Source organism: Alteromonas sp. WD8-37 (genome assembly GCF_055326825.1).
In genome coordinates, this window is sequence record NZ_JBUZOV010000001.1 from 576,714 (window position 1) to 807,399 (window position 230,686).

Below are 230,686 nucleotides of genomic sequence, written 5' to 3' on the forward strand. Positions count from 1 at the left end.
GCCAGCGACACCGGCTTTATCAATGCCCACAACTGGTTATTTACCGTGCGCGGGATCCCGGTAGTTTATCAGGGTTCGGAAATCGGCTTTATGCGTGGCACAGGCGAACATGAAGGCAATCGCAACTATTTGGGCCAGGATAATCTGGATACGGCGCCGCGCCACCCGATTTATCAGCCGCTGAAAACCATTGCCAATATCCGCAAAGCTACCCCAGCACTACAGCGCGGCTTGCAGGTTAATGTAGATTTTGATGAAAATACGGCGGTGTTCTACCGTATTGTGCAGGATGCCGAGGCCAGCCAGATAGCCCTGGTGCTGCTGAACAAAGGCGATAAGGCGGCGGACAAAACCGTCAGCCAGTATGTGCAGCCCGGTAGCTGGGTAGAGCAGGTTAGTGGTAATAGCCAGACAGTAACTGAAGGTGGCAGCCTGACCACTCAGGTAGCGGCCAACGGCGTGCAGGTTTGGGTGTTAGATGAGGCGGTTACCCAGCCTGAGCTGGTCAGCCAGGTCAAAGAACAGATGCGCCGCCAATAGGCTGGCGCAGTGGGCTAGGATGCGCCGCAGGAGCTGCGTATCACTAGCTCAGCCGGCATCAGATAATCCTCCACCGGTTGTTTGTTGATGGCTTTTATCAGGGTGTTGACCAGCAACTCACCGGCCAACACTGTATTTTGACGCACGGTGGTCAGCCCTGGCGTGGTATAGCCGGCAATGGGAATGTTGTCATACCCGACCACCGCCACATCTTCGGGCACTCGCAGCCCGGCACCGCGCAACGCATCGAGCACGCCAATAGCGATTAAGTCCGAAGCACACACAATGGCCTGAGGCAAAGCATGTTGCGCCAACAACTGTTGCATGGCAGCAAAACCTGAGGCTTCAGTGGAATGTGCCGCCACCTGCTGATAGTCAGCCTGATTGAGCTGATGATCATGCAGCGCCTGCACAAAGCCGGTATAGCGGGCGCGAAATTCCGGAGCATCCTCACCATTATCACCGATAAATACAAAGGAACGATGACCTAGCGACAGCAAGTGACGAGTGATCGCCTGCCCCCCCTGAAAATTATCACAGCCAATATTGACCCCCGGATGGGCTTTATCCTGCGCACCCCAGCGGACAAAGCGGGTGCCTTGCTGTTCCAGCTGGTCAAGCTTGCTGCGATAAGCACTGTATTCGCCATAGCCTAATAAAATGATGCCATCGGCTTTATTGGAATCTTCGTATTCGGCATGCCAGTCATTTTGCATATTCTGAAAAGACACCAGCAAATCATACCCGGCACTGGCGCTGGCCCGGGTGATACTGCCGAGCATGGATAAGAAAAACGGGTTTATCAATGAGTCATCGGTGGTAGGGTCTTCAAACAATAATAGCGCCAGGGTACTGCTTTTTTGTTTGCGCAGATTACTGGCATTTTTATCCACCTGATAGTTCAGCTGTCGGGCAATTTCCTGAATTTTGTCCCGGGTAGCCTTACTGACCAGCGGGCTGTTACTTAAGGCGCGCGATACTGTAGATTGAGAGACACCGGCGCGGTGGGCGATGTCAAAGGACGTGGCTTTTTCTTTCATAGTCTCTTGTTATTACCAAGGTAGAGGGCCTACCAGATGGCGCTACCATAGCATAAGTATGCCACACGCCTTGCATGTTACCGTAGGCTGGCCTGCGCGTTGCCGATATATTGAGCACTTAAGCCGCGCAGATCACGAAAAAATATCACCTTCATAGGCGGGATGTTATACTGCGGCGGTTTAATTAAAAAATGAAATTTATTAAGGGGAATTCGCGAATGGCGGAGACTGAAATTCGTCCGACCAATTTTATCCGGCAAATTATCGATAAAGATTTGGCTGCAGGTGCACATCAGCAGATCAAAACGCGTTTTCCGCCCGAGCCAAATGGTTTTTTGCATATTGGGCATGCAAAATCGATTTGCCTGAACTTTGGCATCGCCGAAGATTATCAGGGCACCTGTAATCTGCGCTTTGATGATACCAACCCGGAAAAAGAAAACATCGCGTTTGTAGATAGCATCAAGCAGGATGTGGAGTGGCTGGGCTTTGAATGGAATGGCGAGGCGCGCTATTCGTCAGACTATTTTGACCGCTTGCACGGCTTTGCGGTGGAGCTCATCGAAAAAGGGCTGGCCTATGTGGATTTTTCCAGCCACGAGCAGATGCGTGAAATGCGCGGCACCCTGACCGAGCCGGGTACCAACAGCCCCTATCGGGATACCGATGTGCAAACCAACCTGCAGGAATTTGCCAAAATGACTGCCGGTGAGTACAAAGAAGGACAATGCAGCCTGCGCGCCAAGATTGATATGGCGTCGCCGTTTATGTGCATGCGTGATCCGGTGATCTATCGCGTCAAGTTTGCCCATCATCATCAGACCCAGGATAAGTGGTGTGTGTACCCCATGTACGATTTCACCCACTGTATCTCAGATGCCATCGAAGGGATCACCCACTCATTGTGTACGCTGGAGTTTCAGGACAACCGTCGTCTGTATGACTGGGTCATTGACAATATCACTATCGATGCCCAGCCCCGTCAGTACGAATTTTCGCGCCTGAACTTAGAATACACGGTGCTGAGCAAGCGTCGCCTGATCCAACTGGTGGACGAAGGGCACGTAAGTGGCTGGGATGATCCGCGTATGCCAACCATCGCCGGTTTACGCCGCCGCGGTTATACACCGGGTGCTATCCGTGAATTTTGTAAGCGTATCGGTGTGACTAAGATGGATAACATGGTCGAAATGGGCATGTTGGAAGCCTGTATTCGTGATGACTTGAACGTCAATGCGCCGCGCGCCATGGCAGTGCTGAATCCGGTCAAACTGGTGATTGAAAACCTGGCCGAAGATGCCAGCGAAACCCTGCATGCGCCTAATCATCCTAACGATGAAAGCATGGGGCAACGCGAGATCTCTTTTAGCCGTGAGATTTGGATCGAAGCCGACGATTTTCGTGAAGAAGCCAATAAAAAATTCAAGCGCCTGGTGTTAGGCAAAGAAGTGCGTCTGCGTAATGCGTATGTGGTTAAAGCCGAGCGGGTCGACAAAGACGAGCAGGGCAATGTCTCCACCATCTATTGCTCCTACGACGCCGATACTTTGGGTAAAGATCCGGCTGATGGCCGCAAGGTCAAGGGCGTGATCCACTGGGTAGATGCGCGCACTGCAGCCCCAGCCGAATTCCGCTTGTATGACCGCTTGTTTAATGTGCCAAACCCAGCAGCGCAGGACGACTTTGTTGATGCCATCAACCCGGACTCACTAGTGGTGAAAAAAGGCTTTGCCGAGGCCAGCCTGGCAAGCGATGACAGCCAGTCCAACTGGCAGTTTGAGCGTACCGGTTATTTTTGTCGGGATGCAGATAGCAACGCGCAGACACTGGTATTCAACCAGACTGTCGGCCTGCGTGACACCTGGGCTAAAATCGCCAACGATTAGGCCACTGCCAACAAATCTGATACTAAAAAGGCCACTGCAACGCAGTGGCCTTTTTTCGTGTTGCAAGCTAATAGCCTAAGGTATGCGCTGCTAGTGTTTAGGCTGACAATCCAGTGACTGGCCATTCACGGTTTCACTGTCGCTGCCCATCAAATACAGATACAGCGGCATGATATCCGCTGGCGTTTTTAAGGTTTGTGGATCCTCTGCCGGAAACGCCTTGGCACGCATATCAGTGCGGGTGCCGCCAGGATTGATACAGTTAAACCGTACGGAGCGCTGTTTGTGCTCAGCCGCCAGCACTTGCATCATGCCTTCGGTGGCAAATTTAGACACTGCATAGGTGCCCCAAAAAGCCCGGCCCTGGCGGCCCACGCCAGAACTGGTAAAAATCACTGACGCCTGGCTGGCCTTTCGCAGTACCGGCAACAAGGCCTGGGTCATCAAGGCAGCGCTGGTCACATTCACATTAAGCACATCCCGCCATTCGTTTTCCGGGATATCTTCAAACGCACTCAAATGCCCTAATAAGGAGGCATTGTGTAAGACGCCGTCTAACCGTGAAAATTGCTCGTCGATGGTGCGCACCATGTCCTGATAATCCTTTACAGTAGCGCCGTTTAAATCCATCGGCACAATGGCTGGTTCAGGGCCACCCTCGGCCACAATGGTATCGTAGACTGTTTCCAGCTTACTCACAGTGCGGCCTAGCAAAATACAGGTGGCACCAAAGCGGGCATAGGTTTTGGCCGCCTCGGCCCCGATCCCATCGCCAGCCCCGGTCACCAGAATCACTTTGTCGGTTAACAATCCTTCGGGTGCCTGGTAATCGTGCATGCTTATCTCATTTGGTTGCTAAAAGAATAATTATCATACGTGGCTGCCAGCACGGATACCAGCCTGTCAGCCCGACAGCAAAAAGCCGCCTTTACAAAGCGCGGAAGCGGCCGGGAAAAATAAAGAAAATAAAAAGTTAACAAAGTTTTGCAAAGTTGCTGCAAAGTCCATAAGATTGCGATATAACAAACTGGTCTTACATGTTTAAAATCGGGTTTGCTAAGCGGTATCGGGCTGCTCTTTTTCGGCAGGGAGCCAACCACAAGGTTTTAGACAGACAATAAAAACAATGAGTCTTAGGGAGAAACAATGAGAAAACTACTTATCAGCTCCAGTGTCGCCATGGCACTGGGCCTAGCAGGGTGCGGCGGCTCGGACGATTCGTTTGACGAAATTGAAGCAAGCACTCCGGATCAAACCCCCTTTTCCCGTATTGTGTTTGACCCTGCCAATGGCAATCTAAACACCCCTAACGATTTATTAATGCTGCCAGGGGATGACGGCTTTTTTGATTATACGCTAAATATTCCGGTAGACGATCCTACGGATTTTGGCGATCCAAAAGTAGCACTTAATACCCTGGATGGCTGGTCAACTCAGCATCCGTTTGTGATTGATATCGACACCCCCGGAGCCACTGCCATTGACGAAAGTACACTGGCTGACGGTATCTTTATTCATGAAGCCACCCTGGGCCTTGACCAGAGTGACCCGGATTGTGCGGCTGCCGAAATTCCGTCGTCTGGCTGTAAAGTCGGCGATGCGCTGGTATTTGGTACCGATTACACCCTTCGTCTAGTGGACAATGACACCATTTCGGTGATCCCACTTAAGCCGCTTAAATCCGCTCAAGGCTATATGCTGGTGATGACCACCGGCCTGAAAGATGACAGCGGTAAACCAGTCAAAGGCTCGACCACCTGGGATCTGGTAAAGCAGGATATCAACACGCTGCCATTATCCTCTGAGGCTCAGCTGCGTTTGCAAACCCTGGTAAATACCTATATCACTCCTTTGGAAGGCGCAGGCTTCAGCCGTGATGAATTGACTTATGTGTCGGCCTTTACCACGCAGTCTGCCGGCCAGTCGCTAGCGGCACTGAAAAAAGTGGCTATCTCAACCTATGCGGTGCGTGTGGCGGGCGGTGACCCGGCAGCCGGCGAGTCCTTACCTCAATTAACAGTAGGTGACCCGCAAGGCCCTACTAATGCCATGGAAACCTTAAACCTGGTAAGTGATGAAGTGCTGGCAGATTCGGTAGCCTCGGCGATTGATAGCGCCGGGCTGGATGCCGGAACCGCGGGCGCAATCAATGCAACCTTAGCCGCCGGCGGCTTTGATGGCTTGCAAACCTGTGGCGGTCTGCTGACCACCGCAGCCGGTGGCTCTGCCGGCACCTATGGTCAGTTAAATGATTTTGCTGTGGGCTTATCTGGTGCCATTCTGGCCGAAGTCGGCTCTTTTTGCGCCGCCAAGCGGTACGAAGGCAGCATTACCTTACCGTATTACTTGGGCGTGCCGTCTACCGATAATCCGATGGCACCGGTCACCGATTTTTGGCAGGCAGCCTGTGACAGCGGCATTGTATTGGCAGGAGCACCTGATGAAGTGCTGGCAGGCGCAGAGCCTGGCCCTAACAATGCATTGTGTCAGCAACTGGGTTTGGCCGATTTACGTGTGAATGGCCAAAAACTGGATCCCGCGCGCAATATCACTCGCTTCAACCCGGTTCCGCAAGCCACAACCATGCAGGAGCTGGATGTGCAGGTCACAGTGCCCGATGTGGCGGTAGCGGCTGGACTTGGCTTTACCATTGCGCAGCCAGAAGCCGGTTGGCCGGTAGTGATTTTGTATCATGGTATTACTCGCCAAAAAGAAGATATGCTGGCGATTACAGGTACCCTGGCTCTGGCAGGAATTGCATCGGTGGCCATCGATCATCCGTTACACGGTTCGCGCGGCTTTGATGTGGATATGGATGGTACCGATGATATTAATGCCACCACTGTCACTGCCACGCATTATATGAACCTGGCCAATTTGCCTACCGCGCGGGATAACTTGCGCCAGAGTGTGGCAGACCTGCTAGGCCTGCGTTTAGGTATGAATGCGCTGACCGACAACACCACTGGTGACAATGTAAACCTGGATGTGAGCAATGTGTCGGTGATGGGTGTGTCATTAGGGGCAATGACCGGCGGTAACTTTGCGGCGGTGGCTAATACCAGCATGGGGGATGAGCTGGCCGCACTGGACGGTGCCTACGCGGTCAATGTGGCTTCATTGGAATCGCCCGGTGGTGGTGTGGCGCAATTTTTGATTGAGTCACCCAGCTTTGGCCCCTTGATTAAAGGCACCTTATTGAGCCAGGCTTCGGCCGAATTCCAGGGGTTGCTAACCCAATTGTATGGCAGCACCGAGGTCTCCAACGAAGAGCTGGTTGCGGCAGTAGGCCAGTTTGAAGCTGCACTAACGCCTGCGCAGGCGGCAGAAATCGCAGGGATTCTGGGCGAGTTTGCCTTTGCTGCGCAAACCGTATTGGATGCAGCTGACCCGAACAATTACGCGGTGCAGCTGGGCCAGACCACACCGGTGCATATGATGACCGTGGTAGGTGATGGCAGTGAAGCTAATAAACCTGACCAGGTCATTCCGCCGACTACCAGCCTGCCATTGTCTGGCCAGAACCCGCTGGCGGCCATTATTGGCCTGCAGCAGGTAAGCAGTACAGTAACCGGTGATCCGGTATCCGGTCAGGTGCGTTTTACCGAGGGTGCGCATGGCTCGAGTCTGAGCCCGGTTGCCAGCGCGGCAACTACCGAAGAGATGCAACGTGAGGTGGCCACCTATATCGCCACTGAAGGCACCACCATCCAAATCAGCAATCCGGATGTTGTGGCAAACTAAGTTGCCCGGTAAGTCATCTAAGGCCAGCATTTGCTGGCCTTTTTTTTGTATCAGGTGTCTGGCTGTCGTTATTTTGAGTGAACACTGATACACTTCGTGGTTGATTTTTTACAACTGTAGCATGACAACATAAGCAGGAGTCGACAGTGGAGTTTCTGTACGAGTACGGGTTATTTTTAGCCAAAGCGGTAACCTTGGTGGTTGCCATTGTGGTGGTTGTGGCTGCCATTGTGGGTGCCGCCAACCGTCAAAAACCTGGGAAAGGTCATCTGGAAATTGCGTCGCTGAATGAGCAGCTTAAAGATATCACTCAGTATGCGCGTTCTGTATTACTGGACAAAGCCAGTCTGAAAAAACTGGCTAAGCAGCAAAAAAAGGACGCTAAGCAGGAAGAGGCTAACCAGCAACAACAACCGCGCCTGTTTGTGATTGAATTCAAAGGCTCTATGGATGCCCACGAAGTTGAGCGGCTGCGTGAAGAAGTGACCGCCATTTTATGTGTGGCTGATGAGCAGGACGAAGTGCTGGTTAAACTGGAAAGCGGCGGCGGTGTGGTACACGGCTATGGCCTGGCGGCTGCACAATTGCACCGAATCAAAGATAAAGGCCTGAAACTGACAGTGTCAGTGGATAAAGTGGCTGCCAGTGGCGGGTACATGATGGCTTGCGTGGCTGACGAACTGATGGCCTCACGCTTTGCCTACATCGGCTCTATCGGCGTATTGGCGCAATTGCCTAATTTTCACAAGTTGCTGAAAAAGAACGATATAGAGTTTGAGCAACACACCGCGGGTGCCTACAAGCGTACGCTGACCGTGTTTGGAGAAAATACCGATGACGGGCGGGAAAAATTCCGCGAGGAAATCGAAGAAATCCATGTGTTGTTCAAAGACTGGGTCAGTGAGCAGCGCCAGAACATGGATATCGAAAAAGTGGCCACCGGTGAGTTCTGGCCTGGCATCAAAGCCAAAGAACTGGGCCTTATCGATACCATTATGACTTCAGATGATTATATTTTGTCGGCTTATCCCAACAAACAAATCTTCAGCGTCAAATACAGCCAAAAGAAAAATATGGCGGAAAAACTGGGGATGTCGTTTGCCAATGTGGCGCAACAGCAAATGATGCGCTTGTGGAGTCAGGCCCGGACCTGGTTTTATTAATCACGCTCATGACCAAACCAACTAAGGTTCAGATCCTGGACCATGCCGAAGCCCTGTTTGCTGAACAGGGCTTTGACCAAACCTCCATGCGTACCATCACCGGCATGGCCGGCGTCAATCTGGCTTCGGTAAATTATCATTTTGGCAGCAAGAAGAATCTTATTCAGGCAGTGTTTAAACGCTATTTTGATGTGTTGATGCCACGTGTGGATACTGTGCTGGCCCAGGCCAGTCATCAAACCGGCCAGCCAGGCATCGAGGCCTTACTGCGCACCCTGATGCAGCCGATGCTCGAACTGAATCAGTTACAGCCCAATGGCACCGCCCGATTTGTGATGCTATTGGGGCGAGGGTACAACGAAACACAAGGTCACTTGCGTCGGTTTTTATTGCAGCATTATGGCCAGACTATCGGCAGCTTGCTGGATCATATTCATCAACGCCTGCCCGGTGTCAGTGATGAAGTGCTATTCTGGCGCCTGCATTTTGCCATGGGGGCCTTTGTGTTTTCGCTGTCCTCAAGCAGTGCCCTGACTCAGATTGCCCAGTCCGATTTTAATCAGCAGGTGGATGTGGCTGGGGTGATCGAACATCTTATCCCTTTTGTCGCCAATGGAATTGCCGGCCAGCTCACCGCAAGCTAAGCGGCCTCTCGCCACAGACACCTTGACGCTGCAGTGATACACTGGGGCAGTATGATTTTTCGGAGTGACTATGATTACCGCCAATGAATTAACCCGGGTCCTGGATGGCCTGCTCAAACCACAGTTAGTCAAAGACTACAGCCCCAATGGGCTGCAGGTGCAGGGCAAAAATAAAATTAAGCGTATTGTCACCGGTGTGACCGCGTCGCAAGCGCTGATTGATGCGGCTATCGAGCGTCAGGCTGATGCGATCCTGGTCCATCATGGCTATTTCTGGAAAGGCGAGTCACCGGTGATCACCGGTATGAAACAGCGCCGCCTGAAAGCCTTGTTGACTCATGATATCAGCCTGTATGCCTACCATCTGCCGATTGATATCCACCCTACACTGGGCAATAACAGCCAACTGGCCAAGGTGCTGGATATTGCTCAGGCGGCGCCGCTGCAGGGTATTGAACCAGAAGGCATTGTGTTTCACGCCAGCCTGCCTAAACCATTGACAGCGCAGGCGCTGGCCGACAAGCTGGAATCAACATTGGGCCGCAGTGTGATCCAGGTGGCCGATCCGGATACCACCATTAGCACCCTGGCCTGGTGTACCGGCGGCGGGCAGGGCTTTATCGACCAGGTTGCCGCGCTGGGCATTGATGCCTTTATCAGCGGGGAAATTTCAGAGCAGACTACCCACAGTGCGCGCGAGCAGGGGATCCAGTATTTTGGCTGCGGCCACCATGCTACAGAACGCTATGGTGTAAAGGCCGTGGGGGAATACCTGCAGCACAATCTGCAACTGGATGTCATCTTTATCGATGTAGATAACCCGGCCTGATATGAAAGCCACTGATCGTTATTTTGACGATATTGCGGATAAATTTGTCAGCAATATTTATGGCACCACGAAAGGGCGACTACGTCATCTGCTGTTACTGGAGGCCATGGCCCCTTATCTGACATCCCCGAGTCGTATCATCGAGCTGGGTGGTGGCTCTGGCATTATGACCAAAGCCCTGGCCGACTCAGGTCATCAGGTTACCCTGACCGATGCCTCGGCAGAAATTCTGGCGCTGGCGCGTGAGCTGCTTGCTGACTATCCGGCAGTCACGATTGAACATGCCCCGTTTCAGCACATCACTGATTTTAACCAGTATGATCTGGTGGTTTGCCATGCCATGCTCGAATGGCTGGCCGAGCCGCTGGCCGCCATCGACCACCTGGCGATGCATATGCCAAGCGGGAGCCGGCTGAGCTTAAGTTTTTATAATCGCGATGCGGCATTGTTTACCAACGCGGTGTATGGCAATTTTGACTATATTGCCCGCGGCCTCAAGGTTAAAAACCAGGTGCGGCTTAACCCCACCAATGCATTGCGCCCGGCCGAGGTAATTGAACAGGCTCAGGCATGTGGATTTCGGGTCCTGGCGCAAACCGGCATTCGCTGTTTTCATGATTATATGAAAGACAAACCCAACGATGAGGCGGTTTTTGCGCAGCTGTTAGAGTTGGAGCGCACCTATGGCAGTCAGGCGCCATTTTGCTGGTTGGGCAAATATTTTCACCTGATGCTGGAGAAAGCCTAAACCACCCGGTTGGCGTCCGGCAGGCGGGCTGCACACAGATTACTGATGGTGGTCTGCGCAATTTCAGCCAATGCTTCAGCGGTAAAAAAGCCCTGATGACCAGTAACCAGTACGTTAGGGAAGGTGGTGAGGCGGCCAAACAGATCATCATCAATGATATCGTCAGAATGATCGGCAAAAAACAGTGGCCCTTCCTGTTCATACACATCTATACCCAGATAACCCAATTGACCGCTTTTTAGCGCTGCCACCACAGCGCGCGTGTCCACCAGAGCGCCGCGCGAGGTATTAATAAGCATCGCCCCGCGGGGCATCTGGCTAAGCGCGCTGGCATCAATCATATAACGGGTATCTGCGGTCAGTGGACAGTGTAGTGTAACGATATGGGCACAAGTTAATAAAGTACTTAGTCCCACATAACTGACCCCATCGCGCGCCAGCTTTGGGTCGGGTTGCGGATCGCAGGCTAGCACCTTGCAACCAAAACCCAGCAGCAGGCGCGCGCAGGCCGCGCCGATGTGGCCGGTACCAATGACCCCGGCAACTTTGCCATGCAGGGTAAATCCTAGCAGCCCCTGAAGCGCAAAATTGCCTTCGCGAACCCGGTTGTAGGCGCGGTGAGTTTTGCGATTTAAGGTTAAGATCAATGCAAGGGTATGTTCTGCTACGGTATGCGGCGAGTAAGCAGGCACCCGCGACACTTGCAGCCCCAGCGCTTTAGCTGCAGGGATGTCCACCTGATTAAAGCCGGCACAGCGTAGAGCAATCTGACGCACACCGAGGCGCGCCAGTTGATTCAGTACCGGCTCACTGAGTTCATCATTGACAAACACACACACCGCGTCCATGCCCTGACTCAAGTGCACTGTTTGTGGATTCAGCGGCAGGGCAAAAAAATGCAGGGTCAGTGGCTGGCCCTTAGCTGCCACCTCTAATACATTTTCATCGTAGGGCTTGGCACTGAAAACTGCCACCGCTGTTGCCATTAACCCTCCTTAAAGTTAGTCATTGTGTACAGGTAAAGTGTTGACACAGTCTCAGCAAAAATCAATGATTTGTGCATTGATGTCACTGCCGGCTAAGTGTAGGCAGCAAAACCAGGAAATCAGGTATGAAAAAAGTCGCATTTTTAGGGCTGGGTGTGATGGGCTACCCCATGGCCGGGCATCTGGCCACCGCCGGTTACGCCGTCACTGTATACAATCGCACGCGGGCCAAGGCGGAGCAATGGTGTAAAGACTATGCCGGGCATCTGGCACCGTCTATTGCCGCTGCGGTAGAAGATGCTGAAGTGGTGATGATGTGTGTGGGCGATGATCAGGATGTGCTCAGTGTGGCCGACCAGGCCCTGGCGGTCATGCAGCCAAAAAGTGTGCTGATTGATCATACTACCGCCTCAGCCGATACCGCGCGCAAACTGGCAGATCAAGCAGAGGTCAAGCATATTGGCTGGCTGGACGCCCCCGTGTCGGGAGGTCAGCAGGGCGCGCAAAATGGTGCCTTGACTATTATGGTAGGCGGCGAGCAGGGAGTATTTGACGCGGTCCGCCCGGTGCTGAGCACTTATGCCCGCCATGTGCAGCGGATCGGCGATGCCGGCAGTGGCCAGCTGGCAAAAATGATGAACCAGATCTGTATTGCCGGCGTGGTCCAGGGTCTGGCCGAAGCGCTGCACTTTGGTCAGCAGGCCGGGCTGGATTGTGCGCAGGTGGTCGATGTGATCAGTAAAGGAGCTGCCCAGTCCTGGCAGATGGATAATCGTGCTGCCAGCATGCTTAACAATCAGTATGACTTTGGCTTTGCAGTGGATTGGATGCGTAAAGATCTGGCTATTGCGCTGGCCGAAGCGCGGCGCAATGGCTCGACCCTGGCGCTTACTGCCTTGGTGGATCAGTATTATGCAGATGTGCAAAAAGCCGGTGGCGGCCGCTGGGATACGTCTAGTCTGTTGACCCGGCTGCAGCCGGCTTCGTCCGGCCGTTAGTCTGCTGTTGCCGAACCTGGCGGCGTAACTGCGCCAGTCGCTGGCGCCCCGAGTCGGTATGCGGCAGGCTTTGCAAAGCGTTTAGCAATTGCCCTACCGACAGGCTCCGATAGCCGCTATGGCCGGCTTCCAGCAGACAGTGCAGCAGGTTGAGGCCTAATGCCGGGGTGTTTGGCAGCAACTTGTAAGCCTGATAAAAATAATACAACGCATCCAGATAACGTTTTTTAACAAACAGCGCGGTGCCCTGATTATTCAGCTCAAAGGCCTGTTCGGAGGCCAGACCCAGCTGATGTTCGGTGTGCGTCAGGCTGGCCTGATGAAAGATTTGCTCAGCCAGGCTCAAGGTCGAACGATTACGACTGTGTGCCTGGCTCAGTAACTGCCGGGCCTGCTCGCCCAGCCCCAAGCCCTGAAAGACCTTGGCCCCGGTAATCAGCGTGCCGGCGTCGGTGCGGCCAAAATGTTCTGGTGCGGTGTCTTTCATCAGGTTTCTCGCCCGTTGCGGGGCATCTTCCAGCAACGCTGTATAAGCCATCAGCAGGGTGCGCTTCTGGCTGGCCTGAGCATCACTGGTGTGACGCCCGGCAATGCCCAGTAAGCGGCGCGCCTGGCTTAAGCTCTCTTCACGATTGGTTAGCGGCTGTTGCTCAGCAATGGCCAGGTAAAATTCAGCCAGTTCCACCGTCAGTTCGTTAAAGCGGTCAGTGGCATCGCGATTGGCATTACGCTGTTTTTGCAATAACTCGATGCCCTCAAGAGGGCGTTGCTGGCGCTGATAGGTGAGAGATTTCAAACGGGTGGCAGGCACGCTCAGCGCACTGGGGCTGATTTGGTCCAGATAATATTCGGCTTGCTGATAGGCTTCTTGTTCAAAGCTAAGGCTGGCCAGCCATTCAAAGGCTTTTTCCCGCGCCAGTTCGCTGCCGATCAGGGCATCCAGGTCGCCCTTACAGCCGGCCCAGTTGCCTTCCCGGTAAAAACATTTGATGCGCCCCCACTGCGCCCACAATACCTTGTCGCAGTCGATCAAAATGGCTTCATACAGCGCGCGGGCCTGCACGATATGACCGGCATCAAACAACAACTGGGCTTTGAGTTTGTAAAGATCATTGCGGATACGGGCGGGGACCTCGCCTTGTAGTCTGTGTTCCAACAAGGCCAATGCACGAGCCGGATTATCCTCATCCATCGCCTGTAGCGCTGGCTCGGCATACTGGCGATACGCCAGATACTGATTGAGGCCTCGCGACAAGGTTTGCAAATTATAGGGTTTGATGAGCAGCAGATCCGGCTGACAATCGATAATCTGGCCAATGGTTTGCGCTACCCGGTCAGAGGTTAAAAACACAATGCCGGTACTGGGCCGTAAAAATTTGCTGCGCCGCAGATGCTGCAACCATTCCACGCCGGTTTTTGACGCGCCCAGATAATAATCAAACACCACCAATTCAAAATGCTGACGGCGTAGGGCGGCCTTTAGTTCCTGGCCCGAGCTGAAACTGCTGACCTCAAAATCCCCCAGGCGCAGTAAGTGACTGCGCAGGTTGGCCCGTGCGGTGGCATTATCTTCAACGATGGCAAGGCGATACGGCATGCTGGCCCATGGTAGATGTACAACAGTAATGCCAGCAGTATAGAGCATTGCAAGCAGTCTGCCTGCCTTTACCTGCAACTTTTTTATACCAATATGGTAATCAGGCACCCGACTTGACCCAGCAGGCTGGGCAAGGCTACAGAATTATGTCACATTATCTTTACATAAAAACAACCTCACGTTGATGGTTAACGTTTACGTCAAGGAGAGGCAGCGTTAATGTGTCAGTATGCCTAAGCAGGAAGGAAATCAGTCATGAAACAGGTCCCTATTTTAATTAACGGTGAGTTCAAGCGTTCTGACGCAACGCAATATATTGATGTCACCAATCCGGCCAATAACGAAGTCATCGCACAAACTCCGTGTACCACCAGCGATGAAATCGAACAGGCCATTAGTGCGGCCAAAACCGCGTTTGCCACCTGGAAAGAGGTCCCGGTGTCCGAGCGGGCCCGTTTGATGATGCGCTACCAGGCGCTACTTAAACAACATCAAAAAGATATCGCCAAAACACTGGCCACCGAAACCGGTAAAACCTTCGACGATGCCATGGGCGATGTGTGGCGTGGTATCGAAGTGGTAGAACAAGCCATGAATGTGCCTTCGCTGATGATGGGCGAAACAGCTGAAAATGTGGCGCGCAATATTAATACTTACAGCTACACCCAACCACTGGGCGTGTGTGCCGGGATTACGCCATTTAACTTTCCGGCCATGATCCCTTTATGGATGTTTCCGCTGGCGATTGCCTGTGGTAATACCTTTATTTTGAAACCGTCTGAGCAGGATCCGCTGACGCCTATGCGCCTGGCTGAGCTGTTCAAAGAAGCCGGTGCACCAGACGGGGTGCTCAACGTCATCCATGGCGGCAAAGATCAGGTAGAACCGCTGTTGACCCACCCGGATATCCATGCCGTCTCATTTGTCGGTTCAGTACCTGTGGGCCAGCATATTTACCGCACCGCCACCGATCATATGAAACGTGCCCAGTGCTTTGCCGGTGCCAAAAATCACACCGTGATCATGCCCGATGCCAACAAAGAGCATGTGCTAAATAATCTGGTCGGGGCCTCTGTAGGCGCTGCCGGGCAACGTTGTATGGCGATTTCTGTAGCGGTCTTTGTGGGTGAGGCGCAAGCCTGGATCCCAGAGCTGGCTGAGCGCATCAAAGCGGTTAAGCCAGGCCCCTGGGAAGACAAAGACTCCGCATTTGGTCCACTGATCAGCCCGCAAGCCAAAGCGCGCGTGCTCAAAATGATTCAATCAGGCAAAGATCAGGGTGCGACCTGCCTGGTCGATGGCTCTGACTGCACAGTTGCCGGTTATGAAAATGGCAACTGGGTCGGTCCCACAGTATTTAGTGATGTCACCGCTGACATGGATATCTACAAAGAAGAGATCTTTGGCCCGGTGTTGTCGGTGATGAATGTTGATAGCCTGGATGAGGCGCTTACTCTGGTGAACAATAACCCGTATGGTAACGGTACCTCCATTTTCACCAACAGCGGGGCGGCCGCGCGCAAATATCAGCACAATGTGACGGTAGGTCAGGTGGGCATCAATATTCCGATCCCGGTACCGATGCCATTTTTCTCCTTCACCGGTTGGAAAAAGTCCTTCTATGGCGATTTACATGCCTATGGCAAGCAGGCCATTCGTTTTTACACCGAAACCAAAACCATCACCTCGCGCTGGCTGGAAGATGATATCCCGGGTGGCCCGAATATGACGATTTCGCTCGGATAAAGAGGTAGTTATGAACTTTGAACTGACCGATGACCAACAAGCCTTTGCCGATACTGCGCGCCAGTTTGCCCAGGAAGTACTGGCTCCTAATGCTGCGCGCTGGGATCAGGAACATCATTTTCCGGTGGAAGCCATTCGCCAGGCTGGCGAGCTTGGCTTTTGTGGCCTGTACAGCCCGGAAGAAGCCGGCGGCTTAGGTTTAAGCCGTTTGGATGCCTCCATTATCTTCGAACAACTGGCCATGGGTTGTACCACCACCACGGCCATGCTGACCATTCACAATATGGCCACCTGGATGATTGCCACCTGGGGCAGCGATGCGATCAAGCAAACCTGGTGTGAAGCACTGGTCAGTGGCAACAAACTGGCTTCTTATTGCCTCACTGAGCCAGGATCAGGTTCTGATGCCGCGTCGCTGAAAACTTCTGCTAAGGCAGACGGAAACGGCTATGTGTTGAACGGCTCCAAAGTATTTATTTCCGGCGCTGGCAGCACGGATGTGCTGGTTGTCATGGCCCGTACCGGCGGGGAAGGGGCCAAAGGAGTCTCAGCCTTTGCCGTACCGGCTGATGCGGAAGGGATTACCTATGGCAAAGCCGAAGAAAAAATGGGTTGGAATGCTCAGCCTACCCGCATGATCACCTTTGATAATGTGGCGCTGCAGGCCGACTGGCTGCTGGGCAACGAAGGCGAAGGCTTTAAACTGGCGATGCAGGGCTTAGACGGTGGGCGAATCAATATCGCCACCTGTTCGATAGGTACCGCGCAGCAGGCGCTAAACACCGCCCGCAACTATATGCAGGAACGGGAACAGTTTGGCAAGCCGCTGGCGGCGTTTCAGGCGCTACAGTTTAAACTGGCCGATATGGCTACCGAGCTGGTAGCAGCTCGCCAGATGGTGCGGCTGGCCGCCTGGAAACTGGATAACAATGATGCCGATAAAACCACTTATTGTGCCATGGCCAAGCGCTTTGCCACTGATGTCGGCTTTACGGTGTGTAATGAAGCGTTGCAGTTGCACGGTGGTTACGGGTATATCAAAGAGTACCCGTTGGAGCGGCATGTACGCGATGTGCGTGTGCATCAGATATTAGAAGGCACCAACGAAATCATGCGGGTCATTATTGGCCGCCGCCTGATTGCGGATGAACGCGAAGTGCTCTGATCAACCCTCAGGAGAGATGCATGAGTGATGCAACACAATCCTTACCGGTTCTGGTAAATGAGATCCCGCTGGCCAACGGCAAAGTGGCTGGCCAGCTGACACTGAATAAGCCCAAAGCGCTCAATGCCCTGGATTTGGAAATGGCCGAAATTATGCTGGGCGCGCTGCATGCCTGGGCCCGCCGGGATGACGTGTTATTTATCGTAATGGACGCCGACGGTGATAAGGCGTTTTGTGCTGGCGGCGACATTGTCAGCATGTATCAGGCTATGCAACGCAATGCCAATCAGGTACCGCCATTTGTAAAAACCTTTTTTACTCTGGAGTACACTCTCGACTACACCTTACGCACCTATAACAAACCGGTGATAGCCTGGGGCCACGGCATTGTCATGGGCGGCGGCATGGGGCTGTTGTCCGGGGTGTCTCACCGGGTGGTGACCAGTCAGTCTCGTCTGGCTATGCCGGAGATCACCATCGGCTTGTATCCGGATGTGGGCGGCAGTTATTTTCTGCCGCGCATGCCAGGCCATACTGGTCTGTTTTTAGGCCTGACCGGCGCCAGCATCAATGCCACCGATGCCTTGGAGGTAGGGCTGGCCGACCATTACTGTGAACATCAACATAAACAGGCGGTGCTTTCGGCATTGGCCGAGCGTGAGCTTAATGCTGACACCATCCATCAGGCCATCAGTAAAAGCTTAGAAGCTCATAGTTGTGATCCTGACGACCGGGTTGCCAGCCAGATCAGCCCGCTGCGCAGCCACATTGACCAGGCCTGCGATGCACAAACGCTGGATGGCATTATTGAAAATATTCTGGCGATGGATGCCACCGACAATAAGTGGCTGGCTAAAGCGCAGCAAAGTCTGGCCAATGGTTCGCCCATTACCGCGCATCTGGTGTATCAGCAAATTCAGCGCGGCCAATCATTATCGCTAGCTGAGTGTTTCAAAATGGAACTGGGTATTTCGTGCCGCTGTGCCGAATACGGTGAATTTGAAGAAGGAATTCGGGCCCTGCTCATTGATAAAGACAATGATCCGCAGTGGAAATTTGCGGATGTCAATCGGGTGCCCGACGATGTTGTGGATTATTTTTTCAGCCCGGTGTGGCCGGCTGATGAACATCCTCTGGCCACTCTGGGAGAACAGGCATGACAACACATATTGCATTTATCGGTCTGGGCAACATGGGGGGCCCGATGGCGGCCAATCTGCTCAAACATAAGCATCAGGTGACGGTATTCGACCTGGTCCCGTCAGCGGTCAACGCGGCCTGTGAGTTAGGTGCTACAGCGGCTGACAGTGCCCATGATGCGGTTAAAAACGCTGATGTGATCATTTCCATGTTACCGGCTGCAGCGCATGTTAAAGGCTTATATCTGGACCAGCAGGGCGTTTTATCGCACACCCGAGAGAATGCGTTAATCATCGACTGCAGTACCATTGATGCCGCCACTGCCCGCCAGGTTGGCCAGAAGGTGGAGCAGGCCGGACGCCATTTTGTGGATGCGCCCGTCTCCGGTGGTACTGCCGGCGCTGCGGCAGGCACTCTGACCTTTATCATGGGTGGCACCTCTACCGCGGTAAAGTCTGCCCGTCCTGTTCTGGAATGCATGGGTAAAAATATCTTTCATGCCGGCCCGCTGGGTGCTGGTCAGGTGGCCAAAATATGCAACAACATGTTGTTGGCAGTGCTGATGGCCGGCACCAGCGAAGCCTTGCAAATGGGGATAGACCACGGACTGGATCCTAAAGTGCTGAGTGACATCATGCTGCAAAGCTCCGGCTGTAACTGGACGCTTGAAAAGTACAATCCGTGCCCTGGCGTGATGGACAACGTGCCCAGTGCCAAAGACTACTCCGGCGGCTTTATGGTTAAGCTGATGAACAAAGATTTATCGCTGGCCATGGATGCAGCAGCGCAAAGCCAGTCTGCCACGCCACTGGCCGCTGCCGCGCAAAGTCTGTATCGGTTGCATCAGGGCCACGGCTATGCCGAGAAAGACTTTTCGAGCATTTTTGAGCTGTTTAACCACCGCGATTAGCCCTTCACCTTTGCCGCCGGGCGCCCCCGGCGGCCTTTACATTTCGTTTTGACCGCTGTTTCTGCTAGCATTTAGCCACCTGAATCATTCGTGTAATCATGCAAAAGTGCAGAAAAAATGCAGATGTCTATGTGGCAATGTCCGATATGCCAAACCCCGCTTGATACCACCCACCGGCAATGGCAATGCCAGCAGGGCCATGGTTTTGATATGGCCAAAAGTGGCTATGTAAATTTGTTGCCGGTGCAACATAAAAAATCGCTGCAACCCGGTGATGATAAAGCCATGCTTAAAGCCCGCCAGGCTTTTCACCGTAGTGGTGGATACGCGCCACTGATGCAGGCGATGGCCGAGGCTGTAGGCGATTTTTTTGGTAACCAGTCCCTGGAACTAATGTACGATGCTGGTTGTGGCGAAGGGGCGTATTTACGTCACTTACAGAGCGCGTTGTCGCCGCGCTGGCCAAACCTGCACATTGCCGGTAGCGACATTGCCAAGCTGGGTGTGGAAATGGCGGCTAAAGCCGACCGTCGGGGCCAATATGTGGTGGCCAGCTCTTTTCAATTACCGGTACAGGCTAAAAGTTTAGACGCGCTCTTGCAGGTATTCGCACCGGGATCGCATTCCGAATTTAGTCGCGTTCTGAAAACCGGTGGTTTGCTGCTATCTGTCGAGCCCGGCCCGCAGCATTTATACGAACTAAAACAACAGGTTTACCAGACTCCACAGCCGCATACCGTCACTAAACCCCACAGCACAGAGTTTGTGCTCAGACACGAGCAAACTGTGGACTTTACCGTGGACCTGGATGATCCTGATCGATTACACGGCCTGCTGGGTATGACGCCCTACATCTGGAAATTATCAGAGTCGGCCCGTGACCAGTTGGCAGCTTCGTTGCGCCAGGTATCGGCCGAGTTTGTTCTACGTTGTTGGGAAAAAGCCTGATGCACACATCTACAGCGCAAAATCGCTTGTTGTTTTTAGACCGCGACGGGGTGATTAATCATGACAGCGGCTATGTGTCTAAAGCCGAAGAATTTCGCTTTTTACCCGGTATTTTTGAGCTGGTAGCCGAATTTGTGAACCGCGGCTTTTTGCCGGTGGTGGTGACCAACCAGTCCGGCATCGGCCGCGGCTATTATACCGTTGAGGCGTTTTTACAGCTCACCCGCTGGATGCAGGCCCAGTTTAGTCAGCATGCCTTGCCCCATATTCCGGTGTACTACTGCCCGCATCATGCTACAGCCGGGCAGGGTGAATATAAGCAAGAATGTGAATGCCGGAAGCCCCGCCCGGGCATGCTATATCAGGCAGCCAGCGATCTGCATGCAGATTTAACCCAAAGTGTGCTGATTGGTGATGCCTGGCGGGATATTGAAGCCGGTGCCGCAGCCGGTTTGCCAGCCCAGTGTTTGGTAAGTACTGAACCGGCACCCCAGCAGCGGCTGGGGCCCAGCCAGGTGTTTCAGGCCGCCTCTGTGGAGCAGGTGCGGCCGTTGGTCGAGGCGATTATTGCGGCGTCGAAAAGCGCGTCAGATGCTTGATCGCTCGGCTTAACAAATCCACATTCAGGTTATCGGTGCTACGCTGCTGGGTGGCAATGTCAGTGATCTCAAAGCTGCCATTACTTAACACTTCAATCTGCTGATCATTGTGCATCACAATCACCCGTTCACCGGAGGTGCTCACCAGCCAGTTACGGGTGGGATTAAGCAGATTCTGTCCGGTAGAATAAAAGGCTACCGGTGCCGAACAGCTTAGCGCATTGAGCACAGTGGGGGCCAAATCTTCGGTGCTGGCCAGGCCCTGTTTCAACGGCAGGGTGGAGTGTAATGTACCCTGGCTAAAGCCACCATCGGCGTTAAAGCCGCTGGCAATGACCAGCTCACTGTCGGCGAGCTCAGGCTGGTTCAACAGCTGCGCAATCTTATCGGCCGGTAAAAAGGCCAGATGCAAACCATCGTGGGTGTTGCTGATGGGCTGGCGAAAGCCTTCTAATAACTGGTTGGGTAAGGCTTCGTCGGTATGAATAGACACCGGCATGCCCAGCGCCACCGGTAACGCCAGCAAAACCGGGTTTTCAGCTTTCAACGTATCCTGATAGATCTCCGGCACGCCAAACAGGGTGGTCATAATCAGCCCTTCCAGCGACGACGCAGTGGAAAAATACTGGTTGCGCTGCGTTAGATCATACTGCGGCAAAGCCGGCAGAGGCGCCGAATCAGTTTGCACCACGACCACAATGTTACGCGGGGTGACCGAACAATACACCGGTTTGATGGGGTAGGTGATTTTATGGATCTCAGGGTCAAACTGTAGCTGTTTACGCTCCTCGTAGCGGTCTAAATCCAGCAAGCCATAACGTGACATGGTGGTTTTAGCGGTGGCCGGATAGGATAGCGGGAACATGTTGTCCTGTTTGATGATCGGCTGATACAGATTGGCATCGGCCCACACATGGATAGCGTGACTGCTGACGAAACAGACCACAAAAATAGTGGTGACCGGCGCACCGATATGATGTTGCTGTAGCCGGCTGATACGCTTCCAGATAGCATTGGCCAGGATCAGCTGAAAACCCAGCCACACCACAAATAGCATGCCCAGAAAGCCCCAGTCTTGCAGCGCAAACTGGCTGATTTGGGTTTGCGCCTCACTTTTTAGCAAACTGGCCGAGCTGAAACTAATATGGAAGCCGGTGCGGTTAAACAACAGCGCATCAAACGCCAGCAGCGCCAGGCCCACCGCCGCAATCACCGAGGCGCAGGCCTTGATCATCTTCGGGCTCACCGCCAGATAACACAGTGGCAGGACAAAGATTACAAAGCCAAAAAAGGTCATAAAGCTGATATGCCCTAACCAATTGGCCGTCATATACAGAGTGCCTAAAACGGTGTCAGGCAACGGTGAAGAAAATATAAAAACCGAGGCAATAATCAGCGCTATGGCAATATTTACCAGGGCAAACCAATGCCCCCAATTAACCAGTTTTGTGACCCGTTGCCGGCGTGGAGATTCCGCTAAAATCATGAGGCCCCGAGCTTATTTTTTGATGCTTTTAACCAGTACGTCAGCAAATTTTTCGACCATGGCTGCACGGTCTTTCGGCTGTACCTGGGTTTGGAAAATATGCGTGATGACATTGCCTAATACCATCAGTGATAAATCACGGTCAGCATGATTTTCTTCCAGGGTAGCCAGGACTTTATTCATCAGGGCTTCAAAATCGGTATCCTGATAACGACTATTTTGGGGCATGGTTGTGCCTTTTAGAATAATTATCTTTTGCCAATCTTTGGCAAAAAGAATGGTAAAATGAGTACAAGGATTATAATCGTTGTTTGAGTGATAACAATCATTCATTCATAATTCCCGCCTCAGGTTGACCAAAAGTTTTCAATTTTTAATCAATAGGATGCCAATTTTATTATGAGCGCACTTATCCACCACTTTGTTGTTCACCGGCTGATTGTCAATCAGGAGGACAAAATTCAGGCTGTGCCGCGGGAAAAGTGTCTGGCGGTAACCCCGCAAATTGAGCATTTGGCCCACCAGATCAATCACAGCTTTAACAGCAAACCAGGCAAAGGGGTGGGGCATTTTGTGTCCACAGCACCAGCCGATGAAGACAGTGACACCGGGCCCAAAGATGTCAGCGCTTTTGCCAGCCAGCTGGATGAGTTCATGCAGGCGCACCAACAGGGCGCCGATGACTTAGAACCGCGTTTTCATCAATTTTCGGTCAATGCCACCGAGCGGCTGATCCAGTCGCTGGTTAATACTGGTAGTGTGGAAACCGGCTTTTTAATTTTTTGCCAGTATGAACATCTGGCTACCCAGTATCTGATGATTGCTTTGCTCAATACCCGGGCTCATGTAGAAGTGGATAAAGCGTTGGAGTTGTATGAACGCGAGCATCTGGATTTGGCTAAAATGCAGCTGGCGGTGCGAATCGACCTGACCCAATACAGTGTGCAGCCTGAACGAGAGCGCTATATCAGCTTTATTAAAGGGCGCATGGGGCGAAAAGTCTCCGATTTCTTCATGGACTTTATCGGTTGCGAAGAGCTGGTGGATAACAAACAGCAAAATAAACAGCTGATCGCGTCGGTGGACAGCTATCTGTCGGGCGAAAACCTCAACCGAGAAGAGCAGGCACAGCATCGTGACGAGCTAAAAAGTTATTTCAAAGAAAAAATCGACAGCGGCGAAACCGTCTCCGTGCAGGAACTTTCTTCGCGCCTGCCCGCTGATGAACAGGCTAACCGCAGCTTTGAGCAATATGCCCAAAGCATGGAAGCGCCGCTGGAACAAGCCATTCAACCTGATCCGGCAGCGCTGCGCCAGTTGTCTAAATTCAGCGGCAGTGGCGCTGGCGTCAGCATTAGCTTTGACCGCAAACATCTGGGCGAGCGGGTGGTCTATGATCCGGCCACCGATACACTGACCATTCATGGGGTGCCGCCGAATCTGAAAGATCAGCTGACCCGCCAATCCGGCGGATAAATTGGCTGGCCAAGGGTGAGGCAAGTCACAATTTCCCGTATACTGACACAAACACTTTGCTTGTAAGGGCAATATGCAACTTTTTGTAAATGATTTAACCGTGATGGACTTTTCCTACCTGTGCCCCAAGCGCGGCATGGTGGGAGAAAGCTGGATCGTGGATGTAATACTCGATGGCGACCTGAACGATGAGAGCATGGTGCAGGATTTTGGTAAGGTTAAAAAAGATCTTAAACGCCTAATCGATGAATATGTTGACCATAAGCTACTGGTGCCAGCCGAGCATCCGGGTGCCGATGTGGTGCATCTGGACGATGAGCAGGTAGAAGTACGCTTTACCCAGGATGACCAGAAGATCATTCAGCTTCATTGCCCGGCTGAAGCTTATGCTTTTGTATATGACGAAGCCATTACCATGGCGTCGGTGGGCAGTTACCTGCGTGAAGTGATTGCCACCCATCTGCCGGATAATGTGGCCAACCTGGACCTGCAACTGCGCGCTGAACAGATCCTAACGCCATTTTACCATTACACCCATGGCTTGAAAAAACACGATGGCAACTGCCAGCGCATTGCCCACGGGCACCGGTCCAAGATTGGGATCTTTATCGATGGCGCAGCCTGTCTGGAAAGCCAGCAATACTGGGCCCAGCGTTGGCAGGATATCTATATCATCACTCAGGAAGATATCATCAATATTGCTGATCGCCGGTCAGCCGGTGATGTGCCTCAGCCACAGGACTATTATTGCTGCGCGTATGAATCCTCGCAGGGCTATTTTGAGCTGATCATACCACGCACCCGGTGTGAGATAGTCAGCACCGATTCTACTGTGGAATGTCTGGCCCAGTTTATTTTTGATGAACAGAAAAAACGTAGCGGCGAAGGTAAACTCAAAGTGATGGCCTACGAAGGCGTAGGCAAAGGCGCAATGGTGGCAGAATGATGATAGCAAAACTGGCCCGGGCGGGCGCATTAGTGGCTGCAATATGGGCAGGTACCCAGGCAGCGCAGGCTTCTGAACTGGTATTAAATGGCCAGCTCACCCAGGGCAGTTTGCTGCGCGGGCAACTGCCTGCTGGTAGCTCGGTGACCTTAAATGGTCAAGCGCTTTCGCTTAACGAGCAGGGCAAGTTTGTGTTTGGCTTTGATCGCGATGCCGAGCTGAATCATACCCTTCGCTGGATCTTGCCGGATGGCAGCCAGGGCCAGCGCCAGTTGACGCTCGCCGAGCGCGACTATCAAATTCAGCGTATTGATGGCCTGGACCAAAAAATGGTCACCCCGCCGCAGGCAGTACTGGATCGTATCCGCACAGATGCAGCCAATGTAGCTCGGGCACGCAGCGAGCAATCGGCCTTGGATGCGGTATTCACCGGCTTTATCTGGCCGGCCGACGGGCCGATTACCGGGGTTTATGGCAGCCAGCGGGTGCTAAATGGCAAACCCAGCCGGCCGCATTATGGAGTCGATGTGGGCGCGCCCACCGGCACGCCCGTGGTCGCCCCGGTAGCCGGCACTGTCACGCTAGCTGATGATTTATATTATTCAGGCAATACACTGGTGATTGACCATGGTATGGGCGTGTTCAGTTCATTTTTACATTTAGACACCATGCAGGTGCAAATTGGTGATACCGTTAGCCAGGGTCAGCAAATCGGCACCATCGGGGCAACCGGCCGTGCCACCGGTGCGCATCTGGACTGGCGCATCAATCTGAATAACCAGCGCCTTGACCCACAGTTACTGGTGCCGGCCCGGAATTAACCTGTCCGCACGCTAAAGGTTTGTGAGAATACCGCCCGGTTGGCCCGGGCGGGGAATTCACACCGGCTACAGCTGCAACCACTGCTGCAATTTGGCAGGCTCTTCAATGCTAAAGAAATAAGCATCATCGGCTACCGCCTTGACCGCCAACGGCAACTCCAGTAAACGGCCGTCCCGCATTACGGTCAGCTGCACTGTTTCAGTCTGGGCGGTATCTAACAGGCGCTGCATCAAGGCATCATTGACCACCCAGCCATCCAGCGCCAGGATCACATCATTGAGCTGTACCCCAGCGCGTTCGGCCGGACTGCCATCGCTGACTGTTTGCACCAGCACTCCGGTGGCCGCATTTTTCACGGTGGCACCAAAGCGGCGCATAATGGGGTTTTTCGGCAGCGGTGTGCCGCCTTTGTCGGTGCTGTTCTGACGCGGGCGGCTGCGCAGAGTGACACCGATATCGGCCAGCCAGCTTTCCAGTGGCACATCTTCGGTGCCATACACCACCTTGTTCAAATACTCGGTGATATCAATACCAAATTCATCGGCGCACAGGCGCGCAATCACGTCATCCGGCGTGCCAGACTCCTGTTTACCAAAGTGCTGCCACAAATGGCGCATCACATCATCCAGACTGTATTGGCCATCACTTTGCCGGCGCAGCAATAAATCCAGCCCCATGGCGATGATCCCGCCTTTGGTGTAATAGCTGACAATATGATTGAGCGAATTGGCATCCTGTTTATAAAAGCGGGTCCAGGCATCAAAACTGGAGGCGGCGGCACTCTGACGCTTGCGTCCGGGTGTCTGGGCCAGTCGGGTCAGGTTCTGGCCGACAATTTCCAGATACCGCTCAGGGCTAATCAGGCCACAGCGGGCCAGCGTTAAATCATCATAAAAGCTGGTGAAACCTTCATAAATCCACAGCTGGTCGGTATACACCTCGCTCGTCATATCCGGTTTGACCATATTGGCCGGCTTGATCCGTTTTACATGCCAGGTATGAAACAGCTCATGGCTGCATAAGCTCAAAAAGACACCGTATTTTTCATTGATCGGACCATTTTCACCCGGTTGCGGTAAATCAAAGCGCGGATATACCAGCGCGGTTGAGCTTTTGTGTTCCAGCCCACCAAAACCGGTGTCGGCCACCAGGGTCATAAATACATAGCGAGATACCGGCGCGGGTGCGCCAAACAAATCCAAATGGTGCGCGCACACCGGCTCCAAATCGCGGCAGATTCGTGCCAGATTGACCGGGGCATCGCCACTAAATAGCACCACAAATTCAACACCCTGCGCGGTAAAGGACTGCTGCTGGCAAATCCCCATAAAGATAGGGTGGTCAATCAGCTCCAGATAATTGTCACAGCCATAATGCTCATCCACCTTCGGCATACTGGTTTGCAGTTGCCAGCCGGCCAGCTCAGGCTGACGGATATCGACGGTATGCGGCTGCTCTTCAAACCCGGCCACCTGCAAAAACACCGATGTACCATTGCAAAATGCATACTGGTCGTTGATATAGGCTGAGCGCACCGACAAATCAAAGGCAAACACTTCGTAATCCAGTACCACCGCCTGGCCGTCGGTGTCGATGACCCAGGTTTGTTTATCCTGTTTATGTACTGCCACCGCATTACCCTTCTGGGTGGTAGCTGTAAAGGCAATAATATTACGGGCAAAATCCCGAATCATATAACTGCCCGGGATCCAGGCTGGCAGCGATACAGTAAGGCTGGCTTCATCAGTGGCTGGAATATGCAGGCGCACGCCAAACACATGGCGGCTGCGAGAAACCAGGTTCAATTCATAATGCAAAGAAGAATCGGTGGGCATAATTATCCAAAAATGGCCAAAAAAGATGTGACTATGATGCACGTTAATACGCAAATTGTCAGCAAACAGGGCCAGGCGTACAGATAAAAGTGCCGCTTGCCAATGGGTTCGCGCAGATTTACATTTTATTAACCTGCTGACTTGTGCAGGAGACCAGCTTGCTCGTAAGATAGTGTGTATCGCCTGGCGCTGGTAGCCAGGCCGGGCATCAGGGGACGATCTTATTATGCGACAAATTGAACACTTACTGGCGCGGTACGGCGAAAGCCACCAAAACCGTACCAATATTGCCATTCATGCCATTGCTGTACCCAGCATCTATCTGGTAACGCTGGGGCTGATCTATGCCGTGCCTGTGCCGGAGTGGCTGTCGGCAGCCCAGGTAACCTGGGCTCACCTGCTGGCGTTGCCGGTGCTGTATTATTATTTCAGATTGTCCGGTCCCATCGGCGCAGCCATGACATTGCTAACCCTGGCATGCTTTGGCGTCATCGCGGGCTTAGAAGCGTTGGGGATCAGTGTCTGGCAATTTTGCCTGGCACTGTTTGTAGTGATGTGGGTATTGCAGTTTATCGGACACAAAATTGAAGGCAAAAAACCCTCCTTTTTAGAAGATTTGCGCTTCTTACTGGTGGGGCCGGCCTGGTGGTGGGTGCACTGGCTTAAGCGCATGAATATAGGTTACTGATTAGTTTGCCATCATTTTGCGGCTAACTGCGACCAGCCGTACAACAGATACGATTAAGCTGGCCAGGTAAGTGGCGGTTTATGCGTATAATTGCAAGCAGTATGGAAAAAACCGGTAGCAATGTGAGCCGTTGGCAGCAAACCTTTGAAAGCAACGAACGCTTGTTCTGGACCCTGCACAGCATGGGCTGGGCAGGCTTTGCGCTGATTTATTATATCGGCTCGTTTTTGCATGATGTGCGCCCGATCTGGGTGTTTATTATTATGCTAAATGCCTATGCAGGCTGGCTGCTCACCATTCCATTGCGCTATGTTTTTCGCCGGGCGCGAAAACTGGCACCGCTAAAGATGCTCGGTGTGGTGTTGCTGGCCTGCTATATCATCGCATTGTTATGGGCGGTGGTGAAAAACATCAATTACTGGGAAATCTATAAACACGGCTATCGGCCCGATGCCTGGTACATGTATTTTACCAATACCATCAATTCGATGATTATGGTGGGCTGTTGGTCCGGCATGTATTTTGGCATCAAAAACTTTCAGATGCTGCAAAAAGAAAAACAAAATGCGTTGAAGGCCAGCACCATGGCGCACCAGGCGCATATCAAGATGTTACGCTACCAACTTAATCCGCATTTTTTGTTTAATACTCTCAATGCAATTTCAACCCTGATTTTACTTAAAGAAAATGACACCGCTGAGGCGATGGTGTCTCGGCTGAGCAACTTTTTACGCTATTCGCTGGATAATGACCCTATCAAGCGAGTGCCACTGAGCCAGGAAGTGAAAGCATTAAGACTATACCTGGATATAGAAAAAGTGCGCTTTGATGATCGATTGGAAGTGGACTGGAATATTGACACGGGCTGCGAAGATGCCCTGGTGCCCAGCATGATTTTGCAGCCATTGATTGAAAATGCCATAAAGCATGCCATATCTAAAATGGAGCGGGGCGGCAAAATTGCCATTTCGGCCCGCAGCTTTGGCAATGATTTACTAATGGATGTGGCTGACAACGGCCCGGGTGCCGATATACAGGATGGCCAGTTATCCCGCGAAAATGGCGTGGGGCTGGTGAATATCCGCGAGCGCCTGCAGTCGCTGTATCAGCGCAACTTTGCCTTTTCAATTGAGCATAATCAGCCCACCGGCGTGAGGGTACGATTACGTATCCCCTATGAAGTAAAAGAATCCAAATTATGAGTGAACACATTATACAAACTATCATTGTGGACGATGAGCCGTTAGCCCGCCGGGGTTTGCGTGCACGCCTGGAACGTTATGATGATGTGTCTGTGGTCAGTGAGTGCCAGAACGGGCTGGATGCGGTGGGAGCTATTTCCCAGCATCGCCCGGACCTGGTGTTTTTAGATATTCAGATGCCTGGCCTGAATGGTTTTCAGGTAATTCACAAACTGCGGGAGCTGAATCAGCCCATCCCGTTGATTGTGTTTATTACCGCCTACGACAGCTATGCCATTAAAGCCTTTGATGTGCATGCGCTGGATTATTTGCTTAAACCGGCCGACGATGAGCGGCTGGTGGAAGCCTTGAATAAAGTACGCGAGCATTTGTCGAGCCAGCAACAGGATGTGCAGTCCCGTAAACTGGCCAGTTTGGTAGCGGACCTGACCGGTGATGATTGCGAAGAAATTTTACGAAAGCTGGCTAGCGGCGAAGCCATCGATACCAAACCGTACCCAGAAGTGCTGGCCATCAAAGATGGTTCCGAAGTGACCCGGGTGGCTGTGCAGGATATTCAGTGGATTGATGCTGCCGGCGACTATATGTGTGTGCATGCGCTGGATGGCATGCATATTATGCGTAAAACCATGAAAGAGCTGGAACAAGAGCTCAACCCGCAATGGTTTGTGCGGGTGCACCGCTCGGCCATCGCCAATATTCGTTTTGTTAAGAAGCTGGTCAGTCATATCAGTGGTGAGTACCACCTGATTTTACAAAATGACACCGAACTTAAAGTCAGCCGCAGCCACCGTGATAAAGTCAAGGCGGCAATGAAGTTGTGACCCTGCCAGCGCTATACATAGCGCTGGTTCATCAAGGTTTGCATGGTGTCCACCGACGCGGTGTCCAGTGATTTACTGTTTTCCCAGGTCTGGGATAAGGGCACTGTAACCACAGCATGATTGTGGATGCCGACCATCACGTCAGTGTCTGGCTTTCCCACCAGTGACACTGCATAGGTGCCCAGTTTAACCGCCAGCAGCCGGTCCTGACTGACTGGTGAGCCGCCACGCTGCACATGGCCTAAGGTGACCGGGCGCACTTCCATCTTACTTGCATGGGCCAGCTGGTCACACAAATCATGGATCCCGCCAGGCCAGACATTTTCAGCCAGCACGATAACGTAACTGACCGCGCCCCGTTTTTCCTGACGCTGGGTGATTTGCCGGGTGATTTGCTCTAAGCATTCTTTAGGTTCAGTAAACAGTTCCGGCAAAATAGCAAAATCAGAGGCAGAGGCCAGGGCGGCATTCAAACCCAAAAAGCCGGCATGACGGCCCATCACCTCCACTAAAAACACCCGGTCAAAGGCATCGGCGGTATCGCGCACCTTATCAATCGACGACATGGCGGTTTCGATGGCGGTGTAGTAGCCGATGGTCGCATCGGTACCAGCCACATCATTGTCGATGGTGCCGGGGATCCCTAAAATCTGCCCGGACCACATATCAGCCAGAGCGTGAGCCCCGCGAAATGAGCCATCCCCACCGATAACAATCAGTGTATCAATGCCGGCGGCAGTAAGATTATCGGCCGCCTTCTGCCGCCCCTCTGGGGTGCAAAATGGCTGACAGCGGGCACTATGCAGCAAGGTCCCGCCGGCTTGTAAAATGTTATGCATGCGCTCGCAGGTCAGAACCTTACTTTGATTTTCCAGCAAGCCGTTGTAGCCGCGTAAAAATCCCGATACCTGATGACCAGCACGGTCAGCTGCCAGCACAATAGCCCGCAGGCAGGCATTCATACCCGGGGCATCGCCGCCGGAAGTCAACACCCCAATGTGTTTGCTCACAATTTGAAACCTTTTTGATCAATATTAATGGCAAAATTTGTATATGCTACAAATAGCTTAGCGTACACGCTGATACTTAAACCGCTGGCCAGCGCACGGTGCGCCGGTTAAAACCACCTTTAAACTCATTTCAGGAAGATGCATGAAAAAGTGGCTGTTAATTGTTTTCGCTAGCCTGTCGATAATGGGCTGCTCCTCGAAATTAGCTTACGACAACCTCGACTGGCTGATCTATTGGTATATGGACGATTATGTGGAGCTGTCGGATCACCAGGAAGACAGATTTGATGCATATTTAGCCCGCTGGATTGACTGGCACCGCAGTAAAGAATTGCCAGCCTATCAGGAGCAGCTACAGCAACTGCGGGCGCATATTAAAAATGATGCTCTGGATAAACAAACCATTGCCTATCATCTGGAGCAGGCCCGTCAGCACGTGGAAACCCTGCGTGTCAAACTGGCCCCGGATTTGGCCGAACTGGCCAGTGAGCTGACCGATGAGCAGGTTATTTATTTATTTGCGGCACTGGAAAAAGAAAATCGTGAGGAAGAAGAGGAAATTCTGGAGCGTCGCGACAAAAGTGCTGCTGAGCTAAAAGAAGATCTTATCGAGCAGGTCGAAGAGGAATTCGAAGACCGCATGGGAGATTTGACCGATACTCAGGAGCGGATTATTGGCCGCTATGCACCGCAGTTTCAGCGCTCCGGTTTACTGTGGATTGAATACCGGCGTGCCATTCAAAATGCGGCGCGGCGTTTATTCATCCAGCGCGACGATAAAGCCCGCTTTGTCGACAAGATGACCCGCCTGATGATGGAGCCTGATGCGTATCGCAGCCAGGAGTACCTGGCATTACGCGAAAGCAATCGCGCATTGTCGCTGGAGTTGACTACTGAGCTGGTACAAACCTTAAATGCCGACCAAAAAGCGCATCTACTGGACAAAGTGGATAACTGGCTGGAAACCATAGAAGATTTGCGGTGATGTGTAGCAGACTAAGGTCGACCTGTACAGGCAGAGACCGTATACTTACGCTACCATTTTTTTCATCGTAGTTCAGGCAGCAGGTATGAACCAAGCTCACCAGCAGGATGTGCAGGCGATACAGTCCATAGACGCTGTGCCACATATAATGCAGATGATCGCAGATGCGACCAACTTACGCTTTGTCTGTGTGGCTAGAGTCACTGACACCACCTGGACCACCTGTGCTGTGCTCGATAACATCGAGTTTAATTTACAGCCGGGTGACGAGCTGGACATCACTACCACGATGTGTGATCAGGTGCGGCGCTCTTCTAAGCCGATCTTTATCGATGAGACCGCCACCGATCCAGTGTATCACGATCACCCGGTGCCAAAAATGTTTGGTATCGAAAGTTATTTTTCGTATCCGATCTATTCCAGCGAAGGTGAATTTTTTGGCACACTGTGTGGCCTGGACCCCCTGCCTAATAAAATCAAAACCGATAAACTCAAAAGCATGATCAGCTCTTTTGCCGGGCTGATTTCGTGCCAGATTGACAGTGGCAAGCGTCTGGCTTCGATGGAGACAGCCTTATTGGATGAGCAACAAACCGCTAAGTTACGCGAGCAATACATTGCGGTGCTCGGCCACGATTTGCGCACCCCGCTTTCTTCTATTTCAATGGGGATCGAGCTGTTAAAAGAACACAGTGAAGGCCAGGCTGCAGCAGTGCTGTCCAAGATGGAGTCCAGCTCCCGGCGCATCTCACGTTTGATCAGTGATGTGATGGATTTTACCCACGGTAAAATGGGCAGTGGGATCCCGCTGACCTGTACCACCACCGACAAGCTTGCCTATTACCTGAAACATACGGTATCGGAGCTGGCCAGTTTATATCCTGACCACAGTGTAGAAACCGATATCACCATCAGCGGTCGCTTTTTTTGTGACCCAGCGCGCATCTGTCAGCTGTTGTCGAATTTACTGGTCAACGCACTGGTGCATGGCGATCCGGCTCAACCGGTGCAGGTCAGCGCCTGGCTGGAACAAGATAGTTTGCATCTTGAAGTTGCTAACGGCGGCACACCCATCCCAGATTCAGTAATGCGTCATATCTTTGAGCCATTCTGGCGCGAAGCCGGTCAGCGTAATGCCAAAGGGTTAGGACTGGGGTTATTTATTGCAGCGGAAATTGCCAAAGCCCACCAGGGGGTACTGACAGTGGGCTCTGACGAGCATGAGACCCGCTTTACCTTTCGAGCCGACCTGACGCCGGAGCACACCTCCACAGCTTGATGGTGCAAAATTTGTACGCTTAGACAGATCTCGCACTATACTCAAAGTACAGGCAGCGTACAGATGTAGCACCATGAGTGAACAAATTATTTATCATTTTTCCCGCAACCGACAGCACCAGGCCGAGATTCTGCGCAACATTGCTTTGTGCTGTCTAACCTACATTGGCGGCCTGATTGTCTTGTGGTATTTGGCTGAGCTGCCAGTCTCCAGTGGTTTTGTGATTATCTCCTCATCCATTCTTGCTGCCATCGCTGCGCTTTTCATCGCACTGATTGTCTGGCTCAAATTACATCCGGCAAAATTTGAAATCTGTCTGACCCAACAAAATTTTTCGTTATTTTACCCGGACGATCCGCAGCGCAGCTTTTGTGTGCCGGTAAAGCATATCCGTTGTTTTGAATATCGCCGCAATATGTCACCTAAAGGGCCGGGGTTATTGCATAAGGGCCTGGTGACTCTGGATGGTAAGTTTTATGAATTATCGACCCACTATGGCTGTAGCCTGCGTGAAGTAGTGCAGGCAGTCCAGCAAATCAACCCGGAAGTAACGCTGGAAAAAAGCGTCAATATCCAAATGCCGGCGGCTTTACGTTCTTTGCAGCATGCAGGGCGCAAAAAAGCAGTTTAATTCAACAGCGCGGCCAACTCGTCTTTTAAATCGTCGAACTTTTCCTGATGATGGGCCCGTAAGGGCGTATCCCGCAGCCATTTGTTCAGCCGGCGGCATTCGGCAATCAGTTCGGCAGAACAGGCCCCTTGTTGCTGATGCAGCTTCAAAATACACTGGATCAGATTAAGTGCTACGCCGGTATTTACCGGAGCATGCTCCTGGGCCAGACTAAATTCCACTCGGGCATCTTCATATTTGTTTTGCTGATAAAGCGCTATGCCCTGGCGGTTGTGCTTCAAATACAAGGCATGTCTGGCGCTGGCTTGCTGCGCACTATGTTCAATGGCGGCCAGGCCGGGCGCGTCCAACTGACTGTGGCTGTCTTTGGCCTGCGCCAGCAACGGCTGGGCTTCATCGTATTCACCCAAATCTAGCATGACTTTTACCAGATCGGGCACATACACCGGCGGGCACTGGTCATAGCGGCTGGCGATATCATCCTGAGAGTCATACAGGGCCTGACGTGCATCCTGCAGTTTACCATCTATGGTGGCTACCCGGGCCATCATCATCTGTTCAAAAATAGTCAGGTCGACATCGTCTTTTAAGCGCTGGACCACTTCATCGTTACGACCGCGCTGCAAATGAAGTATGGCATCCTGCTGATAGCGATTTCGGATCCGTTTGTCCTCGGCAAATTCAGCCACATCCAGCATACTGCGAATATAGCCGCACCAGTAACCAATATGTTGATGCACACTGCGCTTGGACAACTGCCAGATGGCCCCGCTGGCTGTACTGGCCAGTTCGAAATCACGGTGCTGGCGCGCAATATCACAGGCAGTAAGGTGACGGGGCAGGGAATAGGGCGACAACTTGATGGCCTGGTTGATCGCCTCGATGGCAGCAGCCCCATCGTCTTTGGCCATGCGGGCCCCGGCAATAATGTCGTAGGCATCGGCACTAAAGCGATTTTGCTCCAGCACGTTATCACATAATTGCAGAGCCTGGTCTGGCTCTTGTAGGTACAAATAAGTGCGGGCTAAGGCAATCTGCATCCATTGCGACTGGGCCTGCCCTTGGTAAGGGGCCAGCACATCCCGAGCTTGTTCATATTGTTGAGTTTGCCAATACAGTTCGGTCAGTAACAATTCCACAGTGTGTGTGTAGCTGCCCGATTCGGCCAGCAACGCCTGGCAGGCAGCTATCGCAGTAGGGCGATCGCCTTCATCAATTGCACGAAACACCGGTAGCAACGCCTGACGCTTTTTCCATGCCCGGTTGAGCCGGCTTTTAAGCTGCGCCTGGGAAAAGGGTTTGATCAGATAATCATCCGGGCGCCGCTCAATGGAGCCTAATACCACAGGCCGGGCACTGTCGGCGCTGATAATGACCACCACCGCACTGGGCGGGATGAGCTGGCGGGTACGCAGTTCTTCAACAAACTCAAAGCCATTTTTTTGATCAGCGCCCAAATGCAAATCGGCAATGACCACATCAAAGGCTTGCTTGCGGCACACCGCCAGGGCTTTTTCGGCTGATGACTTGGTCACCACTTCGGTGGCACCCATGGAATTCATTAACCCGCGTAGCAACAATAAAAACGGGCGCTGGTCTTCCACAATCAACACCCGTTTATCAGCATAATTCATACATAAGCTCGTACAACAAAACAGTCCTTTTTGTTCTCAGAATGCCGTTGGTAAGCGGATCAGTACCGAAAGCCGACAGTCTGTATTAAAGATTTTAGCGGCAAAACCGATATAACCCCAGAGCAGCAGGAGAAATTTGTGACACAGGCAGTATCGCCCGAATCGGTATTTAAAGGCAATCTGGATTGGCACGGTCAATTGAACCGGGCTACCGGGGATCCGTCACAATTTGCCTTGTTTCTGGCCATGCACCTGCAACCCGGTGGTGAGGCCGCACGGTTTGCGCCCGATCCGGCACCCCAGCAACCGGCCAGCTTACCGGCCAACTATTACCGGCGCGCGCCGCACACAGCAAGCGCCGGTATCGACGCGGTTAATCGCTACAGCCAGCTAGTGGCCAGTGGTGACACAGCCAGTCTGATGCTGTGGCGGGCCATGCATCCCGACCCGCTACACAGCCATGATAACCCTGGTCACTTAACCCCTGAGGTTGTGGCGAACTGCAGTTATGCCACCCAGCGCCGCCTGCAACACACGCTGGCCACAGCAGCGGTACCTACCGATCCGAGCCTGTTGGATGACATTGTAAAAAGCTCGAGCGCCTTGCTGGCCTAGGCTGGCCTGGCCATCAGCGGCATTTTTTGCTATATTCGCCGCCGCAATTTGCACTGGTTTTACGTTCCAACTCGCAAAGGTTATTCAATCTATGTCTCAATATGTTGTCTGCGCAATGTACAAATTTGTTGCGCTGGAAGATTTTAAACAATTACGTGCGCCGCTTCAGGCCAAAATGGAAGAGCTGGGTATCAAAGGCACCCTGCTGCTGGCAGTTGAAGGGATCAACGGTACTGTGTCAGGCACCCGTGATGCCATCGATGGCTTACTGGCCTGGCTGAATCAGGATGCCCGTATTAATCCGATCTCAGTAAAAGAATCGCTGCATGAAGAACAGCCGTTCTACCGCACCAAGGTCAAGCTTAAAAAAGAAATTGTCACCATGGGTGTGGAAGGGATCGACCCACGCAAGACAGTGGGTAGCTATGTGAAGCCTAAGGACTGGAATGCACTAATCAGCGATCCTGAGGTATTTGTGGTCGATACCCGTAACGATTATGAGATTGATATCGGCACCTTTAAGCACGCGGTGGACCCTAAAACCAAAACCTTCCGCGAGTTTCCTGATTATGTAAAACAGAATATGGACCCGTCTAAGCATAAAAAAGTGGCCATGTTTTGTACCGGTGGCATTCGCTGTGAAAAATCCACCGCCTATATGAAAGAACAGGGCTTTGAAGAGGTCTACCATTTAGAAGGCGGTATTCTGCAGTATCTGGAAGATGTGCCGCAGGAACAGTCGCTGTGGGAAGGTGATTGCTTTGTGTTTGATAACCGGGTGGCGGTGAATCATCAGCTGGAAAAAAGCCAGTATGAAGCGTGCTATGCCTGCCGCCTGCCAATTACCGAAGCAGACAAACAGTCGGCTCAGTATGAAGCTGGAGTTAGCTGCCCGCATTGCTATGGTACCCACTCTGAAGAGCAACTGGCGCGGTTTCGTGAGCGTGAAAAACAGGTGCAGCTAGCCAAGCAACGTAATGAAGAGCATGTGGGCACCGAGGCCCGCGAAGCCATGGAAAAGCGCCGTCTGCAAAAAGCGCAGGAACAGCGTGAACGCGCCCTGCAGGCAAAGCAAAAAGAAGCATAGACAGCCAGCATTGAGGGCGTTACACTGAATTTATTGTATTTAGCCGTGAGTAATAGGGATAATCAGTGAACGCCCAACTTTCAGAAGAAAAAATTGCTGAAATAAAGAGCGATTTTAGTTTTTTCGACCGCGATGGTAATGGTCAGATTGACCTGCCGGAATTTATCGAACTTTTGACAGTGTTGTCGCCCAAAACCAAAGCCAGTCATGTTGAAGAAGGCTTTAAGCTAATCGACAGCAATGATGACGGCTACATTGATTTTGACGAGTTTCTTTCCTGGTGGCAGGAAGGCTGGTGGGAATATTAAGCTAGTCTGTCTAGATATCAAAAAGCCTGCAATTGCAGGCTTTTTTTGTGGGTGCAGTTTTTTTTAGGTGAATGTCTGGCGCCCAGACGAAAACTGAGCGCCAGTGATCAATTTTCGTCTTCGTCATCCTGATCAAGGGATGGGTCCACCTGCTTTTTACGCTTTATCGGCAGATTGCCCACATCTTCCCCAGCCGTGGTATCCACCCGGCGCTTACGGACCGGCTGACGTTTTGTCGCCGGGCGCTGAGCCTGTTTGGCTGAAGACTCGGAATCCGTCTGCGGCGCCGAAGTACGTTTGGGCTTTTTGCCGGTAAACTTAGCCGGCAGGATTTCGTGACTGGTGGCTTCCAGCGCATAGTCGACCTGATCCCGGATTGCCTCAAAGCTACGCCAGTCTCGTGGCCCGACCAATGAAATGGCGGTGCCTTTATGACCGGCACGGCCGGTACGGCCAATTCGGTGAATATATTCATCGGCTTGCTTGGGCAAATCATAGTTAAATACCAGGCCAACCTTACGCAAATCCAGGCCACGGGAAGCCACATCGGTGGTGACCAGAATCGAATGCTGGCCACGGCTAAATTCACTCATGATCTGGGCGCGTTGGTTTTGCGGTAAATCACCACGCAAAGCAATCGCCTCACGATGATGGGCATTAAGCAGAGCACACAGCCGGTCAGTGTCTTCGCGGGTAGCAGTGAACACGATAGCCTGATTGTAGTCTTGTTCATCCAGTATCTGCGCCAGCAGAGCATCTTTGTGCTCCACATGATCGGCCAGCACGATATGCTGTTCGATATCCTGGTGCGCGGCACTGGCCTGGCCCACCGCGATACGCACAGGTGCGCGTAATAACGAGCGGCTCAGATGCGCTAGCTCCAGGTTATCCAGCGTGGCCGAAAATAACATGGTCTGCCGTTTACGGTGATCGGCATACTGATTGATGATATTTAGCTGCGCAGCAAAACCTAAATCCAGCATACGATCAGCCTCATCAAACACCAACAGCTCCAGGCCATTTAAGAAAAAGCTTTTATCCAGCAGATGATCAGCCACTCGTCCGGCAGTGCCCACCACAATGGCCGGGTTTTTACGCAGTACATTGCACTGAGTATTATAATTTTCACCACCTACCACCAGAGCACAGCCGATGTTCAACTGGCTGGTCAGGCTTTTAGCTTCCACGTACACCTGCTTAGCCAGCTCCCGGGTTGGCGCCAAAATCAGTGCCCGCGGATCCTTTTTACTCAGCGCTTTTTGGCTGAGTAAGCGGTGCACCAGCGGGATCAAAAATGCCAGAGTTTTGCCTGAACCCGTTTGCGAGGACGCAATGATGTCTTTGCCGCTGATAGCCGGCGCTATGGTTTGTTGCTGGATCTCGGTCAGAGTCTCAAAGCTTTTTGCCTGCAGCTTGGTAATGATTTTGTGATGAACAGGAAGATCGCTGATGTGCAAGAGTGCATGCCTTTTAATAAATAATGGGCACATTATCCCTGAAGGCGGGGTGAAATTAAAGGAGCAAAAGCGCGGCCGGGCGCTGCTGCCGGCCGCATACGGTAGCTACTGTACCTGCATTTCGGGAATGTCGCCCTCGGCCACCAGTTTCCCTGCGGTTTTTTCGCGAATATCATCCACTGACACACCCGGTGCCCGTTCCTGCAAATGAAAAGCGCCGTCTTTGACTTCCAGCACTGCCAAATCGGTGATAATTCGGGTAATGCAATTAACCCCGGTCAGCGGCAGCGTACATTCTGGTAGCAATTTGGAATTGCCGTGCTTGTCAGCGTGGGTCATGGTGACGATGATATTCTTGGCGCCGGCCACCAAATCCATCGCACCGCCCATGCCTTTGACCAACTTGCCCGGAATCATCCAGCTGGCGATGTTGCCATGCACATCCACTTCAAACGCGCCTAGCACGGTAAAATCCACGTGGCCGCCACGGATCATGGCAAAACTTTCAGCAGAATCGAAGATAGAAGCGCCCTTGATGGCAGTGACCGTTTCTTTACCGGCATTGATCATGTCAGCATCCACTTCAGCCTCAGTAGGGTAGCGACCCATTCCCAATAAGCCGTTTTCTGATTGCAGCATGACCTGTACCCCGTCCGGCACATAGTTTGCCGCCAGCGTCGGAATACCAATACCCAGGTTAATGTAGCTACCGTCTTTAAATTCCTGCGCTACACGCATTGCTATTTGTTCACGGGTTAAAGCCATGTTAGCGCTCCTCCTTTGCCAGTACTTTACGCTCGATGCGTTTTTCAAATGTGCCCTGAATCACCCGGTCAACATAAATGCCCGGCGTATGGGTGTGGGCCGGATCCAGTTCACCAGGCTCAACAATTTCTTCGACTTCTACCACAGTAATTTTGCCGGCAGTAGCTGCCATCGGATTAAAATTGCGAGCGGTATGCCGGTACACACAATTGCCAAAGCGGTCAGCTTTCCAGGCTTTGACGATGGCAAAATCGCCGGTAATGGACGGCTCCAGAATATATGGGCGGCCGTTAAATTCTTTCACTTCTTTGCCTTCACCCACGGGCGTACCATAACCGGTGGCGGTGAAAAACGCCGGAATACCTGCGCCACCAGCACGCATCTTCTCTGCCAGAGTGCCTTGCGGCGTCAGTTCCACTTCCAGATCGCCGGCCAGCAGTTGCTTTTCAAACAAGGCATTTTCGCCCACATAAGAAGACACCATTTTTTTGATTTGGCGGTCTTCCAGCAGCACGCCCAGGCCAAAACCATCCACACCGCAGTTGTTAGAAACCACTGTAAGATCTTTGGTGCCCATTTTTTTTATCTGGCCAATCAGGCCTTCCGGGATCCCGCACAGCCCAAAGCCGCCGGCGATGATCGTCATACCGTCGGTAAGGCCTTCCATCGCCGCTTCATAACTGGTGACGACTTTATCGAAACCTGACATGTGACGCTCCTTATGCATTGTTTTTAAAGGTGAGTTAAGAGTATCAGTGCTTGATAAAATTTTGTAAAATTAATTTTATATCAATATTAATAAGATAAATTTATCAATTATGGCCATCTCTTATCGCAACATGCTGGCATTTTTGCGGGTCGCCGAATCGGCTACTTTTGCTGAGGCGGCAGAGAAGCTCCACCTGACCCAGCCCGCGCTGTCCAGTGCTATCAAAAAAATGGAAGAGCAGTTGGGCGGCAAGCTGTTCAGCCGCAGCACCCGGCGCGTGCAACTGACCCCGGAAGGCCAGACCTTGCTGCCCAGTGCCCGGCGGCTGGTGGATGAGTGGGATGAAACCTTCGAAGAAATGCAGAATCTGTTTGCGGTGCGCCAGGGCAAGCTGACCGTAGCAGCAATGCCATCGTTTGCCGAAGCCCGTCTGCCAGCGTTACTGACCCGCTTTCATCATCAATACCCCAATATCCGGCTGCGTATTCTCGATGTGGTGATGGAAGCCACCATCAATAGCGTGCTGGCCGGCCAGGCCGAAATGGGCTTTACCTTTGAGCCGCACAATACCGACGGCCTGGTGTTTACCCCCTTATTTAGCGATGCCTTTATTGCTGTGCTTTATCCGACTCATCCTCTGGCCAGTGCAAAAACAGTCAGCACCCGCCAGTTATTGCAAAGCCCGTTTGTGGCCATGAATCGTGGCTCTTCAATCCGTCGCTGGACCGATGAACTGGCCAGCGCGCACCAGGCACCGGTGATTGTGGCAGAAGCCGGTCAGCTCGGTTCGGTGGGCCAGTTAATCGCCAAAGGGCTGGGGGTGTCGGTGGTGCCACAGTTGTGCCAGGCGCAAATGCAGCGCAACGGCCTGGTTTGCCTGCCTCTGGCCGACCAGCCACTGGTGCGGCAGGTGGGCATGATAAGGGCCAGCCGCAACAGCATGTCGGTGGCCGCGCAGGCGCTGTGGGCGCAATGCCTGGAAGAGCAGGGCAACGACTAATCCGGCATTTTCACCCCCGCCAGTAATTTGCTTTCACAGTTATCCCCATGCAGCACAGAAATATCGCCGGTGGTTTCCAGGATAACCGCGCGCACCTGAGACAACTCGAGCACATTGGCTTCGCGTAGTTTGGCAATCACATCGCTTTCGGCCACTCGGGTTCGGGATAGCGCATCGTGCAACATCACACCATCACGCATCAGGAGCACCGGGGCGTTTTGCATCACAGCTTCAAGCTTATCCGAAGATTTGCGTACGCGGGCAGTGGTGTATTGCACTAAAAACAGCGCCGCCATGGCCACAACCGCCTGTAAAAAACTGTGCCAGTCACTGGCCTGACTGGCATTGGCCAACAATGAACCAATGGCAACGGTCATGACAAAGTCAAAGCTGGTCATCTTGGAAAATGACCGCAAGCCGTTGACGCGTACCAGTATTACCACCCAGATCATGGCGACTGCGGTTAATAGCAGGCCTCGGAGCAGGGTGTCAGCTGTAGCATCTGTAATAAACATAGGTGCCTTTGTTCAAAACAAAGAAGTGGATACGCTGTTTGCTGACAATTTGACTTACAAACATCATCTTCTTATTAGCTCAGGCTGTATAGATAAGTCTGATACAACTGTCGCAATACTTTGTCATACAGACCGGGCAGAGCTCGAATCGGGGAGCAACTATGAAAACGGTTATGGCCGACTCCAGGGAAGAGCCTTCTGGCTCACCTTTAGGTGAAATTAATGCAGCTTTTCACAAGCTTTATAACGAGCAAAAAGAAAAAGTTAAAAAGCAGGTTGCGCAGGGCGAAGTGGTGATCGTTTGCCGCATGGATAATCGTTTGCTGGCGAGAAAAGGCGACGACACACGCGAATTTCGTATCAATGGCGATTATTATCATGAGCTTAAAGCTCTTGCGCATACCACACTGGCAGCGTTCTATACTCTGCTCAATGCGCCTGGCGCGAGCTCAGTTGAGCGTGTAAGCCGCTGGTGTGAACAGATCAAGACAGACCATGTTTCGGCAGTCGCTGCCCAGGTGGTTTCGCTGACTGAGCAATTGCTAAAACAGGTAGGGAATGAAAAAGCGCTACCGCATACCACAATCCAGTGGTACCAGCAGGCATTAGAGCCCGTGTATGCCGAATTGCTGATGCTGGCCGCCAGAGATGAAATGAATATGCTGGTGCGAACCTTGAACCAGGTCAAAGAGCAGTATGATTGCACCAGCAGTAACATGTTTTTAGTTACCCTTGGCGGTCATCAACCCCGCTATAAAGAATTATCGACCATGGTGTTTACCCGATGGTTCTCTAAGCAGTATGCGCACATTGTAGATACTGACCATTATGTCCGCTACTGCGAAGGCGGAGACAGTCTGGACGATGCGGTTGACCTGGTTATCACTGCGATGACCGATCGCAGGCTGGCCAACTCTATGCTGGGCACAGCCAGTGGCCTTAACCAGGACGTACTGGGTATCGTGGCCCAAAAAGCCATCGACAATTATTGGCCGGGCAGTCAGTAAACTGCCAGGTGTAGCGCGTCAAATCAGACAAAAAACAAGCCCTAAGAATCAAGGGGTAGGGCATACAAAAATAAAGTTTTAGTGAGTGTGAACACTTGTCTCAGACGGACTGTATTGAATGCAGGAAAAACCAGGTCCGCACAAGAAGCTGCGGCATTTTTATCGAGACAATGTATGGATTTACACTCAGGTCAGTGTTATTGGCCTTTACAGTCTGGCCGGCTGCATGCTTATCCTCAGCTGACATCAGATACAGACTGTGATGTTGTTATTATTGGTGCAGGGATCACCGGCGCGCTGCTCGCGGATCAGTTTGTTAAAGAAGGCGTCGATGTGGTGGTGCTGGAGCGCCGCGACATCGGCAGTGGCAGTACCAGCGCCTCCACCGCTATGCTGCAGTATGAAATTGACACCCATTTAACTGAATTGATTAAAACCAAGGGCCGGGATCAGGCTGAGCGTGCGTACTGGTTGTGCTGTGATGCTATCGATGAGGTAGAAACATTGTGCCGGTCATTACCAGTAGATTGTGGTTTTAACCGTCGCGGCAGTTTTTATTTTGCCTCGGATGATGATGATATCCCTGCCATGGAACAGGAGTTTGCAGCCAGAAAAGCTGCCGGCTTTAATATCGAGAGGTGGGACAGTCATGAGATCGCCAAGCGCTTTAACATTGACGCTAAATTAGGCCTGTATTCTCACCATGGTGCTGAGGTGGATCCCTATCTGCTGGCCCAGCTGTTATTGCAGCGAGCCTACCAGGGGGGCGCACAAATTTTTACGCACACTACCGCCAGCGCCATTGAACACACTGCATCAGGTGTTGCAGTGACCAGCGAAAAGGGCCATTGCGTACACGCTAAAAAAGTGGTTTTTGCCAATGGTTATGAAGCGCAGGATTATTTGCAACAAAAGGTGGTGGATTTAAAAACCACCTATGCGCTTATCACTGAACCGCTCGCGCATTTTAACGGCTGGCATGAACGCTGTCTGGTGTGGGAGTCGTCGCGCCCCTATGTGTACCTGCGCACCACAGCTGAAGGTCGGGCCATTATTGGTGGCGAAGACAGCGACACGCCGTCGGCTGAACATCGCGATGCAGTGTTTGCCCAAAAATGCCAGCGTCTGGAGCACAAATTCGGCGAACTGATGCCTGATATCCCTATGCAAACTGCCCATCGGTGGGCCGGCGTGTTTGGAGAAACCAAAGACGGCCTGGCTTATATCGGCGAAACCGATGAGTACCCCAATGGCTATTTTGCGTTAGGTTACGGCGGCAATGGCATTTTATATAGTGTGGTTGCGGTCAAGATCCTCACCGACCTGTATTTTGGCCGGCCCAATCCGGATGCTGACTTGTTTAGTTTTACCCGGCACTTAAAGTAACGGCACCCCGGGTATTTAATTCCTTCGCCATCCCGGCGAAGGCCGGGATCTCCTTGGGTTACCTCTGCAGCCTACCACTACCATCTTTTTCAGGCTTGCCATGGCTGGTGGGAGATCGCGGCTTTCGCCGCCATGACCGGTAACAGCGCAGACATGGATCTTCTTGCCTATACTTGTCTCAGCAATTCACACTTGGCAGAGCACAGCACCATGCTGGTAGAAATCATTCAGATCATCCTGATGTTCGCCGGTTTGGGCATGTGTGCATTAATCATTGCCCGCTTTGTGCCATTGCCCTTCTCTTTGATATTGGTCATCACTGGCTACCTTTTTTCGCTTATTATTGAGCCACTAGATATCGATACCGGGATACGAGCCCATAATTTTCAGTCGTTGATCATGTTTGGTCTGCTGCCCATTTTGATCCTAGAGTCTTCCTTAAGCCTTGACCTGAATAAATTTAAACAGTTTTTTCCCACAGTACTCACTCTTGCCACCCTCGGTTTTATTCTGGCTACCGTCATTACCGGCGCCATTTTGTTTGTTGGCATTAATCATCCTGGCTTTCCACTGATCGCTGCTTTATTAACCGGCGCTGTCGTTTCGGCCACCGATCCGGTTGCCGTGGTGACCCAGCTAAAATCCTTGGGCGCCCCCAAATCGCTGGAAGTGCTAATAGAAGGAGAAAGTTTATTTAATGATGCCACCGCCATTGTATTATTCAGCGTACTGCTGGCGGTGGCACAACAACAGGTCGACGCCGATATTCTGGCCGCCACCGGCACTTTTCTCACAGTGTTTTTTGGCGGAATATGCCTGGGCGCACTGGCAGGCTGGGGCGCTGCGATGATCTCCCGGGTGATAGTACTCAGTGCGCCGCATCTGGCATTACTAATGATTTTAATGGCTTACGGTTGTGTGCTGGTGGGCGAGCACATCTTGCACGTATCCGGCATTCTGGCGGTGCTGGTAAGCGCACTGGTGTTCAAACAATTTGCCTGTACCCAATACCGCGATTACGCATCTGCATTGCAACATGTTATTGAGTCACTGGGATTTCTCGCCAACACGTTTGTATTTTTGCTGGTAGGGCTGGTGATTCATATGGATATGTTCACCTCGATGTGGGTTTCCATACTGCTTGCCATCGCTGGCATCACAATCGCACGGGTGCTTTCGGTGTATGCCTCGACAGCGTTAACCCGGGTTGTGTTTGCACAGCCAATAGATAAAAAGTACCCGCCGGTGATGATTTGGGGCGGCCTGCGCGGCGCGGTGACCATCGCTTTAGTGCTTTCCCTGCCCACCACCTTGCCATACTGGTATACCGTCCAGTCCATTGGTTTTGGGGTGGTGTTATTTACCCTGATTATTCAGGCTACCACTACTGGGTGGCTGGTGCGCAAACTTAATCTTTAACCAGGCTGCCCCTGTTAGCCAGCTAGAGCATATAAAAAAGGGCAACATTGCAGTTGCCCTTGCCTTTTCCTTTGCGCTGGCTTGCGCGTTAATGCGGCTGCGGCAGCTCAGTTGGTTCGCTTTCCTGCGTGGGCGCGTATTTCTCAAACCACGCCAGGATATTTTCCACCTTAGCAATCATTCGTGAAGGCTTACCAGCAATCCCGTGCGGAGACTCAGGCACCTTGACCAGAATTGAGTCCACCCGTTGCAGTTTTAATGCCTGGTAAAACTGCTCAGTCTCCGACATGGGCGTTCGTTTGTCTTCCACCCCGGTGATGAGCATGGTGGGGGTAGTGACATTACCTACCAGCGACAAGGGAGAGCGTTTCCAGTAATGCTCCATTTCTTCCCACGGCATGCCTGGCATCTGGTAAGGAATTTGATACAGCCCGGAATCAGCGGTCAGCACCTTGGATAACCAGTTGATAACAGGCTTGGCCACCACCGCTGCCCGAAAACGGTCAGTCAGACCAATGGCATAGGCTGCGGCGATACCGCCGGCAGAACCGCCGGTAATATACAGCTGCTGCGGGTCGACCAGACCTTTATCAATCAGTGCATCCACGCCAGACATATGATCGGCAAAATCGTATCTTGAGCTGTATTTGCCTTGTAATAACATTGCAAATCGTTCGCCATAGCCGGTACTGCCGCGGTGATTGTCATAAAACACGATGTAGCCTTCGGCTGCCATGCGTTGCAGTTCAGCAGTAAACACCGGGCCATAGGCCAGATTGGGCCCGCCGTGGATCTCCAAAATCAGCGGGTACTTTTTACTGCTGTCATAGTCAGGCGGCAAAATATACCAGCCCTGAATTTCTTCGCCATCAATGGACGAGTTGTACACAATCTCTTTAACCTCGCCCAGCGTCTTGTGGCCGAACACATCTTCGTTGAGCGCGGTTAACTGCTTTTCTTCACCATGACTGACAAACAGATCTGCGGGTCGGTGGGCGGTACCTTTGGTGTAGGCCACAATATCATCCACGGCATGGAAGGTGCCGAAGATATACGGGCGACCTATGGTAGTGCCACTGATGCCACGGGCAATGGTCTTTTTGTTCCCCGACAGGGAGGTGTAGTTCACCTGGATCATGCCGCGCACGGCTTGCTGAAAATACAGACCGTCAGCGTCTTTCCAATAAAAATTTGACACTGTATTGTCGATATCGGCGGTTAGGTTGGTGTGCTCTGTGCCATCAGCGTTCATCACATACAAATAGCTGTTGCGGTACATCACCTTCTTATCATTACGGCGTGAATAGGCCACATGCTCGCCATCTGGAGAGACCACTGGCGAGGACTCATTGCCCGGAAAATCCGTGATTTGTTCAATATTGCCAGCCATATCCACGGTGAAAATATCCGCCTCTACCGGCTCGTATTCCCACTCATCACTGCGGTTAGCAGAAAAATAAATCTTTTGTGCGTCAGCGGAAAAACTTAAATTGCCGCCATGGTGATAATTGCCCGAGGTCAACTGTCGAGCGGTACCACCATCGGTGGGCACAACAAAAATATGGGTATAGGCCGGATCTAATACCCCTTTACCATCTGCCTGGTAGCGGGCCTTGGTAATGTATTTAAATTCCGGCGACCAGTTGGCGCCTTCTGGTTTTGGCGGCAGCTTAACCTCTAAGGGCGTTTCTTTAACATCCACACTCATGGTGAAAGCGATGTATTTGCCATCCGGCGACCACGTAATGTTGCCGGGTGCTGCAGTGACATTGGTGACCAGCGCGGTTTGCCCGGTGTCCATCCAGCGGATATACAGTTGCGGTTTACCCTCTTTATTGGACAGATAAGCCAGCCGCTTACCATCCGGTGACCAGCGAGGCGAGAAAAAATTCTTTTTGGAAGACAGCAATGGCCGATGGCTTGAACCGTCGGTGGCGGCTAGCCAGATATTGGAGCGAGTGCTGTCTGTCATCACATCGTTAGAGCGTCGCTCATAGGCCACCCACTCACCATCGGGTGATACCTGCGGATCACTGACATACTCCAGGTCAAAAATATCTGCGGGCTGAAAATGCTGGTGGTCAGTGGTGTCTTCTGTGTTTGTTTGAGCGGGCGGTGCGTCTGCCCAGGCTGGGCTGGTGAGCCCGGCCAGCAAGCTGATGGCCAGATAGTAAGTAAGTCGCGGTACAAAACGCGCGCGCCTTGTTGTTGCAAATGTGCGTGTGATCATGGATCCCCTTATCTTGTTGTTTTGTTAACCCATCATATGAATATCTGACCCGCAGCGGGAAAAAATCCGATGAGTCTGGCCTGACAGACGATAAACACCCAATTGGCAGTAAAGACGTGATAAATGGTCAGAGGATAAGGACTTTTGGCTGTGCAGGCCGGTTACGGGCCAGCCTGGACACAGCAGGGTGCAGGGTTAGCAGAAGGGGAAAAGCAGGTTTACTAACCCGGGGTTACCATTTTTTCTTGGGCGCAAACAATTCATCCAGTTCATCCCGTTCGGCTTCTTTGCGCTTGGCCCGGTCCTCGGCATTGACGGATTTTAGATTGTCCTGGATCTCTTCCAACCAGGTTTTGAGCATATCGATACGCCCGGTGATGTATTCGTCCCGCTGGGTCTGGTTGTCCAGTGCAGCTACGGCTTTTTCAAAATACTGACGCGCCGAGCCCAGCATGGTGGATTGCATGGCATTACGGCCACGTTTGATCAGCGTTTCCACATTGGTTTTTAATTGCAGGCGCTCCAGCGCTTTGTCTTCTTCAATAAAAGTACGGGTGTCGACCTTGCCCTTTGAATGTTCTGAACGCAGCAGGGTGCGCAATTTTTTAACCGCCTGGATATACTGGATAATCATCTTATCATTATCCGGCAGGGTAAATTCAGCCATGGTGCTGCCGTCTGGCACTTCATTGTTTACCCGTTGCTCGGCATCGGTCAGCCGCTGCTTTAGATCGTTACTGGTATTGCCGGCTTCACTGATAGCTTTAAGCGCCCAGTACACCCGGGTGTGCAGGATATGCTCCAGGCGGCCTGATACAGGCATATTGCTGCAGGCCATAATCACATTTTCGGTTTCATCCACAATGGCACGGTGCTTGGCCATCTCGGCGCGGCGCTCAGCCTGCACTTTGGCCCGGTGTTGCTGAAATGCATTGATAAAAATCGCTGCAATGAATAAGACCACTATCAGTATTATTATTATCGGGAACATGGTTATGTTTTTCCGTTCACGTGTTGTCCAGCCATCAGCCCGCGGCTTTGGCGTTAATGCTTTTTTGGATAAGTTTACGGTATTTTTACGGTAAACACACTTCCGCCAAGCTGGCCACCGTTGGCCAGCATAATTTCACCAGTCCGGCTGTCACGGGTATGCGCCGTAGCAATCAGGCGGGCAAAAAACAACCCCAGCCCGGTGCGTCCCTGGCTGACGGCAAAGCTGGCCAGGTCCAACTGGCTCTGCGCCAGCATCGACGGTGGGTAGCCGCTCCCGTCGTCCTCAACCCTGATAGTCAGCCCGTCGGCATCGCGCCAGGCCGATAAAATAATGCGCTGCTTGCCATAGCGCAGGGCATTTACCACAGCATCGTTGACCAGCATATAAATCAGCTCGCCGTCTAAATACCAGCACAACTCTTCATCGCAGTGCACCTCCAGCTCAAAGCCGCGCTGGCGCACCGATAATTTTACTGCATCACACACATCTTCACACAAATCGGCAATAAAGTGCTCATCCACTGTGATGGGCAGAGCGGACACCTGGGAACGATACAAAGATAAGATTTGCACCAGGCTGGTGTTTAACCGGCTGGCTTCATAGTGCACATCGGCTACCTGGTGGCTCATGCTGTGATCATCTTCAGGAATACTGGCTGACAGGGTCTCAATCGACTGCAACAACAGGCACAATGAATTTTTCATGTCGTGTACGGCTGCTGCCAGCACAGAGGAAAAATCGATATTGTGGGCAGACTTAGGGGCAAGCTCTGGCATAATGTTTTCGTCGAACATCCATGAAGGCATATGCTAGTATTCACCAAAACTGAACATATACCTACAATTTAGGTATAAGAATTTCATTACAAACACAAATGGCAATAGCAATACGCGCACGATTTGGTTATAACACTACCACAATAATATCGTGCGCCACTAGCTAAGGGTTAGCAGGAATGAAACTACAGCAACTGAGATACATTGTAGAAGTAGTGAATAACAATCTCAATGTGTCGGCCACCGCCGAAAGTCTTTACACATCGCAACCTGGGATCAGCAAACAGGTGCGCATGCTCGAGGATGAGCTGGGTGTGCAAATCTTTGGCCGCAGTGGCAAACATCTTACTCATGTAACCGATGCAGGGCGCGATGTTATTGAAATTGCTAGACAAATTCTGGCTAAAGTGGAAAGTATCAAATCCGTGGCGCGGGAACATACGCTGCCAGATCAAGGCAAGCTGAATATTGCTACCACGCACACTCAGGCTCGCTATGCACTGCCCGATGTTATACAAGGGTTTATGCATAAATACCCAAAAGTGTCATTGCACATGCACCAGGGCACGCCGTCGCAAATCTCTGATCTAGCGGCCAAAGGCGAAGCGGATTTTGCTATCGCCACCGAAGCCTTGCATCTGTATAACGACCTGGTCATGTTACCGTGCTATCACTGGAACCGCAGTGTGATCGTTAACAAAGACCATCCGCTGTCGAAAAAATCCAGTATCGACATCAGTGATATCGCCGACTATCCGTTGGTCACTTATGTATTTGGCTTTACCGGGCGCTCCGAGCTGGATCAGGCATTTGAGCGGGCTGGCCTGACTCCCAAAATCGTGTTCACCGCCACCGATGCTGATGTGATCAAAACCTATGTGCGCCTGGGCGTGGGCATTGGCGTAATTGCATCTATGGCGGTTAGTGAAGAGCTGGACAGCGATTTGGTCAAGATCGATGCCAGTCATTTGTTTGATTACAGCACCACCAAGATTGGCTTTCGTAAAGGCTCGTTTTTACGTAGCTATATGTTTGATTTTATTGAGCGCTTTGCTCCGCATCTGACCAAAGATAAGGTGGAAAAAGCGATGATGCTGAAAAACAATGATGAAGTGGAAAAGATGTTCAAAGGGGTGACGCTGCCGGTAAAATAGCCGCGCCACCGCCTCAGTGTTTAACACTCAATAATATTGACCGCTAAACCGCCCCTGGCGGTTTCTTTGTATTTGGTTTTCATATCATTGCCGGTATCGCGCATGGTTTTGATCACTTTATCCAGGGATACCTTGTGCTCGCCGGAACCACGCATGGCCAGGCGTGAGGCATTGATAGCCTTGATGGCGCCCATGGCATTACGTTCAATGCACGGTACCTGTACCAGGCCACCTACCGGGTCGCAGGTCAGCCCCAAATTGTGCTCCATACCAATTTCAGCCGCGTTTTCTACCGCCAGCGTAGAACCACCCATGATTTCGGTCAGTGCGCCAGCGGCCATAGAGCAAGCTACACCCACTTCACCCTGGCAGCCCACTTCAGCACCGGAAATCGAGGCATTTTCTTTATATAAAATACCGATAGCACCAGCCGTTAATAAAAAGCGTGCCGCCACTTCGGTATCCACCGGACGGATAAATTTATCATAGTAATGCAGTACCGCAGGCAAAATACCTGCTGCGCCGTTGGTGGGGGCAGTGACCACGCGGCCACCGGCCGCATTTTCTTCATTTACAGCCAGCGCAAACAAATTGACCCAGTCCATGGTCTGCATGGGATCCGAGGTATGCTCGGTTTGCAGACGCCGGTACAGACCGGGTGCGCGACGCACAACTTTTAGCCCGCCCGGCAAAATCCCTTCGCTTTCAATGCCGCGCTGCACACACTCTTTCATGGTCTGCCAAATTTCATACAGTTTGGCTTTGACTTCGTGTTCCGGGCGGTGCACGGCTTCGTTTTTCAGCATCAGTGAACTGACCCGCATGCCATTGGCTTTGCACAGTTCCAGCAAGGCTTCCGCGGTTTTAAATGGGTAGGGCACTTTGGCCTGCACCGACATTGCATGCTCTTTGACATCATCAAAATCTTCGTGGCGCACGATAAAGCCGCCGCCGATGCTGTAGTAAGTTTGCTCGCGCAGTAAGGATTGCTGCTTATCAAACACAAACAATGTTAACGCATTGGCATGCCGGGGCAGGGATTTACGGCGATGAAACACGATGGCGTTTTTGTTGGGAAACTTGATTTCATGTTTGCCGCCCAGCTGAATTTTCTGGCTGGTGTGGATGTGCTCAAGCCGGCTATCGATGCTATCTACATCCACGGCTTCGGGTGCTTCGCCCAGCAAGCCTAAAATCACCGCTTTGCCTGTGCCATGACCTTTGCCGGTCTGGCCTAATGAGCCAAACAATTCCACCTTGATGCTGTGTACCTGCTCAAGGATACCGTCTCGCTCAAGCTCAGCCACAAATTCGGCGCCTGCACGCATCGGGCCCACCGTATGTGAGCTGGACGGGCCAATCCCGATGCTGAACATATCAAATACACTAATCATAAACTGGCAATATCCCCAATAACATTCTGTCTGTGATCTTGCCTCTTACCAACATTAACTACAATACAGAATTGCTAATCTGCTAATAAGAAAAGCTAACTCAATGTAAACAAATGTTGATGAATGTGTATTCGTTGGGCAATGCTCAGGTATTAATGTGCAAATGATGCGCAAGATTTCGCAAAATGGCCGCGGTGGCGCCCCAGATGGTGCGTTCGCGCCAGGGTATAAAATAGATAGGAAAACGGCGTCCGTCACGCTCGCTGTAGTGCACCAGGTGGTTAGCTTTATTCATCAGATGGGCCAGGGGCACATCAAATACACTGGCCACTTCATTGCTATCAATCTGGTAGGTAAAATGCGGCTGCACAAAGGCCACTACCGGCGTGATCTGATAGCCACTGATGGTGCGGTACGCCGGTAAAGTGCCGATGATGTCGACATGCTCGCGGGGCAGGCCAATCTCTTCAAAAGCTTCGCGGCAGGCAGTGTCCTGTAATGAACGGTCCTGTTCTTCGTAGCCGCCGCCGGGAAAACTGATCTGACCAGGATGATGACGCAGATGGTGCGCCCGTTCGGTCAAAATCAGATGCAAGGCATCCGGATAATCCAGCAGTGGAATCAGCACCGCAGCATCACGCCCGCGCTTAGCCAGCGGATAATCCGGTTCCTGGTGCACCTGGCGGGCATGATGAAAATAATATAAAAATTCAGCTTTGGTCACGCAATGATTCCAGTGCAGGCAGAATGCGCGACACCTTGTCCAGGGTTTCCTGATATTCTGCCGCTGCATCCGAGTCCAGTACAATGCCCCCGCCAGCCCAGCAATACAGTTGGCCATCTTCAGCCAGCAAGGTCCGGATGGTGATACTCGAGTCCAGATCGCGCTTGATGCCATAGTACAAAATGCTGCCGCAATACACATTGCGCCGGTGCGGTTCCAGCTCCTCAATGATTTCCATCGCCCGCACCTTAGGTGCACCGGTGATAGAGCCGCCGGGAAACGCACCGGCCAGCAAATCCAGGGCACTGGCATTATCGTGAAGGGTACCCTCTACGGTGCTCACCAGATGATGCACCGCTTTATAGGATTCCAGCGCAAATAACTGCGGAACCTGAACGCTGTGGGGTTTACAATGTTTACTCAAATCATTACGCAACAGATCCACAATCATGAGATTTTCCGCGCGGTCTTTTTCAGCATGTTGCAGGTCACGGGCACTATCGGCGTCAGCCTGCGGATCAGCAAAGCGCGGCCGGGTGCCCTTAATGGGTTTGGTTTGCACCTGGTTATCCCGCACCTGTAAAAATCGCTCCGGCGAAATACTCAATACACAGCTATCCGGCAAGCGGATAAACGCCGAAAATGGCGTATTGTTTTGCTCCCGCAGCGCTTCATAGGCCTGCCATTCGGAACCCCGATAGCTGGCGCTAAAGCGCTGCGCCATATTTATCTGATAGCAATCACCGGCCACAATATACTGATGAATGCGCGCCAGGGCCTGGGTGTAGCTGGCGTGGCTTAAATTCGATTGCCAGACGCTGGTCAGGGCAAATGCCACTGGATTCGGCACACTGGCGGAAAACTGCTCAGCCAGGGAGGGCATGTCACTATACCGGCAATGATACAGCTGGCCGGTATGGGTATCGGCAATCACCGATTGTTCGTACAGGCCAATGGCCACATCCGGACACTGATATTCGCCTGGATTATCGGCCGGCAGTTGTTCATAAAATCGCCCCGCATCATAGCCGCATAAGCCCAGCGCCCCAACCACAAACGGTAATTGCGCCAATAGCTGTGGCGCATTGCAAGCTACAGTATCAAGGGCGAAATGGCAGTTCATCAGGTCATCCACACAGGTCAGCGGCGGCGCCTGGCTGATGGTGGTTTGCTGGCTGTAACAATCAGTTATGGTGACGTCAGGATGGCTGGCTGTCACCACAAAGCGCGGGCGCCATACCATAATATGATAACGGCCGGCGCGACTGGCGGCGCTGTCCAGCAGCATGGCATAGGGGGAGTGTTCTACCTGGGCAAACAGAGTATAGATATTGTCGGCAATATCAGCCGCAACGGGACTGATAAGAAGCTCGCGGAGAGCGCTGGATGCATTCATGAAAACCACTTTGTTATACACTAACAGATGCAAAGAGCCGCGCTGCGTGGATTTATTGGTGCCACTGCGGCAGATGCGCTAGTATACGCATTTTTTAATAGCAGACACCACAGGCTAGGTAAAAGAGGACGCTAATGACCGTTATTCGTCAACAAGATTTCATTGATAGCATCGAAGATGCGCTGCAGTTTATTTCCTATTATCACCCGCTGGACTATGTCAAAGCCGTAGAAAAAGCTTATCACAAAGAACAAAGCCAGGCGGCCAAAGATGCCATGGCGCAGATCCTCATCAACTCGCGGATGTCAGCCGAAGGCAAGCGCCCCTTGTGTCAGGATACCGGCATTGTGACCTGCTTTGTAAAAGTCGGCATGGCGGTAAGCTGGGATAAAACGGATATGACAGTGCAGGAAATGGTCAATGAAGGCACCCGCCGCGCCTACACCAATGCCGATAATCCGTTGCGTGCCTCAATTGTGGCAGACCCGGCCGGTACCCGGCAGAACACTAAAGACAATACCCCCGCAGTGGTGCACATCGACATGGTGGCTGGCGATAAGATTGAAGTGATGATTGCGGCCAAAGGTGGCGGCTCGGAAAATAAATCAAAAATGGTCATGCTGAATCCATCGGACGATATTGCCGAATGGGTAGTCAAAACCTTGCCTACCATGGGTGCTGGCTGGTGCCCGCCGGGCATGCTGGGTATAGGAATTGGCGGTACTGCCGAAAAAGCCGCGGTCCTGGCCAAAGAAAGCCTGATGGATCCGGTGGACATTCAGGAGCTGATGGAGCGCGGTGCGCAAACCACTGACGAAAAACTGCGTCTTGATATTTTCAAACGGGTTAACGATCTTGGTATCGGTGCACAAGGGCTGGGCGGCCTGACCACCGTGGTGGATGTGAAAATCAAATCCATGCCCACCCACGCGGCCTCCAAGCCGGTGGCCATGATCCCTAACTGTGCGGCTACCCGTCATGCACACTTTTTCTTAGACGGCAGCGGCCCGGCAGAATTACGTCCGCCAAAGTTGGAAGAATGGCCGGAAGTCACCTGGGAAGTGGGTGAAAACACTCGCCGGGTTAACCTGGACGAGGTTACTAAAGAAGACATTCAAAACTGGCAGGTGGGCGAAACTGTGCTGCTGTCAGGTAAGATGCTGACCGGCCGCGATGCTGCGCATAAGCGTATTCAGACCATGCTGCAAAATGGCGAAGGCCTGCCGGATGGCGTAGATCTGACCAACCGGTTTATCTACTACGTGGGGCCGGTGGATGCTGTGGGTGACGAGGTAGTAGGGCCGGCCGGACCGACGACCGCGACGCGTATGGACAAATTCACCGACATGATGCTTGAACAAACGGGTTTGATTGGCATGATTGGTAAAGCCGAACGTGGCCCGGCTACGGTAGAATCTATTGCCAAGCATAAAGCCGTCTATTTGATGGCTGTGGGCGGCGCAGCGTACCTGGTGTCTAAAGCCATTAAAAAATCCCGGGTGGTGGCTTTTGAAGATCTGGGAATGGAAGCCATCTACGAATTTGAAGTAGAAGATATGCCAGTGACCGTGGCGGTGGACAGTACCGGCGCCAACGCGCACCAGACCGGCCCAGCGATTTGGAAAGCCAAAATTGAAGAGCTGGACGGAGTACTGGCCAAATAACCAGTAGTCACGGTAAGATACACGGGCACCCCTAAGCGGTGCCCGTTTTTGTATCTGACAGGCGAACAATAATGATAACTGATCCGATAGTTTTAGCCGGCGTCGCCAGCGCTGCTGGTGTTATGGTGGGCGCGCTGACCACCTATTTCTGGCAACAGCAGCGCTATGCGGCGGCCAGCCAGGCGCTGGAACAAGAGCTGGCCCTGGCCCAACAGCAGCAGGAACAAAGTGAGGTGTATTTTAATCAGCAACTGGCCCAGCGCCAGGAAGCGTTAAACAGTGCCCACGAACGCCTGTACACCCTGCAAAATGAGCGCGGTGAGCTCAGCCAGCAAGCTGCACAGTTACAGCGCCTGGAGACCGAGCACCGGCAGCTGCGCCAAGAGCTCAAAGACACCGAACAGGCACTGGCTACGCTGCGCTCCGAACATCAGGCGCAGCAGGCCAGCCATGCCCAGGCCGAGCAGCACCATGCCGAGAAGGTGGCGGCATTAGAAGGTGCCGAGCAGCGCCTGCAGACCCAGTTTGAAAACCTGGCCAATCGCATTTTCAACGAAAAAAGTGATGCTTTTAGTAAATCCAGCCAGACAAATTTGGGCGCACTGCTTAATCCGCTTAAAGAACAGATCGAAGGCTTTAAGCGCCAGATCAGCGACCAGTACACCCGCGAAGGCCAGGAACGCGCCTCATTAAAAACCGAAATCCTGTCGCTGAAAGAACTAAATCAAAAAATCACCGATGAAGCAGCGGCCCTGACCATGGCCCTGAAAGGCGACAATAAAAAACAGGGTAACTGGGGAGAGGTGGTACTGGAACGTATCCTCAAAGAATCCGGTCTGCGCGAAGGCCACGAGTTCGACACCCAGGTATCGCTGCGCGCGGATAATGGCAAACTGCAGCAACCGGATGTGGTGGTACACCTGCCCAATGATAAAGATGTGATTATTGATTCCAAGGTCAGCCTGGCTGCCTACGAACGCTACTTTAACAGTGACGATGAGGCCGGCCGTGAACGCGCACTCAAAGAGCATGTGGCCTCAGTCCGGGGCCATATTAAAGGGTTAGGCGCTAAGGATTATCATGAGCTGAAAGGCTTAAAAACCCTGGATTATGTGCTGTTGTTTATTCCGGTGGAGCCGGCCTTTTTGCTGGCCATTGAAGAAGATCCCCAGCTAGTGTCGCTGGCGCTCAACCACAATATCATGCTGGTCAGCCCGACCAATTTGCTGGTGGCGCTGCGCACCATCAACAATATCTGGCAATATGAATACCAAAACCAGAATGCGCAAAAAATTGCCGCTCACGCCGGCAAGTTGTACGACAAATTCACCGGTTTTGTACAGGACATGGATAAAATCGGTAAGTCTATCGAGGCCAGCCAGAAGCATTATGACAGTGCATTTGCTAAGCTTACCTCGGGCCGCGGCAACCTGGTACGCCAGGCTGAGCAATTTCGTGAGCTGGGTATCTGCCCGAGCAAAAAATTGCCCGAGGCGTTGACCAAAGAAGCCATGCAGGAATTGCACTGGGATGATCAGGCCAACTCTTGATGGAGAGTAGCCGATAAGCGAGGAGAGAAATTCATGTGCGGCAGATTGAATGTCACCGATAGCCCGGGCTTGCGTTCGCTGTGCGACCAGCTGGGTATTGACCTGTGGCCAGCGCAGGGCATGCGTTACAGCCGCTTTATCCGGGCCACAGAGCGGGTGTCAATAGTGTATCGACAGGATGACAAAACCGTGATGAATAATGCTATCTGGTGGCTGCTGCTGGACAAGCATGTTGACAGCCCTAGTGGCTTTAAACCGTCTAAATACACCTCGTTTAATACCCGTTACGATAAGCTTAACACCCCGCGCAGTGCCGGCTATCACGGATTTCGCCAGCAGCGTTGTGTGATCCCGGCCACCGGCTTTGGTGAAACGCTGGCTAAGGACGGCCAAAAGATTTATCACGATATGACCTGCGCCAATGATGAAGCGATGGCGATGGGCGGCTTGTACCGCACCTGGCAGTATACCGACGAGCAGGGCGCTCACCATTCTGAAATGTCATGTTCAGTGGTGACCCTGCCGCCGCATCAGGCACTGGCCAATGTGCATACCAAAGCCAGCCCACTGATGCTGAGCCTGCACGACGGTAGTCTGCAAACCTGGCTGGATCCGCAGCAAACCCCGGAATCGCTGGAATATCTGCTGGCCCCGGCCATACGTCATCAGCTTGAGGCCACCCCCATCGATAAGCCCTCCACCTACCAGCCGGTGGGCCCGGCCTTTAGCCTTGCCCCGGATTAATCCCTGCTAGTTGACGGCGGGTACGCCAGCGCCACCAGGCCAGCGGCCAGGCCAGTAACAGCCAGCCTGCAACACCCCCTGAGCCACCGGAACCGGGCGACGTGGTGACTACCGGCGGGGTGACCACCACTGTGACACTGTCACTGGCCTGCCGGCCAAAACTGTCGGTGACGGTGACGGTCAGGGTATAGCTGGTTCGCGCAGTCACGGTGGGCGCCAAAAACAACACTTCCTGACTGGTGCTGTTACTTAGCAAACCTGTGCCGGCCGGGCTCACTGTCCACGCATACTGTAGGTTATCGCCATTAGCATCACTGGCCTGCACCGCAATACTGCGTTGCTGGCCACTGCTGATGGTGATTTGGTCGGCCACAATATTGGCTACCGGCGCAGCGTCCACCTGTAAGCCAGTATACAACGCGGCTTGTTCAGGCTGGGTACCGGGAATATTGGGCACGGTGGAGATGACCTGTAACTCAAACGGTCCGGGCGGGGCGGTGTCGGCTACCCGCGCAGAAAAACGCAGATCCGCCACGATCTGTGGGCTCGCTGTTTGCGCATCCGCCATCTGCAAGCTAGCTGCAGGTGTACTGTTACCCAGCGGGTAATAACACCAGATATCGCCACTTTGTAATGCTTCTGATGGGGTATGTTGGCGCGCGGTGCCCTGCATCGATTCAATGCCCATACTGGCCGGCTGGCCGGACAGCTCCGGATAGGCCATAATCATCGCCACTTCACCGGCTTGCGGGGACGCAGCCAGCCACAAGCGGGTCAGCGGCGCGCCATTTTGACCCTGCCAGTCAATTAACACGTTGTCATGCTTGTCCTTTTGCACCTGGGCGAAGTGGGCGGTGGCCTGGTCGGGTGTTTGCCAGTAGGGGGCAATCACCGCATTGGGCAGCTGCTCGGTGTGCAAGGCCGCAGGGTCCAGATGTACCGGGCTAAGCTCACCGGCCAGGGTAACAAAGCCGTTGCGGGCCACAGTAAGATGCGACACCGTCTGCTCACCATAGCGCACATTTACCCCATAGGTGGCATAGTTAGTCAGTGGGTGGCCGGCGGCAAGTGTATCTGCATCCGGCAGGCTGGCAGCAGCGGTCGCACATTGCTGGTCCAGGGCAGCCGAGCTTAAGGCAAAGCGGGTTTCCGGCCGCTGCACCGCCGGTTGCACCACGGTCCAACTGAGCTGTTTACCGCTGACCGTGGCTGCCGGTGTGACCGAGTCAGGTAGCAGGGTCAGGGTGTCCGGTAGCACGGCTTCGATGTTGTATTCGCGGTCGCGATTGGTGTCATTGGTGATCACATTCACGGAGAAGGTGGCGGTATCGCCGCCCTGTACCCGCCCCGGGGTCGGTGAGCTAACAAATACATCATCATCAGCCCGGCGCAAATCCACCGTGGTCAGGCTGATATCATCCTGACCGGGGCCGTTGCCCAACGCAAACGCGCCATAATAGCGATCGCCAGGCTGCGCATCCGGTAATGCCCACAGCACCGTCAGGTCAAATTCTTCCCGCTCTGCCACACTGGCCGGCACCATCACATCCAGGTTGGCATTCGGTACTGCATCAAGCACACCGGTATACAGACTCACATCGTCGTTTTGTGCGCCGGAACCCGCCCAGTTTTGTACCGCCACCCAGTAATTCCCAGCCGTCGGCCGGCGTAGGCTAATGTATTCCTGCACACTGAATGATGTGCTGGTGGCAATGATTTCGTCATCCTGCGGGGTACCGTCTTCGTTTTCATCAAAGATGACAAACAAATCGATATCGTTGGCGCTGGAGTCGGTCACTTCTGCCACCAGACGAATGGTTTGTTCGGTTACTGTCAGTGGGATAAGTGCTACGCCATCCCCGCCGTCTAACAGCTCGCTGTTGGTGGGATCTTCTGGCAAAGACTGACGACGCAAAATGGCTGGCGTGAAGCCGTAGGAACGGGCACTGAGCGCATCGGCTTGCTGGGTAAAAATATCTTCCACTAACAGGCTGTCAAAATCGCGATGAGCTTCGATGTCCAGAGAGGTCGGAATGGTACCGTTACTGGCAAATGCCACCACCGGTATATGCAACGCCGGGCTTTGGCTGCTGGTCAGATTGATTCGGCCAAAGCCCCATTCGTCATTGCTTAAGCCATCGGTTGCCAGAGTGATAGTCAGGGTCTGGCTTTCACCTTCGGCCAGAGTAAAGGATAGGGGCGAGACCGTTACAGCAAAACCTGTGGTCTGGCTAATAGGGCTCACCGTCCAGGTGCCGGCCTGAGTGGCGGTGACAGTGCGCTGCCAGGTGCACTGGCTAAAACATTCGGTATCTACCACCGCAGGCGTATTCAATGCGCGTGGTTCACCGCCGGTGGCCGGGTTGGCGGCAACATAGCGGGCATAGGTTTCATCCATCACCAGGCCACTGGCTACCGCATCACCCACTTGGACCCGGCCAGCGCCCATGTCAAACCAGTCGGCCGGCGTACCAGAGTTACCCGTGGTGACATCTGTGGCGGCTGTCATCATCAATGCCGAGCGTATCTCATCCACACTCCAGTCAGGACGCACAGCTTTAACCAGCGCTGCGGCACCAGCCACGTGGGGGCTGGCCATAGAGGTGCCCGACAGATAGGCATAATCTGCCGGCGCCGGGCCGCTGTTATCATGGCCATAATGTTCATCGGAAAACGCCGCATAAATATCCACGCCGGGCGCGGTCAGGTGCGGGGTCAACGTGGATACAGTTGCATTGGGGCCGCGTGAAGAAAACTCCGCCACAATGTCTGCCGCGCTGTCATCAATGGTGATACCGCCATCGGCGGCGGTAATGGTGGCGCGGTGATTGCTGCCTGACGCCAGCCAGCTGCGCAAGGTGGCACTATCAGCCGCATCCAGGTGAATACCAGGGATCACATAGGTGTCGTTGGCCAGATTATCCGCGCCACCTTCCACATTGGCCAGCACAAATCCGCCGGCCCCACCTTCTGCCACATGGCGTGCTTTATCGATACGCGGGATGTCACCGCGGTCACACACCACAATCTGGCCATCAAAGGTGCCCGCCGGAAATGGCTCCATGCACTGGGCGGGATCGGTGCCTGGCGCATTGGGGTTGACCACATCGCCGGCATAAATCACCGGGGCGCTGATAGCGCCGGTATTGCTCGAGCCAGTCATCGGCGCCGGGACAAAGGTACCGCCACTAAAATCCTGCAATTGTTTTTCATAATCCACCAGGCGACCGTGAGTAGTCGCGCCAACAACAGTGATCCAGGGGGCTTGTTTGTCAGTGGTAAAATTATCCGGGCCTGAGTTACTGGCAGAATGCACGGTAAAAATGCCGGCGTTGTGAGCGGCCAGCCAGGCTTCATTCACCGCGCCACTCCAGGGGTCGCCACCGCCGGATACTGAAAAGTTGATCACATCCACCACTCCTGAAGCAATAGCATCATCGATGGCCCGGGCAATCACCGAGTCGTAACAGCCATTGTAGGTGTCGTCAGTCTCACCTGGCAGGCACACCTGATATGAGACCAGGTTGGCATGCGGTGCCACCCCTGAAATACGTTCATAGACAAAGCCCGACTCAATGCCGTCGCTTTGATTGGTGCCACTGTCGGGCAACACTTCTTTTACATCAAACAGCACATTGCCAGCCGCGGTGGCGGCCACATGGGTGCCATGGCCATTGTAATCTTCACCATTGGCCGGTAGGGGGGGGGTAAAGACCTCATTATCGCTGTAGGCCTGGGTGATCTCCGGATAACTGACCACGCCAATCAATTTGTCGTTACACAGGCTGGCAAAGCCGCTGGCGCAATCACCTAAATAATTGCCAGCGCCCAGTGGATTGCTGTGGTTATAGCCATCGCCACCGATGTCGGCAAAAGACGGGTGGTCGGTATTGATACCGGTATCTAGTACCGCAATGGTCAGCCCTTCACCCAGAGTGCCGGCATTACTGGTGGCCTGGCCTTGCCAGATGGCTGGCGCGCCGATTAACACCGGCCCGGTATCGGTATTCAGCGTGCGTTTTTGATCCGCTTCTACCGAGCGCACACCCTGTAGGCCCCGTAGCTGTGTGGCCTGCTCAGGACTGGCCTGAATGGCGACGCCATTCAAGGCGTAGTGGTAGTGGGTCAACACAGTAAATGCGCCCACTTTGGCTTTCAGCGCCGCAAGGTGTTGCTGGTGCTGATGCGCTAAGGTATCCACATAGGCCTGCAGGTCATCGCGTTCCAGCTGCAGGCGCTTGGGCCGGTTGCGACCGACGGAATCGGTGCCACGAACCGGTTGTGTTAAATGACGAGCCACTGCGGAAGGCGCATCAAAGCGCATCAGATACACATTGCGTTCAGCCGGCTCAGGCAGCGGCTGACCGGTATAGTGATTAGTCAGTGCGGTCTTATTGTGATGCAGGGGTGCCACAGGGGTGTAGGTGTCAGAGTCCGCCAGCGATGCCGTCGTCATTCCCAAGGCCAGACATAGTAAAAAACAAACTTTCAAGGCGTTACTCCGTATTGCGTGTGGCATCCTCGAACACATCATAGCAGGTTCGCAGATCTAACAAGATGAAAAAAGCGCCATCAATCAATAGCATTTATTTCGCTAGCCAAGCTGCATACGTTGTATGTTAAATTATGTGGCAATTGTTTAACGATACGTTAATTTTGTAGGATGCCAATCCTAATTCTAATAAGGTTATGAGGATATCTGTGTTTTTAACCGCCCATTCATACCTGAAATAGCAAGGTCATTCGGCCTCACTTGAATTAGCATAGACAGCAATTGAAAAAAGCAATTTTTTACCTTCACAAGAATAAGAGGGAATCCATAGTGCAAGACAGAAATCATCTGGCACAGGTTAAGACCACTCATCAGGTGCATATTATTGAAAATGGCCTGATTGATATACCTATGCTCCAAATCCTCAAGCCTGACGGCACCCTGCACGACGAAGCCCGGGAACCCGAACTGAGCGAAGACGTAGCGCGCAAGATTTATGACACCATGGAATATATCCGGGTGTTGGATGATCGTATGATTGCTGCGCAGCGCCAGGGCCGGATCAGTTTTTATCTGGCCTCCACCGGCGAAGAAGCCGCGGCGGTAGGCAGTGCAGCAGCATTGTCCCCGGATGATATGATCATGTCGCAATACCGCGAGCAGGGCGCGTTGGCCTATCGCGGCTACACCACCGCGCAGTTTATGAACCAGATGTTCAGCAACCAGGAAGATCCCAATAAAGGCCGGCAGATGCCGATCCACTATGGTGACAAACCGCTGAACTTTATGACCATCTCATCACCGCTGGGCACCCAAATTCCCCAGGCAGCCGGTTTTGCCTATGGCCAGAAGATGGCCGGCAAAGAGGCCATCACCATTTGTTATTTTGGTGAAGGTGCGGCCTCCGAAGGTGATTTTCATGCTGGCCTTAATATGGCCGCGGTGCTTAATTGCCCGGTGATCTTTTTCTGTCGTAATAATGGCTATGCCATCTCAACCCCAGCTGCCGAGCAGTTTGCCGGCGACGGTATTGCCTCGCGCGGGTTAGGCTATGGCGTGAAAACAATCCGGGTGGACGGTAACGATCCGCTGGCAGTGTTCGCCGCGACTCAACGTGCCCGTGAGATTGCCTTAGAAGAACGCTGCCCGGTTCTGATTGAAGCCATGACCTACCGTTTGGCTGCACACAGTACCTCTGATGATCCCACTGGCTACCGGTCGCGCGATGAAGAAGACCAGTGGCGTGCCAAAGATCCTATCGCCCGCATGGCCAAGTGGTTGCAAAGCAAAGGCTGGTACGACGAAAAAGCCAACAAACAGCTGATTGATGAAACCCGTCAGGAAGTGCTCAAGCAATTAAAAGCAGCCGAAAAAGTGCCGGTGAATCCTATCGAAGACATCGTCAATGATGTGTACAGCGAGGTGCCCTGGCACCTGCAAGAACAGCTGGATAATTTGAAAAAACATATCCGCCAGTATCCTGAAGCCTATCCGAAAACCTCAGGGAGAGTGAAGTAATGGCGAAAATGAATCTGCTACAAGCAATCAACAGTGCCCTGATGACCGTGATGGAACAGGACGAACGCGTGATGGTGTTCGGCGAAGATGTAGGGCATTTTGGCGGGGTATTCCGCGCCACCAGTAATCTGCAGGATAAATTTGGTAAAGCCCGCTGTTTTAATACCCCGTTGACCGAACAGGGCATCATTGGCTTTGCCAACGGTCTGGCCTCACAGGGCTCAGTGCCGGTGGCCGAAATTCAGTTTGGCGATTATATCTTTCCGGCCTTTGACCAGATTGTGAATGAGACAGCGAAATTCCGCTACCGCTCAGGCGGCCAGTTCTCCTGTGGCACGCTGACCATTCGTACCCCTTACGGTGGTGGCATCCACGGTGGCCTGTACCACAGTCAGTCACCGGAAGCGTATTTTGCCCACTGCCCAGGCCTGAAAATTGTGGTGCCGCGTAACCCATATCAGGCTAAAGGCTTGTTGCTGGCGTCGATTCGCGATGATAATCCGGTATTGTTTTTAGAGCCTAAACGCTTATACCGCGCCTCGGTCAGTGATGTGCCGGAAGAAGATTATGAATTGCCCCTGGGCAAAGCCGATGTGGTGCAGGAGGGTAGCGATATTACCTTGCTGGGCTGGGGCGCGCAGATAGAGATCCTGCAAAAAGCCGCCGACATGGCTTCAGAAGATGGGGTGAGCTGTGAAATTATCGATTTGCGCTCTATCCTGCCGTGGGATGCACAAGGGGTGGCCGAGTCAGTAATGAAAACCGGCCGTCTGCTTATCAACCACGAAGCGCCTCAGACCGGTGGCTTTGCCAGTGAGATTGCTGCGACCATTCAGGACCGTTGCTTTTTGTATCTGGAAGCGCCGATTGCCCGGGTTTGCGGGCTGGACACGCCGTACCCACTGGCCCATGAAAAAGAATATATGCCGGATGAGTACAAAACCTACGAAGCCATCAAGCGTACATTGAAGTACTAAGGGCCGCGCAATGACAACCGAATTTATTTTACCCGACATCGGCGAAGGCATTGTTGAATGTGAGTTGCTGGAATGGCTGGTGGCTGAGGGTGATACCATCGAAGAAGACCAGCCGGTGGCCGAGGTAATGACCGACAAAGCCACGGTGCAAATTCCGGCCATGCACGCCGGTGTGGTGAAAAAGCTGCATTACAAGGTGGGCGATATTGCCAAAGTGCATGAGCCTTTGTTTGCCATGGATGTGGCCGATGATGGCGAGGCGGACAGCCAGTCACAGGACGCCAGCAATGACGCCAGGCCAGCTGCCGATACTGTCAAAGCTGATGACAACAACGATGACGATAGCAAAGGCGACGATACCAATACTGGTAACAGCCAGATTGAAGATTTTATTCTGCCGGATATCGGCGAAGGCATCGTGGAATGTGAAATCGTAAAATGGCATGTGGCCAAAGGCGATGCCATTGAAGAAGATCAACCGGTAGTTGAGGTGATGACCGACAAGGCTGTGGTGGAGATCCCTGCCAAGCATGCCGGTACCGTGCATGAGCTGTATTATCAGCAAGGTGACATTGCCAAGGTGCACGCACCGCTGTTTGCCTTAAATGTGAAAGGCGAAGCGGGTGATGCGCCTGCATCCTCACCAGCAAAATCACAGGATAGCGGCCAGCGGTCAAACACTGACAGCACCACATCAGGCGCCGCCAAATCACCTGCCACCACCACCGAGCAAAAATGGCCGGATGGTGAGTTTGAGCCACCGGTAGAAATACCTGGCCGGGTGCTGGCCAGCCCGGCTGTACGCCGGGTAGCCCGCGAACAAGATATTGACCTGACCCAGGTCTCTGGCAGCGGTAAAAAAGGCCGGATCTTAAAGCAGGATGTGCTGCAAATTGTGGATAGCAAGGACCAGCCGCAGCCAGCTCCGCAACAGGCACAAACCGCCGAAGCGGTTAAAGCCGCCACCGGGGGTGTGCGCACCGAACCGGTTAAAGGGATCCGGGCTGCCATGGCCAAACAGATGAGTGCGTCTGTGTATACCATTCCGCACTTTACCGTCAGCGACGAGTTGCAGATGGATGCGCTGATGGCACTGCGCGAACAGCTTAAGCCGGTATTTGCTGAAAAAGATGTCAAACTCAGCTTTATGCCGTTTTTTGTCAAAGCACTGTCGCTGGCACTGCACGAGTTTCCGATTATCAACAGCCAGCTTAACGACGATGCCACCGAGCTGTCGTACTTTGATGATCACAATATCGGCTTTGCAGTGGACTCAAAAATTGGCTTACTGGTGCCCAATATCAAACGGGTGCAGGATCTTAGCCTGCTGGAGATTGCCCGCCAGATGCAGGACATCATCGACAAAGCCCGTGAGGGTAAGTTGTCGGGTGACCAGCTTAAAGGCGGTACCATCAGTATCTCCAACATCGGAGCGCTGGGCGGCATGACCGCCACGCCGGTGATTAACAAACCCGAGGCAGCCATCGTGGCGTTAGGTAAAACACAAAAATTACCGCGCTTTAATGATGCCGGTGAGGTGGAAGCCCAGCATCTGATGCAGGTGAACTGGTCCGGCGATCATCGCATTATTGATGGGGCCACCATGGTGAAGTTTAACAACCTGTGGTGTAGCTATCTGACCAATCCGTCTACCATGCTGATGCACCTGCGCTAAGCGCAAGGCCACAGCCAACAACCAGGGGTGCGCCCGCACCCTTGGTATTTTTTAACTGGCACAGGTAAACTACCGGCATCATTATTATTTTGCAGGTTTTTGTGTGCTGAGCTATCGACACGCCTTTCACGCCGGCAACCATGCCGACATTTTAAAACATCTTAGCTGGCTGGGAGTGCTGCAGCACCTCAAGCAAAAAGCCAAACCGTTTGTGGTGTTCGACACCCACGCCGGTGCTGGCCAATATCCGCTATCCAGCGAACAAGCCCAGTTAAACAAAGAATATGAGACCGGTATGGCCGGACTGAATTCGGTAGAACGAGCCACCGGCTTGCTCGGCGATTATCTCGCCTACAGCCAGCCCATATGGCAGCAGAATATTTATCCGGGTTCACCGCAACTGACCGCGCTGGCATTACGTGCGACAGACAGCTTGCATTGCATGGAACTGCATCCCAGTGAGGTTGGCCCATTACAGGAAGTGATGAAACTGCATCGCAATCCCAATCTGCATGTGCATCATCGCGATGGCCTGGAAGGGCTGGTGGCATTGACCCCGCCCGTGCCCAATCGTGGCGCGGTATTGATCGACCCGCCATATGAACAGCTCAAAGAATACCAGGCAGTGACCAACACCTTACAACAGATGTACCGGCGCTGGGCCAACGCGCAAACAGTGGTCTGGTACCCATTGTTATCCGAACGGGCCAAAGGCAAAGCCCAGGCTTGCCAGCAGATGCTTGACGAGATTTCACAGCTGGGCAAGCAGTGCTTTAGAGCCGAGCTAACCGTGTGCGACAACACCCCGGATGCCGGTATGTATGGCTCCGGCGTGTGTATCATTAATCCTGCCTGGCAGCTGGATTCACAGATAAGCGAAGCTATGGCGACCGTTTGCCAGGCACTGGGAGGCGATGCCCGGTTCATGCTAAGCTGGCTCAAGCAGGAAGCCTGAGTTACATGGACCAGCCCGGCGCGCTAAAGCATTTTTACATCCCCGAAGAGCAGTCAGTGTATCTGCTCAGCCACGCCGATGCGAAAAAGCTCAAAGACTGGGTAGCGTTGTGTACCGCACAGCTGGCGCAGTTAGGCTACCGGGATATCGCGCTTATCGGCAAGGGCGCGTTCGGGTTTGTGTTTGCCGGGCGCACTGCCGACAATGCTCAGCATGTGTTTAAATTTTCGCGTATCACCTTGCCCCAGCATGTGCAGGATCGGTTAGAAGACGAAGCCTTTATGCTGTCGCAGGTGGCCCATCCCCGGGTGCCGCCATTAATCGCATTTCAGCAAGTGGGCAAGCAGGCCATCCTGGTGATGCAGCGGGCGCTGGGCCAGGATTTAGAACAGGTCAGCCTGGAACAGGGGCCGATGCCGGCCCGGGTGATTGTGAAAATCACCGTGCAGCTGGCGCATATTCTTCAGGCACTGCGCACCAACCGGCATCAGCAAATTCCACGGCCTATCGTCCATGGCGATATCAAACCATCTAATCTGGTGTGGGATGCAGCCTCTGAAACTGTGCAGTTGATTGACTGGGGCTCGTCGGTATTTGCCCAGCTGGATGAGCAGGGCCAGTTTGTGGCCGGCAACGTGATGGATCTGATGTCCTCGGACATGCAGCAAACCAATGCGCGGCTTGGGGATGTGTATTTTATTGGCGAAGACCAGTTAAACGGGGCTCTGTCCAGCCCGCGCTTTGACGACCAAGGCCTGGCCAGTACAATCTATGCGCTGGCGTCCGGCCAGTCCAGCCGGTTTGGCCGTAAAGTGATCACACCTCAGTCATTAGGCCTGCCCAAGATGCTGGCGCATATTCTGGCGTCTATGTTAAGCGATGATAAAAAAAAGCAGCATGCTGGCGCGGACTATCTGTTTGCGCATTTGCATGTGCTCAATCATATGGTGTTTGGTGATGATACCCCGCCACGTGCAGCGCCGCTTATTCCCATCTGGGTCAGCCAGCATGATAAAGCCATCGAAACGGTGGTGTACAGCTCTCGTAAATCCTATCTGCGCCAGCATGCCCCGGAGGCGGATAATCAGCTTAAATATGTCAATGATGCGCAGTTTGAGCGCTATTACAAAAATTATCTGATGGGCATGGGCGAAACCGAAAAAGGCTTTATCGCCGCGGTTAGCCGGCTGGGCAAATTTCCGGTGGTCGGCGGTATGGCGATTCGCTGGGAGCCAGACGGGGTGTATGTGGATTCCAGTTTGAATCTGTATGATGAAACACGCCAGGCAGCTTTCGAGCAGTCGGTCAATAATGTGATTACCCTGGCCCGGGCAATCCACCGAAGTGGGATATTCAAATGCTGTATGTTTAATGCCAAAGACACGCTGCACATTGAACGCGATGATCCGCAGCAGCCCTTTGCACCGCCGCCGGGGTGCGAGATCCCGTTTGAACTTTCACGCACCCCGGCAGTAAAAGACACCAGCCGGACCCACTCGTATTTTGAAGACGGTGATGATCCGGACGAACTGTTGCAATTGCCCGCCTCAGTGATGCACTTATTAGAACAGCTTAATACAATCCACCATACCGGCTGTATAATATTTGAGGCCCTACCGCAGCATCTTAAAATTCACAGTTATTATATGTTGCTGGATCACAGCCAGGCCGAGGTGTTTGGCCAGCTGCTGGCCGACATCGTCGAGGCGGTGCCCCAGATCCAGGGGCTGGGCATTTCAGGCTTTATGAAATTGCCGTACAAAGACACCCGATATTTTGAACATCGTGCCCAACAGCCTGAGCGCTATTACCCACGAAACCCAAAAGCCATCTTACCAAAGGAGTAGTAACACCATGTCAGAGGTAAAAATGTCCTCGTTGTTTGAACTGGAAGCCATTGAAAAAGGCCTGTTTCGCGGGCAAAGCTGGGATTTGGGATTTCGGGCATTATTTGGCGGCCAGGTGCTGGGCCAGGCGCTGGCCGCGGCTTACCGTACAGTGGAAGCCGACCGGGTGGTGCACTCTTTTCACACCTATTTTTTGCTGCCCGGCGATGCTAAAAAACCGGTGGTCTACGATGTGGAAGTGGTACGTGATGGCCGCAGCTTTTCGGCGCGCCGGGTCAAGGCGGTGCAGGACGGGCGCAATATCTTTTACATGACCGCGTCGTTTCAAACTGTCGAAGACACCATGAGCCACCAGTTTGCCACCATGCCGGATGTGCCGGACCCGGACACGCTGGACTCAGATATCACCTTTTACGAGCAAAACTTTGAGCGCTTGTCCACCAGTATGCAGGAAGCGCTCAGCTACCATAAGCCCATCGATATCCGCACGGTGGATGCTGCCAACTCGTTTAAAGCCCAGGCCCGCGAGCCAGTGCGCCAGGTATGGCTCAAGGTGCGTGAACCCATGGATAATGATTTGGGCCTGCACCAGGCCACACTGGCCTATGCCTCGGATTATCATTTTTTAAGCACGGCGTTGCAGCCTCACGGTATTGCGGTGTCGGATAAAAATCTGCGTATGGCCACAATCGATCATGCTATGTGGTTCCACCGTCCGGTAGAGCTTAATGACTGGGTGCTGTACACCATGGACAGCCCGTTTACCGGTAACAGCCGCGGCATTGTAAAAGGGCAGATTTTTAACCGCGCTGGCGAGCTGGTGGCCACCACCATGCAGGAAGGCATGATCCGCAAAAAGCCCACGGAGGCATCATGATTTACCAATTGGACGAACGACAACCACAACTGGCCGATGGGGTCTATGTAGCACCCGGTGCCCATGTGATTGGCGATGTGCAGCTGGCCGAAGAGGTCAGTATCTGGTTTAACAGTGTGGTGCGCGGTGATTGTGACCGCATCAGCATCGGCGCCCAGACCAATATTCAGGATGGCAGTGTACTGCACACGGATGAAGGCATTCCCATGACCCTGGGCCGGGGTGTGACCGTGGGCCACAAGGTAATGTTGCATGGCTGCAGCATCGGTGATTACAGCCTGATAGGCATTAACAGTGTGATTTTAAATGGTGCGCGTATCGGCAAATATTGTGTGATTGGCGCCAATGCGCTGATTACAGAAAACATGGAGATCCCGGATTACTCCATGGTGTTGGGCTCTCCCGGCAAAGTAGTTAAAACCTTAGATGCCAGCATTGAACAAAAACTGCAGGCGTCGGCCCAGCATTATGTGAAAAACGCCCGGCATTTTGTGCAGAATCTGCAGCTCGCGCGGGACCCGTCAGCCTATCTGTAACATTTGAGCGCTGAATAAAAAATGCCCAGAACTTTCGTTCTGGGCCTAGGGGAATGGCTCATTGCTGAGCCGTGCGCTAACTTTTGCAAAGGGAGAAGTTCATGCAATTGTTCACAGCGGAATTAAATAATAGACCAAAACTGTATACTTTATAAACAATTTTTTATGAATTTTTTTGACATTTTATCAACAAGTTAAAATTCATCAGCTAACTGTTTAATTAATGGCGACTTTAGCCACCGGTCCGATCTCTGCAATCAGGTCGATTATTATCCACATAGTGTGCACAATTTATACACGCGAATTGTTACGCTTCGATGACAAACTGGATCAACCACTTAGCAAAAACCCACTATTCAGCCTGGTGATGTTGGTCATAGCCTGATTGTGCTGGTGTGAATATCTTGTAACAATGCCGTTTTGCCCAAAAAGGACGGCTTATGACGCATTCAACCTTTTTACCGCCAGAACGCACACTGATGGGCCCGGGCCCTTCAGATGTCAGCCCTCAAGTGCTCAACGCCCTGGCACGCCCCACACTGGGCCACCTCGATCCGCTGTTTATCGATCTGATGGACGACATCAAAGCCTTACTGCAATATGCGTTCAAAACCACGAATCCACTCACCATGCCGGTGTCTGCACCGGGTTCGGCGGGTATGGAAGCCTGTTTTGCCAACTTACTCGAGCCCGGTGATACCGCAGTGGTTTGTGTTAACGGTGTGTTCGGCCAGCGCATGGTAGAAAATGTGCGCCGTTGCGGGGCAAACCCAGTGGTAGTGGAAGATGCCTGGGGCCAGCAGTCAGATTTAAATAAAGTGCGCGATGCCCTGCGTAACAACCCTGACACCCGGGTATTAGCATTTGTTCATGCCGAAACCTCTACCGGTGTGCGCAATGATGCCAAAGCCTTATGTGAACTGGCCCGGGAGTTCGATTGCCTGAGCATCATGGATGCTGTGACCTCGTTAGGCGGCATTGAGGTAGATGTAGACGGGTGGGGCGTGGATGCGGCCTATTCAGGCTCACAAAAATGCTTGAGCTGTGTACCGGGCTTATCGCCGGTCACCTTTGGCCCCCGTGCGGTAGAGGTGATTAAAAATCGTACTGCACCAGTACAAAGCTGGTTTTTAGACATGAATCTGGTAATGGGCTACTGGGGCGAGGGCGGCAAGCGGGCCTATCACCATACTGCGCCGGTAAACAGCCTGTACGCCCTGCACGAAGCATTACGCTTATTGCATGACGAAGGGCTGAAACACAGCTGGCAACGTCACCAGCAGCTGCACAATCAACTGCGCGAGGGCGTCGAAGCACTGGGCATGCAGTTTACTGTGGATGCGGCCTACCGCCTGCCTCAACTGAATGTGGTGACCATACCCGACGGTGTCGATGATGCCCAGGTGCGTCAGCGCCTGCTGCAGGAATTTAACCTGGAGATCGGCGCCGGGCTGGGCGATTTGGCCGGTAAGGTTTGGCGCATCGGCCTAATGGGCTATGCCTGTAAACCGCGCAATGTCGACCACTGTCTGGCAGCACTGAAAAAAGTTATCCGATAGTCTTCTACAGCCGGCACTGGCCCTGGTGCCGGCTGATTGTTTTTATTACAAAGCACGGATTTATCATCCAAAGCTAGCTTGCTTTTTAACCAATTTAGCTGGCCGGCACACTGTCCTAAACACTTATATTACGTCGCCATGCCCCTAAAATGTTATATTTACAGCCGGCAGCAGCGCTGCCGTTTTGGCGCTTCGCGCCGGGTTTGCAGACCTAGTATTCGTAGGAGAGTAGGTTGCTGCGTGTAATGCTTAACTTGCGACTGTGCAGTGGTGTTTAGTCTTTGTCAAAAAACCTACACTAATGCTCGGATAAGCCAGCCGACAGTTAAGGCAATAGCAAAGCTGATCAGGGTACCTAGCATCATATACTCAGTCAGACGCATATCTTTGGCCTTGGACAAATCGCCAACTCTGAATACTGTTTTGGTGGCCACCAAAAAGCCCAGGCCGGTGTACTGGCCCACCAGGATAAACGATAGTGCAAGCACCCGTTCCACATAACCAATCCAGCGCCCGGCAGCGCCCAGACTTTGGCTGTCGGTACTGGCCAACACTGCGGTGTGGCGGGCCAGTAGCTGGGCAATCATGATACTGGCTGGTTGCAGCACCACCAGATAGCCCAGGACATACAGCAACACTTTATCTGATCGCAACCACGTAAGCGCCAGCTGCCAATCGCTTTGGGTGACGGGCAGCAGCAAAATCACTACAACCGCCACGATGGCCAGATGGGCAGCCTGGTCCAGCACAAAGGCCGTGATGCTGGTATGGCCGGCTTTGGTCCAGTCAATTAACCAATGGCTGATACTGATAAACAGCGCCCAACCCAACGCCTGGGGCCAGTCGAAGCCGGCCAGGCTGATTGCTAACCAGGCGAGGGCACCATGAATAGCGCTGTGTTTATACAGCGCGACAGCGCGCACGCCCCGGGCATGGCGGTCGCTGATCCAGCGATCGGGTTGCAGATAAAAGTCGCCGATAAAATGGGCGCTTAACAATAATAACAATAACGTCATAATGCGTCTGCCTGCTCAACGCGCTGTGCGATATAATCTAAAAAGGGTTCCAGTAGCTCTGCGCCACAGGCCCGCAGCCGGTCGCTGATATTTTGCCGCGAGGTCTCCAGTTGATTGGCCAACTGCTGATGCGTAGGGAACTCTTCGTTCAGATAGGTGTACAACAACGCTGCCTGATTGCGGGTTAAGCGGTTTAACACAAAACTTAATTGCTGGCATAACAGGGGCAGCGCCGGATCGCTAATACCCAGAACCTGGATATCAAACTGGCCGCGTTTGGTGCTTTCCAGACCGCGCCCCGAAGCCACATAGGTCTGCCCTGTGGCTTTGCCCGGGTCGGAGCCTTCCAGGCGGCCCGGGCCTATGGCCAGACTGGCGGTGCAGGCCAGGGCCGGGGTGGCATGACCGCCGGCCAACCACAATTTAAGCTGCAGCATTAACCCAGCCGCCTGCAGAGGATTGTCGATAGCCAGCTGAAATTCGTCGCCGCGATAGAGCGCATAAATCAGTTTATGGCGGCTTTGCAAGTCTGCTAAATGCTGCTCTAAAGAAGAGAGTGTCTGGCGCAGGTCGGTGGCACTGAGCTTGGTGGACCCCACAATGTCCGTTGTTAATACGCCAATCATAAGCTGTCCTTTTTAATACTGATTACCGGCAAAGAGTATCGAGCTTTTTAGCAACCTTAAAACCTTGCAATACTAAATGCAACCAAAAAAGACTGCATCGAAATCACTGCGATTTTCCTCAGGTTTGGTAGACTGCGGGCAAACAACAATAACAGACCCGGCGATGATTCATAAGATTTGGCTCTCATTTATTCTTACCGCGTTTTTGGCCGCCTGTTATCAGGCAGTAACCGGCACCCAGGCCGCATTTAAAGAAGTAATGGACGCGGTGACCAGCATGGCCACCCTGAGTGTCGACATCGCGCTGGGCTTGATCGGTGTGCTGGCATTTTGGTTGGGTATCTTTGAAATCGCTGAAAAATCCGGGCTTATCCAACGCTTTGCCCGGGTGCTATCGCCCTTATTATGCCGCCTGATGCCAGGCTTGCCCCAGGGGCACCCGGCGCTGGGCAGTATTACCATGAACTTGTCAGCTAATATCATGGGCCTGGACAATGCCGCTACACCTTTTGGGATCCGAGCGATGCAGGATATGCAGCAACTTAATAGCCGGCCCGATACCCTGACCAATAGCCAGATTTTCTTTTTGGTGCTCAATACCTCATCGGTCACCTTATTTCCCATCGCGGTGTTTTTATACCGGGCTGAACAGGGCGCTGCCCAGCCCACTGATGTATTTATTCCCATTTTACTGGCCACAACCGCCTCCACCCTGGCCGGGGTGTTGGTGACCTGCTTTATTCAGAAAATCAACCTGTTGGAACGGGTAGTGCTGTTGTATGCGGCTGCCTTAATAGGGCTGCTAGCAGCCACGGTGGTGTATTTTGCTTCACTGGCGGCCGATCAACTGGCCAGCCAATCCGCCTTTGTCGCCAATTTTTTACTGCTATGTTTTGTGATACTGGTGCTTGTCAGCGGGTACCGGCGCGGGCTCAATACCTATGAGCTGTTTATCGACGGCGCCAAAAAAGGCTTTGAGGTCGCTGTGATGCTCATCCCGTATCTGCTGGCGATGTTGATTGCTATCGGGATGTTGCGGGCCAGCGGCGTGTTGGATTATGCAGCGGATATGCTGGCCATGGCCGCCGCCGCGCTGGGCGCGGATGCCCGCTTTGTGGATGCCATGCCCACCGCACTGATGAAACCCTTATCAGGTAGCGGCGCGCGGGCGCTGATGATAGAAACCATGCAGTATCACGGTGCTGATTCCTTTGCCGGGCGACTGGCAGCGGTTTTACAAGGGTCTACCGAAACCACCTTCTATGTTTTGGCAGTATACTTAGGGGCAGTTGGGATAAAACACGCCAGACATGCGGTCACCTGCTGCCTGGCTGCCGATGCAGCAGGTATTATGGCTGCAATCGGCGTAAGCTATTGGTTTTTTGGCTAAGGCCCTGTACAGGGAAAAGGGTGTTCACATGTATCACGGTAAACATTATCAGGCTGCTAAGCGCCTGTTGATATCGGGCCTGCTGGGTGCAGGCCTGGCACTGACCAGCGTAAGTTGGGCGCAAACCACCCCGGCACCGGGCACCACATTCGCCAATCCGGCGTCGATTTCGGTGCAAGGCAGTGGCAGTGCGGTGGTGGTACCCGATGCCTTTAGCCTGACCTTAATTTTAGAGCAGCGCGGCCAGACAGTGACTAAACTGAATCAGCAGATAAGTCACGATGCCGAGCAGCTAGTTTCGTTCTTACAGGAACAGGGTGTAGAAGCCAAACATATCCAGTCGATGCAGGTACAGCTACATCCCTGGTATGAACACACGCCCAATGGCCGCGAACATCAAGGCTTTGTATTATCGAGGGAAATTCAGGTTACGCATAACCAAATTGGCGGCTATGATACACTGATTGATGGTGCGCTAAAGCGCGGTGTGACGCGCATCGGCAGTTTTCATCTGTTTGCACAAAATCAGCAGCAAGCCTATGAACAGGCCTTGATAAATGCGGTAAGCAACGCCAAATCAACCGCCACGTTGCTGGTTGAGCAACTCGACGCCGAGCTGGGTAAGGTTTTGCACATTACCCAGCAGCCGCAGGGCATGCCTCAGCCCATGGCCAGTGCCCGTTTGCACATGGCCAGTGAGAACGCAGCGATGCCCGGCCAGCAACAAATCGATGCCACCGTGCAAGTCACATTTGCACTACACTAATTCTTAACACAAGCGGAGACCCACTTTGTCTACAGCGATGTATGATCGCCTGGTTGCCCAGGCAGAAGCCCTGGTCAGCGGCGAACCCGACCTGATTGCCAACATGGCAAACCTGAGTGCCCTGATTTTTAATAACCTGGAGCAGGTCAACTGGGCCGGTTTTTATCTGTATAAAGAGGATCAGCTGGTGCTGGGCCCGTTTCAGGGGCAACCCGCCTGTATCCGCATCGGCATGGGCAAAGGTGTGTGTGGCACCGCGGCCGAAACACGTGAAACCCAGCTGGTAGACGATGTTCACGCCTTTGCCGGTCACATTGCTTGCGATGCTGCCTCCAATTCTGAAATCGTGGTCCCTCTGGTGGTAAACGGCCAGCTGCTGGGTGTGCTGGATATCGACAGCCCACAATTTTCCCGCTTTGATGAGAATGACCAGCAAGGCCTGGAACGCATTGCCCGGGTGTTGGAGCAGACTCAGCAATGAAAGATAATGTAGATATTCACGTGGTGCTGGCCACCGCCGACGACATGGATGACTACCACACCGATCCACATGAAGCGGCAGAGCGTTTAAATTTCATTCTGCACGCGGTCTATGACCGGGCTGATGAAGACATTGAGACTCAACGGCTTGAACGATTATTGCACTACAGTTGGGAGCAATGGCACCAAAATGGCAGTTTATTAGACATCGAGGATGATGAATTGTTGGATTGGGTTGACCACACGCTGGCAACTTGGGATGATGCGGATAATTCGGAATTTTACTAACTAGCGTTAAATTTAATGGAATCAGCAGAAAAGTTTTCTAACAGTAAAGAAGTCATCGCCTTTCTTGCAGAGCGTTTTCCACACTGTTTTTCTACCGAAGGCGAAGCCCGCCCTCTGAAAATCGGCATTTTTCAGGATCTGGCCAGCCAATTGGAAGATGATGAGCGGGTCAGCAAAACCCTGCTTCGCTCAACCTTACGGCATTACACCAATAGCTGGCGTTATCTGCACAGCATCAAAGAAGGGGCTTACCGGGTTGACCTGGACGGCAACCAGGATGCGCAGATTGAAAAAGAGCATGCTGACCATGCGCGCCAGCAACTGGATGAAAGCAAGGCCAAAGCAGCTGAAAAGCGTAAAGCGCGTCAGCAGCAAGATGGCGATAAGCGTCCGGCCCGCCGGCCCGCTACTAAGAACACCGACGGTGCGCCCAAGCGTACTAATGATGTGAAAAAGGGAACTAAATCTAAATCTGGAAGACCAATGAAGACACCCCCGGCAAAGCTGTCTGAGGCAGATCTTCAGGCCGGGACCAGAGTTACGGTTAAGTTGGGCAAGGCTCCCATGCCTGCCGTTATTACAGAAGTTGCCAAAGACGGCATCCATGTTCAACTAGACACCGGTATGGTTGTAAAAGTGAATTCGGACGCTTTACGTTTGGCGGGTTCCAAGAGGTCGTAAAATGAAAGATATCCTTCGTATTTCCATTGCCAGTGCGTTTTTGACCATGGGGGTCGGCGCTGGCGCGGTGACCACCACCGCAGATGTTGATGAACTGCCTATTTTGCAGCAGGAAACTCAGCATAGTGTGGCTGCAAAGCGTGTCAGTGCGTTATTTACCCGCGCGCACTACAAGGAAATTGCGTTGGATGATGCGCTGTCCGAGCAAATCTTCAATCGCTTTTTAAAAGCGCTCGACAGCAACAAGCAGATCCTGCTGCAATCCGATATCACCAACTTTAACCGCTATCAGGATGACTTCGATGAAGCCCTGGCGCGCGGAAACCTCAAAGTGGCATACGATATCTTTAATCTGGCTTCTGAGCGGCGGATGCAGCGCTATGAATATGCGCTGACACTGCTGGAAGAGCCTTTTGATTTTGAGCAGGACGGCGACAAATTTTACTATGATCGTGAAGACGCTAGCTGGCCAACTTCTAAGCAGGAGCTGAATGAGATTTGGCGTCAGCGGGTAAAGTATGATGCGTTAAACCTGATCCTGGCCGGCAAAGAATGGCCAGAAGCCAAAGAGCTTTTGACCAAGCGCTACAAGCGCGCCATCAAGCGCATCAAGCAAACTCAAAGCGAAGATGTTTTTCAGACCGTGATGAACAGCTTTGCCCGCAGTATTGAAGCGCACACCAGCTATCTTTCACCACGCAATGCTGACCGTTTCCAGATGGAAATGAACCTGTCCTTTGAAGGGATTGGCGCGGTGCTGCAAAGTGAAGAAGATTTCACGGTGATCAAAAGTATCGTGCCCGGTGGCCCGGCAGATAAATCCAACGCTCTGAAACCCGAAGATAAAATCATCGGGGTGGCGCAGGACGACGAGGAATTTGTCGATGTCGTAGGCTGGCGCCTGGATGAAGTCGTAGATCTCATCAAAGGCCCGAAAGGCTCCACCGTGCGTTTACAGGTGCAAAAAGGCACCAGTGAAAGCAAGGCGATGTCTGTGGTCAGCCTGACCCGCGATAAAATCAAACTGGAAGACCGCGCAGCCCAATCAGAAGTGTATGAGCCTGAGACCGGCCCGCATCAGGGTGAAAAGTTGGGTATCATCACCATCCCGAGCTTTTATAACAATCTGCATGCCGATGTCAGCAAAGAGCTGGATAAGCTAAAAGCGCAGAATGTGAAAGGGGTGATTGTTGACCTGCGTGGTAACGGCGGTGGCTCTTTGACCGAAGCGACCTTGTTAACCGGTTTGTTTATTGAAAAAGGCCCCGTAGTACAAATTCGCTATGGTGAAGGCAAAGTCAGTGTCAATCGCGACACCGATGGCGAAGTGACCTACGATGGCCCGTTAACCGTGCTGGTTGACCGCTATAGTGCCTCAGCATCAGAAATCTTTGCTGCAGCCATGCAGGATTACAACCGCGCGTTGATCATCGGTGAGCAAACCTTTGGTAAAGGCACTGTACAGCAGCATCGTGGTTTAGGGCGTATCTACGACCTGTATGAAAACCCGTTGGGCAGTGTGCAGTTCACCATCGCAAAATTTTACCGCATTGATGGCGGCAGTACCCAGCACAAGGGTGTAGTACCGGACATTCAATACCCCTCGCCGATCGAACCGGCCGAGTGGGGCGAAAGCCAGGAAGAAACCGCGTTGCCGTGGGACAGTATTGATCGTGCCAATTATGCCACCTTCGCCGACGACCAGAGTGCGTTGGATGTACTGACCGCTAAGCACAATAAGCGGATCTTGGAAAATCCGGAATTCGAATATATTTACGAAGATATCGACGATTACAAAGAGAAAAAAGATCGCGATTATGTATCGCTGGTGAAATCAGAGCGTCTGGCAGAAAAAGACAATGAGGAAAATCAGGAGTTGCAGCGTGCTAATGAACGCTTAGCGCGTATGGGCAAAGAGCCGGTGGGATCACTGGACGATTTACCTGAAGAACTGGAAGAGCTGGATCCTTTCCTGGATGAAGCTGCCAATATTACCTATGACATGCTAAACACAGGTAAATACGCGATACACCATAACTAATAATAATGAGCCAAAAAAAGGCTGGTCTCAGGCCAGCTTTTTTTATGGCTTTTGCACACCACAACAATAATAAACAGGAACATCATCATGGCAATGCGAGGTGAATTCTCGTCCCGTATCGGCTTTATATTGGCTGCTGCGGGGTCTGCCGTTGGGTTGGGGAACATTTGGGGATTTCCGACACAGGTTGCCAGTAATGGCGGCGCGGCGTTTGTTTTAGTCTATCTGTTACTGGCCTTTGTACTGGCCTATCCGGTGTTAATGGCCGAACTCATCATTGGTCGCGCTAACCGCTCTAACATGGTGGATGCGCTGGGCAAGATCTCTGGCAGCCGCTGGGGCCGGGCCACCGGTATCTGGGGCTGTGTCACTGTATCGCTGATCTTAGCCTTTTATGCCATTGTCGGTGGCTGGATGCTGGCGTATTTTGCCGATGCCGGGGTCTCCATGGTCGGCATTCCTGCGGTCTCTGACTGGCTAATGGACTTTTCTGTTCCACGCAATTTTCTTTTCTGTGCCGTCTTTTTAGTACTGACCTCCCTGATCGTATTGGGTGGGGTGAAATCCGGTATCGAAAAATGGTCGGTACGTCTGATGCCCACGCTGGTCATCATCATTGTTCTGTTGATTATTTATGTCAGCTTTCAACCTGGTGCGGTGGAAGGCTGGAGTGCCTATCTGGTTCCTGATTTTAGCCGGGTCATGGACCCAGAGCTTCTGATCAGCGCCATGGGTCAGGCATTTTTCTCTATGTCACTGGGCGTGGGTACTATGCTGGTGTATGGCTCTTATGTCAGTAAAGACGAAAATCTGCCATCTATCGGCGCCTCGGTGGCCCTGGTAGACATTGGTGTGGCGATTATCGCCGGTATGCTGATCATTCCTTCGATGTATGTAGCACTGAACAATGGCGTGGAAATTTTTGCTGCCAATGGTGCGCTGATTGAAGGGGACAAGCTGATCTTCACCGTGCTGCCTGCGTTGTTTGATTCCATTGGCAGTGTAGGCCTGTTTGTGGCCTTTGCTTTTTTTGCCCTGATGGTGATTGCGGCGGTGACCTCATCCATTTCCATGCTGGAAGTACCGGTTGCTTATCTGGTGGAAAGCCAGGGCATTGCCCGTAATCGCGCAGTGTGGATAATGACAGGGATAATATTAGCGTGTAGCACAGTGATTATTACAAACTTTGATGCATTGTTTGGCCTGGTCATTTCGTTGACCACCCAGTGGAGCCAGCCCTTGCTTGGCCTGGTGTTATGCATTTTTGCCGGCTGGGTATGGCGGCGCAATGACATCTTGCAGGAAATAAAATCCGGCCATCCGGATGCTGAAAACAGCATGTTTTGGAAAATCTGGCCCTGGTATGTGCGTTTTGTCTGTCCGGTGGTGATCGCCGTGATGTTTGTGCGCTCTGTGCTGTAACCAGGAGGCGATTATGACAACAAAAACTCCCAAGGCACCGTCATTAGCCGATGCCTTAATCCCGATTATTGCCCTGATTATTATGATGGGTTCGGCTGTTTATTTGTTTGGTGATGGCTCTTCCTACGGCCCTAACCAGATAGCATTACTGCTTGGCGCTGGCCTGGCAGCATTGATTGGCATGAAAAACGGCCATAAATGGAAAGACATCGAACAGGGCATTGTTAACGGCATTTCCATGGCCATGGGCGCCTGTTTGATCCTACTTGCGGTAGGGGCGTTGATTGGCACCTGGATGCTGGCCGGTACGGTCCCCACCTTGATTTATTATGGTCTGGAGCTGTTAAATCCGTCACTGTTTTATGCTGCGACCTGCCTGATTTGTGCGGTGGTGGCCATGAGTATTGGCAGTTCCTGGACCACCGCTGCCACCGTGGGTGTAGCGCTGATGGGCGTGGCGTCAGGCATGGGCTTGTCGCCGGCTATCACCGCCGGTGCAGTGGTATCGGGTTCATATTTTGGCGATAAGATCTCGCCGCTGTCTGAAACCACCAACCTGGCCCCGGCTGTGGCTGGCACCGATTTGTTTGAGCATATCCGCTATATGCTGTGGACCACCATTCCCAGCTTCGTAATTGCGCTGATTGCTTTTGTGATTTTAGGCTTTAGCGAATCTGGCGATGCAACTGTTGAACGTATCGAATCCATGCAAACCTTGCTGGCATCATCATTCTCACTGGGCTGGGAACTATTGATCCCACTGGTGATATTACTGACGCTGGCCATCAAAAAAATGCCGGCATTTCCGGCGGTGTCCATAGGCGCGCTGATGGGTGCTCTGTGGGCAGTGTTGTTCCAGCATGATGTGGTATTGAGCATGGCTGAAAGTGGTGACTCAGCTGCCATCGGCACCTTAAAAGTGGTGTGGACCTCGTTGTATGACGGCGTCAGCTTTTCCACCGGCGATGATAACTTAAACAGTCTGCTGAGCCGCGGCGGCATGTCCTCCATGCTTAATACTATCTGGCTGATTATCTGTGCGCTATCATTCGGTGCGGTGTTGGAAAAAGTCGGCTTGCTCAAGCGAGCAGTGACCACAATATTACGTGGTGCCAAATCTGCTGGTGATATGATTAGCCGTACCATTTTGACCTGTCTGGGCACCAACCTGGTCACCGCCGATCAATATATGGCCATTGTGATGCCTGGCCGCATGTACAAAGAAGAGTTCGAAAAACGCGGTCTGGATCAGCTCAATCTATCGCGTAGTTTAGAAGACGGTGGCACCCTTACTTCACCGCTAATCCCCTGGAACACTTGTGGGGCCTATATGCATGGCGTACTGGGCGTGCACCCGTTTGAATACATCTTCTATGCATTCTTTAACGTAATAAGCCCGATACTGGCAGTCATTTATGCCTATGTCGGCATTAAAATCCTACGAATCAAGCCTCCTTTTGAAACAGAACCAAGGGAGTCTGATGCCTAAGCTCTAAAGGAGAAGTCATGAGTAAGCAGGTTAAGCGCCGGGCGGATTATCAGCCGCCCGCTTTTACCATTAGCGATGTAAAAATGGATGTACGCTTACATCCGACCCAAACCCGCGTCTCCACCGAGTTGACTGTATCCCGGCAGGGCCAGCATCGGCAATCTCTGGTGCTGGACGGCTATAAACTGACGCTGCACTCGGTGGCCGTTGATGGCAACCCGTTTAGCGGCTACGAACAATCTGACGAGCACTTAACGCTGCACGACGTGCCGGATACGTTCACCTTACATATCGTCAACGAAATCGACCCCAAGCATAATCAGGCTTTGGAAGGGCTGTATCTGTCTAACGGCACGTACTGCACCCAGTGTGAAGCCGAAGGCTTTCGCCGTATCACTTATTATTTAGACCGACCGGATGTGCTGGCCACCTTTGAAGTGACCATGCATGGCGATAAGCAACAGTATCCAACACTGCTGGCCAATGGTAATCCCATCGCCCGCGGTGAGCATGACGACGGCAGCCACTATGTGACCTGGCAAGACCCATTCCCCAAGCCCAGCTATTTGTTTGCCATGGTGGCTGGCGATTTTGACCTGCTGGAAGATGAGTACACCACGTCCAGTGGTAAGCCGGTCAAGCTGGAGTTGTATGTCGACAAGGGCAAACAAAGCCGTGGGCATTTTGCGCTGGAGTCGCTGAAAAAAGCCATGCGTTGGGACGAACAAACCTTCGGCCTGGAATACGATCTGGACATCTACATGATCGTGGCTGTGGACTTTTTCAACATGGGCGCCATGGAAAACAAAGGCCTGAATATCTTTAACAGCAAGTTTGTGCTGGCTGATCAGGACAGCGCCACCGATGAAGACTTTTTTAATGTTGAATCGGTTATCGCCCATGAATATTTTCATAACTGGACTGGTAACCGGGTTACCTGCCGCGACTGGTTCCAGTTAAGCCTGAAGGAAGGCTTAACCGTGTTTCGCGACCAGCAGTTTAGCGCCGATATGACCAGCGCGCTAAGCAACCGCATTAAACATGTGCGGGTGATGCGTGAACACCAGTTTGCCGAAGATGCCAGTGCCATGAGCCATCCCATCCGCCCTGAAGAAGTTATTGAAATGAATAACTTCTATACTGTGACCGTGTATGACAAGGGCGCCGAAGTGATTCGGATGTTCCATACCTTGTTGGGCGCTGAGGGCTTTCGCCGGGGCATGGATGAATATTTCCGCCGCCATGATGGCCAGGCGGTAACCTGCGATGATTTTGTGGCGGCCATGCAAACAGCCACTGATCGGGACTTAAGCCATTTTGCCCGCTGGTACGCACAATCCGGTACCCCCGTAATAGCGGTGACCACACAGTTTGATGAGCAGGCCCAGCGCATGGCGATTACACTGTCGCAACATACGCCACCTACTGCGGATCAAAAAACCAAGCAACCGTTGCTGATTCCGGTCGCCTTTGATTGTATCGACAGCCAGGGTAGTCATTATCAGGATGATGAAGGTAAAGTGGTGGATGGTATGGTCATTCTGGATGCTCCTTCTACCACCTTATATTTCAGTGAGGTCAAAGAGCCGTTAATTCCAGTTATTCTGGGTAACTTCTCGGCGCCGGCCAAAGTGGATAACAATCTGAATGCTGAGCAACTGCTGAGTGTGTTCCAGTATGCCAACGATGATTTCAATCGCTGGGATGCGCTGCAGTCCTTATATAGCTGGTGTATCAGCCAGTATGAAGCTGGTCAGCCTGAGCAAATCGGCGACACTATCTGGCAAGGCTTGCAGCAGGTGATTGACCGGGAAAAGGGCAACCGTGAATTACTCGGTGAGTGTCTGGTCATCCCCAGTTTCGAGACCCTGTGCCAAACCCGCCAGCATATTGACGTGGCCAGTTTGCACGCGGCCCGCGAAGCCTTTTGCCAGGCGTTTGCCGAGCAGATGCAAAGCAGCTTAAAAGCACTATTAGATACATTGGACACTCGCGCCTATCAGTATGATCAGCATTCTGTCACAGCCCGCCGGTGCCGTAATGTGGTGCTGGCCCACCTGGCCCGAACGCAGCAGGGCAGTGCCCTGGTTGAACAGCAATTTAACGCGGCTGACAATATGACCGACACACTGGGCGCCTTAAAAGCTGCGCAGATTGGGGATAGTGATGTATTTGGCCGCCTGATGAATGCATTTGAGCAAAAATGGCAGGACGATCCGCTGGTGCTCGACAAATGGTTTGGCTTACATGCCACCACTGAACGGGACGATATTTTGTCGCAGCTAACCCTGCTACAACAACACCCACAGTTCACCATGGGCAATCCAAACCGGGTACGGGCTGTGATTGGTAGTTTTGCCTTTTTCAATACCGCTGGATTTCACAATCTGGATGGCTCAGGTTATGCCTATGTGACTGATTATTTGCTGGAACTGGATGCAGTCAATCCGCAGGTAGCCGCCCGCATTGTTACGCCGCTCACCCAGTGGCACAACTATGCGCCGGCCTATCAGAAACTGATGAAAGCCCAGTTGCAGCGGTTAATGGATAAGCCTGAATTAAGCGGCGATCTGTACGAAAAAGTCAGTAAAAGTCTGGCCTACGAGACCGGCAGTGCAGGCGGCTAACTATTATTATTTTACCCTGTCGGCCACCTACCAGGAGTGTGAAAAGCTGTATCGCGGCCCCCTTCGCGATGTGGTATTGGTGGCCGACAGTGGCCAGCGGGTGCAGGTTCCCTGCGCCTCGCTACGTCGCTTTATCACCTCCGGCGGCATCAGGGGGCGATTCCGCTTAGGCGTGACCGCGGCCAATAAAATGATCAGCTTTGAGCGAATGGTTTGACCATTCGCTTTTTTTTGTCTTTCTGCTACCCAATTTTAACCCTCTGATCCTGCAATCAATCTTTAAATGTTAACTGGTACGATTAGTTCTTGCGCTCGCTTAAAAATGATGTAATGATTTTGTTAATCGTTATGGTAGGTTAACACTTCGGCGCCACCAAAACGTCAACTTGGGAGAATAAAAACTATGACAACAGGGTTACGCGCATTTAAACGATCACCTGTCGCTGCCGGTGTCCTCACACTTTTAGGGATGGCCGCTGCGCCTGCACACAGTGCCAATTGGCAGGTTGGTGATGCCAGTGTCACACTGGATTCAACATTTACACTGGCTACCAGTATTCGTACCGAAAGCCGGGATTACAGCCTGATTGGTAACAGTAATCATCCACAGTTTAATTGGACCGGCTACAATGCTGCCACCAATGTAATCTACCCAAGTGCTGATGTTTGGGCGCTGTCTGGCGACGGCTCCTATTCCACCAATGGTGATTTGGGCAACCTGGCCCATGATCCGGGCGAAGCATTTTCTACGCAAATCGCCGGTAACCATGAGCTGGATGTCAATTTTGGCGATTACGGCTTTTTTGCTCGTGCGTTCTGGTTCTATGACTTTGAACAGGAAAGCGGCCGTACTGCCTACGAAAACCCCATTACCAATCAACCTCAGGATCTTTGTCGGGATTCAGAAGCCCGTGATCTGCTGTGTCGTGATTTTCGTTTACTTGACGCCTTTTTCTACGGCGATTGGTGGGTAGGCAACAAGCCACTGACCGTGCGTGTGGGCCGTCAGGTCATCAGCTGGGGCGAAAGCACCTTTATCCAGCATGGTATTAATACCACCAACCCGGTGGATGTGACCCGTGCCCGCGCACCTGGTGCAGAATTGCGTGAAGTCTTCATTCCGGTGGGTATGGTGTATGCTTCGCTGGGCCTGACCGATACTGTGAGCGTGTCGGGTTACTATCAGTATGAATGGGAACGCAGCTGGTTGCCGGTAGCGGGCAGTTATTTTGCGACCAACGATTTTGCCGGCGAAGGCGGTCAGTTTAACAATATTCAGCTGGGCTTTTCCGGCAACCCGGATATCAACTTAGATACTCTGTTAACTCAGCTGAATCAGTTAGGTGCAGCGTTAAACGGCGGTGCCGATCCCGCGCAGATTTCCCAGGCATACCTGGCGTATCCTACCAAGGTAGCGGTGCGTGGTTATTCTGATGCGGCGCACAACGATGCTGACGATCAGGGCCAGTTTGGTTTACGCCTGACCTGGTTTGCAGAAAATCTGAATGAAACAGAATTCAGTTTTTACCATATCAACTATCACAGCCAGCGCCCGCTCATTTCGGGTGTGACCTCTGACTTTACTCAGGAAGGCATCGCCCGGGATATCGCGTTTATTCAACAAAATACGATCACCCGTGACAATATCACCGAACTGCAAGCCTTCACCGAATCACAGTTCTTCTATCCAGAAGACATCAAATTGTATGGTGTGAGCTTTAACACCAATATCGGTACCACTGCACTGGCAGGAGAATTTGCCTTCCGTCAGGACGAGCCGCTGCAAATTGATGATGTAGAATTGTTGTACATGGGCATGCCTGAACAGTTGGCCAATGTGGGCCTGCGCCCAGATTTAGCCGGTATCTCGCAGCTGAACAATATTGGCCGTGATGTCGGCCCGGGTGAGACTGCACAAGGTTTTGTATTCTCTGACACCTGGCAGGCGCAGTTCACTGTGTCGCATGTGTTTGGCCCAATGTTTGGCTCAGATAACTTTGTCTTATTGGGTGAAGCCGGTTACGTCAACATCATGGACTTCCCGGATCCGAATGTGGTGCGCCTGAATGCGCCGGGCACTGCGCGCACACCGTCACTGGAGCCCACACCAAGTGGTAACCCGCGTACTGGTTTGCATGTAGGTTTATCTAACGGCCCGGAAACCAATCCGTTTGCAACTGATTCAGCCTGGGGCTACAACCTGTTGGCTGTGGCCGACTACAACAACATTATGGCTGGTGTAAATCTGCGTGCCCGCGCAACATTCTCACACGATGTGGATGGCACTACACCAGACCCACTATTTTTATTCATCGAAGACAGAAAATCAGCCAATTTGTCATTTACATTTGATTATTTGAGCCGTTGGTCGGCAACTGCCTCTTACAGCGCCTTTTTCGGCGGGGTAGGCACCACCAACCAGTTGACTGACCGTGACTTTGTGTCATTCAACGTCAAGTATGCAATTTAAGGGGCGTTATTTATGATTAAGAAACTAGGCATTATTGCTGCTGCCGTATCTCTTTCCTTTGCCAGCACTGCTGTGCTGGCCAAAGTGTCGCAGGAAGAAGCGGATAAACTGGGTAATTCACTGACTCCGCTGGGCGGCGAAAAAGCGGCTAACGCAGATGGCAGTATCCCGGCCTGGACCGGCGGGATCACCACACCGCCTGAAGGCTATTCGCAGGGCGACCATCATCCAGACCCGTATCCTGGCGACGAAGTGCTGTTTACAATTACTGGCAAAAATTACCAGGAGTACGCTGAGTTTTTGTCAGAAGGGCAAAAAGCGCTGTTTGAAGCGTATCCTGACACCTTTGAAATGCCAGTGTATGAAACCCGCCGCTCAGCTTCAAACCCGCAAGCGGTGTACGATGCCACCAAGCAAAATGCCACTCGTGCAGAACTGATTGAAGGCGGCAATGGCCTGAAAGGCGCAGTGGTTGGTATCCCGTTTCCGGTACCACAAAATGGTCTGGAAGCTATCTGGAACCACATCCTGCGTTATCGCGGTGAAGCCGTACAGCGTTACGGTGGTCAGGCTGCGGTTACCTCGTCCGGTGACTACAACGTAATTGGTTTTGATGAGCAACTGCTGATCAAATATGCCCAACCTGAAATGACCCCGGAGCAACTGCTGGAAGACAACATTTTGTTTATGTTTAAACAAAAAGTGACCAAGCCTGCGCGTCTGGCCGGTACTGCATTGCTGGTTCACGAAACTGTTGACCAGATTAAAGAGCCACGCCGCGCCTGGACCTACAACACGGGTCAGCGCCGGGTGCGCGCTGCGCCAAATATCGCGTATGACACGCCGGGAACCGCGGCAGACGGTCTGCGTACCACCGATGATTTCGACATGTTTAACGGCTCTCCTAACCGCTACAATTGGGAGCTGAAAGGCAAAAAAGAAATGTTTGTGGCGTACAACAACTACGAGTTGCACAGCCAGGGCGTAACATACGACGATATCCTGAAGCCAAACCATATCAATCCGGACTTAACCCGCTGGGAAAAGCACCGTGTTTGGGTGGTTGAAGCAACCTTGAAAGAAGGATTTCGCCATGTTTATCAAAAACGTGTATTCTTCATCGACGAGGATAGCTGGCAAATCCAGGTTGCCGATATGTATGACAACCGGGACGAGCTGTACCGTGTCGGGATTGCTTACGGGGTAAACTATTATGATGTGCCTACCCAGTGGTCAACCCTGGATGTATATCATGATCTGAATTCGCGTCGTTATCTGGCTATCGGCCTGGACAACGAAGAGCAGATTTACGATTTTTCAATTCGTCCACGGGATGTTGAATTTACTCCTCAAGCCCTTCGTCGCGAAGGCATGCGTTAATATCACCTCAGCCTGATCGCCTACCGGCGTTCAGGCTGCTTCTTGTTTTATTCAGGATTGTTTTTCTTATGCAAAAACCTCTGGCAGCATTGGCTGCACTGGCATTGAGTACTGCTGTGGGCGCACAGACCGCGTACCAAGCACCGTTGGTCGAACAATCCTTATTACTGGACATTGCTGCCAATAAACAGCTGGTGATGGTCGGGGAGCGCGGGCATATTTTGTTGTCAGATAATGGCACGCAATATCGTCAGGCAACCGTACCCACTACAGCTACGCTAACTGCAGTGTTCACAGTTGGGGATAATATCTGGGCGGCAGGTCATGATGCCACCATCTTACATTCAGCAGATAATGGCCAAACCTGGACCATTCAGTTTGAAGCCCCGGATATGCAACGGCCATTTTTGGATATCACCTTTTTTAACGCGCAACACGGTATAGCAGTGGGCGCGTACGGCATGTTTTATCGCACCCGCGACGGCGGCGCCACCTGGAACCCGGAACTGCATGCTGCCTTGCTCGACCCGTATGATCGCGAATATTTAGAACAAATTCGTGAAGAAGACGAGGCTTTTTACCAGCAAGAACTGAATTCTATTTTACCGCACATCAATCGGGTCACCCAGGTTGAAGAAACCCTGTATCTGGCCGGCGAAGCTGGCACGCTGGCATACAGCCAGGATCAGGGCCAAACTTGGCAGCGCTATGAAGTGGATTACACCGGGTCATTTTTTGACATTAAAGCATTGGATGAGTCGACCATGCTTACTGTCGGGTTACGGGGCAATGTATTTGTGATGCGCGAACCGGGCCAGTGGGAATATGTAAATACCTGTTCCACCAGCACCTTAAACTCTATCTTTGTCGGTTCTGATACCACCATTCATGCGCTAGGCAACAACGGCATGATAGTAACGCTCAACCGACCGCTCCCGGTTAGTCAGCTCGATCCTTATGCCAATCCAGCGCAGTGTACTCCGGCCGAAGGGGTAAAGGTGGAGCAGGTCAATGACAAAGCGGCGCTCATCAATGCCAAACGCTTTAAGCAACAGGTTATCGCGGTCACGGCAAATGGAATTAAGCAGTTAAATTTACAATAAGAATGCATTATGTCAGGTATCACAAATTTTCTTGAACGGCTGGTGTTTACCAATCGCGCCGTAGTGATTGGGTTATTTGCACTGGCCACCGTGTTTTTAGGCTATCAGGCCACCCAAATCCGGCTGGACGCTGGCTTTGAAAAAAACATTCCGCTTAATCACGAATACATGCAAACTTATATGGCGCACCGCAAAGATTTTGGTGGAGCCAACAGTATTTATGTATCGGTGTGTGACACAAGTGGCAATATCTTCAACCCGCAGTTTTTCGACACCCTTAAAAATGTGCACGACCAGCTGTTTTTTATCAACGGTGTGGATCGCTCGTTGGTGGTGTCGCTGTTTTCGCCGTCCACCCGCTTTACCGAAATTGTTGAAGGTGGCTTTGCCGGCGGCCCGGTGATCCCGGCCGACTTCAATGCCAATAGCGTATCAGCACTGGACAAAGTGGCAGCCAATATTGAAAAAGCCAATATTGTTGGCCGTCAGGTGTCTAACGATTACAGCTGCGCCATGGTCACAGCACAATTGCTGGAACTGGACCCGGAAACCGGTGAACCCTTAGATACCCTGGCGCTGGCTGGGGAACTGGAAAAGCAGTTACGCGATCAGTTTGAAAATGAACGCATCTCCATTCATGTGATTGGTTTTGCCAAGATGATTGGCGATGTGGCCGACGGTGCCAAAGATGTGGTGCTGTTCTTTGCCATCGCCCTGGCCATCACCGCCATCATGGTGTATTTCTTTTCGCGCAGCATTATGCTGACCATCCTGCCACTGGCGTGTTCGTTTATCGCTGTGGTCTGGCAGATGGGGCTGCTTTCTGTGCTGGGCTTTGGTATCGACCCCATGTCGATTCTGGTGCCATTTTTGGTCTTTGCCATCGGGGTGTCTCATGGCGTACAGATGATCAATGCGGTGGAGAAAAAAGCCGTAGCCGGTGCCGGGGCCAAACATGCGTCTATGTTTGCCTTTCGCAGTCTACTGATCCCCGGTGGTATTGCACTGCTGTCTGATACTGTGGGCTTTATGACCTTACTGGTCATTGATATCGGCATCATCCGTGAACTGGCCATCACCGCCAGTATCGGGGTAGCGGTAATCATCCTGACCAACCTGGTGTTGCTGCCGGTGCTGATGAGCTTTTTAAAGCTTAACCACGAATATGTTGCGCGCTTTGAAGGCAAAGAAGCACACAGCACCCGGTTTTGGGAGTGGGTGGCCAAGTGCTCGCACAAAAAGACCGCCTATACCATCTTGCTGGTAACCGCGCTGCTGTTTGTGTTTGGCTTGTACCAGTCACAAAAAATGAAAATCGGTGACCTGCATGCCGGTGCTCCGGCGCTGCATGAATCGTCGCGTTACAACCAGGATACCTTTTTAATCACAGACCGCTATGAAGTGACTGTCGACTATCTGTCGGTTCTGGTGGAAACCTCCGGCGATGCCTGTACCAGTTACGATGTGATGCGCTCCATTGATGATTTTCAGTGGCGCATGGAAAATGTCTCCGGGGTACAGTCCACTGCATCCTTAGCGTCTATCGCCAAGGTGGTCAACGCTGGCTACAACGAAGGTAATGTGAAGTGGCAAGTGTTGCCACGAAACCAGCAAACCCTGGTTCAGGCGATTGCCCGCGTGCCTACCTCCTCAGGCTTATTGAACGGCGATTGCTCGGTGATGCCCATCATCCTGTTTATGGAAGATCACAAAGCCGAAACCATCTCTCGCGTGGTGGATGCGGTTAAAGCCTACCGTCAGGAATATGAAACCGATGAGCTTAAATTCAGCCTCGCTTCGGGCCCTGTCGGAGTAATGGCAGCCACCAATGAAGCGGTGAAAAGCGCGCAGTTGCCTATGATGGGCTATGTGTTTGGCGCAGTAATCCTGTTGTGTCTGCTAAGCTTCCGCTCGCTGCGCGCGACCTTGTCGGTGGTGATCCCACTGTATGTGGTATCGGTACTGGCCCAGGCATTGATGACCTATCTGCAGATTGGCCTTACCGTGTCTACCTTGCCGGTCATCGCACTGGGTGTAGGTATCGGTGTGGATTATGGTATTTATATCTTATCCACCATGAATACCCGCCTTAAACATGGCGACACTGTACAGCAAGCTTATCTGGCAGCGCTCAAAGAGCGGGGCAGTGCAGTGATCTTCACCGGCATCACGCTTGCGGTCGGCGTCAGCACCTGGGTCTTCTCGTCACTGAAATTCCAGATGGACATGGGGATCCTACTGACATTTATGTTTGTGGTGAACATGTTGGGCGCCATCATCGTACTACCGGCACTGGCCCGGGTACTTTGGCTCAAGCGCAACGAACATTAAATGCGCAACCTGCAAAATAATTTTGCATAGCTAAGCAAATAAAAGGGCCGTAAGGCCCTTTTTTATAGGTGTTTTTTGCATAGATATCTATCCTGTTAAAATATCGTTAAAACAGGGCTTTTAATACGTCTCGCTTTTAGCGAAAATGGTCAGGCTTTTTCTGCACTTACGACACACTTAAGGTTTTTACATGACAGTCACCGCCAAGCGACACTCTGTACTTCTTGATAATGTTTCCTCGCTGATTGATAAAAAGGTGGATTCGAACCAAAAATCGCTGGTGAAACAATTCGGTCAGCTTCTGTATAAAAATATTTCAAATGAAGACCTGGAGCACCGAAATGATAGCGATCTTTATGGCGCGACACTGAGCCTCTGGAATGTGCTCTCCAAATTCGATAAAAACAGCCCGTACATCCGGGTGTTTAACCCTGAAATTGCCAAACATGGCTGGCATTCGAGTCACACTATCGTTGAAATCGTGGTGCGCGACATGCCGTTTTTGGTGGACTCAGTGCGCATGGCATTAAACCGCCTGGGCATCACCGCGCATTTATTCCTGCACAGCCCGATTGGGCTTAAGCGTGACGAAAATCAGCAAATTATTGAGTTCACCGAACCGGGTAAAAACGGTAAGGATGCTCATAAAGAAACTGTTTTGTTTATTGAAATTGATCGTCAGACCTCAAAAAAAGAAGTCGACACCCTGACCAAAGAATTGCATTCGGTGGTAGATGAAGTGTCGCTGGCGGTCATTGACTGGCAGGAAATGGCGGCCCGTCTAAATGAAGTTAAAGACAATAGCAGTTCACTCAACTGGCCGGTGGATGCAGATAGTCAGCGAGAGATACAACAATTTTTAGATTGGTTGGCGGACCATAATTTTACCATGATGGGCTATCGCTATTACGATGTGAAAGCCATCGAAGGGGACCATCGCTGGATCCCGAACAATGACAGCAGCCTGGGGCTGATGAAAAACTCGGTCAGTGAGCGTGAACGTCTGTTGTCAAAACTGCCGGCATCGGCACGTGAAGAAGCGCTTAGCGGTAACCCGCTGATCCTGACCAAAACCAACACCCGGTCGCGCGTCCATCGCCCGGCGTTTATGGATTATATCGGCGTAAAAGCCTACAACGATGCCGGCCAGGTGATTGGCGAGCACCGTTTCTTAGGCTTGTATTCAGCATCATTTTACAACGCAAGCGTTACGCAGCTGCCAATTTTGCGTGAAAAGATCCAGAAAATCTGTGATATCAGCGGCTTTGAACCCGGCACTCATGCGTACAAAGCCTTTGTGAATATTGTAGAAACCTACCCGCGGGATGAATTACTGCAAACTCCGGCTGAAGAACTCAACCAGATTGTGATGGGGATCTTTCAGATGCAGGAGCGGGGCATTACCCGACTGTTTATCCGTAAAGATCTGTTTGGCCGCTTTTTCTCATGCATGGTGTTTGTACCACGCGAGCGCTACAACACCCAGCTACGTAAAGAAACCCAGGCGCTGTTACGCGATTCATTAGGTGCTACCGAAGAAGTCGAATTTACTACCTTCTTTTCAGAGTCAGTGTATGCCCGTACGCACTATATTGCTCGGGTCGAAGACAACAATGCGGAATACGATGTGAAGGAAATTGAGCAAAATATTATTGAGCTGACCAAAACCTGGAATGACCGGTTGGCCTCAGCCATTACCCAGGCCCACGGTGAAGCCCGCGGCAAAGAGCTGGAACGCAAATACAACAATGCGTTTAGCCGTAGCTATATGGAACAAAACCTGCCCAGCGATGCCCTGGTGGATATCGATAAGCTGGAAGCCTTAAATGACGAGCATAAGCTCGACATGCTGTTTTACCGCCCGCAGGAAGAGCGCCGTGACAGTGAAATTGTGAAGCTGAAGCTGTTCCACAAAGCTGAACCAATCCATTTATCAGATGTACTGCCCATGCTGGAAAACTTCGGCCTGCGCGTGGTAGATGAAAGCCCGTTCAAGATCACCTGCTGTGAGGGTGAGCGCAACTGGGTGATGGATTTCACCATGCTACATAAAGTGGGGGAAAAGCTGGACATGGACAAAGCCCAGGCGTTGTTCCAGGAATCTTTTGCCAAGGTCTGGTCGAAACTATTAGAAGATGACGCGTTCAACCGCCTGGTGCTAGGCGCTGGCATGACCGGCCGTAAGGTGACTATTCTGCGCGCCTATGCCAAGTATATGCGCCAGACCGGCAGCTCGTTTAGCCGGGATTATATTGCCAACACACTGTCTAATTATCCGCAGATTGCCAAATTGCTGGTGACCTATTTTGAGTTGCGCTTCAACCCGCACAAAAAACGCGCACCGAAAAAAGAAGAAGCCACTCTGGCCGAAATCAAAGAGCAACTGGACAATGTGGGTAACCTCGATGATGACCGAATCATTCGCCGTTATCTGGATATGATGCAGGCCACCTTGCGCACCAACTTCTACCAAAGCGACGACGAAGGCAACGAAAAGCCGTATGTGTCGTTCAAGCTGGCGCCGGAAATGATTTCGGACATGCCGTTGCCGCTGCCAAAATTTGAAATTTTTGTGTATTCCCCCAAGGTGGAAGGCGTACATTTACGTGGTGGCAAAGTGGCCCGCGGTGGTTTGCGCTGGTCTGATCGTCAGGAAGATTTCCGGACTGAAATTTTAGGTCTGGTGAAAGCACAGCAAGTGAAAAACACTGTGATTGTCCCGGTCGGTGCTAAAGGTGGGTTTATCTGTAAGAATCTGCCGCTGGGTGAGGGCCGTGAAGCCATTCAGGCTGAAGGCCAGGCGTGCTACCGCACCTTCATCCGCAGCCTGCTGGATATCACTGACAATATCGTCAATGGCGAGATTGTGCCGCCGCGCGATGTGGTGCGTCTGGATGAAGACGACCCCTATCTGGTTGTCGCAGCCGATAAAGGCACCGCGACCTTCTCGGATATCGCCAACAGTATTTCTAACGAATACAATTTCTGGCTGGGCGATGCTTTTGCTTCAGGCGGCAGCATCGGCTATGACCATAAAAAGATGGGGATCACTGCCCGTGGTGGCTGGGAGTCGGTTAAACGTCACTTCCGTGAAATCGGTGTGGATTGCCAGACTACTGACTTTACCTGTGTGGGTGTGGGCGATATGGCCGGCGATGTATTTGGTAACGGTATGTTGTTATCAAAACACACCCGCCTGGTGGCCGCGTTTAACCACCTGCACATCTTTTTTGACCCGGATCCGGATGCCGAGCTCAGCTACAAAGAACGTCAGCGTTTGTTTGAAAATCCACGCTTGTCATGGGATGACTACAACAAGGAGCTCATCTCCAAAGGCGGCGGTGTGTTTAGCCGTTCGTCAAAGTCCATCAAGCTGACCGCGGAAATGAAAAAATGGCTGGGTACCCGCCAGATGACCATGACCCCGAATGAGCTTATCCACAACATCTTAAAGATGCCGGTGGACTTGATTTGGAATGGTGGTATCGGAACCTACATCAAGAGCAAAAAAGAGTCGCATGCCGAAGTGGGCGACCGTGCCAACGACGACTTGCGGGTAAATGGCCGTGATGTGCAGGCAAAAATTGTCGGTGAGGGCGGTAACCTGGGTCTGACCCAGCTAGGTCGGATCGAATACGCAACCAACGGCGGTCGGGTCAACACCGACTTTATCGACAACGTCGGTGGGGTAGATTGCTCGGATAACGAAGTTAACATCAAGATCTTATTAAACTCACTGGTCAATGACGGCGATTTAACCGTCAAACAGCGTAACAACCTACTGTATGACATGACCGATGATGTGGCCGAACTGGTGATCGAAGACTGTTATCGTCAAACCCAGTCGCTGTCCATTACCGAACGCGGCGGTGTGTCAACGCTCAAAGAGCAGCTGCGCTTTATTCACGGCTTAGAGCGTGAAGGGCGCCTGAACCGCGAGCTGGAATTTATTCCTACCGATGATGAAATCTCAGACCGGGTCGCTGCCGACCGCGGCCTGACTCGGCCGGAACTGTGTGTGCTGCTGGCCTATGGTAAAATGGTGTTAAAAGATGAGCTGAACATTCCGGCCATTACCGATAACCCGTATCACGGAAAACTGTTGGTAAAAGCCTTCCCAACAGTGCTGCGCGATAAGTTTGAAGCCCAGATGCAACAGCATCCGCTGCGTGGTGAGATCATTGCCACCAAGTTGACCAATAATATGATCAACGACATGGGCCTGAACTTTGTGTTCCGTATGCAGGAAGAAACCGGCGCCACAGTGGATGAGATCGCCAATGCTTACAGCATTGTTAAAGGTATCTTCAAAATCGGGCCGTTATGGGAAAAAATTGAAGATCTGGATACCCAAATCGATGCCGACCTGCAGTTGAAAATGCTTGAAGAAGCGCGTCGTACCATGCGCCGGACTGCCCGCTGGTATATCCGCCATGGCAATAAAGCCCTGGGCATTCAGGAAGCCATCGATGCTTATCGCTCAACCTTTGATGACTTGTACGCAAATCTGGAAACTTACCTGGTTAAATCTGAGTACAAGATGCTCAAGCAAAATACCGATAAGCTGACCGAAAAAGGGGTACCGGAAGATATTGCGTACCAGGTGGCCAGCTTCTCGAATATGTTCTCGAGCCTGGATATCGCACAGATTGATGATGCCGACCCGCACGATACGCCAATTATTGCCAAGCTGTACTTCCAGTTGGGTAATAAGCTGGAACTGCACTGGTTCTTAGAGCAAATCAATAACCAGGCGGTCAGCAACCACTGGCAGGCGCTGGCGCGGGCTTCGTACCGTGAAGAACTGGACTGGCAACAGCGCTCTATCACCGCTAACTTGCTGCAAAGCCGCGGCGATGCCAAAGATGCTGACGAAATTCTGACTAACTGGATGGACAGCAATCAGGCCTTGCTGAAGCGCTGGTATCATATGATGTCGGAATTCAAGACCAGTTCAGGTCATGATTTTGCGAAATTTTCCGTCGCATTACGTGAATTGATGCTTTTAAGCGTCAAGTCGAACCATTAGAATAGCCGCATCGTCGAAACAAAGCCCTGTCTGACAGGGCTTTTTTATAGCTAAACAAGATATGCCTACCATTGCCCAACAGTTATTACTTAAGTGCGACCCCGAAAAAAGCCACGATTTTGCGCTCACCTGGTTAAAGCGCAGCCAGCACACGCCGCTGAAATGGCTGTACAGCCTGGCTACAGAGCATAAACCGGTAACCGTGGCCGGGATCACCTTCGAGAACCCGGTAGGGCTGGCCGCAGGGCTGGATAAAAACGGCGATTGCATTGATGCCTTTGCCGCCATGGGTTTTGGTTTTATCGAAGTAGGCACTGTCACGCCCCGGCCGCAACCGGGCAACCCCAAGCCGCGCTTGTTTCGCATCAGCGAAAAGCAAGCCATCATCAACCGCATGGGCTTTAACAACAAAGGGGTCGACTATCTGGTAGAAAATGTCAAAAAAGCCCGCTTTAAAGGCGTGATTGGCATTAATATCGGTAAGAACAAAGACACCGAAGAAGCGCAGGCATTGCAGGATTATTTGATTTGCCTGAACAAGGTCTATCCCTATGCCAGTTATGTCACGGTGAATATCTCGTCACCCAACACGCCCGGCCTACGCGACCTGCAATACGGCGAGGCGCTGGATAAACTGCTGCTTGGTTTAAAAGAAGCTCAGGAAAAACTGTGCCAGACACATGGCCGGTATGTGCCTTTGTTTATTAAAATTGCCCCGGATCTGACCGGCGAACAGATCGACAGTATCGCCGCTTCATTGCTGGCTGCTAAAATGGATGGCGTAATCGCCACCAACACCACCTTAAGCCGCGAAGCGGTCAGTGGATTACCCCATGCTGAAGAAGCTGGCGGACTGAGCGGCTCAGTATTAACCCAGCAGGCCCAACAGGTGACCGAACGGCTGTCGGCAGCGCTGGACCGCGCCATCCCGATCATTGGCGTAGGTGGCATTGATTCGCCCAACGCTGCACAGCAACGCCTCAATGGCGGTGCGTCACTGGTCCAGGTCTATTCGGCCTTTATCTATCAGGGGCCGGCGCTGATCAAACAGATTGCACGCGCACTTTAATTTTCCCAACGCCCGCTGTGGCGGGCAAGGCACATTGTTATGAATACCATTATTGTTACCACCAGCCGCGGGCTGGATGAGCTGTTGCAACAAGAAATCGAAACCTTGTGCCCCGGCGTTGAAGTGAAGTTAACCCCCGGAGCATTGTCTTTTAATGGCACCTTGGAGCAGGCACTGACCCTGTGCTTATGGTCGCGCCTGGCCAACCGGGTGATCTGGCAGCTGGCCAAAGGTAAAGTCGACTCCGCCGACGATCTTTACCAGCTGGCCGACAGCGTGCGCTGGTCAGAGCATTTGCATGCCCACCATACCTTGGGTGTCCAGTTTGTTGGGACCAACCGAGCTATCAACAACACCCAGTTTGGTGCGGTCAAAATCAAAGATGCCATTGTTGATCAGTTTTTGCAGCATGGCAGCCAGCGCCCTTCGGTGGAGCGTAAACACCCGGATTTGCCAGTGTATGCTCGCTGCCAGCGCGAACAGGTCACCCTGGGCATTGATTTGGCCGGGGTGAGTTTGCATCAGCGGGCGTATCGCCAGGAAACCGGCGCCGCGCCTTTAAAAGAACATATTGCCTGTGCCATGCTGATGCGCTCTGGCTGGACCGGCGCGCTCGATCAGCCGTTGGCAGATATGATGTGCGGCTCAGGTACCATTGCCATTGAGGCAGCTTATATCAGCCGCAATATAGCACCCGGTATCAAACGCAGCCACTGGGGCTTTTCCCGCTGGCTGGGCCATGATGCTGCGCTGTGGGAGCGCCTGGTGGATGACGCCCTGGCTGTGCAGCGCCCGTTGCAAGGCCCTATCATGGCCAGTGACAACAGCCGCCAGTTGATCAGTGCTGCACGTAAAAATGCCGATGAAGCCGGCGTCTACCATGATATTCAGTTTGCCCAACAAGATGCCACCAAAGCCGCGCCGCCACACAAAAATAAAGGCTATCTGGTATCTAACCCGCCGTATGGCGAACGCCTGGGCGAGCTGACTGAACTGATCCCCTTATTTTCACTATGGGGCAAACAGCTTAAAACCGCCTGGAAAGGCTGGCATGTTACCTTGCTATCCAGCAATCGGGACTTGCTGCGGGTGTTAAAACTGCGTGCAGCCAAAGACTATGCCATGAATAACGGCAAACTGGCCTGCCGGCTGGTCAATTATGTGCTGGATGAAGCCAACTGCGAGCAATTTTCTGATGATGCGCAAAATCACGAGTTCGCTAATCGCCTGCGTAAAAATCTGAAAAAGCAAAAAAGCTGGGTGAAACAACAAAATACCAATTGTTATCGCATCTACGATGCCGATTTGCCGGATTACAATGTGGCCATCGACCGCTATGACGACTGGTTAGTGGTGCAGGAATACGCTCCACCGAAAGATATCGATGAGGATAAAGCACGCCGCCGCTTGCAGGAGGTGTTACTGCATTTACCGGCAGTGACCGGGATCTCGCCCAAACAAATTGCCCTAAAAGTTCGCACCAAGCAAAAAGGCAGCGCCCAGTACGAAAAGCTGGACCAGCGCGGGGTGAAAAAGATTGTGCATGAAAATGGCGCGCAATTACTGGTCAACCTGACCGACTATCTGGATACCGGCTTGTTTCTGGACCATCGGGAAACCCGTCAAATCGTGCAGCGCATGGCCAAAGATAAAGATGTGCTGAACCTGTTTTCCTACACCGGCAGTGTGTCGGTGTTTGCAGCACTGGGCCAGGCCCGTTCGGTATGTACCGTCGATATGTCCAATACCTACCTGGACTGGGCGCGGGAAAACTTTCGCATAAACAAACTGACCGGGCCGTATGCCTTTGTGCAGGCGGATTGTACCAGCTGGCTGGCTCAGCACAGCGGCCGCTATGATCTGATATTCATCGATCCACCGTCATTTTCCAACTCTAAGCGCATGCAATCCACCTGGGATGTGCAGCGCGACCACCTGCAGTTGCTGACGCAGGCCACAGCTTGTCTGAAACCCGGTGGCACCCTGGTGTTTTCTAACAATAAGCGGGGCTTCAAGCTGGATCATGCCGGCCTGGAGGCATTGGGCTTGAGCGTGGAAAACATCACCAGCCAGACCATCCCCGGTGATTTTGCCCGCCATAGCAATATCCACCAGTGCTGGCTACTGACATTGTGCAACTGATTTTATATACCGGCCCGCAGTGCAGTCTGTGCCAGCAGGCCATGAGCCTGTTGCTCACCCAGGTACAGCCGGGTCAGATTACCCAAGTCAATGTGCGGGATGATACAATGCTATATCATCAGTACGGTGCCCGGATCCCGGTAATCAAACGCAGTGACAGCCAGGCCGAACTGGCCTGGCCGTTTACCGGGCCCGAATTAACAAGGTTTCTTCAATGAGTATTTTGCAGCTAAAAAATATCACCGTCATCTATGGCCACCCGCCATTGCTCAATGGCGTGGATTTGGTGGTACAACCCGGTGAACGGGTGTGCCTGGTTGGCCGCAATGGCAGTGGTAAGTCGACCCTGATGAAGGTCATTGCCGGTGATGTGGTGGCCGATGACGGCCAGCGCATCATTGATAACCAGACTATCGTCGCCCGGCTGGAGCAGGACCCCCCGCAAACCACCGACGTGTCATTGTATGATTATGTGGCCGAGGGCTTGGCCGATGTCGGCAGTATCTTAAAGGATTATTATCATCTGACCCGTCAGATTGCCGAGGATCCCAGTGATAAAAATCTGGCCCGGCTGGAAACCCTGCAAAACGCTATCGAAGCCCGTGATGCGTGGCAGTTGGAGCAACAGATTGCTCAGACCTTGACCATGCTCAAATTAGACCCGGATGCTTCACTGACCACCTTGTCCGGTGGCTGGCGGCGTAAAGCCGCTCTGGCCCGGGCATTGGTGCGGGCGCCGGATTTATTGTTGCTGGATGAGCCTACCAACCACCTGGATATCGAAATGATCCGCTGGCTGGAACAAAGCCTGGTGAACTTCAATGGTGCTATCGTGTTTGTCAGCCATGACCGGGCGTTTATCCGCCATATGGCAACCCGGATTGTGGATTTGGACCGCGGGTCGATCACCAGCTACCCGGGCCAGTACGACAGTTATCTGGAAAAAAAGCAGCAGGATCTGGAAGTCGAAGCCACTCAGAATGCCGAGTTTGATAAAAAACTGGCGCAGGAAGAAGTGTGGATACGGCAGGGCATCAAGGCCCGCCGTACCCGCAATGAAGGGCGCGTACGCGCGCTGAAAAAACTGCGTGATGAACGCCGCGCCCGCCGTGAATTACAGGGTAATGTGGTGGCGGCGCAGCAGCAGGGTGTACGCTCCGGTAAGATGGTATTTGAGGTAGAAGATCTGCACTATCACATTGGCGGCAAAGATATCGTCAGTGGCCTGAGTCTGAATGTAATGCGCGGCGACAAACTGGCCCTGATTGGCCCCAATGGCGTCGGTAAAAGTACGTTGATAAAGTTGCTGCTAGGCCAGCTTGAGCCGCAGCAGGGCAGTGTGCGCCAGGGTACCAATCTGGAAGTGGCCTATTTTGACCAGCACCGGTTTGGCCTGGATATCGAACAAACCGTGATTGATGCGGTAGGTGACGGCAAACGCGACTTGATGGTCAATGGCCAGCCGCGCCATGTGATCAGCTATCTACAGGACTATCTGTTTAGCCCCGAGCGGGTCAACGCGCCGGTCAAATCTTTATCAGGGGGTGAAAAAAACCGCCTGATGCTGGCCAAACTGATGCTTAAGCCCAGCAATGTGCTGGTGCTCGATGAACCTACCAACGATTTGGACGTGGAAACGCTGGAGATGCTGGAAACCTTGCTGGCCAGCTATCAGGGCACGGTATTGCTGGTCAGTCACGACCGGGAATTTGTCGATAATGTGGCTAACAGCTGTCTGGTCTTTGAAGGCTACGGCCAGCTAACAGAATTTGTCGGCGGTTTTTCGGATGTGGAGCAGTGGTACAAACAGCAGCAAAGCCAACAGGCAGAATCAAAAAAAGCTGCGCAAAAACAGCGCACTGAGGGAACCAAGCCAGATAGCCAGAGTCCTAAGGCAAAGGCTTCTGTCAGCAAACCGAAAAAGTTATCATACAAAGACCAACGCGAATTAGAAGCGTTACCGGCAGAAATCGAACAACTCGAAACCCAGCTTAGCCAGCTACAGGATGTGGTCAACTCACCGGCCTTTTTCAAACAGGACAACGACAGTACAGCCAGCACCCTGGCCGAACTCGAACAAACCGAAGCTGCGCTGTCACAGCGATACGCGCGCTGGGATGAATTGGAAAGCATGCTGGAAGAGACTCAGCAGTAAATAGGATAGTACATGAAATTAACACAGCTTGCCGCAGCGTTGCTGCTGGCTACAGGCAGTTCAGCTGCTACCGCCGCCACTTATGATGTTACGCCTTTACCCGTTGAGGAAAAGGCCAAGACTAGTTTTGCCAAGTCTATTGATAACACCGGCACCATGCTTACCGCGGTACGCAACGAATTTAATCCGCGCCTGGATGTCGCGTTACTTAATGAAAGTGGGCTTATCGACGTTCTTGCTTTAGAAGACCCCGAAGCCGCACGGGCCGGCCAGTTTACGTCGTTTGACTATCAACGGATTGTGAATACGCTGCAAAGTGCCAATAACACAGCGAGCCTGGTGTTTCCCAGCCTGGCAGACTTTCGTACCTATGTGACCGATACGGTAGAAGCAACGCCCATCAATGGGCTGGACGCGCCGGTGGAAGGCGGAGGGGTTACCCAAACCGCCACCGTAGTGGGCCGCGATAGCCTGAATCGTAATTTTGTGGTAGGCGCCTCGCAGTTGCCATTTGTACGCACAGATTTTACTACTGAAGATGGTGAAGAAGCGTACTTTTTGGGCACAGCCGGTTACGAGCAGGCCTTTGCCGAAGTCAACGGCACCGCTATTCGCTTGCCATCGCCAGATGACACCTTAAATGGCTACGCTGAAGCCTTTGCAGTAAACAATAATTTTCAGGTTGCCGGTTATGGCACCACCGCATTCTCTGAAGCCAGTTTAGAAGCCATTGCCAATTGTGCCGACGAAGAAAGCCGAAATACGGTCACCGAAGCGCAATGTTTGCAAAATGTCACCTACCTGCGTGAATTAGATAGAAATGGAAATCTGGCCAGGATCCGCCAACCGTTAAGAGACGGTGCACAAATCCGCCCGGTAATTTGGCAACTGGATGCTGCTGGTACCCTGGTGGACACCCAGGTATATCCTTTGGTGTTTACCCCGGAAGGTGATCAGCTAAATATCCAATTTTCCGGGCAGGCGCTGGATATTAATAATGTCGGTGTCGCAGTCGGCTATTCTCAAACTGGTGAGATTGTGAGCCTAACGCGTTTAGGCAATTCGCGTCGAAGTAGTGAACGCGAAGAGGTAGCGGTTTTACTGGCCAATGGTGAAACCACTGAATTACTGCCGCGGGACGAAAATATCCAAAGCCGGGCTATCTCGATTAATGATGAAAATTGGATTGCTGGTCAGGTCACCCGCGAACCCAATAATTCAGCCCGTGACTTTTTGTTTGTGCACAACCCGGATACCGGCGAAACCTTCTACCCGCAGAGCTTTTTTGATAATGCGCAGGTGCGGCCTACCGCCATCAACAACAACAATATTGTGGTGGGTAACTCGCAATTCGAACGCCAGGCAGATGCCCGCCAACCAAGAACCCACGCCATAATGTATCAGGTGGGTGATGAAAGCGTGACCGATCTGAACCTGTTGACCAGCTGCGACAGCGAGTATCTGTTGCTTGATGCTATTGATATCAACGACAACAACGAAATCATCGCCAATGCGCTGGTGCGCCGTCCGAAGCAATTCATAGACGGCGAACTGGACCTGGATGCGCAGGGCGAACAAGAGTTGGAAGATCGTATCGTGGCGGTGAAACTGACCCCGAATCCTAATGGGGAAATTGAAACCTGCGAAGCCGATGATGTAGGCAACATTGAAGAAGAAAAATTTGAACGCAGCGGGGCCAGCACCGGCCTTGGCGCATTAGCCGGCTTGTTATTGGTGGCTGGCTGGCGCCGATTGTTGCGTCGTCGCTAAGCAAATAAGCAAAGTGATTAACCAAAAAGAGCCCGGCCGATGTGCCGGGCTTTTTTTATTTATCGGCCGATTAGATAGCAACATCCCAGATTGAGTCTTCGGTTAAACTTTTTTTGTCTTAAAAATGTCTTTTTAATGCAAAAAAAATGTAACAATAAAACCCACCTTTTTTCATGCGCTTAAATATTGTCAACAGGTTAAACGGTTAAATTAACTTGAACCGGGCAGGCAGAGTCGCTATCACAGTACTGTACCGCATCAATACACACACTCGTCGACCCATAAGCTTAGGAGTGATTGTGCTGATGTTGTGCATTAACTGACAAAAGAGGCTTATCAATGAAACGACAAAAAAGAGACAAATTGACTCGCGCCCACGCAAAGGGATATCAAGCTGGAATCAGCGGTCGGTCAAAGGAAAATTGCCCATTTCAATCTTTTGATACACGGTCACATTGGTTAGGAGGATGGCGTGAAGCGGTCGGCGACCGTCAGGTTGGCCTTTCCGTACGTTAAACACTCTCTTTGACGTTGAACAAACAGTAAGCCCCGCGTGATGCGGGGCTTTTTTATAACTCAATGACGTGTAGCGGATCAGAAGTTAGAAGTGTCCTGGAACAGGCCGACTTTCAAATCTTTGGCTGAATAGATTTCGCGGCCATCCACTTCTACTGTACCATCAGCCATGCCCATAAACAGCTTGCGCTTGATCACACGCTTTAAGTTGATCCGGTAGGTGACCTTTTTGGCTGTTGGCAGGATTTGGCCGGTAAATTTAACTTCGCCCACACCCAGTGCGCGCCCTTTACCCGGACCGCCGCTCCAGCCCAGGAAAAAGCCCACCAGCTGCCACATGGCATCCAGGCCTAAACATCCTGGCATTACCGGGTCACCCGGAAAGTGGCATTGAAAAAACCATAAGTCCGGATTGATATCCAGCTCTGCGACAATCTCACCTTTACCAAAGGTGCCGCCCTCATCGGAGATCGAAACAATGCGATCCATCATAAGCATATTAGGGGCCGGCAACTGGCTGTTGCCCGGGCCAAACATTTCACCACGACTGCAGGCCAAAAGGTCTTCGCGAGAAAAACTCCGTTGTTGTTGCGACATAATCTCTCTTACAGGTTAAAAAGCTTGCGCATAATTTAGCGAACACTTGTACGCTAAACAACTCCGAACAGTCGATATTTGCTAATTTTTAAGCAAATTATCATAATTTTGTAAATCAGTACTGCTAAGTGACTGATATACCGTTTTTAGTGTATTCCATCTACTTGCAGTAAAAAGCACTGGGCCTGTTGCTAATTGTCTGTAATATAGACAGTCACCCTTGCTTTTGATTAACGTGGCCCTATGGCAGAAAAAAAGAACCACGCACAGGCAAACGCCGATAAACAACGCCGGTTTCGTGAAAAGCAAAAAGCTGCAGGCCGCAAGATGGTCCGTGGGTATGTGTCGCCCGAAGCCATGCGCTGTTTTGATGAGATGCATCAAAAAACCGGCTGGAGCGACAGCGAAATGCTGACAAATTCATTGCGCGTCATGTACGCCGCGTACAAATGCGGCCAGATAAAGCTGTTAAATGAATGGCTCAAAGATCATGACCGCTAATAACGCCATTCCAATGGGCTAGGGCTGGCGGACTGGCATGCTGTGTTTAGCCACGATGCGTTTTGCCTCTGTCTGCACATCAGATTGCTGGCGAAACTGCCACAGCCGGTCACGAACCAGCGATGCCCGGCGTTCAATATCAATGATTGGTTGCTGATAGCGCGCTGGCACTTTGAGGTCTTCTAAGGCCACCAGCATGGGGGCGATGGCCCAGGGTGTATGGATGTACCGTGTTGGAAGATCAGCCAGTTCCGGCACCCAACGACGGATAAACCGGCCATCCGGATCAAGTTCTTTAGATTGTTTTATCGGGTTATACAAGCGCAGGGTATTGGTGCCGGTCACCCCAACCTGCATCTGGATCTGCGGATAATGGATCCCTGGTTCAAAATCTAAAAACTGGCTGGCCAGATATTCTGCCGGCCGCTGCCAGTGAATATTCAGCCAGTGGCAGGCCACACTGGTGACCATGGCGCGCATACGAAAATTCAAATAGCCGGTGGCGCGCAACGCACGCATACAGGCATCCACCAGCGGCAGCCCGGTCTGGCCTTCACGCCAGTGCCAGAATCGCCAGTAATCCAACGGCCCGTCGGCATAAGGAAAGGCTGTGTAAGCATGATTCACCGGCCGAAACTCCATGGCACTTTCACTTTCAAACTTTTGCACAAAATGATCATGCCATTGCAGCCGTGAAGACAACGCCCGCAAAGGGCGCTGCCAGCCGGGTTGTTGCGCTGCCTGAAAGTCACAGTATTGCACCACCTAACGTACTGACATATTGCCATAGGCCAGATAGGGGCTGAGCCGGCTACAGCTGCGCCGGGCCAGTTCAGGCGACGAAATATGCTGATGATAACTGCGCCCGCGCTGGTGAAAAAAATCTTTCAGTACCGCCCAGGCGCGCCGCTCTCCACCACGCTGCATGGCTAAATGTTCCGGATCGTCAGGCTGCATCATGTGCTGCGGCCAGGTAATCTGGGCCCAGCGCACACTGGCCAGGTCTACATCTACACAGGGCGCCTGATAATAGGCCTGCCAGTCTTTGCGCCAATACTTGCGGTTGGCCAGTGGGCGGGTCACCGCCGATTGGGCAAACTGATGCCAGGCCAGGGCGTTATCATTGCACCATCGGGCCATGTGCTTATCCCGGGCAAAGGTATTGGCCAGGCCGGTTTCTTCGTGGGAGTATAGGCCATTAATCGTAAAGTGGGTTTTCAGTGAAGCAAGCAAATCGGTAAATTGGCCGTGGGTCACTAGCACCTGACTATTGAAAGGCTTAAGCTGGCCGTTAAGATCATCCAGGCTGTGCCAGACAAACCGCCAGTGCCGTGCACTGTAATGAGGATCGGCCAGCAGTTCGGGTTCAAACACATACACCAGCAGAAGATGCCCGGGCTGCTGGGCAGCATGATACAACGCGCTGTGATCACGCAGGCGTAAATCGCGCTTTAGCCAGACAACATTGAGCCCGTCAGGACAACCATGTGTGAATAAACTTTCGCTCTGGATCATATCGCTCGGTTTGTTGCTGCATGTCAAATTTGCGTTGCCCTCGTGGATCAGATCCTCCGCCAGCAAGATAAAGCCAGTTTCCCCAGTTGCTGGCCACATCAAAGTCAACCAGCATTTGCTCGAAATAGGCAGCGCCATAACGCCAATGCTGAGCTAACTCATGCACCAGATAACTGGCACATAATTGCCGCGCACGGTTTGACATAAAGCCGGTATGATTCATCTCGCGCATGGCGGCATCCACAATGTCACAGCCGGTATCGCCCTGGCACCAGCGCTTAAAGGTGGTGGCATCGTAGGCCATGTTCGGTTGATGCTGCTTAAAGCCTCCGGCGGCAAAAAATAAGGCCTGATGTTTTTTCAGCTGCCAGCGAAAAAACTCGCGCCACAATAACTCAAAGTATAACCAGTAGGTGGATTCATTTTGCGTTACATGTTGTTCATAGTCCGCCAGTCGTTGCGCCACACGACGCACAGACAGCATACCGCTGGCCAGCCAGGCTGAAAATTTACTGGAAAAATCCCAACCCACCATGCCATTACGGGTTTCTTTGTAGCGCGCCACAAAATCAGTTTGTTCGAAATAATAGTCTAACTGCGCCAGACCATAGCGCTCGCCGCCGTGCCAGCCTTGTAAGTTGTTACGGTCAATGGCTTCGTGAGCCACAATCGGCAAATCCATGGGGGGCGGTTTGAGCGTCCGTGGCGCTGCTATGGGTTGCTCGGGGCTGACCGCTCCTTCAATCTTTTTTCGCCAGGGTGTGAAGGTGTTTTTCATCTCTTCAAGCTGGTGCGGCAGGCTTTGGCGAGTAAACAGGGTATCACTGGTTTGGGTATGCCAGGTGATATGCGCCAGTTGTTGTTGTAACTGGGCCCGTTGCCTGGATTCATACACACCGGGCACTTGCGATACACCGATATCAGTAATGTTGTGATCTTCACACCAGGCGGGCAGTGCCTCCTCCGGCTCGGCGTCGATCAGATGAATATGCTGGCCCCAGTCGCCGACTTGTTGGTTTAAGTCGGCCAGGCCCTGTGCGGTGAATGCCCAGCGATGCGCGCCCATGGCTTTTAAGCCAAACTGGTTAGCGGTAAACCAGCTCGGCTGTTTGAAATACACCAGAATCAGCTTGTCCACAACTGAATTTAATTTAACCAGCGACGGCATGTCATCCAATCGCAAGTCGCGCGTAAACCAGTACAATCCAGTTCTTTTGTTTTCAGCCATTACTGCTTTCCACTGCAGATCATTTGATGCGTATTTACGTATATGTGCAAAGCAAAGACCAATAACTAAGGGGACCCTGTGACAGTACCAGTCAGCCTGATGTGGTTTAAAAAGGACCTGCGTGTAAAAGATAACCCTGCCTTAAACGCCGCCTGTGACGCAGGCAAAATCATCCCTGTCTATATATACGATACCGCTGCGCCCGGGGGCCGATTACCAGGCGGGGCGTCTCAATGGTGGCTGCACCAGTCATTAAAAAGCCTTGATGAACGGCTCAATGGCCACCTGCAAATTTTCAAAGGGGATGCCAGCAAGATCGTTCCTCAGTTGATGGAAGATTTTGGCATTTCGCATATTTTCTGGAATCGCACCTACGAGCCCTGGGCAATCAAACGGGATAAGCAGCTCAAACAGGACTTAAAAGATGCTGGCCACGCAGTGAAAAGCTTCAATGGCAGCCTCTTATGGGAGCCCACCAGTATTGAGACCAAAAGCGGTACGCCGTACAAAGTGTTTACCCCCTACTATAAAAAAGGCTGTCTGCAAGCCAGTGAGCCACGGTATCCTATGGCGCCGCCGGCCCGCATTACCTATGCCGATGTGGTGCAGCGCGGTGATGGGCTGGACAGCCTTGCATTGATACCAGACATTCACTGGTACGACACAATTGAAAAAACCTGGAAGCCCGGGGAAGAAGGCGCCGCCGACCGCCTCAGTACTTTTATTCAGGATGCTGCCCAGCACTACGATGAAGAGCGTGACTTACCTGCCGTAGAAGGCACCTCGCGGTTATCCCCGCATCTGCACTGGGGCGAGATTTCACCCAATCAGGTGTGGTATGCCATCAAAGATAAATTTGGTGACGGGGAAAACAAAGACATTGATACCTTCTTAAGCGAACTGGGCTGGCGCGAATTCAGCTATTATTTGCTGTATCACTTTCCGCATATTGTTGAAGATAACTTCAAAGAAAAATTCAATAACTTTAATTGGCGCTACAGCAAAAATGATCTGCTGGCCTGGCAACGCGGCCAGACTGGGATCCCTATTGTAGATGCCGGTATGCGCCAGTTATGGCAAACCGGGTGGCTGCATAACCGGGTGCGGATGATTGTGGGTTCGTTTTTGGTTAAAAATTTACTCATGCACTGGCATCAGGGGGAGGAATGGTTTTGGGACTGTCTGGTGGATGCGGATTTGGCCAGCAATACCGCCGGCTGGCAGTGGGTGGCAGGCTCGGGAGCCGATGCGTCACCGTATTTTCGCATCTTCAACCCGGTCACCCAGGGAGAGCGCTTTGATAAAGAAGGCGAATATGTGGCGCAGTACTGCCCTGAGCTGAAAGATATGCCCAAAAAATATATTCACAAACCCTGGGAAGCACCAGCTGATGCTTTGAAAAAAGCGGGTGTAGAACTGGGGAAAAACTATCCTGAGCCCCTGGTGGATTTGAAAGCCAGCCGCCAGCGCGCCCTGGATGCTTTTGACGAGATAAAAGGAAGCTGACATGAGTGGCACCTTACGCCTGATCTTAGGCGACCAGCTTACCGGTGACTTGCCCATTTTAGCAGACATGGATAAAGATACGGATACCGTGCTGATGGCTGAGGTGAATGAAGAAGCCACCTATGTTAAACATCACAAGCAAAAGCTGGTGCTGGTGTTCTCTGCCATGCGCCATTTTGCCAAACAGCTGGAAGAGCAGGGCGTAACAGTACGCTACCGTAAGATAGATGCCGACAATAATCAGGGTAGCTTGTTAAATGAAACGCGCCTGGCGTTAGACGAAACCGGTCTTGAGTCAGTTGTGGTCACCGCACCCGGCGAATACCGGCTGTTAAACAGCTTGTATCAGTGGGAAAACCAGTTAGGAGTGCCGGTTTCTATCCTCGACGACACCCGCTTTTATTCAACCCCGAAGGCGTTTTCTAAATGGGCCGAAGGGCGCAAAACTCTGCGGATGGAATTTTTTTACCGCGAAATGCGCAAAAAAACCGGCATCCTGATGGAAGAGGGAAAGCCCGCAGGGGGCCAGTGGAACTATGACGAAAAAAACCGTGAAGCCCTGCCAGCAGATAAAACCGTGCCGGAGCCCAGCCGATTTGAGCCGGATGACATCACCCAGGAAGTGATCGACCTGGTACGTGAACGCTTTGCCGACCACTTTGGCGACTTGAACAGTTTTCATTATGCGGTCACCCGGGAGCAGGCTTTGGAAGTGCTCAATACTTTTATTGAGCAGCGTTTGCCGGATTTTGGCCGCTATCAGGATGCCATGCGCCATAACAAGCCCTGGCTGTTTCATTCGCATTTATCCTTTTACCTCAACTGTGGCTTGCTCACTGCGCATGAAGTAATCGACCAGGCGCTGACTGCCTGGCATGCCGGTGAAGCACCGCTGAATTCTGTCGAGGGCTTTATCCGCCAAATTTTGGGGTGGCGTGAATTTGTGCGCGGTTTTTACTGGCATTTTATGCCGCAGTTGCAGTCGGACAACTTTTTTAATGCCAAACGTGACCTGCCGGCCTTTTTCTGGGACGGCTACACCAACATGAACTGCATGCGCCAGTGCATTACCGACACCAAAAACAATGCCTATGCCCATCATATCCAACGCTTAATGGTCATTGGTAATTTTGCGCTGCTCACCGAATTGGATCCGCAACAGGTACAGCAATGGTATCTGCTGGTGTATGCCGATGCCTATGAGTGGGTAGAGCTGCCCAATGTGTCAGCCATGATCCTGTTTGCCGATGGCGGTAACCTGGCCAGCAAACCCTACGCTGCCAGTGGCAGTTATATCAATAAGATGTCGGATTACTGCAAACATTGCGGGTACAGTGTATCGAAAAAAACTGGCGAGAAAGCCTGCCCGTTTAATTATCTGTACTGGCGCTTTTTAGATGCGCACAAAGACAAACTGCAGGACAACCCGCGCATGGGGCTGGTGTATAACAGCCATGCCCGTATGAAAGATGAAAAGCTGCAGGCCATGCGTGACGATGGCGCCGAGTTTTTACGCAAAATATCTAACGATGAAGAAGTCTGACTTACCAGAAAAAATCTGCCCGGTGTGCCAGCGGCCATTTCGCTGGCGTAAAAAATGGGCCAAAGACTGGGAGCAGGTCAAGTACTGTTCAAAGCGCTGTGCCGGCAATCGCCATAAGATATTGCCGCCGGCCACCGACTAACACGATTAAGAGGTGCTTAATGAAAACAAACCTAACAAACACCGCGATGACACTGGCCATCAGTACATTCGTACCTGCACAGACTCTGGCCGACACGCATACTGCCCAGAGCGGCGTAAGTGAAAGTGCCCAGGCCGAACTGGTCAAAGCGGTACAGGGCACTCAGATCACCGGGGTAACCGTGGCCAAAGATGGGCGTATTTTTGTTAACGCGCCCAACTGGCGTGATGGCGTACCTTTTGCGGTGGCACAAATTGACCCGCAGGCCGACACACTGACGCCGTATCCGGATGAAGCGTCAAACCGCTGTGTAGCCGACAGCGAGGCGCGAGAGGATTGTTTTTTAGCCGTGCAGTCGGTGGTGGCTCATGAAGGCAAGCTGTATGTACTGGATACGCGTAACCCCAAGCTGCAAACGGTGGTAGATGCACCGCGATTATTTGTGGTGGACCTGGCCACGAACAAAATCACCGATACCCTGAAACTGAACCGCGAGGCGTATCATGATGATTCTTATATTAATGATTTGCGTGTGGATAGCGCTACACAGCGCATATACCTGACCGATTCTAATCATCCCGGGCTGGTGGTGTATGATTTAACCAGTAACGAAAGCTATCGCATCCTGGATGGCCTTGCCAGTGCCTCGGCTGAGTTTGCCTCGTTTGAAGTGGCTGGCACGCCAGTCAACATGACGGTGCATGCCGATGGTATCGCGCTGGATACCCGCAACCACACCTTATATTTTCACGCGTTGTCAGGCTATACCCTGTACGCGGTGGACACCCACGCCATCGGTAAAGACAAAAATGTCGGCAAAGCAGTACGCAAGGTCGCCACCACCGGCGCACCCGACGGCATGATTTTAGATGAGCGCGGTAATCTGTATCTGGCTGACCTGGAACACAATGAGGTGCAGTATCTGACGCCCAGCATGGATTTGCGAACCCTGGTGAAAGGCGATGCAGTCAGCTGGGCCGATACGTTCAGTATCCATGATGACTATCTGTATTACACCAACAGCAAAATCCAGCATGCTGGTCAGGATGTCAGTGATATGAGCTTTGAAGTGTATCGGGTGCAATTGCCGTAGCAAACATCAAGGGGGCAATCGCCCCCTTAAGCTTGCGGGCTAGTTGGTGGCTCGACGCAGCTGCACGCGACGGACCAACAGATACAACGCCGGTAACACCAGTAAGGTGAGTATCAGTGCGGTAACCATACCTCCGACCATGGGCGCCGCGATGCGGCTCATCACTTCTGCACCGGTACCCTCGCTAAGCATAACCGGGATCAACGCAAAAATGATGGTGGCGGCGGTCATCAATACCGGGCGGATACGCTTGCTGGCGCCTTCCAGTAATGCCGTGTGCAAGGTTGCCTGCTCAACCTTTGCAGACGATACCAGTGGCTGGTACGCCTGGTTCAGGTACACCAGCATCAATACCCCGGTTTCCACCGCGACACCCGCCAGCGCAATAAAGCCGACCCCGGCAGCCACCGACATATTATAACCCAGCGCATACATCAGCCACATGCCGCCGGTCAGGGCCACCGGCAGAGTCAGTAAAATCAGCGCCACTTCGGTAAACGCCCGAAAGCTTAAAAACAGTAGAATGACAATTACGGCCAGTGTAATGGGAACCACCACCTTTAGCTTTGCCTGCGCTCGCTCCAGATACTCAAACTGGCCCGCCCAGCGCAGGGCATAGCCAGGTGGCAAGCTAAGTTTGCTGGCCAGGGTAGCCTGGGCCTGTTGCACATACTGGCCAAGATCCATATCGGCAATATCCACAAACACCCAGCCATTGATCCGGCCATTTTCACTCTTAATCCCCGGTGGGCCGTCGGTAAGGCTAATATCGGCGACATCACCCAACACAATGTGGGCGCCCGACGGGGTGACTAGCGGTAGGCGGGCAAGTTGCTCAGGTGAATTTCGATAAGACTGTGGATAGCGCAGATTCACCGGGTAGCGCTCGAGCCCTTCCACTGACTGGGTCACTTCGGCGCCTCCCACCGCACTGGCAATGACCGCATGGACATCGGCAATATTCAGCCCATGGCGGGCAGCATCGTCGCGTCGGATGTCCAGATTGATATAGCGGCCACCATCGACCCGTTCGGCATACACCGATGCCGTACCGGGTAAAGGAGTCAGTACACGCTCAATCTGCCGGCCAATAGCTTCAATTTGCGCCAGCTCTGGCCCGGCAATTTTAATTCCCACCGGCGTTTTGATACCGGTGGCCAGCATATCGATACGGGTTTTTATCGGCATTACCCAGGCATTGGTGACGCCGGGCATCTTTACTAGCTGATTAAACTCTGCGATTAACTTGTCGGTGGTCATGCCATCGCGCCACTGCTCGCGGGGTTTTAGCTGAATAAAAGTTTCAATCATGGTCAGCGGAGCCGGATCGGTGGCGGTTTCGGCTCGGCCTACCTTGCCAAATACATTGGCCACCTCGGGCACCGTGGCGATCAGCCGGTCGGTCTGCTGCAGGATTTGGCGGGCTTTACCGATGGAGATCCCCGGATACGTGGTGGGCATGTACATCAAGTCGCCCTCGTCCAGCGGCGGCATAAACTCACTGCCAATTTTCGTCCAGGGATAAGCCACCGACACGATTAACAGAAATGCTACCGTTAATATCCACTTGGGATAGGAGAGCGCGAGCTTAAGCAGCGGCTGATAGGCACGCTGAATAGCGCGGTTGAGTGGATTATGCCCGGCATCACGGATCTTGCCACGGATAAAATAGCCCATCAAAACAGGCACCAGGGTAACCGACAGACCGGCTGCGGCAGCCATGGCGTAGGTTTTGGTGAAAGCCAGTGGGGCAAATAAGCGGCCTTCTTGGGCTTCAAGCATAAACACCGGTAAAAACGACACGGTAATGATTAACAGGCTGAAAAAGATCGCCGGGCCCACTTCGATAGCGGCGCGGCTTACCAGCTTCCAACGGTTGTGCCGGGTTAACGGTGTCATCTGCATATGCCGGTGCATATTTTCTATCATCACAATGGCACCATCGGTCATCGCACCAATCGCTATGGCGATACCGCCTAACGACATGATGTTGGCATTGAGGCCTTGCACGCGCATGATGATAAAAGCGGCTAATATTCCTAAGGGCAGGCTGATAACCGCCACAAGGGAAGAGCGCAGATGAAACAAAAATGCTGCGCAAATCACGGCTACCACAAGCAGTTCTTTAGCCAGCGTCCACCACAGGGTGTCCACCGCCCGATCTATCAGTGCCGAACGATCATACACCGGAGTGATAGCCACACCTTCTGGTAATGAGGGTGATAACTCGGCGATGCGCTGTTTCACCCGCTCGATGGTTTGGCGGGCATTTTCGCCATAGCGCATGACAATGATGCCGCCCACGGTTTCGCCATTACCGTTCAGCTCGGCCAGGCCCCGACGCATTTGCGGCCCTAGCTGCACCGACGCCACATCCTGAATTGTGACCGGCGTACCGGCATCCAGCACACCAACCGGGATGTGTTTAATCGCTTCAACACTGTCGATATAGCCGGTGGCTGTCACCATATACTCGGCTTCGGCCATCTCAATTACTGAAGCACCGGTTTCCTGATTGCCTCGCTGAATTGCCAGTTGTAACTGGGCCATGGTGAGCCCATAGGCCCGTAGTTTCATGGGATCAGCTTCGACCTGATATTGGCGCACCATGCCGCCCACGGTGGCCACTTCGGCTACGCCAGCAACGCTTTGTAGCTCATATTTTAAAAACCAGTCCTGTAAAGCGCGCAGATCGCTCAGGTCATGCTGGCCGCTGGTATCGGTGAGCGCATACATATACACCCAGCCCACACCGGTGGCATCGGGGCCTAGGGTAGGCCGGGCCTGGGCAGGCAGGTTGGCCGTGGCTTGGTTAAGATATTCCAGCACCCGGCTACGCGCCCAGTACAGGTCGGTGTCATCTTCAAAAATGACATACACGTAGGAGTCGCCAAAAAACGAAAACCCGCGCACAGTTTTAGCTTTGGGCACTGACAGCAATGCGCTGGTCAGCGGGTAGGTAACCTGATCCTGCACCACCTGTGGTGACTGCCCCGGATAGCGGGTTTTAACAATCACTTGCACATCCGATAAATCCGGCAGCGCGTCTACCGGAGTGCTTTTTACTGCAAACCAGCCACCCAGCGCCAGCAAGATGCTGCACAACAAGACCAATACCCGATTATGCACAGACCATTGGATGACCGCATTAATCATGATGCTGGTGCTCTTTTGATTGCTTGTTAGACGCTGGTGGATCGGCAGGCCCATGCTCAGCATGGTCATGCATTGCCGGCATCCTGTTGCTCATCTTATGTTCTGCTTCATGGTCCATTTTTTGTTCCATGTTATGGTCCATCTTGTGTTCCATGTCATGGTCCATGTTGTGCTCCATGTCATGGTTCATCTTAACCCCTGCAGCAGGCTCTGGCGCCATACGCTGGTCAAACTCAGCGGTTTTGCTGGACTCAGAATCTAATAAAAACTGCGCTGAGGTCACCACCATATCACCGTGGGACAGCCCCTGGGTCACTGCCACCATGTCATTACTCATCAACCCGGTCTGTACCGGTACAGATTTAAATCGCCCGTTACCTAACGCCAGCACTACTTTTTGCTGGTGGCTGGTGCGAATAAGAGCATGGCGGGGAATTAACAGATGATGCTCACCTGAGCCGATATTCACGCTCGCGCTCGCCAGCATTTCAGGGCGTATAGCTTGTTGCGCATTGGGCAGGGTTACCCGCGCCTGCAACGTGCGGGTAACCGGGTCGACACTGGGATACACATAGTCAATATGAGCGTTAAACTGGCGCCCGGGCAGACTGTCAAAGGTCAGCTCTACGGGCTGGCCCGCGGCAATTTGCGCGCGCTGGGGCCCACTGATATCCAGTATCACCCAGATATCCGCCAACTGGCCGATGCTCATCAGCGTCAGATCGGGCTTTATATAAAAGCCCGGTTGGATGTTCAGCTGATTGATCACGCCGGTTTTGGGCGCATAGTAGGTGGTGGTTTGCAAAATTTCACGGTTCTGGGTCAAGTTTTTGATGGCGTCAGCGGCCATGCCCAGAGCTTGCAGACGCTGTCTGGCCGCGTTAATCAAAGCCGGTTTTTGTTGGCGTAGCGCAAACACATATTCTTCCTGGGCATTCACCAGCTCTGGTGAATACAAGGTATACAATGGCTGGCCTTGTTGCACCGGATCGCCAGTCGCAGCAACATGCAGGGTTTCTACCCAGCCGCTTACGCGTGAATGAATATGAGCCACCTGCTGTTGATTAAACTGAGCAATGCCCAGGGCCTTGACGTGCTGAGAAAGAGCATCATGGGTAACAGTGTGGGTGGTGACCCCCATAGTTTGCTGCATGGCCGGGCTGACCTTGACCACGCCAGGCTCTGGCTTTGATTGTTCGGCATACACAGGCACCAAGTCCATGCCCATGGGCGATTTGCCGGGTTTGTCGCGCCGGTAACTGTCATCCATGGGCGCGACCCAGTACAAGGGTTGTTGTTCTGCTGGCTTGTTGGTGGTGGCTGGTGCATGCGGCAGCAACCACCAGGTAAGTAGCACGCCGACGGCCAGACCTACGGCTACGCCGGCCAAAACGGATTTATTCATGAGGTATTCCTTGAACCTTGCGAGGCGCGCTGGTCAGATAATTAAAATCTGCCACGGCATTTAGTACGGCAATATCAATTTCCAATGCCGCTAATATATTTTGCAGGTGGCTGATCCGGGCCCGGATCACCTGGGCAAAATTTCCATCATCATGGGTATATGCACTCAGTGCGGTGTCTGCCTGGGCCAGGCTTTGCGGCAGAATTTTTTGCTGGTATAGCTCTTGGCGCTTCGCTAAATGATGATATTGCTGTCGGGCTTGTTGGGCCTGGGCAACCAGCGTCCGAACCGCTAACTGTTGTTCGGTTTTAATCGCAGAAGCTTCATGAATGGCAGCACTAACCTGGCGTTGCTGTTTGTGCTCAGCAAACAAAGGCACCTGGACACCGACTCCGATAGAGAATAAATCCGGCCGGCTATGGCCCAATGAATTTTCCTGACGCACACCATACGCCGCAGATACTGTCCATTGTGGCTTGCGCTGCTCTTTGGCCAGTTGCACACCTTGCTGCTGTGCCTGCCATTGCTTATCAAACACCTGCACAGCAGGATGTTGACTAACATGCAAAAGCAGCTCTGCCGGAGTCGCAGTCAGTAACTGCGGGTGATCAATCGGCAGTTCAGGTAGCGCTTGCTGACCATCAATATCAACAACACCACCCACGGGCTGTAACCATTCCAGTAATGCAGCCTGGTTGCTGGCATAGCGTTGCTGCGCGGCAAGCTGACGATCCTGTAATTGCAACAGCGCCAATTCCGCCTGCACGATATCCTGCTGCCGGGTTTGGCCTACAGCGGTGGCATAGCTGGCTTCGGCCACCTCTTGCAACTGGCTGAACCACTCTTCGCTTTGGCTGGTAATCGCTAGTGTACGCTGCGCCAGATAGGCATCCAGCCAAATTTTGGCAACCTGACGTTTAACACTGGCGATACGCTGCTCGCGTTGCCAGGGGGCGGCCTGGGCCTGGGCCGTTAATTGGCGTTTGGCAATGCTCAGCGACTCACCCCGTGGTAATGCCTGGCTAATGCCCACCTGGATTTGTGTCATATCCTGGCTGTTCAGCGACCAGTCGCCAACTGGTGCATTCATAATTCCGGCCTGAATGGTGGGGTCCTGCCACACAGCGGCCGCTTTAGCACGCTCACGCAATGACTGCTCGGACGCGATGCTGGCATCCAGCCGCAAATCCTGGGACACCGCCTGTTGCATCGCTTGTTCTAACGATACCGCCCAGCTAGCGGGGCTTAGCAGCGCGATTATTAGCAGTACGGAAAATAAGCGCCCAACCATCAATACTGCTCGGCTGCTTCAGAGACTTCGGCATAAATCTGCGTGCTGCCATCGTCCAACAATAACAACACCTGGTAAGGCTGAAAGCGATTGCCCATTTCCATGCCTGGTGTGCCTACTGGCATCGCCGGTACGGCAAGACCAATAGCATTAAGTGGCTTTTCACTTAAAAACTGACGGATAAACTTGGCCGGTACATGGCCTTCAAACACATACCCCTGGGGGGACACCGCCGTGTGGCAGGACTGTTGCGCCGCCGGGATGCCGTATTGCTGCTTGATGTTACTCATGTTGGTCACATCACGGGCGGTTGAAGTGAAACCGGCAGCTTCCAAATGGCCTAGCCACTTGCTGCAACAACCACAGGTGGGCGATTTGAACACCGTCAGAGCTTCATCGGGCTGACTCTGGCCAACCGCCTGTGGAGTAAACAAAGCTGCGGCCAGCAACGCGGCCAAAAATAGAGATAATTTCATGATAATAATCCTGATCATTCACAGCGCGCCGCTCTCATAGCTGGGCGCAGGCTGCTTATTCGAACAAAAAATGAGACGTCTACCGTTTGGCAGGCGCAATTGTGCTGTGATCAGGCAAAAATCGGTGGTCGAAAGGGTAATGCGGGAAGAGGGCTGATGTCTGCTTTTACAGGGTACCCTTGGCGAGATCCTGTGGCGGATGTATTAAGGCTATGTACTGCTGCCGGTAGGACCGGTGACGCAAAACATGAACCATCAATACAGACACACTCGGCCTGGCAGCAGCCTGTCTCTTCATGAGAGTGGATGCCTGCAGCGTGGTGCAGGGGGCTGATAGAGTCCATATCATGGACCGAAGGTGTTTCGTGAGTTGGCTGTGCTATGGTTGACATTGCAGCACAGGGTTTTTCGTCACCCATTGCAAAAGCCTGCGCCGATAGGCACAGTAAAATTGCGATAAATATGAATTGGGCAAAACGAAAAAGCATAAAACTCTCAGAGCAATTGTTGATTGCAGTGTAATACACTTTTATCGTTTTATTCCAGCACTAATCGGCCACCAGAATACCATCCGATACAATTGGGAATGTTTGTATTTACAAGAAAACTATGACAACAATAGAATAATGAAGGGAAGTTACGTCGGTTTATATGATGGATCATGTTAAACCCATTTTATGGGTAGGTATATTGTGTGCAGGATTGAGCGCCTGCCAACCCGCACCAGAAATTTCTGACTCAGCCATACGGCGCAACCAGGCCGACCAACAGGTTCAGGTACTATTTAACAAAGCTCAGCCTTTGTTACAGCAACCGGTGTTTGACAAGCCCGTCGCCTATCTTGATGAGCTTATTATCTTACAAAAGCTGGTTAGGCAAGCCGATACTGTGTATCGAAAAGCGAGAATCAGCCATGTTACTCATCCAGAATTTGAACAGGTCGCACAACAGTTAGAGCAATCTAACGTGCCATTAGCGAAGGCCAGCCTCGATGCTTTTGAACAAGCTATCGATATAGCATTAGCTTTTAAACAAAAAAAGGCAGCGGTAGAAACCTTGCCCATTTACGACAACACCCTGGCCAAGCGCGCCTTGCTGGAAGAACTAAAAGTATTAAATGAGGAGCTTAAAGACTGCTGTACCGATCAGATACATAGCATTAACCAGCTACTTCAACACAATGCTCATGAGTTCAATGAGGTGATCAGGTTGGGCCACAGTACACTCGAATACATGGGCATGCTGATCCGCGAAGATATCGATGTAAAAACATTACAGCAGAAAATTTCTGAACAAAGACAGTATCTTGCCTTACTCAATAATGAAAAAGCCGAACAAACACCCTAACACAAATCTTATACCTTTTACGTCGCCATACCTTATGCCTTGTAATAAAACATAACGGCAGCTATGCTGCCGTTTTTCGCGCTTCGCGCCAGTATTCAAAGAATCTGTGCATCGCACCATTACAGCTTCATATATAGGCGGGGCCGGGCCGCCACCAACTGCCAATTCGACGAACTGGCTGGCTCAGCCTTTTTACAATAGTCTTTAAGCATCGTGACATTTGGTTTGTTGGTATGTTCAGCAATTAAAAAAGGCAGGCTGGCACTTCGCCCTTGCATCGCGCCGTCAGCATCACGAACAGAACACTCCGGCCGAAGTTTATTCGGCCGTCGCATACTCAGTTTTTGCGCACCGCAGGCGGCAATTTGCTGTTGTTCGCTGTCAATCAGAGCATTCCAGGATGCCTGTGTATGATTGGCCGGGATGGTATAACGCGCTTTGTCGAGCCTGAGGATCCATTCATCAGCAGAACGGGTTTCACTACGACAGCGCCGAGACCAATTAAAATAAAAGCCTTTATAATCCCCTCGGAAAGCAAAAATATGGCGGTACGCCATGGTGGTGATCAAATAATTAAAACGGTCATGCACTTCATAAAATTTTTCTTCAGCCCCTTCGTACTTTTGTACTTCCTGACGAAAGTTGTTCTTTGCCAGATTAATTTTTTCGACAATCTCGGTAACTGCATGCCAGGAGCAGGATAGGGCGATGAGGCCTGGATATTTCTGCACAAATCGTCGCGACATGTTGTTATCAAACACATACATATCCTTAAAGGCCTCAAGAGCATATTCAATTGCCCCCTGACCATATAGCGGTGTGACCGGTATCGTCTCATAATCATCTTCAATAATTTTGGCCTCGTCTTCCTTGCTGATTGGTGGCAATGCGAACATCACTGACATCGCCGGCTGCGCCGATTGATGCACTAAAGAGCATAAAGCATCAAGACCTTGCTCAATTTCGGTCATGTAATAGCGTAATAGGTTCATAAATAGGCAATTTTATAGATAGTGTATGTTTATACAGCATAAAGTAAAAGCGCACCATTTGTCATTTGAAAATGACTCGTGGGGTTCTAAGTACTACTTATTGTCAGTATAAATTGAAAGTAAAGCTATATTCTGGACTAGAGTACAGTTCATCTATTAGGAAAAGTGACTATGATTATTTTGTCATAAGGAATTAATGACAGCATTTCAATCAAAAGGAATCTAATTATGAAAGATCTGACTATATCAGATATTCAGCATGTTAATGGCGGGATTGCTCCCTGGGCAATAATTGTTGGTATTGGGGCTTACGGAGCAGCCTTAGAAACGGCGTGGACATTTGGAGGAGGATTAGGTTCTGGTCTCTATGACGCATTGCATCCATAAACATATTATTGGAGAACAATATGAAAGAGTTAAATACTTATGAAATTCTGAATGTTGCAGGTGCTGGTGCAGTAGAAAGCTTTGGCTATGGTGTAGGGTATGCGATTGGTGGTGGCATACGCGGATTAAACAATTTCGGTCATTGGCTAGGTGGTGCAATCTACGACTGGTCCCATCCGTAACGTAATAACTTAAGTTGTGTAATATGAAAAAATCAATTACTTACAGCATAAGAACTTTGGCGTGTATACCAATTTTAGGCGCGCTGGCTGAAGCTTTTTTTATTGCTATTAGGCAAGATGTATTTCTATTTTCGACAAATTCATTTATTTCGGCGATGGTTATGTGCCAGCTATATGTATTAATCGAAGTATACATTTTTCTGCATAATAAATATGAGCATGTAGGTAGATAAAGGTTTTACATAAAGCGCTGGTCAATAGCTATCAACTGGCGCTTTTTTCTCACATATCGAGAGCTTTGTGGCGAAAATCCTGTAAATAGCAGACTGCGCTTAAGCATTAGTTATATACCTCAAACAGGTTAAATGTCTTTTGATTATACCAGATAAGCGCTGCTCACAGGTGTGACAGCATATGAATCGATGCCTAAATCATCTCTTTTATGATCAAACCCTTACTCAGCACAAAGAACATCCGCACCGATTTGAGACTCGAGTTGCTCGTGAGCGCGCCACGCAAATCCAACAAACCAGACAACTGGAAAAGGACTTTTTAAGTGAGATTGGACAGCTTATTTTTACTGGGCATGGACACCAAAAGTGAGATTTTTCTACTGTTTATGGACTCGGTAACGGAGTCTCTTTAGTGTCCAGGACAACTTATATGAGATTGTTTTACATGAGTTTCCTGAGGATTATTTATACAGGTATTTTAGAAAAAACTCAATATCAAGAGTTCTCTTCGACGGTTGTTCAGATGTAGTTTGTAAAAGGAGAGTGGCGTTTATGATTATTTTTCTTTCACGCCAGGCGAACGACGTTTAGGGGCGTTTCAAAAACAAGTGGATTGCTGATGGTTTGTACTGTCGAGTGTAAAGTTTTTTCGGTTGGTTAAACTCACCGGATTTTATATAACTGAGGACTTGAAACTTGCATGCATAAAATGAAGTTTCTTCAATCGGCAGAATGCCTGCGACCAGCAGTTTTTCATGCATGCTGTCATAACTGAGGTTGCGAAGTTTACAATAACGACGAAGATTAAAAATCATCTTCTCAGCCTTGAAGATTTCGCCAACGCGGAAATAGTCTCCGGATCGCTGCCACCCCAGGGCTTTCAGAATGTTCTCTTCAGCCAAAAACCGAAAGTCCTTTTTGGTATAGCCGAACAGCCTTGTCACCTCGGATTTTTCGATCTTTTCATTAGCAAAGCTATACATGTGGTTAAGCAGTCGTTTGATAAATTTAAACGTTTTCACGATATCAAGTCGATGCAAAACCGGACCTAGCCCAGGTAAAACCGCTAAATCATCATTGTTTTCCAGTAATCCCTTTATGATAAATGATGGATCCGCAAAGAAATACTTCAAGTGAGATAGGTCTAAGCCTTCGTTTATAGAGTTGGTAAACTCAGATGTGTTAGATATTGCACATTTAAGCTTTCGTTCCAGTTCACAGATGTCTAATTCCGTCTCAGATTGAACTCTCGATCTGTTCAATGACGTTAGATAGCTCTCGTGTATAAGAGTGAAAACGTCATACGTTTCACAACCTAAAATGTCTGCTACTGTCTGAGGTAAGCAAATTGTGTTTGCTGCTTTTTCTTTAGCATCAGGAGTCGCAATTTTGCTGCGCCAATAGGGCAAAATCTCGAAGCAGCCTGAGTCGATAACTGACAAAGACTCTTTATATTTAGGCTCCAAATAGTGTAATCGGGGATCTTCAACGCGAGAAGTCAAAAACTCCCAATCCAATTTCGTTTCGTTTGATAAGTAACGCGGACCTGCATATACACCTCTCAGTCCTAGTGAACTTAAACCTGTAGTTTTTTCCTTTATGTTTGCCAACCAGTTTTCGATAGCGTTGGGAGATGTCAATAAATCAAACGCATCCTTAAATAGTTGATCCCAGTTTTGAATAGCCGCCGGTTTGATTTTAGTTGGCACGATGTCAAAAGGGCGAAGAACAAAACCTGCGGCAAGGCAAAGGTCGTGTACGAATGCAGCTTTACTCTCCACAGGTAACTGAAGCAGCTTTTCTTGATAGGCCGGTACTCCTATTTTGTTAAAAAGGACTGGCTCTAAGCAGAATGGACATAAACCGTCCAACATCATTCTTTGCCAAGAGTAAGGTTCACCACAATGATTACACGCTGACTGAAGTTCACAACCATGCTTCTCACAAACATTCATTGTCACATAGCGGTGTAAAAATGGCGCAGTATTTTCTGATAAGCAGTCAGGGCAAACCTTTACGCTGTTATCCACAAGGGTAGTAAAGTAACGATCTTTATCATATTTTAAGTAGGCAGGCTCAGTATACGCTACATGCTTGCCTGTGAGTTCAAAGATTGCTGCACAATGCGCTTCTAAATTTCCTATACGCTTGTTATCCAATGTCTGATTGTAAGCTTTAAGCATATGCTCTGGGCTTGGATAGCTATGCGCCGAGGCTAACTGTGTAATGTAAAAGTTAGGATGCATTTCACTATGAAATTCTACGTCTATCGGCAATTTCATGCTGCAATCTCCCTTGTCTTGATTCCCTCTGCAACAATTGAAGTCAAAAAACTTTTTAGCTCTTTTTTCTCACAATCAAATGGATTGAATTCAAGGCCGTTTCCCCAGCTTGCACGGAAGTTATAAGATTCTTTGAGTGTCGAGAGCGTAATGTGACCTGTGTCCGGCATGAAAATAAACGTGCCTACAAGGATTTCCGCAATACGGCCAAAGTGGCCTTCACCAGCTGCCCAAAGGCGGCTCTGCATTTCTGGGGTTGTTAGTGTTAGGATATGTACCCCAAACTCACTTTTTAACTCTTCGAAAATTTGAGTGTAACCCTGGACGATGGAACCCATATGCTCAGCGTCCCCAGGTTTAATTGGTGTAAGTTCAATTCCGGTAACTGAACGGCGCAGAAGTTGCTCCTCTTCCAATTGGTCTCTGCCTGGTCTTGCATGAAATTTATTTTGAACAATGGACTTAACCCTGGGTAAGCCGCAAAGCACGATAAGAACGCCCGATTTATCAACGATATTCTTCACTGTGTCCGCAAAATTCTGAGTGTTTTTACCGTTAAGTTTGTTCGGAAGGCTGTGTTGGGCTTCATCCACAAGCAAATATTCAATACCTAGATTTTTGATGTTATTTGCAACCATGCTTTCAAGCTCTTCCGTACCGGTTCGCTCTGGCACTTTAATCTGAAAGCGATTCAATAAAGTGGTTAGGAATTGCTTAGGGGTTGTACGTGCAGCAAGATTTAGACGCACTACGTTTGTGAGGCCTTTTCCTGCTTCGATAGGTTTAGAGTGATGTTTCTCGAACATTTCTAAAACTGTCGATTTTCCACACCCGGATTCCCCAGTGATGGTTAGGACTTTTCCATTGGACTTGTCGCCACAGACCATTCGCGCTTTGAGAATGTGATCAAGAGCTTTTTCCACTGGTGTATATTGAAAACGTTTTGCCATAAATGTCTTAATAAGCAAATTGCGTTTATCTTTAGTAAAAATCATTTAATTCTCCCTTTTCAGTTATAAAGTTGTAACGTTGTAGTCGACGTCAGAAGCATCATCAAACATTAGAAAATCCTCAGATTCGCCGTCTGAGATATCACTAATTACGCGTGATTGATTTGGTTTTCTGTGTGGTGTGTTTAATACGCTTTCGAGAAGAGCGTCACTTTCAAAAGCATTAGCTGGAATTTCGGCAGTAACGTCGATCAGATCGTGGTTAGAAGGTGTCTTACCGTATCGTGAACGAGCATCTTCATTGATCAGAACTTGTTCGCCATCGTGCACAGCTTCTTTACGCCCTTCGATTACATCCATCTCTACGAAATACTTTCCTCGTGCGTCAGGATTAATATTGGGTACTTCTAATAGCTTCAATTCGCCAGGCGAGTCTGTTAACGCCTGAGGGTAGGCGACTGATACGGAACCAGCGTCTGTTGGGCATACAAAGATGTCTACATACATTTCTGTACTTGAATTCAATTTAGATTTTTCTAATTTGTCATACGCGGCATACATCTGTTGTAGTAGCGTGCTATTAAATTTCTGATACTGATAAGTCACGCCATACTGAGGGTTATATTTGACCTTTTTACGGATCCCTTTAATTTTCTCGATGCCGTTTGTATCTGCAAGCACGCACGGTTGATAGAGTGCGGTGCCAGCACGCCATGCTTGATTTGGACTCCTATTACCAAGTGCGGCCTGCGGAGTATCGTGATACTCAGCTAAAAAGTTACTGAATTTTTGTCTGAATTGATCCAGCGTAAGTTGCGCTTCTTTTTTTACAGTTTTGTCACTACTCCTTTTGGGGTCAAACTTACCTAAATAACCATCGACTCCGGCAAAAAATGTTTTACGCAAATAGCCCACAAAGCTTTCCACAAATGGCTTCTTCCAGGGAGCATTAACTTCCGTAATCTCAAAACGAACGTGTAAGGCATCTAAAAACATTTGCATTGGATCTGCACGGTAACCGGCACCAGCATCAGCTTTTACAAACTTCGCAACACCGTGTTGAATGTAATTTTTGTCGGGCTTTTCACTAAACGCATGATAAAGAGCTGATACTGCAAGCTCCGACGACTCACCTTTGTTTCCGATACTGATCGCGTAGCCAAGAAGGCTTCGAGTTCCGATGTCAAACACCAGAGCCATTGATACTGAACCAAGAAAGTATTTGTGTGGTCCTTCGCGGTGGATAAGTCCAACGTTAAAGTGCGCCATGTCGCATTCAATCTGAGAAAGCGGTGGCATTGCGCTGTACTTTTTCAATTTGGTGCGTAAATATTTTTTAGCTTCTGTAACACCTTCTCTTGCTTCAATTAATTCAAGTTCTCCTCGTTGTTTGATTCGCCTACAAAATGTCTTGTAACACGGCATATTTCCGGCGTAGCCCATGTCTTCGAAAATATTTTTAGTTTTTGCATAAGCGTATGCCATGGTAGGCGCAGAACGATTCTTGTAATGAAGTTCAATTCCCTGCTCAAGTAATCTGTCAATTTCAGGATCAAGATGGTTAATGCGCTTTCGACAACGTAAAACCTGGGGGATAGCGCTATAACCAGCATCCCTGTACTTTTTAAAATGCTTTAGCAGTGTTGATGGTTTGTAACCAATAGGGTCGTTAATTTCTGCTTTTACCTCATCAATGACATATTGAATCACCGTTGTAGGGTGCTTGTGTGAAAGCAAAGCATGGAAATAGGCTTCCCTCCTGGTCACTTCGGCCTTTTGAGCATCTGTAAGCGCAGTGCCGTCATAAGGGGTTTTGACGTTAGCAACAAAACAAATGTCCTGATTTTGAACCAAATCTTTAAAGTGATCGAAAGGGAGCTTAGTGATGGTTCCACTCTCAAATTCAATAAAGACCTGTTTTGTTCGCTCATCTACGGCACTGATATTTGCAACTTCACCAAAGTGTGTGATTTTCTTTCCCGCAACTTGATGAATGTTTAAATAATTAATCATGCAGGCACCCCCATGCATTCTGTCGTTGAGGCACCTGCAACGTACAAGGGCTTACTCCAAATTTTCAGTAAAGCTGTTCGCATAGGCGCGTTAAAGACACGTAATGATGAACCTGAATTCAGCGAATTTGATAGAAAACACGTGGGCAATCCTGTTTTCTCAAGCAGTTCCAAGCGTTGTTGACTTAAACGTTTTGAATTTGATCTACGCATGGACCACCTCCACAGGTAAATCAAATGAGAACGGTTGCTTAAAATCAACGATTACTTTTTTAGTAGCGATTAAAGCGGGACCGAAAGCTTTTGTAACATTCAGTCGGCTGCATAGCTCATAGAGTTCACCCACGGATTTAGCTGGTGCTAAGATTTTTAGAGCTTTCTTCAAATCGTATCTGGAGAAGTCATAACTCTTGTACTTATGAAGTTCCCTGAAGTTTTCCTGCTCAACTTCGTCAAAAAAATCATCTTCAGTCACCAGCGTAAGAGGGCGGTGATAATTCATTAAGAAAAAGTCGTTCAATAGTCCAAACTTTTTCAGAAAGCTTGGGTCCGAAGCAAATCGCTTCGGCTTTACTTCAACAATCTCAATAGTCCCGTCTACTCGCTTTACGATTGCTTCCGGGGTGTATCGCCTTTGTTCGTCATTGACGGTATAAACGAAACTAGTTGGCTGCCATTTAAACGACTCAACGCTTTCATCGAATTCAAGATACAGAATATAAGATAGCTCAAATTCACTTTCGGGTCGTTGACGCCCGATTGCTTTCATCGGTGTCAAAAAGCGTTGTGCCTTTTTTCCATATTTTTTTAATTTTCTCTGATACATATAAAACCTCAATATAAAGCACCATACCCCGTGGTGCAGTTAATGATTGATCGGCTTAATAGCTTTTGTCAATAAAAAGTGCTAAATTTCACATGGTGTAATAAACGGTGGGTAAAATAACAACAATGAAAACACTTGCAGACATTGCAGAAATCACCGGCGGAAGGTCATTTCGCGGAGCCATTAAGCCAAGTGAAAATGGCACTCATTACGTCATACAACCCGGAAACCTGGTTGAGGAAGATGGACAAGTTCGTATCAATTTAGACGAACTGGTTTTGACTGAAATCCGGGTAAATAGGGAAGTTAAATGTCTGTCAGAAGACACTATATTGCTATATCCGAAAGGACCTAATCGTCATGCAGTTTTACTTCAGGGAATTCCTTCAAATACCGTATGTAATCAGCATTTTATAGTGATTAAGCTAAGACCAGATGCTGGTTACTCGCACGAATTCATAATGACATACTTGAATACAGAGCCAGTTCAGCGTTGGTTCGAAAACAATAGTACTGGCAGTTATCAAAGCGCCTTGAATACCAAGACCGTTGACGGATTATTGATTCCGACCATTTCAAAAGAGAAGCAAAGTCTGATAGTTCAATTAGCTTGCTCCATTCAAAAAGAAATTGAAATCTACAGGTCGCTTACTTTAGAGCGCATGAGAGAGTTGAATGTCGTCGTATCAAACCTGATGGAGGCCGATGATGAGTAGCCAGTCTCTATCAGCCGCGCTAGCTAAGATGTATTTTGACTTTGGCTTAGAGCAACGTAATACAGAACAAAGAGCCTATTTTTTGAGTTTAGTGACAATCTGTCTTTGCACCGTTAACGATTTCCTTCAACTAACTGAAAACGACAGCTCATTGTTTCTAGAAACAATCAATCCTAAAAAGCTGAGTCAGCAGCATCCAAATGCCTTAGCACCTATTGTTAATTTTAAAGGAGATAGCGACGGCATAATCAAGCAAGTCTTCGCTGTTTTTGAGCGCGATGGTGGTGTTATATCCAGGCAAAAGGCAATAGAGATATATGAACAAACGCTAACTCGATTGCAGGTAATGAATTTTACACCGAAAGAGAGAGTTAGAGAGGGGTTTCAATTTGATATAGAGCCGCATGAGTTGGCGAAACTCCTTGCCGGAATCTTACCGAACTCCGGCAGCATTTATGATCCGAACGCCAGAAGTGGTTACTTGGACAGTCTCATTGCATGTAATTCGCAGAAACTAGACTGGACGTGTGAAAGTTACGATCAGCAAGCTATTTACTTTCACCAACGACAGTTAATCGCAGATGCTTCATCAGTCGAAGTGTCTAACACCAATGCTTTGGCAATGCAGCCAATTGTAAGTGCCAAGCAGTTCAATGCTGCGGTTACATTATATGAACCGGCGAGGATTAAGCGTAAGCGAGAGCTATCGAAGCTTTCTGTAGATGGGCCCTTTAATACAAACAGGTTTCGCCAAAGTGAAAGTGAGTATGCATTTTTGGAGTTTGCTTTAATTGAACACATGATATGGAGCGTCAAGGATAAAGGTACTATCGCGGCAGTAGTCGGCAAAGGCGCATTAACACGTGAAAAAGACCGTGAATTCAGAAAAGCCCTACTAAAAGACAATCTGATAGATGCAGTTATTGAACTACCTCCCAGATTAATAAATGCAAGATCTGTATCTTTGTTCGTTGTCCTGATTAAAAAGGGTAGGGACGATGATGATGTTTTGTTCGTTGATGCTTCAAACTTTTATGAACCGTTCGGCAAAATAAACAAGCTTATTGACATAGACACCATTTTAAAAATTACTACAGAGAGAGAAATCGTTCCGGGTTTGTCGGCTAGAGTGAACTTTCAGACAAGTGAAGACGAAATCGATGACGATTTGTACATGTTGAGTGTATCAAGGTTTGTTAATAAGGAGTCAGCTGAGTCACGAGTAGCGACGCATGATTTATTCGCCGAGCTTGAACAGGCAAGAAGGACTACAGATAGTTTACTTGCTAAGCTTTTGGAATAACTCTTAAGACTGAAAGCATCTTACAATCAGTTTAGGCGTAGGTGACTAATTCAGAACTCCATCTGAAGTTGCAGTTGAGTAGGTTTCGACCTCATCAGAGAGCTGCTTTCTGTGACAGTTAATCCAATCTTAGTGCTAAGGTAAATGGCCCCGACAATACCAAATTCATAATAATGTTTGTGATGCAAACGCATGTTTTTTCTTAGGTAAACCAGCTCTAACCGATTTTTTTGTCAAATTTACTTTATAAAAATCGGGATATTTCTATGATAGATCATAATGCACCATGCGGTATGGTGTTTTTGTGGTGGAGTAATCTATGGCAGCTATTGAGTTTGAAGAAACCTTAAAATCGAAATTTAAAAATAAAATTGCACAACATTGTACAAGTGGTCAGTTTTACTTTGGGCAAGGATATGCAAATAAAGAAGCAAGAATTGATGGGTTCACGTTTCCTTTAAGTTTTTTACAAGAGGTAATTTCAAGGAAATTTTCCGGTTGGCCAAAAAAGAGCGAGATGGCCAAGGTCTTAGTTGGGATGGAGTACTACTCCCGTAAGGAAAAAGCATATAAAAACTTGAACAAACGTATGTTTGAAGCCTATTGGCAGATGATACTCAATGAATTAAAGCTGGAAGCCATCACTTTGCTTCCAGAATACCAAGAGTTTGACCCAATAAAGGTCTTCGATGAAAAACACATTCCGCTATTGGTCGGGTTGTATAACAGCGATGGAGGAATTGATTTAAATCGTTCTGTCGCCACCATTATGATGAAGGTACAGCACTTCAAGGAGCTATTTGAATCAATAATAAATACCAACACTGGTATTGCTAGTCAAAAACCAGGTTTATCTGACCTAAAAAAAAATATGTTTGCTCTTGATTTAAAAGGGGAAGACTCTAGAAGCATTGAATCATTATTCTTAACTGCATGGTTAATGCAACATTTTGGTGGACCCGGTGTCAAGGCATCGTGTATGAGTCCTTATCCAAAAGTTTTACATCAGTGGAACGATGAGGCTTTAATTCGATATTGCCTTGGACTCTACATTGGTGATGGCAGCATTAGTGTTGCCACAAAGAGCGATTCTCAAAACAAGATAGGTAATAGTTGTAGATTGCTCTGTAAACCATCTACGAACGTTCCTGGTTGGAAAACTCAAGCTGAAATGCTTTTAAAGCGTACCGGTCTGAACCCAATGCATATCTCAGAAGATTCCAAAAGCAATATGGTTGGGGTAACGCAATATGGAGCTTATTTATTACTAAATGCTTGGAAAGACATAGGTCTAGGACCAAGTTATAAGACTACTTCATTAGAGCTAGCTGTAAGGCTGATGACACACCCTTGGATGAAACTATCAGAAGAATTACGTAAAAACCTCTCGGCCTTGAGGCTAACCAGTAAGCCTATTGATATTAATCTTAAAACAATAAAATTACTTACAGATTTAACACATGAAACGGGAGACTCCATTTCTATCCCGAAGCCACCTAAAATAGGTGTTCCAAGAGACCTTTTCGACCCAAGAATCGATACTATCCAAAATGAAAGTGCACAAAGGATCTTTCATCAAATACTACACAATGTTTACTTGAAGCCAACAAAACACCAATTTCCATCTTCTAGAAGGGACGTTGGTGATTTCATGAAAAAAATGCCTCAATTAATAAAGCCGCTTGAAAAAATAGGTTCAGAGTCAATAGGAAAAGCATTTGAAGAAATAGCAAGTACAGTGGGGGAAAAAAGAAATATTCGCCCATGGGAGATGATTATGGCTGAATCGGCACCAGAACGTTCTCATTTTGTGCTTTTCTCCAAAAAATTAATTAGCTATTCGATGCTTAAACAGGCCTTCTTAGACAATGAGAAGAAATTTGATAACGGTGCCTATATCCAATGTAAGCCAGAACGCCAAATTAGGGAGCGGCTAATGGAGTATTTTAAATCTTTGAACATCAAGTAACCGTCAGAGGCTAAATGCCTATATGCTTTTTGTTTTTAACTAAGTGGTGAGTAGGTTATTCTGTTTGCTGCAAAGCAATGTATCTCAACGGCAGGGTATAACTGCTTAATGCCAATTAAATAAAAAGGATCGTTAATGGAATTAGCAACGATAGAAAAGCAACAACAAGAAGCCGCTGCCACCATATTAAAAGAGATGGAAGCTATCGCTTTGAGTATCCGTGACTTAATACTCAGTATGCCGCCAGAAGATCTTTTGGGTTACCTGTATTCCCATCGTTTGTTGCAGGTTAACGTTGACCAGATAGACAGTAATTCCATTAATGATGAACCTCCAGCAGTTGATGCTATAAACAAAACACAATTTTTGCTTGAGTATGTTCACGCAGTCCTTGCGTCTGATATTAGTCCCGCAGGAATAAGTTTTGATGAGACAAAATGCAACCAACTATTTGAGCTAAGTAGCGAGCTGTTAAACAAATCGATTGTTTTCGCCATGGCTTCGTCCGCCAACTCTAAGGATGGGGCTTTTGGCCCTGATACTTCCGAAATTGAGTTTTATGCTAAATTGAATTGGGTTTCAATACGAGGTCACCGCCATCAAGTTTTGGAACAGGAGTTTTATAATTTCGTACTCGCGCCACACGAAGGCACCCTACGGGAAGTTTATGGCGTTGGAGCGAAAGAGGTTGCAGCTGGTTTTCAAGCCTTGACCGATGTTCAAAGATCAGGACAGGCAAATGCTTTTGAAGAGATATACAAGCAGCTTGAATCTGCAAACACTCTTGCTAGTCAACAAGGTAAAGCTATAGAAGACGTTGTAGAAATCTGGAAATCAGAAAACCCCTGTAGTGTAGAGATGCTCGCATCGGCCATGGACGATATGTTCTGGGGTGGAATCACAAATGTAAGCCGCCACACCGACCTGCCAATGACTTTATTGGCAGATCTTGCTTATGAACGTGGTGAGGACGATGATTTCTTTGCAAATGGTGAGTTCTCAGGAACGCCGTTCAGAACACTTCCTGTTAGAAAGAAACCACTGATAAAGCTTGGTGAAGACTTTCACGCCATCGACCCTTGCTTTGTCCGTGACGCTGGGTATCGCGCTCTTCTCTTTAATCTTTTACAAAAACGTCCTGACTATAAAGACGAATTTAAAGAACGCCAAAAGGAAATGAGCGAAAAGGCTTTTCCTGATATTTTGGAGAATCAGTTACAGGGAGCAACCGTTTACTATGAAGTTTATTACAAAGATCCGATTACAAGGCAATGGTGCGAGAACGACACTCTTATTTTGATAGACGACGTTCTTTTTTTAGTTGAAGCGAAAGCAGGTGCGGCAGCGACGATTGCATCGCCAGCTATCGACTTCAATCGTCATGCCCAATCTGTAACTGACCTCGTACTAAAAGCATATAAACAATGTGAGCGTTTCTTCAATTATCTTAACTCCGCAGATGAGGTTGAAATTTTCACGCTAAAAAACGGTAAATATATTGAGTGCGGTAGGCTTCGTAAAAATGATTATCGGGTAATGGTACCGATAGGATTGACCGTAGAATCATTTTCGCCTTTTTCAGCATACTGCAAACAATTGCCAGATATTCAACCAATCCTTGAAAAACATGCTTTCGTGTCAATGTCGATTGATGATCTATTTGTACTGAAAAGATTCTTACCTACAGCCGGAGCGTTTGCACATTATATTGAAGTTCGTCAAGCTGTTGCAGGAATACGTCACGCTCATTTGTATGATGAGTTGGACCATCTTGGGGCTTATATCTCCAAGAATAGGTTTGACCTTACAATACTTGAACAACTAGAAAATAAAAATGCTTCGATGACAATCTGGGATGGAATGAGCAGAATAGTTGATAGGACCTTCGAACAAAGTGATTGGGAAACAAAACCAGTTCCTGCTCAAGAATTCCCAAGCGAGATTATTAATCTTCTCAACTCTCTAAACTCGACTAGAGCATCAGGCTGGCTAAAGGTAGATAGCTACATTCGAGACTTCGGAGAAGAAGCTCGCAACAATTTTGCTCAATTTCTGGTAAACCTCCGGAACACATTGAGGCAACATCCGGCTCGTTACTTTACTTTCCTTGGTGATGGAATACCTATTTTTGTATGGATTCAGGACCAACAAATCGAAACCGATTGGAAGAAGGTCAATGATAAAGCTAGTGCAGCTTCGCTATTTGCCAATACCAAAAACATTATTGGCCTGTTTCTCAAAGTAACTAAAGATGGCAAGTTTGCGACAGCAGAAAGTTTCGAAGTAGAGATTCCACTTACGTGTACTAAAGAGAATGCTCACGTTTACGATGATGCTAGAAAAATGAATGACTTTCGAAGGAGAGTGGATCTGAATACTACAGAGATATCGAAGGCTTTTGATAAACCCAAAAAAGTCGGACGCAACAAGCCATGTCCTTGTGGCAGCGGCATTAAATACAAGAGATGCCACGGTCGATGAAGTATTCGCCTTAATTGAAAAAGTCTGTGCTAGTACACGTGAATAAACTTAAATCCCCAATTCATCTGTACCATTTACCATAGTGGCTCTCCTGTCAGTTTTACTCGTCGTTTATACCAGCTTAGCATGCTCAAATTTCTTTGCAATTTGGTTGGGATTTGATACTAATTCGTCTGCGCTTCGTTAAGTTGCCAGATTGGTGATTATGTCATCGTAGTCCGCACCCAAGCGGCTGTCATAGCTGATTAACATACCGTCTAACTTGTACTTGATATCAGCGATCACCAGGAAATCTCCAAGCTTTTTTGCTTCATAGTCCAAGCGGTGCAATAGAAATCCGTTTACCAGCCGTTCCCAGCCCTCAAAGATGTGAATAGCTTCGAATGGATGGGTAGCTTCTTGCTTCGACAGAAGCTTATGAGATTGCTTTAGTAGCGCATGCATTTCGAGCTTGTTCTTATATTCGTTGATTGGTATCACACGTCGATCTTTCACGAATTAAGTACCTTATAGTCACATTTTGGGAGCGGAGGATGTGATGATTTTAATCCCCGGCGTTTCAGCCTCAGTCAAATAATCCAGAATTCTCTTTTCTAAGCGTGACTGGTCATGTTTGTATCTGGCATGAAAGTGAATGATGTTGTCTTCACGTATTGCTCTTATGTCGTTCATCCCGTTGTCTATGTTATAGCCACCGAACGTACCTTCAATTTCGTTCACTCTTCTGGCGTTGAAACACGACACTCCAATTTCGGTCATAATCCGATAGCACGTATCGTCATCTACACATTGCAAACTAATATTTAATCTACCCATTTGCGTTTCTACTTCTGAATTCTTTAACTTTGTCGGCCATAAAGGAGAAAGCATAGTTTTCGGTAGGGGAGTCCAAATTGCTACCGACTTGTTTCTCATGACTTACATAGACCCAACATATGTGAAGCCAAAATAAATCTCCTTTGCTTTGAGTTTTAACATAAGCCAAGTCATCACATTCGTCTTGAATAAAAGAATTGAATGCTAAACGAAGGTAATACAAAGCTGTTTCATCAGAAATGACAGGACCGTGTACTTTTGAGTAGGAACTTAACGTTAACCCAAGAAAAAGCGCCGACAATGGACACTTAGCCGCTGCTAATTGTTGGGTGACTGCTTGAAACTCTATACTTTCCCATCGCATTGGCCCATATAACTCGTTCCACTTCATAAACAAATTATCACTATCGTATCCGGCGGAGATAATGCTATCGATTTTATCTTTTAGTTCGTAGGTTAAAGCTTCACTTAAATCCAAATGCATCACCATCTCCTCGCGTCGTTTCATTTAAACATACGCCGTTTACGGATGTTTTGTGAAAGATTGAATTACCATAAGCGACATGAATGTGATGAAAAAATGGTCTTTCACAACAGTGTATGCTATGGTCAATAGTGACGCTATCTTACTGATAAGCCTATTATTATACGGTTTATTAATTACCCGCACGTCCTGCACCTCCACATAAATAACACTCAAATAATCGTTTTTTGAATTGATATTCGTATCAAAATGACACACACTGTACTTTGGTATGATTTGGGTGCTTTCGCATGAGCATTGAAGAACTAAATTACGCGCAGAAACAACGTCTTGCTTACATCGATTTTAAATTAATGTTTGTGGGATATGTTACTCGAGCTGAAGTTGTAAGTTTTTTTCAACTTGGTGTCTCATCGGCATCACGCGACATAAACCTTTACAAAAATTTGGCACCGAAAAATATGGTTTATGACGCGAAAGTAAAAAAGTACTTTCAAAGTCATAGCTTTAAGCCTGTTTTTGTACATGATGCGCGTAGAACGCTCATTAAAATGTCGCACCAAATCTCCGATGGCTTTGATGCAATTAGCGACACGGCATTTCCGGTTGAATCACCAAGCCAATTAAATGTCCCTGATGTCTTCGTTATTGCTGCACTAACCAGAGCCATAATTAACAAGCAGGCAATAAAGGTTAGCTACGTGTCACTGTCTAGCGGTGCGGGAAATCGAGAAATAGTACCACACAGCATTGTTGATAGTGGCGTGCGTTGGCATGTGCGAGCGTACGATAAAAAAAGCAAATCGTTTCGTGACTTTGTGCTAACACGGATAACAAAAGTAACGAACTCGAAGGCAAGTGTAGAGCAGGGTGAAGATAAGCTTGATGACCATCAGTGGATGCGAATTGTGCCGCTAGAAATAATCCCGCATCCAAACAATGTTGAGTACCCAGAAGCGATAAGACTCGATTTTGGGATGGTAAATGGCGAACTCGAAGTTAACGTCAGAGCGGCGATGGCTGGTTACTTGTTAAGAAGGTGGAATGTTGATTGTACTGAAGATGCTTCATTACGAGGTGCTGAATATCAGCTATGGCTCAGAAATAGGCAGACTTTATATGGTGCGGAAAATCTTTTAATCGCTCCGGGCTACACCTCTCCATGAAAAGGAAGACATGAAAATAATACAAGCAACAATCCACAATTTAAAAGAAATTACACAACAGGCACTTTCCGTAGGGGAAATGCAATCTACTTGTGTCATTTTTTTGGTGCTCGGTGAAAATGATATTAAGAATATTTCAGCTATATTTCCAAACGAAGTATTTTTGAATGTATCAAGGCTGTTAGCTGAACGCTTGATTTCGATGTCAAGAAAAGAGCGAGAAGATAATCTTGCAACTGAATTGAAATCTATTGTTCTTAATAGCAACAACATATGTCATATGCAGCGATTTCAATTTTTATTTGCCGAAGAGCTGAATATCGACCCAATAAAGCTGCTTCAACAAATTAGCAGAAAGAAACCAATAGTAGCGATTTGGCCGGGTGGGTTAGATAACAACAATTTATTTTACGCCACACCTGGGCATGCAGAATATATCAATTACCAATTGTCAGAATTACAAGATGTACTAGTGATCAGTACTTGTGAACATGGAGTTACAAAATGAAGAAGTACAATGAATTAATCCAATTCGAGCCGGTTAAAACGACTATCGAACTAGAAGACTCGGCCGATCATAAAAAAGCTGAACGCCTTATTTCGTCCTATGTTATTTCAGACAAAATGAAGACAAAGCTTAATGACATCATCATAAAACATCTTCAATACAATGAGTTTGCTGATAACAAAGCGTTATGGATTGTAGGTAATTACGGTTCAGGTAAATCACACTTAATGTCTGTTATTGCTGCTCTAGCAGAATTTCCAGATCTCGTTGAAAAACTAACAAACGAAGACGTTAAGCGCTGTGCTGAGAAAATTGCCGGTAAGTTTAAAGTTATCCGTTTCGAGATTGGCGCAAGTAAGATGGATCTTACTGACATCATTACTTTCCAATTAACCAAAGGTTTAAAGGAAATTGGTATCGACTACGAATTTCCGCCAATGGATCAGATAACGTCAAACCACAAACAATACATCGAAGAAATGATGGCTGCGTTTAATAATAAGTATCCAGATCATGGTTTATTATTAATCTGTGACGAAATTCTTGATTACTTCCGCTCTCGAAACAATCAACAGCTTCCACTTGATATGGCGATGTTGCGTGTTCTTGGTGAAGTTATTGAAGGCACACGCTTCCGATTCATCGCTGGTGTACAGGAAGCAATATTTGCGGATCCAAAACTTAGCTTTATCTCAAAAGAAGTGAAACGGATCACTGACCGAGCGGTTGAAGTAGTAATTGCTCGTGAAGATATTAAGTTTGTTGTAGCTGAGCGCTTATTAAAGAAAAATGCTCAACAGAAAGAGTGGATTAGAAACTACTTACAAAAATTCACACCATATTACGAAAAAATGAACGAACGATTGGATGAATTTGTTCACATGTTCCCTGTACACCCTGACTATATCAACACCTTTGAACGAGTCCGTATTGCTGGTCTTGAACAACGCCAGGTTTTGCGAAGCCTATCAAATTACATGGAAAAGTTAATGCCAACGGAAGTTCCTGAAGAACAGCCCGGCATTTTTTCATATGACACATATTGGCATGAGCTTAGTTCAGAGCCAAGCATGAAAACCAACCCAGAAGTTGGACAAGTTATTGAAACGGGTGAAACGCTCGTTGAACGAATTGAGCAAGCATATCCAACTCCTAGCGAAAAAGATTTTGCTAAACGCTTAGTAGCAGCATTAGCCATTCATAGAATGGCGGTGGGTGATATTTACAATGAGATGGGCGCTACGGCAGCTGAATTGCGTGACTCATTATGTTTATTTATTAAAACCATCGATGCTTTACCGGGTGACAAACATAAAAACTTAGAAACGCACATTGTCACAGTACTAGGCAAAGTAAGAAAAACAGTAAATGGACAATTCTTCGCTCGCAATAAAGCCAATGACCAGTTTTACATCGACTTAAAACGTACTGTCGATTTCGATGCAAAAATTGAAAACAAGGCAGCGACATTAGCAAGCGATAACGTTAATGATGCCTACCGTGCAGCTATGCTTGAAATACTTGAGCAGTCAGATACTCAGCAACTGCATACAATGTGGCAACATGAACTGAAGTGGATTGATCGTAATGTAAATAGACAAGGTTGGTTATTTCTAGGCTCACCAAATGAGCGTGAAACGGCTAAGCCACAACGTGACTATTACATGTACTTCATCCAGCCAGAAGATGCACCAAAGCTGAAAAAAGAGCACATCAGAGATGATGAGGTTCTATTTGTGCTGAAAAACAGAGATGAAGAATTCAACCGATATCTTAAATATTATGCCGCTTCAGTAGAACTTAGAGGCCATGCTACCGGAAATGAAAAGCAAACTTACAAGCTTAAAGCAGATGAATACCTAAGAGAAATGCAAAAATGGATCCGTAATCATATCGCTGACGCATTTGAAGTTAGATATAACGGCCAAGCAAAACCAATTATGGATTGGCTAAAAGGTACATCAGTACGTGATATTACAGGCATATCTGCCAATGAACATGGCAACGTTAAAGATATATTTGAAGCTGTAGCAAGTTATGTATTCTCTGGGTACTTCGAATCATTAGCGCCAGAATATCCAAAGTTTAGTCAATGGATAACAGGCGATACCATGCAAGGTGCAGCGAAAGATGTGCTAAATTATCTCGCAGGTGGGTCGGCTACTAAACGTGCAACCGCTGTATTAGATGCTCTAGAGCTGTTAGATGGCGACAAATTAGCAGCAACGAAATCTCGCTTTTCAAGTACAGTGCTTGAAATTCTAAAAGCAAAAGGGCATGGACAAGTAGTAAATAGCTCGGAATTGCTTGAACAAGTAAACGCTAATCTTTATTTCAAACCTAAAACATATCGCTTAGAACAAGAGTGGCTATTGGTGATCTTAGCGGCTCTCGTTTATTCAGGAGAGCTGGAGCTATCGGTTGTTGGTAATAATATATCAGCAAGTAATGCGGATTTATTTAAGTCTACTGATTTTGACGATTTACTTAACTTCAAACACATTCAAGCACCAAAAGATTTTAATACGAGCGCAATTAAGTCATTACTTAATTTACTTGGGATGAATGAAGGACTAGCGACCTCAATTCAACAAGGTGACGACAGTATTGTTAGGGAAATGGTTGATAAAATTGAGGGCAAAGTTAAAGCACTTGTTTTAGATATCCAAACCGTTAAAGGCCGTTTACAGCTTTGGGGCCAACATGTGTTAGAGGATAATGAAGCAACCATATTGGTTGAGAAACTCTCATCGGCAAAAGCCTTCTTGGAAGAAATGCAGCGTTTCAACACGCCAGGCAGACTTAAAAACCTAAAAGCATCGAGTGAAGCCATTAATGCGCAACATGAGAACTTGCAAGAATGGCACAACTTCAAGCAACTAGAATCAATCGTTAACGAGTTTACTGACATAGCAAATTACCTTAATCAAGCACAGTTGGTACTTAGCGAAACTGACTCTTGGCAAGAGTCAGTTGCACACTGCAAACAAGAACTACGCACTGGTATTGCAGACAAAGCTCAGCGTTTGTCGAGTGAATTTAAACAAACGATGATGCAGCAACTCGAACAAGTTAAAAAAGCCTACATTTCTCGCTTTATCGAACTTTATCAGCGCTCTCACCTAACGCTTGCTGAAAACAAAATAAAAGGCGACTTAATTAATGATGAGCGCCTAAAAACACTCGATTTGTTATGTGGGATTAGCTTATTACCTGGCGCTCAAATTAAAGACTGGCGTGAGGAATGGGCAAAATTACAACCTGCTGCAAATATTGATAGCAAACAGCTGGCAATTAACCCTTCGCCTGTAGCATTTTCTCCAAGAACAGAAGGCACATTAGCGCCTGCTTCAAGTCGTTTAACTAGATTGGATGACCAATTGGATGCAATGCTTACCGAGTGGACGTCAAACTTAAAATCAAACCTTGATGACCCATTCATCGACCTTAGCCTGGTCCACATAGAGCAAAAAGCTGAAATTGAAACCTTTATTGCAAGTGGAGTGTTGCCAGACCCTGTATCAAACGATTTTGTTACTGAAGTAAACAAAGTTTTAGAAGGCTTAGTGAAAGTAACCATTAGCTCCCATGACATTGTAAGCAGCTTAGGTAAAGGTACTCCGCAAAGTATTGAAGAAATCAAAGTACGTTTTGAGCGCTTAGTTGCTGAAAGAACAAAGGGTCAAAACAGCGATAAAGTACGCATCGTTATTCAATAGATATTTAAAATGGCGAGTATATAACTCGCCATAAGGTAAAAGTAATGGAACAAAATTCACTATTAGAGAATGACAATATCGAGACAAACTCTGGTCCCGTTGAATGCTTAGGGTTAACGTTTGAAAATGATGAAGCCCGAAGGGAGCATTTTACAAAACTATTAGCCGAAAAATTAAAAGAACCGGAATTTAGGAAAATAGAAGGGTTTCCAATTGGAACAGACGAAGCAATTTTGGAGCTATCTGATCCACCTTTTTATACGGCTTGCCCTAATCCTTGGTTAAATGATTTTATATCTTTATGGGAAAGCCAGAAGGAAGGAGCAGATGACGATTATCATCGTGAACCATTTGCAGCTGATGTAAGTGAAGGTAAGAATGACCCCATATATAAGGCCCATTCTTACCATACCAAGGTACCTTATAAAGCTATTATGCGTTATATTTTGCATTTTACAGAGCCTGGAGATTTATTGCTGGACGGTTTTTGTGGAACTGGAATGACTGGGTTAGCAGCTCAGTATTGCGGTGACAAAAAAACAATCGAGTCGTTAGGATACTTCGTAACACAAGAAGGAAAAATTTATGAAGATCCGACAAAAAAAGTCTATATCGGAAAAATTGGTCAAAGAAAAGCGGTTGTTAATGACATATCTCCAATAGCATCTTTTATTTCAGCGAATTATAACTTAAAGCCCGCAGTAGAGTCTTTCGACAAAATTTCAAAAACTTTGTTGAAGGAAGTTAATGAAGAGCTAGGCTGGATGTACAAAACTAAGCACAGTGATGGCAAGCTCTATGACATAGACTTTATTGTATGGAGTGAGGTTTTTTCATGTCCCGAATGTTCATCTGAAATTACATTCTCAGAACAAGCGTTAGATATTGAGACAGGTAGAGTCGCAAAGTTATTTGATTGTCCTTCATGCTCTACTGAGCTAAAAAAAGATGCCCTTGAACTAATTTATGAAACAGTTCACGACTCAGCTATAAATGAAACTAGAAAAGAGCCTAAGCGGGTTCCATTTTTAATTTTCTATAAAGTTGGAAAAGACCGGTTGCATAAAAAACCTGACTTTTATGATTTTGAAATACTAGAAAAAATAAATGAGCAACCCTACCCAGAAGGGTTCCCTGTTATTAAAGTCCCAGATATGCAAATGATGAGAGTTGGAAGAATGAAGCCATCAAACATTGAATATCTGCATCACTTTTTTATGAGGCGCCCCCTTCTAACAATATCAAAACTTTGGGATAAGGCTTCAAAAATAGAGGACTATCAAACTAGACGCCTATGTCTATTTTTTGTAGAACAGGCTATTTGGGGGATGTCTAAGTTAGCTAGGTATACTCCGACTCATTTCTCTCAAGTTAATCAATATTTGTCGGGGGTGTTCTATATAGCCTCTCATATAGTAGATGTTTCTCCGGACTACATATTAAAAGGGAAGAGGCAAAGGTTAACAAAAGTTTTTGAAAGTTTAGAAAATATAAATGGAAACTCTCTTGTTACAACACAAGATTTAGCCACAGCAAACATTAAACATGAAAGCCTTGATTACATATTTATTGATCCCCCTTTTGGTGAAAATATATATTATTCCGATTTAAACTTTCTTATCGAAAGTTTTCACGGAGTAAAAACAAACGTTTCGAACGAAGCGATAATTGACAAAGTTAAAGAGAAAGACTTTGCTGAGTACCAGAGGCTTATGCTCAATTGTTTTAAAAATGCATACTCTGCACTAAAACCGGGACGTTGGATTACGGTAGAGTTTTCAAATTCTAGCGCCTCAATATGGAACTTACTCCAAACAAGCTTAACTGGGGCAGGGTTCATAATATCTAGTGTGTCTGCTTTAAATAAGAAGCAAAGATCGTTTCAATCAATAGTCTCAACTACCGCAGTAAAACAAGATCTAGTTATTTCAGCTTACAAACCAAATAAAGGGTTCATGACACGAGTGCAAAAAGAGAATAGCTCTGTTGCTATATGGGATTTTATCGAAAATCATTTAAAGTTCCTTCCCGTATTTAAATACGATGAAAACTTTCTAGCTTTTATACCAGAACGAGACCCTAGAATTTTGTTTGATAGAGTTGTTAGTTTTTTTCTTGTAAATAACAGAACTGTACCTTTTAGTAGTGCTGAATTTCAGAAAAAGTTACAAGAGCATTTTTATTATGTTGACGGCATGATCTTTACAAAGTCACAACTTATTGAGTATGAAAAAGAGAAATCTAAAGGTTTAAAAGTCAAGCAACATAGTATTTTTGTAGATGATGAGTATTCTGCGATTGAATGGCTTAAGCGTCTATTGATGGATAAACCAAAGGTTCAATCTGATATTCATCCTGATTTCATGCACGCTATCTCTTCTTGGAAGAAAAATGAACTGCAATTAGAGCTTTCTACTTTGCTTGAACAAAACTTTATTAAGTACGATGGTAAAGAGGATGTTCCTAACCAAATTCACACCTATCTTTCGACTAACTTTAAAGATATGCGTGGGCTAGCTAAAGATGATCCAGCACTAGTTTCTAAAGCCAAAGACCGCTGGTATGTGCCTGATCCAAACAAAGCAGGAGATTTAGAGAAAGTTCGTTTACGTGCGTTGTTACGAGAGTTTGAAGTTTATAAAGCGGAAAAGAAAAAAATTAAGCAACCAAGAGCAGAAGCATTGCGTGCAGGCTTTAATCACTGTTGGGAAAACCAAGACTTACAAACCATTTTAGACATTTCAGCGAAAATTCCACCTGCTGTACTTCAAGAAGATGAGAAGCTACTCATGTTCTATGACAATGCAGTAACGCTAACCTCAAACACTGATGATGATTGGGATTAAGCTAAGATTAATGGAGTAATCAGGGATGTTTGAAGTCGGTGAATGGGCTTGGAGTCAAGCCCATCAACAACATGTGAAAATTATTGAGTCCTCTGGCCTTTGGGGCCAGAATTTCTATCGAGTTTGGTTACAGCAGCAGGACAGTGTTGTAAAAGTTAAAGCTGGTGACTTAGTCCAACCAACCAAAGAGCACTCTACTTCTGAACACTTTTTATCTTATATTTCTGTAGCGGCAAAAATATCAAATGCTCAGCATGAAGATATATTGTTAGCACCAATAGAATCTAACGTTATACCGCTTCCTCATCAGCTAAAAGCGTTAAATAAAGCAATGGCTCGCAAGCAAGTCAGATACTTATTTGCTGATGAAGTTGGATTGGGTAAAACAATTGAAGCTGGTTTAGTTATGCGTGAGTTAAAACTCCGTGGTATGGCTAAACGCATATTAGTGTGTGCACCCAAAGGGCTTGTTAGCCAATGGGTTAGTGAGATGAACACTCACTTTAACGAAAACTTTCACCTTTTGCTGCCAGGTGAGCAAAAGCCAGTTGATGAAAACGATAATGTTTGGAAACGGTATGACCAAGTTGTTTGCCCTGTTGATAGCATAAAACCCATTGAAAGCCGCAAAGGCTGGTCACTTAAGCAAGTTCATGAATATAACAAACATAGGTTTGATGACCTGCTAGCGGCAGGTTGGGATTTAATTGTTATTGATGAAGCTCACAGGCTCGGAGGTAGCACTGAGTTAGTGGCTCGCTATAAGCTAGGTCAAGGCTTAGCTGAAGCTGCTCCGTATTTATTGCTATTATCAGCAACACCACACCAAGGTAAAAGTGATGCCTTCCATCGATTAATGGCATTGCTTGACCCTGAAATATTCCCTGATATTGGCAGTGTAACTAAAGAACGTGTGCAGCCTTTTGTTGTTAGAACTGAAAAGCGAATATCTATTGATGGTGAAGGAAAGCCTCTATTCAAGTTAAGAAGAACTGAACTTATTCCTGTCTCTTGGCAAGCAAAACATGCCAAGCAACAGCATTTGTATGAAGAAGTAACCGAATATATCAAAGAAGGATACAACCAAGCTAAAGCGAAAAAACAAAATGCCGTTGGCTTCTTAATGATCTTAATGCAGCGCTTGGTTAGCTCTAGCAGTGCAGCAATTGCAAAAACATTATCAAGACGTTTAATTGCGCTTGAAAATATGGTGGTTGAAGATGAATTACCGTTAGCTTTTGCTGAAGATTGGGCAGAGTTAGATGCGCAGTCTCAACTAGATAACTTAGTTGTAAAAAGCCAGCAAGCGCTTGATGATGAAAAAGCACAAGTATCTTATTTACTTAAACTTGCTGAAGATTGCACAGCCAATGAAAATGACGCAAAAGCAGAAGCACTTCTAGATTGGTTATACGAACTCCAGCAGGAAGAACAGTCACCTCAGTTAAAAATGCTGGTGTTTACCGAGTTCGTCCCAACACAACAAATGTTAGCAAAGTTCTTTAGTGATAGAGGCATTAGCGTAGTGTGTTTGAATGGCTCTATGGACCTCAGTGAGCGTAAAAAAGTACAAGCTGCATTTGCTGAAGACGCTCGAATTTTAATATCAACGGATGCTGGTGGTGAAGGTCTAAACTTACAGTTTTGCCACGTTATTGTGAATTACGATATGCCTTGGAACCCGATGCGGATGGAACAGCGCATTGGGCGTGTTGACCGAATTGGACAACGACATACTGTGCGAGCATTGAACTTCGTTTTAGAAGGCACAGTTGAGCATAGAGTTAGGGATGTATTAGAAACCAAGTTACAGGTTATCTTGGAAGAGTTTGGTGTTGATAAAACCAGTGACGTACTGGATTCAGCGGAAGCCAACCACTTGTTCGATGAGCTTTTTATTGAGTCGCTTACCAACCCTGACATGATGGATCAGGAATTAGCTAAAGCGTTAAAAACAATTCAAGACGCAGGCAAAGATAAAAAGTCACAAGATAGTCTATTTTCAGATGATGAGGCATTATCAGCTGAACGATACAAAGAATCCGCCAATCACCCTTTACCATATTGGCTCAATACAATGGTTGAGCAATATCTTTGTTGGCAAAACAAAACTGGAAAAAACGCTAATTTTAAAACAAACGACAACGACAGCGTAGATATAACTTGGCCAGATGGGGCTACTTGGCAAAACATCACTTTTATTGGTAAACAAGCACAAGAACAACCGTCACTTAAACATATCACGCTAGAAAACCCTAAAATTAGAGGTTTATGCACTAACCTGCCTATTTGGAATGAAGTTCAAGATATTCCTCAGGTTAGTATTTCGTCTCTCCCTTCTGGTGCTGACGGTTATTGGTCTCTATGGAGTGTTAGATTTGCTGGCAATGATGAGCGGCAAATGCAGTATTTCCCTATTTATATAAAACCTAATGGCCAATTTTATGCGACAGCTTCAAATCGAGTTTGGGAAGCCATTAGCAATTGTGACTTAGCCGTTATTAATAATAGTGATTCAAATGCAATTGGGGACAAACAAACTGTCTACGAGCAACTTACCGTTTGTGCTGAAAATGAGGGTAAACGAATATTTGATGTGATGCTTGATAAATACAATGAAAACCTTCATCAGCAAAAAGAAAAAGGTGAGTACTCTTTTGCTAGTCGAAAAAGAGCAATAGAGCGAATTGGTTTGCCCGAAGTAAAAAACTACCGACTAAGGCAGTTGGCATCTGAGCTACTAATTTGGCAAGACGAAATGAAGGAAAAAGAAAACGTGTTTCCTGAACTCTCGCTTCACTTAGTTTTTGAGATAAAAGGCTGATTATGAGCTGGCAAGATAAGTATTTAAATAAACTAGATTTAACAGCGAAACAAGCCTATCTGATTAACGATCCAGACCAGTTATGTCTTGTTCCTGCTATTTCAGAAGCTATCGATACTTCTGAAGTAACTTTAGTTGACGTGGATGACTTTGTATCCCTTCGTTTGCTTTATGAAAATTGGTTGGAAACTGACTCCACAAAAGCATTTTTGATTAGACTTACTGAACAAGTCGATACTAATATTCCTTTCGATATTGAGAGCGACTCAATTACCGTGGATTTTTCAATAAGTGATGTTTTGCCTGAGTTAGATTCATCAGTGGTTTGTAATATACGGCCTGACAATATTTCAACTTTAATAAAAGCAGTAAATCAATACCGACCAGGAAAGCTAGGTAAAACAGCGACATTAGACTTCATTCTTCGCCATCTTTATAAGATTGCACCAGAGATCATTCAGACTGAGTCTGATCTTGTTCGACTGCTAATTAGAAAGCATTACATTGGCAGTAATATGCCTCAAGCTGTAGAGCATCATTTAACGTCATATCTTCAATTAAGTAGTTTGTTCAGTGATTGGGATTTCAACCTTTTAGTACCAAATCGAACAGCGTTCTTTGATTTTTTACAACAGCAGTGGACACTCTATGTACATACTTTGACCTGTGAGCAAGAAATATCAGAGCCTTGGCCAACGCAAAAGCTTATCGTTCCGTTTGACGATCAAGATATACAAGTTTATGTAGACAATCTTTTTGCAGATGGATTATTGCGCCCTGTTGAAATGAAGACTTTTGTCAGTGAACACTGGGCCAAGATTGGCGTTATAACCGAGCAGAATACACCAGACAAAACAAGATTTGAGCACTTACTTAAAAGCATTGATATCTCTTTTAATGATGAGAGTTGCTTGGCTGAAAGTGCTGATTTTTGGGGCGATAAAGCGTTTGAGTTAGGAATGTTGAATGCCTTGAGCCACAAACCTCAATTTAATGAGCAATTGTCTGTACAGCACAAGACGCAATTAGTCGCTCTAAACGAAAGAGTGGATGGTTATTTTGAAAATTGGCTAGAAAGTAGATTTACTAGTCTAATCAATATTCCTTCAAACAAGCATCCTAATATGCTGCACAAAGTACCGGATTGGTTAAACAAGCGTGTTCAATCCGACCAGAAAGTTTGCTTACTTGTGATGGATGGAATGGGCTTTCAACAGTGGGCCATTTTTAGAGAAGAGTTAAATTCGATGGAAGCAATTTCTCTCGATGAATACTTTTCTTTCGCACTAGTACCAACGATAACTTCAATATCACGCCAAGCCTTATTTTCAGGAAAACTCCCTTTCTACTATGCAGACTCGTTATTGACGACAGCAAAAGAAAGCAAACTCTGGCAAACATTTTGGGAAGACAAAGGGCTAAAGGCCCAAGAAGTCACATATGCTAAAAAGGTGGAGAAGATTGAATCAAACGATGAGTTTTATGATCTAGTCGCTAAACCTTCGCTTAAGGTAGCAGGTATGGTTGTTAATTTTGTTGATGAGCAAATGCACGGTATGAAAGCCGGTATGATTGGTTTGAATTCTGTTGTTTCAACTTGGTGTAGGACGTGGGACTTTAAAAATAAAATTAAAGGGCTAGTTGATGCTGGTTACGAAGTCATCATTACAGCTGATCATGGAAACCAAGAAGCCATTGGGTGCGGAGCACTTAATCAGGGTGTACAAGCTGAAACCAAGGGAGAACGTGTTCGTATTTATGAATCTGAACTAACTGCTGAATCTAGCGCTGAGAAGTTAGGTGATAATGTGCTAAAATGGCCGGGCCAAAAATACGGGCTACCACAAGATAGACACCCAGTAGTGAGTAAAGGACGGCATGCATTTGTAACAGAAGGAAAAAAAATAGTTGGTCATGGTGGAATAAGCTTACACGAAGTTATTGTTCCACTTGCCGTAGTAAAGAGAAGTAATATTAAATGGTAAAGAAGGTTAATTTCAGTCGTCATGTAGAAGTCTTTTGGCTAAATCAAACAGCCCTTTGGGCAGCTGAGGGACTAACAAAGCCTGAAATAAATGACAAAATTAACCTTATGCTCAGTTCACAAATCAATTGCAAAGTTAATCTAGGTAAAACTCGGAACCAGCTTACATCTTTGTGGGTAGACTCTGATGAGTCAATTAAAGCAGACTTTACAGAAACAGCGATTAATTTGGTTCATGAATATGAAGAACTACCGCTAGCACTTCACTTTGGCCTTCTAGTAGCCAAGAAGAAGTTTTTTGCTGATGTCGTAAGATTTATTGGTCGTCACTCAAAGTTAAATGAATCTTTCACCTATGCGCAAGCACAAAAGAAAGTGGTTGAGCTATATGGCGATACTGAGACAGTAAAAAGAAGCCTTCGTTCCGTATTAAAAACACTGGTTGAACTCGGCTTCATACAAAGAAGTGATAATAGAAATTATGTTGTAGCAAAACAGAAATTCACTGTACAAAAAAAGTTAAAAAACTGGTTGTTATCGGCTGTTCTTCATAGCGAAAATGCTAGAAGCAGAACGTTAAGCGACTTGTTAGATGATGCAGTGTGGTTTCCTTTTGAATTTTATGTTGATCCTGCTGAGATTGATAAAGAGCTATTTGAAATTCATCATCAGGGAAATGATGAAATGTTGTTTTTGAAGTAATGAGGTAAATAAGGATAAATGAAAGTTTCGATAGGTTTTAACAGGCATCTAGAGTCTGATTGGTTGGCTCAGACGGCTTCTTGGGTAGCTAACGATATAGCTGGAAATGAGCTGAAAGACAAAATAGATGATCTGCTGACACCTGCATTTACGAGCCAAGTTGCAAAAGACAAAACAAGAAATCTGCTTTTTGGTATTTGGAGTAAATTACCAAAACATATTCCAGACAGCTTTCAAAAAAGTGCAGCAAATTTGCTAATGGAAAACAGTGAGCTAAATCTGGTATTTCACTGGGGCATGATGCTCGCCAAATATCCTTTCTTTAAGTCGGTTGTTGAGCAAATTGGCAAACTGACCAAATTGAATGACACATTTATCTATTCACAATTAGAACAGCGGATCACTGAAACCTATGGTGACACTTCAACTATAAAACGCAGTATGCAATTTGTAGTCAGAACACTAATGAATTTGGAATTGCTTGCAAATCCGAAACAAGGTGTTTATCAGCTAAGAAAGCCAATATCAGTGACCAAACCAGAAATAAAATCATGGCTAGTTGAAGCAAGCATATATTCAGAATCAGTTACCAGTAGAAGCCTGAATGCAATCAATGATGAAGCAGTTTGGTTTCCATTTGACATTTACTTTGATGAACAGGCAATTGAAGAGTGCGTTCGCTTAGAGCTACATAGACAACATGCCGATTCGATTATTTTTACCTACAAGGCTACAGCGTAATGATTATTTTGGGGTAGGGGATGAGCCACACAGTCATGTCTTACTTCCTTTGATGACAAAACCATTATTCAGGTAATGGCTGAAGCATTGAACGAGCCAAAGCAAAGTTTTTTGGAAATGGATGTAAACCTGGTCGAGCAATAAACAAGAATCTCCATGACCAAGAAATACGTATTGATAATGGTTGCACAGTAAAAATTGGCCGTGGATTAGATTTTTTCAGAAAGCAGAAAGTTGGTTTTGTGGTAGGGGCAGGGTTAACGACCGCAATCTAAGGAGGTGCCTGGAGACTTCGGTCGATATTTTTAAGCACAGATCCTGCTTTGGCTTCCGCATGAAAAAAGGAGCATCGAGCTAATGGCATGAAGCTTCTATTGCCAAGATGTTTAACGGCTTGTTGCATCAAAACAGTAGTGTAAGTGTGAACAAAAAACGTACAAGTATAGTGGGGTATAGTGAAGTACTGTAATTACTAACTTTTACCTTAAACACCTATAAAATGTGTGTTGTCGATTGAGTTAGGTTTGCATTGAGCTAGTCGATCTATATGACCCTATCAGAGTGTGGTAATGCCAAAAAGATACTTTGTGTTATGAGGCAAGCTTAACCGCACCGAAATAGCAAAAGGTGTGCCCCCGGACATGACCAAAACAGCAAAGGAAGATTCCGAACAGCTCGAGTTTGGCTAACGCCAGTTTCTCCATTTCATCGACATCACAATGCATGTGTTCTTCACAGCGAAAGACAATCCACTTTTTTATCGTCTTAGGTTGGTCTGGAGAAGGAGCAACTATTTCAGTTCGGATATCAACATGCTTATTATGGCAGGCTGTACACTCCGCATTTTCAAAATCAATTTCACCTGGCGGCATCTTTGGCACCTTGCGACGTTGGTTAATAAAAGAACAACTCAATACTACAGCCTAATACATAACTTGCAGCAGTAATCTGTAAGCGTGCAGACATCGCCACGCCCACAATTGTCCAACAGCTTGTTGGCCAATTGTACCGGAACCTGAATTCAGATTTATTTTGACACTTTGCAGTAAGCTGATAGCTACGCTACCGGAAATGACCCGACCACGACCAACGAAAATAACAGCAAACTTTTTATAAGGGCGTATCAGCCAGAACCTTACGCAGTACTTACGATTCAGGTATCGACCTTAACAAAAAATCTCACTTTGAAAGTCCAGCAATGAAAAATCTCGCGTATGTCCATAATCTCACTTAACTTGTCTTTTCCCACAACGCACCACCCACATCCAGCACAATAGATAATTGCGTATAATGTATATTATGTTAAATAGGATATTTTATCATATACACGAAAAGAGTAGCTACAGGCCCCATTCTACCTGGCCTTAATAAACCTCACCCGAAACTGAGATAATATTTTGTTTTACAAAGATGTCCGAAATAGAATTGCTTAAGCGTGTCATTGCACATCGTGATACTCATTATCGGTTGCCACACCTGTCGCCAAGTTGGTGTCGCGCTCGGTTTCTAGGTTAAGGAGTTTCCAAGGATGCCGCTTATTTCTAGAAACCATTCATCTCATAAAATCATTTATTCCAAGAAGTTGTTTATCTTAGGAAGCCATGCTGGCTATGGCCAGTTCACAGCCAGGCTCCAAAGTTTGAATCAAGCTGGCGTTCGGCGGCTAGTACTCTATAGCTCTCTGATTTGCTTAATATTCAGGCGATGCTACGTGAAATCTGACAGGCTTTGCGTGCTATGACCTTGCAGATTTTGCGTAGCGTAAGCTGTTTTTTAACCAAATTTGAACTTGCTCAACGCTTTTAGAATTAATAATAAACCAAGATTAGTACTGGCGAATACGGTGAATATTGAGGTGACCAGCAAGCATCCAAAGGTATTACACAGTACAAACAGCTCGGATATATCGGCAATATTCAGCAAGCAGTACCTCGCAAATAGACTTGTCACGGAACAAAATACACTAATCGCAGAATCTAAGCTAACAGACTGAGATAGCTTGAAAAAAAACTGTTTAACTGTATATTTAAACAGTTATATCGAATCAGTGCATAGAAGTAAGGATCTAATTTGATCTGTGCGATCCATCACGCACGATAACTGGAATTATCATGCGTGAAATTTTAGGGCATAAATTTAAGTTGTTGATATGAATAGCTATCTTTCACCAATTGCTGGCTTTACCACGGTTTATCGCGACGCGGTTAATCAGTATTTTCGTGATATCTTTACCAAGTTACCGCGTAACACCCAGCGCGCTTATGTCAGTGACTTTAACGAGTTCGCAATATTCTGTGAGCAAGAGGCCTTACCCGGCTTTAACGAATCCATGGATAACAATGAAAATTGTGTAAAATGTTATGTTGAGCGTCTGTGCCAGTCGCCGCTGGCCTACCGCACTATCAAGCGGCGGCTCAGTGCGCTGAGTAAATTTTTAGGTATCGCCAAATTGCCCAATCCCATTGTGCAGTCGGTATACCTGAAAGACTTTATCAAGTTGTCGTTGGCTGAAAATGAAAAATATCAGCTAAGTCATTCTCAAGCTGTACCACTGACATTAGATATTCTGGAGCAAATCAATGATCGCGTGATCCCTGATACGCTGCTGGAAATGCGCGATTTGGCCATTATCAATTTGATGTTTGATGCGTTGCTGCGTGCCGATGAATTGGTTCGTGTTCGCCTGGAACATGTGAACAAGCGTAATAATGCGTTGCTGGTTCTAACGTCAAAATCTGATCAATCCGGCAAAGGCAGTTATCGCTATTTATCCAACAGCACCCTGGCGATGATTGATGAGTACATCGATGAAGCTAACTTTGATAAAGCTAATGACTGCCCTCGCCCCTCATCTGATCCGCGTCGCATCAATCAAGGCATTTTATTTCGGCGAGTATCTAACCGTGGTCATGCGCTGCTTCCTTATGATGAAAGTGCTCAGGGTAAACATTCTGCTGTGTTGCAATATTCCAGTATCTATCGCACCTGGCAACGAATTGCCCAGATGGCGCAAATAAAAGAAAAGATTACGCCGCATTCGGGCCGCGTTGGTGGCGCTGTGTCGTTAGCAGAAAATGGCGCAACCCTGCCCGAAATGCAGCTGGCCGGAGGTTGGCATTCACCGGAAATGCCTGGACATTATGGGCAACAGGCCGCGGTAGGCAGAGGCGGTATGGCCAGACTGGCGAAAAAAAGCGGCCGTTAACCCCTTCCTTCAAGCCTTATTGATTCACATTCGGTTGTTAAAACTGGTACTCGGTGTCCTGCCAAAATATATGTTAGTTGCACTATTATCTTACAAAACCTGCGCGAAGCGCAAAATCCGGCAGCTTTGCTGCCGGTAATATTGGATATCATTATGCGGTATGGCGACGTAAAATGATTAACCCTAATGTTTCCCTCGATATTTCCATCTGTTGGTGAGTAAAACCGGTTAGGAGGTGCAAAGAATAATTTAAATGTAATTTGTAGTGATAAAAATAAGGTATCATTACTTTGTAAAGAACATATAATCAATAAGCATCAGCACAACTAAAATTAGAACAAAACAAAAGGAGAACTTTTCGATCTTACTCTTTTTATCAAGCATACCTTTACCCAAATAAAATTTGCCGGAGATATTAAAATAACCCCCGCTTTTGCTTATAGAATTTTATGAGTTAGATCGTATATCTCTCTACCCAATTATCTACCAAACTGATGCAGTTCTCTTATAACGCTACCAATTCCATAGCCAAACGTAGTAGAAAATGTCTTCTCCACCACAGATTAATTTAGTTTTCTTTCTACAAGTAGATCTATTATTTACGGGTATATTACTCACGGCATCATATAATCCGCTGTCTATTTAATGAGCAATCCGGCCAATGAAACCTGTGCCATAATTTGAAAGAAAATGCGCCAAAAATACAACGCAGGCTTCTCCTCAAATACTCATAAACTTATATTCTTTCAACTTATTCACATATTAAAATCGAACTAAAAATTAACTTTAACGGCTCGAAAACTTTAAGCCAAAAACAATTTAGCCAGTAAAAAACATTTAGAAAACTGTATTTTGGGATAGTTTTGAATTGTTGAGAGATACTTACCATTAAATACAAGCAGTTAATCGAAGGACAACATTGAAAATCTTTTCGACGTAAACAGTAAACTACCAGGGAACGGTTCGGAATTTTGCGATCATAGACATGGTGCCAATCGGCTGAGAACAGATATTTACTTAGCTAATTAGCTCTCGTTGTGGGGGAACGGTTTGGGCCTGCCCGCTTACATCCAACTTAGTCACATCGTCCGAATGAGACATTACGCAGCATCTGACTACCCCGCATTAATCGCAGGCCGACAACACGCAGTGCCGTCTCTCCTTAAAATATGGTAATGCAACTCATTCTCATTGATATTTGCAGCTAAATAAGTAAACTTCGGTGCCTAATGTCGGTAACACTTGCTTCTACTATTATTAAGAGAGTTGTTCATGCCACACCTGCCAGCGCGCAAAGCTTTACTCACCCTTCCCATTCTTTCGTTATTTCCACATCTTGCCAGTGGCGCCCAGCAGTCAGCGCCTGAAGCTCCTACAAAGGAAGAGCAATTGGAGGTGATTAAAGTGACCGGTTCCGGGTCTCAGGTCGATCTTACAAAATCCTTTGCAGGCGGCCAGGTTGCTCGTGGGGGCCGCGCCGGGCTGTTTGGTAATTTGGATTTTATGAATAGTCCGTTTGCCGGCATGGCTTACACCGAGCAGTTGATTGACAAACAACAGGCCCAAAATATCGGTGATGTGCTGCAAAACGACCCCACCGTCCGCGTCACTAAGGGGTTCGGTAATTTTCAGGAAGTGTACATGTTACGTGGCTTCCCAGTATTTTCCGATGACCTGACACTTAATGGCGTATATGGCATTTTGCCGCGCCAGTTTGTTGCCGCTGAATTGATTGAACGGGTCGAAGTGTTTCGCGGTGCCAATGCCTTTATTAACGGCGCGGCCCCTGGCGGTAGTGGCGTGGGCGGCTCCATTAATCTGGTGACTAAGCGCGCACCAGTTGGTGGCGTGAGTACCGCTTCTTTAGAGTATGATGCCAACAATGTGTTGGCCGGTGCCCTGGATGTTGGTCGCCGTTATGGCGCCGACGACGAATGGGGTGTGCGTGCCAATGCTGAGGTTCGCGAAGGTGAAACCGCCATCAACGGCCAGGACCAGCAGTTGTCAGTGTTTTCTTTAGGCGGCGACTACAGAGGCGACAAGCTGCGAATCTCCGCCGACCTGGGCTTTCAGGATAATCGCCTGGACGCGCCGCGCCCGCAAATCACCCCGCTGGGCGCCATCCCGGCAGTGCCCGATGCTGATGCCAACTTTGCTCAACCCTGGACATTCTCCGAAGAAGAGCAGCTGTTTGGTGTGGTTCGGGGAGAGTACGACCTCACCGATACTACCGCGGTGTGGCTGGGTGCCGGTTTTCGTGAAGGCGAGGAAAATAATGATTTAGCCAACCCCAACATTGCTGAAAACGGTGAAGGGACAGCCATTCGCTTTGTTAATACCCGTGAGGATTCCATCTATTCTGTAGATGCCGGTCTACGTAGCGAGTATCAACTCGGGGCTACCACCAACCAGGTAGTGGTATCAGGTTCGCTGATTGATTCAGAGTCTAAAAATGCTTTTGCCTTTGCTGACTTTGCCGGCTTTGCGACAAATATCTATAACCCGCAGGCCGTAGTCCCGCCGGCGACGGATGCGTTTATAGGCGGCGATTTGAATAATCCGCTGGTTACCGAGGCCACCAAAAATCACAGCTTTGCTATTGCCAATACGGCCGCCCTGTTTGACAGCCGCTTACTGGCCACTGTCGGGGTGCGTTTTCAACATATCGATACTCGTTCATTTAACGCCGCCGACGGTACCCAAACCGGCGCGTATGACGACAACGATATCACCTCCATAGCAGGCCTGGTCTACAAATACTCCCCGGCGGTGTCAGTGTATGCAAACTATGCACAAAGCATCCAGCCAGGAGCTACTGCACCGAGCAGCAGTAATGGTGAGCCGGTGACCAACGCCGGGGAAGTTCTGGCCCCCTTTGCCGGTGACCAGTATGAGCTCGGGGTAAAATATGACGGCCAGACTGTGGGCGCCACAGCTAACCTGTTTACCCTGAGCCGGCCCAACGCGATTATTGAACAACGAACCTTCACTGCCGATGGAGAGCAACGTACCCGCGGCATCGAGCTGAGTGTCTTTGGCGAGCCTATAGACGGTCTGCGCATTGTCGGCGGCGGTACCTACCTGGATGCCGAACTGACAAAAACCCAGGCAGGAGTGGATGAAGGAAATAGCCCTATTGGCATTCCTGAGCTGCAAACCAATCTCAATGTGGAATGGGATATCGCGGCAATCGACGGTTTAGCAGTTGACGGGCGCTGGATTTATACCGGTGAGCAGTACACCAACACTGCCAATACCGTAGAGCTTGACGACTGGCATCGGTTCGATATCGGGGTTTCCTATGGGTTTGTGTTGCGCGACACCCTGGTGGATGTGCGTGCCCGGATCAATAATGTAACCGATAACGACTACTGGGCTTCTACTGGCGGCTTTCCCGGTGCCAATTATCTGATCATGGGCGAACCGCGCACGGTGTCAGTGTCTGCCATGTTCAGCTTTTAAGTAATGAGCCTCTAGCATGCAAGCAGCCACCTTTAAACGCTGGGAATGGATCCATAAGTGGTCGAGTCTGGTGTGCACTTTGTTTTTGATCATGTTGTGCATCACCGGCTTGCCGCTGATTTTTCATGACGAAATTGATGCCACGCTAAACCCGACCCAGTGGCAACCTGCTCACACCGATGGCCGCCGCCTCACCTACGACGAGGTGCTGCGCGAGGCGCTTGCGCAGCAGCCCGGCGACGTGCCCATTTTCATGAGCTTTGATACCGATTGGCCGGTGGTCAATGTCACCACTGGTCCAAACCCGAATGCTGCTGACAACCAAATGACCTTTATGTCCTTTGATCATACCAGTGGCGCGCGGGTGCCACCGGCGGATGTGGGCGAATCGATCATGGAGTTTATTCTGCAATTACACACCGATATGTTTTTAAGCCTGCCGGGGATGCTGTTTTTAGGTGCCATGGGGATCATGTTTGTGCTGGCGGTGATCAGTGGCGTGGTGATATACCGTCAGTTTATGCGTAACCTGCCATTTGGCACAGTCCGGCATCACAAACGCCGGCGCACCCGGTTTCTTGACTATCACAACCTGTTCGGCATCACCACGGTGGCCTGGGTGTTCGTGGTCAGCCTGACCGGCACTATCAATACTCTGGAAACCCCGATTATTGATGCCTGGCGCAACGACAGTTTGTCAGCGCTGATCAATGATAATGCGGGCGGTAAAGCCGTCTCTTCGGCGGCCTCGCTGGATGCAGCCATTCAGGCAGCCAAGGCAGAACTGCCGGGCATGACACTGCAATTTATTGCCTTTCCCGGCAGTGCATTTTCCACCAGCCGGCATTTTGCCGTGTTTTTACACGGCACGACTCCGCTGACCAGCGAAATCATACAACCAGTGCTGGTCGATGCAGTCTCTGGCGAGGTGGCTGGAGCCGCCCCCATGCCCTGGTATGTCACTTTGTTGTCGGTGTCGCGGCCGTTGCATTTTGGCGATTATGGCGGGTTAGGATTAAAACTTGTATGGGCCGCGCTTACTGTGATGACTCTGGTGGTGTTGATCACTGGCCTGTATCTTTGGTGGAAAAAACGTAAGCTGGCAGCGGCTAAAACCGTGAGTAAACCGGTTTGAACAAGACCACTCGCGCCAAATGGCGCATTTTTAAAATACCGCTGTTAATATTTTTTGTGTCGTTACTGGGCCTGATCGCCGCGTTGCTGGTCGATGGGTACAACGACGTGGTGGCCACATTAGCTGTCAGTGTCTCTGTGCTGGTGCCGCTGTGGTATGCCTGTCAGCGCCCCGGATAGGTCACATAACAGCCCGCTCAGCTAGGCAGGGGCAGCGCATAGCACTTTAATATTCAGTTGCTTATATGTCACAGTAGCCATAGTTGTCTGTAGGCTTTTATACTGTGAATAAACTAACCCTCAAAGAGGTGGCCAAGCGGCTGAATGTATCAACCGCTACAGTGTCCAATGCATTTAAGCGCCCTTCGCAATTATCCCAGGCTCTGCGCGAACACATTCTTAGCGAATGCGCCAAGATGGGTTATCTGGGCCCCAAAGCACTGGCCCGCCATCTAAAAACCACTAAAACCCATGTGATTGGGGTGATGGTATCCCACGAATTAAGCTACAGCTTTGCCGACCCTATCGCCAATCATATGTTGCAGGGGCTGGCACAGGTGTTTGAACCCTATCAGTATAATTTACTGTTGATGCCAGCCCGTCATGATGCCAAAAGCCAGGATAATATTGAGACGTTTGTGGAAGGGTTTATTGTCTACGGCCCTCCTGCAGAGGCACGACTGCAGCGCTTATTGACGCACAAAAAAGCCATTGTCGGCATTGATTTTCATCACCCTGAGCTGGTTTCGGTCAATATTGATAATTATCAGGCAGCAAAACAGATAGCGGATCATGCCCTGCTCCACCAGCCGACGCGAATTGGCATAGTTGCACTGCGTTGTGGCGCAGGGCCCGCGTGTGCCCCGCTCGATACGCTTACCGCCTACGGCCAACACAATATAATGTGTCAACGTCTGTCCGGCTTTATGGACAGCGCCGCTCAGGCGGGTTATTCGGTGGCGTCTGATGCCATTATCAATATCAATGACAATACCCGGGAGTTGGGCTATCAGGCTGCTCGCCAACTGCTTAGTCAGCCCTCCCCACCTCCCCTGATTTTATGTATGAGCGATCAAAGTGCGCTGGGCGCTTGTCAGGCTGTTACTAACATGCAGCTTGCCGTGCCAATAGATGTGCAGGTGACGGGTTTTGATGGCATTGATCTTAGCGAGCCTGCATTACCGTCTTTAACCACCGTGCGCCAGCCAGACTTAGACAAAGGCCGCGCGGCAGCAGAGATTTTTGTAGGCTTACGCCCTGAACAGGATGTGCTTCTAGAAGCAGCATTTTATATAGGACAAAGCTGCCCCTAGCGGCCAGCGATTTATGTTAAATCCAGGTAAAATTAAGCCGTATTTAAGATTAATCAAGATAAATAGATTCGCTACACTGGGGCAATCCTGTACGCCCTGCCTTTACTGGCGGCGCAAGCAACACAACCCGCATGAGGACATTCTATGCACAACTGGTGGAAAGGCGCGCTTATTTATCAAATCTATCCGCGCAGTTTTTACGACAGTAATAACGATGGTATTGGCGACCTGGCCGGTATCACCCAAAAGATGGACTACATCGCCTCGCTTAATGTAGATGCCATTTGGATTTCACCATTTTTTACCTCTCCGATGAAAGACTTTGGTTATGACATTGCTGATTATTGCGATGTGGACCCCATGTTTGGCGATTTGGCGCAGTTCAAACGCCTGGTGGAAGCAGCCCACCAGCATGATATTAAAGTGGTCATCGACCAGGTTATCAGCCACTCCAGCGATGCCCATGCGTGGTTCAAAGAAAGCCGCCAGAGCCGCGACAATCCCCGTGCCGACTGGTACGTATGGGCCGATCCGGCCGAGGGTAGCGGCCCGCCCAATAACTGGCTGGCCTTTTTCGGCGGCAGCGCATGGACCCTTGATGACACCCGTGGCCAGTATTATCTGCATAACTTTCTGGTTAGCCAGCCGGATTTGAACTTTCATAATCCTGAGGTGCAACAGGCTCAATTGAACAATTTGCGGTTTTGGCTCGACCTGGGCGTGGATGGCTTTCGCCTGGATGTGGCGAACTTTTATTTTCATGATGAGCTGTTACGCGACAATCCGGTGCTGCCAGATGACATCTACACCGACGTGGGCGTCAGCAAGCTTAACCCTTATGCCAAGCAGGAACATATTTACGATATCACCCAGCCAGAGAACATTTCCTTCATTGAGCGCCTGCGCCGCCTGATGAACGAATATGGCGCTACCATGACCATGGGGGAAGTCAACGGCGAGGATTCGCTACAAATCATGGCCGATTATACCCGTGGCGATGGCCGGTTACATATGGCTTACACCTTCGACTTACTCGGTGAAGATGGCTCGGTGGAGCATATTCACAAGACCATTGCGGCCATCGAAGCTCAGGGTGAAGACTGCTGGCCGTGCTGGGCGCTGGGCAACCATGATGTGATGCGAATGGTCAGCCGCTGGAATCAGAACGAGGCGCCCCACGCCTTTGCACTGGTTGCCATGGCCATGCTGGTATCGCTACGCGGTACAGTTTGTTTGTATCAAGGCGATGAGCTGGCCTTGCCAGAAGCCGAAGTGGGCTTTGAAGATCTGCAAGACCCCTATGGTATTGAGTTTTGGCCACAGTTCAAAGGACGCGATGGCTGTCGCACGCCGCTGCCTTGGACCGATGCCGAGCACGGCGGATTCAGTGAAGCCCGCCCCTGGCTGCCGGTGGATGAACGGCACATTGCCCGTAACATCAGCGCGCAACAAGCCAATCCCGACAGTACCCTACAGGCTGTTCAGTCGCTGCTGGCCTGGCGTAACCAACAGCCAGCGCTAAAAACCGGGCGGCTTCAGCTCAAAGATTGCCGACATGTCCTGGTGTTTGAGCGTCACCTGGATGAGGAAAGGATGGTGTGTGTGTTTAATCTAGGTGCCGACACTCAGACCTACACCCTGGATGAAGATGCCACTGCGCTTGAGGGGCATGGTTTTACCAGCACACTGGCCGGTCGGAAGGTAACCCTGCCTCCCTATCAGGTCTTTTACGCTACGCTGAACTAGCGGGCGAGGCGCGCATCACTGTCCCGGTGTTGCGCGTTTTTTTATATAAAAACAAAAAATACAGGTGACATGTGATTGAAGGATTAAGCAACATCGATTTAGCCATAATCATTGGCTATATGGTGCTGGTTTTGATTATTGGCGTGGCTGTGGGCATGCAAACCAAAACCGGTGAAGATTTATTTTTGGGCGGGCGCACCCTTACCTGGGGGGTAATCGGCTTTTCCCTGTTTGCCTCAAACATCTCCAGTACTACCTTAATTGGATTAAGTGGCGCGGCCTACAGTACCGGTATCTCATCGTCAAACTATGAATGGCTGGCCGGCCTGCCGTTAATATTAATGGCCGCAGTGTTTATCCCGATTTACCTGCGCGCCCGCTTAACCACTATCCCTGAATATCTGGAGCTGCGCTTCGATTTGCGTTCACGCAAATTGTTTTCAGCCATAACCATTTTTGTCAGTGTGGCGGTAGAGATGGCCGGCGGCTTGTATGCCGGGGCCGTAGTACTGCAAACCTTTATGCCGCAACTGGATATCTGGTCCACGGCGTTAGCACTGGCATTATTTGCCGGTGCCTATACCGCCTTTGGCGGGTTAAAAGCGGTGGTCTACACCGATGCTCTGCAAGCCATCATCTTGATTGCTGGTTGCTCAATGCTTACTTATATCCTGTTTGCCGAACTGGATTTTTCCTGGTCTGCGGTGGTCGATGCAACCCCAGAAGGCCATTTGTCGGTAATCAAACCCATGGACGATCCTACTCTGCCATGGCTGGGTACCCTGGTTGGTGTTCCCCTACTGGGCTTTTGGTACTGGGCCACTAACCAGTATGTCACCCAGCGGGTGCTCGCCGCCAAAAATATCGACCATGCCCGTAAAGGCGCCATGTTTGGTGGCTTTTTAAAATTACTGCCAGTGTTTATCATGGTGCTGCCTGGTGCCATGGCCATCAGTGTTATCCCGAATATTCCCAATAGCGACATGGTGTTTCCCACCCTGGTCTCACAAGTGTTACCGGTAGGCGTGGTAGGCTTAGTGATGGCAGGGCTTATTTCAGCGATTTTATCAACAGTCGATTCAACGCTGAACTCGGCGTCTACCTTAATTGTAGTGGACTTTATCAAGCCCAGTAAACCCGATATCAGCCCGCAGAAGGTTGCCCGCTATGGCCGTATAACGACCATCATTATAATGGCTATATCTTCGGCCTGGGCGCCGTTTATCGCCGATTTTGGTGGTTTGTGGCTGTACCTGCAACAGATGTTTTCGGTGATCGTGCCGCCCATTGTGGTGCTGTTTTTAGGCGGTGTTTTTTACCCTAAAGCCGGCGGTCTGGCCGGTTTTATCACCCTGGTCAGCGGGTTGGTGCTGGGTGTGGCAGTAGTGATCCTACGCCAGTTTGACCTGTTCGAATTACACTTCACCATCACGGTGGGGCTGATGATTGTCATCTGCTCACTGATTTTTGTGCTCTGTGGGCGTTTTATTGCCGAGCAGCCTAAGGATATCACCCAGCTGATTTATCAGCCGGGCATGACCCAACCCGCACCGTCGACCCGGTGGTGGCAGGATTACCGGGTGCACTCCGGCCTGTTGCTGGTTTGTATGGCCGCTATTCTGGTGGTGTTCTGGTAATCCCACCAGCAATACATCATAGCCGCCCTTCTTGAGGCGGCTTTTTCGTCCGCCCCCTGCCGCCCTGAGTAAACCAGCCTACCCAGCCGGCCGTAGTCACCGCAACACATCGCAATAATCTGTAGAGATCCGGTAATCATGGTTGTATTTCAAAGTTGGCCAGAGCTGGGCCGTGTAGCACTGACTGCATTACTGGCCTATGTCGTCTGCGTGGCCCTCATCTCATTATTTGGCAAACGCTCCAGCGCCAAGATGAACAATTTTGACTGGATTGTGACAGTGGCAATGGGTTCGATTCTCGGCTCATCAGTTTTACTGAAAAAAGTAGTGATTCTTGAGCTCGCCTTGGGATTGGTGATTTTACTATCTTTGCAATTTTGTTTTAACATGCTCTCAGTTCGTTTTAAATGGTTTGAACGGCTTACAAAAAAATCGCCAACACTTTTGTTTTACGATGGTCAATACATGGATAAAGCCTTACGAACAGAGCGGGTAACATATGAAGAAATACAAGTGGGCATTCGAAACTGGGGGTTTGTTGATGAGTTGGAGGTCAATGCGGTCATCCTTGAACCCAACGGCGAGTTAAGCATTATTCCCAAAGCCGAACGCCCCCCGCGTTCTGCACAAGATATCAAGCAAACCCCGGCGCGTTCTGATCGTTAGTACCGGCCAATCTATTTAGCAGCAGTGCGCGTAACCATTACCAACCCAACCATGAAAGGAGTTGTTTATGGCGTATGAGATCACAGAGCACCATGCAAAAACTTTGATCCAGGTGATTGATCAATCGTCAAACTGGAAGCTGCACCCGGAAAAAAAACCAACTTTTGCCAGTACCAAAGAAGCCAAAAAATATGTTGAAACCCACAACGAACCTCTATGTATTCGGGTTCCCATTGCCGGCGCCGATGATCATCTGACCGTTCAGGTTACCTCGGAAGGTGAAGACATGGTGTTTAAAAATGTCAGTTTTGAAGAAGCTATCGAGAAAAAAGTGCACTCCTCCCACCTTAAGCTGATTGCCAGCACGGTGACTGAAATGCTCAATGAACGCTTACCCGAAGGCACCAAAGTTTCTTCTTTTTAAGCTACACTGATACAGCCTGGGCGGTAGTGCAGCTGGATGTTAATCCGCCAGCAAAATTGCTGCCCACACCACACCTGCCAGCACCAGGCTGACAAATACTGCCGCTGAGCCGATATCTTTGGCCTTACCAATTAACACATGTATTTCAGTACTCACCCGATCCGCCAGCGCTTCTATGGCAGAATTTAACAGCTCGGCAATCAGCACTATGAATAAAGTGATGATCATTAGCAGTTGCTCCACCAGCGTCACGTCTAGCCAGAAGGTTACCGGCACCAGGATCAGTATCGCGGCCAGCTCCTGGCGCACTGCCGGCTCACTGCTAAAGGCTGCTTTTAAACCCTTGACTGAATACACAGTGGCATAATACAGGCGGGCAACGCCGGTCACTTTTGATTTCATTGGCAGGCTACTTCAACAAAGTCTACGACAACATCTAGAAAACAAACTATGCCACGCAGAAGATAAAATTGTAAGTTTTCTCACACCTTAGTGGATTGCCATGGCGCCAATAGTACACTGAAAATTCTCGCGATTACCGATCAAAAAAGTGCCCGGCCCGCGTACAAAGCCAGTACAATCATTGCATGCCTTTCATCCGATAAGGCCATATGGTAAAAAGAAAGCTGATGTTTGCGCGTGCTGGGAACCAGCGCCGAATCAGTTTTTTTTCACGCATGCAAAAAAATTAACCTTTAATGGGGTAACGCGCTCACATGTGGATTCTGATCACCTTTATTGCTCTTGTGGTCTTTGTGTATTGGTATACCTACCCAAAGCCCGGCGAATTCTTGTTAGCGGCTTACCAGCAACGCGCGATGCAGCACGCCGGTCTGGTTCGCCGCCGATATTCAATCAACGGCATCAGTATGAGTGTTCTTGAAACAGCCGGCAGCCGTGACAAAGCCAAACCCATGCTGATGATGGTGCACGGGTTTACTGGCGATAATACCCTGTGGCTGCCGTTAGCGGCCTTATTCAAAAATGACTACCATATCGTTATTCCAGACTTACCGGGCCATGGTCACACCGGGTTTTCGCCTGAATGGCATTACGACATTGCCGCACAAAGCCGCTTGTTAACCGCGCTCATCTGGCGTATCGGCTATCATCGCGCCACTCTAATCGGTAACTCCATGGGCGGGTATATCGCTACCTGGATGGCCCGCCACCATAGCCGTTCGGTGCATCAGGCTGTTTTGTTGAGTCCGGCTGGGCTTACCGGGAAAAATAAAAGCCGCCTGGATTGCATGCTTGACCAGGGCACCAACCCGTTTTTTGTGACCCGTCGGCGGGCGTATTATCGCTTACTGACAATGTCCATGGCGGCCGGGCCCTACATCCCAAAAATGGTCAAAGATGTGCTGGCTGACCGGCATATTGCGCGGGTCAGCGAATACCAGCGGGTGTTTGACGATATGGTGTCAACCGGGTATTTCAGCATCCAGGATTTGGCGCAGGTATCTTGCCGCTGCCTGGTGATCTGGGGTGCCAAAGATGAATTGCTTGATGTCTCCTGCCTGAAAAACTGGACCGCCGCGCTGCACTGCGATCAGGAAGTTTTTCATGATGTGGGCCATATGCCCATGCTTGAAGCCCCGGGACGGACCTACCAGCGCATCGTACATTTTTTAAATCATAAACATTTAGACCAGGCTGCTTAACCCACCACCAGCAGCGCCCCACGCAGTATCCAAGGATTGTTAAAATGGAGTATATTTTTCTTTTATTTGCCTTTCTTTGTGGTTTGTCGGTCAAAATGGCCGGCATTCCGCCGATGGTGGGCTATCTGGCAGCGGGGTTTATCCTCAACGCCATGGGCTTTGCCGCCTCAGATCAATTGCAGCAAATTGCCGATTTGGGCATTACCATCATGCTGTTCACCATTGGTCTGAAACTCAATGTGAAGGACTTAAGCAAGCGTGAGGTGTGGGCCGGCAGTGCATCGCACGCGCTGTTGTGGACCGGCGTGACCACCTGTGTACTGTATGGCTGCGGCATGGTGTTGGCTGAAGTGACTGGGGGGATCGACTGGCAAAGTGCCGCGCTGATCGCGTTTGCCTTAAGTTTTTCCAGCACTGTGTGTGTGGTGAAAATTTTAGAAGAAGCCGGTGAAAGTAAAACCCGTCATGGTCGCCTGGCTATCGGTGTACTGGTCATGCAGGATGTGTTCGCGGTGATTTTCATGGTGGCGGCGACCGGCAAGCTGCCGTCGGTATGGGCATTAGGGCTGTTATTAGTCGTACCCGCTATGCCCATTATCAATCGCATGCTTGATCGTTCCGGCCACGGTGAATTACTACCCTTAACCGGGTTTATTCTGGCGCTGGGCGCTTATCATTTGTTTGATGTGGTAGATATCAAGGGCGACCTGGGCGCGCTGTTGATGGGCATGTTGCTCGCGCGGCACTCCAAGGCTATCGAATTGTCAAAATCGTTACTGGCCTTTAAAGATTTGTTTCTGATTGGCTTTTTCTTATCGATTGGCTTAACCGCGCTGCCGGATATGCCTATGCTGATCACCGCGCTGATTGTGTCTGCGTTACTGCCCTTCAAGGCAGCACTCTTTTTTGGCTTGCTTACCGCACTGCGCCTGCGGGCGCGTACCAGTTACCTGACCAGCCTGGTACTGAGTAATTTCAGCGAATTTGGCCTGATTGTCGGGGCGCTGGCCGCCTCCCTGGGCTTACTCGATGAGCGCTGGCTGGTGATCCTGGCGCTAAGCGTGTCTATCTCGTTTGTGATCACCAGTTTGTTGTACCGCAATTCACACTCCCGCTATATCCGTATTAAGCACAAGATCACACCATTTGAGCGTGATACCCGGCTGCCGGAAGATGTCTACCCCAGTATCAATGACGCGGAATTTTTAATCGTGGGGATGGGCCGGGTGGGCCTGGGTGCCTTCCGCTCGTTGAGCAAGCTGGTGAACAGCCGTGTGGTAGGCATGGATGCTGACCGCCTGAAGGTCAATAGGCTCAAAGCCCAGGGGCTCAATGTGGTTTGTGGCGACGGTGAGGATATTGACCTGTGGGATAATCTGGATGTCGGCAATGCGCAGCTGGTGTTGCTGGCATTGCCCTCCATTGAGGATGCCATTAACATCACCCGGCAATTGCAGCATGCCGGCTTTACCGGCAAGGTGGCCGCTATCGCACGCTACGAAGACGAGGTGCATGCCCTATTGGAAAATGGCGTGGATAAAGTGTTTAACTTTTTCAGCGAAGCCGGCCTGGGCTTTGCCGAAGAAAGCCTGGCCTATGTGCATGCTAACCAAGATGTGGTGGTACCGGCCAAAGTGGTGCCAGCCAAATAGGAATGGTAGCCGAGATAAGAATCATTAATGTTAGTATGCCTTTGTTTTTAAAAGATATTTTTGACAAATCGAGGTTTTAAGACTATACTCGCGTCACATTGATTAGAAGGAATCTCCCATGCAAGGCGACAGACAGGTGGTAGCCAAGCTCAATGAGGTATTAACCTGCGAGCTGACTTCCATCAACCAATACTTTTTACATGCCCGCATGTTTAAAAACTGGGGCATTCATAATCTGGATAAGCGAAATTACAAAAAGTCGATTAAAGACATGAAACAGGCCGACGATCTGATTGAACGGATCCTGTTTTTAGAGGGGCTGCCCAATCTGCAGGCGCTGGGAAAATTGTATATCGGTGAAGAGCCGGTTGAAATGATCGCTTGTGATACCAAATTCCAGCACGAACAAATTCCCCTGCTCAAAGACGCCATCGCATTATGCGAGCAAAAACAGGATTATGTGAGCCGCGATCTGCTCGAAGACATCCTGGAGTATGAAGAAGAGCATCTGGACTGGTTAGAAACCCAGGAATACCAGATTGGCGCTATGGGCATCGAAAACTACCTGCAAGCGCAGGTACACGGAGACGACTGATGAAAGGCAATAAACAGATAATCGATGGCCTTAACGCCCTGCTCGCCTATGAGCTGGCAGCCATGGACCAGTATTTTATCCATTCACAAATGTATCTGGACTGGGGCCTGCATAAACTTTACGAACGGATCGATCATGAATTTGACGATGAACGCGGCCATGCCACCAAGCTGATTGAGCGGATGCTATTTCTGGAAGGGATCCCGGACATGCAAACCCGTACAGGGTTTAAGGTCGGTAGCGATGTGCAGGAAATGCTGCAAAGTGATTTGCGCGTCGAATACGAGGTGGATGCCAAGCTGCGCGAAGTGATTGCCCTGTGTGAACAAGAAAAGGACTATGTTACCCGTGACATGCTTATCGAGCTGCTGGATGATACCGAAATGGATCATGCCCGCTGGCTGGAGCAGCAGCTTAATCTGATCAAGCTGATAGGGCTGCCTAACTACCTGCAATCACAAATGTAATACGTCTGCTGTCATCCTGTAGGCGTAGTAAAGACTATCGTGTAAGGGCGTTCGCGCCCTTCGATAGACAGTACCATCCGCCAGCGCATATTGGGTTCGCTGCAACTTCCCAGCATAAACCAACCTTTCAGCCCCTGTGCATAGCTGGCTTTAACAAATACCGGGATTTTTCCCATGTACATATTGTCGCCTTCCACCACGATGTCGGAGATCACCACTCCGCTGGGTGTGACTATTTCAAATTCAATTTGCTCTTCCACCGCCGGCGGCTGGTCAAAGATCACCTGAATCGAACCTTGTGGGTAAGCCAGTTCGCAGCCCTGCGCATCTAGCACGCAGTCGCCGGGAATCTTTTTGGCCGGCCATAACGTATAGCTCAATAAAGCGGCTAGCAGGCCCAGGCCAGTCAAAGCAGCAATACGGTGAGACGGTTTTTTCTTAATTAACATCAACAGCTTCCGTATTAACAAGTGTGTAAGGAGCAGGTAAACACGTTTCGCTTCTGCTTCATCAGTATGTGGTATCTTTCTGTATCCAAAAACATTATCATCGTTTAGCATTTAACCGGTTTGTGTATACTAAGTAAACAGCGGTAACGGCCCCGAATTGATGTGGAAGATCCAATATAATGAGTGACCAAAGCCAAGCACACCCTGCCTATAACTATAAAGTGGTTCGGCAGTTTACGATCATGACGATTGTCTGGGGCATAGTCGGTATGAGCCTCGGTGTTTTAATCGCCGCCCAATTATTCGCTCCGGCCCTGAACTTCGATATTCCGTGGCTGACCTTTTCCCGGCTTCGTCCTCTGCACACCAACTCGGTGATTTTTGCGTTTGGCGGCTGTGCCTTATTTGCCACCTCATATTATGTGGTACAGCGCACCTCCCAGGTGCGTTTGTTTAGCGACAAACTGGCTGCCTTTACCTTCTGGGGCTGGCAGGCGGTCATCGTCTCTGCCATCATCACCCTGCCGCTTGGGCTGACCACATCCAAAGAATATGCCGAACTGGAATGGCCCATCGATATTCTGATAGCCCTGGTCTGGACTGCATACTGTATTAACTTTTTTGGCACCATCGCTATCCGTAAGGTCTCGCATATTTATGTCGCCAACTGGTTTTTTGGTGCTTTTATTCTCACCGTGCTGATATTGCATATCGGTAACAGCATGGCCATTCCGGTCTCGTTTACCAAATCTTATTCGTTATACGCCGGTGCGGTGGATGCCATGATGCAGTGGTGGTACGGCCACAATGCGGTGGGCTTTTTCCTCACTGCCGGCTTTTTAGGCATGATGTATTATTTTGTGCCTAAACAGGCCGGCCGCCCGGTGTATTCTTACCGCTTATCCATCATCCACTTCTGGGCATTGATTTCACTGTATATCTGGGCCGGGCCGCACCACTTACACTATACCGCACTGCCTGACTGGACTCAGTCGTTGGGGATGGTGATGTCACTGATTTTATTTGTGCCGTCCTGGGGCGGCATGATCAATGGCATCATGACCTTATCCGGTGCCTGGTATAAATTGCGCACCGATCCGGTGCTGCGCTTTTTAGTGGTGTCACTGACCTTCTATGGCATGTCGACCTTCGAAGGGCCGATGATGGCTATCAAAACCGTTAATGCGTTATCGCATTACACCGACTGGACCATTGGCCATGTCCACTCCGGCGCCCTGGGCTGGGTGGCCATGATTTCCATCGGCGCGGTCTATCATCTGATCCCACAATTATTCAATCAGCCCAATATGTACAGTACCCGCCTGGTCAATGTGCATTTTTGGCTGGCGACCATCGGCGTGGTTCTGTACATCGTCGCCATGTGGTTCTCCGGCGTACTACAGGGCTTGATGTGGCGGGCGGTTAATGCTGATGGCACCCTCACCTACAGCTTTGTGGAATCACTAGAAGCATCCAAGCCTTATTATGTGGTGCGCTTTATCGGCGGCTGTTTTGTAGTGACCGGCATGCTGGTGATGGCCTATAACGCGTATCGTACTATCCGCGCGCCGCAAGGCTCGATTGCGGTGGATACCGCCACCCAGCCAGCCTGACAAGGAATTTGCAGATGAAACGCAATCTTCATGAAATCGTCGAAAAAAATGTCGGGCTGCTCACCATCCTCATCCTGGTGGCCATCAGCTTTGGCGCCATGGTGCAAATTACCCCACTGATGTTTCAGCAACAAACCATGGAGCCGGTGGAAGGGTTGCGCCCGTATACTGCGCTGGAGCTGGAAGGCCGGGATATCTATATCCGCGAAGGCTGTGTGGGCTGCCATTCACAAATGGTGCGGCCATTTCGGGCAGAAACTGAACGCTATGGCCATTACAGTGTGGCTGGCGAATCCGTCTGGGAACACCCCTTTTTGTGGGGCTCAAAACGTACCGGCCCGGATTTAGCCCGGGTGGGTGGTCGTTATAGTGATGCCTGGCATATCGCGCACCTGCGCAATCCGCGTGATGTAGTGCCTGAGTCCAATATGCCTGGCTTTCCGTGGCTGTTAGAAAACACCTTAAGCGGTGAATATACGGCAGAAAAGATGCGGGTTTTTCAAGGCTTTGGTGTGCCGTATACCAAAGAAGATATCACCGGGGCCCGTGATGCCGTCAAAGGCAAGACAGAAATGGATGCACTGGTCGCCTACCTACAATCACTGGGAACACATTTGAAATAGTATGGATCAGGGTTTAATTGGCAGTATTTTTACCATTGTAGTGTTTGTGTGTTTTGCCTGCATTGTGTGGTGGGCATTTAGCAGCCGTAACAAAAAGAAATTTGACGATGCGGCTAACCTGCCCTTTGCCGATGAACCGGACAAAGGTGAGCAACAAGACAAGCGGGAGTCTTAACCCCATGACGATGTTTTGGACAATCTGGATCTCGGTGATCACCCTTGGCAGCATTGCCGGCTGTTTTTTTCTGTTGCGCTGGTGTCTGTCTAACTTTGCCCACGTCGAAGAAGGCGAGTCCATGGGTCACAGTTTTGATGGCATTGAGGAGATCAACAATCCGCTGCCCAAATGGTGGACCATCCTGTTTTATGTCACCATTGTTTTTGCATTGATTTATCTGGCGCTGTATCCCGGCCTGGGCAGTTATGGCGGGATATGGGGCTGGAAAAGCTCCAACCAGAATATTCAGTCGCTGGAAGAGTCCCGCCAGGCCCGCGCCGATGCCTTAAAAGAAGGCGATTATGTGCAGTATGATGTGGAGCTGGTTAAAGCCGCTGAACGCTTCGACCCCATTTTTGAAGCCTTTGCCAAGGTACCAGTAGAAGAACTGGCTTTTGATGAAGAAGCCAACAAAATTGGTCGGCGGCTGTTTTTACAAAATTGCGCCCAGTGTCATGGCTCAGATGCCCGTGGTCAGTCGGTGGGCTTTCCGAATCTGACCGATGACGACTGGTTATACGGTGGCAGCGGTGACAAGATTGTGGAAACCCTGATCAACGGCCGGCAGGCTGCAATGCCTGGCTGGCTGGAGCAATTTGGCGAACAAGGGGTCGAGGAAGTGGTGGCTTATGTGCTTAGTCTTAGTGGCCGTAAGGTGGATCAGGCGCTGGCCAACAAAGGTGAAACGCGCTTTTCAGTCTGTGCCGCCTGTCATGGCATGGACGGTAAAGGCAATCAGACCATTGGCGCGCCTAACCTGACTGACAATATCTGGCTGTATGGCGGCAGTAAGCGAGCGGTGACCGAAACCCTATATTATGGCCGTAACGGGGTGATGCCAGCCTTTAAAGACACCCTGGGTGAAGACAAGATTCATGTGGTGGCCGCCTATGTGTATAGCTTGTCCAATCAACCGCCCGCGTCGGCCTCGCAGGCAGACGGACAATAAGCCATACACCTAAGTGTGTGGTGGATGTAAAAACATGATGCAAAAGCCCTGGTATAAAGAATTCTGGCCGTGGTTCTTAATTGCGATCCCCACGGCCTCTATGGTGATGGGGGCGGTGCTACTCAAATTGGCAGTCTCTACCCAGGACAGTCTGGTGGTGGATGATTATTACAAACAAGGTAAAGCCATCAACGCCTCGCTGGCCAAGCAAAAAGCTGCCCGCCGCCTCAATGTGCAGGCCCGGGTAACTATCGACAACGGCGCGGTGTCGGTACAGTTTGCCAGTGGCGCCCCGGCCAATGGCCAGGCCCTGCAACTCAACTTTTACCACACCACTCTGGCCGAGCGCGATTTTAGTATGTTGCTGACCCGGGATGCCGGTGGCCGCTACCGCGGCTATACCGAACAAGCCAGCCAGGGCAAATGGCAAATGACCCTCACCCCGCTTGATGAAAACTGGAAAATTCAGCAGCAAATCTGGCTGCCCGCAAGCGCACCGATTGTGCTGGAGCCTTAGATGGACGCTTGTGAGATGGGCGCTTTTTAATGGATACTCCGGTCACTGCTTGCTACCACTGCGGCCAGCCCACCAATCCCAATATGCCGCTTAGTGCTACCGTGCTGGGCCAACCACGCCCTATGTGCTGCCCAGGCTGCCAGGCAGTGGCCCAGGCTATCACCGCCAACGGGCTGGAAGATTATTACCAGTTTCGCACCCAGCCGGCAGATCCGGCCAGCCCGGCTGATGCCGCTTTGATGGCACGACTAGCGGTGTACGATGACCCGCAGGTGCAAAGCGAGTTTGTCATCAGTGATGGCCCCAGTGCTGAGATCCAGCTGACCCTGGAGGGGATCAGCTGCGCAGCTTGTGGCTGGCTGATTGAAAAACAACTCACCCGCATGACCGGTGTCCAGCAGGTGGCGGTCAATGTGAGCCAGCGCCGGGCCTGGATCCGCTGGCAAGCCCAGGCGCTTAACTTAAGCCAGATTTTACAGGAACTGCAGCGCATTGGTTATCAGGGTTATCCGTTTCAGCCAGATAAGCACGAAGCAGCCTTTGCCGCTGAGCATAAGCGCTATTTAAAAAAACTGGGGCTGGCCGGCCTGATGACCATGCAGGTGATGATGCTGATGGCTGCCACCTATTTTGACCCGCTGGACAACATGACAGACCAGATGCAGGGCTACCTGCACTGGATCAGTCTGGTACTCACCACCCCTGTGGTGTTTTACGCCGGCAGTGTGTTTTACACCGGCGCGTTGCGGGCGCTTTCTGCCCGCCAGGTGAATATGGATGTGCCCATCTCATTAGCCATCGGGCTGACCTATACCGGTGGTGCGTATGCCACCGTCAGTGGCCAGGGGCCGGTGTATTTTGAGTCCATCTGTATGTTTATCTTTTTACTGCTGCTTAGCCGTTTTGCCGAGCACCGCAGCCGCCAGCATGCCATGCACACTTCGGCTAATATGCTTAAATACATCCCGGTAACCGCCACCGTGGTGGACGGCGATACATTGCATGCGGTGCCCGCCAGGCAGCTGGTCTGTGGCCAGCGTGTACGGGTGCGTGCCGGTGAAACCATTCCGGTAGACGGCCATATTGTTACAGGCTCAGCTGAGGTTAATGAATCAATGCTCACCGGCGAATTTGCCCCGGTGGCCAAGCAGCCCGGCGATGCTGTATTCGGCGGCAGTGTATGTATTGATAACCGGCTGGATATCGAGGTGGGCCAGCCTCTCAAGCATTCCCTGGTCAGTCAGATTGTGCAGCTGCAGGCCAAAGCCATGGCCAACCGGCCACGTCTGGCGCAACAAGCTGATCAGCTGGCGCAGTATTTTGTTTGTGCGGTATTGGTGCTGGCCGCATGTACCTTTAGCTATTGGCACTGGGCCGGCCAGCCTGACGCTATCTGGATTGCTGTGGCGGTGCTGGTGGCCACCTGCCCCTGTGCGCTGGGCCTGGCCACGCCCACGGCGTTATCCTGTGCCATGAGCAGCCTCAACAGGCTGGGCGTGTTAATCAAGCAGGCTGATGTGCTTGAAACGCTCACCCGCTGCCAGCGTCTGGTATTGGATAAAACTGGCACGCTGACTGAAGGCCGCTACAGCATTGAACAATACTGGTTGGCACCTGCAGCAGATCCCAGCCACATTGCACAGCTAGCCGCCAGTTTAGAAGCCGGCTCAGAACACCCTATCGCCGCAGTATTTACCGCATCGTCTTTGTTACCGGTGGATGATTTTTGCGTGCATCCCGGCCAGGGTGTGGCCGGTACCATTGATGGTAAGGCCTACCGCATGGGCACGCCAGCCTTTGCCGGTGTCTGTCAGGCAACGCCCTTCGAGCCCAGTGTGGTATTAAGTTGTGACGGCACGCCTCTGGCAGCCTGGTTATTGCAGGACAGCCTCAAAGACGGGGTCGCCGAAGTACTTGGCACCACCAGTCCGCTACATCTGACCATTTTGAGCGGAGACACCCATGCCAGTGTGCAGCACATCGCCCGGCAATTGCATATTGACGATTTTTTTAGCCGCCACACCCCGGCCCAAAAGCTGACCCGGGTAAGCCAGTGGCAGGCTGAGCGGCAACGCCTGATCATGGTCGGCGATGGTATCAACGATGCCCCGGTCATGGCCCAGGCCGATGTGGCCATCAGTGTAGGCAATGCCACTGATATCGCTCGTAGTGCGGCAGATATTGTGCTGCTTACACCCAGTTTACGCGCACTGCCCGTTCTGCTGCGCCAGGCCCAGCGCACCACGGCAATCATTCGTCAGAATCTGGGCTGGGCGCTGGGCTACAATGCGCTGGTGCTGCCGCTGGCGATGACCGGCATGCTCAGCCCCTGGATGGCTGTGCTTGGTATGTCATTTAGTAGTATTATCGTAGTGGTAAATTCATCGCGTTTACAGCGCCCGTAAGAGGCCTAGTCATGTCCATCATCTATGTACTCATCCCGCTGGCTGTGTTGATTGTGGCCATTGCGGTGGCGGTGTTTTTCTGGGCGGTGAAATCTAATCAGTTCGACGACCTGGACCGGCAGGGCTATTCCATTTTGTTTGATGATGATTTGCCACCAGAACAAAAAACCGACCCCGCCAGCGACAAACCTTCGGCCAAGGATGACTGAACTATCTGTTCTCACCGCCTTCATGCTGGGCTTGGCCGGCGGGCTGCATTGTTTTGGTATGTGTGGCGGCATTGCCTCAGCGCTGCGCATGGCGACGCCTAACCAGCATTCCCACTGGCCGTATACCCTAAGCTATAACAGCGGGCGCATCATCAGCTACGCTCTGGCCGGTTCGCTGGCCGGGGCGCTGGGCCAGATGGGCAGCCGCCTGCCCGGCGGCCCGGCAGTGCTGGGGCTAATCAGTGGCTTATTACTGTTGGCCATGGCCGCCTATCTGGGCCGGTGGTGGCTGGGCCTGACCTGGCTGGAGCGCCAGGGTGCCGGACTGTGGCGCTACCTGCAACCGCTATCCCAGCACTTTGTGCCATTTTCATCCCCGCTGGCTGCGTTTCCTTATGGCCTGATTTGGGGCTGGTTACCCTGTGGCCTGGTGTATTCTACGCTGAGCTGGGCATTGGCCAGTGGCAGCGCAGTGGATGGAGGGCTTATCATGCTGTGCTTTGGCTTAGGCACCCTGCCGGCGCTGGTGGCCACCGCTTTGGGCGCGCAATGGCTGATGACCCGTCTGCAACAAGGCTGGGTTCGCCAGTGCCTGGCCTTAATGATAGCGCTGTTTGCACTGGCGATCCTCACCCGCGCTATACAACATCTGCTGATGGGCTAAGCCCAGGCCATTCAAATTTAAGCGGCTTTTGTGCCTTTCGCGTACTACACTTTTACAGTAGGTTGCGACTTTTGCCGGAGCATTTGCATGATCAATTACAACTCTATTCTTGCGGTTATCGACAGTGATCTGGATACCCAGCCTGCCTTATCCCGCGCTCTGGAACTGGTCGATAAAACCGGGGCAGAATTGCATGTGGTGCTGGTGGTGTACGACTTTTCGTATGAGATGACCACCATGCTGTCCGGCAACGAGCGTGAAGCCATGCGCGCCGCGGTGGTCAAAGACCAGACCCAATGGCTTAAAGAACTGGTGCAAGGCTACACCGAGCAATCGGTGCACGTTCATGTTAAATGGCACAGCCGCGCCTTTGAGGCGGTCATCCGCACCGCCTATGATTGTGCTGCGGATATTGTGATCAAAGCTGCCCGCCAGGCCGATGATCTGGCTTCGGTGATCTTCACTCCCACCGACTGGCATTTGTTACGCCGCTGCCCGACCCCGGTGCTGATGGTCAAAGAACACGCCTGGCCAGCCAATGGCAATATCATTGCGGCGGTGAATGTGGGCACCGAAGATCAGGAGCATGCCCAACTCAATGACAAAATCACTGAGGTAGCGATGGATTATGCGCAACTGCTCACCGGCAATGTGCATCTGGCCAATGCCTACCCGCGCGCGCCGGTCAGTATCGCCATTGAGATCCCCGAATTTGATACCGAAGCCTACCATCATTCGGTACGCGAACATCATATGCAGGAGATGCATGCCCATTGCAAAAAGCACGGTATTGATACCGCTTGCTGCCAGGTTCACGAAGGTATGCCCGAGCAGGTGGTGGCGCAAATGGCCCATCAGCTGGATGCTGAACTGGTGGTCATCGGCACCGTAGGACGTGTGGGCTTATCCGCAGCCTTCATTGGTAATACTGCCGAACATGTGATTGATGCCCTGCATTGCGATGTGCTGGCCATCAAGCCTGATGGCTTTGTCTCGCCTGTGCACGCAGAATGATTTGGCACGCGGTGCTTTCAGCAACCGGTGGGCTTTTGTATAATCACGCTTTTTACAGCCAAGTTGTAGTGTATGAGTCAGCAAGCCCAGGCCGCCGAAGGCAGCCACAGCTCCCAGAGCAAGCAAAAATACAGTTTTAATAAACTGCAAAAGCGGTTACGCCGCAATGTGGGTAAAGCCATTGCCGATTTTTCCATGATTGAGAACAACGACAAGATCATGGTGTGTCTGTCCGGCGGCAAAGACAGTTACACCATGCTGGATATTCTGTTGTTTTTGAAAAAGATCGCGCCGATCCACTTTGACATTGTGGCGGTGAACCTGGATCAAAAGCAGCCCGGTTTTCCTGAGCATATCCTGCCGCAGTATTTAGATGAGCTGGGCGTAGACTACAAAATCGTTGAAGAAGACACCTACTCCATCGTTAAAGATAAAATCCCGGAAGGCAAAACCACCTGTTCGCTGTGCTCTCGGCTGCGTCGCGGGATCCTGTACCGCACCGCCACCGAGCTTGGTGCCACCAAGATTGCGCTTGGCCACCATCGCGATGATATGTTGGAAACCCTGTTTTTGAACATGTTTCATGGCGGCAAGCTTAAATCGATGCCGCCCAAACTGGTCAGCGATGACGGCCAGCACATCGTGATCCGGCCGCTGGCGTACTGCACCGAAAAAGATATTGAAAAATATTCCAAAGCTGTTGATTTTCCGATTATTCCTTGCAATCTTTGTGGCTCGCAGGAAAACCTGCAGCGGCAGAATATCAAGCACATGCTGCAGGATTGGAATCAACGCTTTCCGGGCCGTATTGAATCAATGTTTCGCGCTATCCAGAATGTGGCACCTTCGCATCTGCTGGATCGTGAACTGCACGATTTTGATGCAGTCACCCGTGCAGACGGGCCGGTCAGTGACGGCGACACTGCGTTTGATACCCCGGAGTTTGCCCCTGAACCCAGCACGGAACAGGATGTGGTACAGATCGTTAATTTGATGGAATAATATGAAAATAGGCATTGCATTGGGCGCTGGCGCTGCCAGAGGCTGGACACATATTGGTATTATCCAGGCATTGGAAAAGCTTGGGGTGAAGATCGATATCGTGGCCGGCTGCTCCATCGGTGCCTATGTGGGCGCTGCATATGCCAGTGGCAAGCTGGATGAACTGCGCGAATGGTCATCATCGCTCACCGAATGGCAGGTATTGTCATTGATGGGCATCGGTATTCGTAAAGGCGGCCTGGCCAGTGGCCAAAAGGTGTTTGATAAACTGCGCAATGATTTGTGTGTAGAAACCTTTGATGAAATGCACAAAAAATTTGCCGCGGTGGCCACAGACTTACACTCTGGCCGTGAAGTTATGTTTGCTGCCGGTCCGGTGGGCAATGCGATTCAGGCATCCTGCGCCATCCCCGGTTTGTTCAGCCCGGTATTACATGACAACCACTGGCTGGTGGATGGCGCGGTGGTCAATCCGGTCCCGGTTAACTTGTGCCGGCAACTGGGCGCAGACTTTGTGATTGCAGTGAACCTCAATGCCGACTTTTTGCCTCAGCGGCTGGAAAAACTGGCCGAAAAACATGAAGCCAACGAGCGAAAAACCGACCACTTTTTACAAAAAAGCTCTGGCGTCATCCGTCAGTGGTTTTCACCAGATAATGGCCCGGATGTAAATACCCCGCCAGGGATATTGAGTGTGATGAGCAGTTCGCTGGAGATTTTGCAGGCGCGGGTGACCCGCTCGCGGCTGGCCGGTGACCCGCCGGATGTGTTGATCGAGCCGCAGTTAACCGATGTGGGTTTACTGGAATTTCACCGGGCGGCCGAACTGTGCCAAAAAGGGGAAGAAACCGTCAATCGCCTGGCCGAGCAGATCCGCTACCAGCTGGTGATGAACTAACCCCGGCCAGCAATGGCGGTTATGCGTAACGGTTTTTCCGGCAAAGTAAGCGATTTTTTCTGTGCCAGCCAGGTGTTGGTTAAGCGTAGCTGCCCGCCCTGAATAGCCGGGGCGCCAGCCAGTGGCCGGTTTAACTGTTCATCGGCAAAGTGCACCGTTAACCCCTCCACAGTAGGCATCATGAATGACAAAAAGCTGCCCATTTCATTAAAAAATGCCTCGTAGTGCTCCACCAGCATGGCCAGTTCTTCAGCGTTATAACGGGTTTTTAAATAGGCCGGCCGGGTTTGTAGCTGCACTGACATATCACACTGATTAGCTGGCCCCGGCAGAGCAATGTGCACCATGGCGTCGGCCAGTTTCAAGGCATGCTCGGTAGGTAAGGAAAAACGTTGCTCGGCTGTGATAATCACCGGCATGGTTTGTTTATCGGTCACGATGCTGACTTTATCCAGCGGGCACAGCCGGCGCTCTTCGATGTGCACAAAGCCAAAGGCAAATTCTAAAGCCTGCACATCCTCGCCGCTCAGTTTGGCCAGGTGGCTGTAAAAGCGGCTGTATTCTACTTCCATTGTGTCAGCCCACACCGGGCTGGCCATCACAGCCAGACATACCGCACCAACGCGCAATAAATTCGTCATTCGCTTAAATACTCACGGTTAAAGCGCATCATGGCCTGCAGTTCTTCAACATACGACGCTCCGCGCTGTGAATAATTCATCAGGCCTTCGGCCAACGCCATGCCGGTCAGTTGCTTTTGATTGCGACGTAACCGCGACCGGATATTGCGCAGATCGCGATAGGCATTATGGCGGTTGATATTGCGCATGTAGGTATAAGTTGCGCGAGATAAATTATCAAACTTAGCCACTTCATGGGCAGCGCCTTTGCTACGCTGAGACGGTACAAAACCGCAGCCTTTACGAAAACACCACAGACCAAAAAAATTGTAGCCCTGCTGAGCAAACCGGCTGGTGCCCCAGGCTGATTCATTGGCCGCTTGGGCCAACACCAATTCTGCCGGCAAGATATCCACGCGGCGTAACAAGATGGTCAGCTGCTCGTCTAACTCTTCAGCTTCAACATCGTATTCTTCCACCAGCCAGGCAATGCGCTGGGCATCATCTTCAGACAGCGGCTGGCCGCTGTTGTGCTGGCGCTGCAGCGTTTGTACAAAGTGGCGCAATGACAACAGATATTCATTTTGCTTTTCTATTTCCGGGCGCAAATAGTCATAAAACGCCCCCTTGCGATCTTTAACATTGTCATAGGACGCAAAGTCCGGCACCGGCCGCGACGACTGCTTGGTTTCCGGCACATCCAGAATGTCCGGCTCGTCGGTGGCCAGGATCCATGCATTAATCACCACAACGGCCAGCACACCCAGTATGATAAGCACAATTTTGACAGTTTCAGTTTTATGCATCGAACGTCGACTCACGTTGTGTTGCTACCGCTTTAGGTGCGGCCGGTTGCCCATCCTGGGCAAACAAATCCTGATACAGCAGGCCCAACGCGGCATAATACAGGGGCATCACCCATAATAACGCAACGCCCAGCGTAAAGACCACTAGCACCGCCAGCAGAATAAATACTGCAAATAGCCCGGCGAAGCCTAACAGATACTTGTTCACCACCCGGCAGGATAATATCAATGCGGTTACAATCGACAGCTTTTTATCTGCAATGAGCGGTAAGGTAAACGAGGAAGCTACAAACAGATAGATCCCGGGTAATAACAACAGCCACAGGCCCAACTGTACCAGCATCGAAATCAGCAATTGGCCAATGGCCAGCACCAGAACGCTGGGAATATACTGGAATAACTGAGAAAACTGCCCTTGCCCGCCAGCGGAGAGCCGCGCGGACAGTAAGATCAGACCCGTGATAATTGGCGCAGTTAAAAACACCCCGGCAATATCCAGCATTATTTGCTGTTCCGGGCTCATGTTCTGCAATGTCTCGACCGGATACTGGCTAAACAGGATCCCCAGCAGCAAGGCACAGATGAGGATCAATACTGCACAGCCGCTCATCAGTAGCGGATAATGCAGTTTAACCATTTCATTGGCGCGGCCAAAAATGCTGGCAATCGAAAAGTCATACTCGCCATTTAGCGCGCGCTGCAAATTATTTTGTGGTGGTGGGGTAGATTCTGACACTACAACCTCATTTACGTCTAACTACACAATACATACGAAACTTATTTACCGCTGGCGTATTACAGCCACACCAGCTTGACTGCCAGGCCCAGTAACAGCAGGCCCATGGTCCGATCGAGCCAGTAGCCTTTGTCACCAATAAGCTGGGCCACCTTGCTGGTACTTAATAACCAGGACAAAAAGCAAAACCACAGGGCGGTGGCAAGCGCCAGATAAACACCATAGCCCAGTTTCACAGCCAGCGGCGTGGATACATCGATAAAGGCAGTAAACAGCGATAAAAAGAACAAGGTGGCCTTGGGATTCAGGCCGTTGGTTAAAAAGCCGATCCATAAGGCTTTTTTAGCGCCCAGCCCGGCGCTGGCCGGTTTTTGGGTACCCGGTTCACTGGTCGGGGTTGCCGGCGGGCCACTGCGCAAGGCGCCAATGGCCAGATAGACCAGGTACGCTGCGGCTAAATAGCTGATTGCCGTAAACAGCCAGGGCGTGGTTTTTATTAACACACTGAGCCCCACCAGCGAATAGGTCACATGGATCAGGATCCCCAGCCCGATCCCAATACTGGTGTACAGCGCAGCACGCCGCCCAAAGGCCACGCTATGACGAACCACCACCGCAAAATCCGGCCCGGGGCTAGCCACCGCCACCAGATGGATAAGGGCAATGGTTAAAAATTCCTGCATAACTAACTTCTCAAAAATGATGATACAAATGCCGGCACGGTAGTGGCAGCCGGCCCGGCGTGATACTCGGCAAAAACATGCTGCTGATCGGCGGGTTCTAAGTTTAACAGCACCGTGTGCACGCCGTAATCGCGCGCCATCTCAGCAAAACCGGCGGCCGGATAGACCTGACCAGAGGTACCGATGGCCACAAAGAAATCGGCCTGCATAATATGCTCATAAATGGTGTCCATTGCCATCGGCATCTCACCAAACCAGACAATGTCCGGGCGTAGATTGCCCGGCTGGTTGCAACACCAGCAAGCCGTGGTGGCATCAAATGGCGTGTGGGTGGTCCTTGACTGGCCGGTGGCCATACAGCGTGCCGACAACAGTGTACCATGCATGTGTATCACACGCTGACTGCCGCCACGCTCGTGCAAATCATCCACATTTTGAGTGACCAGCAGCAGGTTATCCCCTAGCGTGCGTTCCAGCTCGGCCAGCGCTATGTGGGCCGCGTTGGGCTGAACTGCCGGGTCCTGTAGCTGGGCCCGGCGCGCATTGTAAAAGCGATACACCGTCTCCGGATCGCGGGCAAAGGCTTCCGGGGTTGCCACATCCTCCACCCGCTGCTTGTCCCACAATCCATTGTTATCTCGAAATGTGTTTAAACCTGATTCAGCGGACACCCCGGCCCCGGTAAGTATCACCACTTTTGGCCGGCTCATAGGGTAGCCACCGGCTGGTCACTGCTGCCCCACTCGGCCCAGCTGCCGTCATACACACTGACTTGACGCGCGCCGCACAACAGTGCCGCCACGCCAATAATGCAGGCTGTGATCCCGGAGCCGCAGGTGCAGATGATAGGCTGACCCAGATCAATATTCCGCTCGGCAAACAAAGCGGCTAATTGTTCAGAAGGCAAAAATTGCCCGGTCTGCGCATCTAAGACTTGCTGATAATGCAGATTGACCGAGCCGGGGATATGGCCAGCTTTGACGTTGGGCCGGGGATCGAGCTGCTCACCGCTAAACCGGGCCGGTCCGCGGGCATCCACAATCTGGCCACCCTGCTCACTGGCTGCGGCTACCTGTGGCAAATCCACAAACCAGCCAGGCTGTGACGCGGCTTCAAACAGCCGGTGCACCGGCACCGCAGCTTCACGATTAGTCAGGTAACCAGCGCGTTGCCAGGCTGGTAACCCGCCATCCAGCAGCGACACCTTCGTATGGCCCAGAGCCCGTAACATCCAGTACACCCGGGCGGCACTGAACATCCCGCGGTTATCATAAACCACCACCGGCGTCGCCAGACTGACCCCGCACTGACCAAACAGAGTTTGCTGTGCGCTCACCGTCGGCAGACTATGACTCAACGCAGCATCCTGCGCGCTGGCCGGGCCGTCCAGGTCCACATCCACTGCCCCAGGCAGATAGCTGTCACTGTGGCGATCACTGCTTTTATCTACCGGGTTGTCCATCACACTGCGCAGTACGCACACCCGCTGATGCTGCAGCAAGGCCATCGCCTCGGCACACGGGATCACAGGATGTTGGCAATCGCTGGTCATGACTGGGCCTTTTTTGCAATAAAATTAATCTGTCTATGATACGGATATTTCAGCACAAAAGACAGATGATGAGGCAATGTGGACTTGGTCCCCTGCGAGCAGGATTGTAATAGCTATGCGCTTTATGCTAATACTTATGCACCAGTTCGGTAAATTTAAGCCGGTTACCGGCAATTCTTACACTGAATGCCTCTACGCCACTATCAAGAATATCAAGCAGGCCGTGGGATTTCAGCAAGTTATCGTTTACCGGTTCTGGTTTACTTTTTGCTGCGGTTGCCTGACCGCGCATTTCTCAGGATGCATGTTGTTTTGTCTGAACCCATAAGAGGAAAACAGGATGTCGACCCCATTTAGCGTTGTGACCACAGTGTCACAGTCGGTATCGCAGGATACCCATATCATCAGTGATTTTATTCAGCGATTAGAACAGGCCGAGCACATTCCTGCCGAAGTGGTAATTGTATGGACGGCACCGCCATCCAACCAATCTTTGCTGCAAAGCCAGTGTTTTGATGTGCAGCATCGTTTTTTAACCGGCACCGACCTGCCCCAGGCTAAAGCCAAAAACAAAGCCTTTGCCTGTGCCAGTCACGATGTGGTGGTGTACAGCCAGGCTGATTGTATCTGGCCGGCAGACTTCTTTTCTAACGTGCTGCAACACTGGCAGCCTAAAACGGTGTTTACCTGTGAGGTAGAACCGGTCAGCGCACAGCATACCGCGGCATTGCCCCACCCGGTGGATCTCACGCAATCCCATCAGTCTGCTTTATTTGCCATCAGCAAAACCTTGTTTGAAGAATTGGGTGGCTTTGACGAGCAATTTGCTGGCTTTGGCATTTGCGACATTGACTTTATTACCCGCTGCCGCGGCGCTGGCCTGCATATCCAACAGCTGCCTTTGACCGCCTATGTTCCTGATAACCCGGCCGACCACCCGGTTCATCATCTGGTAGACATAGTGACCAATGCTAATCTGTTTTGTAAAAAATGGGGCTATTACCCGGCTACTCAATGGTTAGCCAGCTTTGTGCAGCACGGCTTTATCAATGCCGACTTTGAGCGCTGCGGTTTATCTATATTGCGCTTACCCAGTGCAGAAGAGATGGAACAGTTGCACCAGAGTCCACCAGTTGCTGCACCATCCGCGCTGCCACGAATGAGCGCCTAGCTGATATTTTATGATCTTTCGCCGGCAACTGTTCTACTGTTAGTAAAGGATGTTTGTTGTAATGGGGAGTAAGGCATGGCGAAGATGCAGCACCGGTATCGTTTTTTTGTAAAAGACAATGTGATTTTTGATATTCCCAGCAGTGTGTATGATGAGTCCAGTGTCGAAGCGTGGCAGCGTGCCATCACCAAATCTGCCAGTGAGTTAGATCAGTGGGTGATTTTATCCATCCCGGATGTCACCCACACTATCACCGCCAATGCGGCCAAAACCATGAAAGCCAATCTGAACGGCCTGGCCAACAATGGCTGTAAAGGCCTGTTGATTCTTACCTCGACGGTGACCGCCAAAATCTTTGCCCATGCTCTGCATAAAGATGATGGTGGATTGTACATCGAAGGCGATGACTCTATTGAAACCCTATGTCAGCGCGCACAATCTCTGCTGGGTTCTGAAGGTATTTTAAATATGGTAGTTAACTGACACGCCTAAGCCTATTCATGCTTTATTGGTATTCCACCGTTGCTCTACAATTTGGCGTGAACAAGACTGCCTTTTGCACCGTAACCGATGAAGACACGCCAGGTATTGCAAGGCAAGTTTAACCAGCCTGCTTACCTATATTCATCCACCAGCAAGCGAGGACTTATCATGCAAGTGCTTAAAACTGACATGCAAAATGATAAATACAAGTACACCTGGGGCGGCGATGAGGATGTTGGGCCGGCAAGGGGCATGAGTGATCGGGTTAAAATTGATCGAGATCATGGCGCCGAAGTGCGAGATTTTATCCAGGCCATCGTTAATCGCTTTAATATCGAAGATCAGGGTATGATCCCTAAAATTGAAGATGCGGTGCACGCTGCCGACGACAGCCATGTGGTATCCCGCCATGAACTTGAACAGGATGTAATTGACCGACTCAATCTGAGCTAAAACCGGCTACAGGGCGCTCACAGCGCCCTGATGATTTTACTGTTGCGTGATTTCCAACTCAACATCTGCAATGAAGACCTCAGTGGTACCTTCGAAACCTGAGTCAATAGATACATATACCCAGGCATCGCCCGATGAGCTAGTGGTGACAGTGTATCCCTCATCATTTGCTAACGTCTTTAGCTCCCAGGGTTGGGATTCCTGGGATGCTTCACAGGAAATGGGTAAACCGATATTACCTAATAACGCAACATCTTCTCCGCCGGACTGGCCATCGTCGATATTGACTCTGTACATAGCGTTGACTCCCGACTCTGAGGAGACAAAGCGCGTTGGCTCGAAGGACAACACAGCGCCTTTGACATACACAGACGAGCCCGGCCCGCCGCCAACGCCGGCGCATTCGTTTGATTCGCTGGTAATAATCTCCACACGAAAACTCACTGAATACGTTGTATCAGCCTCAAGCTGGGTAATTTTCTTTTTTATAAATCCTTTAATATCAGCTGAATAATTGAACCAGCTAAACCTGATACCTTGGCGATATTCATAAGGTTCGGGTAATTGCGCTAAGCCAGCCGCAATTTTTTTATTATCTGGGTGGTCGACATAATAATCGGCGACATCAATTTCAAATCCTTCCACACTATTAGAGAAGTTGTATGAAAGAACCACGCGTGGCGCGATTGGCAAAGCAATGTATGACGGCGCTTCATTTTTCTCAGAAGACGAGCCGCAGCTAGTTAGGAGTATTATAAACGGCAGCATACCGTATCGGTAAGACATTAAAATTCCTTTTCAATGTAAGACATGTGCAAAACAAACAATGTTTTGATTAAAAGCTACAGATAAAAATTGACGCACTGTAAACAGAAGCCTACCGCTAATACAAGCGATTGCCAATCTTAATAAAGGAAGGTGTAAGAAAAATGGTGCCCGGGGCCGGACTTGAACCGGCACGCTGTTACCAGCGAGGGATTTTAAATCCTTATGAAAAATCCATATATCTACTGTACTCATCGGATAGATCGCCTAACTACCCTACTCATTTAAGTCGTTGTTTCTCCGTTCTACAGTTGGGTTTTGTTAGGTACAGAATTTTTTTAGAGTCACACTCTATTACTGCTCGCAATACGTCTTAAGATGCTATGTATTATAGTGCCAAGGTTTACCTTGATACTACTAGCGGTGTTCTAGATGAGAAAACCGATAGATGTTAGCGTCTTTCGACGCGTTTGCTAACGGGCTAACTGGACCACTTAGCTTCTTTCAATTTTAAATTCAATGCGATTCTCAAGTATGAATTTTTCTAGCTCATCAATAGAAGTGCACTTCTGAGAAAAGTTGAAAGCTAAAGCCTCACGGATTTTATTTATATCTCGAAGCAAAAGTTTCTTTTGATTCTCCCGAAAGGAATTAATACTTCTGCTGCTACGTACGCGCGACTGGCAGCTTCTGCATATTAAAGCTAGATTTGCTAGTTTGCTTTCTTCTCCGTCGCGATATTTAATAACACCTATTCGTCTATCATCTACTAAGCTACCGCATACCTGGCAAGTACAATTACATTTTTTGTGTACCCATAACCGTAACTCTCTTGGTATCTTAGTTGATACTGACTCTTCCGAGCTCAACCATTTTTGAGCTTGTTCAATCACTTCCTTTGGAACCAAAGCAATGTTCAAAGGCGGTTTAAATTTCCTAATTAGCGCTGCTTCGCAATGGTCAATTTCATTATCGGGAAGCTCGCAAAAAGCTATTAAAACTTCATTCAAATCATAGTCACTCTCAATTTCTTTTAGTTTGTGATGCGCTAGCCACCTGGTGTAGAAATTATTGGTCTTTCCGATGTATAGGATTTGAAATTTTAATAACACAACGATATAAACGCCGGCTTTGGTGGGAAGTTGCCCCCTGTCGCTAAACGGCAATGCTGGAAGTAGATTTAAAACATCACCTGCACTCGCTATATTCCTTAAATCTTGATTCATATTACGGTACCCGGATAGTAAATAATCAGACTTTTAGTGAGAATAAGCAGTAAAATTCGTTTCTGCTGAGAAGCCATATTTGGACATGTATGCATATGTACGAAGCTGCTGATACTATTGAGAATAGCCAATTTCTTTTCAGGAGGTGAGCTAGACTTCAAGCTACGTGCCATGTTTTGTTATTCTCATCCTATTACATAGGGCTTATTACAGGCACAATTATTACTCTGCTTATTTAGTATAGTGCCAACCTTGCACATCCGCTGGTAGAACCTCGTATCTAAACCAGTGCTGTGTGAGTCTGAAAATCGGCGACATCAATTTCAAATCCTTCCACACTATTAGAGAAGTTGTATGAAAGAACCACGCGTGGCGCGATTGGCAAAGCAATGTATGACGGCGCTTCATTTTTCTCAGAAGACGAGCCGCAGCTAGTTAGGAGTATTATAAACGGCAGCATACCGTATCGGTAAGACATTAAAATTCCTTTTCAATGTAAGACATGTGCAAAACAAACAATGTTTTGATTAAAAGCTACAGATAAAAATTGACGCACTGTAAACAGAAGCCTACCGCTAATACAAGCGATTGCCAATCTTAATAAAGGAAGGTGTAAGAAAAATGGTGCCCGGGGCCGGACTTGAACCGGCACGCTGTTACCAGCGAGGGATTTTAAATCCCTTGTGTCTACCAATTTCACCACCCGGGCATGGGTTGGTCGGGATGACCTGGTGCAGGCGGTTGGCCTGTAGAGAAACAATGTGGAGGCGGAACCCGGAGTCGAACCGAGATAGACGGATTTGCAATCCGCTGCATAGCCATTCTGCCATTCCGCCACATTGTTTTTGTATGTTTAAAGACGTTTGGAGCGGGAAACGAAATGCATAACTGGCAACCACGTTGTCGCGACTCGTCGCAATACGTTGTGTACCCTATCACCTGCATTTTCCAAACCAAAAGACGTTTGGAGCGGGAAACGAGATTCGAACTCGCGACCCCAACCTTGGCAAGGTTGTGCTCTACCACTGAGCTATTCCCGCATACATAAACGTGCAATAAACACTGCTTGGGTGGGCTGCTGCCTGCCTCAAACGTGGGATGCATTCTACCTACCCCACCCAAACTGTCAATACGAAAAAGCGCTATTTTTCAGGTAATTTTGCTCATTTTGAATCGTTTGCTAGTTTTTTATGCACTTTGCGTAAACGGCAAACAATTTGAGCAAAATCAGGCTTTTCCTGTGAGGTGTTTTGAAGCTGCAAGAGTGTAGCTGCACATAGACCACAACGACAATAACGCAGCGATGTACAACAAGATATACCCTAAGGTCACCCAGTAGATCGGTACACCCATAAAGGTTTCTAAGCCGGACAACAAGCCAATCAAGGCCAGCATCTGGGCCATGGTCTTGGCTTTACCAATAAAGGATACCTGCACCTGGTCGCGCACGCCCTGGCTGCCCATCCATTCACGTAGCGCTGACACATAGACCTCACGGATCATCAATACAATCGCCGGTACCGTGATCCATAACGACGCATAGCTATGGGTAATCATCAGCAGCGCAGCCGCCACAATCAGCTTGTCTGCCACCGGGTCTAAAAACGCGCCAAATGGGGTGCTTTGCTTGAGACGTCGCGCCAGATAGCCGTCAAACCAGTCGGTGATGGCCGCCAGCCAGAATAAGAACGCGCCGGTTTCTTTGGCCCAACGCCAGTCCAGAAAATACACCATCACAAAAATGGGGATCAAAATAACGCGAAATAAAGTGATGATATTGGGTACGGTCCACATAGTAACTTCTCTGTTAATACCACAAGGGTGGTTCGGCCTGCTTTGCTTATTGTTAGTTGTGCAAATGGTCGTAAATTGTTTCTGCCAGCTCTTGGCTGATCCCGGGAATGTTGGCTATTTCTGCCTTGCTGGCTTTTTTCAGCCCCTGCAGTCCTCCTGTGTATTTTAATAGCGCCTGGCGCCGTTTAGCGCCTATTCCTGGTATTTCTTCCAGGGTGGACGTATTTCGCACTTTTTGCCGGCGATTGCGGTGGCCGGTAATGGCAAAGCGGTGTGACTCATCACGTATATGCTGAATCAGATGCAGCGCCGGGGCATGGCTTTCCATAGGAATAGTTTCATGGCTATCGGCCATAATCAATGTTTCCAGGCCTGGCTTACGGGTTGTACCCTTCGCCACCCCAATAAGCATCGGCCGCTTGTCGTTTGGCCAGTGTTCAAAAAATGACTCAGCCTGGGCCAGCTGGCCTTTGCCGCCGTCGATAAACAAAATATCCGGGATCTTGTTCACTTCACTGGGTGTTTTATACCGGCGTTTGAGTGCCTGCGCCATGGCCGCATAATCATCGCCGGGGGTGATATCTTCGATATTGTACCGTCGGTAATCGGCTTTTAACGGCCCTTCCCGATTAAACACCACACAGGAGGCCACAGTCAGCTGACCGGATGTATGGCTGATATCAAAACATTCCATGCGCTGGATGGGCACTTCCCGTTCCAGTGTTTCTTCTAAATTAAGATAACGAGCGTGCACCGATTTTTGTTCAACATAACGCGCTTCTAATGCGCTTTGGGCATTATTTTGGGCCAGTTCCAGATAGCGGCGCTTTTCTTCCCTGGCTCCACGAAATAGTTTAACCCGATATCCTGCCTCACTGCTAAGCACATCGGCTATCGCAGCTTCGTCACTCAACGGCATCGGCAGCACAATCTGTTTTGGAATGATCTTGTTGCCGGCCAGATAAAACTGCAAAAAGAAGGATTCAAACACTTCTTCGTCTGACGCAGTCGGTGGCACCTTGGGATAAAAAGCTTTGCTGCCCAGTAGTTGGCGATCGCGGATAAACATGGATTGAATACACGCCATGTTGCCGCGCAGGGCAAAACCAAACACATCCATTTCGTCCTGGGTACCGGCTACCCATTGACGCTCCTGCACTTTGCGCAGCGCAGTAATTTGATCGCGATAGCGGGCGGCAGCCTCAAAATTCATCGCCTTGGAGGCATCTTCCATGCGCGCCACCAGCGTGCCGATGACCTGCTGGTTTTTGCCTTTTAAAAACAGTTTGAGCAGGCCCACCTGCTCTGCATAGTCTTCATCACTGACATAGCCTTCGACACATGGGGCGCTGCAGCGTTTCATCTGATATTGCAAACACGGCCGGCTACGGGCGCGATAGTAGCTGTCCTCACACTGACGCACCGGAAAGATCTTTTGCATAGAACGCAGGCTTTCACGCACTGACCAGGCGCTGGGATACGGGCCAAAATACTCGCCCTTGCGCTTTTGCGGGCCGCGATGAAACGCCACCCGCGGGTGCTCGTGATCGGAGATAAAGATAAATGGGTAAGATTTGTCGTCCCGTAACACCACGTTGTAACGTGGTTTATATTTTTTGATGAAGTTGTTTTCCAGCAAAAACGCTTCGGTTTCGCTGTTAACCACCGTCACATCCATGTTGGCAATCTGGCTGACCAGTGAACGGGTTTTGGCGTTGTCGACCTGCAGCCGAAAATAACTGGCCACCCGTTTTTTCAGGTTTTTAGCTTTGCCCACATAGATCACATCCCCCTGCTCGTTGTACATGCGGTACACGCCGGGTTGATGAGTAAGATGTTTTAAAAATTCGGCTGCGTCGAATGTAGCCATGCCTGCCTTACAATGCGTTGGGATCGATCAATTTGTGCCGGTAGGCCAGATGGGTAAGTTCCACATCGGTAGCCACACCCAGCTTTTCAAACATCCGATAGCGATAGGTGTTTACGGTTTTGGCGTTGATGCTGAGCTCATCGGCGATTTCAGGTACACGCTGGCCGCGGGTTAGGCGTAACGCGATGCTGAGCTCCCGGGTGGACAGGCTATCAAAAGGATTTTCAGAATCAGCGGATAATTTATTGATAGCAATATTCTGGGCAATTTCCGGTGGTAAATATTTTTGCCCTGAGGCCACTTTGTAAATGGCACGGATCATTTCTTCCTGCTCGGCGTCTTTAGTGATAAAGCCAAAAGCACCAATCTGCATCACCTGGGCAGGAATAGGATGTTCTTTATGCATGGATAAACAAATCACGCGGGTACTTTCAGCCATGCGTAGCACTTTTTTGGTGGCTTCAAGGCCGCCCATGCCCGGCATGTTCACATCCATCAACACCACATCCGGGGCATTACGCCTGCACAGGGTTACAGCCTCTTCGCCACTTTTGGCTTCGGCTATAACAGAGAAATCTTTCACATCATCGAGGATACGACGGATCCCTGTTCTGACCAGCTCATGATCGTCCGCCAGGATTATCTTTATCACCTTGTTGCTCACCGCTATCGTTGTTGTGATTTTTATAACAGTAAAACTGCTACGTTGGCATAATACCATGGTTCATTTATGTGTGAAGCATCGGCATTATTTCTTTTATTAACGGCAAAATGACGGAAAATCTTAATAATTTTGCTGCTGATTACATAATAAATACTTTAACAATAGCAACTAATTACATGCCCGAGCTGAATATCCAGCCCGGATTTCGGCAAGCGGGTCTGCCAATATTTAAGGGCGTGGCATATCAAACCACAAGGCTTCAAATGCCTCACCAGCGGTAAGTTGCAGGTCTGGCTCATCAATCAGCCCTACGCCATCACCAGCGGCCAGCATTCCCGTTTCCGCCAGCTGAGGTGTGATTGCATGGCCGCGCACCACCTGCAGATAACCGGCCCGCTGCCCTAGCGGCAACTGGAGCTGTTCGCCTTTTTGTAACACCAGCCGGGACAAGATGAGATCCTGATTCACAGAAATGGCAGTGTCACTGCCAGTGGGTGTCACAATAGGCGTCAGCGCCTGTTCCTGGTGTATGGTTTTTTGCGCATAGGAGGGCGTGATACCGGTTTGCTGTGGCATCACCCAGATTTGCAAAAAGTGCACATCGTCGCTGTCCGAGGCGTTAAATTCAGAATGCATGATGCCGGTGCCAGCGCTCATGCGCTGGATATCCCCGGCCGGGATAACCGCCTCATTGCCGGCGCTGTCTTTATGCTTCAAGGCCCCCGAGACCACGTAGGAGATAATTTCCATATCTTTGTGGCCGTGGGTATCAAAGCCATAGGCTGGCTTGACCCTGTCATCATTGATGACCCGTAAGACCGAAAAGCCGTTATGTTTGGGATCGTAATAGCGGCCAAAGGAAAAGCTGTGGCGGCTTTTTAGCCATCCAAAATCCGCAGTGCCACGTTCAGTGGCCGGGCGATAATAAATCATAAGGGTAACTCCAATATTGTGATACCCATATTGTATGTACTAGTTAAAAGAATAAAATTGCAAACATGTGCAGTTTTCATTCTATTAAATAGAACATTATGGAGCCAGTCGCGCTAGTACCTGTTGCAGATAACCGGGGTGAGTGGCCAGATTTAGGCGAAAGTAGCCTGGCGCGCCGTATTGAGAGCCCGGGCCTAGTGCTAGCCGGTAGCGTTCAAACATAATCTGCTCGGCCTGCTTTCCCAATGCAGTGGCATTCAGCCAGGCAAAATAAGTTCCGGGACCCAGCCAAATAGAAAATTCTTGTGCCAATGGCGCGTCTCTGACTATCTTGCGATTGACTTTTAGTTGCAGCATGAGCTCGTCAAACCAGTCTTCACACTGGCTGTAGGCGCGGTTAAGAATGGCGCAGGCCAGCCATGACGGTGCCAGGTGCCGGGCTTCAATGGCCTGGCTGAGTTGTTCGCGCCGCTTTGGATCGGCCACCAGCGCATACGCGGCGTTATCTACACTGGCCAGGTTAAAGGATTTAGCACCCGAGCGCAGGCTAACCACTGTTTGTCTGGTAGCGTCAGGTAAGGCCAACAATGATGCAGGGGCCACCTCAAACACAAAGTCGGCGTGCACCTCGTCACTGATCAGCGTGATATTGTGCTCATGGCAAAATGCTGTCAGTTGCTGTAACTGCTGTTGGCTATACATGCCACCCGTAGGATTATGCGGCTGGCAGATGATCATGGCTGCCACATCGCTACGCAACAAAGAGGGATCAAAGTCTATCCCCTGCCCCTGAAGCGTAAGCGGAATAGTGTGCAGCTGACGCTGAGAGCCTGTCACACATTGCATAATGGGCGCATATACCGGCGTAAATACCGTGATGGTGTCGCCTGGTTCGCTGAACAGATCTACACACAGATACAGTGCGTCAACCACATTATCCAGCGGTACGATGGTATCAGCCTCTACCTGCTGACCATGCCGAGACAACCAGTAAGTCACTGCATCATCGATGGCGCCCCGGCAATATCCCACCACCGGGTGACGAGCCTGGTCGGCCAGCACCTGGGCTACCGGCGGCGGCATCAGTACATCCATGTCCGCAATCCACATTGACAGCGTGTCGTCATACACCCTGCCAAATTTCGCTTTCACGCCATCGTATTTAAGCGCGCCAGTGCCCTGGCGCTCGATGAACATGCTCATCGGACGCGGGTAAACACGTTAAACTCCGACAGCGAATGTTGGAACTTGCGCTTAGTTTCGCGGATCACAAATTCCACTTCAAACGGGTCCGCCAGGCGTTCGCATTTGTCCATCGCTTGTTCCAGCGCAGCAGTAGAGGTAAGAGTTTCGCCATTGGCATCTTTATAGCCGCCTAGCCATTCATCACGCTCAGTGTAGTCGGTGAGCCAGGTAAACGGCGAGGCCACCACCAGTACTCCACCCACGTTGAGCCGCTGTTGCAAGTCTGCCAGCACTTTTCGTGGTGAATACACCCGGTCGAGCAAATTGCCCATAAAAATCAAATCATAACCGGTATACTGGGGTTTCAAATTACACGCATCACCCTGGGCAAAATGCACTTTATCAGCGACCGCTTCCAGGCCCATATCGCTCAGTTTGCGCGCCTTAAAGCTGGTCAATTCACCTTCATCAATCAGGTGGTAGCGGATCTCTTTGCGCTCCTGCATGGCAAAGGCGGTTTTGATAAACCGTGCTGAAAAATCGATGGCGTCGACATGGTCAAAGTGCCGGGCCAGTTCAAACGCACTGCGCCCCACTGCACAACCTAAGTCTAATGCTTTTCGTGCTGGTTTGTGCTGGCAGTAGGCAATGCAGTGCTCGGCCGAGGTTTTGGCAAAGTTAGCCACACCATAGTAGGAATCGCCATAATGAAATTCACTATATTGCGACACCTGGGTGTCACTTTCATAATCAAAATCAGTCACTGTGATGGCAATGTCGGACTCGACATACCGAAAGCCGGCATGCTGAAAAAAATGACGGCGAAAAGCATACCGGCTGTCGCGGGTAGCCTCATTGCCGGTGGAGGCCCATGAGCCGCCTTTAATCAGATTGTGCTTATTGTCAAAGGTGGGCGTTGTGAAATCATCGTATAAGGGGTGAACCTTGAAACCCTCAAATGGATAAATCGGCGTTTCTGTCCACTGCCACACATTGCCGGCCACATCAAAAAAGTTGCCATGCGGGTTGCTGTCCACCGGCTCTGATGAAGCAGCTTTAGACAGGCTGATATTCATGTTGTCGGCATAGCGTGCATAAGTCAGCCCGCTTTCATCACGTAAACGCTGCCATTCATTTTCTGTAGGCAGGCGAATCGAGATATTGCGGGTTTGGCTGAGCCAGTTACAGAATGCCTTGGCTTCGTGATAATTGGCATCCACCGGCCAGGACAGAGGTAACGGCATTTCTTCTACCATTGCCCGATACACATAGCCATCCTTGGTCCGGCGCCAGAATACCGGATGTTCCGCTTGGGTGTAATTACGCCACTGTAAGCCTTCCGGCTCCCACCAAGCATCTTCGGAATAACCGCCAGCTTCTACGAAGGTTAAAAACTCCTGGTTGCTGGTTAGATATTTGGCTGCGCGAAATGCCGCCACCTGCTCATGTTGATGCCCATATTCATTATCCCAGCCATAATACTCGGCATCTTGTTGCTTGTTGTTAATTACCACCCCGGCAGCGACTTCCTGAAGTTGATTTTCAGGCGGCTCACTGTGTGTTGTGGAAGCGCGCCAGTTGTCCTGCGCACTGATATAGGCCAAATCCAGCTGACGAATAAGCACCGAAGAGGTTTCAAGATGAATGCGTTCGTGCTCGATGCCCATGATCACCGGCCACATGGGGCTTTGCCAATCGATGGGCATGCTAAAGGGCATGGTTCTGATCAGGTCGCTTACCAGTTGGCGCACAGTCTGACGATACTCCCGGACGGCCTCCACCGCTGGCCAGTTATAATTTTCCTGATTAAGATCATCCCAGCTCATCTCGTCTACCCCGACGGCAAACAACGACTCAAACTCGGGATTGATGCGGTCGTTGATAAGTTTGGCCAGCACCAGTTTGTTAATAAAAAATGTGGCGGTATGGCCATAATAAAAAATCAGCGGATGACGCAGCTTTTCCGGGCGCTGATAAAATGCTTCGTCACCGGCCAAGTTCGCGAACAAGCTTTCATATAAATCAAAGGTGTTTTCAAAATACGCCAGTATCTCTTCGCGTTTTTGCGCCTCGGACCCCGTCCGAAGGTTGGGCGTATGCAGTGCTGCCATAATACTTCCTTCTTTCCCGCAGACCTAAGTTGGCACAGATTGCTGCAGGCATGATGCTTTTGGGTTAGTTAAAATGGGTAGGAGTGTGCTGCTTTTTTACGGGCAAGGCGGAATATCAGTTTACAGCGGAGGGTTTGATTGAATGAACAATTGTTCATGTAGGTGGATTAGTGGGATTTGTCGTCATCAACGATGCTTAGAAGCAGTTAAGCTGCATCTTGGACAGAGTCATCGAAGCACCAAACCGGGATCTCCTACTACAGCGTTTGAGAGGCTATAGAAACACTACGGTTATCCCTAGGAGATTGCGGCGTGCGCCGCATCTCATACACAGTCTTCCCGGCGCTAAGCCGGGATCTCCTGCTACAGCGTTCGTGAGGCTGTAGTAACACTCCGGTCAAACCAAAAAGATTGCGGCTTGCGCCGCAATGATGGATGTTGTTTATTATGCCGCGCCAAAATTTTATCCACGACCCACCATAGACACCGTCATCCCGGCGCCAAGCCGGGATCTCCTGCTACAGCGTTCGTGAGGCTGTAGTAACACTCCGGTCTACCCAGAAAGATTGCGGCTTGCGCCGCAATGACGGATGTTGTTTATTGTGCCGCGCGAAAATTTTAGCCACGACCCACCATAGACACCGTCATCCCGGCGCCAAGCCGGGATCTCCTGCTACAGCGTTTGTGAGGCTGTAGTAACACTCCGGTCTACCCAGAGAGATTGCGGCTTGCGCCGCAATGACGGATGTTGTTTATTACGCCGCGCGAAAATTTTAGCCACGACCCACCATAGACACCGTCATCCCGGCGCCAAGCCGGGATCTCCTGCTACAGCGTTCGTGAGGCAGTAGTAACACTCCGGTCAAACCAAGAAGATTGCGGCTTGCGCCGCAATGACGGATGTTGTTTATTGTGCCGCGCGAAAATTTTAGCCACGACCCACCATAGACACCGTCATCCCGGCGCCAAGCCGGGATCTCCTGCTACAGCGTTCGTGAGGCTGTAGTAACACTCCGGTCAAACCAAGAAGATTGCGGCTTGCGCCGCAATGACTATTGAAAGGAATTTTTTCAACCCAAACAAAAAAACCCACCAAAAGGTGGGGCTTTGTAATGTGGCGGAGAGTGAGGGATTCACTCGCGCCGTCCCTGGCGCTCGCCCTGCGGGCAGCCTTCGGCTGTGCAAAACGGCTTTCCTGCCGTTTTGTCGAACCAACGGGGGTTCTCACCCTCACGGAAGGTTCTAAAGTTTTTTCAACCCATACAAAAAACCCACCAAAAGGTGGGTCTTTGTAATGTGGCGGAGAGTGAGGGATTCGAACCCCCGGAAGGTTTGACCCTTCGCCTGATTTCAAGTCAGGTGCATTCAACCGGACTCTGCCAACTCTCCAAAACTGTGCTACCTTGCGGTAGTTGTATGAACCTGTCCGTTGGTTCTGTTCGCATCGCCGTAGCAATGCGTATATAATATGGCGGAGAGAGAGGGATTCGAACCCCCGGAAGGTTTGACCCTTCGCCTGATTTCAAGTCAGGTGCATTCAACCGGACTCTGCCATCTCTCCTGAAGAAGTGATGCGTATCTTAATGATATTTTGAGGGCTGTAAAGCCTTTATTAAAAAAAAGATGTTAAGTGATGGCCATTTAGCCAACTTAGCCATAAATTAAACAAAGTAAGAACAAGATCATCCACGGCTGCGAATATTTCGTATAATATGGCAGTTCAAATACTTGAAATTGGGAACTAAAACCCATACAACTGACTCAAATAAAACACTTACCGGTTTTGGTGTATTTTTAATCCTGTTGGAGGGAATGATGGACAACCGTTCGATGTATGCAAGTGCATCACAGCAGTCGGTGCTGGAAACCAATAAGGTGTTACGCAACACCTATATGCTGTTAGCCATGACGCTGACCTTTAGTGCTGTGTGTGCCGGAGTAGCGATGGCTGTGGGCGTAGGTCCCATGGCATCGTTGGGAATGATGATTGGTGCATTTATTACGCTGTTTGTGGTACATAAAAAAGCAGATTCTGCATCGGGTATTTACTGGGTATTTGCCTTTACCGGCCTGATGGGCGCATCCTTAGGCTATACACTGCAGTATTATCTGCAAGTAGGCGGTCCTGAGCTGATTATGCAAGCCTTAGGCGGCACAGCGCTGGTGTTCTTTGCTCTGTCCGGCTATGCCCTGACTACCAAAAAAGACTTCTCATTTATGGGTGGCTTCTTAATGGTTGGTCTGGTTGTCGTGATTGTGGCAGGTATTGCAAATATTTTCTTTGCAGTGCCCGCGGTGAGCCTGGCGCTTAATGCAGCGATTGTGTTCATCATGTCTGGTTTGATTCTGTTTGATACCAGCCGAATCATCCACGGTGGCGAAACCAATTATCTGCGTGCGACTGTTGCGCTATACCTGAACATTTATAACCTGTTCACTTCACTACTGCACTTATTAGGTGCCTTCGGTGGCGACGACTAACAGGTAACAAGAAAGGAAAACACCCCGCCAGGCGGGGTGTTTTTGTTTGTATGGCAGTTTATTCCTTACTTATCACCCAGCCGCCATCGGCCACGTTGAATACCCTGGCCGCCCAACAGTTTGCCAATGATTTGGTGGCTGCCGGGCATACGCTGGCGCAGGTCTTTTTTTATGCTGACGGGGTGTATCATGCTAATTATCTGGCTACTCCACCCAATGATGAGCATGCCACCTATACCCAATGGGAAGCGCTACAGCAGCACACCGGCTGCCGCTTGCTGGTTTGCGTGACCGCCGCGTTAAAGCGCGGTGTAGTGGATGCCGAGACTGCTCAGCAGGAAGCATTGGCCACCTACACGCTCAAAGCACCGTTTGAGCAAGCCGGGCTGGGTGAGTTTTTTACCGTGCTGCATGACAGCCAACATCTGGGGCAATTTTAATGGCCTCTATCTTAGTGCGCTTTACTCAAAGCCCGTACCAGGGTAGCGCGATGCATGATGGTCTGGAGTTTGCCATGAGCGCCACAAACTACGGCCATGACGTAGCGGTATTATTTGATAACGAAGCAGTGCGCGCATTTGTGGCACACCAGGCTCCCCCGGCTGGGGTCAAAACTGTAGCTAAGCGGCTTAATGCGCTGGCGTTATTTGATGTTGAGCCCTGCTATGTCAGCGCATCAGCGTTGGCTCAGCGGGCGATTCAGCTTGAAGATGACGATGACATCACACTTATCAATGATGACCAGCAGCGTACGCTTCTGGCCGGCTTTACCCATGTGGTGACATTCTAATGCTGATTACGATTTCTAGCCTTCAACAACTGCATAGCTCTGCCCTGGCACATCTGACCGATGACGACGTGGTTGTGCTGATGCACGAGGCGGTATGCAGCCCGGCCAAGCCTAATACCGGCGCTGCCCGGGTCTATCGCTATGCGCCGCATTTTTTGGCTTATGGCGGCGCGTCGGATCAGCCTGATTTACTTTCAACAAGCGAGTATGTGGCCTTAAGTGCAGCGCATACTCCCTGGGTCCAATGGTGATGACACAACTATACTGGCACGGGCAAGCTATCCCGTTAGACAAACATGGCTATTTACAAAATGTGGATGATTGGAGTGAAGAGCTGGTGCCAGAACTAGCCAGCCAGGAAGGCATCACCCTGACCGAGGCGCACTGGGAAGTGGTGCTGTTTGTGCGGGAGTTTTATTTAGAATACGACACCAGCCCGGCTATACGCGCGCTGGTTAAAGCCATGGCCAACAAATACGGTCCGGAAAAAGGCAACAGCCGTTATTTACAACGCTTATTTCCCAAAGGCCCAGCCAAACAAGCCACCAAACTGGCCGGCTTACCCAAGCCGGCTAAATGCTTATAAAAAAAGCGCCTCGCGGCGCTTTTTTTGTGGCCTTAGGCCGGTGAAATCTGGGTCACACCGCCCATGTAGGGCACCAGCACTTCCGGGACAGTCACACTGCCATCGGCTTGTTGATAATTTTCCAGTACGGCTACCAGTGTACGGCCCACAGCCAGGCCTGAACCATTCAAGGTATGCAGCAATTCGGGCTTGTTGGTTTGCTTGTCGCGATAGCGGGCCTGCATGCGGCGCGCCTGAAAATCACGCATGTTAGAGCAGGACGAAATTTCACGATAAGTATCCTGCGCCGGCAACCACACTTCCAGATCGTAGGTTTTGGCCGAGCCAAAGCCCATGTCGCCGGTGCACAGCAGCATCTTGCGATAGGCGAGACCCAAACGTTGCAAAATCTGCTCGGCATGGCCGGTTAATGCTTCTAGTGCCGCGTCACTGTCTTCGGGTTTAACCAGCTGCACCAATTCCACTTTTTCAAACTGGTGCTGACGGATTAAGCCGCGGGTATCCCGGCCGTACGAGCCGGCTTCACTACGAAAACATGGCGTATGCGCGGTCATCTTCAGCGGCAACTGGTTTTCATCAAAGATTTCGTTACGACCGATATTGGTCAGCGGCACTTCGGCCGTGGGGATCAGGGACAAACCCTGGCCTTCTTCGGTGGCCGGCTGAGTATGAAACAGATCGGCGCCAAATTTGGGTAACTGGCCGGTGCCATACAGGCTGTCGTGATTTACCAGATAGGGCACATAGGTTTCTTCATAGCCATTTTCAGCCGTATGTACATCCAGCATGAACTGGGCCAGTGCCCGATGCAGGCGAGCCACCTGGCCACGCATTACCACAAACCGGCTGCCGGTCAGTTTACTGGCCAGGTCAAAATCCGCGCCGCGCGACAGATCTGCGGCCACGTCTACATGATCTTTAATATCAAAATCAAAGCTTGGCGGCGTGCCCCAGCGGCTTACCTCCACATTGTCTTCTTCACCTTCGCCATTCGGCACACTGCTATCCGGCAAATTCGGAATTTCCAGCATCAGCGCCTGGACCTGATCCGCAATGGCGGCAAATTCAGCTTTGGTGACGTCTAACTGCTCACCCAGCTGGCCCACTTCGGCTAACAGCGGGGCAATATCTTCGCCGGCGGCTTTGGCTTTACCGATGGATTTACTGCGCACATTGCGGTCGTTCTGCAAATCCTGCATTTTCATCTGCAATGATTTACGTTGCTCTTCCAGGGCATTGAAGGCCTCTACATCAAGATGATAGCCACGCGCTTTTAAACGCTGTGCGGTGGTATCGATGTCGCTTCGCAAACACTTTGGATCTAACATGTGCTTCTTTTTATCCTTTCATCAGTAATAAGGCTAGCCAGCCTGCTATCAGACACGCCGCCACATTTAAGCCAATGTTGGCAGCAGCTTTTACCCAGTGGCCTGCTTCGAGCAGCGCCAGGGTTTCTATTGAAAATGTTGAAAATGTCGTTAAGGCACCCAGCAACCCGACGCCAAGCAGCGCCCGGTACGGTGACTCAGCCAGGTGATGGTGGGTAATGGCACCGTACAGCAGGGCCAGGCAAAACGACCCCAGCACGTTGACTGTCAGTGTACCAAAGGGAAAGCCTTTTCCAAACCAGGAATCCAGCTGCCCGGACAAAAAGTAGCGCAGGCACGCGCCTACCGCGCCACCGATGGCCACATACAGATACGTCAGGGCTGCCGGGCTCATCTAGCGCGATTTCTTGCTGCTGGCATTAAGCGCATCCAGATAATCCCGTTTGGCTCTTAAGGTTTTTTCCATGCCCCGCTCCACCGGCTCATATAAGCGGGTACCGGCCAGTTCGGGTGGCAGATACACTTCGCCGGCCGCAAACGCATTGGGCTCATCGTGGGCATAACGATACCCCTGGCCATGACCCAGCTCTTTCATCAGTTTGGTAGGCGCATTGCGTAAATGGTTGGGCACCGGATAATCCGGTGCTTCTCTCGCCAGTCGCATGGCCGCCTTAAACCCAGTGTAGACAGCATTACTTTTTGCGGCCAGCGCACAATACACCGCGGCCTGGGCAATGGCACGCTCGCCCTCAGCCGGCCCTACCCGATGAAAGGTGTCCCAGGCATTGAGCGCGACTTCCAGCGCGCGGGTATCAGCATTGCCAATATCTTCTGACGCAATGGCCAGCAGCCGTCGTGCCACATACAAAGGATCGCCGCCACCGTTTAATATCCGAGCGTACCAATACAGGGCAGCATCCGGATCAGAGCCGCGCACTGATTTGTGAAAAGCCGAAATAAGATCGTAAAAGGCATCGCCCTGTTTGTCGTAACTGGCGACCTTTTCCCCCACAGCCTGTTCAATATCGGCCAGCTGAATTTGTGCAGCGTCGGTAAAATCTGCCGCCAACTCTAAGTAAGTCAACAAGCGACGGGCATCCCCGCCAGCCAGGCCAATCAGCGCGGTTCGGGCATCCTCAGCCAGCGTCAACTTGCGCTCGCCCAGGCCGCGCTGTTCATCGCTTAAGGCGCGAGTGAGTAAGCTATCCAGATCGGTTTCTTCCAAGGCTTTTAGCACATAGACCCGGGCACGCGACAACAAGGCTTTGTTAAGCTCAAAAGAAGGATTCTCGGTAGTGGCACCGATGAAGGTAACCGTGCCGGCTTCCACGTAGGGTAAAAATGCATCCTGCTGACTTTTATTAAAGCGATGTACCTCATCCACAAACAGCACGGTGCGCTGCTGATAGCGCACATCGGCTTCGGCTTTTTCCATGGCAGCGCGCACATCTTTTACCCCGGCATTAACCGCCGACAGGCGCACCACATTGGCCTGGGTGTAGCTGGCAATCAATTCAGCCAGCGTGGTTTTGCCAGTGCCCGGCGGGCCCCACAACACCATCGAGTGACAGTGGCCCGCTTCCAGCATTTTACGTAACGGCTTGCCCGGGCCCACCAGATGCGCCTGCCCGGTGTATTCGTCCAGATTTTGCGGGCGCATTCGCGCCGCCAACGGCGCAAAGGGTTCGTCGTTGGAAAAAAGCATTAACGCTGATCGTCGATGATATAGGTATCAGGAATGGTGACCTCAAACCGGCTTAGCGCCGGTTTAAAGCCGGTATTAATGTCGTTGAACTGCAGCCGGCTGGATTGTTGCTGGGCGTCCAGCATGGTCAGGCCGGTCAAGGTTTGCTCGTCAAATACCAATTCTAACTGTTGGATCTGACCTTCACCGTCTTTAGGGGTAATGGTAAAGGTATTGGCCTGAGGCTGGGCGATATCAAATTGCTGCCATTGCTGTGCGCTGTCTGAGGTCAACAGCACAATGGGGTTATCCTGCACCGCGCGCTGCTGGTCCAAAATCGTAACCTGCTCGACAAACGGATCGACATTCCACACTGCCCGGCCATCAGCAATGAGCAGGGTTTCATCCGGCATGCTGGTTTCCCAGCGCAATTTATCCGGCCGGGCCATTTCCAGCTGGCCACTGGCTTCATAAACCACTTCGCCGTCAATGTCCGTGACCGTCTGGTCAAAACCCGCGCGATACTGTTGCATCGCTGCCAGTTTTTGCTGCAAATTTTGCTGCGCCTGGGCGGCACTTACCGGTGCCTCGCTTTGGGCCAGGGCCGGGATTGTCAGCAGCAATGCGCCGGCTGCCAGGCATCTATACATTATATTCTTCATCTGTTAATCCTTCGGCGGTGGCGGTGCGATGACTTCGCGATTGCCATTGTGGCCTGGTGAACTTACGACGCCGCTTTGCTCCATTTGTTCCACTAATCGCGCAGCGCGATTGTAACCAATTCTGAATTTTCGCTGCACCCCGGACACACTGGCCCGCCGGCTTTCAGTGACAAAGGCCACCGCCTCGTCATAAAACTCATCAAATTCCTGGTCGCCACCTTCGGGTTGTTCACCGGGTAATAGTACCTCGGCCGACGCATCACCATTTAAGATCTCATCGATATATTCGGGTTCGCCGCGTTTTTGCCAGTCGGCAACTACGGCATGAACCTCATGGTCATCCACAAAGGCGCCATGCACCCGGGTAGGCACGGGGCTACCCGGCGGAAGATACAACATGTCACCCATGCCCAACAAGGCCTCAGCGCCCTGCTGGTCAAGGATTGTACGCGAATCGATTTTACTGGATACCTGAAATGCGATGCGCGTAGGAATGTTGGCTTTGATCAAGCCGGTAATCACATCCACCGACGGGCGCTGTGTGGCCAGCACCAGATGAATACCGGCGGCCCGCGCTTTTTGCGCAATCCGGGCAATCAACTCTTCCACTTTTTTGCCCACAATCATCATCATATCGGCAAATTCGTCGACAACCACCACAATACTGGGCAGCTTGCCCAGTTCAGGGGCCTCCGGCTCCATGCTGTCTTCCGAGCGCCATAGCGGATCTTTGATGGGCTCGCCAGCTTCAATGGCTTTCATCACCTTGGTGTTATAGCCTTTGAGATTTCGCACACCTAGTGCTGACATTAGCTTATAGCGGCGTTCCATCTCACCCACACACCAGCGCAGCGCATTGGCCGCTTCTTTCATGTCGGTGACCACCTCGGCCAGCAAATGCGGGATCCCTTCGTACACCGACAGTTCGAGCATTTTCGGGTCGATCATAATCATGCGCACATCTTCGGGCGTGGACTTATACAGCAGGCTGAGGATCATGACATTGACCCCCACTGATTTACCCGAGCCGGTGGTACCGGCAACCAGTAAGTGCGGCATTTTGGCCAGATCCACGACCACCGGTTTACCACTGATATCCGAGCCCAAGACCATGGTTAAGGGTGAAGCATGGCTTTGGAAGGTGTCACAACTGATGACTTCACTTAAGCGCACCATTTCCCGTTTTTTGTTTGGCAGCTCCAGGCCAATCACTGACTTGCCCGGAATAACCTCGACTACCCGTACCGAGATTGCTGACATGGCACGTGCTAAATCTTTAGATAAGCCGGTGATTTTACTGACCTTCACACCGGGGGCCAAATCCAGCTCAAAGCGGGTGATCACCGGCCCTGGGTACACGCCCACCACAGTGGCTTCGATATTAAAATCAGCCAGTTTTTCTTCTACCAGCCGCGATACCGCATCTAATTCTTCCTGGGTGATGGGGTTTTCGTGTTTATCGGGGCGTTCTAGCAGGTCAAAGGACGGCATCGGGCCTTCGGCCGCCTCTTCGGCTTCAACCGGCGATGACTCTGCCGCAGAGGGCTTCGACGCTGTATTAGTAGATGCAGGCTCAGGGGCAGACTTAGCCGGCGCCACTTTTTGTTTGAGCGCCGACATAGAAAAACGGCTTTCTTTCGCGGCCACGGCTGCCGGCGCGTCATCTGCTGCTGGCTGTGGCGCAGGCTTTGGCGCGGGTGATGAAGGTGCGGAAGTACCTGACTGGCTACCCTGCCCTGCCGGTGCTGAAACCGGTTCATCAATAGAAAACGGGGGCAGATCATCTTCGGCGTCAAAGATTTCATCAGGAATGCCAAATGACGGCTCTGCCCGCTCTTTGGGGGCTGTGCGTTCGGCCGACATATTAGTGGTACTGGGCGGCGGCTCGGCGCGCATACTGGTAATATCCAGCTCTTCGCTGTCCGGGGCGGTAGAGCGCCGGTTAAAGGTAGGTAAAGATAAGCGCGGCGCTTCAAAATCCAGCAATTGCTGGGGGGCCTGCCAGGCTTTGCGCCCGCCCCATAATACCAGGTGGCCCATCCCGTCAATCACGGTGAGCCAGCTGATGCCGGTCATGAGCGTGAAGCCGGTACAAAAAAAGCATAGCAGCAGTAGGATGGTGCCCGGGGTGTTGAAGTAAGGGATAAGCGCTGAGCTGATCACATCGCCCATAAAGCCGCCGGCAGAAAAATTAAACACATCGTTAAAATTTACGCTGGCAATACCACTGGCACCCAGGCAAATTAACAGAGCACCGATAATGCGCAGGCCGATGGTAAGATAATCAAACTGCTCCAGCTGCTTAATATGCTGAAAACAAAACCAACCTAAAAACGCCATACAAAATGGCAGCAGGTAGGCCAGATAGCCAAAGCTAAACAACAGTAAGTCCGCTATCCAGGCACCGGTGGCCCCCACCCAGTTATGCACATTGAGTTGCAGGCCAGCCTGGCTCCAGCCCGGGTCACCAGGATGAAACGAGGCCAGTGCCAGTAAAAGATAAAATGCAAATACGCAGGCAATGATCATACCTGCTTCCAGCAATCGCTGAATTCCGGAAAGTCGCGCCATAACCCTCAAACTTCTTGTTAACCGTTGTGCAGCTACGCACCTGTCATTAAATCAGCATCCATGTACCCTTGTGTTGTGCCCTATCTGGCAACACACTTAGCAGAGACTGGCTTCGGTTTTTTTCTTATTTAGTAAAGACTACCACAAAGAATTCAGCCACACCTACGATAAAGCTGTACAAATACACAGATTTTGCTATTTCAGGTTAATTCGTAGACGGGTGGTAGTTTTCACTTCTTCCATCACCACATAGGTGCGTGATTCACTCACCCCCGGCAGCCGCAACAGGGTATCACCCAGTAAGCGCCGGTAGCTGGACATGTCCGCCACCCGGGCCTTAAGCAAAAAATCAAAATCGCCGGAGACCAGGTGGCATTCCTGAATATCTTCATGCTGTGACACCGCCGCAGAAAATTCGGCAAAAATATCCACCGAGGTTTTGGTCAGGGTGATTTCCACAAACACCAGCATGGCCGCGCCCAGTTTGTGCGGGTTAACCACCGCATGGTAGCCCAGGATATAGCCCTGGGTTTCCAGGCGGCGCACCCGCTCTAAGCATGGGCTAGCGCTCAAACCAACCTTGCGGGCTAATTCCACATTGGAAATGCGGCCATCCTTTTGTAGCTCATTGAGGATATTGCGATCGATGCGGTCGAGCTCTTTAGGGGTTTTTACCAGCATATTTTATTCTGATATAGAGACAATACACCAAATATAACACGGTGTTTGACCTGTTTTCAGCACATACTTTGCTTTAATTGTCAGTATACTGCGCGATCTTAATCAATTATTAACACAGAGAGCACATATGCTGATTGGTGTACCAAAAGAAATAAAAAATCATGAGTATCGGGTTGGCCTGACCCCGGCCGCTGTGAAGGAATTTGTCACCCATGGACACCAGGTGATGGTGCAAACCAATGCCGGCGAAGCCATCGGCTTTACCGACGAGATGTACCAGGCAGCCGGCGCCTCCATTGCCAGCTCACCGGAAGCCATTTTTGCCGAAGCAGAAATGATTGTAAAAGTGAAAGAGCCGCAGCCTAATGAGTGTAAGCAGTTAAGCAAAGGCCAGACCCTGTACACTTACCTGCACCTGGCCCCGGATGCAGTACAAACCGAATTACTGGTCGCTTCTGGCGCAACATGTATTGCCTATGAAACAGTGACCGACCGTCAGGGTGGCTTACCTCTGCTGGCGCCGATGAGCGAAGTTGCAGGCCGCATGTCGGTGCAGGCTGGTGCCCACTATCTACAAAAAGCCCACGGCGGCTCTGGCACCTTGCTGGGTGGCGTACCGGGTGTGGCCCCAGGCAAAGTATTGATTATTGGTGGCGGTGTGGTCGGCACCAACGCGGCTAAAATGGCATTGGGCCTGGGTGCAGACGTCACCATCCTGGATCGCTCACTGCCACGCCTGCGTCAGTTGGATGATATTTTTGATGGCCGCCTGAAAACCGTATTTTCTACGGTTGATGCCATTGAGCATTATTCTTCAAAAGCTGACCTGGTTGTGGGTGCGGTACTGATCCCGGGCGCTGCAGCGCCAAAACTGCTGAACCGCGAGCACATCAAAGCGATGAAGCCAGGTTCTGTATTAGTCGATGTAGCCATCGACCAGGGCGGTTGCTTTGAAACCTCAAAAGCCACTACCCATCAGGACCCGGTTTATAGCGTGGATGATGTGGTGCACTATTGTGTGGCCAACATGCCAGGCGGTGTTGCGCGAACCTCAACCATGGCATTAAACAATGCCACCATGCCATTTGGCCTGGCGCTGGCCAACAAAGGCCCGGCCCAAGCCATGTTAGACGACCCGCATCTGCTGGCTGGTTTGAATGTGCATGAAGGTAAGGTGACATATAAGGCCGTGGTTGACGCCTTAGGCGACAAGTTAGACCTGACTTATGTGCCTGCGGCTGACGCCTTAAAAGGCTAATCTCACTTAAAGCGCAAAAAGGCCATCAGATGATGGCCTTTTTTGGGTCTGCTCTATTTGTGTTTGCTTTTGCGCAACGCACCCGGGCTTAGTGCTGAGCAAGCTCCTGATTCACCGCTTTGAGTACTGCCAGCGGATGTTCGGCCTGGGTAACAGGCCGCCCCATCACCAGATAGTCCACACCGGCTCGCAGCGCATCCGCCGGCGTCATGATGCGTTTTTGGTCGCCAGCCTCACTGCCGGCTGGGCGGATCCCCGGCGTTACCAGCAAAAATGGCGGTGGCACTGCATCACGCAACAGCTTTGCTTCTAGGGCAGAACATACCACTCCGTCCAGACCACTGGCATGGGCCAGCTTTGCCAACTTTAGCACTTGATCAGCCGGGCTGACATTGCCTACCACTTGTTCCAACTGAGTCGCGTCCATACTGGTTAACACTGTCACTGCTGTCAGTTTGGTCTGTGGATGTGCACTATTGGTTATGGCCTGTCTGGCGGCTTCCATCATCGGCTGGCCGCCCGAGGCATGCACATTGACCATCCACACCCCAAGCTCGGCAGCTGCTTTACAGGCCTTGGCCACGGTGTTAGGAATATCATGAAATTTCAGATCCAAAAAAATCTCAAAGCCCTGTGCCACCAATTCGCGAACAAACTCGGGCCCGAACAGAGTAAACATTTCCTTGCCCACTTTGAGCCGGCACATACTTGGGTCGAGTTGCTGGACCAGCGCCAGCGCTGCGTCTTTTTGATCAAAATCCAGCGCGACAATGACTTTAGGATCGGGGGTCTTCACATTATTCTCCATCAAGGCCTTTGATAGGTTTAACAACATTCCACTTACGGCACGACGGACATAGCCAGTAGAGCTTGCGCCCGGAAAAACCGCAACTGACACACCGGTATTTGGGGCGGTGGGCGATCTGGTTTTCCACCAGTTCTTTAAGTAACTTCAGGCTCTGGGTCGACGCACTGTCTTCAAGCTGGTCGATATACAGGCCCATCAGGGTTTTAAACCCTTTCATGGTCGGCCGCTTGCGCAGCTGTTCCAGCAGATAACTGGCTGCCTGTTCGGTCTGATCCTGGCGTAACAAGACATCCACCATGGCCAGATAGGAAGTGGCGCACTCCTGCCAGTGCGACTCCAGTTGTTGGGCAAATGTCTGCCACTGGCCGGTTTGTTCGGCAATGGTCTCCAGATGCGGCACCGCTTCACAAAACCAGTTGATATCACGCTCAGCAACCTGCAAAAAATAGCCGGTAGCATCCTCATAGCGCTGATGCTCCAGCGCCATCTGGCCTAACATCAGCCACGGGCGTACCGCCCGCTCATCAGCATTGACCGCTTCCTGTAACAATGGCAAAGCCTTTTCATCGTACCCGGCACGCCGTTCCAGCAAGGCCTGTTCACAATAAAAATGGGCCAGGCGTTCGCTGACATCATCATTGTCGCCATGGCAGCCCACCATGCGCTCGGCCAGTTCAATGGCGCGATGCCATTCTTTGGTGGTCTGATAAATATTAAATAATTGCTGCCGGGCGATCACATAGTGCTTATCGCTATTAAGCAATTGCAGAAAGGCATTTTCGGCACGCTCTAAAAAACCGGCCTGTACATAATCAAGGCCCAGCTCTTTGAGCGCATTTTCGCGTTGGGTGGGTTGGATTTCATCGCGCGAGACCAGATTCTGATGCACCCGGATGGCGCGGTCTATTTCACCCCGGTGGCGAAAAAAGTTGCCCATAGCGATGTGGGTTTCCACAGTATCGCTGTTCAGATTGATCATCTTGATGAGGGTGTCCACCGCCTTGTCAGGCTGGTCTGACAGCAAAAAATTCAGGCCGCGGAAATAGTGACGGGACAAGATGCTGGATTGTTCACGCTGCGCCTGGCGCACACTGTTACGGCCCATGATCCAGCCATAGCCAGCAGCAACCGGTAAAAGAAGAAACAGCAGCTCGAGCATATTAGTGGTCTTTTTGCGCCTTTCTCAACCGGTTACGCGTGGTAGTCAATTGTAGCCGCAGCGCCAGCCAGCTGGTCAGCATCATCAACAACCCGATGACCACCCCTACGCCCAGCGCAATGGCAATTAAGGTCGAGATGCGTAGTTGAGCCTGAGCAATCAGGTAATTTACCGATACAACCGCATCATTTTGCGAGCCGATGGCAAATGCCAGAATCAGTAAAAACAGGATGATAAGAAGTGAAATAATACCTTTCAACATGCTAGCCTGGTTAACCTAAGGTGTTAATCAGCATAGCAAATTGCTTCGCATCTTGATATCACTTGTTGTGATATTCAGCGTAAATACACGAATTTTGTTTACCAGGTCTAACCCATTCCTACTGGGCGACCGGCTGGCGTGCTGGTTTGGCTGCGGCAGTGGTTTTGGGTGGTACAGGTTTTAAGCGCGCCCCCACTAGTGCGGCTTGTAGCGCCGATTCATTAGACAGGTAGATTACGTGGGTGTAAGACGCCTGGAGGCTGAGCATCCGCTCGTACATCACTTTATCCACCTTGGACAATTGCGCCAGCCGCTTTTTGGTCATCGGACCCACTGCATCTAAGCACTTTTTAGCCTGAATTCGGGTTACGCATAACTCTGTTTTCTCTTCAGCCAAATGCTGTGCAATGTGCTGTCGCAACGGTTTAAACAGATAGTCCTTTTCCGGTACAAACACCAGCTTGTTATCGCTCTTGCGCTGGCAGTGAATCACGCTGGACTGGGATTGCTTGCCCTTAAGCAGATTTTGTAACAGGGTGGACTTGGGCTTGGTTTGGCCCTGGTCGGCAAAAAATCCGTGCAGCGGGGCCACATCCGTTTGCATGGCAAACGGGTACAAATCTTCCGACGCCTCGCGCATATAGACAGTTTTGATCCGCTCCAGTAAAAAGCGGCTGGCGATACATAACACACTGGCTGACGGGTGTTCGCGCATGGCCAGCTCCCACACAAATCGGTGCATCAGGCGCTGCTGACGGGTGGTATCCCGGCTGCGAAAATAGCTGGCATTGGTTTCCAGAAGCTGGGCGATAGCCTGCTCGCTGCGGGCGCCTTCGGCCAGGCGTAAACGCAGCAGCCCGGTGGGTTCGTGGTACTGGATAACCTGGTATTTCTCATTTTTTATTTTAAAATCCGGCACGGTCACTTTGATTTGCCCGGACACGCGGCTTGAGGCCGGGGGCTGGGCCAGATACAAGCGCATACCGTGCGCCGAGATATCAGTAAGCCTGGCCTCCATGGATTGCAGCAAGCCTAATTTGACACTGGAGGGTTTATCAATCACATAGCGCGGCTCCTGTCGGCGGTCGAGGCCATCTTCCACCACAAAATTGATTTTGCGGCGCTGGGTGTCAGCCCACAATGACTTATGCACCGGGCCTAACTGACACGGCTCGGTCAGCGCCAATGCGCCAATGCGAGCGGTGATATCGGTGTAAAACAGCAAATGGCTAAGAGCACTTAAATCGGGGTGGTCGTGCCGGCTAATATCATGGGTGGCAAAGGCCACCTGCTTGTGCATATCGTCAACGGGCGTCAGGCGACAATGGTAACAACGAAAATCCGGGTCTTTCACCAGTAAGAATAACAATGGGGTGAATACATTGGCAGCCTGCAACTGACGATGGGTGGCCTGAATATGAATACTGCCCTGCTTTGTTTTGACTTTGCCAGACAACATAAAGGCTTCGCCAAAGGTGCGCAGCTCATCGATGAGCGCGGCAAAGTTGGCCCGGCCGCTAAAGGCCTCCAGTGAACTATAGCCACTATTATGCAGGCTATTGGTGCTGGTAAATAATGCCATCACCGGCTCCAGCGTGGTGCCCTGGCTTTTTAGTGCAACCGGTACCCACGGGCTATGCAACAAGATCCGGTCGCGTTCCAAATCCTGCATGGCCCGTTCAATCTCCAGTTCACGGCTGAGCGGCTGCTGATACATGGCATTTCGCACATAGCGGGTGATTTGGTCGGCATGACTGCCCGCGGTATCGTTTACCAGCTTAAAATGGGTCTCGTATTTTTCGCTATCTTTGTTAAAACAGACTTTATCCACCTCATAGCTGACCAGGGTGTCTTTATTGTTGCTTCCAAATACCTCTGGCAAGGCAAACTGAAACACCTTGTCTTTTTCAATGCGCGGCGGCCGTTTACTCTCAACCGCCAGATACTGATGACTCAATGCTGCTACTGTAAAATGGCGGCCTTTTTCGAATTCGGCAGCAGCCACCTGAAAATTGGGCGCCACCGCAATATCCTGGCCGAATTCAATATCGTTTAACGACTGAGACTCCACCGCAAAAGCATCCACAATCTTTTTATATTGTTCTTTTTTGATGTGTGACTGATAAAAGTCTGAATTGGTGATGGACTCAAACACGCCCACTGTATAGCGGTTTTGATACAGCGATGATTCGCTTTTAAGAATATGCGCGCCCACCTTATCCAGCCGCATATCAATGCCAAAATGTTTAAATTTAAAAACCGGGAACTGGGCAAAGGCTGAATTGTCTGCCGGTGCGTTGGTCAGGGAGGTCAGGCGCACCACTTCATCACGCACCACTTTACGCACGTTGCTGGGAATACGTTTAGAAAAGCGGTTCAACCCTTCTAATAAGCGATTTTCCTGTTCATAAGGGATCAGCGCACGAATGAGGGTTTGATATTGTTTTATTATTTTATTTTCGTCGTCGGGCATGACGCAGCACTAATTCCTTTGTAGTAGCACTGCTAATATATAATTCTTTCGTTTAACTGGTCAACAGATAACCGGCTTAAATAAAAATGTGGGAATTGCATGATTGTAGGAAAAAAAAACCGCAGCTCGAAGGCTGCGGTTTTTGCGATTAAGCGATTGAGGCGTCTACCCGCTCGCGTAGTTCTTTACCCGGTTTGAAGTGAGGCACGTACTTTCCGTCCAGTTCGACGGTCTCCCCAGTTTTGGGGTTGCGGCCTGTTCTTGGCGCCCGGTAATGAAGTGAAAAGCTGCCAAATCCGCGAATTTCAATACGCTCGCCCCGTTGAAGGGTTTGCGCCATTTGCTCGAGAATTTCTTTAATCGCCAGCTCCAAATCTTTTGCAGGCAGGTGACGATATTGATCCGCGAGCCGTTCTATCAGTTCCGACTTGGTCATAAAAACCTCTTTGTCCAAAAATATTAAACAGCTACTACACATCAATATACGCCAGATTTGCTAATCTGGCGCACCCAAATTAATTATCGCTTTTCGCTGCTTTAAAGGCTTCTGCCATTGCGTTAGCGAATCCGCCGTCATCTTGCTTATTGACTTTCTCGATAGCGTCTTTCTCGTCAGCCTGGTCTTTTGCTTTTACGGACAGGTTAACAGCGCGATTCTTACGATCCACACCCATGAATTTCGCTTCGATTGACTCACCAACATTCACAACTTCAGACGCATCTTCAACACGGTCACGAGACAGGTCAGCTACACGGATATAACCGTCAACTTCTTCAGCCAGATTCACGGTTACGCCTTTAGCGTCAACTGCAGTTACAGTGCCAGTTACGATAGTACCTTTCTTGTTGTCAGACAGATACTGGTTGAACGGGTCTTCTTCGATCTGCTTCACGCCCAGTGAGATACGCTCACGCTCTGGGTCGACTTGCAGAACCACTGCAGAGATTTCGTCGCCTTTTTTGTAGTCACGCACTGCATCTTCGCCAGATTTATTCCAGCTGATGTCAGACAGGTGAACCAGGCCGTCGATGCCGCCGTCAAGGCCGATGAAGATACCAAAGTCAGTGATTGACTTGATCTTACCGGTAACCTTGTCGCCTTTTTCGTGCGACTTAGCAAACGTTTCCCAAGGGTTATCGATACACTGCTTCAGACCCAGAGAAATACGACGACGTTCTTCGTCGATTTCCAGAACCATTACTTCTACAGTGTCACCTAAGTTAACCACTTTAGATGGGTGGATGTTCTTGTTGGTCCAATCCATTTCTGAAACGTGTACCAGACCTTCAACACCATCTTCGATCTCTACGAAACAACCGTAGTCAGTCAGGTTAGTAACCTGGCCAGAGATCTTAGTGCCTTCTGGGTAACGTTGAGAAATATCTTGCCATGGATCGTTGCCCATCTGCTTCATACCCAGAGAAACACGTTGCTTCTCTTTGTCGAACTTCAGAACTTTAACATTGATCTCATCACCAACATTCACGATTTCGCTTGGGTGCTTCACGCGCTTCCAAGCCATATCGGTGATGTGTAGCAGGCCGTCAACACCGCCCAGATCTACGAATGCACCGTAGTCGGTCAGGTTCTTAACGATACCTTTGATTTCATGACCTTCTTCAAGGTTAGCCAGCAGTGATTCACGCTCTGCACTGTTTTCGGCTTCGATAACAGCACGACGAGAAACAACCACGTTGTTGCGCTTGGCGTCCAGCTTGATTACTTTAAACTCAAGCTCTTTACCTTCCAGGTGAGTGGTATCGCGTACCGGGCGAACATCAACCAGAGAGCCTGGCAGGAACGCACGTACACTGTTAACTTCAACAGTGAAACCGCCTTTAACTTTACCGTTGATAACACCTTTGATGGTTTCTTTTTCTTCGTACGCTTTTTCAAGCTCAACCCACGCTTCGTGGCGTTTTGCTTTTTCGCGAGACAGTACGGTTTCACCGAAGCCATCTTCTACAGCGTCAAGTGCAACATCAACAGAATCACCGATTTCGATTTCTAACTCGCCTTCGGCATTTTTGAATTGGTCTGCTGGGATAGCACTTTCTGATTTTAAGCCTGCATCAACAAGAACGATGTCTTTGTCGATAGAAACTACCGTACCTTTAACAATGGAACCAGGACGGGTTTCTAATTCCTGTAAGCTTTCTTCAAAAAGTTGTGCAAAATTTTCAGTCATAAGGTCTTTATAAACAAATAGTTGAAATCCACATTACAATCCGGCTAACGTGGGGTTATTAACATCTGTCGCAACATCCGTGTTGCAACTGGCTGCTTTGGGGCTATTCGGCTCACACATTTTTGAGGCGAGAGGAGATAACGTCCATCGCTTTTTCAAATACCTGGTCAATGTCCAGGTCTGTTGAATCTATTACTACCGCATCCTGAGCCGGCACCAGTGGCGCGACTGACCGGTTGGTATCACGCTCGTCTCTGGCTTGAATATCGCTCAAAAGGCGCGCAATGTTAACATCTGCCCCTTTTTCTTTCAACTGGGCATAACGGCGCTCGGCGCGGGCCTCGGCGCTTGCGGTAAGAAAAATCTTCACCGGCGCGTCAGGAAACACCACTGTACCCATATCGCGGCCATCGGCTACAAGGCCAGGGGCATCCTGAAAAGCACGCTGGCGCCGCAATAAGGCTTCACGGACGCGGGGCAAAGCGGCCACTTTTGAAGCCACTGAGCCAATTTGCTCAGTGCGGATATCATCGGTGACATCCTCACCTTCTAAAATAATTCGGGTGGTCTCACCGTCGGTTTCAAAACTGACATCCAGCCCGGTTGCCAAAGGAACAATAGACGCTTCATCATCAATCGGCAAATCATGATGCAGGGTGGCCACAGCCAAAACGCGATAAATCGCGCCGCTGTCGAGAAAATGCCAGCCCAATTTTTCTGCAAGTAAACTGCTTAGCGTCCCCTTACCTGCCCCACCTGGGCCGTCAACCGTGACTACGGGAATCGGATGCATACCTGCTCCAGTTATATTAATGAAAGGTTAAAAATCGGCGGCAATTATACGCGCTCAGCCAGGTTTCGCAATGTTCGTACCAAAATGCCGCCAACGTATTGATTCATGCTGTGTTATGAACGCGTATCTGTCGGCTTACAGATACTGGCAAAGCGGCTGAAGTAATCCGGGAACGTTTTGGCGGTACAACCCGGATCATTGATGGTCACCGGCGTATCACTTAGCGCCACCAGAGAAAAACACATGGCTATCCGATGATCATTATAGGTGTCGATGGCTGCATGTTGCAGGCTGGCCGGCGGCTCAATGCGAATATAATCTTCGCCCTCTTCCACCGTGGCGCCCACTTTTTGTAATTCTGTGGCCATCGCCTGTAAGCGGTCGGTTTCTTTGACCCGCCAGTTATAAATATTGCGGATGGTGGTTGGGCCGCGGGCAAACAAAGCGGTGGTGGCAATAGTCATGGCCGCATCCGGGATATGATTCATGTCCATATCTACGCCGCTAAGTGGCTGGCCGGTCACTTCGATATACTCATCGGCATAAGTAACCTGCGCGCCCATGGCCTCCAGCACTTCGGCAAAGCGGATATCGCCTTGCACACTGTGCTGGCCAATACCGGTTACCCGAACGGTGCCGCCTTTAATGGCGCCAGCTGCTAAAAAATAGGATGCCGACGACGCATCGCCTTCCACCATAAAGCTTCCCGGTGAGCGGTACTGCTGACCGGCACTGATCACAAATTCGGCGTAATCATGGTTTTCCACCACCACCCCAAATTTGGCCATGGTATCCAGGGTGATATCAATATAGGGCTTGGACACCAGGTCGCCGATGATGCGAATACGGGTGGCTTCATTAAACAATGGCGCAGCCATCAATAACGCTGTTAAAAACTGGCTGGACACACTACCGTCTACTTCAATATCACCGCCGCGCAATGCCTTACCGGTAATCGCCAGCGGCGGATAGCCTTCATTTTTAAGATAGCTGATGGTGGCACCGGCCTGGCGCAGGCTGGTCACCAGATCGCCAATAGGGCGCTCTTCCATACGCGGTTCGCCGGTCAGCTCTACCTGGACATCGCTGGCCGCGAGTGCAGCGCACAAAGGCCGCATCGCGGTACCGGCATTGCCTAAAAACAAGCTATGATGACCTGTAGCGGTAAAACCACCGCCCAATCCGTGTACTTCGCAACGGCTGTTGTCGTCGCTTAGATGATAATGAACACCCAGTTCGGTCAGGGCATTGAGCATGTGCCGGATATCGTCACTGTCCAGCAGGTTGGTTAAGGTGGTGGTACCTTTTGCCAGCGCGGCTAATAACAATGCCCGGTTGGACAGGCTTTTGGAGCCGGGAACATTGACCTGGCCGCTGACACCGGCGATGGGATCGAGTGTGAGTTGTTGCATAAAGCGATAATTATCCGTGAGTTCGTTCAAATTCAGCCATAAAGTCGACCAGCGCCTGCACGCCTTCAATAGGCATGGCGTTGTAGATACTGGCGCGCATGCCGCCCACAAAGCGGTGCCCTTTTAACGCCAGCAAGCCCTGCTGCTCAGCTTCGCTTAAAAAGCGCTCGTCCAGGCTGGGATCGGCCAGTTGAAAAGGCACATTCATTTTTGAGCGGCAAGCTGGATGAACCCGGGAGCGATAAAAAGCAGAGCCATCGATGGCGCCATACAACAATTCGGCTTTAGCCGTATTGCGCTGTGCCATTACCTCTACCCCGCCTTCCTCTTTAAGCCACTCAAACACCAACCCGGCCAGATACCAGGCAAAGGTCGGCGGAGTGTTGTACATCGAGTTGTCCTGGGCAGCTTTGGTGTAATCAAAAATTGAGGGTGTGGCCGTTTGCGCGCGGCCTAATAGATCCTCGCGAACTATGGTCACTGCCAGACCCGACGGGCCGATATTTTTTTGGGCCCCGGCATACAAGATGCCGTATTTAGCGATATCCAATGGCTGTGACAAAATGGTCGACGACAAGTCTGCCACAAGCGGTACCTTGCCGGCGTCGGGCAACCAGTCGTAGGCGATGCCATCCACTGTTTCATTGGGGCAAAAATGCAGATAAGCCGCGTCCTGGTCAATGCTATCCGGTGATGGCGGCGCGATAAAATCCAGGCCATCGCGTTGTTCGGTTTCACCAATGACTTGCGCGGTATTGTATTTGGCTGCTTCGCCTACCGCCCCCTTGGACCAGGAACCGGATACCAGATGCAGTGATGTATCGCCAGCCGCTGAGATATTCAACGGGACCGCCGCAAACTGACCGCGACCACCGCCCTGTAAAAACAGCACTTTGTAATTATCAGGGATCTGCAAAAGGTCACGTAAGTCGCGCTCGGATTTTTCTGCCATAGCCACAAAATCTTTGCCGCGATGACTGATTTCCATCACCGAGGTGCCGCCGTTTTGCCAGTTGATAAATTCCTGCTGGGCGCGTTGCATCACCGCAGGCGGCAGCATGGCCGGGCCCGCACTAAAGTTAAATACCGGATTCATGTGATTTTCCATACCTTCAAAACAAAGCAAGCGGCCTTATCAAGCCGCTTGCACCAAATCAGTCAGGGTCGCCAGGCCTGCCGAAGCAGGCCCTTATCAGGCTACTCTTCAGGTGTCGGAGGCTGCTCTTCGTCGCTGCCGATAGCATCTGTGGTCACCACAGGCTCGCCGTTTTCGTCCAGCACGATTTCATCTTCAACTTCTTCGATGCGTTGCAGACCCACCACAAACTCGTCTTCGGCAGTGCGGATAAGCCTTACACCCTGAGTGTTACGCCCTACCACAGAGACCTCTGACACGCGGGTTCGAACCAGGGTACCCTGATTACTGATAAGCATGATCTCATCGGTGTCATCCACCTGGACCGCGCCTACTACCTTACCGTTACGTTCAGAGACTTTGATTGAGACCACACCCTGAGTCGCACGGCTCTTAGCCGGATAATCATCCAGTGGCGTGCGCTTGCCAAAGCCATTTTCGGTAGCGGTCAGCACTGCACCGTCACCACGTGGCACAATCAACGACACCACTTTCTGGCCGTCCTGCAGCTTAATACCGCGAACACCAGTGGCTGTCCGGCCCATGGGGCGCAGTGCCAGCAGCTCTTCACCGGTTTCAGCATCGCGTTTCACAGCGCCGGTTTCTGCATCACGCAGTTTTTCATTAAAGCGCACCACTTTACCGGCATCGCTGAACAGCATGATGTCATCGTCACCTTCGGTGATTGCCACACCAATCAGTTCATCGCCTTCATTCAGATTTACCGCGATGATGCCGCTGGAGCGTGGCCGTGAGTACAGGCTCAGGTCGGTCTTTTTCACTACCCCGTTGGCGGTAGCCATCAGTACAAACTTGCCTTCGACAAATTCTTTGATTGGCAGGATGGCGGTAATACGCTCATCGGCTTCCAGTGGCAGAATATTCACAATCGGCCGGCCACGGGCATTGCGACTGGCAAACGGCAGCTGGTAAACCTTCAGCCAGTATAGGCGGCCGCGGGTGGAGAAGCACAAAATATGATCATGGGTGTTGGCTACCAACAAGCGCTCGATGAAATCTTCATCTTTCATTTTGGTAGCAGACTTACCTTTACCGCCCCGACGCTGAGCTTCGTAGTCAGACAGTTTCTGGTATTTCACATAGCCCTCGCGGGACAAGGTCACTACCACATCTTCCTGCTCAATCAGATCTTCGATATCGATATCATGGCTGGCAGCGGTGATTTCGGTACGACGTACATCACCAAACTCTTCGCGCACTTTTTCCAGCTCTTCGCGGATCACTTCCATCAGGCGCTCTGGCGAGCGCAGGATATACAGTAATTCTGCGATTTGCTCTAACAGTTCTTTGTATTCTGCCAGGATCTTGTCGTGTTCCAGGCCAGTCAGTTTGTGCAGACGCAGGTCCAAGATGGCCTGGGCTTGTTGCTCGGTTAGATAATACTGCCCATCGCGAATGCCAAACTCAGGAGCCAGCCATTCCGGGCGGGCGGCATCGTCACCGGCACGCTCCAGCATTTGCGAAACATCACCTAAGTTCCAACCCTGAGCCACCAACTGTTGCTTGGCTTCCGCCGGGCTGGGCGAAGCTTTGATCAGATCAATTACCGGATCGATGTTGGCCAGCGCAATGGCCAGACCTTCTAAGATATGGGCACGGTCGCGCGCTTTGCGTAATTCATACACTGTGCGGCGGGTAACCACTTCACGACGGTGCAGAATAAAGCTTTCCAGCACTTCTTTAAGGTTGAACACCTTGGGCTGGTTGTTATCCAACGCCACCATGTTGATACCAAACACGGTTTGCAGTTGGGTATTGGCATACAGGTGGTTAAGCAGCACTTCGGCCGATTCGTTGCGCTTCACTTCCACCACGATGCGCATGCCGTCTTTGTCCGACTCATCGCGCAGGGCAGAAACGCCTTCGATGCGTTTTTCTTTAACCAGCTCAGCGATTTTTTCAATCAGGCGAGCTTTGTTAACCTGGTACGGGATCTCGTTGACGATGATGGTTTCTTTACCATTGTCTTCGGTTTCGATCTCCGCTTTGGCACGCAGATAGATTTTGCCGCGGCCGGTGCGATACGCATCTTCAATGCCTTTGCGACCGCTGATTAGTGCAGCGGTGGGAAAATCCGGGCCCGGGATATGTTCCATCAGACCATCAATGCTGATGTCCGGATCTTCAATCAACGCCAGACAGCCATTGATCACTTCAGTCAGGTTGTGTGGCGGAATGTTGGTGGCCATGCCCACAGCGATGCCCGACGAACCATTAACCAATAGGTTAGGCACTTTGGTGGGCAGTACTTCGGGGATTTGCTCAGTGCCATCATAGTTGGCCACAAAATCCACGGTTTCTTTGTCCAGATCAGCCAGCAATTCGTGGGCAATCTTGGCCATGCGTATTTCGGTATAACGCATGGCAGCCGCCGAATCACCGTCTACTGAACCAAAGTTGCCCTGCCCGTCGACCAGCATATAGCGCAATGAGAAAGACTGGGCCATGCGCACGATCGTATCGTATACCGCAGAGTCGCCGTGAGGATGGTATTTACCAATTACATCCCCGACCACACGGGCAGATTTTTTATACGGCTTATTGAAATCGTTTTTCAGCTCGTTCATGGCGAACAACACGCGCCGGTGAACAGGCTTCAGGCCATCGCGTACGTCAGGTAGTGCGCGGCCAACAATAACGCTCATCGCATAGTCTAGATAGGAGTTTTTAAGTTCCTCCTCTATATTGACGGGGAGAATTTCTTTAGCGTTATCAGTCATAAACTGCTTTATCCCTTAACTTAGGTTTAGTGTGCGCTGCGCAATCAGGCCTCAGACCCGGCGATACAGCAGGGCGCGCACATTCTTATTATGTGAGGCGGCAAAACAATCTGTGAGTGTACCACTGCCGGGGCAAATAATGTAGCGCTTAATCTTCGCAAATCCGCGGTGATGGCTTAAGCGGCGAATTTTCACGCAGGTAGCGATTTGGCGGTGTCAAACTGTGCCATTTCAGCGCAATTTACGCTATGTTATAGGCCTTTTTTGTGACAGGAAGCAACCATGTCAAATGTGGATGAACAGGAAATTGCCAAATTTGGCGAACTGGCCTCACGCTGGTGGGATACCGAAGGGGAATTTAAACCTCTGCACGCCATCAACCCTTTGCGGTTAGATTTTATTGCCCAGCATGCTGATGGTTTGTTTGATAAACAGGTACTGGATATCGGCTGTGGCGGCGGCATTCTGGCCGAGGCGATGGCGCGCATGGGCGCGCAGGTCACTGGCATTGATATGGCAGAAGCCTCACTGGAAGTAGCCCGGCTGCATGGGTTGGAGTCCGGTGTTTCGGTGGACTATCAGCAAATCACTGCCGAGGCGTTTAGCGAGCAGCATGCCGGTGAATTTGATGTGGTGACCTGTATGGAAATGCTGGAACATGTGCCTGAGCCGGCATCCATCGTACAAGCCTGTGCCCGGTTGGTGAAACCCGGCGGCCAGGTGTACTTTTCGACCTTAAACCGAAACATCAAAGCCTACTTGATGGGGATTGTCGGGGCCGAGTATGTGCTTAATCTGGTGCCTAAGGGCACCCACCAGTATGAGCGGTTTATCAAGCCCTCCGAATTGATGCAGATGACTGACGCGGCAGGACTGCTCACCCGTCATGCCACCGGCTTGCACATGAACCCGCTAACTAAAACCTTTTTTACCTCGGATCGAAACATCGATGTGAATTACATGTTGCATGTTACTCGCCCGGAGTAACACAACATATAGTGTTACTGGTTAATCGTTAACACTATATATCGAGCAATTATAGCTCAGAAGTAAATAAGAATAATAAAAATGCTTCACGGATCTTTTGATCAAAAATGCTTGCATTCTGGATAAATAACGCTTGTAAAATCGTTTTAGGTTAGTCATTACTAACATTGATTTTGCAGGCGTCTAACTGCTGGTTTTAGCACCAGATATTGGGTTGCATTAGAACGCAAACCTCACTATCTTGTGCTTATTCTCAGATGCCGCTAACGCCCTGATCGCCCAACTTTAAGGCCGTCAGGCTATGGCTGTTGCGTCATCCTGGCAATATCTATCGCCTATGCTGTGAACGCCTGTCGCTCACAGGTATTGCGAGCAAACACCAATACAATGATAATTTGGGCACCGCCCACGCTTCACGCGCTAACAGACAAAACGGCCAGTAATAATGAATAACGACCTCCTCGTCACCAAACGCAATGGCGAACAAGAGCCCATTGAACTTGATAAAATCCACAAAGTGATTACCTGGGCTGCAGAAGGACTTGAAAATGTGTCTGTGTCTCAGGTTGAGATCAAAGCTCAGATCCAGTTTTACGATGGCATCAAAACCAGCGAAATCCATGAAACACTGATTAAATCTGCCGCTGACCTGATTTCTACAGAAGCACCGGATTATCAGTATCTGGCAGCCCGTTTGGCGATCTTCCATTTGCGTAAAAAAGCCTATGGCCAGTTTGAGCCGCCGGCTTTATACGATCATGTGGTGAAGCTGGTTGAGGCAGGTAAATACGATCCGCACCTGTTAAACGACTACAGCGCCGAAGAATTTGCCCAGATGGACGAGTTTATGGACCACTGGCGCGATATGAATTTCAGCTATGCCGCGGTTAAGCAGCTGGAAGGTAAGTATTTGGTGCAAAACCGGGTGACCGGCGATATTTATGAAAGCGCGCAGTTTTTGTATATCCTGGTGGCCGCGTGTTTGTTTGCCAATTACCCACAGGCAACCCGGTTAGACTATATCCGTCGTTTTTATGATGCGGTGTCTACTTTTAAATTGTCGCTGCCCACGCCCATCATGTCAGGCGTGCGTACCCCGACCCGCCAGTTCAGCTCGTGTGTTTTGATTGAAACCGGTGACAGCCTGGATTCTATCAATGCCACGGCGTCTGCCATCGTAAAATATGTGTCGCAACGAGCCGGGATCGGCGTAAACGCCGGACGTATCCGCGCGTTAGGCAGCCCCATTCGTGGCGGCGAAGCATTCCACACCGGTTGTATTCCATTTTACAAGTATTTCCAGACTGCGGTAAAAAGCTGCTCGCAAGGCGGCGTGCGCGGTGGTGCGGCAACCTTGTTCTATCCATTATGGCACCGTGAAGTTGAATCCCTGCTGGTATTGAAAAATAACCGTGGTGTGGAAGAAAACCGGGTGCGGCATTTGGATTACGGCGTGCAGTTCAACAAGCTGATGTATCAGCGCATGATGAAAGACGATTACATCACCCTGTTCAGCCCCTCGGATGTGCCTGGGTTGTATGATGCATTTTTTGCTGACCAGCCTGAATTTGAAAAGCTGTATGTACAGTACGAAAACGACGACAGCATTCAGAAAAAACGCATCAAGGCGATGGAACTGTTTAGCTTGTTTATGCAAGAGCGCGCGTCTACTGGCCGTATCTATCTGCAAAATGTGGATCACTGCAATACCCACAGCCCGTTTGACCCGAAAGTGGCACCGGTTCGCCAGAGCAACCTGTGCCTGGAAATTGCGCTGCCCACTAAGCCACTGCAGCATGTGAATGATGAAGAAGGCGAAATTGCGCTATGTACGCTGTCGGCCTTTAACCTGGGTGCGATTAACTCGGTCGATGAGTTTGCTGAATTGTCCGACCTGGCGGTGCGCGCATTAGACAGCCTGCTGGATTATCAGGATTACCCGGTTCCGGCAGCGTATAATGCCACCATGAACCGTCGGACATTAGGTGTGGGCGTAATTAACTTTGCCTACTTCCTGGCTAAAAATGGCGTGAAGTATTCAGACGGCAGCGCCAATGGCCTGGTGCATCGCACCTTTGAAGCCATGCAGTATCACTTGCTCAAAGCATCTAATAACCTGGCCAAAGAAAAAGGTGCGTGTCCGAAGTTCAACGAGACCACCTATGCACAGGGTATCTTACCGATTGATTCGTATAAAAAGGATCTGGATAAGGTATGTAACGAGCCGCTGCAGATGGATTGGGACTCGCTACGCGAGGACATCAAAACCCACGGATTGCGTAACTCTACCCTGTCGGCACTGATGCCATCTGAAACCTCGTCGCAGATCTCTAATGCCACCAATGGTATTGAACCGCCACGCGGTCACATTAGCATCAAGTCGAGCAAAGATGGTATCCTCAAGCAGGTAGTACCAGAATACGAAACGCTGAAAGATAAATATGAATTACTGTGGGATATTCCATCGAATGATGGCTACCTGCAACTGGTGGGTATCATGCAGAAATTTATCGACCAGACAATTTCAGCCAATACTAATTATGATCCAGGCAAATACGACAGCGGCAAAGTACCGATGAAACTGTTGTTAAAAGATTTGCTGAGCGCGTACAAACTGGGTGTGAAAACATTGTACTATCACAACACCCGCGACGGTGCGTCTGATGCCAGCTCGGTTGAAGCAAAAACGCAGCAACCTCAGGCGCAGACAGCAATAGTTGAAGAAGATGACGATTGTGCTGGCGGTGCGTGTAAGATTTAACACGCGCCCCATGTCATCCTTTTTATAACCAATCAGATTCGGTTTTTTGGGATATATGAAATACACCACCTTTAATCAAAAAAGTGTGAATCCGCTGATGGAGCCAATGTTTTTTGGTAATCCCGTCAACGTGGCTCGTTATGATCAGCAAAAGCACTCGATTTTCGAAAAGCTGATTGAAAAGCAAATCAGCTTTTTCTGGCGCCCGGAAGAAGTGGATGTCAGCCGTGATCGGGTTGATTTTCAAAAGCTGACTGAGCCGGAAAAACATATTTTTATTTCCAATCTGAAATACCAGACCTTGTTGGACTCAGTACAGGGCCGCAGCCCCAATATCGCATTTTTGCCGATTATCTCGCTGCCAGAGCTGGAAACCTGGGTTGAGACATGGTCATTTTTCGAGACCATCCATTCGCGCTCGTACACGCACATTTTGCGTAATCTGTTCTCAGATCCCAGTGATATCTTTGATGATATTGTTGAAAATGAAGAGATTAAACAGCGCGCTTCGGACATCTCACGGTATTATGATGATCTGATTTTTGCTACACAACTGTGGCAAACCCAGGGCGAAGGAACCCATACTGTGAATGGCGTCCACCACGTCATTAATCCGCGTGAGCTGAAGAAAAAACTGTATCTGTGCATGAACTCTGTGAATGCGCTGGAAGCTATCCGCTTTTATGTGTCGTTCGCCTGCACCTTTGCCTTTGCCGAGCGTAAGCTGATGGAAGGCAATTCTAAGATCATTCGCCTGATTGCCCGCGATGAAAACCTGCATCTGACCTCGACGCAGCATATTCTGAATATCTGGGCCAAGGGCAAAGATGATCCGGAAATGGCCGAGATTGCCGAAGAGTGCAAGGAAGAAGCGCGCGAGATCTTTATGAGCGCGGTGGAGCAGGAAAAAGAATGGGCGGATTATCTGTTTAAAGATGGTTCGATGATTGGCCTGAACAAGCAGATTCTGTGTGAATACGTGGAATACATTGCTAATCAGCGCATGAGCGCCATTGGCCTGGATACCCCGTTCAAGGTCAAGAGTAATCCCCTGCCCTGGATGAACAACTACCTGAACTCCGACAATGTTCAGGTCGCCCCGCAGGAAGCCGAAATCAGCTCCTACCTGGTAGGCCAGATTGATTCAAGTGTCAGCGAAGACGACTTTGCCGATTTTGAACTGTAAGCTGGCTGTTGTATGTCGAAATCTGATCCTGCGTTTCACATCGACGTGGTCGATGTGGGCGCAGTGTCGGCCCGCCCCGACCAAACTCTGCTCGAAGCATTAGAATCACATCGTATAGAAGTACACTATCATTGTCGTGAAGGTTTTTGCGGGGCCTGCCGAACCAAGCTGCTGGATGGAAAGGTCAGCTATACCACCGATCCCCTCGCCTACATCGATGATGATGAAATTTTGCCATGCTGCTGTGTGGCACAATCAGCGTTGAAAATAGACGTTCCGCGCTAGCGATAACGAATCACCAGCCCAATCCCGCCCAACGTCAACAATGCCGCTCCGGCCATTTGCACAGAGATAACTTCGGCCAAAAATATCCAGCCAAGCAGCATGGCAATCACCGGCACACTAAGCTGAATAGATGCCGCCACGGTGGCCGACAAGTAAGGCATCACGGCATACCAGATAGCATAACCGGCACCGGAGGCCAGCGCTCCCGAAGCGATTGCGTAACCGACACCCGCCAGCGGCGGCCAGTCTGTTGGCAACCACGGCAGTAAAATGATGCCGATGGGCAAGGCCCGGACAAAATTCCCGGTGGTCATGGCTAACGGCTGGGTGGCACGCTTGCCCAGTAGGGAATACACGCCCCAGGCCACGCCGGCGATGAGCATTAACATGGCGGCGCCGAGACCAGGTACGGACTGACCGGGGCTCAACAACCAGACCAGCCCGGCCACCGCAGTGCTGAAACCCAACACCTGCCAGCGATTGAAACGATCGCCTCGATACCAGCCCACACTTAACATAGTGAGTTGTACTGCCCCGAATAACAACAATGCCCCGGTGCCGGTATTCATGCCTACATAGGCAAACGAAAAGCCCGCCGCGTAGATAAACAATGCTAATGCACCAAGCCAACTGCCCGCACCTTCCCAGCCTTGCGCGTGGCCAGATGCCTGCTTTGGCGAGCTATTGCCCGAACGGTTGGACATCCACAGTAAAATCACCAGCATTACCGCGCCACTGGCCACTCGCAGCAGCGTAAAACTGGCAGGGGCTGTATCTGTATTCACCAGCGCCATTCGACACAGCAGAGAGTTGGCTGCAAAGGCCAGCATGGCCAGGCACGTTAAGCCAACCACCCGCATACGCTCTCCAGGCATTTTCACTACATCATTCATCACCGGCCTATGTTTTTAACCCTCATCAACCCAGCCCACAGAGTATGGCTCACGAAAAACTTATCAACCCTACCGGCAAGTTACTTTCATTTCTCGCTGGACATCCACTCATATTTACAAGGACATCCACCTGGTACCGGTTTCAAATAAGACACCCACCCCACGATGATCCCATACTCGGCGTCACCACAATCAGAATAGGCTTAAACAAGACACCCACATCTTTCACGCCCAACCGGCAGTCGCACGTGGGACATCCACCCGCTCATCGTTCTATTGACATCCACCTGAAGACAATGCCAGAGCTGATGCAGGCAAATTCAAACAATAAACCCATTAAGTTCACCGAGTCACGCTCAATGCTCGCCCATCGGTGGATGTCTGGTAACACGTTTTTATTTAAGCCGCAGTGTCATTTGCTGAAGCTCAACAGGTGGGTGTCCATGTTGAGAGAACATACAGACTGGCTGACCGGGAATACCAAAGCGCGAGTCTGCTATTGACCGTTTATCGATGAGGTAGGTGTGGGTAGAAACAAAAATGGGGCCCTTAGAGGCCCCATTTTAAAATCTTAGAAGATTACAGTGCTAAGCCTAATCGGTTAGCCACTTCGATATAGGTTTCCACCACCGAGCCCAGGCCCTGACGGAAACGGTCTTTATCCATCTTTTTACGAGTTTCTTTGTCCCACAGGCGGCAACCATCCGGCGTGAATTCATCGCCTAGAACAATATTGCCCTGACTATCGACGCCAAACTCCAATTTGTAATCCACCAGCAGCATACCCGCCTGGTCAAACAGGGCTTTTAACACCGTGTTGACCTTGAAGGTCAGCTTTTTCATTTGATCGATTTGAGACTCGGTTGCCCAACCAAATGAAATGATGTGGTAATCATTAACCATAGGATCGTGCAGTGCATCGTTTTTGAGAAAAAACTCAAATACCGGCGGATCCAGCAGTTGCCCTTCTTCAACGCCCAGTCTTTTTACTAATGAACCAGCAGCTACATTGCGAACCACACATTCGACCGGGATCATGTCCAGTTTTTTGACCACAGATTCAGTATCAGAAAGCAGACTTTCTACCTGCGTGGCTACGCCGGCTTCTTCCAGCTTGGTCATAATGAAATGATTAAATTTGTTATTCACCTCACCTTTACGTTCCAGCTGCTCAATCTTCTGACCGTCAAAAGCAGACGTGTCATTGCGAAAATGCAATACCAGCTTGCTCTCGTCATCGGTTAAATAAACCGTTTTAGCCTTACCACGATAAAGTTCTTCGCGTTTTTGCATCTTAATCTCAGTCTTAAATATCCAGATTGTCTTGGTTCATAACCTCAGCAAAAGGTTCGTACAATTCAGTCACCTGTCCGGCTTCGAATGGCTCGCTTTGGTCGTTCATAAAGGTCACGGTGGTGCTTTGCTCGAGCGGCTCGATGCGCAAGCGGTAGTCACCTTTTTTCAATAACTCGTCATCACCGGAGAACAGGTTGCTCCACCAGCCGCTATCACTGCCGTTATAGGTCACAAATAATAATCCAGTGGATTTATCCAGGTCCTTCACGTCAAAGCCCAGTTTGCGCAGCACCAACAACATACGCGGCCATACCACGTCGTACTTGCCATTTACCACAATGGCTGGCTCATCCTTACGGTTAACGCCCATTTCAGTGTTCAGACCCTGACGGATTTCGGCAATCCGGCGGCTGTTATCTAGCTGAATTTGATATTCATAGTGGCCGATTACCCGATTCAAAATCGCCACTTCTTCGCGTTGCGCCGCAAACTCATTAAGCTGCGTAACTTTGTCGTTACCAGCCACAGCTTCAAACTCAACCAGCTCTGTGCGTAACGACACAGTACGGCCATGTGGCTTCACCGCCATATCAAATTTAAAGCGTCGCTTTTTCTGCGCATCAATATCTGACGACCATGCGTACCAGGGGCTGTCTTCGTCTTCAACTTCCTCGGTAAGCACAAACCAATCGGTGATCAGGGTATTATTTTGCTGATCAAACTCTCGCACGCCCACATTTTGTTTGTCTAAAAAGCTAAGCACAGCATCCCATACCGCTTTTTTCAGCGGCTGTCGGTCATCAACCTGGTCAAAGGTCACAACCGCGCCCTCTGTGCCTTCCTGAATATGCGAACCACTTACTAGCGGATGAACCAAAGCCGGTGATACCACCCGTAATTGCCGGCCAACCAATTCCTGGTCTGCCCCATCGCCTAATTCAGGCAATGCATATTCACTGGAAAATTTTGGCTGGTCCAGAGATTCAGGCACTTTGACCGGCGCATTTTGTTCGGCCTTTAAATATTTATAACTGCCGGACGCAGTATCTTTTTCCAGTTGGCTTGCACATCCGGTAACGGCCACAACCACCAGGCTGCTTACCAAAGCCAGGGACTTCTTCATCTGTATTCCTTCTTAACCTG

Annotated in this window: 195 protein-coding genes and 5 tRNA genes (2 of these 200 only partly in view); 121 read left to right on the forward strand and 79 right to left on the reverse strand. The window is 50.2% G+C overall.

Annotated elements, in window-relative coordinates; translation table 11 throughout:
- Window positions 1–540: the 3' end of an alpha-amylase family glycosyl hydrolase gene (locus tag ACTUJZ_RS02605; RefSeq protein ID WP_463635228.1), read on the forward strand. Its footprint begins 1,098 nt before the window's first position; the window shows 540 of its 1,638 coding nt (coding positions 1,099–1,638); the start codon falls outside the window, past its left edge; its stop codon occupies window positions 538–540.
- Window positions 541–554: 14 nt separating this feature from the next.
- Here the strand turns inward: ACTUJZ_RS02605 and ACTUJZ_RS02610 are convergent, their stop codons facing one another.
- Window positions 555–1,580: a LacI family DNA-binding transcriptional regulator gene (locus ACTUJZ_RS02610; protein WP_463634703.1), complete on the reverse strand. Its 1,026-nt coding sequence runs from the start codon at window positions 1,578–1,580 to the stop codon at window positions 555–557.
- A gap of 218 nt (window positions 1,581–1,798) precedes the next feature.
- Between ACTUJZ_RS02610 and glnS the strand changes: the two genes are divergently transcribed.
- A complete protein-coding gene (gene glnS, locus ACTUJZ_RS02615; protein WP_463634704.1) occupies window positions 1,799–3,466 on the forward strand; it encodes a glutamine--tRNA ligase in 1,668 nt (555 codons plus the stop codon).
- 90 nt (window positions 3,467–3,556) lie between these two features.
- Here glnS and ACTUJZ_RS02620 read toward each other — a convergent pair whose 3' ends face one another.
- Window positions 3,557–4,303, reverse strand: a complete 747-nt coding sequence (locus ACTUJZ_RS02620) for a YciK family oxidoreductase (protein WP_463634705.1) — start codon at window positions 4,301–4,303, stop codon at window positions 3,557–3,559.
- 309 nt (window positions 4,304–4,612) lie between these two features.
- On the opposite strand from ACTUJZ_RS02620, the gene ACTUJZ_RS02625 reads away from it, so the two are divergent.
- The 5 genes from ACTUJZ_RS02625 to ACTUJZ_RS02645 all read left to right on the forward strand — a co-directional run bounded on the left by ACTUJZ_RS02625 (window position 4,613) and on the right by ACTUJZ_RS02645 (window position 10,594).
- A complete protein-coding gene (locus ACTUJZ_RS02625; RefSeq protein ID WP_463634706.1) occupies window positions 4,613–7,210 on the forward strand; it encodes a VolA/Pla-1 family phospholipase in 2,598 nt (865 codons plus the stop codon).
- Window positions 7,211–7,356: 146 nt separating this feature from the next.
- Window positions 7,357–8,373 carry a protease SohB gene (sohB, locus tag ACTUJZ_RS02630; RefSeq protein WP_463634707.1) on the forward strand — a complete coding sequence of 339 codons (1,017 nt, stop codon included), beginning with the start codon at window positions 7,357–7,359 and terminating at the stop codon, window positions 8,371–8,373.
- An 8-nt stretch (window positions 8,374–8,381) separates the two neighbouring features.
- Window positions 8,382–9,017 carry a TetR/AcrR family transcriptional regulator gene (locus ACTUJZ_RS02635; protein WP_463634708.1) on the forward strand — a complete coding sequence of 212 codons (636 nt, stop codon included), beginning with the start codon at window positions 8,382–8,384 and terminating at the stop codon, window positions 9,015–9,017.
- Between the two features lie 73 nt (window positions 9,018–9,090).
- Entirely contained in the window at window positions 9,091–9,846 is a 756-nt protein-coding gene (locus ACTUJZ_RS02640; protein ID WP_463635229.1) for a Nif3-like dinuclear metal center hexameric protein, read from the forward strand.
- Between the two features lies 1 nt (window position 9,847).
- Complete coding sequence (locus ACTUJZ_RS02645) at window positions 9,848–10,594, forward strand: methyltransferase domain-containing protein (RefSeq protein ID WP_463634709.1); 747 nt, start codon at window positions 9,848–9,850, stop codon at window positions 10,592–10,594.
- Here ACTUJZ_RS02645 and ACTUJZ_RS02650 read toward each other — a convergent pair.
- Window positions 10,591–11,580: a 2-hydroxyacid dehydrogenase gene (locus ACTUJZ_RS02650; protein WP_463634710.1), complete on the reverse strand. Its 990-nt coding sequence runs from the start codon at window positions 11,578–11,580 to the stop codon at window positions 10,591–10,593. The genes ACTUJZ_RS02645 and ACTUJZ_RS02650 overlap by 4 nt on opposite strands.
- Before the next feature lie 125 nt (window positions 11,581–11,705).
- Here ACTUJZ_RS02650 and ACTUJZ_RS02655 point away from each other — a divergent pair, with 125 nt between their 5' ends.
- Window positions 11,706–12,578: an NAD(P)-dependent oxidoreductase gene (locus tag ACTUJZ_RS02655; RefSeq protein WP_463634711.1), complete on the forward strand. Its 873-nt coding sequence runs from the start codon at window positions 11,706–11,708 to the stop codon at window positions 12,576–12,578.
- Here ACTUJZ_RS02655 and ACTUJZ_RS02660 read toward each other — a convergent pair.
- Window positions 12,535–14,175, reverse strand: coding sequence for a response regulator (locus tag ACTUJZ_RS02660; protein WP_463634712.1), 1,641 nt, complete (start codon window positions 14,173–14,175; stop codon window positions 12,535–12,537). The genes ACTUJZ_RS02655 and ACTUJZ_RS02660 overlap by 44 nt on opposite strands.
- Before the next feature lie 255 nt (window positions 14,176–14,430).
- Between ACTUJZ_RS02660 and ACTUJZ_RS02665 the strand changes: the two genes are divergently transcribed.
- The 6 genes from ACTUJZ_RS02665 (at window position 14,431) to ACTUJZ_RS02690 (ending at window position 20,683) form a co-directional block, all read left to right on the forward strand.
- Window positions 14,431–15,921 carry a CoA-acylating methylmalonate-semialdehyde dehydrogenase gene (locus ACTUJZ_RS02665; protein ID WP_463634713.1) on the forward strand — a complete coding sequence of 497 codons (1,491 nt, stop codon included), beginning with the start codon at window positions 14,431–14,433 and terminating at the stop codon, window positions 15,919–15,921.
- A gap of 10 nt (window positions 15,922–15,931) precedes the next feature.
- Window positions 15,932–17,086: an acyl-CoA dehydrogenase family protein gene (locus ACTUJZ_RS02670; protein ID WP_463634714.1), complete on the forward strand. Its 1,155-nt coding sequence runs from the start codon at window positions 15,932–15,934 to the stop codon at window positions 17,084–17,086.
- A 20-nt stretch (window positions 17,087–17,106) separates the two neighbouring features.
- A complete protein-coding gene (locus ACTUJZ_RS02675) occupies window positions 17,107–18,246 on the forward strand; it encodes an enoyl-CoA hydratase/isomerase family protein (protein ID WP_463634715.1) in 1,140 nt (379 codons plus the stop codon).
- On the forward strand, window positions 18,243–19,136 hold the full coding sequence (gene mmsB / locus ACTUJZ_RS02680; RefSeq protein ID WP_463634716.1) for a 3-hydroxyisobutyrate dehydrogenase: 894 nt from the start codon (window positions 18,243–18,245) through the stop codon (window positions 19,134–19,136). Before ACTUJZ_RS02675 ends, mmsB begins: the two co-directional genes overlap by 4 nt.
- Window positions 19,137–19,259: 123 nt before the next feature.
- A complete protein-coding gene (locus ACTUJZ_RS02685; protein WP_463634717.1) occupies window positions 19,260–20,084 on the forward strand; it encodes a putative RNA methyltransferase in 825 nt (274 codons plus the stop codon).
- Window positions 20,084–20,683 (forward strand): D-glycero-alpha-D-manno-heptose-1,7-bisphosphate 7-phosphatase, encoded by a 600-nt coding sequence (locus ACTUJZ_RS02690; protein WP_463634718.1) that lies wholly within the window; start codon window positions 20,084–20,086, stop codon window positions 20,681–20,683. Before ACTUJZ_RS02685 ends, ACTUJZ_RS02690 begins: the two co-directional genes overlap by 1 nt.
- Here ACTUJZ_RS02690 and ACTUJZ_RS02695 read toward each other — a convergent pair.
- Complete coding sequence (locus ACTUJZ_RS02695) at window positions 20,649–22,169, reverse strand: DUF3413 domain-containing protein (RefSeq protein WP_463634719.1); 1,521 nt, start codon at window positions 22,167–22,169, stop codon at window positions 20,649–20,651. The two genes, ACTUJZ_RS02690 and ACTUJZ_RS02695, sit on opposite strands and share 35 nt — an antisense overlap.
- Window positions 22,170–22,181: 12 nt before the next feature.
- Window positions 22,182–22,397 carry a YejL family protein gene (locus ACTUJZ_RS02700; protein ID WP_463634720.1) on the reverse strand — a complete coding sequence of 72 codons (216 nt, stop codon included), beginning with the start codon at window positions 22,395–22,397 and terminating at the stop codon, window positions 22,182–22,184.
- A 171-nt stretch (window positions 22,398–22,568) separates the two neighbouring features.
- Here ACTUJZ_RS02700 and yejK point away from each other — a divergent pair, with 171 nt between their 5' ends.
- From yejK to ACTUJZ_RS02715, 3 genes are all read left to right on the forward strand, one after another.
- Window positions 22,569–23,645 carry a nucleoid-associated protein YejK gene (gene yejK / locus ACTUJZ_RS02705; protein ID WP_463634721.1) on the forward strand — a complete coding sequence of 359 codons (1,077 nt, stop codon included), beginning with the start codon at window positions 22,569–22,571 and terminating at the stop codon, window positions 23,643–23,645.
- 73 nt (window positions 23,646–23,718) lie between these two features.
- A complete protein-coding gene (locus ACTUJZ_RS02710; protein ID WP_463634722.1) occupies window positions 23,719–24,591 on the forward strand; it encodes a 6-carboxytetrahydropterin synthase in 873 nt (290 codons plus the stop codon).
- Entirely contained in the window at window positions 24,591–25,412 is an 822-nt protein-coding gene (locus tag ACTUJZ_RS02715) for a M23 family metallopeptidase (protein WP_463635230.1), read from the forward strand. The genes ACTUJZ_RS02710 and ACTUJZ_RS02715 overlap by 1 nt, the downstream gene beginning before the upstream one ends.
- 66 nt (window positions 25,413–25,478) lie before the next feature.
- Here ACTUJZ_RS02715 and ACTUJZ_RS02720 read toward each other — a convergent pair whose 3' ends face one another.
- On the reverse strand, window positions 25,479–27,248 hold the full coding sequence (locus ACTUJZ_RS02720) for a M61 family metallopeptidase (RefSeq protein WP_463634723.1): 1,770 nt from the start codon (window positions 27,246–27,248) through the stop codon (window positions 25,479–25,481).
- Window positions 27,249–27,474: 226 nt separating this feature from the next.
- On the opposite strand from ACTUJZ_RS02720, the gene ACTUJZ_RS02725 reads away from it, so the two are divergent.
- The 3 genes from ACTUJZ_RS02725 (at window position 27,475) to ACTUJZ_RS02735 (ending at window position 29,962) form a co-directional block, all read left to right on the forward strand.
- The gene (locus tag ACTUJZ_RS02725) at window positions 27,475–27,936 is read left to right on the forward strand and encodes an Mpo1 family 2-hydroxy fatty acid dioxygenase (protein WP_463634724.1); all 462 of its coding nucleotides are present in this window, start codon (window positions 27,475–27,477) and stop codon (window positions 27,934–27,936) included.
- A gap of 122 nt (window positions 27,937–28,058) precedes the next feature.
- Window positions 28,059–29,138, forward strand: a complete 1,080-nt coding sequence (locus ACTUJZ_RS02730; RefSeq protein WP_463635231.1) for a sensor histidine kinase — start codon at window positions 28,059–28,061, stop codon at window positions 29,136–29,138.
- Complete coding sequence (locus tag ACTUJZ_RS02735; protein WP_463634725.1) at window positions 29,135–29,962, forward strand: LytR/AlgR family response regulator transcription factor; 828 nt, start codon at window positions 29,135–29,137, stop codon at window positions 29,960–29,962. Before ACTUJZ_RS02730 ends, ACTUJZ_RS02735 begins: the two co-directional genes overlap by 4 nt.
- Before the next feature lie 11 nt (window positions 29,963–29,973).
- On the opposite strand, the gene ACTUJZ_RS02740 is transcribed toward ACTUJZ_RS02735, so the two are convergent.
- Complete coding sequence (locus ACTUJZ_RS02740; protein WP_463634726.1) at window positions 29,974–30,972, reverse strand: ATP-dependent 6-phosphofructokinase; 999 nt, start codon at window positions 30,970–30,972, stop codon at window positions 29,974–29,976.
- Window positions 30,973–31,114: 142 nt separating this feature from the next.
- Here ACTUJZ_RS02740 and ACTUJZ_RS02745 point away from each other — a divergent pair, with 142 nt between their 5' ends.
- The 3 genes from ACTUJZ_RS02745 (at window position 31,115) to ACTUJZ_RS02755 (ending at window position 33,867) form a co-directional block, all read left to right on the forward strand.
- Complete coding sequence (locus ACTUJZ_RS02745; protein ID WP_463634727.1) at window positions 31,115–31,957, forward strand: DUF6279 family lipoprotein; 843 nt, start codon at window positions 31,115–31,117, stop codon at window positions 31,955–31,957.
- An 85-nt stretch (window positions 31,958–32,042) separates the two neighbouring features.
- Entirely contained in the window at window positions 32,043–33,236 is a 1,194-nt protein-coding gene (locus ACTUJZ_RS02750; protein WP_463634728.1) for a GAF domain-containing sensor histidine kinase, read from the forward strand.
- 73 nt (window positions 33,237–33,309) lie between these two features.
- Complete coding sequence (locus tag ACTUJZ_RS02755) at window positions 33,310–33,867, forward strand: hypothetical protein (RefSeq protein WP_463634729.1); 558 nt, start codon at window positions 33,310–33,312, stop codon at window positions 33,865–33,867.
- Here the strand turns inward: ACTUJZ_RS02755 and ACTUJZ_RS02760 are convergent.
- Window positions 33,864–35,501, reverse strand: a complete 1,638-nt coding sequence (locus ACTUJZ_RS02760; RefSeq protein ID WP_463634730.1) for a response regulator — start codon at window positions 35,499–35,501, stop codon at window positions 33,864–33,866. The genes ACTUJZ_RS02755 and ACTUJZ_RS02760 overlap by 4 nt on opposite strands.
- 138 nt (window positions 35,502–35,639) lie before the next feature.
- On the opposite strand from ACTUJZ_RS02760, the gene ACTUJZ_RS02765 reads away from it, so the two are divergent.
- The 3 genes from ACTUJZ_RS02765 (at window position 35,640) to ACTUJZ_RS02775 (ending at window position 37,511) form a co-directional block, all read left to right on the forward strand.
- Window positions 35,640–36,116 carry a VC2046/SO_2500 family protein gene (locus tag ACTUJZ_RS02765; RefSeq protein WP_463634731.1) on the forward strand — a complete coding sequence of 159 codons (477 nt, stop codon included), beginning with the start codon at window positions 35,640–35,642 and terminating at the stop codon, window positions 36,114–36,116.
- Window positions 36,117–36,207: 91 nt separating this feature from the next.
- On the forward strand, window positions 36,208–37,203 hold the full coding sequence (gene trhO, locus ACTUJZ_RS02770) for an oxygen-dependent tRNA uridine(34) hydroxylase TrhO (RefSeq protein ID WP_463634732.1): 996 nt from the start codon (window positions 36,208–36,210) through the stop codon (window positions 37,201–37,203).
- A 65-nt stretch (window positions 37,204–37,268) separates the two neighbouring features.
- Window positions 37,269–37,511: an EF-hand domain-containing protein gene (locus tag ACTUJZ_RS02775; RefSeq protein WP_463634733.1), complete on the forward strand. Its 243-nt coding sequence runs from the start codon at window positions 37,269–37,271 to the stop codon at window positions 37,509–37,511.
- 107 nt (window positions 37,512–37,618) lie between these two features.
- On the opposite strand, the gene ACTUJZ_RS02780 is transcribed toward ACTUJZ_RS02775, so the two are convergent.
- From ACTUJZ_RS02780 to ACTUJZ_RS02790, 3 genes are all read right to left on the reverse strand, one after another.
- The gene (locus tag ACTUJZ_RS02780) at window positions 37,619–38,968 is read right to left on the reverse strand and encodes a DEAD/DEAH box helicase (RefSeq protein ID WP_463634734.1); all 1,350 of its coding nucleotides are present in this window, start codon (window positions 38,966–38,968) and stop codon (window positions 37,619–37,621) included.
- Between the two features lie 105 nt (window positions 38,969–39,073).
- On the reverse strand, window positions 39,074–39,733 hold the full coding sequence (locus tag ACTUJZ_RS02785) for a CoA transferase subunit B (protein ID WP_463634735.1): 660 nt from the start codon (window positions 39,731–39,733) through the stop codon (window positions 39,074–39,076).
- A gap of 1 nt (window position 39,734) precedes the next feature.
- On the reverse strand, window positions 39,735–40,442 hold the full coding sequence (locus ACTUJZ_RS02790) for a CoA transferase subunit A (protein ID WP_463634736.1): 708 nt from the start codon (window positions 40,440–40,442) through the stop codon (window positions 39,735–39,737).
- Window positions 40,443–40,551: 109 nt separating this feature from the next.
- Here ACTUJZ_RS02790 and ACTUJZ_RS02795 point away from each other — a divergent pair, with 109 nt between their 5' ends.
- Window positions 40,552–41,442: a LysR family transcriptional regulator gene (locus ACTUJZ_RS02795; protein ID WP_463634737.1), complete on the forward strand. Its 891-nt coding sequence runs from the start codon at window positions 40,552–40,554 to the stop codon at window positions 41,440–41,442.
- On the opposite strand, the gene ACTUJZ_RS02800 is transcribed toward ACTUJZ_RS02795, so the two are convergent.
- Complete coding sequence (locus ACTUJZ_RS02800; protein ID WP_463634738.1) at window positions 41,439–41,957, reverse strand: DUF421 domain-containing protein; 519 nt, start codon at window positions 41,955–41,957, stop codon at window positions 41,439–41,441. The two genes, ACTUJZ_RS02795 and ACTUJZ_RS02800, sit on opposite strands and share 4 nt — an antisense overlap.
- 161 nt (window positions 41,958–42,118) lie before the next feature.
- Between ACTUJZ_RS02800 and ACTUJZ_RS02805 the strand changes: the two genes are divergently transcribed.
- The 3 genes from ACTUJZ_RS02805 (at window position 42,119) to ACTUJZ_RS02815 (ending at window position 45,769) form a co-directional block, all read left to right on the forward strand.
- Window positions 42,119–42,964 (forward strand): hypothetical protein, encoded by an 846-nt coding sequence (locus ACTUJZ_RS02805; protein ID WP_463634739.1) that lies wholly within the window; start codon window positions 42,119–42,121, stop codon window positions 42,962–42,964.
- Between the two features lie 174 nt (window positions 42,965–43,138).
- Window positions 43,139–44,350 (forward strand): NAD(P)/FAD-dependent oxidoreductase, encoded by a 1,212-nt coding sequence (locus ACTUJZ_RS02810; RefSeq protein WP_463634740.1) that lies wholly within the window; start codon window positions 43,139–43,141, stop codon window positions 44,348–44,350.
- Window positions 44,351–44,542: 192 nt separating this feature from the next.
- A complete protein-coding gene (locus tag ACTUJZ_RS02815; RefSeq protein WP_463634741.1) occupies window positions 44,543–45,769 on the forward strand; it encodes a cation:proton antiporter in 1,227 nt (408 codons plus the stop codon).
- 88 nt (window positions 45,770–45,857) lie between these two features.
- Here ACTUJZ_RS02815 and ACTUJZ_RS02820 read toward each other — a convergent pair whose 3' ends face one another.
- The 3 genes from ACTUJZ_RS02820 to ACTUJZ_RS02830 all read right to left on the reverse strand — a co-directional run bounded on the left by ACTUJZ_RS02820 (window position 45,858) and on the right by ACTUJZ_RS02830 (window position 49,769).
- Window positions 45,858–47,999 carry a prolyl oligopeptidase family serine peptidase gene (locus tag ACTUJZ_RS02820; RefSeq protein ID WP_463634742.1) on the reverse strand — a complete coding sequence of 714 codons (2,142 nt, stop codon included), beginning with the start codon at window positions 47,997–47,999 and terminating at the stop codon, window positions 45,858–45,860.
- A gap of 232 nt (window positions 48,000–48,231) precedes the next feature.
- Entirely contained in the window at window positions 48,232–48,990 is a 759-nt protein-coding gene (locus ACTUJZ_RS02825; protein ID WP_463634743.1) for a hypothetical protein, read from the reverse strand.
- Between the two features lie 74 nt (window positions 48,991–49,064).
- Complete coding sequence (locus tag ACTUJZ_RS02830; RefSeq protein ID WP_463634744.1) at window positions 49,065–49,769, reverse strand: sensor histidine kinase; 705 nt, start codon at window positions 49,767–49,769, stop codon at window positions 49,065–49,067.
- A gap of 179 nt (window positions 49,770–49,948) precedes the next feature.
- On the opposite strand from ACTUJZ_RS02830, the gene cysB reads away from it, so the two are divergent.
- Window positions 49,949–50,923 carry an HTH-type transcriptional regulator CysB gene (gene cysB, locus ACTUJZ_RS02835; RefSeq protein WP_463634745.1) on the forward strand — a complete coding sequence of 325 codons (975 nt, stop codon included), beginning with the start codon at window positions 49,949–49,951 and terminating at the stop codon, window positions 50,921–50,923.
- A gap of 20 nt (window positions 50,924–50,943) precedes the next feature.
- Here the strand turns inward: cysB and ACTUJZ_RS02840 are convergent, their stop codons facing one another.
- The 3 genes from ACTUJZ_RS02840 to pabB form a co-directional block, all read right to left on the reverse strand.
- Window positions 50,944–52,317, reverse strand: a complete 1,374-nt coding sequence (locus tag ACTUJZ_RS02840; RefSeq protein WP_463634746.1) for an L-serine ammonia-lyase — start codon at window positions 52,315–52,317, stop codon at window positions 50,944–50,946.
- Window positions 52,318–52,462: 145 nt separating this feature from the next.
- Window positions 52,463–53,041, reverse strand: coding sequence for a CoA pyrophosphatase (locus ACTUJZ_RS02845; RefSeq protein ID WP_463634747.1), 579 nt, complete (start codon window positions 53,039–53,041; stop codon window positions 52,463–52,465).
- Window positions 53,028–54,437, reverse strand: coding sequence for an aminodeoxychorismate synthase component I (pabB, locus tag ACTUJZ_RS02850; protein WP_463634748.1), 1,410 nt, complete (start codon window positions 54,435–54,437; stop codon window positions 53,028–53,030). Before pabB ends, ACTUJZ_RS02845 begins: the two co-directional genes overlap by 14 nt.
- Before the next feature lie 134 nt (window positions 54,438–54,571).
- On the opposite strand from pabB, the gene ACTUJZ_RS02855 reads away from it, so the two are divergent.
- The 3 genes from ACTUJZ_RS02855 (at window position 54,572) to ACTUJZ_RS02865 (ending at window position 58,395) form a co-directional block, all read left to right on the forward strand.
- Window positions 54,572–56,101, forward strand: a complete 1,530-nt coding sequence (locus tag ACTUJZ_RS02855) for a fumarate hydratase (RefSeq protein ID WP_463634749.1) — start codon at window positions 54,572–54,574, stop codon at window positions 56,099–56,101.
- A 71-nt stretch (window positions 56,102–56,172) separates the two neighbouring features.
- Complete coding sequence (gene rmuC, locus ACTUJZ_RS02860) at window positions 56,173–57,651, forward strand: DNA recombination protein RmuC (protein ID WP_463634750.1); 1,479 nt, start codon at window positions 56,173–56,175, stop codon at window positions 57,649–57,651.
- A 33-nt stretch (window positions 57,652–57,684) separates the two neighbouring features.
- Window positions 57,685–58,395: an SOS response-associated peptidase family protein gene (locus tag ACTUJZ_RS02865; RefSeq protein WP_463634751.1), complete on the forward strand. Its 711-nt coding sequence runs from the start codon at window positions 57,685–57,687 to the stop codon at window positions 58,393–58,395.
- Here ACTUJZ_RS02865 and ACTUJZ_RS02870 read toward each other — a convergent pair.
- Window positions 58,376–62,851 carry a S8 family serine peptidase gene (locus ACTUJZ_RS02870; RefSeq protein ID WP_463634752.1) on the reverse strand — a complete coding sequence of 1,492 codons (4,476 nt, stop codon included), beginning with the start codon at window positions 62,849–62,851 and terminating at the stop codon, window positions 58,376–58,378. The genes ACTUJZ_RS02865 and ACTUJZ_RS02870 overlap by 20 nt on opposite strands.
- 366 nt (window positions 62,852–63,217) lie before the next feature.
- Between ACTUJZ_RS02870 and ACTUJZ_RS02875 the strand changes: the two genes are divergently transcribed.
- From ACTUJZ_RS02875 to ACTUJZ_RS02910, 8 genes are all read left to right on the forward strand, one after another.
- Window positions 63,218–64,405, forward strand: coding sequence for a thiamine pyrophosphate-dependent dehydrogenase E1 component subunit alpha (locus ACTUJZ_RS02875; RefSeq protein WP_463634753.1), 1,188 nt, complete (start codon window positions 63,218–63,220; stop codon window positions 64,403–64,405).
- Window positions 64,405–65,382 (forward strand): transketolase C-terminal domain-containing protein, encoded by a 978-nt coding sequence (locus ACTUJZ_RS02880; RefSeq protein WP_463634754.1) that lies wholly within the window; start codon window positions 64,405–64,407, stop codon window positions 65,380–65,382. The genes ACTUJZ_RS02875 and ACTUJZ_RS02880 overlap by 1 nt, the downstream gene beginning before the upstream one ends.
- Before the next feature lie 10 nt (window positions 65,383–65,392).
- Window positions 65,393–67,057 carry a dihydrolipoyllysine-residue acetyltransferase gene (locus tag ACTUJZ_RS02885; protein ID WP_463634755.1) on the forward strand — a complete coding sequence of 555 codons (1,665 nt, stop codon included), beginning with the start codon at window positions 65,393–65,395 and terminating at the stop codon, window positions 67,055–67,057.
- Between the two features lie 103 nt (window positions 67,058–67,160).
- Window positions 67,161–68,012 (forward strand): 23S rRNA (adenine(2030)-N(6))-methyltransferase RlmJ, encoded by an 852-nt coding sequence (locus ACTUJZ_RS02890; RefSeq protein ID WP_463634756.1) that lies wholly within the window; start codon window positions 67,161–67,163, stop codon window positions 68,010–68,012.
- A gap of 5 nt (window positions 68,013–68,017) precedes the next feature.
- On the forward strand, window positions 68,018–69,859 hold the full coding sequence (locus ACTUJZ_RS02895) for a protein kinase domain-containing protein (RefSeq protein ID WP_463634757.1): 1,842 nt from the start codon (window positions 68,018–68,020) through the stop codon (window positions 69,857–69,859).
- Between the two features lie 7 nt (window positions 69,860–69,866).
- The gene (gene tesB / locus ACTUJZ_RS02900; protein ID WP_463634758.1) at window positions 69,867–70,736 is read left to right on the forward strand and encodes an acyl-CoA thioesterase II; all 870 of its coding nucleotides are present in this window, start codon (window positions 69,867–69,869) and stop codon (window positions 70,734–70,736) included.
- Window positions 70,733–71,272 carry a gamma carbonic anhydrase family protein gene (locus tag ACTUJZ_RS02905; RefSeq protein ID WP_463634759.1) on the forward strand — a complete coding sequence of 180 codons (540 nt, stop codon included), beginning with the start codon at window positions 70,733–70,735 and terminating at the stop codon, window positions 71,270–71,272. Before tesB ends, ACTUJZ_RS02905 begins: the two co-directional genes overlap by 4 nt.
- Before the next feature lie 440 nt (window positions 71,273–71,712).
- Entirely contained in the window at window positions 71,713–72,831 is a 1,119-nt protein-coding gene (locus ACTUJZ_RS02910) for a pyridoxal-phosphate-dependent aminotransferase family protein (RefSeq protein WP_463634760.1), read from the forward strand.
- Window positions 72,832–73,124: 293 nt separating this feature from the next.
- Here ACTUJZ_RS02910 and ACTUJZ_RS02915 read toward each other — a convergent pair whose 3' ends face one another.
- Together ACTUJZ_RS02915 and ACTUJZ_RS02920 are read right to left on the reverse strand one after the other, a co-directional pair.
- On the reverse strand, window positions 73,125–73,847 hold the full coding sequence (locus tag ACTUJZ_RS02915; RefSeq protein WP_463634761.1) for a DUF3307 domain-containing protein: 723 nt from the start codon (window positions 73,845–73,847) through the stop codon (window positions 73,125–73,127).
- Window positions 73,844–74,473, reverse strand: coding sequence for a nucleotidyl cyclase domain-containing protein (locus ACTUJZ_RS02920; protein WP_463634762.1), 630 nt, complete (start codon window positions 74,471–74,473; stop codon window positions 73,844–73,846). The genes ACTUJZ_RS02915 and ACTUJZ_RS02920 overlap by 4 nt, the downstream gene beginning before the upstream one ends.
- Before the next feature lie 163 nt (window positions 74,474–74,636).
- Between ACTUJZ_RS02920 and ACTUJZ_RS02925 the strand changes: the two genes are divergently transcribed.
- From ACTUJZ_RS02925 to rmf, 21 genes are all read left to right on the forward strand, one after another.
- Window positions 74,637–75,863 carry a nucleoside recognition domain-containing protein gene (locus tag ACTUJZ_RS02925; protein WP_463634763.1) on the forward strand — a complete coding sequence of 409 codons (1,227 nt, stop codon included), beginning with the start codon at window positions 74,637–74,639 and terminating at the stop codon, window positions 75,861–75,863.
- 28 nt (window positions 75,864–75,891) lie between these two features.
- The gene (locus tag ACTUJZ_RS02930; RefSeq protein WP_463634764.1) at window positions 75,892–76,629 is read left to right on the forward strand and encodes an SIMPL domain-containing protein; all 738 of its coding nucleotides are present in this window, start codon (window positions 75,892–75,894) and stop codon (window positions 76,627–76,629) included.
- A 37-nt stretch (window positions 76,630–76,666) separates the two neighbouring features.
- Entirely contained in the window at window positions 76,667–77,110 is a 444-nt protein-coding gene (locus tag ACTUJZ_RS02935) for a GAF domain-containing protein (RefSeq protein ID WP_463635232.1), read from the forward strand.
- Window positions 77,107–77,397, forward strand: coding sequence for a hypothetical protein (locus ACTUJZ_RS02940; protein ID WP_463634765.1), 291 nt, complete (start codon window positions 77,107–77,109; stop codon window positions 77,395–77,397). The genes ACTUJZ_RS02935 and ACTUJZ_RS02940 overlap by 4 nt, the downstream gene beginning before the upstream one ends.
- A gap of 15 nt (window positions 77,398–77,412) precedes the next feature.
- Complete coding sequence (gene proQ, locus ACTUJZ_RS02945; protein ID WP_463634766.1) at window positions 77,413–78,078, forward strand: RNA chaperone ProQ; 666 nt, start codon at window positions 77,413–77,415, stop codon at window positions 78,076–78,078.
- Between the two features lies 1 nt (window position 78,079).
- On the forward strand, window positions 78,080–80,119 hold the full coding sequence (prc, locus tag ACTUJZ_RS02950; protein WP_463634767.1) for a carboxy terminal-processing peptidase: 2,040 nt from the start codon (window positions 78,080–78,082) through the stop codon (window positions 80,117–80,119).
- 87 nt (window positions 80,120–80,206) lie between these two features.
- Complete coding sequence (locus ACTUJZ_RS02955; protein ID WP_463634768.1) at window positions 80,207–81,541, forward strand: sodium-dependent transporter; 1,335 nt, start codon at window positions 80,207–80,209, stop codon at window positions 81,539–81,541.
- A 13-nt stretch (window positions 81,542–81,554) separates the two neighbouring features.
- Window positions 81,555–83,030, forward strand: a complete 1,476-nt coding sequence (nhaC, locus tag ACTUJZ_RS02960; RefSeq protein ID WP_463634769.1) for a Na+/H+ antiporter NhaC — start codon at window positions 81,555–81,557, stop codon at window positions 83,028–83,030.
- Between the two features lie 17 nt (window positions 83,031–83,047).
- Window positions 83,048–85,657 (forward strand): aminopeptidase N, encoded by a 2,610-nt coding sequence (gene pepN / locus ACTUJZ_RS02965; protein WP_463634770.1) that lies wholly within the window; start codon window positions 83,048–83,050, stop codon window positions 85,655–85,657.
- Window positions 85,644–85,874, forward strand: coding sequence for a DUF2835 family protein (locus ACTUJZ_RS02970; RefSeq protein WP_463634771.1), 231 nt, complete (start codon window positions 85,644–85,646; stop codon window positions 85,872–85,874). The genes pepN and ACTUJZ_RS02970 overlap by 14 nt, the downstream gene beginning before the upstream one ends.
- A 186-nt stretch (window positions 85,875–86,060) precedes the next feature.
- Window positions 86,061–88,127: a DUF1302 domain-containing protein gene (locus tag ACTUJZ_RS02975; RefSeq protein WP_463634772.1), complete on the forward strand. Its 2,067-nt coding sequence runs from the start codon at window positions 86,061–86,063 to the stop codon at window positions 88,125–88,127.
- A gap of 12 nt (window positions 88,128–88,139) precedes the next feature.
- A complete protein-coding gene (locus ACTUJZ_RS02980) occupies window positions 88,140–89,507 on the forward strand; it encodes a DUF1329 domain-containing protein (protein WP_463634773.1) in 1,368 nt (455 codons plus the stop codon).
- A gap of 68 nt (window positions 89,508–89,575) precedes the next feature.
- A complete protein-coding gene (locus ACTUJZ_RS02985; RefSeq protein ID WP_463634774.1) occupies window positions 89,576–90,610 on the forward strand; it encodes a WD40/YVTN/BNR-like repeat-containing protein in 1,035 nt (344 codons plus the stop codon).
- A 9-nt stretch (window positions 90,611–90,619) separates the two neighbouring features.
- Complete coding sequence (locus tag ACTUJZ_RS02990) at window positions 90,620–92,941, forward strand: efflux RND transporter permease subunit (protein WP_463634775.1); 2,322 nt, start codon at window positions 90,620–90,622, stop codon at window positions 92,939–92,941.
- Between the two features lie 190 nt (window positions 92,942–93,131).
- Window positions 93,132–97,970, forward strand: coding sequence for an NAD-glutamate dehydrogenase (locus ACTUJZ_RS02995; protein WP_463634776.1), 4,839 nt, complete (start codon window positions 93,132–93,134; stop codon window positions 97,968–97,970).
- Between the two features lie 61 nt (window positions 97,971–98,031).
- Window positions 98,032–99,039: a quinone-dependent dihydroorotate dehydrogenase gene (gene pyrD, locus ACTUJZ_RS03000; RefSeq protein ID WP_463634777.1), complete on the forward strand. Its 1,008-nt coding sequence runs from the start codon at window positions 98,032–98,034 to the stop codon at window positions 99,037–99,039.
- A gap of 39 nt (window positions 99,040–99,078) precedes the next feature.
- Window positions 99,079–101,181, forward strand: coding sequence for a bifunctional 23S rRNA (guanine(2069)-N(7))-methyltransferase RlmK/23S rRNA (guanine(2445)-N(2))-methyltransferase RlmL (gene rlmKL, locus ACTUJZ_RS03005; RefSeq protein ID WP_463634778.1), 2,103 nt, complete (start codon window positions 99,079–99,081; stop codon window positions 101,179–101,181).
- Complete coding sequence (locus tag ACTUJZ_RS03010; RefSeq protein ID WP_463634779.1) at window positions 101,172–101,399, forward strand: glutaredoxin family protein; 228 nt, start codon at window positions 101,172–101,174, stop codon at window positions 101,397–101,399. The genes rlmKL and ACTUJZ_RS03010 overlap by 10 nt, the downstream gene beginning before the upstream one ends.
- Window positions 101,396–103,336, forward strand: a complete 1,941-nt coding sequence (gene uup, locus ACTUJZ_RS03015) for an ATP-binding cassette ATPase Uup (protein ID WP_463634780.1) — start codon at window positions 101,396–101,398, stop codon at window positions 103,334–103,336. The genes ACTUJZ_RS03010 and uup overlap by 4 nt, the downstream gene beginning before the upstream one ends.
- A 12-nt stretch (window positions 103,337–103,348) precedes the next feature.
- Complete coding sequence (locus ACTUJZ_RS03020; RefSeq protein ID WP_463634781.1) at window positions 103,349–105,106, forward strand: DUF3466 family protein; 1,758 nt, start codon at window positions 103,349–103,351, stop codon at window positions 105,104–105,106.
- A gap of 339 nt (window positions 105,107–105,445) precedes the next feature.
- Window positions 105,446–105,622: a ribosome modulation factor gene (rmf, locus tag ACTUJZ_RS03025; protein WP_463634782.1), complete on the forward strand. Its 177-nt coding sequence runs from the start codon at window positions 105,446–105,448 to the stop codon at window positions 105,620–105,622.
- 78 nt (window positions 105,623–105,700) lie between these two features.
- On the opposite strand, the gene fabA is transcribed toward rmf, so the two are convergent.
- Window positions 105,701–106,219: a 3-hydroxyacyl-[acyl-carrier-protein] dehydratase FabA gene (gene fabA / locus ACTUJZ_RS03030; RefSeq protein ID WP_463634783.1), complete on the reverse strand. Its 519-nt coding sequence runs from the start codon at window positions 106,217–106,219 to the stop codon at window positions 105,701–105,703.
- A gap of 243 nt (window positions 106,220–106,462) precedes the next feature.
- Between fabA and ACTUJZ_RS03035 the strand changes: the two genes are divergently transcribed.
- A complete protein-coding gene (locus ACTUJZ_RS03035; protein WP_463634784.1) occupies window positions 106,463–106,720 on the forward strand; it encodes a hypothetical protein in 258 nt (85 codons plus the stop codon).
- An 18-nt stretch (window positions 106,721–106,738) separates the two neighbouring features.
- On the opposite strand, the gene ACTUJZ_RS03040 is transcribed toward ACTUJZ_RS03035, so the two are convergent.
- The 3 genes from ACTUJZ_RS03040 to ACTUJZ_RS03050 are packed head-to-tail and all read right to left on the reverse strand — an operon-like array spanning window position 106,739 to window position 109,463.
- The gene (locus ACTUJZ_RS03040) at window positions 106,739–107,485 is read right to left on the reverse strand and encodes an FAD-binding domain-containing protein (protein ID WP_463634785.1); all 747 of its coding nucleotides are present in this window, start codon (window positions 107,483–107,485) and stop codon (window positions 106,739–106,741) included.
- On the reverse strand, window positions 107,486–108,235 hold the full coding sequence (locus tag ACTUJZ_RS03045; RefSeq protein WP_463634786.1) for a deoxyribodipyrimidine photo-lyase: 750 nt from the start codon (window positions 108,233–108,235) through the stop codon (window positions 107,486–107,488).
- Window positions 108,195–109,463 (reverse strand): DASH family cryptochrome, encoded by a 1,269-nt coding sequence (locus ACTUJZ_RS03050; RefSeq protein WP_463634787.1) that lies wholly within the window; start codon window positions 109,461–109,463, stop codon window positions 108,195–108,197. Before ACTUJZ_RS03050 ends, ACTUJZ_RS03045 begins: the two co-directional genes overlap by 41 nt.
- A gap of 78 nt (window positions 109,464–109,541) precedes the next feature.
- Between ACTUJZ_RS03050 and ACTUJZ_RS03055 the strand changes: the two genes are divergently transcribed.
- Genes ACTUJZ_RS03055 through ACTUJZ_RS03070 form a run of 4 tightly spaced genes read left to right on the forward strand, consistent with a single transcriptional unit; the run spans window position 109,542 to window position 113,747 of the window.
- Complete coding sequence (locus tag ACTUJZ_RS03055; protein ID WP_463634788.1) at window positions 109,542–110,969, forward strand: cryptochrome/photolyase family protein; 1,428 nt, start codon at window positions 109,542–109,544, stop codon at window positions 110,967–110,969.
- Between the two features lies 1 nt (window position 110,970).
- Window positions 110,971–112,512, forward strand: coding sequence for a cryptochrome/photolyase family protein (locus ACTUJZ_RS03060; RefSeq protein WP_463634789.1), 1,542 nt, complete (start codon window positions 110,971–110,973; stop codon window positions 112,510–112,512).
- A complete protein-coding gene (locus ACTUJZ_RS03065; RefSeq protein ID WP_463634790.1) occupies window positions 112,499–112,654 on the forward strand; it encodes a DUF2256 domain-containing protein in 156 nt (51 codons plus the stop codon). Before ACTUJZ_RS03060 ends, ACTUJZ_RS03065 begins: the two co-directional genes overlap by 14 nt.
- Before the next feature lie 19 nt (window positions 112,655–112,673).
- On the forward strand, window positions 112,674–113,747 hold the full coding sequence (locus tag ACTUJZ_RS03070; RefSeq protein WP_463634791.1) for an L-dopachrome tautomerase-related protein: 1,074 nt from the start codon (window positions 112,674–112,676) through the stop codon (window positions 113,745–113,747).
- A gap of 39 nt (window positions 113,748–113,786) precedes the next feature.
- On the opposite strand, the gene ACTUJZ_RS03075 is transcribed toward ACTUJZ_RS03070, so the two are convergent.
- The 4 genes from ACTUJZ_RS03075 to ACTUJZ_RS03090 are packed head-to-tail and all read right to left on the reverse strand — an operon-like array spanning window position 113,787 to window position 120,075.
- On the reverse strand, window positions 113,787–116,903 hold the full coding sequence (locus ACTUJZ_RS03075) for an efflux RND transporter permease subunit (RefSeq protein WP_463635233.1): 3,117 nt from the start codon (window positions 116,901–116,903) through the stop codon (window positions 113,787–113,789).
- Entirely contained in the window at window positions 116,896–118,308 is a 1,413-nt protein-coding gene (locus ACTUJZ_RS03080; protein ID WP_463634792.1) for an efflux RND transporter periplasmic adaptor subunit, read from the reverse strand. Before ACTUJZ_RS03080 ends, ACTUJZ_RS03075 begins: the two co-directional genes overlap by 8 nt.
- A complete protein-coding gene (locus ACTUJZ_RS03085; protein WP_463634793.1) occupies window positions 118,301–119,599 on the reverse strand; it encodes a TolC family protein in 1,299 nt (432 codons plus the stop codon). The genes ACTUJZ_RS03080 and ACTUJZ_RS03085 overlap by 8 nt, the downstream gene beginning before the upstream one ends.
- Entirely contained in the window at window positions 119,599–120,075 is a 477-nt protein-coding gene (locus ACTUJZ_RS03090) for a DUF411 domain-containing protein (protein WP_463634794.1), read from the reverse strand. The genes ACTUJZ_RS03085 and ACTUJZ_RS03090 overlap by 1 nt, the downstream gene beginning before the upstream one ends.
- 651 nt (window positions 120,076–120,726) lie before the next feature.
- Between ACTUJZ_RS03090 and ACTUJZ_RS03095 the strand changes: the two genes are divergently transcribed.
- Window positions 120,727–121,422, forward strand: coding sequence for a hypothetical protein (locus ACTUJZ_RS03095; RefSeq protein ID WP_463634795.1), 696 nt, complete (start codon window positions 120,727–120,729; stop codon window positions 121,420–121,422).
- A 119-nt stretch (window positions 121,423–121,541) separates the two neighbouring features.
- Here the strand turns inward: ACTUJZ_RS03095 and ACTUJZ_RS03100 are convergent, their stop codons facing one another.
- Window positions 121,542–122,393 carry a DNA replication terminus site-binding protein gene (locus ACTUJZ_RS03100; protein WP_463634796.1) on the reverse strand — a complete coding sequence of 284 codons (852 nt, stop codon included), beginning with the start codon at window positions 122,391–122,393 and terminating at the stop codon, window positions 121,542–121,544.
- Between the two features lie 249 nt (window positions 122,394–122,642).
- On the opposite strand from ACTUJZ_RS03100, the gene ACTUJZ_RS03105 reads away from it, so the two are divergent.
- Both ACTUJZ_RS03105 and ACTUJZ_RS03110 read left to right on the forward strand, forming a co-directional pair.
- The gene (locus ACTUJZ_RS03105) at window positions 122,643–122,801 is read left to right on the forward strand and encodes a hypothetical protein (RefSeq protein WP_463634797.1); all 159 of its coding nucleotides are present in this window, start codon (window positions 122,643–122,645) and stop codon (window positions 122,799–122,801) included.
- 20 nt (window positions 122,802–122,821) lie between these two features.
- Window positions 122,822–122,983 carry a hypothetical protein gene (locus tag ACTUJZ_RS03110; RefSeq protein WP_463634798.1) on the forward strand — a complete coding sequence of 54 codons (162 nt, stop codon included), beginning with the start codon at window positions 122,822–122,824 and terminating at the stop codon, window positions 122,981–122,983.
- 820 nt (window positions 122,984–123,803) lie between these two features.
- Here ACTUJZ_RS03110 and ACTUJZ_RS03115 read toward each other — a convergent pair.
- The 4 genes from ACTUJZ_RS03115 to ACTUJZ_RS03130 all read right to left on the reverse strand — a co-directional run bounded on the left by ACTUJZ_RS03115 (window position 123,804) and on the right by ACTUJZ_RS03130 (window position 129,286).
- Window positions 123,804–125,498, reverse strand: coding sequence for a hypothetical protein (locus ACTUJZ_RS03115; protein ID WP_463634799.1), 1,695 nt, complete (start codon window positions 125,496–125,498; stop codon window positions 123,804–123,806).
- Window positions 125,495–126,493 (reverse strand): TniB family NTP-binding protein, encoded by a 999-nt coding sequence (locus ACTUJZ_RS03120; RefSeq protein ID WP_463634800.1) that lies wholly within the window; start codon window positions 126,491–126,493, stop codon window positions 125,495–125,497. The genes ACTUJZ_RS03115 and ACTUJZ_RS03120 overlap by 4 nt, the downstream gene beginning before the upstream one ends.
- Window positions 126,494–126,511: 18 nt before the next feature.
- Window positions 126,512–128,461 (reverse strand): DNA-binding domain-containing protein, encoded by a 1,950-nt coding sequence (locus tag ACTUJZ_RS03125; RefSeq protein ID WP_463634801.1) that lies wholly within the window; start codon window positions 128,459–128,461, stop codon window positions 126,512–126,514.
- Between the two features lie 204 nt (window positions 128,462–128,665).
- Window positions 128,666–129,286 carry a transposase gene (locus ACTUJZ_RS03130; protein ID WP_463634802.1) on the reverse strand — a complete coding sequence of 207 codons (621 nt, stop codon included), beginning with the start codon at window positions 129,284–129,286 and terminating at the stop codon, window positions 128,666–128,668.
- Window positions 129,287–129,411: 125 nt separating this feature from the next.
- Between ACTUJZ_RS03130 and ACTUJZ_RS03135 the strand changes: the two genes are divergently transcribed.
- The 4 genes from ACTUJZ_RS03135 to ACTUJZ_RS03150 all read left to right on the forward strand — a co-directional run bounded on the left by ACTUJZ_RS03135 (window position 129,412) and on the right by ACTUJZ_RS03150 (window position 135,755).
- Entirely contained in the window at window positions 129,412–130,002 is a 591-nt protein-coding gene (locus tag ACTUJZ_RS03135) for a restriction endonuclease subunit S (RefSeq protein ID WP_463634803.1), read from the forward strand.
- Window positions 129,992–131,305: an N-6 DNA methylase gene (locus tag ACTUJZ_RS03140; RefSeq protein ID WP_463634804.1), complete on the forward strand. Its 1,314-nt coding sequence runs from the start codon at window positions 129,992–129,994 to the stop codon at window positions 131,303–131,305. Before ACTUJZ_RS03135 ends, ACTUJZ_RS03140 begins: the two co-directional genes overlap by 11 nt.
- A 319-nt stretch (window positions 131,306–131,624) precedes the next feature.
- Window positions 131,625–133,274: a hypothetical protein gene (locus ACTUJZ_RS03145; protein ID WP_463634805.1), complete on the forward strand. Its 1,650-nt coding sequence runs from the start codon at window positions 131,625–131,627 to the stop codon at window positions 133,272–133,274.
- A 135-nt stretch (window positions 133,275–133,409) separates the two neighbouring features.
- Window positions 133,410–135,755 (forward strand): YecA family protein, encoded by a 2,346-nt coding sequence (locus ACTUJZ_RS03150; protein WP_463634806.1) that lies wholly within the window; start codon window positions 133,410–133,412, stop codon window positions 135,753–135,755.
- Between the two features lie 183 nt (window positions 135,756–135,938).
- Here ACTUJZ_RS03150 and ACTUJZ_RS03155 read toward each other — a convergent pair whose 3' ends face one another.
- Window positions 135,939–136,250 carry a hypothetical protein gene (locus ACTUJZ_RS03155; RefSeq protein ID WP_463634807.1) on the reverse strand — a complete coding sequence of 104 codons (312 nt, stop codon included), beginning with the start codon at window positions 136,248–136,250 and terminating at the stop codon, window positions 135,939–135,941.
- Between the two features lie 313 nt (window positions 136,251–136,563).
- Window positions 136,564–137,079 carry a hypothetical protein gene (locus tag ACTUJZ_RS03160; protein WP_463634808.1) on the reverse strand — a complete coding sequence of 172 codons (516 nt, stop codon included), beginning with the start codon at window positions 137,077–137,079 and terminating at the stop codon, window positions 136,564–136,566.
- Window positions 137,080–137,345: 266 nt separating this feature from the next.
- Here ACTUJZ_RS03160 and ACTUJZ_RS03165 point away from each other — a divergent pair, with 266 nt between their 5' ends.
- The 9 genes from ACTUJZ_RS03165 to ACTUJZ_RS03205 all read left to right on the forward strand — a co-directional run bounded on the left by ACTUJZ_RS03165 (window position 137,346) and on the right by ACTUJZ_RS03205 (window position 151,820).
- Complete coding sequence (locus tag ACTUJZ_RS03165; protein WP_463634809.1) at window positions 137,346–138,221, forward strand: WYL domain-containing protein; 876 nt, start codon at window positions 137,346–137,348, stop codon at window positions 138,219–138,221.
- A gap of 10 nt (window positions 138,222–138,231) precedes the next feature.
- Window positions 138,232–138,729: a BREX-3 system P-loop-containing protein BrxF gene (gene brxF, locus ACTUJZ_RS03170; protein WP_463634810.1), complete on the forward strand. Its 498-nt coding sequence runs from the start codon at window positions 138,232–138,234 to the stop codon at window positions 138,727–138,729.
- Complete coding sequence (locus ACTUJZ_RS03175) at window positions 138,726–142,448, forward strand: DUF6079 family protein (RefSeq protein WP_463634811.1); 3,723 nt, start codon at window positions 138,726–138,728, stop codon at window positions 142,446–142,448. Before brxF ends, ACTUJZ_RS03175 begins: the two co-directional genes overlap by 4 nt.
- 44 nt (window positions 142,449–142,492) lie before the next feature.
- On the forward strand, window positions 142,493–145,294 hold the full coding sequence (locus ACTUJZ_RS03180; RefSeq protein WP_463634812.1) for a DNA methyltransferase: 2,802 nt from the start codon (window positions 142,493–142,495) through the stop codon (window positions 145,292–145,294).
- 25 nt (window positions 145,295–145,319) lie between these two features.
- Window positions 145,320–148,118, forward strand: a complete 2,799-nt coding sequence (locus ACTUJZ_RS03185; protein ID WP_463634813.1) for a DEAD/DEAH box helicase — start codon at window positions 145,320–145,322, stop codon at window positions 148,116–148,118.
- A 2-nt stretch (window positions 148,119–148,120) separates the two neighbouring features.
- Window positions 148,121–150,103, forward strand: a complete 1,983-nt coding sequence (gene pglZ, locus ACTUJZ_RS03190; RefSeq protein ID WP_463634814.1) for a BREX-3 system phosphatase PglZ — start codon at window positions 148,121–148,123, stop codon at window positions 150,101–150,103.
- A complete protein-coding gene (locus ACTUJZ_RS03195; RefSeq protein ID WP_463634815.1) occupies window positions 150,097–150,804 on the forward strand; it encodes a hypothetical protein in 708 nt (235 codons plus the stop codon). Before pglZ ends, ACTUJZ_RS03195 begins: the two co-directional genes overlap by 7 nt.
- An 18-nt stretch (window positions 150,805–150,822) precedes the next feature.
- Window positions 150,823–151,545, forward strand: a complete 723-nt coding sequence (locus tag ACTUJZ_RS03200; protein ID WP_463634816.1) for a hypothetical protein — start codon at window positions 150,823–150,825, stop codon at window positions 151,543–151,545.
- 140 nt (window positions 151,546–151,685) lie between these two features.
- Complete coding sequence (locus tag ACTUJZ_RS03205; RefSeq protein WP_463635234.1) at window positions 151,686–151,820, forward strand: MIT C-terminal domain-containing protein; 135 nt, start codon at window positions 151,686–151,688, stop codon at window positions 151,818–151,820.
- Between the two features lie 315 nt (window positions 151,821–152,135).
- Here ACTUJZ_RS03205 and ACTUJZ_RS03210 read toward each other — a convergent pair whose 3' ends face one another.
- A complete protein-coding gene (locus tag ACTUJZ_RS03210) occupies window positions 152,136–152,417 on the reverse strand; it encodes a hypothetical protein (protein ID WP_463634817.1) in 282 nt (93 codons plus the stop codon).
- 1,277 nt (window positions 152,418–153,694) lie between these two features.
- Between ACTUJZ_RS03210 and ACTUJZ_RS03215 the strand changes: the two genes are divergently transcribed.
- The 9 genes from ACTUJZ_RS03215 (at window position 153,695) to ACTUJZ_RS03255 (ending at window position 165,132) form a co-directional block, all read left to right on the forward strand.
- Entirely contained in the window at window positions 153,695–154,750 is a 1,056-nt protein-coding gene (locus ACTUJZ_RS03215) for a tyrosine-type recombinase/integrase (protein WP_463634818.1), read from the forward strand.
- Window positions 154,751–156,022: 1,272 nt separating this feature from the next.
- The gene (locus ACTUJZ_RS03220; protein WP_463634819.1) at window positions 156,023–158,212 is read left to right on the forward strand and encodes a TonB-dependent receptor; all 2,190 of its coding nucleotides are present in this window, start codon (window positions 156,023–156,025) and stop codon (window positions 158,210–158,212) included.
- Window positions 158,213–158,228: 16 nt separating this feature from the next.
- Complete coding sequence (locus ACTUJZ_RS03225) at window positions 158,229–159,347, forward strand: PepSY-associated TM helix domain-containing protein (protein WP_463634820.1); 1,119 nt, start codon at window positions 158,229–158,231, stop codon at window positions 159,345–159,347.
- Window positions 159,344–159,526 carry a hypothetical protein gene (locus ACTUJZ_RS03230; protein ID WP_463634821.1) on the forward strand — a complete coding sequence of 61 codons (183 nt, stop codon included), beginning with the start codon at window positions 159,344–159,346 and terminating at the stop codon, window positions 159,524–159,526. Before ACTUJZ_RS03225 ends, ACTUJZ_RS03230 begins: the two co-directional genes overlap by 4 nt.
- Window positions 159,527–159,630: 104 nt before the next feature.
- Complete coding sequence (locus ACTUJZ_RS03235) at window positions 159,631–160,659, forward strand: LacI family DNA-binding transcriptional regulator (RefSeq protein ID WP_463634822.1); 1,029 nt, start codon at window positions 159,631–159,633, stop codon at window positions 160,657–160,659.
- Window positions 160,660–160,803: 144 nt separating this feature from the next.
- On the forward strand, window positions 160,804–162,405 hold the full coding sequence (locus ACTUJZ_RS03240) for an alpha-glucosidase (protein ID WP_463634823.1): 1,602 nt from the start codon (window positions 160,804–160,806) through the stop codon (window positions 162,403–162,405).
- Between the two features lie 71 nt (window positions 162,406–162,476).
- Entirely contained in the window at window positions 162,477–164,042 is a 1,566-nt protein-coding gene (locus ACTUJZ_RS03245; RefSeq protein ID WP_463634824.1) for a sodium:solute symporter, read from the forward strand.
- A 138-nt stretch (window positions 164,043–164,180) separates the two neighbouring features.
- A complete protein-coding gene (locus ACTUJZ_RS03250) occupies window positions 164,181–164,708 on the forward strand; it encodes a DUF421 domain-containing protein (protein ID WP_463634825.1) in 528 nt (175 codons plus the stop codon).
- Window positions 164,709–164,775: 67 nt separating this feature from the next.
- Window positions 164,776–165,132 carry a hypothetical protein gene (locus ACTUJZ_RS03255; RefSeq protein WP_463634826.1) on the forward strand — a complete coding sequence of 119 codons (357 nt, stop codon included), beginning with the start codon at window positions 164,776–164,778 and terminating at the stop codon, window positions 165,130–165,132.
- 39 nt (window positions 165,133–165,171) lie between these two features.
- Here the strand turns inward: ACTUJZ_RS03255 and ACTUJZ_RS03260 are convergent, their stop codons facing one another.
- Window positions 165,172–165,534, reverse strand: coding sequence for a diacylglycerol kinase (locus ACTUJZ_RS03260; protein WP_463634827.1), 363 nt, complete (start codon window positions 165,532–165,534; stop codon window positions 165,172–165,174).
- Window positions 165,535–165,848: 314 nt separating this feature from the next.
- On the opposite strand from ACTUJZ_RS03260, the gene ACTUJZ_RS03265 reads away from it, so the two are divergent.
- The 4 genes from ACTUJZ_RS03265 to bfr (ACTUJZ_RS03280) all read left to right on the forward strand — a co-directional run bounded on the left by ACTUJZ_RS03265 (window position 165,849) and on the right by bfr (ACTUJZ_RS03280) (window position 169,510).
- A complete protein-coding gene (locus ACTUJZ_RS03265) occupies window positions 165,849–166,796 on the forward strand; it encodes an alpha/beta fold hydrolase (RefSeq protein WP_463634828.1) in 948 nt (315 codons plus the stop codon).
- A 44-nt stretch (window positions 166,797–166,840) separates the two neighbouring features.
- Entirely contained in the window at window positions 166,841–168,448 is a 1,608-nt protein-coding gene (locus tag ACTUJZ_RS03270; RefSeq protein WP_463634829.1) for a cation:proton antiporter domain-containing protein, read from the forward strand.
- Window positions 168,449–168,566: 118 nt separating this feature from the next.
- A complete protein-coding gene (gene bfr, locus ACTUJZ_RS03275; RefSeq protein ID WP_463634830.1) occupies window positions 168,567–169,043 on the forward strand; it encodes a bacterioferritin in 477 nt (158 codons plus the stop codon).
- Window positions 169,043–169,510 carry a bacterioferritin gene (bfr, locus tag ACTUJZ_RS03280; protein WP_463634831.1) on the forward strand — a complete coding sequence of 156 codons (468 nt, stop codon included), beginning with the start codon at window positions 169,043–169,045 and terminating at the stop codon, window positions 169,508–169,510. Before bfr (ACTUJZ_RS03275) ends, bfr (ACTUJZ_RS03280) begins: the two co-directional genes overlap by 1 nt.
- Window positions 169,511–169,521: 11 nt before the next feature.
- On the opposite strand, the gene ACTUJZ_RS03285 is transcribed toward bfr (ACTUJZ_RS03280), so the two are convergent.
- Window positions 169,522–169,959, reverse strand: coding sequence for a hypothetical protein (locus ACTUJZ_RS03285; protein WP_463634832.1), 438 nt, complete (start codon window positions 169,957–169,959; stop codon window positions 169,522–169,524).
- A gap of 179 nt (window positions 169,960–170,138) precedes the next feature.
- On the opposite strand from ACTUJZ_RS03285, the gene ccoN reads away from it, so the two are divergent.
- The 11 genes from ccoN to rssA all read left to right on the forward strand — a co-directional run bounded on the left by ccoN (window position 170,139) and on the right by rssA (window position 180,070).
- Window positions 170,139–171,572, forward strand: a complete 1,434-nt coding sequence (gene ccoN / locus ACTUJZ_RS03290; RefSeq protein ID WP_463634833.1) for a cytochrome-c oxidase, cbb3-type subunit I — start codon at window positions 170,139–170,141, stop codon at window positions 171,570–171,572.
- Window positions 171,573–171,586: 14 nt separating this feature from the next.
- The gene (gene ccoO / locus ACTUJZ_RS03295; protein WP_463634834.1) at window positions 171,587–172,195 is read left to right on the forward strand and encodes a cytochrome-c oxidase, cbb3-type subunit II; all 609 of its coding nucleotides are present in this window, start codon (window positions 171,587–171,589) and stop codon (window positions 172,193–172,195) included.
- 1 nt (window position 172,196) lies between these two features.
- The gene (locus ACTUJZ_RS03300) at window positions 172,197–172,370 is read left to right on the forward strand and encodes a cbb3-type cytochrome oxidase subunit 3 (protein WP_463634835.1); all 174 of its coding nucleotides are present in this window, start codon (window positions 172,197–172,199) and stop codon (window positions 172,368–172,370) included.
- Window positions 172,371–172,374: 4 nt separating this feature from the next.
- Entirely contained in the window at window positions 172,375–173,361 is a 987-nt protein-coding gene (gene ccoP, locus ACTUJZ_RS03305) for a cytochrome-c oxidase, cbb3-type subunit III (protein ID WP_463634836.1), read from the forward strand.
- A 37-nt stretch (window positions 173,362–173,398) separates the two neighbouring features.
- Entirely contained in the window at window positions 173,399–173,878 is a 480-nt protein-coding gene (locus ACTUJZ_RS03310; protein WP_463635235.1) for a FixH family protein, read from the forward strand.
- Window positions 173,879–173,907: 29 nt separating this feature from the next.
- Window positions 173,908–176,283: a heavy metal translocating P-type ATPase gene (locus tag ACTUJZ_RS03315; RefSeq protein ID WP_463634837.1), complete on the forward strand. Its 2,376-nt coding sequence runs from the start codon at window positions 173,908–173,910 to the stop codon at window positions 176,281–176,283.
- An 11-nt stretch (window positions 176,284–176,294) separates the two neighbouring features.
- Window positions 176,295–176,492: a cbb3-type cytochrome oxidase assembly protein CcoS gene (gene ccoS, locus ACTUJZ_RS03320; RefSeq protein ID WP_463634838.1), complete on the forward strand. Its 198-nt coding sequence runs from the start codon at window positions 176,295–176,297 to the stop codon at window positions 176,490–176,492.
- Window positions 176,485–177,156, forward strand: coding sequence for a sulfite exporter TauE/SafE family protein (locus ACTUJZ_RS03325; RefSeq protein ID WP_463634839.1), 672 nt, complete (start codon window positions 176,485–176,487; stop codon window positions 177,154–177,156). The genes ccoS and ACTUJZ_RS03325 overlap by 8 nt, the downstream gene beginning before the upstream one ends.
- 87 nt (window positions 177,157–177,243) lie before the next feature.
- Window positions 177,244–178,170, forward strand: a complete 927-nt coding sequence (uspE, locus tag ACTUJZ_RS03330; protein WP_463634840.1) for a universal stress protein UspE — start codon at window positions 177,244–177,246, stop codon at window positions 178,168–178,170.
- 72 nt (window positions 178,171–178,242) lie between these two features.
- The gene (gene ttcA / locus ACTUJZ_RS03335; RefSeq protein ID WP_463634841.1) at window positions 178,243–179,172 is read left to right on the forward strand and encodes a tRNA 2-thiocytidine(32) synthetase TtcA; all 930 of its coding nucleotides are present in this window, start codon (window positions 178,243–178,245) and stop codon (window positions 179,170–179,172) included.
- Between the two features lies 1 nt (window position 179,173).
- The gene (gene rssA, locus ACTUJZ_RS03340) at window positions 179,174–180,070 is read left to right on the forward strand and encodes a patatin-like phospholipase RssA (protein WP_463634842.1); all 897 of its coding nucleotides are present in this window, start codon (window positions 179,174–179,176) and stop codon (window positions 180,068–180,070) included.
- On the opposite strand, the gene ACTUJZ_RS03345 is transcribed toward rssA, so the two are convergent.
- From ACTUJZ_RS03345 to ACTUJZ_RS03370, 6 genes are read right to left on the reverse strand one after another with little or no spacing between them, the layout of a single operon-like run.
- A complete protein-coding gene (locus ACTUJZ_RS03345) occupies window positions 180,067–180,711 on the reverse strand; it encodes a DUF2987 domain-containing protein (RefSeq protein ID WP_463634843.1) in 645 nt (214 codons plus the stop codon). The two genes, rssA and ACTUJZ_RS03345, sit on opposite strands and share 4 nt — an antisense overlap.
- Window positions 180,708–181,496 carry a glucosaminidase domain-containing protein gene (locus ACTUJZ_RS03350; protein ID WP_463635236.1) on the reverse strand — a complete coding sequence of 263 codons (789 nt, stop codon included), beginning with the start codon at window positions 181,494–181,496 and terminating at the stop codon, window positions 180,708–180,710. The genes ACTUJZ_RS03345 and ACTUJZ_RS03350 overlap by 4 nt, the downstream gene beginning before the upstream one ends.
- Complete coding sequence (locus ACTUJZ_RS03355; protein WP_463634844.1) at window positions 181,489–182,232, reverse strand: hypothetical protein; 744 nt, start codon at window positions 182,230–182,232, stop codon at window positions 181,489–181,491. Before ACTUJZ_RS03355 ends, ACTUJZ_RS03350 begins: the two co-directional genes overlap by 8 nt.
- Window positions 182,233–182,291: 59 nt before the next feature.
- The gene (locus ACTUJZ_RS03360; RefSeq protein WP_463634845.1) at window positions 182,292–182,915 is read right to left on the reverse strand and encodes a LysE family translocator; all 624 of its coding nucleotides are present in this window, start codon (window positions 182,913–182,915) and stop codon (window positions 182,292–182,294) included.
- Window positions 182,916–182,917: 2 nt separating this feature from the next.
- The gene (cobB, locus tag ACTUJZ_RS03365; RefSeq protein ID WP_463634846.1) at window positions 182,918–183,625 is read right to left on the reverse strand and encodes a Sir2 family NAD+-dependent deacetylase; all 708 of its coding nucleotides are present in this window, start codon (window positions 183,623–183,625) and stop codon (window positions 182,918–182,920) included.
- A complete protein-coding gene (locus ACTUJZ_RS03370) occupies window positions 183,622–184,467 on the reverse strand; it encodes a sulfurtransferase (RefSeq protein ID WP_463634847.1) in 846 nt (281 codons plus the stop codon). Before ACTUJZ_RS03370 ends, cobB begins: the two co-directional genes overlap by 4 nt.
- A 340-nt stretch (window positions 184,468–184,807) precedes the next feature.
- On the opposite strand from ACTUJZ_RS03370, the gene ACTUJZ_RS03375 reads away from it, so the two are divergent.
- The 3 genes from ACTUJZ_RS03375 to ACTUJZ_RS03385 all read left to right on the forward strand — a co-directional run bounded on the left by ACTUJZ_RS03375 (window position 184,808) and on the right by ACTUJZ_RS03385 (window position 186,574).
- Window positions 184,808–185,638: a glycosyltransferase family 2 protein gene (locus ACTUJZ_RS03375; protein WP_463634848.1), complete on the forward strand. Its 831-nt coding sequence runs from the start codon at window positions 184,808–184,810 to the stop codon at window positions 185,636–185,638.
- A gap of 75 nt (window positions 185,639–185,713) precedes the next feature.
- Entirely contained in the window at window positions 185,714–186,121 is a 408-nt protein-coding gene (locus tag ACTUJZ_RS03380) for a hypothetical protein (protein WP_463634849.1), read from the forward strand.
- A 168-nt stretch (window positions 186,122–186,289) separates the two neighbouring features.
- Window positions 186,290–186,574 (forward strand): hypothetical protein, encoded by a 285-nt coding sequence (locus ACTUJZ_RS03385; protein ID WP_463634850.1) that lies wholly within the window; start codon window positions 186,290–186,292, stop codon window positions 186,572–186,574.
- A 36-nt stretch (window positions 186,575–186,610) separates the two neighbouring features.
- Here the strand turns inward: ACTUJZ_RS03385 and ACTUJZ_RS03390 are convergent, their stop codons facing one another.
- The 13 genes from ACTUJZ_RS03390 to ACTUJZ_RS03450 all read right to left on the reverse strand — a co-directional run bounded on the left by ACTUJZ_RS03390 (window position 186,611) and on the right by ACTUJZ_RS03450 (window position 198,683).
- Complete coding sequence (locus ACTUJZ_RS03390; RefSeq protein ID WP_463634851.1) at window positions 186,611–187,360, reverse strand: hypothetical protein; 750 nt, start codon at window positions 187,358–187,360, stop codon at window positions 186,611–186,613.
- A 473-nt stretch (window positions 187,361–187,833) separates the two neighbouring features.
- A complete protein-coding gene (locus ACTUJZ_RS03395) occupies window positions 187,834–188,565 on the reverse strand; it encodes a GIY-YIG nuclease family protein (RefSeq protein WP_463634852.1) in 732 nt (243 codons plus the stop codon).
- Window positions 188,566–189,187: 622 nt separating this feature from the next.
- Window positions 189,188–189,274: transfer RNA gene (locus ACTUJZ_RS03400), tRNA-Leu, on the reverse strand.
- A gap of 53 nt (window positions 189,275–189,327) precedes the next feature.
- Window positions 189,328–189,401: transfer RNA gene (locus ACTUJZ_RS03405), tRNA-Cys, on the reverse strand.
- Window positions 189,402–189,530: 129 nt separating this feature from the next.
- Window positions 189,531–189,605, reverse strand: a tRNA-Gly gene (locus ACTUJZ_RS03410).
- Between the two features lie 187 nt (window positions 189,606–189,792).
- Complete coding sequence (gene pgsA, locus ACTUJZ_RS03415; protein ID WP_463634853.1) at window positions 189,793–190,359, reverse strand: CDP-diacylglycerol--glycerol-3-phosphate 3-phosphatidyltransferase; 567 nt, start codon at window positions 190,357–190,359, stop codon at window positions 189,793–189,795.
- Window positions 190,360–190,411: 52 nt separating this feature from the next.
- A complete protein-coding gene (gene uvrC / locus ACTUJZ_RS03420) occupies window positions 190,412–192,229 on the reverse strand; it encodes an excinuclease ABC subunit UvrC (RefSeq protein WP_463634854.1) in 1,818 nt (605 codons plus the stop codon).
- 7 nt (window positions 192,230–192,236) lie between these two features.
- Window positions 192,237–192,881, reverse strand: coding sequence for a UvrY/SirA/GacA family response regulator transcription factor (gene uvrY / locus ACTUJZ_RS03425; protein ID WP_463634855.1), 645 nt, complete (start codon window positions 192,879–192,881; stop codon window positions 192,237–192,239).
- Between the two features lie 240 nt (window positions 192,882–193,121).
- Window positions 193,122–193,826, reverse strand: a complete 705-nt coding sequence (locus ACTUJZ_RS03430; protein ID WP_463634856.1) for a pirin family protein — start codon at window positions 193,824–193,826, stop codon at window positions 193,122–193,124.
- 96 nt (window positions 193,827–193,922) lie between these two features.
- Window positions 193,923–195,029: an aminotransferase class I/II-fold pyridoxal phosphate-dependent enzyme gene (locus tag ACTUJZ_RS03435; protein WP_463634857.1), complete on the reverse strand. Its 1,107-nt coding sequence runs from the start codon at window positions 195,027–195,029 to the stop codon at window positions 193,923–193,925.
- Window positions 195,026–197,122: a 5-histidylcysteine sulfoxide synthase gene (gene ovoA, locus ACTUJZ_RS03440; RefSeq protein WP_463634858.1), complete on the reverse strand. Its 2,097-nt coding sequence runs from the start codon at window positions 197,120–197,122 to the stop codon at window positions 195,026–195,028. Before ovoA ends, ACTUJZ_RS03435 begins: the two co-directional genes overlap by 4 nt.
- A 1,297-nt stretch (window positions 197,123–198,419) precedes the next feature.
- A tRNA-Ser gene (locus ACTUJZ_RS03445) sits at window positions 198,420–198,511 on the reverse strand.
- 80 nt (window positions 198,512–198,591) lie between these two features.
- Window positions 198,592–198,683: transfer RNA gene (locus tag ACTUJZ_RS03450), tRNA-Ser, on the reverse strand.
- A gap of 254 nt (window positions 198,684–198,937) precedes the next feature.
- Between ACTUJZ_RS03450 and ACTUJZ_RS03455 the strand changes: the two genes are divergently transcribed.
- Genes ACTUJZ_RS03455 through ACTUJZ_RS03475 form a run of 5 tightly spaced genes read left to right on the forward strand, consistent with a single transcriptional unit; the run spans window position 198,938 to window position 200,979 of the window.
- Entirely contained in the window at window positions 198,938–199,603 is a 666-nt protein-coding gene (locus tag ACTUJZ_RS03455) for a Bax inhibitor-1/YccA family protein (RefSeq protein WP_463634859.1), read from the forward strand.
- Window positions 199,604–199,653: 50 nt separating this feature from the next.
- Window positions 199,654–200,043 carry a sulfurtransferase complex subunit TusD gene (gene tusD, locus ACTUJZ_RS03460; protein WP_463634860.1) on the forward strand — a complete coding sequence of 130 codons (390 nt, stop codon included), beginning with the start codon at window positions 199,654–199,656 and terminating at the stop codon, window positions 200,041–200,043.
- Window positions 200,043–200,393, forward strand: coding sequence for a DsrE family protein (locus ACTUJZ_RS03465; protein ID WP_463634861.1), 351 nt, complete (start codon window positions 200,043–200,045; stop codon window positions 200,391–200,393). Before tusD ends, ACTUJZ_RS03465 begins: the two co-directional genes overlap by 1 nt.
- Window positions 200,393–200,644 (forward strand): hypothetical protein, encoded by a 252-nt coding sequence (locus ACTUJZ_RS03470; RefSeq protein ID WP_463634862.1) that lies wholly within the window; start codon window positions 200,393–200,395, stop codon window positions 200,642–200,644. Before ACTUJZ_RS03465 ends, ACTUJZ_RS03470 begins: the two co-directional genes overlap by 1 nt.
- Entirely contained in the window at window positions 200,644–200,979 is a 336-nt protein-coding gene (locus ACTUJZ_RS03475; protein ID WP_463635237.1) for a TusE/DsrC/DsvC family sulfur relay protein, read from the forward strand. The genes ACTUJZ_RS03470 and ACTUJZ_RS03475 overlap by 1 nt, the downstream gene beginning before the upstream one ends.
- A gap of 32 nt (window positions 200,980–201,011) precedes the next feature.
- Here ACTUJZ_RS03475 and serS read toward each other — a convergent pair whose 3' ends face one another.
- The 6 genes from serS to lrp all read right to left on the reverse strand — a co-directional run bounded on the left by serS (window position 201,012) and on the right by lrp (window position 207,905).
- Window positions 201,012–202,307 carry a serine--tRNA ligase gene (gene serS / locus ACTUJZ_RS03480; RefSeq protein WP_463634863.1) on the reverse strand — a complete coding sequence of 432 codons (1,296 nt, stop codon included), beginning with the start codon at window positions 202,305–202,307 and terminating at the stop codon, window positions 201,012–201,014.
- A gap of 10 nt (window positions 202,308–202,317) precedes the next feature.
- On the reverse strand, window positions 202,318–202,701 hold the full coding sequence (crcB, locus tag ACTUJZ_RS03485) for a fluoride efflux transporter CrcB (protein WP_463634864.1): 384 nt from the start codon (window positions 202,699–202,701) through the stop codon (window positions 202,318–202,320).
- On the reverse strand, window positions 202,702–204,012 hold the full coding sequence (locus ACTUJZ_RS03490; RefSeq protein WP_463634865.1) for a replication-associated recombination protein A: 1,311 nt from the start codon (window positions 204,010–204,012) through the stop codon (window positions 202,702–202,704). It lies immediately after the preceding gene.
- Window positions 204,012–204,653, reverse strand: coding sequence for an outer membrane lipoprotein periplasmic chaperone LolA (lolA, locus tag ACTUJZ_RS03495; protein WP_463634866.1), 642 nt, complete (start codon window positions 204,651–204,653; stop codon window positions 204,012–204,014). Before lolA ends, ACTUJZ_RS03490 begins: the two co-directional genes overlap by 1 nt.
- 3 nt (window positions 204,654–204,656) lie before the next feature.
- Entirely contained in the window at window positions 204,657–207,224 is a 2,568-nt protein-coding gene (locus tag ACTUJZ_RS03500; protein WP_463634867.1) for a DNA translocase FtsK, read from the reverse strand.
- Between the two features lie 195 nt (window positions 207,225–207,419).
- Window positions 207,420–207,905, reverse strand: coding sequence for a leucine-responsive transcriptional regulator Lrp (gene lrp, locus ACTUJZ_RS03505; RefSeq protein ID WP_463634868.1), 486 nt, complete (start codon window positions 207,903–207,905; stop codon window positions 207,420–207,422).
- Between the two features lie 127 nt (window positions 207,906–208,032).
- On the opposite strand from lrp, the gene ald reads away from it, so the two are divergent.
- On the forward strand, window positions 208,033–209,163 hold the full coding sequence (gene ald, locus ACTUJZ_RS03510; RefSeq protein ID WP_463634869.1) for an alanine dehydrogenase: 1,131 nt from the start codon (window positions 208,033–208,035) through the stop codon (window positions 209,161–209,163).
- Window positions 209,164–209,251: 88 nt separating this feature from the next.
- Here the strand turns inward: ald and pyrF are convergent, their stop codons facing one another.
- The 10 genes from pyrF to gyrA form a co-directional block, all read right to left on the reverse strand.
- Window positions 209,252–209,971: an orotidine-5'-phosphate decarboxylase gene (gene pyrF / locus ACTUJZ_RS03515; RefSeq protein ID WP_463634870.1), complete on the reverse strand. Its 720-nt coding sequence runs from the start codon at window positions 209,969–209,971 to the stop codon at window positions 209,252–209,254.
- Window positions 209,961–211,130 (reverse strand): lipopolysaccharide assembly protein LapB, encoded by a 1,170-nt coding sequence (lapB, locus tag ACTUJZ_RS03520; RefSeq protein WP_463634871.1) that lies wholly within the window; start codon window positions 211,128–211,130, stop codon window positions 209,961–209,963. Before lapB ends, pyrF begins: the two co-directional genes overlap by 11 nt.
- Window position 211,131: 1 nt before the next feature.
- The gene (locus ACTUJZ_RS03525) at window positions 211,132–211,392 is read right to left on the reverse strand and encodes a LapA family protein (protein ID WP_463634872.1); all 261 of its coding nucleotides are present in this window, start codon (window positions 211,390–211,392) and stop codon (window positions 211,132–211,134) included.
- Between the two features lie 118 nt (window positions 211,393–211,510).
- Window positions 211,511–213,865 carry a PilZ domain-containing protein gene (locus tag ACTUJZ_RS03530; RefSeq protein ID WP_463634873.1) on the reverse strand — a complete coding sequence of 785 codons (2,355 nt, stop codon included), beginning with the start codon at window positions 213,863–213,865 and terminating at the stop codon, window positions 211,511–211,513.
- 148 nt (window positions 213,866–214,013) lie between these two features.
- The gene (ihfB, locus tag ACTUJZ_RS03535) at window positions 214,014–214,301 is read right to left on the reverse strand and encodes an integration host factor subunit beta (RefSeq protein ID WP_463634875.1); all 288 of its coding nucleotides are present in this window, start codon (window positions 214,299–214,301) and stop codon (window positions 214,014–214,016) included.
- Window positions 214,302–214,380: 79 nt separating this feature from the next.
- Window positions 214,381–216,054, reverse strand: coding sequence for a 30S ribosomal protein S1 (rpsA, locus tag ACTUJZ_RS03540; RefSeq protein ID WP_463634876.1), 1,674 nt, complete (start codon window positions 216,052–216,054; stop codon window positions 214,381–214,383).
- 112 nt (window positions 216,055–216,166) lie between these two features.
- Window positions 216,167–216,847 carry a (d)CMP kinase gene (gene cmk / locus ACTUJZ_RS03545; protein WP_463634877.1) on the reverse strand — a complete coding sequence of 227 codons (681 nt, stop codon included), beginning with the start codon at window positions 216,845–216,847 and terminating at the stop codon, window positions 216,167–216,169.
- Between the two features lie 113 nt (window positions 216,848–216,960).
- Window positions 216,961–218,259: a 3-phosphoshikimate 1-carboxyvinyltransferase gene (gene aroA / locus ACTUJZ_RS03550; RefSeq protein WP_463634878.1), complete on the reverse strand. Its 1,299-nt coding sequence runs from the start codon at window positions 218,257–218,259 to the stop codon at window positions 216,961–216,963.
- Window positions 218,260–218,269: 10 nt separating this feature from the next.
- Window positions 218,270–219,355 (reverse strand): 3-phosphoserine/phosphohydroxythreonine transaminase, encoded by a 1,086-nt coding sequence (serC, locus tag ACTUJZ_RS03555; protein ID WP_463634879.1) that lies wholly within the window; start codon window positions 219,353–219,355, stop codon window positions 218,270–218,272.
- A 101-nt stretch (window positions 219,356–219,456) separates the two neighbouring features.
- Entirely contained in the window at window positions 219,457–222,135 is a 2,679-nt protein-coding gene (gene gyrA / locus ACTUJZ_RS03560; protein ID WP_463634880.1) for a DNA topoisomerase (ATP-hydrolyzing) subunit A, read from the reverse strand.
- 282 nt (window positions 222,136–222,417) lie between these two features.
- Here gyrA and ubiG point away from each other — a divergent pair, with 282 nt between their 5' ends.
- From ubiG to yfaE, 4 genes are all read left to right on the forward strand, one after another.
- Window positions 222,418–223,122, forward strand: coding sequence for a bifunctional 2-polyprenyl-6-hydroxyphenol methylase/3-demethylubiquinol 3-O-methyltransferase UbiG (gene ubiG / locus ACTUJZ_RS03565; protein ID WP_463634881.1), 705 nt, complete (start codon window positions 222,418–222,420; stop codon window positions 223,120–223,122).
- Window positions 223,123–223,567: 445 nt separating this feature from the next.
- Window positions 223,568–225,883 carry a class 1a ribonucleoside-diphosphate reductase subunit alpha gene (gene nrdA, locus ACTUJZ_RS03570; RefSeq protein WP_463634882.1) on the forward strand — a complete coding sequence of 772 codons (2,316 nt, stop codon included), beginning with the start codon at window positions 223,568–223,570 and terminating at the stop codon, window positions 225,881–225,883.
- 55 nt (window positions 225,884–225,938) lie between these two features.
- Window positions 225,939–227,069 (forward strand): class Ia ribonucleoside-diphosphate reductase subunit beta, encoded by a 1,131-nt coding sequence (gene nrdB, locus ACTUJZ_RS03575; protein WP_463634883.1) that lies wholly within the window; start codon window positions 225,939–225,941, stop codon window positions 227,067–227,069.
- A 12-nt stretch (window positions 227,070–227,081) separates the two neighbouring features.
- Window positions 227,082–227,354 (forward strand): class I ribonucleotide reductase maintenance protein YfaE, encoded by a 273-nt coding sequence (yfaE, locus tag ACTUJZ_RS03580; protein ID WP_463634884.1) that lies wholly within the window; start codon window positions 227,082–227,084, stop codon window positions 227,352–227,354.
- Here yfaE and ACTUJZ_RS03585 read toward each other — a convergent pair.
- From ACTUJZ_RS03585 to dapA, 4 genes are all read right to left on the reverse strand, one after another.
- Window positions 227,351–228,229, reverse strand: coding sequence for a DMT family transporter (locus tag ACTUJZ_RS03585; protein ID WP_463635238.1), 879 nt, complete (start codon window positions 228,227–228,229; stop codon window positions 227,351–227,353). The two genes, yfaE and ACTUJZ_RS03585, sit on opposite strands and share 4 nt — an antisense overlap.
- A 597-nt stretch (window positions 228,230–228,826) precedes the next feature.
- Complete coding sequence (purC, locus tag ACTUJZ_RS03590) at window positions 228,827–229,540, reverse strand: phosphoribosylaminoimidazolesuccinocarboxamide synthase (RefSeq protein ID WP_463634885.1); 714 nt, start codon at window positions 229,538–229,540, stop codon at window positions 228,827–228,829.
- 13 nt (window positions 229,541–229,553) lie between these two features.
- A complete protein-coding gene (gene bamC / locus ACTUJZ_RS03595; protein ID WP_463634886.1) occupies window positions 229,554–230,666 on the reverse strand; it encodes an outer membrane protein assembly factor BamC in 1,113 nt (370 codons plus the stop codon).
- Window positions 230,667–230,678: 12 nt separating this feature from the next.
- On the reverse strand, window positions 230,679–230,686 hold the 3' end of the coding sequence (dapA, locus tag ACTUJZ_RS03600; RefSeq protein WP_463634887.1) for a 4-hydroxy-tetrahydrodipicolinate synthase. The gene runs 877 nt beyond the window's last position; the window shows 8 of its 885 coding nt (coding positions 878–885); its start codon lies off the right edge, out of view; its stop codon occupies window positions 230,679–230,681.

Bases quoted from the DNA above. Each gene is read 5' to 3' on its own strand.
- pyrF (WP_463634870.1), bottom strand. From the start codon at position 209,971: ATGGAGAATAATGTGAAGACCCCCGATCCTAAAGTCATTGTCGCGCTG.
- ACTUJZ_RS03500 (WP_463634867.1), bottom strand. From the start codon at position 207,224: ATGGCGCGACTTTCCGGAATTCAGCGATTGCTGGAAGCAGGTATGATC.
- ACTUJZ_RS03130 (WP_463634802.1), bottom strand. From the start codon at position 129,286: ATGTATCAGAGAAAATTAAAAAAATATGGAAAAAAGGCACAACGCTTT.
- ccoO (WP_463634834.1), top strand. From the start codon at position 171,587: ATGAAACGCAATCTTCATGAAATCGTCGAAAAAAATGTCGGGCTGCTC.
- lrp (WP_463634868.1), bottom strand. From the start codon at position 207,905: ATGCTGGTAAAAACCCCTAAAGAGCTCGACCGCATCGATCGCAATATC.
- ACTUJZ_RS02675 (WP_463634715.1), top strand. From the start codon at position 17,107: ATGAGTGATGCAACACAATCCTTACCGGTTCTGGTAAATGAGATCCCG.
- lolA (WP_463634866.1), bottom strand. From the start codon at position 204,653: ATGAAGAATATAATGTATAGATGCCTGGCAGCCGGCGCATTGCTGCTG.
- ACTUJZ_RS02625 (WP_463634706.1), top strand. From the start codon at position 4,613: ATGAGAAAACTACTTATCAGCTCCAGTGTCGCCATGGCACTGGGCCTA.
- pabB (WP_463634748.1), bottom strand. From the start codon at position 54,437: ATGAATGCATCCAGCGCTCTCCGCGAGCTTCTTATCAGTCCCGTTGCG.
- ACTUJZ_RS03395 (WP_463634852.1), bottom strand. From the start codon at position 188,565: ATGAATCAAGATTTAAGGAATATAGCGAGTGCAGGTGATGTTTTAAAT.
- rmf (WP_463634782.1), top strand. From the start codon at position 105,446: ATGAAACGACAAAAAAGAGACAAATTGACTCGCGCCCACGCAAAGGGA.
- ACTUJZ_RS02830 (WP_463634744.1), bottom strand. From the start codon at position 49,769: ATGCCAGAGCTTGCCCCTAAGTCTGCCCACAATATCGATTTTTCCTCT.
- ACTUJZ_RS03310 (WP_463635235.1), top strand. From the start codon at position 173,399: ATGCAAAAGCCCTGGTATAAAGAATTCTGGCCGTGGTTCTTAATTGCG.
- pglZ (WP_463634814.1), top strand. From the start codon at position 148,121: ATGAGCTGGCAAGATAAGTATTTAAATAAACTAGATTTAACAGCGAAA.
- ACTUJZ_RS03105 (WP_463634797.1), top strand. From the start codon at position 122,643: ATGAAAGATCTGACTATATCAGATATTCAGCATGTTAATGGCGGGATT.
- ACTUJZ_RS02725 (WP_463634724.1), top strand. From the start codon at position 27,475: ATGCGACAAATTGAACACTTACTGGCGCGGTACGGCGAAAGCCACCAA.
- ACTUJZ_RS03325 (WP_463634839.1), top strand. From the start codon at position 176,485: ATGACTGAACTATCTGTTCTCACCGCCTTCATGCTGGGCTTGGCCGGC.
- ACTUJZ_RS03265 (WP_463634828.1), top strand. From the start codon at position 165,849: ATGTGGATTCTGATCACCTTTATTGCTCTTGTGGTCTTTGTGTATTGG.
- ACTUJZ_RS02975 (WP_463634772.1), top strand. From the start codon at position 86,061: ATGACAACAGGGTTACGCGCATTTAAACGATCACCTGTCGCTGCCGGT.
- ACTUJZ_RS03375 (WP_463634848.1), top strand. From the start codon at position 184,808: ATGTCGACCCCATTTAGCGTTGTGACCACAGTGTCACAGTCGGTATCG.
- cobB (WP_463634846.1), bottom strand. From the start codon at position 183,625: ATGAGCCGGCCAAAAGTGGTGATACTTACCGGGGCCGGGGTGTCCGCT.
- ACTUJZ_RS02745 (WP_463634727.1), top strand. From the start codon at position 31,115: ATGAAAAAGTGGCTGTTAATTGTTTTCGCTAGCCTGTCGATAATGGGC.
- ACTUJZ_RS02855 (WP_463634749.1), top strand. From the start codon at position 54,572: ATGACCGTTATTCGTCAACAAGATTTCATTGATAGCATCGAAGATGCG.
- ACTUJZ_RS03050 (WP_463634787.1), bottom strand. From the start codon at position 109,463: ATGGCTGAAAACAAAAGAACTGGATTGTACTGGTTTACGCGCGACTTG.
- ACTUJZ_RS02660 (WP_463634712.1), bottom strand. From the start codon at position 14,175: ATGCCGTATCGCCTTGCCATCGTTGAAGATAATGCCACCGCACGGGCC.
- nrdA (WP_463634882.1), top strand. From the start codon at position 223,568: ATGAATAACGACCTCCTCGTCACCAAACGCAATGGCGAACAAGAGCCC.
- brxF (WP_463634810.1), top strand. From the start codon at position 138,232: ATGAAAATAATACAAGCAACAATCCACAATTTAAAAGAAATTACACAA.
- ACTUJZ_RS03100 (WP_463634796.1), bottom strand. From the start codon at position 122,393: ATGACCGAAATTGAGCAAGGTCTTGATGCTTTATGCTCTTTAGTGCAT.
- proQ (WP_463634766.1), top strand. From the start codon at position 77,413: ATGGAATCAGCAGAAAAGTTTTCTAACAGTAAAGAAGTCATCGCCTTT.
- ACTUJZ_RS03220 (WP_463634819.1), top strand. From the start codon at position 156,023: ATGCCACACCTGCCAGCGCGCAAAGCTTTACTCACCCTTCCCATTCTT.
- ACTUJZ_RS02920 (WP_463634762.1), bottom strand. From the start codon at position 74,473: ATGATTGGCGTATTAACAACGGACATTGTGGGGTCCACCAAGCTCAGT.
- ACTUJZ_RS03385 (WP_463634850.1), top strand. From the start codon at position 186,290: ATGCAAGTGCTTAAAACTGACATGCAAAATGATAAATACAAGTACACC.
- ACTUJZ_RS02755 (WP_463634729.1), top strand. From the start codon at position 33,310: ATGAGTGAACAAATTATTTATCATTTTTCCCGCAACCGACAGCACCAG.
- gyrA (WP_463634880.1), bottom strand. From the start codon at position 222,135: ATGACTGATAACGCTAAAGAAATTCTCCCCGTCAATATAGAGGAGGAA.
- lapB (WP_463634871.1), bottom strand. From the start codon at position 211,130: ATGCTCGAGCTGCTGTTTCTTCTTTTACCGGTTGCTGCTGGCTATGGC.
- ACTUJZ_RS03300 (WP_463634835.1), top strand. From the start codon at position 172,197: ATGGATCAGGGTTTAATTGGCAGTATTTTTACCATTGTAGTGTTTGTG.
- ACTUJZ_RS03240 (WP_463634823.1), top strand. From the start codon at position 160,804: ATGCACAACTGGTGGAAAGGCGCGCTTATTTATCAAATCTATCCGCGC.
- ACTUJZ_RS02885 (WP_463634755.1), top strand. From the start codon at position 65,393: ATGACAACCGAATTTATTTTACCCGACATCGGCGAAGGCATTGTTGAA.
- ACTUJZ_RS03370 (WP_463634847.1), bottom strand. From the start codon at position 184,467: ATGACCAGCGATTGCCAACATCCTGTGATCCCGTGTGCCGAGGCGATG.
- ACTUJZ_RS03315 (WP_463634837.1), top strand. From the start codon at position 173,908: ATGGATACTCCGGTCACTGCTTGCTACCACTGCGGCCAGCCCACCAAT.
- ACTUJZ_RS02715 (WP_463635230.1), top strand. From the start codon at position 24,591: ATGATAGCAAAACTGGCCCGGGCGGGCGCATTAGTGGCTGCAATATGG.
- ovoA (WP_463634858.1), bottom strand. From the start codon at position 197,122: ATGGCAGCACTGCATACGCCCAACCTTCGGACGGGGTCCGAGGCGCAA.
- yfaE (WP_463634884.1), top strand. From the start codon at position 227,082: ATGTCGAAATCTGATCCTGCGTTTCACATCGACGTGGTCGATGTGGGC.
- ubiG (WP_463634881.1), top strand. From the start codon at position 222,418: ATGTCAAATGTGGATGAACAGGAAATTGCCAAATTTGGCGAACTGGCC.
- ACTUJZ_RS02670 (WP_463634714.1), top strand. From the start codon at position 15,932: ATGAACTTTGAACTGACCGATGACCAACAAGCCTTTGCCGATACTGCG.
- ACTUJZ_RS03455 (WP_463634859.1), top strand. From the start codon at position 198,938: ATGGACAACCGTTCGATGTATGCAAGTGCATCACAGCAGTCGGTGCTG.
- ACTUJZ_RS03530 (WP_463634873.1), bottom strand. From the start codon at position 213,865: ATGCCCGACGACGAAAATAAAATAATAAAACAATATCAAACCCTCATT.
- pepN (WP_463634770.1), top strand. From the start codon at position 83,048: ATGAGTAAGCAGGTTAAGCGCCGGGCGGATTATCAGCCGCCCGCTTTT.
- ACTUJZ_RS03065 (WP_463634790.1), top strand. From the start codon at position 112,499: ATGAAGAAGTCTGACTTACCAGAAAAAATCTGCCCGGTGTGCCAGCGG.
- ACTUJZ_RS02840 (WP_463634746.1), bottom strand. From the start codon at position 52,317: ATGATTAGTGTATTTGATATGTTCAGCATCGGGATTGGCCCGTCCAGC.
- ACTUJZ_RS03115 (WP_463634799.1), bottom strand. From the start codon at position 125,498: ATGAAATTGCCGATAGACGTAGAATTTCATAGTGAAATGCATCCTAAC.
- ACTUJZ_RS02995 (WP_463634776.1), top strand. From the start codon at position 93,132: ATGACAGTCACCGCCAAGCGACACTCTGTACTTCTTGATAATGTTTCC.
- tesB (WP_463634758.1), top strand. From the start codon at position 69,867: ATGTCAGAGGTAAAAATGTCCTCGTTGTTTGAACTGGAAGCCATTGAA.
- ACTUJZ_RS03435 (WP_463634857.1), bottom strand. From the start codon at position 195,029: ATGAGCATGTTCATCGAGCGCCAGGGCACTGGCGCGCTTAAATACGAT.
- ACTUJZ_RS03215 (WP_463634818.1), top strand. From the start codon at position 153,695: ATGAATAGCTATCTTTCACCAATTGCTGGCTTTACCACGGTTTATCGC.
- ACTUJZ_RS02805 (WP_463634739.1), top strand. From the start codon at position 42,119: ATGAAAACGGTTATGGCCGACTCCAGGGAAGAGCCTTCTGGCTCACCT.
- ACTUJZ_RS03345 (WP_463634843.1), bottom strand. From the start codon at position 180,711: ATGACGAATTTATTGCGCGTTGGTGCGGTATGTCTGGCTGTGATGGCC.
- ACTUJZ_RS02610 (WP_463634703.1), bottom strand. From the start codon at position 1,580: ATGAAAGAAAAAGCCACGTCCTTTGACATCGCCCACCGCGCCGGTGTC.
- ACTUJZ_RS03390 (WP_463634851.1), bottom strand. From the start codon at position 187,360: ATGTCTTACCGATACGGTATGCTGCCGTTTATAATACTCCTAACTAGC.
- ACTUJZ_RS03210 (WP_463634817.1), bottom strand. From the start codon at position 152,417: ATGCCGCCAGGTGAAATTGATTTTGAAAATGCGGAGTGTACAGCCTGC.
- pyrD (WP_463634777.1), top strand. From the start codon at position 98,032: ATGCCTACCATTGCCCAACAGTTATTACTTAAGTGCGACCCCGAAAAA.
- ACTUJZ_RS03175 (WP_463634811.1), top strand. From the start codon at position 138,726: ATGAAGAAGTACAATGAATTAATCCAATTCGAGCCGGTTAAAACGACT.
- ACTUJZ_RS03285 (WP_463634832.1), bottom strand. From the start codon at position 169,959: ATGTTAATTAAGAAAAAACCGTCTCACCGTATTGCTGCTTTGACTGGC.
- trhO (WP_463634732.1), top strand. From the start codon at position 36,208: ATGTCTCAATATGTTGTCTGCGCAATGTACAAATTTGTTGCGCTGGAA.
- ACTUJZ_RS02710 (WP_463634722.1), top strand. From the start codon at position 23,719: ATGCAACTTTTTGTAAATGATTTAACCGTGATGGACTTTTCCTACCTG.
- ACTUJZ_RS02895 (WP_463634757.1), top strand. From the start codon at position 68,018: ATGGACCAGCCCGGCGCGCTAAAGCATTTTTACATCCCCGAAGAGCAG.
- ACTUJZ_RS03350 (WP_463635236.1), bottom strand. From the start codon at position 181,496: ATGCATAAAACTGAAACTGTCAAAATTGTGCTTATCATACTGGGTGTG.
- ACTUJZ_RS02935 (WP_463635232.1), top strand. From the start codon at position 76,667: ATGTATGATCGCCTGGTTGCCCAGGCAGAAGCCCTGGTCAGCGGCGAA.
- ACTUJZ_RS02870 (WP_463634752.1), bottom strand. From the start codon at position 62,851: ATGACGACGGCATCGCTGGCGGACTCTGACACCTACACCCCTGTGGCA.
- ACTUJZ_RS03195 (WP_463634815.1), top strand. From the start codon at position 150,097: ATGGTAAAGAAGGTTAATTTCAGTCGTCATGTAGAAGTCTTTTGGCTA.
- ACTUJZ_RS03070 (WP_463634791.1), top strand. From the start codon at position 112,674: ATGAAAACAAACCTAACAAACACCGCGATGACACTGGCCATCAGTACA.
- rlmKL (WP_463634778.1), top strand. From the start codon at position 99,079: ATGAATACCATTATTGTTACCACCAGCCGCGGGCTGGATGAGCTGTTG.
- fabA (WP_463634783.1), bottom strand. From the start codon at position 106,219: ATGTCGCAACAACAACGGAGTTTTTCTCGCGAAGACCTTTTGGCCTGC.
- bfr (WP_463634831.1), top strand. From the start codon at position 169,043: ATGAAAGGCAATAAACAGATAATCGATGGCCTTAACGCCCTGCTCGCC.
- ACTUJZ_RS03585 (WP_463635238.1), bottom strand. From the start codon at position 228,229: ATGCCTGGAGAGCGTATGCGGGTGGTTGGCTTAACGTGCCTGGCCATG.
- serC (WP_463634879.1), bottom strand. From the start codon at position 219,355: ATGAATCCGGTATTTAACTTTAGTGCGGGCCCGGCCATGCTGCCGCCT.
- prc (WP_463634767.1), top strand. From the start codon at position 78,080: ATGAAAGATATCCTTCGTATTTCCATTGCCAGTGCGTTTTTGACCATG.
- ACTUJZ_RS03465 (WP_463634861.1), top strand. From the start codon at position 200,043: ATGGCCTCTATCTTAGTGCGCTTTACTCAAAGCCCGTACCAGGGTAGC.
- ccoS (WP_463634838.1), top strand. From the start codon at position 176,295: ATGTCCATCATCTATGTACTCATCCCGCTGGCTGTGTTGATTGTGGCC.
- ACTUJZ_RS02650 (WP_463634710.1), bottom strand. From the start codon at position 11,580: ATGGCAACAGCGGTGGCAGTTTTCAGTGCCAAGCCCTACGATGAAAAT.
- ACTUJZ_RS02790 (WP_463634736.1), bottom strand. From the start codon at position 40,442: ATGTCAGGTTTCGATAAAGTCGTCACCAGTTATGAAGCGGCGATGGAA.
- aroA (WP_463634878.1), bottom strand. From the start codon at position 218,259: ATGCAACAACTCACACTCGATCCCATCGCCGGTGTCAGCGGCCAGGTC.
- ACTUJZ_RS02810 (WP_463634740.1), top strand. From the start codon at position 43,139: ATGGATTTACACTCAGGTCAGTGTTATTGGCCTTTACAGTCTGGCCGG.
- nrdB (WP_463634883.1), top strand. From the start codon at position 225,939: ATGAAATACACCACCTTTAATCAAAAAAGTGTGAATCCGCTGATGGAG.
- ACTUJZ_RS03165 (WP_463634809.1), top strand. From the start codon at position 137,346: ATGAGCATTGAAGAACTAAATTACGCGCAGAAACAACGTCTTGCTTAC.
- ACTUJZ_RS03045 (WP_463634786.1), bottom strand. From the start codon at position 108,235: ATGATCCAGAGCGAAAGTTTATTCACACATGGTTGTCCTGACGGGCTC.
- ACTUJZ_RS03080 (WP_463634792.1), bottom strand. From the start codon at position 118,308: ATGAATAAATCCGTTTTGGCCGGCGTAGCCGTAGGTCTGGCCGTCGGC.
- ACTUJZ_RS03145 (WP_463634805.1), top strand. From the start codon at position 131,625: ATGGCAGCTATTGAGTTTGAAGAAACCTTAAAATCGAAATTTAAAAAT.
- ACTUJZ_RS03470 (WP_463634862.1), top strand. From the start codon at position 200,393: ATGCTGATTACGATTTCTAGCCTTCAACAACTGCATAGCTCTGCCCTG.
- ACTUJZ_RS03270 (WP_463634829.1), top strand. From the start codon at position 166,841: ATGGAGTATATTTTTCTTTTATTTGCCTTTCTTTGTGGTTTGTCGGTC.
- ACTUJZ_RS03140 (WP_463634804.1), top strand. From the start codon at position 129,992: ATGATGAGTAGCCAGTCTCTATCAGCCGCGCTAGCTAAGATGTATTTT.
- nhaC (WP_463634769.1), top strand. From the start codon at position 81,555: ATGACAACAAAAACTCCCAAGGCACCGTCATTAGCCGATGCCTTAATC.
- ACTUJZ_RS02985 (WP_463634774.1), top strand. From the start codon at position 89,576: ATGCAAAAACCTCTGGCAGCATTGGCTGCACTGGCATTGAGTACTGCT.
- ACTUJZ_RS03490 (WP_463634865.1), bottom strand. From the start codon at position 204,012: ATGCTTTTTTCCAACGACGAACCCTTTGCGCCGTTGGCGGCGCGAATG.
- ACTUJZ_RS02750 (WP_463634728.1), top strand. From the start codon at position 32,043: ATGAACCAAGCTCACCAGCAGGATGTGCAGGCGATACAGTCCATAGAC.
- ccoP (WP_463634836.1), top strand. From the start codon at position 172,375: ATGACGATGTTTTGGACAATCTGGATCTCGGTGATCACCCTTGGCAGC.
- ald (WP_463634869.1), top strand. From the start codon at position 208,033: ATGCTGATTGGTGTACCAAAAGAAATAAAAAATCATGAGTATCGGGTT.
- ACTUJZ_RS02785 (WP_463634735.1), bottom strand. From the start codon at position 39,733: ATGGCTTTAACCCGTGAACAAATAGCAATGCGTGTAGCGCAGGAATTT.
- ACTUJZ_RS02990 (WP_463634775.1), top strand. From the start codon at position 90,620: ATGTCAGGTATCACAAATTTTCTTGAACGGCTGGTGTTTACCAATCGC.
- ACTUJZ_RS02955 (WP_463634768.1), top strand. From the start codon at position 80,207: ATGGCAATGCGAGGTGAATTCTCGTCCCGTATCGGCTTTATATTGGCT.
- ACTUJZ_RS03120 (WP_463634800.1), bottom strand. From the start codon at position 126,493: ATGATTTTTACTAAAGATAAACGCAATTTGCTTATTAAGACATTTATG.
- bfr (WP_463634830.1), top strand. From the start codon at position 168,567: ATGCAAGGCGACAGACAGGTGGTAGCCAAGCTCAATGAGGTATTAACC.
- ccoN (WP_463634833.1), top strand. From the start codon at position 170,139: ATGAGTGACCAAAGCCAAGCACACCCTGCCTATAACTATAAAGTGGTT.
- ACTUJZ_RS02800 (WP_463634738.1), bottom strand. From the start codon at position 41,957: ATGTTTATTACAGATGCTACAGCTGACACCCTGCTCCGAGGCCTGCTA.
- ACTUJZ_RS02925 (WP_463634763.1), top strand. From the start codon at position 74,637: ATGATTCATAAGATTTGGCTCTCATTTATTCTTACCGCGTTTTTGGCC.
- ACTUJZ_RS02735 (WP_463634725.1), top strand. From the start codon at position 29,135: ATGAGTGAACACATTATACAAACTATCATTGTGGACGATGAGCCGTTA.
- uup (WP_463634780.1), top strand. From the start codon at position 101,396: ATGAGTATTTTGCAGCTAAAAAATATCACCGTCATCTATGGCCACCCG.
- ACTUJZ_RS03250 (WP_463634825.1), top strand. From the start codon at position 164,181: ATGGTTGTATTTCAAAGTTGGCCAGAGCTGGGCCGTGTAGCACTGACT.
- ACTUJZ_RS02655 (WP_463634711.1), top strand. From the start codon at position 11,706: ATGAAAAAAGTCGCATTTTTAGGGCTGGGTGTGATGGGCTACCCCATG.
- ACTUJZ_RS02915 (WP_463634761.1), bottom strand. From the start codon at position 73,847: ATGACGTTATTGTTATTATTGTTAAGCGCCCATTTTATCGGCGACTTT.
- ACTUJZ_RS02905 (WP_463634759.1), top strand. From the start codon at position 70,733: ATGATTTACCAATTGGACGAACGACAACCACAACTGGCCGATGGGGTC.
- ACTUJZ_RS02910 (WP_463634760.1), top strand. From the start codon at position 71,713: ATGACGCATTCAACCTTTTTACCGCCAGAACGCACACTGATGGGCCCG.
- ACTUJZ_RS02940 (WP_463634765.1), top strand. From the start codon at position 77,107: ATGAAAGATAATGTAGATATTCACGTGGTGCTGGCCACCGCCGACGAC.
- ACTUJZ_RS03020 (WP_463634781.1), top strand. From the start codon at position 103,349: ATGAAATTAACACAGCTTGCCGCAGCGTTGCTGCTGGCTACAGGCAGT.
- ACTUJZ_RS03475 (WP_463635237.1), top strand. From the start codon at position 200,644: ATGACACAACTATACTGGCACGGGCAAGCTATCCCGTTAGACAAACAT.
- rpsA (WP_463634876.1), bottom strand. From the start codon at position 216,054: ATGACTGAAAATTTTGCACAACTTTTTGAAGAAAGCTTACAGGAATTA.
- mmsB (WP_463634716.1), top strand. From the start codon at position 18,243: ATGACAACACATATTGCATTTATCGGTCTGGGCAACATGGGGGGCCCG.
- ACTUJZ_RS02880 (WP_463634754.1), top strand. From the start codon at position 64,405: ATGGCGAAAATGAATCTGCTACAAGCAATCAACAGTGCCCTGATGACC.
- ACTUJZ_RS02980 (WP_463634773.1), top strand. From the start codon at position 88,140: ATGATTAAGAAACTAGGCATTATTGCTGCTGCCGTATCTCTTTCCTTT.
- ACTUJZ_RS02760 (WP_463634730.1), bottom strand. From the start codon at position 35,501: ATGAATTATGCTGATAAACGGGTGTTGATTGTGGAAGACCAGCGCCCG.
- purC (WP_463634885.1), bottom strand. From the start codon at position 229,540: ATGCAAAAACGCGAAGAACTTTATCGTGGTAAGGCTAAAACGGTTTAT.
- ttcA (WP_463634841.1), top strand. From the start codon at position 178,243: ATGAGTCAGCAAGCCCAGGCCGCCGAAGGCAGCCACAGCTCCCAGAGC.
- ACTUJZ_RS03225 (WP_463634820.1), top strand. From the start codon at position 158,229: ATGCAAGCAGCCACCTTTAAACGCTGGGAATGGATCCATAAGTGGTCG.
- ACTUJZ_RS02930 (WP_463634764.1), top strand. From the start codon at position 75,892: ATGTATCACGGTAAACATTATCAGGCTGCTAAGCGCCTGTTGATATCG.
- ACTUJZ_RS03255 (WP_463634826.1), top strand. From the start codon at position 164,776: ATGGCGTATGAGATCACAGAGCACCATGCAAAAACTTTGATCCAGGTG.
- glnS (WP_463634704.1), top strand. From the start codon at position 1,799: ATGGCGGAGACTGAAATTCGTCCGACCAATTTTATCCGGCAAATTATC.
- tusD (WP_463634860.1), top strand. From the start codon at position 199,654: ATGGCAGTTTATTCCTTACTTATCACCCAGCCGCCATCGGCCACGTTG.
- ACTUJZ_RS03260 (WP_463634827.1), bottom strand. From the start codon at position 165,534: ATGAAATCAAAAGTGACCGGCGTTGCCCGCCTGTATTATGCCACTGTG.
- ACTUJZ_RS03110 (WP_463634798.1), top strand. From the start codon at position 122,822: ATGAAAGAGTTAAATACTTATGAAATTCTGAATGTTGCAGGTGCTGGT.
- cmk (WP_463634877.1), bottom strand. From the start codon at position 216,847: ATGCATCCGATTCCCGTAGTCACGGTTGACGGCCCAGGTGGGGCAGGT.
- ACTUJZ_RS03125 (WP_463634801.1), bottom strand. From the start codon at position 128,461: ATGATTAATTATTTAAACATTCATCAAGTTGCGGGAAAGAAAATCACA.
- ihfB (WP_463634875.1), bottom strand. From the start codon at position 214,301: ATGACCAAGTCGGAACTGATAGAACGGCTCGCGGATCAATATCGTCAC.
- ACTUJZ_RS03060 (WP_463634789.1), top strand. From the start codon at position 110,971: ATGAGTGGCACCTTACGCCTGATCTTAGGCGACCAGCTTACCGGTGAC.
- uspE (WP_463634840.1), top strand. From the start codon at position 177,244: ATGATCAATTACAACTCTATTCTTGCGGTTATCGACAGTGATCTGGAT.
- rmuC (WP_463634750.1), top strand. From the start codon at position 56,173: ATGATAACTGATCCGATAGTTTTAGCCGGCGTCGCCAGCGCTGCTGGT.
- ACTUJZ_RS03150 (WP_463634806.1), top strand. From the start codon at position 133,410: ATGGAATTAGCAACGATAGAAAAGCAACAACAAGAAGCCGCTGCCACC.
- ACTUJZ_RS03430 (WP_463634856.1), bottom strand. From the start codon at position 193,826: ATGATTTATTATCGCCCGGCCACTGAACGTGGCACTGCGGATTTTGGA.
- cysB (WP_463634745.1), top strand. From the start codon at position 49,949: ATGAAACTACAGCAACTGAGATACATTGTAGAAGTAGTGAATAACAAT.
- crcB (WP_463634864.1), bottom strand. From the start codon at position 202,701: ATGAGCCCGGCAGCCCTGACGTATCTGTATGTGGCCATCGGTGGCGCG.
- ACTUJZ_RS02685 (WP_463634717.1), top strand. From the start codon at position 19,260: ATGTCTATGTGGCAATGTCCGATATGCCAAACCCCGCTTGATACCACC.
- ACTUJZ_RS03185 (WP_463634813.1), top strand. From the start codon at position 145,320: ATGTTTGAAGTCGGTGAATGGGCTTGGAGTCAAGCCCATCAACAACAT.
- ACTUJZ_RS02635 (WP_463634708.1), top strand. From the start codon at position 8,382: ATGACCAAACCAACTAAGGTTCAGATCCTGGACCATGCCGAAGCCCTG.
- ACTUJZ_RS02620 (WP_463634705.1), bottom strand. From the start codon at position 4,303: ATGCACGATTACCAGGCACCCGAAGGATTGTTAACCGACAAAGTGATT.
- uvrC (WP_463634854.1), bottom strand. From the start codon at position 192,229: ATGGCTACATTCGACGCAGCCGAATTTTTAAAACATCTTACTCATCAA.
- ACTUJZ_RS03075 (WP_463635233.1), bottom strand. From the start codon at position 116,903: ATGATTAATGCGGTCATCCAATGGTCTGTGCATAATCGGGTATTGGTC.
- ACTUJZ_RS03090 (WP_463634794.1), bottom strand. From the start codon at position 120,075: ATGAAATTATCTCTATTTTTGGCCGCGTTGCTGGCCGCAGCTTTGTTT.
- ACTUJZ_RS03095 (WP_463634795.1), top strand. From the start codon at position 120,727: ATGATGGATCATGTTAAACCCATTTTATGGGTAGGTATATTGTGTGCA.
- serS (WP_463634863.1), bottom strand. From the start codon at position 202,307: ATGTTAGATCCAAAGTGTTTGCGAAGCGACATCGATACCACCGCACAG.
- ACTUJZ_RS03180 (WP_463634812.1), top strand. From the start codon at position 142,493: ATGGAACAAAATTCACTATTAGAGAATGACAATATCGAGACAAACTCT.
- ACTUJZ_RS03525 (WP_463634872.1), bottom strand. From the start codon at position 211,392: ATGTTGAAAGGTATTATTTCACTTCTTATCATCCTGTTTTTACTGATT.
- ACTUJZ_RS03380 (WP_463634849.1), top strand. From the start codon at position 185,714: ATGGCGAAGATGCAGCACCGGTATCGTTTTTTTGTAAAAGACAATGTG.
- ACTUJZ_RS02720 (WP_463634723.1), bottom strand. From the start codon at position 27,248: ATGCCCACCGATTCTTCTTTGCATTATGAATTGAACCTGGTTTCTCGC.
- yejK (WP_463634721.1), top strand. From the start codon at position 22,569: ATGAGCGCACTTATCCACCACTTTGTTGTTCACCGGCTGATTGTCAAT.
- pgsA (WP_463634853.1), bottom strand. From the start codon at position 190,359: ATGTGGACCGTACCCAATATCATCACTTTATTTCGCGTTATTTTGATC.
- ACTUJZ_RS02695 (WP_463634719.1), bottom strand. From the start codon at position 22,169: ATGATTTTAGCGGAATCTCCACGCCGGCAACGGGTCACAAAACTGGTT.
- ACTUJZ_RS03085 (WP_463634793.1), bottom strand. From the start codon at position 119,599: ATGGTTGGGCGCTTATTTTCCGTACTGCTAATAATCGCGCTGCTAAGC.
- ACTUJZ_RS03160 (WP_463634808.1), bottom strand. From the start codon at position 137,079: ATGAAACGACGCGAGGAGATGGTGATGCATTTGGATTTAAGTGAAGCT.
- ACTUJZ_RS02665 (WP_463634713.1), top strand. From the start codon at position 14,431: ATGAAACAGGTCCCTATTTTAATTAACGGTGAGTTCAAGCGTTCTGAC.
- ACTUJZ_RS02690 (WP_463634718.1), top strand. From the start codon at position 20,084: ATGCACACATCTACAGCGCAAAATCGCTTGTTGTTTTTAGACCGCGAC.
- ACTUJZ_RS03200 (WP_463634816.1), top strand. From the start codon at position 150,823: ATGAAAGTTTCGATAGGTTTTAACAGGCATCTAGAGTCTGATTGGTTG.
- bamC (WP_463634886.1), bottom strand. From the start codon at position 230,666: ATGAAGAAGTCCCTGGCTTTGGTAAGCAGCCTGGTGGTTGTGGCCGTT.
- ACTUJZ_RS03360 (WP_463634845.1), bottom strand. From the start codon at position 182,915: ATGCAGGAATTTTTAACCATTGCCCTTATCCATCTGGTGGCGGTGGCT.
- ACTUJZ_RS03135 (WP_463634803.1), top strand. From the start codon at position 129,412: ATGAAAACACTTGCAGACATTGCAGAAATCACCGGCGGAAGGTCATTT.
- ACTUJZ_RS03035 (WP_463634784.1), top strand. From the start codon at position 106,463: ATGGCAGAAAAAAAGAACCACGCACAGGCAAACGCCGATAAACAACGC.
- ACTUJZ_RS02825 (WP_463634743.1), bottom strand. From the start codon at position 48,990: ATGTTCCCGATAATAATAATACTGATAGTGGTCTTATTCATTGCAGCG.
- ACTUJZ_RS02865 (WP_463634751.1), top strand. From the start codon at position 57,685: ATGTGCGGCAGATTGAATGTCACCGATAGCCCGGGCTTGCGTTCGCTG.
- ACTUJZ_RS02645 (WP_463634709.1), top strand. From the start codon at position 9,848: ATGAAAGCCACTGATCGTTATTTTGACGATATTGCGGATAAATTTGTC.
- ACTUJZ_RS02795 (WP_463634737.1), top strand. From the start codon at position 40,552: ATGGCCATCTCTTATCGCAACATGCTGGCATTTTTGCGGGTCGCCGAA.
- rssA (WP_463634842.1), top strand. From the start codon at position 179,174: ATGAAAATAGGCATTGCATTGGGCGCTGGCGCTGCCAGAGGCTGGACA.
- ACTUJZ_RS02820 (WP_463634742.1), bottom strand. From the start codon at position 47,999: ATGATCACACGCACATTTGCAACAACAAGGCGCGCGCGTTTTGTACCG.
- ACTUJZ_RS02700 (WP_463634720.1), bottom strand. From the start codon at position 22,397: ATGCCCCAAAATAGTCGTTATCAGGATACCGATTTTGAAGCCCTGATG.